The 229,136-nt window shown below is 73.3% G+C and carries 202 protein-coding genes, 3 rRNA genes, 9 pseudogenes and 1 riboswitch (2 of these 215 running past the window's edge); of the genes and pseudogenes, 130 read left to right on the forward strand and 84 right to left on the reverse strand.

Annotated features, from left to right (window positions below; all coding sequences use genetic code 11):
* The 3 genes from ACGRHY_RS21105 to uvrA all read right to left on the reverse strand — a co-directional run.
* Positions 1-953, reverse strand: partial view of a phosphodiester glycosidase family protein gene (locus tag ACGRHY_RS21105; protein WP_394638142.1) — the start only. The gene continues 2,317 nt to the left of window position 1, outside the view; 953 of the gene's 3,270 nt are visible here — the first part of the coding sequence; its start codon is at positions 951-953; its stop codon lies off the left edge, out of view.
* Between the two features lie 398 nt (positions 954-1,351).
* Positions 1,352-1,783: a Rieske (2Fe-2S) protein gene (locus tag ACGRHY_RS21110; protein WP_394636889.1), complete on the reverse strand. Its 432-nt coding sequence runs from the start codon at positions 1,781-1,783 to the stop codon at positions 1,352-1,354.
* Positions 1,784-1,806: 23 nt separating this feature from the next.
* On the reverse strand, positions 1,807-4,653 hold the full coding sequence (uvrA, locus tag ACGRHY_RS21115) for an excinuclease ABC subunit UvrA (RefSeq protein WP_394636890.1): 2,847 nt from the start codon (positions 4,651-4,653) through the stop codon (positions 1,807-1,809).
* 188 nt (positions 4,654-4,841) lie between these two features.
* Here uvrA and ACGRHY_RS21120 point away from each other — a divergent pair, with 188 nt between their 5' ends.
* From ACGRHY_RS21120 to pgi, 12 genes are all read left to right on the forward strand, one after another.
* A complete protein-coding gene (locus ACGRHY_RS21120) occupies positions 4,842-5,555 on the forward strand; it encodes a maleylpyruvate isomerase family mycothiol-dependent enzyme (protein ID WP_394636891.1) in 714 nt (237 codons plus the stop codon).
* A gap of 49 nt (positions 5,556-5,604) precedes the next feature.
* The gene (locus ACGRHY_RS21125) at positions 5,605-6,261 is read left to right on the forward strand and encodes an MBL fold metallo-hydrolase (protein ID WP_394636892.1); all 657 of its coding nucleotides are present in this window, start codon (positions 5,605-5,607) and stop codon (positions 6,259-6,261) included.
* 70 nt (positions 6,262-6,331) lie between these two features.
* Entirely contained in the window at positions 6,332-8,398 is a 2,067-nt protein-coding gene (gene uvrC, locus ACGRHY_RS21130) for an excinuclease ABC subunit UvrC (protein WP_394636893.1), read from the forward strand.
* A gap of 51 nt (positions 8,399-8,449) precedes the next feature.
* On the forward strand, positions 8,450-9,406 hold the full coding sequence (gene rapZ / locus ACGRHY_RS21135; RefSeq protein ID WP_394636894.1) for an RNase adapter RapZ: 957 nt from the start codon (positions 8,450-8,452) through the stop codon (positions 9,404-9,406).
* Entirely contained in the window at positions 9,403-10,422 is a 1,020-nt protein-coding gene (locus ACGRHY_RS21140) for a gluconeogenesis factor YvcK family protein (RefSeq protein ID WP_394636895.1), read from the forward strand. The genes rapZ and ACGRHY_RS21140 overlap by 4 nt, the downstream gene beginning before the upstream one ends.
* The gene (gene whiA, locus ACGRHY_RS21145) at positions 10,413-11,390 is read left to right on the forward strand and encodes a DNA-binding protein WhiA (protein WP_394636896.1); all 978 of its coding nucleotides are present in this window, start codon (positions 10,413-10,415) and stop codon (positions 11,388-11,390) included. The genes ACGRHY_RS21140 and whiA overlap by 10 nt, the downstream gene beginning before the upstream one ends.
* A gap of 266 nt (positions 11,391-11,656) precedes the next feature.
* A complete protein-coding gene (gene gap / locus ACGRHY_RS21150; RefSeq protein WP_394636897.1) occupies positions 11,657-12,661 on the forward strand; it encodes a type I glyceraldehyde-3-phosphate dehydrogenase in 1,005 nt (334 codons plus the stop codon).
* A 146-nt stretch (positions 12,662-12,807) separates the two neighbouring features.
* Positions 12,808-14,010, forward strand: a complete 1,203-nt coding sequence (locus ACGRHY_RS21155; protein WP_394636898.1) for a phosphoglycerate kinase — start codon at positions 12,808-12,810, stop codon at positions 14,008-14,010.
* 148 nt (positions 14,011-14,158) lie between these two features.
* Entirely contained in the window at positions 14,159-14,935 is a 777-nt protein-coding gene (gene tpiA / locus ACGRHY_RS21160; RefSeq protein ID WP_394636899.1) for a triose-phosphate isomerase, read from the forward strand.
* 150 nt (positions 14,936-15,085) lie between these two features.
* A complete protein-coding gene (gene secG / locus ACGRHY_RS21165) occupies positions 15,086-15,322 on the forward strand; it encodes a preprotein translocase subunit SecG (protein ID WP_394636900.1) in 237 nt (78 codons plus the stop codon).
* Positions 15,323-15,522: 200 nt separating this feature from the next.
* The gene (locus ACGRHY_RS21170) at positions 15,523-15,858 is read left to right on the forward strand and encodes an RNA polymerase-binding protein RbpA (protein ID WP_162465822.1); all 336 of its coding nucleotides are present in this window, start codon (positions 15,523-15,525) and stop codon (positions 15,856-15,858) included.
* Between the two features lie 134 nt (positions 15,859-15,992).
* On the forward strand, positions 15,993-17,648 hold the full coding sequence (gene pgi, locus ACGRHY_RS21175) for a glucose-6-phosphate isomerase (protein ID WP_394636901.1): 1,656 nt from the start codon (positions 15,993-15,995) through the stop codon (positions 17,646-17,648).
* A 127-nt stretch (positions 17,649-17,775) separates the two neighbouring features.
* On the opposite strand, the gene opcA is transcribed toward pgi, so the two are convergent.
* From opcA to tkt, 4 genes are read right to left on the reverse strand one after another with little or no spacing between them, the layout of a single operon-like run.
* The gene (gene opcA, locus ACGRHY_RS21180) at positions 17,776-19,560 is read right to left on the reverse strand and encodes a glucose-6-phosphate dehydrogenase assembly protein OpcA (protein ID WP_394636902.1); all 1,785 of its coding nucleotides are present in this window, start codon (positions 19,558-19,560) and stop codon (positions 17,776-17,778) included.
* Entirely contained in the window at positions 19,557-21,083 is a 1,527-nt protein-coding gene (zwf, locus tag ACGRHY_RS21185) for a glucose-6-phosphate dehydrogenase (RefSeq protein WP_394636903.1), read from the reverse strand. Before zwf ends, opcA begins: the two co-directional genes overlap by 4 nt.
* 5 nt (positions 21,084-21,088) lie before the next feature.
* On the reverse strand, positions 21,089-22,207 hold the full coding sequence (tal, locus tag ACGRHY_RS21190; RefSeq protein ID WP_394636904.1) for a transaldolase: 1,119 nt from the start codon (positions 22,205-22,207) through the stop codon (positions 21,089-21,091).
* Between the two features lie 36 nt (positions 22,208-22,243).
* The gene (gene tkt, locus ACGRHY_RS21195; RefSeq protein ID WP_394636905.1) at positions 22,244-24,337 is read right to left on the reverse strand and encodes a transketolase; all 2,094 of its coding nucleotides are present in this window, start codon (positions 24,335-24,337) and stop codon (positions 22,244-22,246) included.
* A 422-nt stretch (positions 24,338-24,759) separates the two neighbouring features.
* Between tkt and ACGRHY_RS21200 the strand changes: the two genes are divergently transcribed.
* Complete coding sequence (locus ACGRHY_RS21200; protein WP_394636906.1) at positions 24,760-25,734, forward strand: heme o synthase; 975 nt, start codon at positions 24,760-24,762, stop codon at positions 25,732-25,734.
* A 122-nt stretch (positions 25,735-25,856) separates the two neighbouring features.
* Positions 25,857-26,207: a hypothetical protein gene (locus ACGRHY_RS21205; RefSeq protein ID WP_394636907.1), complete on the forward strand. Its 351-nt coding sequence runs from the start codon at positions 25,857-25,859 to the stop codon at positions 26,205-26,207.
* Positions 26,208-26,421: 214 nt separating this feature from the next.
* On the opposite strand, the gene ACGRHY_RS21210 is transcribed toward ACGRHY_RS21205, so the two are convergent.
* From ACGRHY_RS21210 to ACGRHY_RS21220, 3 genes are all read right to left on the reverse strand, one after another.
* Positions 26,422-27,456 (reverse strand): COX15/CtaA family protein, encoded by a 1,035-nt coding sequence (locus ACGRHY_RS21210; RefSeq protein WP_394636908.1) that lies wholly within the window; start codon positions 27,454-27,456, stop codon positions 26,422-26,424.
* Between the two features lie 107 nt (positions 27,457-27,563).
* The gene (locus tag ACGRHY_RS21215) at positions 27,564-28,295 is read right to left on the reverse strand and encodes an ABC transporter permease (protein WP_394638143.1); all 732 of its coding nucleotides are present in this window, start codon (positions 28,293-28,295) and stop codon (positions 27,564-27,566) included.
* 62 nt (positions 28,296-28,357) lie between these two features.
* The gene (locus tag ACGRHY_RS21220; RefSeq protein WP_394636909.1) at positions 28,358-29,284 is read right to left on the reverse strand and encodes an ABC transporter ATP-binding protein; all 927 of its coding nucleotides are present in this window, start codon (positions 29,282-29,284) and stop codon (positions 28,358-28,360) included.
* Between the two features lie 239 nt (positions 29,285-29,523).
* Here ACGRHY_RS21220 and ACGRHY_RS21225 point away from each other — a divergent pair, with 239 nt between their 5' ends.
* The 11 genes from ACGRHY_RS21225 to ACGRHY_RS21275 all read left to right on the forward strand — a co-directional run bounded on the left by ACGRHY_RS21225 (position 29,524) and on the right by ACGRHY_RS21275 (position 38,890).
* Positions 29,524-30,312, forward strand: a complete 789-nt coding sequence (locus ACGRHY_RS21225; RefSeq protein WP_394636910.1) for a helix-turn-helix transcriptional regulator — start codon at positions 29,524-29,526, stop codon at positions 30,310-30,312.
* Positions 30,309-31,730, forward strand: a complete 1,422-nt coding sequence (gene sufB / locus ACGRHY_RS21230; protein WP_394636911.1) for a Fe-S cluster assembly protein SufB — start codon at positions 30,309-30,311, stop codon at positions 31,728-31,730. Before ACGRHY_RS21225 ends, sufB begins: the two co-directional genes overlap by 4 nt.
* A gap of 110 nt (positions 31,731-31,840) precedes the next feature.
* Entirely contained in the window at positions 31,841-33,022 is a 1,182-nt protein-coding gene (gene sufD / locus ACGRHY_RS21235) for a Fe-S cluster assembly protein SufD (protein WP_394636912.1), read from the forward strand.
* The gene (locus tag ACGRHY_RS21240) at positions 33,019-33,378 is read left to right on the forward strand and encodes a non-heme iron oxygenase ferredoxin subunit (RefSeq protein ID WP_394636913.1); all 360 of its coding nucleotides are present in this window, start codon (positions 33,019-33,021) and stop codon (positions 33,376-33,378) included. The genes sufD and ACGRHY_RS21240 overlap by 4 nt, the downstream gene beginning before the upstream one ends.
* 6 nt (positions 33,379-33,384) lie before the next feature.
* Positions 33,385-34,149, forward strand: coding sequence for a Fe-S cluster assembly ATPase SufC (sufC, locus tag ACGRHY_RS21245; protein ID WP_394636914.1), 765 nt, complete (start codon positions 33,385-33,387; stop codon positions 34,147-34,149).
* A gap of 124 nt (positions 34,150-34,273) precedes the next feature.
* On the forward strand, positions 34,274-35,530 hold the full coding sequence (locus ACGRHY_RS21250) for a cysteine desulfurase (protein WP_394636915.1): 1,257 nt from the start codon (positions 34,274-34,276) through the stop codon (positions 35,528-35,530).
* A 46-nt stretch (positions 35,531-35,576) separates the two neighbouring features.
* Positions 35,577-36,068, forward strand: a complete 492-nt coding sequence (gene sufU / locus ACGRHY_RS21255; protein ID WP_394636916.1) for a Fe-S cluster assembly sulfur transfer protein SufU — start codon at positions 35,577-35,579, stop codon at positions 36,066-36,068.
* The gene (locus ACGRHY_RS21260) at positions 36,065-36,400 is read left to right on the forward strand and encodes a metal-sulfur cluster assembly factor (protein ID WP_394636917.1); all 336 of its coding nucleotides are present in this window, start codon (positions 36,065-36,067) and stop codon (positions 36,398-36,400) included. Before sufU ends, ACGRHY_RS21260 begins: the two co-directional genes overlap by 4 nt.
* Positions 36,401-36,551: 151 nt before the next feature.
* Entirely contained in the window at positions 36,552-36,875 is a 324-nt protein-coding gene (locus ACGRHY_RS21265) for a DMT family transporter (protein WP_394636918.1), read from the forward strand.
* Positions 36,876-36,966: 91 nt separating this feature from the next.
* A complete protein-coding gene (dapD, locus tag ACGRHY_RS21270) occupies positions 36,967-37,965 on the forward strand; it encodes a 2,3,4,5-tetrahydropyridine-2,6-dicarboxylate N-succinyltransferase (RefSeq protein WP_394636919.1) in 999 nt (332 codons plus the stop codon).
* Positions 37,966-38,050: 85 nt separating this feature from the next.
* Positions 38,051-38,890 (forward strand): EI24 domain-containing protein, encoded by an 840-nt coding sequence (locus ACGRHY_RS21275; RefSeq protein WP_394636920.1) that lies wholly within the window; start codon positions 38,051-38,053, stop codon positions 38,888-38,890.
* A gap of 25 nt (positions 38,891-38,915) precedes the next feature.
* Here ACGRHY_RS21275 and dapA read toward each other — a convergent pair whose 3' ends face one another.
* From dapA to ACGRHY_RS21290, 3 genes and pseudogenes are all read right to left on the reverse strand, one after another.
* A complete protein-coding gene (gene dapA / locus ACGRHY_RS21280; protein ID WP_394636921.1) occupies positions 38,916-39,809 on the reverse strand; it encodes a 4-hydroxy-tetrahydrodipicolinate synthase in 894 nt (297 codons plus the stop codon).
* Between the two features lie 121 nt (positions 39,810-39,930).
* Positions 39,931-40,173, reverse strand: a pseudogene (locus ACGRHY_RS21285) (Uma2 family endonuclease); the annotation flags it as partial.
* 27 nt (positions 40,174-40,200) lie between these two features.
* Entirely contained in the window at positions 40,201-42,027 is a 1,827-nt protein-coding gene (locus ACGRHY_RS21290) for a DUF8508 domain-containing protein (protein WP_394636922.1), read from the reverse strand.
* A gap of 334 nt (positions 42,028-42,361) precedes the next feature.
* On the opposite strand from ACGRHY_RS21290, the gene ACGRHY_RS21295 reads away from it, so the two are divergent.
* Together ACGRHY_RS21295 and ACGRHY_RS21300 are read left to right on the forward strand one after the other, a co-directional pair.
* The gene (locus tag ACGRHY_RS21295) at positions 42,362-43,882 is read left to right on the forward strand and encodes a hypothetical protein (RefSeq protein WP_394636923.1); all 1,521 of its coding nucleotides are present in this window, start codon (positions 42,362-42,364) and stop codon (positions 43,880-43,882) included.
* Between the two features lie 144 nt (positions 43,883-44,026).
* Positions 44,027-45,441 (forward strand): annotated as a pseudogene (locus ACGRHY_RS21300) (alkaline phosphatase PhoX).
* A gap of 163 nt (positions 45,442-45,604) precedes the next feature.
* On the opposite strand, the gene ACGRHY_RS21305 reads toward ACGRHY_RS21300, so the two are convergent.
* The 3 genes from ACGRHY_RS21305 to ACGRHY_RS21315 form a co-directional block, all read right to left on the reverse strand.
* Complete coding sequence (locus ACGRHY_RS21305; protein ID WP_394636924.1) at positions 45,605-45,796, reverse strand: hypothetical protein; 192 nt, start codon at positions 45,794-45,796, stop codon at positions 45,605-45,607.
* 309 nt (positions 45,797-46,105) lie between these two features.
* The gene (locus tag ACGRHY_RS21310; RefSeq protein ID WP_394638144.1) at positions 46,106-47,275 is read right to left on the reverse strand and encodes a TerD family protein; all 1,170 of its coding nucleotides are present in this window, start codon (positions 47,273-47,275) and stop codon (positions 46,106-46,108) included.
* A gap of 75 nt (positions 47,276-47,350) precedes the next feature.
* Entirely contained in the window at positions 47,351-47,623 is a 273-nt protein-coding gene (locus ACGRHY_RS21315; protein ID WP_394636925.1) for a GlsB/YeaQ/YmgE family stress response membrane protein, read from the reverse strand.
* A 511-nt stretch (positions 47,624-48,134) separates the two neighbouring features.
* Here ACGRHY_RS21315 and ACGRHY_RS21320 point away from each other — a divergent pair.
* From ACGRHY_RS21320 to ACGRHY_RS21370, 11 genes are all read left to right on the forward strand, one after another.
* Entirely contained in the window at positions 48,135-49,349 is a 1,215-nt protein-coding gene (locus ACGRHY_RS21320) for a hypothetical protein (protein ID WP_394636926.1), read from the forward strand.
* Positions 49,350-49,667: 318 nt separating this feature from the next.
* Complete coding sequence (locus tag ACGRHY_RS21325) at positions 49,668-50,345, forward strand: GntR family transcriptional regulator (RefSeq protein WP_394636927.1); 678 nt, start codon at positions 49,668-49,670, stop codon at positions 50,343-50,345.
* A complete protein-coding gene (locus tag ACGRHY_RS21330; protein WP_394636928.1) occupies positions 50,342-51,259 on the forward strand; it encodes a dihydrodipicolinate synthase family protein in 918 nt (305 codons plus the stop codon). Before ACGRHY_RS21325 ends, ACGRHY_RS21330 begins: the two co-directional genes overlap by 4 nt.
* Positions 51,260-51,339: 80 nt before the next feature.
* Positions 51,340-53,040 (forward strand): L-arabinonate dehydratase, encoded by a 1,701-nt coding sequence (araD, locus tag ACGRHY_RS21335; RefSeq protein ID WP_394638145.1) that lies wholly within the window; start codon positions 51,340-51,342, stop codon positions 53,038-53,040.
* A 97-nt stretch (positions 53,041-53,137) separates the two neighbouring features.
* Positions 53,138-54,094, forward strand: coding sequence for an ABC transporter permease subunit (locus ACGRHY_RS21340; protein WP_394636929.1), 957 nt, complete (start codon positions 53,138-53,140; stop codon positions 54,092-54,094).
* Positions 54,091-54,999 carry a carbohydrate ABC transporter permease gene (locus ACGRHY_RS21345; RefSeq protein WP_394636930.1) on the forward strand — a complete coding sequence of 303 codons (909 nt, stop codon included), beginning with the start codon at positions 54,091-54,093 and terminating at the stop codon, positions 54,997-54,999. Before ACGRHY_RS21340 ends, ACGRHY_RS21345 begins: the two co-directional genes overlap by 4 nt.
* The gene (locus tag ACGRHY_RS21350) at positions 54,999-56,240 is read left to right on the forward strand and encodes a Gfo/Idh/MocA family protein (RefSeq protein WP_394636931.1); all 1,242 of its coding nucleotides are present in this window, start codon (positions 54,999-55,001) and stop codon (positions 56,238-56,240) included. Before ACGRHY_RS21345 ends, ACGRHY_RS21350 begins: the two co-directional genes overlap by 1 nt.
* Positions 56,237-57,151 (forward strand): DUF6807 domain-containing protein, encoded by a 915-nt coding sequence (locus ACGRHY_RS21355; protein ID WP_394636932.1) that lies wholly within the window; start codon positions 56,237-56,239, stop codon positions 57,149-57,151. Before ACGRHY_RS21350 ends, ACGRHY_RS21355 begins: the two co-directional genes overlap by 4 nt.
* Positions 57,148-58,740: a glycoside hydrolase family 43 protein gene (locus ACGRHY_RS21360; RefSeq protein WP_394636933.1), complete on the forward strand. Its 1,593-nt coding sequence runs from the start codon at positions 57,148-57,150 to the stop codon at positions 58,738-58,740. The genes ACGRHY_RS21355 and ACGRHY_RS21360 overlap by 4 nt, the downstream gene beginning before the upstream one ends.
* Before the next feature lie 119 nt (positions 58,741-58,859).
* On the forward strand, positions 58,860-60,206 hold the full coding sequence (locus ACGRHY_RS21365) for an ABC transporter substrate-binding protein (RefSeq protein WP_394638146.1): 1,347 nt from the start codon (positions 58,860-58,862) through the stop codon (positions 60,204-60,206).
* A gap of 161 nt (positions 60,207-60,367) precedes the next feature.
* Positions 60,368-61,684 carry a pectate lyase family protein gene (locus ACGRHY_RS21370; RefSeq protein ID WP_394636934.1) on the forward strand — a complete coding sequence of 439 codons (1,317 nt, stop codon included), beginning with the start codon at positions 60,368-60,370 and terminating at the stop codon, positions 61,682-61,684.
* A gap of 134 nt (positions 61,685-61,818) precedes the next feature.
* Here ACGRHY_RS21370 and ACGRHY_RS21375 read toward each other — a convergent pair whose 3' ends face one another.
* Together ACGRHY_RS21375 and ACGRHY_RS21380 are read right to left on the reverse strand one after the other, a co-directional pair.
* A complete protein-coding gene (locus tag ACGRHY_RS21375) occupies positions 61,819-62,772 on the reverse strand; it encodes a helix-turn-helix transcriptional regulator (RefSeq protein WP_394636935.1) in 954 nt (317 codons plus the stop codon).
* Between the two features lie 445 nt (positions 62,773-63,217).
* Entirely contained in the window at positions 63,218-64,015 is a 798-nt protein-coding gene (locus ACGRHY_RS21380) for an IclR family transcriptional regulator (protein ID WP_394636936.1), read from the reverse strand.
* A 194-nt stretch (positions 64,016-64,209) separates the two neighbouring features.
* Here ACGRHY_RS21380 and ACGRHY_RS21385 point away from each other — a divergent pair, with 194 nt between their 5' ends.
* Positions 64,210-65,739 (forward strand): aldehyde dehydrogenase family protein, encoded by a 1,530-nt coding sequence (locus ACGRHY_RS21385; RefSeq protein ID WP_394636937.1) that lies wholly within the window; start codon positions 64,210-64,212, stop codon positions 65,737-65,739.
* A gap of 169 nt (positions 65,740-65,908) precedes the next feature.
* Positions 65,909-66,994, forward strand: a complete 1,086-nt coding sequence (locus ACGRHY_RS21390) for an aminotransferase class V-fold PLP-dependent enzyme (RefSeq protein ID WP_394636938.1) — start codon at positions 65,909-65,911, stop codon at positions 66,992-66,994.
* Between the two features lie 50 nt (positions 66,995-67,044).
* Here the strand turns inward: ACGRHY_RS21390 and ACGRHY_RS21395 are convergent.
* Positions 67,045-67,728 (reverse strand): annotated as a pseudogene (locus tag ACGRHY_RS21395) (substrate-binding domain-containing protein); the annotation flags it as partial.
* Between the two features lie 25 nt (positions 67,729-67,753).
* Between ACGRHY_RS21395 and ACGRHY_RS21400 the strand changes: the two are divergent.
* Positions 67,754-68,110: pseudogene (locus ACGRHY_RS21400) on the forward strand (beta-galactosidase trimerization domain-containing protein); the annotation flags it as partial.
* 296 nt (positions 68,111-68,406) lie between these two features.
* Here the strand turns inward: ACGRHY_RS21400 and thpD are convergent.
* The 5 genes from thpD to ACGRHY_RS21425 all read right to left on the reverse strand — a co-directional run bounded on the left by thpD (position 68,407) and on the right by ACGRHY_RS21425 (position 72,919).
* On the reverse strand, positions 68,407-69,306 hold the full coding sequence (thpD, locus tag ACGRHY_RS21405; RefSeq protein WP_394636939.1) for an ectoine hydroxylase: 900 nt from the start codon (positions 69,304-69,306) through the stop codon (positions 68,407-68,409).
* Between the two features lie 137 nt (positions 69,307-69,443).
* On the reverse strand, positions 69,444-69,848 hold the full coding sequence (locus ACGRHY_RS21410; protein ID WP_093655460.1) for an ectoine synthase: 405 nt from the start codon (positions 69,846-69,848) through the stop codon (positions 69,444-69,446).
* 134 nt (positions 69,849-69,982) lie between these two features.
* Positions 69,983-71,251: a diaminobutyrate--2-oxoglutarate transaminase gene (gene ectB, locus ACGRHY_RS21415; protein ID WP_394636940.1), complete on the reverse strand. Its 1,269-nt coding sequence runs from the start codon at positions 71,249-71,251 to the stop codon at positions 69,983-69,985.
* Positions 71,252-71,330: 79 nt separating this feature from the next.
* The gene (gene ectA, locus ACGRHY_RS21420; RefSeq protein WP_394636941.1) at positions 71,331-71,864 is read right to left on the reverse strand and encodes a diaminobutyrate acetyltransferase; all 534 of its coding nucleotides are present in this window, start codon (positions 71,862-71,864) and stop codon (positions 71,331-71,333) included.
* Positions 71,865-72,358: 494 nt separating this feature from the next.
* Positions 72,359-72,919 carry a SigE family RNA polymerase sigma factor gene (locus ACGRHY_RS21425; RefSeq protein WP_394636942.1) on the reverse strand — a complete coding sequence of 187 codons (561 nt, stop codon included), beginning with the start codon at positions 72,917-72,919 and terminating at the stop codon, positions 72,359-72,361.
* A 95-nt stretch (positions 72,920-73,014) separates the two neighbouring features.
* Here ACGRHY_RS21425 and ACGRHY_RS21430 point away from each other — a divergent pair, with 95 nt between their 5' ends.
* Both ACGRHY_RS21430 and ACGRHY_RS21435 read left to right on the forward strand, forming a co-directional pair.
* A complete protein-coding gene (locus ACGRHY_RS21430; RefSeq protein ID WP_394636943.1) occupies positions 73,015-74,112 on the forward strand; it encodes an amidohydrolase family protein in 1,098 nt (365 codons plus the stop codon).
* A gap of 247 nt (positions 74,113-74,359) precedes the next feature.
* Positions 74,360-75,424 (forward strand): SCO1860 family LAETG-anchored protein, encoded by a 1,065-nt coding sequence (locus tag ACGRHY_RS21435; RefSeq protein ID WP_394636944.1) that lies wholly within the window; start codon positions 74,360-74,362, stop codon positions 75,422-75,424.
* Positions 75,425-75,515: 91 nt separating this feature from the next.
* Here the strand turns inward: ACGRHY_RS21435 and cobC are convergent, their stop codons facing one another.
* From cobC to ACGRHY_RS21520, 17 genes are all read right to left on the reverse strand, one after another.
* The gene (gene cobC, locus ACGRHY_RS21440; protein WP_394636945.1) at positions 75,516-76,631 is read right to left on the reverse strand and encodes an Rv2231c family histidinol phosphate aminotransferase CobC; all 1,116 of its coding nucleotides are present in this window, start codon (positions 76,629-76,631) and stop codon (positions 75,516-75,518) included.
* Positions 76,615-77,541 carry a sirohydrochlorin chelatase gene (locus ACGRHY_RS21445; RefSeq protein ID WP_394636946.1) on the reverse strand — a complete coding sequence of 309 codons (927 nt, stop codon included), beginning with the start codon at positions 77,539-77,541 and terminating at the stop codon, positions 76,615-76,617. Before ACGRHY_RS21445 ends, cobC begins: the two co-directional genes overlap by 17 nt.
* Complete coding sequence (locus tag ACGRHY_RS21450; protein ID WP_394636947.1) at positions 77,538-78,197, reverse strand: precorrin-8X methylmutase; 660 nt, start codon at positions 78,195-78,197, stop codon at positions 77,538-77,540. Before ACGRHY_RS21450 ends, ACGRHY_RS21445 begins: the two co-directional genes overlap by 4 nt.
* Complete coding sequence (locus ACGRHY_RS21455) at positions 78,194-78,457, reverse strand: DUF362 domain-containing protein (protein ID WP_394636948.1); 264 nt, start codon at positions 78,455-78,457, stop codon at positions 78,194-78,196. The genes ACGRHY_RS21450 and ACGRHY_RS21455 overlap by 4 nt, the downstream gene beginning before the upstream one ends.
* The gene (gene cobJ, locus ACGRHY_RS21460; protein WP_394636949.1) at positions 78,454-80,274 is read right to left on the reverse strand and encodes a precorrin-3B C(17)-methyltransferase; all 1,821 of its coding nucleotides are present in this window, start codon (positions 80,272-80,274) and stop codon (positions 78,454-78,456) included. Before cobJ ends, ACGRHY_RS21455 begins: the two co-directional genes overlap by 4 nt.
* Positions 80,271-81,518: a precorrin-6y C5,15-methyltransferase (decarboxylating) subunit CbiE gene (gene cbiE / locus ACGRHY_RS21465; protein WP_394636950.1), complete on the reverse strand. Its 1,248-nt coding sequence runs from the start codon at positions 81,516-81,518 to the stop codon at positions 80,271-80,273. The genes cobJ and cbiE overlap by 4 nt, the downstream gene beginning before the upstream one ends.
* Positions 81,515-82,690: a cobalt-precorrin-5B (C(1))-methyltransferase gene (locus ACGRHY_RS21470; RefSeq protein ID WP_394636951.1), complete on the reverse strand. Its 1,176-nt coding sequence runs from the start codon at positions 82,688-82,690 to the stop codon at positions 81,515-81,517. Before ACGRHY_RS21470 ends, cbiE begins: the two co-directional genes overlap by 4 nt.
* The gene (cobM, locus tag ACGRHY_RS21475) at positions 82,683-83,522 is read right to left on the reverse strand and encodes a precorrin-4 C(11)-methyltransferase (RefSeq protein ID WP_394638147.1); all 840 of its coding nucleotides are present in this window, start codon (positions 83,520-83,522) and stop codon (positions 82,683-82,685) included. The genes ACGRHY_RS21470 and cobM overlap by 8 nt, the downstream gene beginning before the upstream one ends.
* A gap of 68 nt (positions 83,523-83,590) precedes the next feature.
* Entirely contained in the window at positions 83,591-84,394 is an 804-nt protein-coding gene (cobI, locus tag ACGRHY_RS21480; RefSeq protein WP_394636952.1) for a precorrin-2 C(20)-methyltransferase, read from the reverse strand.
* A complete protein-coding gene (locus tag ACGRHY_RS21485) occupies positions 84,391-85,782 on the reverse strand; it encodes a cobyrinic acid a,c-diamide synthase CobB (protein ID WP_394636953.1) in 1,392 nt (463 codons plus the stop codon). Before ACGRHY_RS21485 ends, cobI begins: the two co-directional genes overlap by 4 nt.
* A 7-nt stretch (positions 85,783-85,789) precedes the next feature.
* Positions 85,790-86,386 carry a cob(I)yrinic acid a,c-diamide adenosyltransferase gene (gene cobO / locus ACGRHY_RS21490; RefSeq protein ID WP_394636954.1) on the reverse strand — a complete coding sequence of 199 codons (597 nt, stop codon included), beginning with the start codon at positions 86,384-86,386 and terminating at the stop codon, positions 85,790-85,792.
* On the reverse strand, positions 86,386-88,476 hold the full coding sequence (locus ACGRHY_RS21495) for a putative cobaltochelatase (protein WP_394638148.1): 2,091 nt from the start codon (positions 88,474-88,476) through the stop codon (positions 86,386-86,388). Before ACGRHY_RS21495 ends, cobO begins: the two co-directional genes overlap by 1 nt.
* An 80-nt stretch (positions 88,477-88,556) precedes the next feature.
* Complete coding sequence (gene cobN, locus ACGRHY_RS21500) at positions 88,557-92,465, reverse strand: cobaltochelatase subunit CobN (protein ID WP_394636955.1); 3,909 nt, start codon at positions 92,463-92,465, stop codon at positions 88,557-88,559.
* 80 nt (positions 92,466-92,545) lie between these two features.
* A complete protein-coding gene (locus ACGRHY_RS21505; protein WP_394636956.1) occupies positions 92,546-94,099 on the reverse strand; it encodes a cobyric acid synthase in 1,554 nt (517 codons plus the stop codon).
* Positions 94,096-95,127 carry a cobalamin biosynthesis protein gene (locus ACGRHY_RS21510; protein ID WP_394636957.1) on the reverse strand — a complete coding sequence of 344 codons (1,032 nt, stop codon included), beginning with the start codon at positions 95,125-95,127 and terminating at the stop codon, positions 94,096-94,098. Before ACGRHY_RS21510 ends, ACGRHY_RS21505 begins: the two co-directional genes overlap by 4 nt.
* A 137-nt stretch (positions 95,128-95,264) precedes the next feature.
* A riboswitch (cobalamin riboswitch) is annotated at positions 95,265-95,390 on the reverse strand.
* Between the two features lie 290 nt (positions 95,391-95,680).
* Complete coding sequence (locus ACGRHY_RS21515; protein WP_101254474.1) at positions 95,681-95,896, reverse strand: hypothetical protein; 216 nt, start codon at positions 95,894-95,896, stop codon at positions 95,681-95,683.
* A 30-nt stretch (positions 95,897-95,926) separates the two neighbouring features.
* Positions 95,927-97,162: an inorganic phosphate transporter gene (locus ACGRHY_RS21520; protein WP_394636958.1), complete on the reverse strand. Its 1,236-nt coding sequence runs from the start codon at positions 97,160-97,162 to the stop codon at positions 95,927-95,929.
* A gap of 217 nt (positions 97,163-97,379) precedes the next feature.
* On the opposite strand from ACGRHY_RS21520, the pseudogene ACGRHY_RS21525 reads away from it, so the two are divergent.
* From ACGRHY_RS21525 to ACGRHY_RS21550, 6 genes and pseudogenes are all read left to right on the forward strand, one after another.
* Positions 97,380-98,018, forward strand: a pseudogene (locus ACGRHY_RS21525) (class II aldolase/adducin family protein); the annotation flags it as partial.
* Positions 98,019-98,217: 199 nt separating this feature from the next.
* Complete coding sequence (locus tag ACGRHY_RS21530; RefSeq protein WP_394636959.1) at positions 98,218-99,351, forward strand: alpha/beta hydrolase family protein; 1,134 nt, start codon at positions 98,218-98,220, stop codon at positions 99,349-99,351.
* Positions 99,352-99,404: 53 nt separating this feature from the next.
* A complete protein-coding gene (locus tag ACGRHY_RS21535; protein WP_394636960.1) occupies positions 99,405-100,820 on the forward strand; it encodes a hypothetical protein in 1,416 nt (471 codons plus the stop codon).
* Between the two features lie 146 nt (positions 100,821-100,966).
* Complete coding sequence (locus ACGRHY_RS21540; protein ID WP_394636961.1) at positions 100,967-102,565, forward strand: ABC-F family ATP-binding cassette domain-containing protein; 1,599 nt, start codon at positions 100,967-100,969, stop codon at positions 102,563-102,565.
* A gap of 436 nt (positions 102,566-103,001) precedes the next feature.
* Positions 103,002-103,223 carry a helix-turn-helix domain-containing protein gene (locus ACGRHY_RS21545; protein ID WP_175540892.1) on the forward strand — a complete coding sequence of 74 codons (222 nt, stop codon included), beginning with the start codon at positions 103,002-103,004 and terminating at the stop codon, positions 103,221-103,223.
* Positions 103,224-103,333: 110 nt separating this feature from the next.
* Positions 103,334-104,113, forward strand: a complete 780-nt coding sequence (locus ACGRHY_RS21550) for an enoyl-CoA hydratase/isomerase family protein (RefSeq protein ID WP_394636962.1) — start codon at positions 103,334-103,336, stop codon at positions 104,111-104,113.
* A gap of 6 nt (positions 104,114-104,119) precedes the next feature.
* On the opposite strand, the gene ACGRHY_RS21555 is transcribed toward ACGRHY_RS21550, so the two are convergent.
* Complete coding sequence (locus tag ACGRHY_RS21555; RefSeq protein WP_394636963.1) at positions 104,120-104,875, reverse strand: hypothetical protein; 756 nt, start codon at positions 104,873-104,875, stop codon at positions 104,120-104,122.
* Between the two features lie 231 nt (positions 104,876-105,106).
* Here ACGRHY_RS21555 and ACGRHY_RS21560 point away from each other — a divergent pair, with 231 nt between their 5' ends.
* Genes ACGRHY_RS21560 through amaP form a run of 5 tightly spaced genes read left to right on the forward strand, consistent with a single transcriptional unit; the run spans position 105,107 to position 107,554 of the window.
* Entirely contained in the window at positions 105,107-105,586 is a 480-nt protein-coding gene (locus tag ACGRHY_RS21560; RefSeq protein WP_394636964.1) for an Asp23/Gls24 family envelope stress response protein, read from the forward strand.
* A gap of 51 nt (positions 105,587-105,637) precedes the next feature.
* Positions 105,638-105,820: a hypothetical protein gene (locus ACGRHY_RS21565; protein WP_093848234.1), complete on the forward strand. Its 183-nt coding sequence runs from the start codon at positions 105,638-105,640 to the stop codon at positions 105,818-105,820.
* A 3-nt stretch (positions 105,821-105,823) separates the two neighbouring features.
* Positions 105,824-106,234: an Asp23/Gls24 family envelope stress response protein gene (locus ACGRHY_RS21570; protein WP_394636965.1), complete on the forward strand. Its 411-nt coding sequence runs from the start codon at positions 105,824-105,826 to the stop codon at positions 106,232-106,234.
* Between the two features lie 7 nt (positions 106,235-106,241).
* Entirely contained in the window at positions 106,242-106,934 is a 693-nt protein-coding gene (locus ACGRHY_RS21575; RefSeq protein WP_394636966.1) for a DUF6286 domain-containing protein, read from the forward strand.
* 20 nt (positions 106,935-106,954) lie between these two features.
* Positions 106,955-107,554: an alkaline shock response membrane anchor protein AmaP gene (gene amaP, locus ACGRHY_RS21580; RefSeq protein WP_394638149.1), complete on the forward strand. Its 600-nt coding sequence runs from the start codon at positions 106,955-106,957 to the stop codon at positions 107,552-107,554.
* An 81-nt stretch (positions 107,555-107,635) separates the two neighbouring features.
* Here amaP and ACGRHY_RS21585 read toward each other — a convergent pair whose 3' ends face one another.
* The 3 genes from ACGRHY_RS21585 to ACGRHY_RS21595 are packed head-to-tail and all read right to left on the reverse strand — an operon-like array spanning position 107,636 to position 110,351.
* Entirely contained in the window at positions 107,636-108,391 is a 756-nt protein-coding gene (locus ACGRHY_RS21585; protein ID WP_394636967.1) for an SDR family oxidoreductase, read from the reverse strand.
* Between the two features lie 5 nt (positions 108,392-108,396).
* On the reverse strand, positions 108,397-109,305 hold the full coding sequence (locus tag ACGRHY_RS21590; RefSeq protein WP_394636968.1) for an SURF1 family cytochrome oxidase biogenesis protein: 909 nt from the start codon (positions 109,303-109,305) through the stop codon (positions 108,397-108,399).
* 26 nt (positions 109,306-109,331) lie between these two features.
* Positions 109,332-110,351 (reverse strand): DEDDh family exonuclease, encoded by a 1,020-nt coding sequence (locus ACGRHY_RS21595; RefSeq protein WP_394636969.1) that lies wholly within the window; start codon positions 110,349-110,351, stop codon positions 109,332-109,334.
* Between the two features lie 143 nt (positions 110,352-110,494).
* On the opposite strand from ACGRHY_RS21595, the gene ACGRHY_RS21600 reads away from it, so the two are divergent.
* Positions 110,495-111,481: a sterol desaturase family protein gene (locus ACGRHY_RS21600; protein ID WP_394636970.1), complete on the forward strand. Its 987-nt coding sequence runs from the start codon at positions 110,495-110,497 to the stop codon at positions 111,479-111,481.
* Between the two features lie 35 nt (positions 111,482-111,516).
* Here ACGRHY_RS21600 and ACGRHY_RS21605 read toward each other — a convergent pair whose 3' ends face one another.
* Entirely contained in the window at positions 111,517-113,046 is a 1,530-nt protein-coding gene (locus tag ACGRHY_RS21605; protein ID WP_394636971.1) for a S8 family peptidase, read from the reverse strand.
* A gap of 240 nt (positions 113,047-113,286) precedes the next feature.
* Between ACGRHY_RS21605 and moaA the strand changes: the two genes are divergently transcribed.
* Positions 113,287-114,276 (forward strand): GTP 3',8-cyclase MoaA, encoded by a 990-nt coding sequence (gene moaA / locus ACGRHY_RS21610; protein ID WP_394636972.1) that lies wholly within the window; start codon positions 113,287-113,289, stop codon positions 114,274-114,276.
* On the opposite strand, the gene ACGRHY_RS21615 is transcribed toward moaA, so the two are convergent.
* Positions 114,259-114,543 (reverse strand): hypothetical protein, encoded by a 285-nt coding sequence (locus ACGRHY_RS21615; protein WP_394636973.1) that lies wholly within the window; start codon positions 114,541-114,543, stop codon positions 114,259-114,261. The genes moaA and ACGRHY_RS21615 overlap by 18 nt on opposite strands.
* Before the next feature lie 176 nt (positions 114,544-114,719).
* On the reverse strand, positions 114,720-115,235 hold the full coding sequence (locus ACGRHY_RS21620) for a DUF3099 domain-containing protein (RefSeq protein ID WP_394636974.1): 516 nt from the start codon (positions 115,233-115,235) through the stop codon (positions 114,720-114,722).
* Between the two features lie 217 nt (positions 115,236-115,452).
* Here ACGRHY_RS21620 and ACGRHY_RS21625 point away from each other — a divergent pair, with 217 nt between their 5' ends.
* Positions 115,453-115,731: a GlsB/YeaQ/YmgE family stress response membrane protein gene (locus tag ACGRHY_RS21625; protein WP_394636975.1), complete on the forward strand. Its 279-nt coding sequence runs from the start codon at positions 115,453-115,455 to the stop codon at positions 115,729-115,731.
* A gap of 76 nt (positions 115,732-115,807) precedes the next feature.
* On the opposite strand, the gene tyrS is transcribed toward ACGRHY_RS21625, so the two are convergent.
* The 3 genes from tyrS to ACGRHY_RS21640 all read right to left on the reverse strand — a co-directional run bounded on the left by tyrS (position 115,808) and on the right by ACGRHY_RS21640 (position 120,298).
* A complete protein-coding gene (gene tyrS, locus ACGRHY_RS21630) occupies positions 115,808-117,226 on the reverse strand; it encodes a tyrosine--tRNA ligase (protein ID WP_394636976.1) in 1,419 nt (472 codons plus the stop codon).
* Positions 117,227-117,311: 85 nt separating this feature from the next.
* Positions 117,312-118,712 (reverse strand): metallopeptidase TldD-related protein, encoded by a 1,401-nt coding sequence (locus ACGRHY_RS21635; protein ID WP_394636977.1) that lies wholly within the window; start codon positions 118,710-118,712, stop codon positions 117,312-117,314.
* A complete protein-coding gene (locus ACGRHY_RS21640; protein WP_394636978.1) occupies positions 118,709-120,298 on the reverse strand; it encodes a TldD/PmbA family protein in 1,590 nt (529 codons plus the stop codon). The genes ACGRHY_RS21635 and ACGRHY_RS21640 overlap by 4 nt, the downstream gene beginning before the upstream one ends.
* A gap of 164 nt (positions 120,299-120,462) precedes the next feature.
* Here ACGRHY_RS21640 and ACGRHY_RS21645 point away from each other — a divergent pair, with 164 nt between their 5' ends.
* From ACGRHY_RS21645 to fabI, 4 genes are all read left to right on the forward strand, one after another.
* The gene (locus ACGRHY_RS21645; protein WP_394636979.1) at positions 120,463-120,954 is read left to right on the forward strand and encodes a DUF1648 domain-containing protein; all 492 of its coding nucleotides are present in this window, start codon (positions 120,463-120,465) and stop codon (positions 120,952-120,954) included.
* A 102-nt stretch (positions 120,955-121,056) separates the two neighbouring features.
* A complete protein-coding gene (locus ACGRHY_RS21650; protein WP_394636980.1) occupies positions 121,057-121,299 on the forward strand; it encodes a hypothetical protein in 243 nt (80 codons plus the stop codon).
* 564 nt (positions 121,300-121,863) lie between these two features.
* Positions 121,864-122,568: a 3-oxoacyl-[acyl-carrier-protein] reductase gene (gene fabG / locus ACGRHY_RS21655; RefSeq protein ID WP_394636981.1), complete on the forward strand. Its 705-nt coding sequence runs from the start codon at positions 121,864-121,866 to the stop codon at positions 122,566-122,568.
* Between the two features lie 5 nt (positions 122,569-122,573).
* Complete coding sequence (gene fabI, locus ACGRHY_RS21660) at positions 122,574-123,353, forward strand: enoyl-ACP reductase FabI (RefSeq protein ID WP_394636982.1); 780 nt, start codon at positions 122,574-122,576, stop codon at positions 123,351-123,353.
* A gap of 106 nt (positions 123,354-123,459) precedes the next feature.
* On the opposite strand, the gene ACGRHY_RS21665 is transcribed toward fabI, so the two are convergent.
* The gene (locus ACGRHY_RS21665; RefSeq protein ID WP_394636983.1) at positions 123,460-124,140 is read right to left on the reverse strand and encodes a FadR/GntR family transcriptional regulator; all 681 of its coding nucleotides are present in this window, start codon (positions 124,138-124,140) and stop codon (positions 123,460-123,462) included.
* A gap of 97 nt (positions 124,141-124,237) precedes the next feature.
* Between ACGRHY_RS21665 and ACGRHY_RS21670 the strand changes: the two genes are divergently transcribed.
* The 12 genes from ACGRHY_RS21670 to ACGRHY_RS21725 all read left to right on the forward strand — a co-directional run bounded on the left by ACGRHY_RS21670 (position 124,238) and on the right by ACGRHY_RS21725 (position 134,643).
* Entirely contained in the window at positions 124,238-125,542 is a 1,305-nt protein-coding gene (locus ACGRHY_RS21670) for a CynX/NimT family MFS transporter (RefSeq protein WP_394636984.1), read from the forward strand.
* A gap of 16 nt (positions 125,543-125,558) precedes the next feature.
* A complete protein-coding gene (locus ACGRHY_RS21675; protein WP_394636985.1) occupies positions 125,559-125,675 on the forward strand; it encodes an SGM_5486 family transporter-associated protein in 117 nt (38 codons plus the stop codon).
* A gap of 397 nt (positions 125,676-126,072) precedes the next feature.
* Positions 126,073-126,876: an ABC transporter substrate-binding protein gene (locus ACGRHY_RS21680; RefSeq protein ID WP_394636986.1), complete on the forward strand. Its 804-nt coding sequence runs from the start codon at positions 126,073-126,075 to the stop codon at positions 126,874-126,876.
* Between the two features lie 45 nt (positions 126,877-126,921).
* A complete protein-coding gene (locus tag ACGRHY_RS21685; RefSeq protein ID WP_394636987.1) occupies positions 126,922-127,575 on the forward strand; it encodes an amino acid ABC transporter permease in 654 nt (217 codons plus the stop codon).
* Positions 127,576-127,588: 13 nt separating this feature from the next.
* Entirely contained in the window at positions 127,589-128,341 is a 753-nt protein-coding gene (locus ACGRHY_RS21690; RefSeq protein ID WP_394636988.1) for an amino acid ABC transporter ATP-binding protein, read from the forward strand.
* 86 nt (positions 128,342-128,427) lie between these two features.
* Positions 128,428-129,222, forward strand: a complete 795-nt coding sequence (locus tag ACGRHY_RS21695; RefSeq protein ID WP_394636989.1) for an enoyl-CoA hydratase/isomerase family protein — start codon at positions 128,428-128,430, stop codon at positions 129,220-129,222.
* Entirely contained in the window at positions 129,219-130,844 is a 1,626-nt protein-coding gene (locus ACGRHY_RS21700) for an AMP-binding protein (protein WP_394636990.1), read from the forward strand. Before ACGRHY_RS21695 ends, ACGRHY_RS21700 begins: the two co-directional genes overlap by 4 nt.
* Positions 130,841-131,365: an acyl-CoA thioesterase gene (locus ACGRHY_RS21705; RefSeq protein WP_394636991.1), complete on the forward strand. Its 525-nt coding sequence runs from the start codon at positions 130,841-130,843 to the stop codon at positions 131,363-131,365. The genes ACGRHY_RS21700 and ACGRHY_RS21705 overlap by 4 nt, the downstream gene beginning before the upstream one ends.
* Positions 131,326-132,966 carry an amidohydrolase gene (locus tag ACGRHY_RS21710; protein ID WP_394636992.1) on the forward strand — a complete coding sequence of 547 codons (1,641 nt, stop codon included), beginning with the start codon at positions 131,326-131,328 and terminating at the stop codon, positions 132,964-132,966. Before ACGRHY_RS21705 ends, ACGRHY_RS21710 begins: the two co-directional genes overlap by 40 nt.
* Before the next feature lie 9 nt (positions 132,967-132,975).
* Complete coding sequence (locus tag ACGRHY_RS21715; RefSeq protein WP_394636993.1) at positions 132,976-133,620, forward strand: TetR/AcrR family transcriptional regulator; 645 nt, start codon at positions 132,976-132,978, stop codon at positions 133,618-133,620.
* Between the two features lie 197 nt (positions 133,621-133,817).
* Positions 133,818-134,033, forward strand: coding sequence for a hypothetical protein (locus ACGRHY_RS21720; protein ID WP_394636994.1), 216 nt, complete (start codon positions 133,818-133,820; stop codon positions 134,031-134,033).
* Between the two features lie 88 nt (positions 134,034-134,121).
* A complete protein-coding gene (locus ACGRHY_RS21725) occupies positions 134,122-134,643 on the forward strand; it encodes a SixA phosphatase family protein (RefSeq protein WP_394636995.1) in 522 nt (173 codons plus the stop codon).
* A gap of 152 nt (positions 134,644-134,795) precedes the next feature.
* On the opposite strand, the gene serB is transcribed toward ACGRHY_RS21725, so the two are convergent.
* Positions 134,796-136,040: a phosphoserine phosphatase SerB gene (gene serB / locus ACGRHY_RS21730; RefSeq protein WP_394636996.1), complete on the reverse strand. Its 1,245-nt coding sequence runs from the start codon at positions 136,038-136,040 to the stop codon at positions 134,796-134,798.
* Between the two features lie 293 nt (positions 136,041-136,333).
* Here serB and ACGRHY_RS21735 point away from each other — a divergent pair, with 293 nt between their 5' ends.
* From ACGRHY_RS21735 to ACGRHY_RS21750, 4 genes are all read left to right on the forward strand, one after another.
* On the forward strand, positions 136,334-138,859 hold the full coding sequence (locus ACGRHY_RS21735) for an FHA domain-containing protein (RefSeq protein WP_394636997.1): 2,526 nt from the start codon (positions 136,334-136,336) through the stop codon (positions 138,857-138,859).
* Positions 138,860-139,095: 236 nt separating this feature from the next.
* Positions 139,096-140,235 carry a GAF domain-containing sensor histidine kinase gene (locus ACGRHY_RS21740; RefSeq protein ID WP_394636998.1) on the forward strand — a complete coding sequence of 380 codons (1,140 nt, stop codon included), beginning with the start codon at positions 139,096-139,098 and terminating at the stop codon, positions 140,233-140,235.
* A gap of 1 nt (position 140,236) precedes the next feature.
* The gene (locus tag ACGRHY_RS21745; protein ID WP_394638150.1) at positions 140,237-140,881 is read left to right on the forward strand and encodes a response regulator; all 645 of its coding nucleotides are present in this window, start codon (positions 140,237-140,239) and stop codon (positions 140,879-140,881) included.
* Positions 140,882-141,119: 238 nt separating this feature from the next.
* The gene (locus tag ACGRHY_RS21750) at positions 141,120-141,326 is read left to right on the forward strand and encodes a chaplin (protein ID WP_394638151.1); all 207 of its coding nucleotides are present in this window, start codon (positions 141,120-141,122) and stop codon (positions 141,324-141,326) included.
* A gap of 95 nt (positions 141,327-141,421) precedes the next feature.
* On the opposite strand, the gene ACGRHY_RS21755 is transcribed toward ACGRHY_RS21750, so the two are convergent.
* Complete coding sequence (locus tag ACGRHY_RS21755) at positions 141,422-142,204, reverse strand: Rv1486c family protein (RefSeq protein WP_394636999.1); 783 nt, start codon at positions 142,202-142,204, stop codon at positions 141,422-141,424.
* 108 nt (positions 142,205-142,312) lie between these two features.
* Here ACGRHY_RS21755 and ACGRHY_RS21760 point away from each other — a divergent pair, with 108 nt between their 5' ends.
* The 4 genes from ACGRHY_RS21760 (at position 142,313) to ACGRHY_RS21775 (ending at position 145,483) form a co-directional block, all read left to right on the forward strand.
* Positions 142,313-143,104 (forward strand): ABC transporter ATP-binding protein, encoded by a 792-nt coding sequence (locus ACGRHY_RS21760; protein WP_394637000.1) that lies wholly within the window; start codon positions 142,313-142,315, stop codon positions 143,102-143,104.
* A 21-nt stretch (positions 143,105-143,125) separates the two neighbouring features.
* Positions 143,126-143,548, forward strand: coding sequence for an NfeD family protein (locus ACGRHY_RS21765; protein ID WP_394637001.1), 423 nt, complete (start codon positions 143,126-143,128; stop codon positions 143,546-143,548).
* Positions 143,549-143,655: 107 nt separating this feature from the next.
* On the forward strand, positions 143,656-144,615 hold the full coding sequence (locus ACGRHY_RS21770) for an SPFH domain-containing protein (protein ID WP_394637002.1): 960 nt from the start codon (positions 143,656-143,658) through the stop codon (positions 144,613-144,615).
* A 100-nt stretch (positions 144,616-144,715) separates the two neighbouring features.
* Entirely contained in the window at positions 144,716-145,483 is a 768-nt protein-coding gene (locus tag ACGRHY_RS21775) for a sulfite exporter TauE/SafE family protein (RefSeq protein ID WP_394637003.1), read from the forward strand.
* A gap of 44 nt (positions 145,484-145,527) precedes the next feature.
* Here ACGRHY_RS21775 and ACGRHY_RS21780 read toward each other — a convergent pair whose 3' ends face one another.
* The 3 genes from ACGRHY_RS21780 to ACGRHY_RS21790 form a co-directional block, all read right to left on the reverse strand.
* Positions 145,528-146,037, reverse strand: coding sequence for an HNH endonuclease (locus ACGRHY_RS21780; protein ID WP_394637004.1), 510 nt, complete (start codon positions 146,035-146,037; stop codon positions 145,528-145,530).
* 408 nt (positions 146,038-146,445) lie between these two features.
* Positions 146,446-146,985 carry a YbhB/YbcL family Raf kinase inhibitor-like protein gene (locus ACGRHY_RS21785; RefSeq protein ID WP_394637005.1) on the reverse strand — a complete coding sequence of 180 codons (540 nt, stop codon included), beginning with the start codon at positions 146,983-146,985 and terminating at the stop codon, positions 146,446-146,448.
* Between the two features lie 130 nt (positions 146,986-147,115).
* Positions 147,116-147,898, reverse strand: a complete 783-nt coding sequence (locus ACGRHY_RS21790; RefSeq protein WP_394637006.1) for a sporulation protein — start codon at positions 147,896-147,898, stop codon at positions 147,116-147,118.
* 109 nt (positions 147,899-148,007) lie between these two features.
* Here ACGRHY_RS21790 and ACGRHY_RS21795 point away from each other — a divergent pair.
* The 7 genes and pseudogenes from ACGRHY_RS21795 to ACGRHY_RS21825 form a co-directional block, all read left to right on the forward strand.
* Positions 148,008-148,289: pseudogene (locus tag ACGRHY_RS21795) on the forward strand (DNA-3-methyladenine glycosylase); the annotation flags it as partial.
* A 14-nt stretch (positions 148,290-148,303) separates the two neighbouring features.
* Positions 148,304-148,915 carry a DNA-3-methyladenine glycosylase gene (locus ACGRHY_RS21800; protein WP_394637007.1) on the forward strand — a complete coding sequence of 204 codons (612 nt, stop codon included), beginning with the start codon at positions 148,304-148,306 and terminating at the stop codon, positions 148,913-148,915.
* 597 nt (positions 148,916-149,512) lie between these two features.
* Positions 149,513-151,040, forward strand: a 16S ribosomal RNA gene (locus ACGRHY_RS21805).
* 340 nt (positions 151,041-151,380) lie between these two features.
* Positions 151,381-154,500, forward strand: a 23S ribosomal RNA gene (locus tag ACGRHY_RS21810).
* A gap of 109 nt (positions 154,501-154,609) precedes the next feature.
* A 5S ribosomal RNA gene (gene rrf, locus ACGRHY_RS21815) occupies positions 154,610-154,726 on the forward strand.
* The 16S, 23S and 5S rRNA genes sit together here, the layout of an rRNA operon.
* A gap of 200 nt (positions 154,727-154,926) precedes the next feature.
* Positions 154,927-155,808 carry a hypothetical protein gene (locus ACGRHY_RS21820; RefSeq protein WP_394637008.1) on the forward strand — a complete coding sequence of 294 codons (882 nt, stop codon included), beginning with the start codon at positions 154,927-154,929 and terminating at the stop codon, positions 155,806-155,808.
* A complete protein-coding gene (locus tag ACGRHY_RS21825) occupies positions 155,793-156,581 on the forward strand; it encodes a tetratricopeptide repeat protein (RefSeq protein ID WP_394638152.1) in 789 nt (262 codons plus the stop codon). Before ACGRHY_RS21820 ends, ACGRHY_RS21825 begins: the two co-directional genes overlap by 16 nt.
* Before the next feature lie 26 nt (positions 156,582-156,607).
* On the opposite strand, the pseudogene ACGRHY_RS21830 reads toward ACGRHY_RS21825, so the two are convergent.
* Positions 156,608-157,891: pseudogene (locus tag ACGRHY_RS21830) on the reverse strand (DUF1015 family protein); the annotation flags it as partial.
* A gap of 77 nt (positions 157,892-157,968) precedes the next feature.
* Here ACGRHY_RS21830 and ACGRHY_RS21835 point away from each other — a divergent pair.
* Positions 157,969-159,036, forward strand: coding sequence for an HAD hydrolase-like protein (locus ACGRHY_RS21835; RefSeq protein WP_394637009.1), 1,068 nt, complete (start codon positions 157,969-157,971; stop codon positions 159,034-159,036).
* Positions 159,037-159,113: 77 nt separating this feature from the next.
* On the opposite strand, the gene ACGRHY_RS21840 is transcribed toward ACGRHY_RS21835, so the two are convergent.
* Complete coding sequence (locus tag ACGRHY_RS21840) at positions 159,114-159,857, reverse strand: class I SAM-dependent methyltransferase (RefSeq protein ID WP_394637010.1); 744 nt, start codon at positions 159,855-159,857, stop codon at positions 159,114-159,116.
* Positions 159,858-159,946: 89 nt separating this feature from the next.
* On the reverse strand, positions 159,947-160,294 hold the full coding sequence (locus tag ACGRHY_RS21845; protein ID WP_394637011.1) for an SCP2 sterol-binding domain-containing protein: 348 nt from the start codon (positions 160,292-160,294) through the stop codon (positions 159,947-159,949).
* Positions 160,295-160,365: 71 nt separating this feature from the next.
* Here ACGRHY_RS21845 and ACGRHY_RS21850 point away from each other — a divergent pair, with 71 nt between their 5' ends.
* The 5 genes from ACGRHY_RS21850 (at position 160,366) to ACGRHY_RS21870 (ending at position 165,707) form a co-directional block, all read left to right on the forward strand.
* Positions 160,366-160,683, forward strand: coding sequence for a hypothetical protein (locus ACGRHY_RS21850; protein WP_394637012.1), 318 nt, complete (start codon positions 160,366-160,368; stop codon positions 160,681-160,683).
* Positions 160,684-160,690: 7 nt separating this feature from the next.
* Positions 160,691-161,521, forward strand: a complete 831-nt coding sequence (locus tag ACGRHY_RS21855) for a TlyA family RNA methyltransferase (RefSeq protein WP_394637013.1) — start codon at positions 160,691-160,693, stop codon at positions 161,519-161,521.
* A gap of 86 nt (positions 161,522-161,607) precedes the next feature.
* Positions 161,608-162,495: an NAD kinase gene (locus tag ACGRHY_RS21860; RefSeq protein ID WP_394638153.1), complete on the forward strand. Its 888-nt coding sequence runs from the start codon at positions 161,608-161,610 to the stop codon at positions 162,493-162,495.
* 115 nt (positions 162,496-162,610) lie between these two features.
* On the forward strand, positions 162,611-164,362 hold the full coding sequence (gene recN / locus ACGRHY_RS21865; RefSeq protein WP_394637014.1) for a DNA repair protein RecN: 1,752 nt from the start codon (positions 162,611-162,613) through the stop codon (positions 164,360-164,362).
* 208 nt (positions 164,363-164,570) lie between these two features.
* Positions 164,571-165,707, forward strand: a complete 1,137-nt coding sequence (locus tag ACGRHY_RS21870; RefSeq protein ID WP_394637015.1) for a glycosyltransferase family 4 protein — start codon at positions 164,571-164,573, stop codon at positions 165,705-165,707.
* A 64-nt stretch (positions 165,708-165,771) separates the two neighbouring features.
* Here ACGRHY_RS21870 and ACGRHY_RS21875 read toward each other — a convergent pair whose 3' ends face one another.
* Positions 165,772-166,806, reverse strand: coding sequence for a LacI family DNA-binding transcriptional regulator (locus ACGRHY_RS21875; protein ID WP_394637016.1), 1,035 nt, complete (start codon positions 166,804-166,806; stop codon positions 165,772-165,774).
* 192 nt (positions 166,807-166,998) lie between these two features.
* Entirely contained in the window at positions 166,999-168,810 is a 1,812-nt protein-coding gene (locus ACGRHY_RS21880; RefSeq protein ID WP_394637017.1) for a glycoside hydrolase family 15 protein, read from the reverse strand.
* A 425-nt stretch (positions 168,811-169,235) separates the two neighbouring features.
* Between ACGRHY_RS21880 and pyrG the strand changes: the two genes are divergently transcribed.
* The 10 genes from pyrG to ACGRHY_RS21930 all read left to right on the forward strand — a co-directional run bounded on the left by pyrG (position 169,236) and on the right by ACGRHY_RS21930 (position 180,745).
* Positions 169,236-170,939, forward strand: coding sequence for a CTP synthase (gene pyrG, locus ACGRHY_RS21885; protein ID WP_394637018.1), 1,704 nt, complete (start codon positions 169,236-169,238; stop codon positions 170,937-170,939).
* Positions 170,940-170,942: 3 nt separating this feature from the next.
* On the forward strand, positions 170,943-171,611 hold the full coding sequence (locus tag ACGRHY_RS21890; protein WP_394637019.1) for an NUDIX domain-containing protein: 669 nt from the start codon (positions 170,943-170,945) through the stop codon (positions 171,609-171,611).
* Between the two features lie 114 nt (positions 171,612-171,725).
* Positions 171,726-173,924: a tetratricopeptide repeat protein gene (locus tag ACGRHY_RS21895; protein WP_394637020.1), complete on the forward strand. Its 2,199-nt coding sequence runs from the start codon at positions 171,726-171,728 to the stop codon at positions 173,922-173,924.
* Between the two features lie 182 nt (positions 173,925-174,106).
* Positions 174,107-175,222, forward strand: coding sequence for an alanine dehydrogenase (gene ald, locus ACGRHY_RS21900; protein ID WP_394638154.1), 1,116 nt, complete (start codon positions 174,107-174,109; stop codon positions 175,220-175,222).
* A gap of 445 nt (positions 175,223-175,667) precedes the next feature.
* The gene (locus tag ACGRHY_RS21905) at positions 175,668-176,849 is read left to right on the forward strand and encodes a ParA family protein (RefSeq protein WP_394637021.1); all 1,182 of its coding nucleotides are present in this window, start codon (positions 175,668-175,670) and stop codon (positions 176,847-176,849) included.
* On the forward strand, positions 176,834-177,469 hold the full coding sequence (locus ACGRHY_RS21910; protein WP_394637022.1) for a hypothetical protein: 636 nt from the start codon (positions 176,834-176,836) through the stop codon (positions 177,467-177,469). Before ACGRHY_RS21905 ends, ACGRHY_RS21910 begins: the two co-directional genes overlap by 16 nt.
* 26 nt (positions 177,470-177,495) lie before the next feature.
* The gene (locus ACGRHY_RS21915; protein WP_394637023.1) at positions 177,496-178,632 is read left to right on the forward strand and encodes a segregation and condensation protein A; all 1,137 of its coding nucleotides are present in this window, start codon (positions 177,496-177,498) and stop codon (positions 178,630-178,632) included.
* Positions 178,629-179,312 carry an SMC-Scp complex subunit ScpB gene (scpB, locus tag ACGRHY_RS21920; RefSeq protein WP_394637024.1) on the forward strand — a complete coding sequence of 228 codons (684 nt, stop codon included), beginning with the start codon at positions 178,629-178,631 and terminating at the stop codon, positions 179,310-179,312. Before ACGRHY_RS21915 ends, scpB begins: the two co-directional genes overlap by 4 nt.
* Before the next feature lie 22 nt (positions 179,313-179,334).
* On the forward strand, positions 179,335-180,519 hold the full coding sequence (locus ACGRHY_RS21925) for a pseudouridine synthase (RefSeq protein WP_394637025.1): 1,185 nt from the start codon (positions 179,335-179,337) through the stop codon (positions 180,517-180,519).
* Positions 180,520-180,592: 73 nt separating this feature from the next.
* On the forward strand, positions 180,593-180,745 hold the full coding sequence (locus ACGRHY_RS21930) for a hypothetical protein (RefSeq protein WP_394638219.1): 153 nt from the start codon (positions 180,593-180,595) through the stop codon (positions 180,743-180,745).
* Positions 180,746-180,764: 19 nt separating this feature from the next.
* On the opposite strand, the pseudogene ACGRHY_RS21935 reads toward ACGRHY_RS21930, so the two are convergent.
* Positions 180,765-181,031 (reverse strand): annotated as a pseudogene (locus ACGRHY_RS21935) (DNA polymerase beta superfamily protein); the annotation flags it as partial.
* Positions 181,032-181,147: 116 nt separating this feature from the next.
* Between ACGRHY_RS21935 and ACGRHY_RS21940 the strand changes: the two are divergent.
* From ACGRHY_RS21940 to der, 5 genes are all read left to right on the forward strand, one after another.
* A complete protein-coding gene (locus ACGRHY_RS21940; protein WP_394637026.1) occupies positions 181,148-181,363 on the forward strand; it encodes a hypothetical protein in 216 nt (71 codons plus the stop codon).
* Positions 181,360-182,448 (forward strand): prephenate dehydrogenase, encoded by a 1,089-nt coding sequence (locus ACGRHY_RS21945; RefSeq protein WP_394637027.1) that lies wholly within the window; start codon positions 181,360-181,362, stop codon positions 182,446-182,448. Before ACGRHY_RS21940 ends, ACGRHY_RS21945 begins: the two co-directional genes overlap by 4 nt.
* A gap of 123 nt (positions 182,449-182,571) precedes the next feature.
* On the forward strand, positions 182,572-183,303 hold the full coding sequence (cmk, locus tag ACGRHY_RS21950) for a (d)CMP kinase (protein WP_394637028.1): 732 nt from the start codon (positions 182,572-182,574) through the stop codon (positions 183,301-183,303).
* A complete protein-coding gene (locus tag ACGRHY_RS21955) occupies positions 183,261-183,974 on the forward strand; it encodes a lysophospholipid acyltransferase family protein (protein ID WP_394637029.1) in 714 nt (237 codons plus the stop codon). The genes cmk and ACGRHY_RS21955 overlap by 43 nt, the downstream gene beginning before the upstream one ends.
* A 125-nt stretch (positions 183,975-184,099) precedes the next feature.
* Positions 184,100-185,566, forward strand: a complete 1,467-nt coding sequence (gene der, locus ACGRHY_RS21960; protein WP_394637030.1) for a ribosome biogenesis GTPase Der — start codon at positions 184,100-184,102, stop codon at positions 185,564-185,566.
* A gap of 82 nt (positions 185,567-185,648) precedes the next feature.
* On the opposite strand, the gene ACGRHY_RS21965 is transcribed toward der, so the two are convergent.
* Together ACGRHY_RS21965 and ACGRHY_RS21970 are read right to left on the reverse strand one after the other, a co-directional pair.
* Complete coding sequence (locus ACGRHY_RS21965; RefSeq protein ID WP_394637031.1) at positions 185,649-185,987, reverse strand: hypothetical protein; 339 nt, start codon at positions 185,985-185,987, stop codon at positions 185,649-185,651.
* A gap of 63 nt (positions 185,988-186,050) precedes the next feature.
* The gene (locus ACGRHY_RS21970; RefSeq protein WP_394638155.1) at positions 186,051-186,863 is read right to left on the reverse strand and encodes a DUF8842 C-terminal domain-containing protein; all 813 of its coding nucleotides are present in this window, start codon (positions 186,861-186,863) and stop codon (positions 186,051-186,053) included.
* Between the two features lie 828 nt (positions 186,864-187,691).
* Here ACGRHY_RS21970 and ACGRHY_RS21975 point away from each other — a divergent pair.
* The 3 genes from ACGRHY_RS21975 (at position 187,692) to ACGRHY_RS21985 (ending at position 191,005) form a co-directional block, all read left to right on the forward strand.
* Positions 187,692-188,972, forward strand: a complete 1,281-nt coding sequence (locus tag ACGRHY_RS21975) for a glycosyltransferase family 4 protein (RefSeq protein ID WP_394637032.1) — start codon at positions 187,692-187,694, stop codon at positions 188,970-188,972.
* Entirely contained in the window at positions 188,969-189,889 is a 921-nt protein-coding gene (locus tag ACGRHY_RS21980) for a hypothetical protein (RefSeq protein WP_394637033.1), read from the forward strand. The genes ACGRHY_RS21975 and ACGRHY_RS21980 overlap by 4 nt, the downstream gene beginning before the upstream one ends.
* 123 nt (positions 189,890-190,012) lie before the next feature.
* Positions 190,013-191,005, forward strand: coding sequence for a helix-turn-helix transcriptional regulator (locus ACGRHY_RS21985; protein ID WP_394637034.1), 993 nt, complete (start codon positions 190,013-190,015; stop codon positions 191,003-191,005).
* Positions 191,006-191,027: 22 nt separating this feature from the next.
* On the opposite strand, the gene ACGRHY_RS21990 is transcribed toward ACGRHY_RS21985, so the two are convergent.
* Genes ACGRHY_RS21990 through ACGRHY_RS22015 form a run of 6 tightly spaced genes read right to left on the reverse strand, consistent with a single transcriptional unit; the run spans position 191,028 to position 194,168 of the window.
* Positions 191,028-191,720 (reverse strand): SRPBCC family protein, encoded by a 693-nt coding sequence (locus tag ACGRHY_RS21990; RefSeq protein ID WP_394637035.1) that lies wholly within the window; start codon positions 191,718-191,720, stop codon positions 191,028-191,030.
* Positions 191,713-192,351: a hypothetical protein gene (locus ACGRHY_RS21995; protein ID WP_394637036.1), complete on the reverse strand. Its 639-nt coding sequence runs from the start codon at positions 192,349-192,351 to the stop codon at positions 191,713-191,715. The genes ACGRHY_RS21990 and ACGRHY_RS21995 overlap by 8 nt, the downstream gene beginning before the upstream one ends.
* A gap of 2 nt (positions 192,352-192,353) precedes the next feature.
* On the reverse strand, positions 192,354-192,611 hold the full coding sequence (locus tag ACGRHY_RS22000; protein ID WP_394637037.1) for a gas vesicle protein GvpG: 258 nt from the start codon (positions 192,609-192,611) through the stop codon (positions 192,354-192,356).
* A gap of 6 nt (positions 192,612-192,617) precedes the next feature.
* Entirely contained in the window at positions 192,618-193,385 is a 768-nt protein-coding gene (locus ACGRHY_RS22005) for a GvpL/GvpF family gas vesicle protein (RefSeq protein WP_394637038.1), read from the reverse strand.
* Positions 193,382-193,810, reverse strand: coding sequence for a gas vesicle structural protein GvpA (locus ACGRHY_RS22010; RefSeq protein ID WP_394637039.1), 429 nt, complete (start codon positions 193,808-193,810; stop codon positions 193,382-193,384). Before ACGRHY_RS22010 ends, ACGRHY_RS22005 begins: the two co-directional genes overlap by 4 nt.
* 34 nt (positions 193,811-193,844) lie before the next feature.
* Positions 193,845-194,168, reverse strand: a complete 324-nt coding sequence (locus ACGRHY_RS22015) for a gas vesicle protein GvpO (protein WP_394637040.1) — start codon at positions 194,166-194,168, stop codon at positions 193,845-193,847.
* Between the two features lie 304 nt (positions 194,169-194,472).
* Between ACGRHY_RS22015 and ACGRHY_RS22020 the strand changes: the two genes are divergently transcribed.
* Positions 194,473-194,688, forward strand: a complete 216-nt coding sequence (locus tag ACGRHY_RS22020) for an I78 family peptidase inhibitor (RefSeq protein WP_394637041.1) — start codon at positions 194,473-194,475, stop codon at positions 194,686-194,688.
* A 124-nt stretch (positions 194,689-194,812) separates the two neighbouring features.
* Here ACGRHY_RS22020 and ACGRHY_RS22025 read toward each other — a convergent pair whose 3' ends face one another.
* Positions 194,813-195,835, reverse strand: a complete 1,023-nt coding sequence (locus ACGRHY_RS22025; protein WP_394637042.1) for a phosphatase PAP2 family protein — start codon at positions 195,833-195,835, stop codon at positions 194,813-194,815.
* 560 nt (positions 195,836-196,395) lie between these two features.
* Here ACGRHY_RS22025 and ACGRHY_RS22030 point away from each other — a divergent pair.
* Entirely contained in the window at positions 196,396-198,198 is a 1,803-nt protein-coding gene (locus ACGRHY_RS22030; RefSeq protein WP_394637043.1) for an MFS transporter, read from the forward strand.
* A 41-nt stretch (positions 198,199-198,239) separates the two neighbouring features.
* A complete protein-coding gene (locus tag ACGRHY_RS22035) occupies positions 198,240-199,427 on the forward strand; it encodes an acyl-CoA dehydrogenase family protein (protein ID WP_394637044.1) in 1,188 nt (395 codons plus the stop codon).
* Positions 199,428-199,457: 30 nt separating this feature from the next.
* Here the strand turns inward: ACGRHY_RS22035 and ACGRHY_RS22040 are convergent, their stop codons facing one another.
* Positions 199,458-199,898, reverse strand: coding sequence for a cell division protein SepF (locus ACGRHY_RS22040; RefSeq protein ID WP_394637045.1), 441 nt, complete (start codon positions 199,896-199,898; stop codon positions 199,458-199,460).
* A 309-nt stretch (positions 199,899-200,207) separates the two neighbouring features.
* Here ACGRHY_RS22040 and ACGRHY_RS22045 point away from each other — a divergent pair, with 309 nt between their 5' ends.
* The 3 genes from ACGRHY_RS22045 (at position 200,208) to ACGRHY_RS22055 (ending at position 203,890) form a co-directional block, all read left to right on the forward strand.
* On the forward strand, positions 200,208-201,440 hold the full coding sequence (locus ACGRHY_RS22045; RefSeq protein WP_394637046.1) for a DUF5685 family protein: 1,233 nt from the start codon (positions 200,208-200,210) through the stop codon (positions 201,438-201,440).
* A 206-nt stretch (positions 201,441-201,646) separates the two neighbouring features.
* Positions 201,647-202,546, forward strand: a complete 900-nt coding sequence (locus ACGRHY_RS22050; RefSeq protein ID WP_394637047.1) for a S1 family peptidase — start codon at positions 201,647-201,649, stop codon at positions 202,544-202,546.
* A gap of 270 nt (positions 202,547-202,816) precedes the next feature.
* On the forward strand, positions 202,817-203,890 hold the full coding sequence (locus ACGRHY_RS22055) for a S1 family peptidase (RefSeq protein WP_394638156.1): 1,074 nt from the start codon (positions 202,817-202,819) through the stop codon (positions 203,888-203,890).
* Between the two features lie 101 nt (positions 203,891-203,991).
* On the opposite strand, the gene ACGRHY_RS22060 is transcribed toward ACGRHY_RS22055, so the two are convergent.
* Positions 203,992-205,020, reverse strand: coding sequence for an aspartate-semialdehyde dehydrogenase (locus ACGRHY_RS22060; RefSeq protein WP_394637048.1), 1,029 nt, complete (start codon positions 205,018-205,020; stop codon positions 203,992-203,994).
* A 222-nt stretch (positions 205,021-205,242) separates the two neighbouring features.
* Positions 205,243-206,205: a bis(hydroxyethyl) terephthalate hydrolase gene (gene bdeA / locus ACGRHY_RS22065; RefSeq protein WP_394637049.1), complete on the reverse strand. Its 963-nt coding sequence runs from the start codon at positions 206,203-206,205 to the stop codon at positions 205,243-205,245.
* Positions 206,206-206,447: 242 nt separating this feature from the next.
* Between bdeA and ACGRHY_RS22070 the strand changes: the two genes are divergently transcribed.
* From ACGRHY_RS22070 to ACGRHY_RS22085, 4 genes and pseudogenes are all read left to right on the forward strand, one after another.
* Complete coding sequence (locus ACGRHY_RS22070; RefSeq protein ID WP_394638157.1) at positions 206,448-207,629, forward strand: acyl-CoA dehydrogenase family protein; 1,182 nt, start codon at positions 206,448-206,450, stop codon at positions 207,627-207,629.
* A complete protein-coding gene (locus tag ACGRHY_RS22075) occupies positions 207,626-208,759 on the forward strand; it encodes an acyl-CoA dehydrogenase family protein (protein ID WP_394637050.1) in 1,134 nt (377 codons plus the stop codon). Before ACGRHY_RS22070 ends, ACGRHY_RS22075 begins: the two co-directional genes overlap by 4 nt.
* A 142-nt stretch (positions 208,760-208,901) precedes the next feature.
* A pseudogene (locus ACGRHY_RS22080) lies at positions 208,902-209,093 on the forward strand (NUDIX domain-containing protein); the annotation flags it as partial.
* Between the two features lie 196 nt (positions 209,094-209,289).
* Positions 209,290-209,745 carry a MarR family winged helix-turn-helix transcriptional regulator gene (locus tag ACGRHY_RS22085; RefSeq protein ID WP_394637051.1) on the forward strand — a complete coding sequence of 152 codons (456 nt, stop codon included), beginning with the start codon at positions 209,290-209,292 and terminating at the stop codon, positions 209,743-209,745.
* A 76-nt stretch (positions 209,746-209,821) separates the two neighbouring features.
* Here the strand turns inward: ACGRHY_RS22085 and ACGRHY_RS22090 are convergent, their stop codons facing one another.
* The gene (locus tag ACGRHY_RS22090; protein WP_394637052.1) at positions 209,822-210,454 is read right to left on the reverse strand and encodes a hypothetical protein; all 633 of its coding nucleotides are present in this window, start codon (positions 210,452-210,454) and stop codon (positions 209,822-209,824) included.
* Positions 210,455-210,601: 147 nt separating this feature from the next.
* On the opposite strand from ACGRHY_RS22090, the gene ACGRHY_RS22095 reads away from it, so the two are divergent.
* Complete coding sequence (locus ACGRHY_RS22095; RefSeq protein WP_394637053.1) at positions 210,602-211,954, forward strand: helix-turn-helix domain-containing protein; 1,353 nt, start codon at positions 210,602-210,604, stop codon at positions 211,952-211,954.
* 75 nt (positions 211,955-212,029) lie between these two features.
* Positions 212,030-212,410, forward strand: a complete 381-nt coding sequence (locus ACGRHY_RS22100; protein ID WP_394637054.1) for a GntR family transcriptional regulator — start codon at positions 212,030-212,032, stop codon at positions 212,408-212,410.
* A gap of 4 nt (positions 212,411-212,414) precedes the next feature.
* On the opposite strand, the gene ybiA is transcribed toward ACGRHY_RS22100, so the two are convergent.
* From ybiA to ACGRHY_RS22115, 3 genes are all read right to left on the reverse strand, one after another.
* Complete coding sequence (gene ybiA, locus ACGRHY_RS22105) at positions 212,415-212,975, reverse strand: riboflavin biosynthesis intermediates N-glycosidase (RefSeq protein WP_394637055.1); 561 nt, start codon at positions 212,973-212,975, stop codon at positions 212,415-212,417.
* Between the two features lie 29 nt (positions 212,976-213,004).
* Complete coding sequence (locus ACGRHY_RS22110; RefSeq protein ID WP_394637056.1) at positions 213,005-214,126, reverse strand: DUF5925 domain-containing protein; 1,122 nt, start codon at positions 214,124-214,126, stop codon at positions 213,005-213,007.
* Positions 214,127-214,199: 73 nt separating this feature from the next.
* Entirely contained in the window at positions 214,200-215,273 is a 1,074-nt protein-coding gene (locus ACGRHY_RS22115; RefSeq protein WP_394637057.1) for a serine/threonine-protein kinase, read from the reverse strand.
* A gap of 176 nt (positions 215,274-215,449) precedes the next feature.
* On the opposite strand from ACGRHY_RS22115, the gene ACGRHY_RS22120 reads away from it, so the two are divergent.
* Complete coding sequence (locus ACGRHY_RS22120; RefSeq protein WP_394637058.1) at positions 215,450-215,716, forward strand: hypothetical protein; 267 nt, start codon at positions 215,450-215,452, stop codon at positions 215,714-215,716.
* A gap of 183 nt (positions 215,717-215,899) precedes the next feature.
* On the opposite strand, the gene ACGRHY_RS22125 is transcribed toward ACGRHY_RS22120, so the two are convergent.
* From ACGRHY_RS22125 to hmgA, 3 genes are all read right to left on the reverse strand, one after another.
* Positions 215,900-217,087 (reverse strand): type ISP restriction/modification enzyme, encoded by a 1,188-nt coding sequence (locus ACGRHY_RS22125; RefSeq protein ID WP_394638158.1) that lies wholly within the window; start codon positions 217,085-217,087, stop codon positions 215,900-215,902.
* Positions 217,088-217,200: 113 nt separating this feature from the next.
* Positions 217,201-217,950 carry a GntR family transcriptional regulator gene (locus ACGRHY_RS22130; protein WP_394637059.1) on the reverse strand — a complete coding sequence of 250 codons (750 nt, stop codon included), beginning with the start codon at positions 217,948-217,950 and terminating at the stop codon, positions 217,201-217,203.
* Between the two features lie 132 nt (positions 217,951-218,082).
* Positions 218,083-219,423, reverse strand: a complete 1,341-nt coding sequence (gene hmgA, locus ACGRHY_RS22135; protein WP_394637060.1) for a homogentisate 1,2-dioxygenase — start codon at positions 219,421-219,423, stop codon at positions 218,083-218,085.
* A 213-nt stretch (positions 219,424-219,636) separates the two neighbouring features.
* Between hmgA and ACGRHY_RS22140 the strand changes: the two genes are divergently transcribed.
* The 3 genes from ACGRHY_RS22140 to ACGRHY_RS22150 all read left to right on the forward strand — a co-directional run bounded on the left by ACGRHY_RS22140 (position 219,637) and on the right by ACGRHY_RS22150 (position 224,714).
* On the forward strand, positions 219,637-222,066 hold the full coding sequence (locus ACGRHY_RS22140) for a molybdopterin-dependent oxidoreductase (protein WP_394637061.1): 2,430 nt from the start codon (positions 219,637-219,639) through the stop codon (positions 222,064-222,066).
* 56 nt (positions 222,067-222,122) lie between these two features.
* On the forward strand, positions 222,123-223,541 hold the full coding sequence (locus ACGRHY_RS22145) for an aldehyde dehydrogenase family protein (RefSeq protein ID WP_394637062.1): 1,419 nt from the start codon (positions 222,123-222,125) through the stop codon (positions 223,539-223,541).
* A gap of 87 nt (positions 223,542-223,628) precedes the next feature.
* Positions 223,629-224,714 (forward strand): Zn-dependent alcohol dehydrogenase, encoded by a 1,086-nt coding sequence (locus tag ACGRHY_RS22150; RefSeq protein WP_394637063.1) that lies wholly within the window; start codon positions 223,629-223,631, stop codon positions 224,712-224,714.
* A 48-nt stretch (positions 224,715-224,762) separates the two neighbouring features.
* On the opposite strand, the gene ACGRHY_RS22155 is transcribed toward ACGRHY_RS22150, so the two are convergent.
* Positions 224,763-226,982 carry a SpoIIE family protein phosphatase gene (locus ACGRHY_RS22155; protein WP_394637064.1) on the reverse strand — a complete coding sequence of 740 codons (2,220 nt, stop codon included), beginning with the start codon at positions 226,980-226,982 and terminating at the stop codon, positions 224,763-224,765.
* A 169-nt stretch (positions 226,983-227,151) separates the two neighbouring features.
* Positions 227,152-227,796 (reverse strand): TetR/AcrR family transcriptional regulator, encoded by a 645-nt coding sequence (locus ACGRHY_RS22160; protein ID WP_394637065.1) that lies wholly within the window; start codon positions 227,794-227,796, stop codon positions 227,152-227,154.
* Positions 227,797-227,862: 66 nt separating this feature from the next.
* On the opposite strand from ACGRHY_RS22160, the gene ACGRHY_RS22165 reads away from it, so the two are divergent.
* Positions 227,863-229,023 carry an acyl-CoA dehydrogenase family protein gene (locus ACGRHY_RS22165; protein ID WP_394637066.1) on the forward strand — a complete coding sequence of 387 codons (1,161 nt, stop codon included), beginning with the start codon at positions 227,863-227,865 and terminating at the stop codon, positions 229,021-229,023.
* 86 nt (positions 229,024-229,109) lie between these two features.
* On the forward strand, positions 229,110-229,136 hold the 5' portion of the coding sequence (locus ACGRHY_RS22170) for a TetR/AcrR family transcriptional regulator (protein WP_394637067.1). The gene runs 741 nt beyond the window's last position; only the first 27 of its 768 coding nucleotides appear in the window; the start codon lies at positions 229,110-229,112; its stop codon lies off the right edge, out of view.

The following is a 229,136-nucleotide window of genomic DNA, read 5'->3' on the forward strand; positions in this document are numbered from 1 at the left end:
GAGCCGCCGCCGTCGAGGTTGAGCGCGTTGTGGGCGCCCAGTTCGTCCATCAGCACGGCGAGCTCGGTGAGGGTGACGCCGCCGGACGCGGCCTGGCGGCCGTCCACGGTCAGTACGTGCATCGTGGAGCCGTCCCGGGAGAAACCCACGGCGGTGCGGGGGGCGGCGGTGTTGTTGGGCCGTCCGTCCCAGTTCCGCGGCTCGCCGTCCTCGACCAGCACGCCGCGGCCGCCGACCGCGGTGCGAGGCATCTCCCCGCCGCCGGTGCGCAGCTCGTACTCCCAGCTCACCGGATCCCCCGGGGCCAGCGCGGCCAGGGCCCTCGCGCCCGCGTCCCGGCCGAGCAGCACGGTGGTGCCCTCGGGCACCGGACCGCTTCCGGGAGAGTCGTTCACGCCGGTGACCCGGCCTCCGCCGACGGTGACCTCGGCGACCTGTGACGCGCCGTCCACGGCCAGGGCGCGGTCGGCGGCCCCCCACCGGGCGTTGAAGGCGCCGATGCCGTCGGCGGGGACGTTCGCGGCGTTGTACGCGGCCAGCGGCTCGGTCCCGCCGGGCAGGGTGAGGGTGCCCTCGAAGTACAGATCCAGGACGCGGCCCGCGCCGTCCGCGCCGAAACCGGCCGCCTCATGGACGCCGGGGGCGGGGGAGTGGGTGATCTCGCCGTCGTCCAGGCCCGGACCGAGCGGGGCGCCGGTCTCGTTGATGTCGAAGAAGTCGGCGTTGAAGGCGGCGACGGTGCGGCGCCCGGGGCCGGGGTCGTGTGCGGTGGCCAGCTCGGAGACGGTGGCGCGGTCGGAGACGGCGCCCGGCGACAGGTAGTCGACCTGCGCGCCGCCGTCGAGGTCGACGCTGAGGGCGTCGGCGCGCACCCACTTGTCCGGCTCCAGCCGCTCGAACGAGGTCAGTGTGGTGCCGGGGGCCACGGGCCGTACGGTGCGCGACAGCTCCATGCCGTCGTCGGTGGCGGTGGTGCGTAGGGGAGGGGAGAACGAAGCGGTGACAGGGGCGGCGGTGGCGGGGGCGGCTGCGACCGGTGGCGCCAGTCCCAGCCCGAGCGCGAGGACGGCGGCGAGGCGCACCGCGGCCCGTCCGGAGGATCTTCTGCTCTGCGACCTTCGTGACACGACATCACCCACAGACGCTGCGAGAGGACGCGCTCTCTGCGCGTCCAGCGCCACAGGGTGGCAAGGCCGGCCGGTCCGCACCAGAGGGCGTGCGCGAACACCGCCGGAACAACACGCTTTCCCCGTGCGTCCGTTGGACCGAACGGACGCACGGGGAAAGCATGGGGGCGAATCGGGCCGGGCTGCCGGGTCCGGCTGTGTTCAGTCGCCGGGTCCGGCTGTGTTCAGTCGCCGGGTCCGGCGACGAGTCGGCCGTTCTCCACCCTGACCGCGACCGCGGGGAGAGGTGCGCCCGCCGGACCCGCCAGCACCTCGCCGCTGGTGGTGTCGAAGAGGCTGCCGTGGCAGGTGCAGTCGGCCTCCAGTTCCTTCACCGAGGTCAGCACGCAGCCCGCGTGGGTGCACACCGCGCTGAACGCCTTGTACTCGCCCTCGGAGGGCTGGGAGACCACCAGTTTCTTCTCGCGGTACAGCCGGGCGCCGCCCACCGGTACGGCGTCGGCCGCGCCGAGGTCCACGGGCGCGGTCGGGACCGCCGGGGCCCGCCCGCCGCCACCGCCGGAGCAGGCGGTCAGGCCGAGGCCCGCGGCCCCGGTGAGGGCCACACCGCACAGCACGGAGCGGCGGCCGGGGGAGCCGGGGGAACTGTCGCTCATGGTCGTGTTCTCCTCTCCGCCGCTCACGGCTTCAGCGGCAGGACGTCCTGGAGGAACTTGCCGGTGTGGCTCCCAGGAACCACCGCGACCTGCTCCGGGGTGCCCTGGGCGACGACCGCACCGCCGCCGCTGCCGCCCTCCGGGCCCATGTCCACGACCCAGTCCGCCGTCTTGACCACATCGAGGTTGTGCTCGATGACGATCACCGTGTTGCCCTTGTCCACCAGCCCGGACAGCACCTCGATCAGTTTGCTGATGTCCTCGAAGTGCAGACCCGTGGTCGGCTCGTCCAGAACGTAGACCGTACGGCCGGTGGAGCGCTTCTGAAGCTCCGAGGCGAGCTTCACGCGCTGCGCCTCGCCGCCGGAGAGCGTGGTGGCGGGCTGGCCGAGCCGTACGTAGCCGAGGCCGACGTCGTTGAGGGTGCGCAGATGGCGGGCGATGGCGGGCACCGCCTCGAAGAACCCCAGCGCCTCCTCGATCGGCATGTCCAGCACCTCGGCGATGGACTTGCCCTTGTAGTGCACCTCCAGGGTCTCCCGGTTGTAGCGCGCTCCGTGGCAGACCTCGCACGGCACGTACACGTCCGGCAGGAAGTTCATCTCGATCTTGATCGTGCCGTCGCCGGAGCAGTTCTCGCAGCGGCCGCCCTTGACGTTGAAGGAGAAGCGCCCCGGCAGGTAGCCGCGGACCTTGGCCTCCGTCGTCTCCGCGAACAGCCGGCGCACATGGTCGAAGACGCCCGTGTACGTGGCCGGGTTGGAGCGGGGGGTACGGCCGATGGGGGACTGGTCGACGTGCACGACCTTGTCCACGTTCCCGTCGCCCTCCACCCGCACATGCCGCCCGGGCACCGACTTCGCCCCGTTCAGCTCGCGGGCCAGGTGGGTGTAGAGGATGTCGTTGACCAGGGTGGACTTGCCCGAGCCGGAGACGCCCGTGACCGCGGTGAACACACCCAGCGGGAACGACACGTCGATGTTCCGCAGGTTGTTCTCCTTGGCGCCGCGGACGGTCAGCATCCGCTTGCGGTCCACCGGGCGGCGTCCCCCGGGCGTCGGGATGACCTTCCGCCCCGACAGGTACTGCCCGGTCACCGACTCCTCGTTGGCCAGCAGTTCCTTCAGCGGACCGCTGTGCACGACCCTGCCGCCGTGCTCGCCCGCGCCCGGACCGATGTCCACCACCCAGTCGGAGGTCTTGATGGTGTCCTCGTCGTGCTCGACGACGATCAGGGTGTTGCCCATGTCCCGCAGCCGCACCAGGGTCTCGATCAGCCGGTGGTTGTCGCGCTGGTGCAGGCCGATGGACGGCTCGTCCAGCACGTAGAGCACGCCCACCAGGCCGGAGCCGATCTGGGTCGCCAGCCGGATGCGCTGCGCCTCGCCGCCGGAGAGCGTCCCGGCGGCGCGGTTGAGGGAGAGGTAGTCCAGGCCGACGTCGACCAGGAACCGCAGCCGCTCGTTGACCTCCTTCAGGACCCGCTCGGCGATGGTCTTCTCGCGCTCGTTGAGCTCCATGGTGCTCAGGAAGTCGGCGCACTCGCTGATCGACATCGCGGAGATCTCCGCGATCGACCTCCCCTGCACCGTCACGGCCAGGACGATCGGCTTGAGCCGCGTGCCCTCGCAGGAGGGGCAGGGCACCTCGCGCATGTAGCCCTCGAAGCGCTCCCGGCTGGAGTCCGTCTCCGCCTCCGAGTGCCGCCTCCTGACGAACGGGACCGCGCCCTCGAAGGCCGTGGTGTACGACCGCTCCCGCCCGTAGCGGTTGCGGTAGCGGACCTCGATCTGCGTGCGGTGGCCGTTGAGCAGAGCCTTCCTCGCGCGCTGCGGCAGCCCGCTGAAGGGGATGTCGGTGCGGAACCCGAGCGCGTCGGCCAGGGCGCCGATCAGCCTCCCGAAGTACTCCTTGCTGTGGCCGTGCGACCAGGGGTGGATCGCGCCCTCGTCCAGCGACTTGTCCGGGTCGGGGACGACCAGCTCCGGATCCACCTCCATACGGGTGCCGATGCCGCTGCATTCCGGACAGGCGCCGAAGGGGGAGTTGAAGGAGAACGAGCGCGGCTCCAGCTCCTCGAACGACAGGTCGTCGTAAGGGCAGTACAGGTGCTCGGAGTACATCCGCTCGCGCTGCGGGTCGTCCTCGTCCAGGTCGACGAAGTCGAGGATCACCATGCCGCCGGACAGGCCCAGCGCGGTCTCGACGGAGTCGGTCAGCCGCCGTTTGGCACTCTCCTTGACCGTCAGGCGGTCGACGACCACCTCGATCGTGTGCTTCTCCTGTTTCTTCAGCTTCGGCGGGTCGGAGAGCTGGACCGTGGTGCCGTCCACCCGGGCGCGGCTGTAGCCCTTGGTCTGCAGCTCGGCGAAGAGGTCGGCGAACTCGCCCTTGCGCTGGCGCACCAGCGGGGAGAGGACCTGGAAGCGGCTGCCCTCCGTCAGGGAGAGCACCTTGTCCACGATCGCCTGCGGGGACTGCCGGGCGATCGGGCGCCCGCACTCGGGGCAGTGCGGCTTGCCGACCCGCGCGAACAGCAGCCGCAGGTAGTCGTAGACCTCCGTGATGGTGCCGACCGTCGATCGGGGGTTGCGGGAGGTGGACTTCTGGTCGATGGAGACCGCGGGGGACAGGCCCTCGATGAAGTCGACGTCCGGCTTGTCCATCTGCCCCAGGAACTGCCGGGCGTAGGAGGACAGCGACTCCACGTAGCGACGCTGCCCCTCGGCGAAGATGGTGTCGAAGGCGAGCGAGGACTTGCCCGACCCCGACAGCCCGGTGAAGACGATGAGGGAGTCGCGGGGGAGGTCGAGCGAGACGTTCTTGAGATTGTGCTCGCGAGCCCCACGGACGATGAGACGGTCGGCCACGCCGATTGGCACCTTTCGTGTGGGATGTAGGGGTCGGACACCTGCCCGGAGCCCCTGCCCAAGGGTATGGGGTAGCGCCGCCGCGGTGTCGTGCCCGGGGCGCATCGCGAGCTTATAGCACGTACATTCGATTCACGGGGCCTCCTCCTCTCCTTCACCCGAAGGAGTGGTGGCGATAGCTTTGGATCATGACTGCGCCCGCCGCCGATCCCGTCGCCGACACCGCCTCCCTGCGGGAGTCCACCGACCGCCTCCTGACCGCCGTCCGGAAGCTGGACGACGCCGCCCTGGCCGCCCCCTCGAAGCTGCCGGGCTGGACCCGCGGCCATGTCCTCGCCCACCTCGCCCGTAACGCCGACGCCCTGCTCAACGTACTGGCCGGCCGCCCCATGTACCTCAGCGCCGAGGCCCGCGAGGCCGACATCGAGCGCGGCGCCCCCCGCCCCCCGGCGGCCCAGCTGGAGGACCTGCGCGCCTCCGCCGCCCGCCTGGACGAGGCGATGGCCCGGCTCACCGGCGAGCAGTGGGGCGCCACCGTCGAACTGCGCAACGGCGTCACCGACCTCGCCTCATCCCTCCCCTTCCGCCGCCGGATCGAGGTCGAGTTGCACCACGTCGACCTCGGCATCGGATACGGGCTTCAGGACATGCCCGCCTCCTTCACCGACCGCGAGCTGGAGAACATAGCCAGGCGGTTCGCGGGGCACCCCGGGGTGGAACCCGTGGAGATGAGGGTGGAGGACGGCCGGGTCCTGCGCACCGGCCGCGCGGCCGGACAGGAGGAGCAGGCGGTGACCGTCGCCGGCTCGCCCACCGCGCTCGTCGGCTGGCTCACGGGCCGCACCGACGGCACCGGACTCGTCACATCCGGCGCGGTCCTGCCCTCGCTGCCGCCCCTCTGACACACTGATCGCCGACCGCGCCCCCCTTCCGGAAGGAGCCGCAGAACCCATGCCGTACACAGGAAAAGTCGCGGTCGGCGGTCCGCCGGACGTCCACGAACTGACCGACCTGGTGATCTCCAAGGTCGCGGTCGGCCCCCTGGAGAACAACGCCTACCTGCTGCGCTGCCGCGCCACCGGCGAACAGCTCATGATCGACGCGGCCAACGAGCCCGACACCCTGCTGAGCCTCATCGGCGAGGACGGCATCGGCTCGGTCGTCACCACCCACCGGCACGGCGACCACTGGCAGGCGCTCGACACCGTCGTCCAGGCCACCGACGCGCGCACCTACGCCGGGCGCTACGACGCCGAGGGCATCCCGGTGCCCACCGACGTGCCCCTGGAGGACGGCGACGCCGTGACCGTCGGCCGCGTCACGCTCACCGCCCGCCACCTGCGGGGCCACACCCCCGGCTCCATCGCCCTGGTCTACGACGACCCCCACGGCCATCCGCACCTGTTCACCGGCGACTGCCTCTTCCCCGGCGGCGTCGGCAACACCAACGGCGACGCCGGGGCGTTCACCACACTGCTGAACGACGTGGAGGCCAAACTCTTCGGCGAGCTCCCCGACGAGACCTGGGTCTACCCCGGCCACGGCGCCGACACCACCTTGGGCGCCGAGCGCCCGCACCTGACGGAGTGGCGCGAACGCGGCTGGTGACGGGGCCGGCGGCGGCAGGGCGCGCCGCCGCCGGCCCTGTGTGTCGTACGCCGCCAGTAAGGTGGGCGCCATGGCAGACCCCTCCAGCTACCGCCCCAGGCCTGGAGAGATCCCCGACTCCCCGGGGGTCTACAAGTTCCGCGACGAACACGGCCGGGTGATCTACGTCGGGAAGGCGAAGAGCCTGCGCCAGCGCCTGGCCAACTACTTCCAGGACCTGACCGGCCTCCACCCGCGCACCCGCACCATGGTCACCACGGCCGCCTCCGTCGAGTGGACGGTGGTCTCCACCGAGGTCGAGGCGCTCCAGCTGGAGTACTCCTGGATCAAGGAGTTCGACCCGCGCTTCAACGTCAAGTACCGCGACGACAAGAGCTACCCCTCACTCGCGGTCACGATGAACGAGGAGTTCCCGCGCGTGCAGGTGATGCGCGGGCCCAAGAAGAAGGGCGTGCGCTACTTCGGGCCGTACGCGCACGCCTGGGCGATCCGCGAGACCGTCGACCTGATGCTGCGCGTCTTCCCGGTGCGCACCTGCTCGGCCGGGGTCTTCAAACGGTCCGCCCAGATCGGCCGCCCCTGCCTGCTCGGCTACATCGGCAAGTGCTCGGCGCCCTGCGTCGGCCGGGTCGACGCCGGGGAGCACCGGCGCCTGGCCGAGGAGTTCTGCGACTTCATGGCCGGGCGCACAGGCGCCCACCTGCGCCGTCTGGAGCGGGAGATGCACCGGGCCGCCGAGGAGATGGAGTACGAGAGGGCCGCCCGGCTGCGCGACGACATCGAGGCGCTGAGGCGGGCGATGGAGAAGAACGCCGTCGTCCTCGCCGACGCCACCGACGCCGATCTGGTCGCGGTCGCCGAGGACGAGCTGGAGGCGGCGGTCCAGATCTTCCACGTCCGCGGCGGCCGGGTGCGCGGCCAGCGCGGCTGGGTCACCGACAAGGTGGAGGAGGTCACCACCGCCGGCCTGGTCGAGCACGCCCTCCAGCAGCTCTACGGCGAGGAGAGCGGCGACGCCGTGCCCAGGGAGGTCCTGGTCCCCGCCCTGCCCGGCCCGGTGGAGCCGCTCGCGGCGTGGCTGGCGGGCCGGCGCGGCGCGGCCGTGGACCTGCGCGTGCCGCAGCGCGGCGACAAGCGCGCCCTGATGGAGACGGTGCGGCGCAACGCCCAGCAGGCCCTGGCCCTGCACAAGACCAAGCGCGCCTCCGACCTGACCACCCGCTCCCGCGCGCTGGAGGAGATCGCCGAGGCCCTCGGGCTGGACTCGGCCCCGCTGCGCATCGAGTGCTTCGACATCTCCCACCTCCAGGGCGAGGACGTGGTGGCCTCGATGGTGGTCTTCGAGGACGGCCTGGCCCGCAAGAGCGAGTACCGCCGCTTCCAGATCAAGGGCTTCGCCGGCCAGGACGACGTCCGCTCCATGCACGAGGTGGTCTTCCGCCGCTTCCGCCGCTATCTCCAGGAGAGGCAGCGCACGGGCGAGTGGGCCGCGGGGGAGGAGCGGGAGAGCCCCGGGAGCGAGGGGCCCGGGAGCGCACCGGACGGGGCGGTCGGTGCGAACGCCGCGGACGGGCCGGACGGAGCGGACGGGCCGGCCCCCGCCGAGGAGCGGGGCGGGAGCAGGGCGCCGAAGTTCGCCTACCCGCCGCAACTGGTCGTGGTCGACGGCGGGCAGCCGCAGGTCGCCGCCGCGCGACGGGCCCTGGACGAGCTGGGGATCGACGACGTGGCCGTGTGCGGGCTGGCCAAGCGCCTGGAGGAGGTGTGGCTGCCCGGCGAGGACGACCCGGTGGTCCTGCCCCGGACCAGCGAGGGCCTGTACATGCTCCAGCGGGTCCGCGACGAGGCGCACCGCTTCGCCATCCGCTACCAGCGCGGCAAGCGGTCGCGGGCGATGAAGGCGAGTCCGCTGGACGCCGTCCACGGCCTCGGGGAGTCCCGCAAGCAGGCCCTGGTCAAGCACTTCGGCTCGGTCAGGCGACTGCGCGCCGCCACCGTCGAGCAGATCTGCGAGGTACCGGGCGTCGGGCGCAAGACCGCCGAGGCCGTCGCCGCGGCCCTGGCGCAGGCGGCTCCGGCCGCTCCGGCGGTGAACACCGCCACAGGTGAGATCCTGGAGGACCGGGAAGACCGGTAGGACACCGGCGATCGACAAGCGGAACCGCACAGGCGGGCGGGGGAGAGCACGATGGACGAACACATGGGAGACGGAGCTCAGGTGGGCACGGGTACGAGTACGGGCGCGGTGGCGGACACCGCGGGAAACGGAGGCGACGGCGCCGCCGCCATCCCCGAACTGGTGATCATCTCCGGCATGTCCGGCGCCGGCCGCAGCACCGCCGCCAAGTGCCTGGAGGACCTCGGCTGGTTCGTGGTGGACAACCTGCCGCCCGCCCTGATCCCGACCATGGTCGACCTCGGCGCCCGCTCGCAGGGCAACGTGGCCAAGATCGCCGTCGTCGTCGACGTCCGCGGCCGCCGCTTCTTCGACAACCTGCGCGAGTCCCTCGCCGATCTCGACGCCAAGAACGTCACCCGCCGGATCGTCTTCCTGGAGGCGTCCGACGACGCCCTGGTGCGCCGCTTCGAGTCGGTGCGCCGCCCCCACCCGCTCCAGGGCGACGGGCGCATCGTGGACGGCATCGCCGCCGAGCGCGACCTGCTGCGCGAGCTGCGCGGCGACGCCGACCTGGTCATCGACACCTCCGCCCTCAACGTCCACGAACTGCGGGCCAAGCTCGACGCCCAGTTCGCCGGCGAGGAGGAACCCGAGCTGCGGGCGACGGTGATGTCCTTCGGCTACAAGTACGGCCTCCCCGTCGACGCCGACCTCGTCGTCGACTGCCGCTTCCTGCCCAACCCGCACTGGGTGCCGGGACTGCGGCCGTACACCGGCCTCAACGAGGAGGTCGCCCAGTACGTCTTCAACCAGCCCGGCGCCAAGGAGTTCCTGGACCGCTACGCCGAACTGCTCCAGCTCATCGCCGCCGGCTACCGCCGGGAGGGCAAGCGGTACGTGACCGTCGCGGTCGGCTGCACCGGCGGCAAGCACCGCAGTGTGGCGATGTCCGAGAAGCTGGCCGCCCGGCTGGCCGCCGAGGGCGTCGAGACGGTCGTCGTACACCGGGACATGGGACGCGAGTGACCGTCCGCACCCGCAGACTGCGGCGCCTGGGCACCACCCGCAGGGCCCGCGGCGGGACCCCGAAGGTGGTGGCGCTCGGCGGCGGCATGGGCCTGTCCGCGTCACTGGCCGCGCTGCGCCGGATCACCCGCGACCTGACCGCCGTGGTCACCGTCGCCGACGACGGCGGCTCCAGCGGGCGGCTCCGCGACGAACTGGGCGTCCTGCCGCCCGGCGATCTGCGCAAGGCCCTGGCCGCGCTGTGCGGCGACGACGAGTGGGGCCAGACCTGGGCGCGGGTCATCCAGCACCGCTTCGTCAGCAGGGGCGACCTGCACGAGCACGCGGTGGGCAACCTGCTGATCGTCGCCCTGTGGGAGCAGCTCGGCGACCACGTCCAGGCCCTGGACCTGGTGGGCAAGCTGCTGGGCGCGCACGGCCGGGTGCTGCCGATGTCCGCCGTCCCGCTGGAGCTGCGGGCCCTGGTGCGCGGCCACGACCCGGCACGTCCGCGGGAGGTCACCACCGTCCGCGGCCAGGCCACCGTCGCCCTCACCCCCGGCGAGGTGCAGCAGGTGCACCTCGTCCCGCACGACCCGCCCGCCGTCCCCGAGGCCGTCGAGGCGGTCCTCGACGCGGACTGGGTGGTGCTCGGCCCCGGCTCGTGGTTCTCCTCGGTCATCCCCCATCTGCTGGTCCCCGAACTCCTCCAGGCGCTCACCGAGACCAGGGCACGCCGTGTCCTCTCGCTCAACCTCGCACCGCAGCCGGGAGAGACCGACGGCTTCTCCCCGCAGCGTCATTTGGAGGTTTTGGCCCGACACGCCCCTAAACTCGCCTTCGACGTGGTGCTGGCCGACCGGGCCGCCGTGCCCGACGAGGAGGGCCTCCGCGACGCCGCCCGGCGCCTCGGCGGCACGGTCGAGCTGGCACCGGTGGCCGCCCCCGGGGGAGCCCCCCGGCACGACCCGGAGCTGCTGGCCGCCGCGTACGACCGGATTTTTCGAATGCATGGAAGGATCGGCCCATGGCGATGACGGCAGCGGTGAAGGACGAGATCTCCCGGCTACCCGTCACCCGGACCTGCTGCCGGAAGTCGGAGGTCTCCTCCGTCCTGCGGTTCGCCGGCGGACTGCACCTGGTGAGCGGCCGCATCGTGATCGAGGCCGAGCTGGACACCGGCATCGCCGCCCGCAGACTCCGCAAGGACATCCTGGAGATCTTCGGCCACGCCTCCGACCTGGTGGTCATGGCCCCCGGCGGGCTGCGCCGCGGCAGCCGCTACGTCGTACGGGTGGTGGCGGGCGGTGATCAGCTCGCCCGGCAGACGGGGCTGGTCGACGGCCGCGGCCGCCCGGTGCGCGGTCTGCCGCCGCAGGTGGTCTCCGGGGCCACCTGCGACGCCGAGGCCGCCTGGCGCGGCGCCTTCCTGGCGCACGGCTCGCTCACCGAGCCCGGACGTTCCTCCTCCCTGGAGGTCACCTGCCCCGGCCCCGAGGCCGCCCTCGCCCTCGTCGGTGCCGCCCGCCGCCTGCAGATCGCGGCCAAGGCGCGCGAGGTGCGCGGTGTGGACCGGGTCGTCGTCCGGGACGGCGACGCCATCGGCGCGCTGCTGACCCGGCTGGGCGCACACGAGTCGGTACTGGCGTGGGAGGAGCGGCGGATGCGCCGCGAGGTGCGGGCCACCGCCAACCGCCTGGCCAACTTCGACGACGCCAACCTGCGCCGCTCGGCCCGCGCCGCCGTCGCCGCCGGGGCCCGGGTGCAGCGCGCGCTGGAGATCCTGGGCGACGAGGTGCCCGAGCACCTGGCCGCGGCCGGCCGGCTGCGCATGGAGCACAAGCAGGCGTCCCTGGAGGAGCTGGGTGCGCTGGCCGACCCGCCGCTGACCAAGGACGCCGTCGCCGGGCGTATCCGGCGGCTGCTGGCCATGGCCGACAAGCGCGCCGCCGACCTGGGGATCCCGGGCACCGAGTCGAACCTGACGGAGGAGATGGTCGGCTGAGCGGGCCTCGGGAGCCCCGCCCGTCCGCCCACCCCGCCCACCCCGCGCGCCGCGCCTCCCGCGGCCCGCGGCCGCGGATCCGGGCGCCCGGGACGTCTGCCGGGGGCCCTCGCGGGTACGTCCTGCCACCGGTGCGCCACACCGCGCGCGGCGGGTGGCCGATGTCACTCGCGGGCACCCGGCGCGGTAGGGTCGGAGGTGGTCGGGGACATCCCAAACAGCTTCGCCGGTGTCCGCACCGGCGTACCTAGCGAGGAGATCGGTTCGTGACGATCCGCGTAGGCATCAACGGCTTCGGCCGCATCGGACGGAACTACTTCCGCGCACTCCTGGAGCAGGGCGCGGACGTCGAGATCGTCGGTGTCAACGACCTGACCGACAACGCGACCCTTGTCCACCTGCTGAAGTACGACAGCATCCTGGGCCGTCTGAAGCAGGAGGTCAGCCACACCGCCGACACCATCACGGTGGGCGGCCAGACCTTCAGGACGATGGCCGAGCGCGACCCGGCCGCCCTCCCGTGGGGCGAGCTCGGCGCCGACATCGTCATCGAGTCCACCGGCATCTTCACCAAGCGTGAGGACGCGGCCAAGCACCTGGCGGCGGGCGCGAAGAAGGTCCTCATCTCGGCCCCGGCCAAGAACGAGGACATCACCGTCGTCATGGGCGTCAACCACGAGGCCTACGACGCGCAGAAGCACCACGTCGTCTCCAACGCCTCCTGCACCACCAACTGCGTGGCGCCGATGGCCATGGTGATGGACGAGAACTTCGGCATCGTCAAGGGCATGATGACGACCGTCCACGCGTACACCAACGACCAGCGCATCCTGGACTTCCCGCACAAGGACCTGCGCCGCGCCCGCGCCGCGGCCGAGAACATCATCCCGACCTCGACCGGCGCCGCCAAGGCCACCGCCCTCGTCCTGCCGCAGCTCAAGGGCAAGCTGGACGGCATCGCCATGCGTGTACCGGTCCCGACCGGCTCGGTCACCGACCTCGTGCTGGAACTCGACCGCGAGGTCGGCAAGGACGAGGTCAACGCCGCCTTCCAGAAGGCCGCGGAGGGCCGGTTGAAGGGCGTCCTGGAGTACACCGAGGACCCGATCGTCTCCTCGGACATCGTCAACTGGCCGGCCTCCTGCACCTTCGACTCCTCCCTGACCATGGTCCAGGGCAAGCAGGTCAAGGTCGTCGGCTGGTACGACAACGAGTGGGGCTACTCCAACCGCCTCGTGGACCTGACGGTCCACGTCGGCGAGCGGCTCTGACCACGCTGCCGGACAGCAGCGCCGAGACATGACGCGGCGGGGTTCGCGGGGCGCGACGACGCGCCCCGCGGGCCCCGCCTCGCGATGACCGGCCGCAGGGCCGGCAACCGTGCAAACCACCGAGCAGACCACCACGGAGCCACACCATGAAGACGATCGACGACCTCGGTGTCGCGGGCAGGCGGGTCTTCGTCCGCGCCGATCTGAACGTGCCGCTCGAAGGCGGGGCCATCACCGACGACGGCCGCATCCGCGCCGCCGTCCCGACGATCGGCAAGCTGGCCGAGGCCGGCGCCAGGGTGATCGTCGCCTCCCACCTGGGTCGCCCCAAGGGCGCCCCGGACCCGCAGTTCTCCCTCGCCCCCGTGGCCGGGCGATTGGGCGAACTGCTGGGCAGGGACGTCGCGTTCGCCACCGACACCGTCGGCGAGTCCGCGGAGTCCACCGTCGGCGCCCTCGCCGACGGACAGGTCGCGGTGCTGGAGAACCTGCGCTTCAACGCCGGCGAGACCAGCAAGGACGACGCCGAGCGCGGCGCCTTCGCCGACAGCCTGGCGGCCCTCGCCGACGTCTACGTCGGCGACGGCTTCGGCGCGGTGCACCGCCGCCACGCCTCCGTCTACGACCTCCCGGCGCGGCTGCCGCACGCCGCCGGCGGCCTCATCGCCACCGAGGTCGGCGTCCTGCGCAAGCTCACCGACGACGTCGAGCGCCCCTACGCGGTGGTCCTGGGCGGCGCGAAGGTCTCCGACAAGCTCGGCGTCATCGACCACCTGCTGGAGCGCGCCGACCGCATCCTCGTCGGCGGCGGCATGGCCTACACCTTCCTGAAGGCCCAGGGCCACGAGATCGGCGCCTCGCTGCTCCAGGAGGACCAGATCCCGGCCGTCCAGGGCTACCTCAAGCGTGCCGAGGAGCGCGGCGTGGAGTTCGTCCTCCCCGTCGACGTGGTGGCCGCCGCCGGCTTCCCGGACCTGAGGACCAAGGCGCCCTCCGATCCCGTCACCGTGGCCGCGGACGCCATCCCGGGCGATCTGATGGGGCTGGACATCGGCCCCCGCAGCCAGGAGCTGTACGCCGCCAGGCTCGCCGACGCGGCCACCGTCTTCTGGAACGGCCCGATGGGCGTCTTCGAGCACCCGGACTACGCCGAGGGCACCCGGGCCGTGGCCCAGGCGCTGATCGACAGCCCGGCCTTCACCGTCGTCGGCGGCGGGGACTCCGCCGCGGCCGTCCGCATCCTGGGCTTCGACGAGGAGGCCTTCGGCCACATCTCCACCGGGGGCGGCGCCAGCCTCGAGTACCTCGAGGGCAAGACGCTCCCCGGTCTCGCAGCGCTGGAGGACTGATCCGGCGCGCCGGGTCTGCCGGCGCACCGGGGGAGCACACGCGGCCGCCGGGCCGCGAACGACCACGATGCCCGCGCCCCCGCGCCGCGCGGGCGACAGCGACACGAGCCGCTGCCGCGGCGGAGAGATCTGAAAGGCACCTCCACCCATGGCAAACCGCACCCCGCTGATGGCGGGCAACTGGAAGATGAACCTCAACCACCTGGAGGCCATCGCCCACGTCCAGAAGCTCGCCTTCGCCCTGAACGACAAGGACCACGAGGCCGTCGAGGTCGCCGTCCTGCCGCCCTTCACCGACCTGCGCTCGGTGCAGACCCTGGTCGACGGCGACAAGCTGAAGATCCGCTACGGTGCCCAGGACGTCTCGGCGCACGTCTCCGGCGCGTACACCGGCGAGGTCTCCGGGGCGATGCTGGCGAAGCTCAACTGCACCTACGTGGCCATCGGCCACTCCGAGCGGCGCCAGTACCACGGCGAGACCGACGAACTGTGCAACGCCAAGGTCAAGGCGGCCTACCTGCACGACCTGACCCCGATCCTGTGCGTCGGCGAGGGCCTGGAGGTCCGCAAGGCCGGCGACCAGGTCGCCCACACCCTCGCCCAGGTCGACGGCGCGCTGGAGGACATCCCCGCCGACCAGGCCGCCCGCATCGTGATCGCCTACGAGCCGGTGTGGGCCATCGGCACCGGCGAGGTCGCCACCCCCGAGGACGCCCAGGAGGTGTGCGGCGCGATCCGCGGCCGCCTGGCCGAGCTGTACGACCGCGAGCTGGCCGAGGCGGTCCGCATCCAGTACGGCGGATCGGTGAAGTCCGGGAACGTCGCCGCGATCATGGCGCAGCCGGACGTGGACGGCGCCCTGGTCGGCGGGGCCGCGCTGGACGTGGACGAGTTCGTGAAGATCGTCCGGTTCCGCGACCAGTAGGGCCGTCGGCGACCGCCGCCGACGAGTGACGGCGGGCCGTCCACGTCGTACCCTGTCGGGGCCGGGAGCGAACACGCACAGCGCTTCCCGGCCCCGTACCCTGCAAGTCCCGACAGTTCCCGTCATCCGTCCGAGAGAGTTGGTCCAGCCGTGATCCTGGGGTTCTCCATCGCCCTCATCGTCTTCAGCCTGCTGCTGATGCTGCTCGTGCTGATGCACAAGGGGAAGGGCGGCGGCCTCTCCGACATGTTCGGCGGCGGCATGCAGTCCTCCGTCGGCGGCTCCTCGGTCGCCGAGCGCAACCTCGACCGCATCACGGTCGTGGTGGGCCTGATCTGGTTCGCCATCATCGTGGCGCTCGGCATCCTGATGAAGATCGACGGCTGAGGCCTGCCGCGCGACCGCGGCCGCCGCGCTCTGACGCCGTGTCGCCTTCCCGGCCTATCATGAGGCTCGCGCCCACGGGACCCGAAGGGGGCCGCAACTCGGGTCTGTGGACGCGCGTTGGGCCCTACGTACACTGGGGCACCCGCAGCGGAGCGGCCTGTCGATGCTCCGCGGCACCGTGAAGGCAGGGAGTTACGACCGTGGCAAGTGGCAACGCGATCCGGGGAAGCCGGGTCGGAGCGGGGCCGATGGGGGAGGCCGAGCGAGGCGAGTCCGCGCCGCGCCTGCGCATCTCCTTCTGGTGCTCCAACGGGCACGAGACCCAACCCAGCTTCGCCAGCGACGCGCAGATCCCGGAAACCTGGGACTGCCCGCGCTGCGGCTTCCCGGCCGGCAAGGACCGGGACAACCCGCCGGACCCGCCGCGCACCGAGCCGTACAAGACCCACCTCGCGTACGTGCGCGAGCGGCGCAGTGACGCCGACGGCGAGGCGATCCTCGCCGAGGCGCTGGCCAAGCTCCGCGGGGAGATCTGAACGCCGGTCGACCGGCCGCACAACGGCGCACGACGGCCCGGCCGTACGCCCCCACGGGGCGCGCGGCCGGGCCGTCGTTCCATTAGGTTGGGACGCGGCGGGGTCCGTACGACAGGAATGGACTGATTTCCCAGATGAACGCTGAAGGCCGCGGCAGGCTCGACCGGATGCCGCAGTGGCAGGCGCTGGCCAGGCACCGCGAGGAGCTGGGGGAGGTGCACCTGCGCGAGCTGTTCGCCGCCGATCCGCGGCGCGGCGAACGCTACGGCGTCCGGGTCGGCGACCTGTACCTGGACTACTCCAGGAACCTGGTCACGGACGAGACCCTGCGGCTGCTGCGCGAGCTGGCCGAGGCGACCGGGGTGGCGCGGCTGCGGGAGGCGATGTTCCGCGGCGAGCGGATCAACACCACCGAGGACCGGGCCGTGCTGCACACCGCCCTGCGCGCCCCGCGCGACGCCGTGACCGAGGTGGACGGGGAGAACGTCGTACCCGCCGTGCACGCCGTGCTCGACCGGATGTCCGCCTTCGCCGAGGCGGTGCGGGCCGGGAAGTGGGCCGGGCACACCGGTCTGCCCGTCAGGAACGTCGTCAACATCGGCATCGGCGGATCCGACCTGGGCCCGGCGATGGCCTTCGAGGCGCTGCGTTCCTACACCGACCGGGAGCTGGACGTCCGCTTCGTCTCCAACGTGGACGGCGCGGACCTGCACGAGGCGCTGCAGGGCCTGGACCCGGCCCGGACGCTGTTCGTCGTCGCCTCCAAGACCTTCACCACGATCGAGACGATCACCAACGCCACCTCCGCCAGGGACTGGTTGCTGGCCGGTCTGGGCGCGGGGAGGGAGGCGGTGGCCAAGCACTTCGTGGCGCTGTCGACGAACGCCGGGGCGGTCGCGGAGTTCGGCATCGACACCACGAACATGTTCGAGTTCTGGGACTGGGTCGGCGGGCGCTACTCGTACGACTCGGCCATCGGCCTCTCACTCATGATCGCCATCGGTCCGGACCGCTTCCGCGAGATGCTCGACGGCTTCCGCACCGTCGACACGCACTTCCGCACCGCGCCGCCCGAGGAGAACGCCCCGCTGCTGCTGGGCCTGCTGGGCATCTGGTACGGCGCCTTCTGGGGCGCGCAGTCGCACGCGGTGCTGCCCTACAGCCACTACCTGTCGAAGTTCACCGCCTATCTCCAGCAGCTCGACATGGAGTCCAACGGCAAGTCCGTGGACCGGCAGGGCGAGCCGGTGGACTGGCAGACCGGCCCGGTGGTGTGGGGCACGCCCGGCACCAACGGCCAGCACGCCTACTTCCAGCTCCTGCACCAGGGCACCGCACTGATCCCGGCGGACCTGATCGGCTTCGCGCGGCCCGTGGCGGACCTGAAGCCCGCGCTGGCGGCCCAGCACGACCTGCTGATGGCCAACCTCTTCGCCCAGGGCCAGGCGCTCGCCTTCGGGAAGACGCAGGAGGAGGTCCGCGCCGAGGGCGTCGCCGAGGAGCAGGTCCCGCACCGCACGTTCCGCGGCAACCGCCCGACGACGACGATCCTGGCCTCCGGGCTGACCCCGTCGGTGCTGGGGCAGCTCGTCGCGCTCTACGAGCACAAGGTGTTCGTCCAGGGCGCGGTGTGGGACATCGACTCCTTCGACCAGTGGGGCGTGGAACTCGGCAAGGTGCTCGCCAAGCGCATCGAGCCCGCGCTGACCGAGGGCGCCGAGGTGGAGGGGCTGGACGCCTCCACGGCGGCCCTGGTGGCCCGTTACCGCTCGCTGCGCGGCCGGGGCTGAGGCACAGGAAGGGACTGCCGGGCCCGCAGCGCGCCCACGGCGGCGGCCCCGCTCCCTCCCGGGGAGCGGGGCCGCCGCGTCCGGTGCCGTATCCGCGCGTGTTCGCCCGGTGGCCGTCCGGTGCCGGTCAGCTCCGGACCGACTCGGGCAGGAGGGCCCCCGCCTTCTCGTCGAGGATCCACAGGGTGCGCGCGCGCCCGCGCGCGCCCGCCGCGGGGGTCCGCGCCGGATCGCCGGCGGTCAGCGCGGCGGCCGCGGCCTCGGCCTTGTCCTCGCCCGCCGCCAGCAGCCAGACCTCCCGGGCCGCCCGGAGGGCCGGGAGTGTGAGGGAGATCCGGGTCGGCGGCGGTTTGGGCGCCTGCCGTACGCCGACGACGGCGCGCCCGGTCTCCTCCGTGGCCGGATGGCCGGGAAAGAGCGAGGCCACATGGGTGTCCGGGCCCAGCCCCAGCAGCAGTACGTCGAAGGCGGGCACCGCCCCGTCCGTACCGTCGCCGTCACCGGAACCACCGTCGCCGGCCGCGGCCAGCTCCGCCGCGTACGCCCCGGCGGCCACGTCCACGTCGTCGCCGTGCGGGCCGTCGGAGGCGGGCATCGGGTGGACGTGCGACGGGTCCAGGGGGAGCGCGTCCAGGAGCGCCGCGCGGGCCTGGGTGTGGTTGCGGTCCGGGTCGCCGTCGGGCAGGAACCGCTCGTCGCCCCACCACACATCGACGCGGGACCAGTCCACGCCGTCCCGTCCCGGGGCCTGCGCCAGGGCGGCGAGCAGGGCGTTGCCGTTGCGGCCGCCGGTCAGGGCGACGTGGGCCCGGCCGCGGGCTGCCTGTGCGTCCGCGATCGCGGTGATCAGGCGTGCGGCCGTGGCCCGGGCCATCCGCTCCTTGTCCGGGTGGACGACGATCTGCGGGGGAGCCTGCCGCTCTCCGCCCGGGGCCCGTGCCGCCTCCGCCTGCGCCGCCTCGGCCGCCTCCACCTCCGCGACCTGCCCGCGCACCAGGCGGTCGAGGCCGAAGCGGACGGCGTGGGCGTAGGTCTCGTCCGGGTCCAGGCGCCGCAGCTCCTCGGCGATCAGCTCGGCGGTGGAGCGCCGGTGCAGGGCCACGCTCCGGTCCGGCTGCCCCGGCACCGAGAGCTTCGCCAGCGAACCGTCACCGCGCTCCAGGCAGATGTCGCCCTCGTCCGTGGTCAGCCGCACCGCCGTGATGCCGGGACCGTCGGAGAGCACGCGCTCGACGGGGACGTCCAGGCGGTCGGCCAGCCACAGCGCCAGCAGCTCCGAACTGGGGTTGTACTCCTCGCCCTCGACCACCGCCCGGGTCACGCGGGCCTGCTTCTGGTCCAGGGCGGCGGCCAGCACGCTGCGCCACAGGGTGACGCGGGTCCAGGCCAGGTCGGTGTCGCCCGGCGCGTAGGAGGCGGCGCGCCCCCTGAGCGCCGCGACCGGGTCCTCGGTCTCCGCGGCGTCGGTGATGCGCCGCTGCGCCAGGGCGCCCAGCGGATCCTTGGAGGGGTACTCGGGCGGATCGGCCGGCCACCACAGGACGACCGGCGCGTCCGGCAGCAGCAGGGGCAGGACGACGCTGTGGGCGTGGTTCGCCAGCTCGCCGTGGAGGCGCAGCAGGACCGTCTCCCCGGTGCCGGTCTCGCCGCCCACCCGCACCTCGGCGTCGAGCCGGGCCGTGGCCCGGTCGCGAGGCGAGCGGCCCGGACGCCGTACGACGACGAGGATGCGCGAGGGATGCTCCTTCGACGCGTCGCTGGCCGCCTTCAGCGCGTCGTAGTGGCTGCCCTCGTCCGTCACGATGACGAGTGTGAGCACCATCCCGACGGCGGGGCTGCCCATCGCCCGCCGCGCTCGCACCAGAGCAGCGTTGATCCGGCCGGACGTGGTGTCCGTGAGGTCGATGTTCATGGCCGCCGCCAGCTCCGTCCGTCACGTGCGAGCATCTCGTCGGCCGCCTGGGGACCCCAGGTCCCGGCGGTGTACGGCTCGGGCCTGCCGTGCGCGTCCCAGTACTCCTCGACCGGGTCCAGGATCTCCCAGGAGCGCTCGACCTCCTGGTGCCGGGGGAAGAGGTTGGCGTCGCCCAGCAGCACGTCCAGGATGAGCCTCTCGTACGCCTCGGGGCTGGACTCGGTGAAGGACTCGCCGTAGGCGAAGTCCATCGTCACGTCGCGGATCTCCATCGAGGTGCCGGGCACCTTGGAACCGAACCGGATCATGACGCCCTCGTCCGGCTGCACCCGGATGACCAGGGCGTTCTGGCCCAGTTCCCGGGTTTCGGTGGCGTCGAAGGGGGAGTAGGGGGCGCGCTGGAAGACCACCGCGATCTCGGTGACCCGGCGGCCCAGCCGCTTGCCCGTGCGCAGGTAGAAGGGGACCCCCGCCCAGCGGCGGTTGTCGATCTCCAGCTTGATGGCGGCGTAGGTGTCCGTCCGGGAGGCCGGGTCGATGCCCTCCTCCTCCAGATAGCCGGGCACCTTCTCGCCCCCCTGCCAGCCCGCCCGGTACTGGCCGCGCACGGTGTGCCGGCCCAGGTCCTTCGGCAGCCGCACCGCGTTGAGCACCTTCAGCTTCTCGGTGACCAGCGCCTTGGCGTCGAAGGAGACGGGCTCCTCCATCGCGGTCAGGGCCAGCAGCTGGAGCAGGTGGTTCTGGATGACGTCGCGCGCGGCGCCGATGCCGTCGTAGTAGCCCGCGCGGCCGCCGATGCCGATGTCCTCGGCCATCGTGATCTGCACGTGGTCCACGTAGGAGCGGTTCCACAAGGGCTCGAACATCGTGTTGGCGAAGCGCAGCGCCAGGATGTTCTGGACGGTCTCCTTGCCCAGGTAGTGGTCGATCCGGAAGACGTCGGACTGGCGGAAGACCCGGTGGACGACCCGGTTCAGCTCCTGGGCGCTGGCCAGGTCGTGGCCGAAGGGCTTCTCGATGACCGCGCGGCGCCAGGACCCGTCGGGGGCCTCGGACAGCTCGTGCTCCTTGAGCTGCTCCAGGACGGCGGGGAAGAACTTCGGCGGTACCGAGAGGTAGAACGCGAAGTTGCCCCCGGTGCCGCGGGACTTGTCCAGCTCGTCGATGGTGGATTTCAGCCGGTCGAACGCGTCGTCGTCGTCGAAGACGCCGGGGACGAAGCGCATCCCCTCGCCGAGCTGCCGCCAGACCTCCTCGCGGAAGGGGGTGCGGGCGTACTGTTTGACCGAGTCGTGCACGACCTGGCAGAAGTCCTGGTCCTCCCACTCGCGGCGGGCGAAGCCGACGAGGGAGAAGCCCGGCGGGAGCAGACCCCGGTTCGCCAGGTCGTAGACGGCGGGCATCAGCTTTTTTCGTGACAAATCGCCTGTGACGCCGAAGATCACCAGTCCCGACGGCCCCGCGATGCGCGGGAGCCGCCGGTCCTGTGCGTCACGCAGCGGGTTGGCTGCGCTGCTCACCTGCTCTATGCCTCCTTCGGGGCGAGGCGCTTCAGCTCGGCCTCGGTGGAGGCCAGCAGGTCGTTCCAGGCCTGCTCGAACTTCTCCACGCCCTCGACCTCGAGCTGCTCGACGACCTCGTCGTATCCGATGCCGAGCTTCGCGATCGCGTCGAGGTCGGCGCGGGCCTGCCCGTAGGTGCCGCGCACGGTGTCGCCGGTGATCTCGCCGTGGTCGCCGGCGGCCTCCAAGGTGGCCTCCGGCATGGTGTTGACCGTGTTCGGGGCGACCAGCCCGGTGACGTAGAGGGTGTCGGGGTAGCTGGGGTCCTTCACACCGGTGGAGGCCCACAGCGGGCGCTGCCGGTTGGCGCCGGCGGACTCCAGGGCCGTCCAGCGGTCGGAGGCGACGACCTCCTCGTACGCCTGGTAGGCCAGCCGGGCGTTGGCCAGCGCCGCCCTGCCGCGCAGCGCCAGCGCCTCGTCGGTGCCCAGGGCCGTCAGCCGCTTGTCGACCTCGGTGTCCACCCGGGAGACGAAGAACGACGCCACGGAGTGGATCTCCGACAGGTCCAGTCCCCCGGCCTTCGCCTGCTCCAGCCCCTCCATGTAGGCGTCCATCACCATCCGGTAGCGCTCCAGCGAGAAGATCAGCGTGACGTTGACGCTGATGCCCGCGGCGATGGTCTCCGTGATCGCCGGGAGCCCGGGGGTGGTGGCGGGGATCTTGATCAGGGTGTTGGGGCGGTCCACCAGCCAGGCGAGCTGCCTGGCCTCGGCGACCGTGGGCTGTGTGGCGTGGGCCAGCCGCGGGTCCACCTCGATGGAGACCCGGCCGTCCTGCCCGTTCGTGGCGTCGAAGACCGGGCGCAGGATGTCGGCGGCGTCGCGGACGTCGGCGGTGGTGATCATCCGGATCGCCTCCTCCACCGTCACGCCGCGGGAGGCGAGGTCGGTGAGCTGCCGGTCGTAGCCGTGCCCCTCGGAGATCGCCTTCTGGAAGATCGACGGGTTGGTGGTGACACCCACGACGTGCTGCTCGTTCAGCAGCTCGGCGAGGGTGCCGGACGTGATGCGCTGGCGGGACAGGTCGTCCAGCCAGATCGCCACGCCTTCGTCGCTCAGGCGCTTGAGTGCGTCTGTCATGAGGGATGCATCTCCTGATCTCGTTGCCTGTGGGCGTCAGCGTCCGGCGGCGGCGATGGATTCCCGGGCGGCGGCGGCGACCGCCTCGCCGGTCAGGCCGAACTCGCGGTAGAGCACCTTGTAGTCGGCCGAGGCGCCGAAGTGCTCCAGGGAGACGGTCCGGCCGGCGTCGCCGACGTAGCGGTGCCAGGTCAGGCCGACACCGGCCTCTACGGCCACACGTGCCCGGACCGACGGCGGCAGCACGCGCTCGCGCCAGGCCTGGTCCTGCTCCTCGAACCACTCCAGGCACGGCATCGACACCACCCGGGCGGGCACACCCTCGGCCTGGAGCGACTCGCGCGCGGCGACGGCGAGCTGCACCTCCGAGCCGGTGGCGATGAGGACGACCTGCGGCTCGCACTCCCGGCCCTGGGAGTCCTCCGCCTCGAACATCACGTACCCGCCGCGGGCGGCGTCCTCGTCGGGCTCGTAGGTCGGCACGTTCTGGCGGGTCAGCGCGATGCCGTGCGGGGCCGGCCGGTCGCCGTGGCGGCGCATGATCTCGCGCCAGGCGATCGCGGTCTCGTTGGCGTCGGCCGGACGCACCACGTTCAGGCCCGGGATGGCGCGCAGCGCCGCCAGGTGCTCGACCGGCTGGTGGGTCGGGCCGTCCTCGCCCAGGCCGATGGAGTCGTGCGTCCACACGTAGGTGACCGGCAGCCTCATCAGGGCCGCCAGCCGCACCGCCGGGCGCATGTAGTCGGAGAACACCAGGAAGGTGCCGCCGTAGATCCGGGTGTTGCCGTGCAACGCGATGCCGTTCATGGTCGAGCCCATGGCGTGCTCGCGGATGCCGAAGTGCACCGTGCGGCCGTACGGGTCCGCCTCCGGCAGCGGATTGTCCGCCGGGAGGAAGGACGAGGAGGCGTCGATGGTGGTGTTGTTGGAGCCCGCGAGGTCGGCGGAGCCGCCCCACAGCTCGGGGATCACACCGCCCAGCTCCTTGAGCACCGCGCCGGACGCCTTGCGGGTGGCCATGTCCTTGCCGGCGGGGAAGGAGGGCAGCACCTTCTCCCAGCCCTCGGGCAGCCTCCCGGCGCTGATCCGGTCGAACTCGGCGGCGCGGTCGGGGCCGGCCCCACGCCACTTCGCGAGCCCGTCCTCCCAGGCCCGGCGTGCCTCGCGGCCCCGGTCCACGGCCTTGCGGGTGTGCTCCAGGACCTCGTCGGCCAACTCGAAGTCCCTGTCCGGGTCGAAGCCCAGCACCCGCTTGGTGGCCGCGACCTCCTCCTCGCCCAGCGCGGAGCCGTGCGAGGCCTCGGTGTTCTGGGCGTTCGGCGCGGGCCAGGCGATGATCGTACGGGCGGCGATCAGCGAGGGGCGCTCGGTCTCCTCCCGCGCCGCCTTCAGCGCCTCGTACAGGGCCTGGACGTCGAAGTCGCCGCTGGGCGCCTGCTCGATGCGCTGGACGTGCCAGCCGTACGCCTCGTAGCGCCCCAGGACGTCCTCGGACAGCGCGGTCGCGGTGTCGCCCTCGATGGAGATGTGGTTGTCGTCGTACAGGGCGACGATGTTGCCCAGCTTCTGATGGCCTGCCAGTGAGGAGGCCTCGGCCGAGACCCCCTCCTCCAGGTCGCCGTCGGAGACGATCGTCCAGACGGTGTGGTCGAAGGGGGAGGTGCCCGGGGCGGCGTCCGGGTCGAACAGACCGCGCTCGTAGCGGGCGGCCATCGCCATGCCCACGGCGTTGGCGATGCCCTGGCCCAGCGGGCCGGTGGTGGTCTCGACCCCGGCCGTGTGGCCGTACTCCGGGTGGCCCGGGGTCCTGCTGTCCCAGGTGCGGAAGGCCTTCAGATCCTCCAGCTCCAGCCCGTAGCCGGACAGGTACAGCTGGATGTACAGCGTCAGGCTGGTGTGGCCGGGGGAGAGGACGAACCGGTCCCGGCCCGTCCACCGCGCGTCGGACGGGTCGTGCCGCATCAGCTTCTGGAAGAGCAGGTACGCCGCCGGAGCGAGGCTCATGGCGGTACCGGGGTGTCCGTTACCGACTTTCTGCACGGCGTCCATCGCCAGGACCCGTACGGTGTCGACAGCCCGCTGATCCAGTTCGGTCCACTCGAGATCTGTGGTGGTCGGCTTGGTGCTCACCCTGCGTCAGGGCTCCTCTCCACATGTCGAAGGCCGGTGTCTGTCAGGTCACACCGGGCGGTGTCGAGCGTACCCCTGTCGGGGTTCCCTCTTCCGGTCCGCTCACCCTTTGGGAAGCCGGGAGAACGAACCATGTGAAACCAGGTGCGCGATGGGCCTCACCTGGGCGTCTGTGGAATACCGGGCGCACATGAGCACGGCTTTCCGGCGCCGCGCGAGGCCCTGCGAACCCTGTACCCGCGCCCCGCCGGGGCACCCTCTCGCGGGGCGCACCGACACGGGCGACCCCCGGGGCGAGCGGCGTATGGCCAGCGTCTACAGTGGCGTGGTAGGTGCGAGTCGTGACGAGATCCCGAAGGTCCGGACTCGCTTGTTCCCACGCGGCGCGAGCCGCGCATGTCGCATCGTGATCAGGGGTGTCCGTGACGGCCGTCGAATCCCGTCCCGCGGGTGGGGATACCGCCCACACCCGAGGGGGTGTGGGGGAGCTCGATCAGAGCCCAGTACACCGGCCGCTCGGGGCCCGTATCAAGGGCTATGTGGCGCTGACCAAGCCGCGGATCATCGAACTGCTGCTGATCACCACCATTCCGGTGATGTTCCTCGCCGAACAGGGCGTCCCCGACCTGTGGCTGGTCCTGGCGACCTGCCTGGGCGGCTATCTGTCGGCGGGCGGCGCCAACGCGCTGAACATGTACATCGACCGGGACATCGACGCGCTGATGCACCGCACCGAGCAGCGCCCTCTGGTCACCGGTGTGCTGACCCCGCGCGAGGCCTTGGTGTTCGGCGTCACGCTGGCCGTGGTCTCCACGCTGTGGTTCGGCTGGACGGTCAACTGGCTCTCGGCCGCCCTGTCCCTGGGCGCGCTGCTGTTCTACGTCGTCGTCTACACGATGATCCTCAAGCGGCGCACCGCCCAGAACATCGTCTGGGGCGGCATCGCCGGCTGCATGCCCGTGCTCATCGGCTGGTCGTCGGTGAAGAACGAGGTGAGCTGGGCCGCCGTCGTCCTCTTCCTGGTCATCTTCTTCTGGACGCCGCCGCACTACTGGCCGCTGTCGATGAAGGTCAAGGACGACTACGCCCGTGTCGGGGTCCCGATGCTCCCGGTCGTCGCGGGCAACCGCGCGGTGGCCCGGCAGATCGTGGTCTACAGCTGGGTCATGGTGGCCGTCTCGCTGGCCCTGTGGCCGCTGGGCTACGTCGGCTGGTTCTACCCGCTGGTCGCGCTCGCCGCGGGCGGCTGGTGGCTGTGGGAGGCGCACGCCCTCCAGGCCAGGGCCAAGGCCGGGGTCACGGGTGCCAAGCTCAAGGAGATGCGGCTGTTCCACTGGTCCATCACCTATGTGTCGCTGCTGTTCGTGGCGGTGGCGGTGGACCCCTTCCTGCGCTGATCCCACGCCGGTCCCACTCCGCTCCCGCACCGCCGGCCCGGTACCGGCCCGGCGCCGGGCGTGGCGCAGGCCACCCGGAGCAGCGGTCGCCAGGTGATCTACCCGTCGGTAGCATTCTGTCCATGGACAGCACACAGCAGGCGGAAGAGACCGGGCCCGACGCCAGGGCCCAGCGCTGGGTGACCAAGCTCGCCAAGGAGATCACCGCGTTCGTCAAGGAGCGCGGCGGCAGCGCCGACGCCCAGATCGCCTACATCGGCGAGCGCGGCGTGCGCATCGTCCTCGTCGGTGAGGACGGTGGCTGGGGCGATCTGGTGGCCCCTTCCGTCGAGGTCGCGCGGAAGGCCGCCGAGAGGGCGGGGGTCACCGTCCACGAGACCCTCGACGGGGACCTCGCCGCCCGGATCCGCACCGGCCCCTACGAGTGGGAGCGGATGGCGGGCATCCAGGTCGGGGGGCCCAAGGACCGCTGACGCGGTGAACGCGTGCGAGGCGGACGCCGTGAGGGCGACTCCGGTGCGCCGGCCGTCCCGTACCCCGCCGCCGGACCCGTGCCCGTCCACCGCCGGCCGCAGGGCGCGCAGGACCCCGGTGCGGTCATGCCGCACCGGGGCCGCTCCGCGTCCGCCGCACCCGCCCGGATCCGCGGCCGGGTGAGGGGAGACGCGGGGAGGGCCGGCCGGGGTCCTACAGGCCGGACGCGGCCGGAGCCGGCCGGTCGGCGGGAGCTCCGGTGGCGGCGGGCGCGGACGCCGCGGCGTCCGCGCCCGCCGCCACCGGCAACAGACCGCGCTCGCGCAGCGACAGCAGCACCCGCAGGGTGGCGACCCACACCAGGCAGGAGCCCAGCAGGTGCGCCGCGACCAGCATCTCCGGCAGCTCGGTGAAGTACTGGACGTAGCCGATGACGCCCTGCGCCAGCAGGACCAGGAAGAGGTCCCGGGTGCGGACCACCGGGCCCCGCGGCGCGTCCACGGTGCGCAGCGCCAGCCACAGCAGCACGGTCAGGGCCACCACGGCCCAGGCCAGCAGGGCGTGCACCCTGGCGGTCGTCTCCCAGTCCACGCCCATCCGCGGCACATCGCTGCTGTCGCCCGCGTGAGGGCCCGCGCCCGTCACCATGGTGCCGACGACGATCAGCACCGCGGACACGGCGGTCAGCGCCGCCGCGAGCCGCCGGATCCGCGCTCCGGCCAGCGGGCGCGGCACGTCGTCGCCCTCGCGGGCGCGCAGCCAGGTGACGGTGGTGACCGTGATGAGCACGCTGGCGAGCAGGAAGTGCGCGGCGACGGTGTACGGGTTCAGCCGCAGCAGCACCGTCACACCGCCCAGCAGGCCGTTGGCGACGACCAGCCAGAACTGCGACCAGGCCAGTCGTGACAGGCCCCGGCGGCGCGGCCTCGCCGAGCGGACCGCGACGATCGCCCAGCCGACGGCGGCGCACAGCACGTACGTCAGCAGGCGGTTGCCGAACTCGATGGCGCCGTGCAGCCCCATCTCGGGTGTGGCGACCAGGCTGTCCCCGCTGCACTTGGGCCAGGTGTCGCATCCCAGCCCCGAGCCGGTCAGCCGCACCACCCCGCCGGTGACCACGATGAGCACGCTCAGGACGAGCGCGGTCAGGGTGGCGCGCTCCACGGTGCGCTGGGCGGGGGTCCAGCGCCTGGCGACGTACGCGACGGGGTTTCGCGCGAATTCGAGCAGATTGGGCACGGACACCATGGTAGGCGGGTGCTTGTGCAAGCTTTCACGAGGGGGCGCGCTCCCCGTGCCAGGTGCCGCACACGGGCGCGGCGCGTTTCCCCCGGCGGGAGAACGGTGGGGAACCGTCATTCCCACCGGAAGAAGCGGGCCGCGGCGGCCAGGCCCACCACCGCCCACACGCCCAGGACCGCCAGGTTCGCCCAGGGCATCCCGGCCCCGTCCCGCAGCACCTCGCGCAGCCCCTCGGAGAGCGCGGAGATCGGCAGCAGTTCCAGCACCCCGCGCACCGGCTCGGGGAACTTCTCCAGCGGTACCACCACGCCGCCGCCGACCAGCAGCAGGACGAAGACGAGATTGGCCGCCGCCAGCGTCGCCTCGGCCCGCAGCGTCCCGGCCATGAGCAGTCCGAGGCCGGAGAACGCCGCCGTCCCGGCGACCAGCAGCAGCGCCACGGCGAGCGGACCGCCGTGCGGCGACCACCCCAGTGCCAGGGCCACCGACGCCAGCAGCACCACCTGCAGCACCTCGGTGACCAGCACCGCGCACGTCTTGGCGGCCATCAGCCCCCAGCGGGGCAGCGGAGACGCGGCCAGCCGCTTGAGGACGCCGTAGCGCCGCTCGAAGCCGGTGGAGATCGCCTGTCCGGTGAAGGCGGTCGAGAGCACGGCCAGCGCCAGCACGCCCGGCGCCAGGAAGTCCACGCGCCCGCCTCCGTCGTTCCCCTCCCCGGCCAGGTCCACGATGTCCACCGCGCTGAACAGCACCAGCAGCAGGGTGGGGATGAAGATCGTCAGCACAAGCTGCTCGCCGTGCCGCAGCAGCAGCCGCGTCTCCAGCGCGGCCTGTGCGGCGATCATCCGCGGCAGCGGGGCCGCGCCGGGGGCGGGGGCGTATGCGCCCGGCCCGGTGTTCTCCGTGCTCACGACCGCAGCTCCTTGCCCGTCAGGTCCAGGAAGACATCCTCCAGCGTGCGCCGCTCCACCGCGATGCCGTCCGGCATCACCCCGTTCTGCGCGCACCAGGACGTCACCGTGGCCAGGAGCTGGGGATCGACGGTGCCGGTCAGGCGGTACGAGCCCGGGGCCGTCTCGGCGGCGGTGGTGTCCGGCGGCAGCGCCTTGAGCAGCGAGGCCAGATCGAGGCCGGGGCGTCCGGTGAAGCTCAGGGTGTTCTCGGCGCCGCCGCGGCACAGCTCCTCGGGGGTGCCCCGCGCGATCACCCGGCCCTCGTCGATGATCACGACGTCGTCGGCCAGGGTCTCGGCCTCGTCCATGAAGTGGGTGCTCAGCACCGCCGTCACGCCGTCCGCGCGCAGCTCCCGCACCAGGTCCCAGGCGGAGCGGCGGGCCTGCGGATCCAGGCCTGCGGTCGGCTCGTCCAGGAAGACCAGCTCGGGCCGCCCGACGACGGCCATGGCCAGCGCCAGACGCTGCTGCTGGCCTCCGGACAGCCGCCGGTACGGGGTGCGGCCGCAGCCGGCCAGCCCCAGCCGTTCGATCAGCGCGCCGGTGTCCAGCGGGTGGGCGTGCAGCGCGGCCATGTGGCGCAGCATCTCCGCGGCGCGGACGGTGGGGTAGACCCCGCCGCTCTGGAGCATCACGCCGATCCGGGGCCGCAGCGCGGCGGCGTCGGCGACCGGGTCCAGGCCCAGGACGCGTACGGTCCCCGCATCCGCGCGGCGATAGCCCTCGCAGGTCTCGATGGTGGTGGTCTTGCCGGCCCCGTTGGGGCCGAGGACGGCGGTGACGGTGCCGCGTTCGACCGTGAGGTCCAGCCCGTCCACCGCCGTCCTGCTTCCGTACCGCTTCACCAGTCCCGCGACCTCGACGGCCGCCGTGTCTCGCATACGGGCGAGTCTAGGAGCCCGCGGGCGCGCCGCCCCCGCCGGGCCGCGCCGCAGGTGTTCCGGGTAAGGCACACCTTACGTGATGCATCCCATCCGGGCCGGTCAGGGCGCGGCTTGCCCGCCTCCCGGGAATTACGCAACAATGGCGTTGTGAAAAAGCGCACCCGCCGAACCGGCGGCCCGGCCGCGGCGGGCGGTGGTGCTGCGGACCCGGGGCGGAGTGAGGAGGCGCGAAGCACATGGCGACCCACCACGGCGGTGACACCCGCGCCCTTGGCCATCCGGCCCCGGACGAGCACCACGGCACGCGCAACAAGGTCGCGCGCTCCATCCTCGACCACGGCCCGTCCACCGCGGCCGAACTGGCCCAGCGGCTGGAGCTCACCCAGGCGGCGGTCCGCCGCCATCTGGACGCACTCGTCTCCGAGGGCGTCGTCGAGCCCCGCGAGAAGCGGGTCTACGGTTCGCGCGGCAGGGGCCGCCCCGCCAGGTCCTTCGCGCTCACCGACTACGGCCGCAGCGCCTTCGACCAGGCCTACGACCAGCTCGCCGTCGACGCCATGAGCTGGATAGCCCAGGCCGCGGGCGGCGGCGAGAAGGGGCGGGCCGCGGTCGCGGACTTCGCCCGCGCCCGGGTCGCCGCCCAGGCCGAGCGGTACCGCGCCGAGCTGGAACGGGCCGCACCCGAGGAGAGGGCCAGGGTTCTGGCCGAGGCCCTGTCCAAGGACGGGTACGCTGCCACCGCGCGCGGCGCGCCCGCCTCCAGCGGAGAGCAGCTCTGCCAGCACCACTGCCCGGTGGCGCATGCCGCCGAGCAGTTCCCGCAGCTGTGCGAGGCGGAGACGGAGGTCTTCTCCCGCCTGCTCGGCACCCATGTGCAGCGTCTGGCCACCATCGCCCACGGCGACGGGGTGTGCACGACGTTCATCCCCGGAGCGGCTTCCGGGGCCGCACCCGGGGCACCCAAGACATCCAAGACCACCGCAGCGACAGCATCTGCAAGCACAGCCGGGAGGAACCCCGCATGACTCTCCCCACGGAGACTGCCCACCCTGAGCTGGAGGGCCTGGGCAAGTACGAGTACGGCTGGGCCGACCCGGACTCCGCCGGCGCCTCGGCCAAGCGCGGCCTCTCCGAGGAGGTCGTCCGCGACATCTCGGACAAGAAGTCCGAGCCGGAGTGGATGCTGAAGCTCCGCATGAAGGGCCTGAAGCTCTTCGAGAAGAAGCCCATGCCGAACTGGGGCTCCGACCTGAGCGGCATCGACTTCGACAACATCAAGTACTTCGTGCGGTCCACCGAGAAGCAGGCCCAGAGCTGGGAGGACCTGCCGGAGGACATCAAGAACACCTACGACAAGCTTGGCATCCCCGAGGCCGAGAAGCAGCGCCTGGTCGCCGGCGTCGCCGCCCAGTACGAGTCCGAGGTGGTCTACCACCAGATCCGCGAGGACCTGGAGAAGCAGGGCGTCCTCTTCCTGGACACCGACACCGCGCTCAGGGAGCACCCGGAGCTGTTCCAGGAGTACTTCGGCACCGTCATCCCGGCCGGCGACAACAAGTTCGCCGCGCTGAACACCGCGGTGTGGTCCGGCGGCTCGTTCATCTACGTGCCCAAGGGCGTCCACGTGGACATCCCGCTCCAGGCCTACTTCCGGATCAACACCGAGAACATGGGCCAGTTCGAGCGGACGCTGATCATCGTCGACGAGGACGCCTACGTCCACTACGTCGAGGGCTGCACCGCGCCGATCTACCAGTCCGACTCGCTGCACTCGGCGGTCGTGGAGATCATCGTCAAGAAGGGCGCCCGCTGCCGCTACACGACCATCCAGAACTGGTCGAACAACGTGTACAACCTGGTCACCAAGCGCGCCGTGGCCTACGAGGGCGCGACGATGGAGTGGGTCGACGGCAACATCGGCTCCAAGGTGACCATGAAGTACCCGGCCGTCTACCTGATGGGCGAGCACGCCAAGGGCGAGACCCTCTCGATCGCCTTCGCGGGCGAGGGCCAGCACCAGGACGCCGGTGCCAAGATGGTGCACATGGCGCCCAACACCTCCTCCAACATCGTCTCCAAGTCGGTGGCACGGGGCGGCGGCCGCACCTCCTACCGCGGCCTGATCGAGATCGGCGAGGGTGCCGAGAACTCCAGGTCCAACGTGCTGTGCGACGCGCTGCTGGTGGACACCATCTCGCGCTCGGACACCTACCCCTACGTCGACGTCCGCGAGGACGACGTGACGATGGGCCACGAGGCGACGGTCTCCAAGGTCAGCGACGACCAGCTGTTCTACCTGATGCAGCGCGGTCTGTCCGAGGACGAGGCGATGGCGGTGATCGTGCGCGGCTTCGTCGAGCCGATCGCCAAGGAACTGCCCATGGAGTACGCCCTGGAACTCAACCGGCTGATCGAGCTGCAGATGGAGGGCGCGGTCGGCTGACCGCCCGGCCACCCGTCCTTCCCCCTCCATGACCGTGAGCCGGTCTCCGGGCGCCGACGAGCCCGGAGACCGGCGAACACAGAAGACAGAGAGTGAGCAACACGACAGCCATGGCTGAGGCTCAGAACATCCCGGCCGGGTCCACGACCGCCGGATCGATCGCGGTGGCGGCCGAGTCCACCGTCGCCACCCGGATGAGCGCGCCGCCGTCCTTCGACGTGGCGGACTTCCCGGTACCGCACGGCCGCGAGGAGGAGTGGCGCTTCACCCCGCTGGAGCGGCTGCGGGGCCTGCACGACGGCACCGCCGAGGCGGGCGGCGGCGTCAAGGTCGACGTCTCCGCGCCCGACGGCGTGACGGTGGAGACCGTCGGCCGCGACGACGCCCGGCTGGGCCGGGCCGGCAGGCCCGTCGACCGGGTCGCCGCCCAGGCCTACAGCGCCTTCGAGAAGGCCGCCGTCATCACCGTGCCCAGGGAGACCGCGCTCACCGAGCCGATCCGGGTGGGCATCCAGGGCCAGGGCGGTGTCTCCTTCGGGCACACCGTCTTCGAGCTGGGCGCCTTCGCCGAGGCCGTCGTCGTGATCGACCACACCGGCGACGGCGTGCGCGCCGCCAACGTCGAGTACGTGCTGGGCGACGGTGCCCGGCTGACGGTCGTCTCCGTGCAGGACTGGGACGACACGGCCGTGCACTGCTCCCAGCACAACGCGCTGGTCGGCCGTGACGCCACCTTCAAGTCCGTGGTCGTCACCTTCGGCGGCGACGTTGTGCGCCTCCACCCGCGCGTCAACTACGCCGGTCCCGGCGGCGAGGCCGAGCTGTACGGCCTGTACTTCACCGACGACGGCCAGCACCAGGAGCACCGCCTCTTCGTCGACCACGAGGCGTCGAACTGCCGCAGCAACGTCGTCTACAAGGGGGCCCTCCAGGGCCAGGACGCGCACGCGGTGTGGATCGGTGACGTGCTGATCCGCGCCTCGGCCACCGGTACCGACACCTACGAGCTCAACCGCAACCTCGTCCTCACCGACGGCGCGCGGGTGGACTCGGTGCCCAACCTGGAGATCGAGACCGGCGAGATCGTCGGAGCCGGCCACGCCTCGGCCACCGGCCGCTTCGACGACGAGCAGCTGTTCTACCTGATGGCGCGCGGCATCCCGGAGCAGGACGCCCGCCGCCTGGTGGTGCGCGGCTTCTTCGCCGAGCTGGTCCAGCAGATCGGCCTGCCCGACCTGCAGGACCGCCTCATCGCCAGGATCGAGGAAGAGCTGGAGGAGTCGGTCGCATGAGTACCGGAGAGAACACCGTGGACAACGCGGGCTTCGTCCGCGCCGCCTCGCTCGGCGAGCTGGAGGAGGACACTCCCAAACGGGTGGAGATCGGCGGCGTCCCGGTCTCGCTCATCCGAACAGGGGGAGAGGTCTTCGCGATCAACGACATCTGCTCGCACGCGAACGTCTCGCTCTCCGAGGGTGAGGTGGACGACTGCCACATCGAGTGCTGGCTGCACGGTTCCAGCTTCGACCTGCGCACCGGCAAGCCCGACGGACCGCCCGCCACGCGCCCCATCCCCGTATACCCCGTCAAGATCGAAGGAGACGGCCCCGACGCGGCCGTGCTCGTCTCCACCACCCAGGAGTCCTGAAGCCCCATGGCAACGCTTGAGATCCACGACCTGCACGTCTCCGTCGAAGCCGAGAACGGCCCCCGGGAGATCCTGCGCGGCGTCGACCTGACCGTGAAGCAGGGCGAGACGCACGCCATCATGGGCCCGAACGGCTCCGGCAAGTCCACCCTCGCCTACTCGCTGGCGGGTCACCCGAAGTACACGATCACCGGTGGCACCGTCACCCTGGACGGCGAGGACGTCCTGGAGATGAGCGTCGACGAGCGCGCCCGCGCCGGCGTCTTCCTCGCCATGCAGTACCCGGTCGAGGTGCCCGGCGTGTCCGTCTCCAACTTCCTGCGCACCGCCGCCACCGCCATCCGCGGCGAGGCCCCCAAGCTGCGCACCTGGGTCAAGGAGGTCAAGGAGGCCATGGAGCGCCTCAACATCGACCCTGCCTTCGCCGAGCGCAACGTCAACGAGGGCTTCTCCGGCGGTGAGAAGAAGCGACACGAGATCCTCCAGCTGGAGCTGCTCCGGCCGAGGATCGCGATCCTCGACGAGACCGACTCCGGCCTGGACGTCGACGCGCTGCGCGTCGTCTCCGAGGGCGTCAACCGCGTCCGTGAGGCCGGTGAGATCGGCACCCTGCTGATCACCCACTACACGCGTATCCTGCGCTACATCAAGCCCGACCACGTCCACGTCTTCACGGCCGGCCGGATCGCCGAGTCCGGCGGCCCGGAGCTGGCGGACAAGCTGGAGGAAGAGGGCTACGAGGCCTACGTCAAGGCCGGCCGGGCGGCATGAGCCGTATCCGCGGGGCCGCCGCGGCGGCCCCGCGCACCGACGGCGCCCCCGGCCCGGCCGGACGGGCGCGCAATGGGGTACCCACGGGGCGTGAGGCCCCGGGGGAGAACGGAGAAACACGAGCGTGACACAGTTGCCGGGCCTTCTCGACACGGACGCGATCCGCAAGGACTTCCCGCTGCTGGACCGCACGGTCCACGACGGGAAGAAGGTCGTGTACCTGGACAACGCGGCGACCTCCCAGAAGCCGAACCAGGTGCTCGACGCGCTGAACGACTACTACGCGCGGCACAACGCCAACGTCCACCGCGGCGTGCACGTGCTCGCCGAGGAGGCCACGGCGCTGTACGAGGGGGCGCGCGACAAGGTCGCCGCCTTCGTCAACGCCCCGAGCCGCGACGAGGTGATCTTCACCAAGAACGCCTCGGAGTCGCTCAACCTCGTGGCGAACATGCTCGGCTGGGCCGACGAGCCCTACCGCGTCGACGACCGGACCGAGATCGTCATCACGGAGATGGAGCACCACTCCAACATCGTGCCCTGGCAGCTGCTGGCGCAGCGCACGGGCGCGAAGCTGAAGTGGTTCGGCCTCACCGACGACGGCCGCCTGGACCTGTCGAACATCGACGAGGTCATCACCGAACGGACCAAGGTCGTCTCCTTCGTGCTGGTCTCCAACATCCTGGGCACGGTCAACCCGGTCGAGACGATCGTCCGCCGCGCCCAGGAGGTCGGCGCGCTGGTGGTGGTCGACGCCTCCCAGGCCGCCCCGCACATGGCGGTGGACGTCCAGGCGCTCCAGGCCGACTTCGTGGCCTTCACCGGCCACAAGATGTGCGGGCCGACCGGCATCGGTGTGCTGTGGGGCCGCCAGGAGCTGCTGGAGGACCTGCCGCCCTTCCTCGGCGGCGGCGAGATGATCGAGACCGTCTCGATGCACTCCTCCACCTACGCCCCCGCACCCCACAAGTTCGAGGCGGGTACGCCGCCGATCGCGCAGGCCGTCGGGCTGGGCGCCGCCGTGGACTACCTGACCTCGATCGGCATGGACCGCATCGCGGCCCACGAGCACGCGATCACCGAGTACGCGGTGCGCAGGCTCCAGGAGGTCCCCGGCCTGAAGATCATCGGCCCGCCCACGGCCGAGGACCGCGGCGCCGCGATCTCCTTCGCGCTCGGCGACATCCACCCCCACGACGTGGGCCAGGTGCTCGACGAGCAGGGCATCGCCGTCCGGGTCGGCCACCACTGCGCCAGGCCCGTCTGCCTCAGGTACGGAATTCCCGCGACCACCCGGGCGTCGTTCTATCTGTACTCCACCCCGGCGGAGGTCGACGCCCTGGTGGAGGGACTGGAACACGTACGGAACTTCTTCGGTTGATGTTCCGTGACCGACGACGGACGACCGCAGCGGCTGAAGGTGACTCGTGAAGCTTGACTCCATGTACCAGGACGTGATCCTGGACCACTACAAGCACCCGCACGGACGGGGGCTGCGCGACGGCGACGCCGAGGTGCACCACGTCAACCCGACGTGCGGCGACGAGATCACCCTGCGGGTGAGGATGGACGGCTCCACCGTCGCGGACGTCAGCTACGAGGGGCAGGGCTGCTCCATCAGCCAGGCCAGCGCCTCGGTGCTGAACGAACTGCTGGTCGGAAAGGATCTGACCGAGGCGCGCCGGGTTCAGGAGACCTTCCTGGAGCTGATGCAGTCCAGGGGCCGGATCGAGCCGGACGACGCGATGGAGGAGGTCCTGGAGGACGCGGTCGCGTTCGCCGGGGTCTCCAAGTACCCGGCACGCGTGAAGTGTGCCCTGCTGAGCTGGATGGCATGGAAGGACGCCACCGCCCAGGTCCTGGGTGACGGCTCCGCCGAGAACGAGGCCGGGCAGAAGGCCGAGGAGAGGACCGCATGAGCGAGACGCCGACCACGACGAAGCCGGCGAGCGAGGACGAGGTCCGCGAGGCGCTGTACGACGTGGTGGACCCCGAGCTGGGCATCGACGTCGTCAACCTGGGCCTGATCTACGGCATCCACGTCGACGACGACAACACCGCCACGCTGGACATGACGCTGACGTCCGCGGCCTGCCCGCTGACCGACGTGATCGAGGACCAGGCGAAGTCGGCGACCGACGGCATCGTCAGTGAACTGCGCATCAACTGGGTCTGGATGCCGCCGTGGGGCCCGGACAAGATCACCGACGAGGGCCGCGAGCAGCTCCGCGCACTCGGCTTCAACGTCTGAGACACCGGGCGGCGCCCGGGCGTCCAGCGCCCTCCCCGCCGGCCGGGCCCCTTCGCGGGCCCCGGCCGGCGGCGTGTGCGCGCCCGGGCGCCGCCCGGGGCGGGGACGGGGCGGTCGGCGGCCCCGCCGCCCCGCTGCGTAGCCTCGGCGCATGGTGTACCTGATGCTGACCTGCGCGATCCTGGCCGAGGTGCTGGCGACCACCTCGATGAAGTACAGCGACGGTTTCACCCGGCTGTGGCCCACCCTGGGGACCGCAGCCGGATACCTCGTCGCGTTCGCCCTGCTCGCGCAGACGCTCAAGACCATGTCAGTGGGCACCGCGTACGCGATCTGGTCGGGTGTCGGCACCGCGGCCATCGCCGTGATCGGCATGGTCTTCATCGGCGAGGCGGTCAACGCCGCCAGGATCACCGGAATCCTCCTGGTCATCGCCGGGGTGGTGGTCCTCAACCTCGGCGGCGGCGGCCACTGAGCGGCCCTGCTCACGCGTACCGGCCCGTCCGGCCCGTCCGGCCGGTGGGACCGGTTCGCGCTCGCGGAAGGTGTCCGGTTAGCGTTTGGCCATGACCGAAGCACCCGCATCCGCACCCCGTACGACCGGCGCAGTCGCCGCCGGACTGGCCACCGTCGCGCTGGAGGGGGGCTCCGTACTCGACACCTGGTTCCCCGCGCCCGAGCTGACCGACGCGCCCGGCCCCGCCGGTACCGAGCGGCTGAGCGCCGGACGCGCCGCCGAGCTGCTGGGCGACGCCGCGCCGCAGGCCCTGGGCCCGGACCGGGTCCGCGGCGTCGAGGTCATCGCCGTCCGCACCGTCATCGCCTCGCTGGACGACAAGCCCCTGGACGCGCACGACGCCTATCTGCGGCTGCACCTGCTCAGCCACCGCCTGGTGCGGCCGCACGGCCAGAACCTGGACGGGATCTTCGGTCTGCTCGCCAACGTGGCCTGGAGCAATCTCGGGCCCGTCCCCGTCGAGAGGGCCGAGCAGGCCCGTCTCGCCGCCCGCGCCGAGGGCAGGCAGCTCACGGTCACCAGCGTCGACAAGTTCCCCCGGATGACCGACTACGTCATCCCCAAGGGCGTGCGCATCGGCGACGCCGACCGGGTGCGTCTGGGCGCCCACCTCGCCTCCGGCACCACCGTGATGCACGAGGGCTTCGTCAACTTCAACGCCGGGACGCTGGGCACCTCCATGGTCGAGGGCCGCATCAGCGCGGGCGTCGTCGTCGACGACGGCTCCGACATCGGCGGCGGCGCCTCGATCATGGGCACCCTCTCCGGTGGCGGCAAGCAGACCATCTCCATCGGCAGGCGCTGCCTGCTGGGCGCCGAGGCCGGCATCGGCATCTCGCTGGGCGACGACTGCATCGTGGAGGCGGGCCTGTACCTGACGGCCGGCACCCGCGTCGCCCTGCCCGACGGCAAGGTCGTCAAGGCGCTGGAGATGTCCGGCGCGAACAACCTCCTCTTCCGCCGCAACTCCACCACCGGAGCCGTCGAGGCCCTCCAGCGGTCCGGCTCCTGGGGCGGTCTGAACGAGGCCCTGCACAGCCACAACTGACGCCGCACCGGGCACACCCCGGCGCCGGGGAACCGGCCGGGCCCGCCGCTCCCACCGGGCGGCGGGCCCGTTACGCTGTGCGGCCATGGGCGATCTCATGACCGGGGTGCGGTACCTGGGGCAGGGCCAGAAGTGGGTCCTGCGCAACGGACGGTGGTTCGGCTTCGGGCTGCTGCCCGCACTCATCACCCTGGTCCTCTACACGGCGGTCCTGGTCGCCCTCGGCTTCTGGGCCGACGACCTGGCCGCCTGGGCCACACCGTTCGCCGACGACTGGTCCTCGCCCTGGGCCGGGCTGCTGCGCGGCACGTTCACCGTGCTGCTGTTCGCCGGCGGCCTGCTGATGGCGGTGCTCACCTTCACCGCCGTCACCCTGCTCGTCGGAGACCCCTTCTACGAGTCCCTGTCGGAGAAGGTCGAGGAGTCCGAGGGCGGCTGCCCCGAGGGCCCGGACGTCTCGCTGCTGCGCGGGCTGTGGATCTCCCTGTGCGACAGCCTCTACGTCCTGGTGCGGGCCCTGGCCTTCGGCGTGGTGCTGTTCCTGCTCGGCTTCGTCCCCGTCGCCGGCCAGACCGTCGTGCCCGTCGCCGGCCTCGCCGTCTCGGGGTTCTTCCTGACGCTGGAACTCACCTCGGTCGCCATGCAGCGCCGTGACATCCCCGTCCGCGAGCGGCTGCGGATGCTGCGCGGACGCAAGGCGCTCGCGGTCGGCTTCGGGGCACCGCTGGCACTGTGCTTCCTGGTGCCGCTGGCCGCGGTCCTCCTGATGCCGGGCGCGGTCGCGGGCGCCGCCCTCCTGGTGCGGGACCTGGCGGGTGCGCCCGCGGCCGGGGAGCAGGCCGCGGGGGAGCCGCAGGGGCCGTACGGGCCGCAGGGGACGTGGGCCGAGCCGGGCGGACCGGGCGGACCGGGCGGACCGGCCTGATCACGCCCGGGGGCACCGGTCCGGATCACCGGGACAGCGTCTCCCTGAGGGTGTCGGCCAGCCGCGCGGTCAGCGCCTCGTCGGCCGGCAGCAGCGGCGGGCGCACCGGGCCGCCCGGCAGTCCCGCCGCCGCGAACAGCGCCTTGACCGAGACCGCGCCGGGCACCTGGGACATCATCGCGTCGACCAGCGGCACCAGGGTCTGATGGCGCCGGGCGGCCTCGGCATGGTCGCCGGCGTCGAAGGCGTCCAGGACGCCGCGTACGGCCGGACCCGCCACGTTGGCGACCGTGCTCACGCAGCCGTGGGCGCCGATCGCGCGCAGCGGCAGGTTCGCCTCCTCGCAGCCGGAGTAGTGGGCAAGCCCGGTGGAGGCCAGCACCTTCGCCGTTTTCAGCAGGTCGTGGGCGCAGTCCTCGACCGCGCGGATGCGCGGGTGCCGCGCGAGCCGGGACAGCGTCTCCACCGTCAGCGCGGTGCCCGTCCCGGTGCGGGCGGGGGCGTCCTGGAGCATCACCGGCAGCTCGGTGGCGTCGGCGACGGCGGCCAGATGGCGGGCGACGGCCTCCTGGGCGGGGCGGGGGCAGTACGGCGTGACGACCAGCAGGCCGTGGGCGCCCGCCTCCTCGGCGGCCCGCGCCAGTTCCATCGAGTGCCGGGTGTCGGCGGAACCGACGCCGGCGACGATCCGGGCCCGGTCGCCGACCTCCTCGGCCACGGCCCGTACCAGCGCGGTCTTCTCGTCGTCGGAGGTGGTCGGCGACTCGCCGGCGGTGCCGCTGAGCACCAGGGCGTCGCAGCCGGCCCGGTCCACCAGATGGGCGGCCAGCCGCCGGGCGCCGGGGAGGTCCAGGACGCCGGAGGGGTCGAACGGAGTGATCATGGCGGCGGCGACGCGGCCGAAGGGGGAGTCGGGCATGGGGGCGAGTCTGGCTCACACGGAAACGGCCGGTCCAACCGGCCCGGTCAGCGGTCGCTCCGGCCCGAGTCGCGTTCCCGGGGGGGGGGGGGGGGGACTCGTCGGTGCGCAGAACCATTCCGGCAGGAGCCTCCCGCAGATCGATCCCCTCCCCGAAGCCGACGGTCAGGTGGCTGCGGTACTCGTTCTCCTCGGGGCGGGTGAACAGGTGGCACTGCCCGCTGTACGGATCGACGATCGGACAGGCGGGAACTCCGGCGTCGGCGTACGCCTCGTGTTTCTTCCCGTAGTCGTTCTCCCCGGTACGGCCCGTGCCGGGGAATGTGCCGGCCGTGCCGCCTCCCCGGGAAAGGGGAGGCGGCACGGCCGGCGCTCACGGGGATGCCCCGCCTCAGGGGCGGAAGCGGATCACCTGGGGGTCGTGGTCGCTCGCCTGGTCGGCGAACTCCGCGTTGACGTGCACGATGTCGTAGTCGAAGCGGCGGATGCCCGGGGAGACCAGGGTCTGGTCCAGCACCTGGGCGTTGCCGTCGTAGACGTAGGTGTAGCGATCGTCCTCGGGCAGCGAGAGCACCGCGCTGCGCAGCGCGCCGCCCGCGGTCAGCTCGCGGGTGGTGGCGGAGAACTCGAAGTCGTTGATGTCGCCGAGGACGACGACGTTCGCCTTCCGCTGCACCGCCAGCACCTGCCGTACGAAGTGGTTGACCACCCTCGCCTGCGCGGTGCGCTGGACCTCGGAGGAGCGGACGGGCGGCTGGACGGCCGCGTGCAGGGACTGGTCGCCGCCCTTGGAGGCGAAGTGGTTGGCGACCACGATGACGGTGCGGCCGCGGAAGCGGAACTCGCCGGCCAGCGGCTTGCGGCTGTCCTCCCAGGCCGTGTCGTTCGGCGCGACGCGGGCGGGGGAGTGGGTCAGCACGGCCCGGCCGCGCTCGCGCTCCACGCCGACCGCGGTGGTGGCGTCACCGCCGGGCCGGTCCACGAAGGAGACCCGCTCGGGGTTGAAGAGGAAGACGTTGCGGATGTTGCCGCCGGGCCGGCCGCCGTCGGCGTCGTCGACCGGGTCGACGACGCGCCACTCGTAGCGCGGGCCGCCCGCGGCCGCGATGGCGTCGGTGAGCTTCGCGAGCGTGGCGCCGGCGGAGACCACCTCGTCGTTCACCGGGCCGTTGTCGTCCTGGATCTCCTCCAGGGCGACGATGTCGGGGGAGGCGAGGCTGTCCACCACGCCCCGGGCCAGCCGGTCGAACTTCTCCTGGCCGTTGCCGGGGTGGAGGTTCTCCACGTTGTAGGTGGCCACGGCCAGTTCGCCGCGGCGCTGGGCGCGGGTGCGCTCGCGCTCCGGGCCGCGGTCCTCGACCTCGCCCAGCTCGCGGGCGGCCACCAGGTAGCCGCCGTACTGCTCGTAGTCCAGCGGGCCGGTGGTGGCGCCGGCCAGCACGTCGCCGGTGTCCGCGGTGGGGAAGGGCTCCTGGGACAGCGGGGTGAGCGACTCGATCTTGAGGCGGCCGGAGTTCTGCTCGCCGTAGCCGCCGTAGACGGTGCCGCCGCGTGCCGAGGGGTTCTGCTCCGGCCTGACGGTCACCCACAGTTCGGCGTACCGGGTGCTGGGGCCGGTCACGCGGGCGTCGCGGACCTGCACGTCCATGCCCTCCAGGGACTCGTACAGGTCCAGCGCGTAGGTCCCGGGGCGCAGTTCGAGCCCCTCGATGCTCCCGCCCGCGGCCGGGTCGCCCTGGGGCGCGTACGCCTCGGGGACGGAGGCGGGGTCCAGGGCCACCGGGGCGGGCAGGGGGTTGCCGGAGGAGACCACGGTCACCTGGGGCCGGGATATCTGGGTGAGGGTCTGGTTGCCCGACGAGTTGCCGCCGGGGCGGTACTCGGTGACCGTGCCCGAGACGCTCACCAGATCGCCGACGGCCACCCGGGGGGTGGAGCCGGTGTAGACGAAAAGGCCCTCGCTGGTGGCCGGATCCCCGTCGGGGGCGGTGTCCTGCATCCAGAAGCCGCGCGAGCCGTAGGCGCGCACGCCAGTGACGACGCCGGACACCTGCGCCACCTGCTCGCCGGCCAGCGGCGAGGTGCGGGTGGTGCCCTGGACGTCGTGGATGCGGACCGCGCCGGCCGGTTCCGCCGCCGAGGCGGGGACGGCCAGCAGCGTTGAGGTCAGGGCCGCGACGGTGAGTGCGGCGGTACGGGCCGCCTGGGATCTGCTCAAGGGGTTCCTCCGGGACGGTGCTGTGGGTGCCGGGCGTGCCGGGCTTACTGGGTGCACAGGGAGGGAAAGCCGGAGTGCGGTGCCGGGGGCGGGGCGACCGGTTCCACCGCCCCCCGGCCCCGCCTCCGGCACCGGTGGAGCCGGTGACGCTGCCCGTGGTTCGCACTGTGCGGTTTCTACGCGCGTAACGTGCCGCTCTGGTCAGGTGCTTGTCAAGCAACTACCGGTGTACGCGGGCGGAAGGGCCGGTGAACCGGACGGTGGGCGCGGAAGCCGTCTACGCTGGGGCAGCGATCACAACGCCCGCCTCATCGAATCGAGGAGCGCCTCCCACATGACCGGTGACGACCGTCCCACCGTGCCGCCCGTACGGCTGCCCGCCGAAGCCGAACTGGCGCGGGACGCGCTGGCCTCACCGCTGCTGTCCCGGGCCGCCCGGCTCGCGCGCTGGGCCGGGGAGGGGGTCCTGGTCGGCGCCGGGGGCGAGCTGTCCGACGAGTCGCTGGAGCGGGCCGCCGCCCACCTCGGCCTCGACGGCGAGGAGGACGGGCTCGCGCATGCCGAGCAGGCATGGGACACGGCCCTGGACACCGGCCTGCTGGAGATCCGCGAGGGCGAAGGGACTGACGAGAACGGCGGGAACGACGGGGACGGGGAGGGCACGGCGACCCCCGGGGAGGAGCTTTCCCTGCTCACCGGGGGCGCCCCCGGTGACGTACTGGGCATCTGGCTCGACGGCCTGGAGGCGGCCCTCGCGGACGCCGCCGCCCCCGCCCTGGAGGATCTGCTCGGCGAACTGGGTGCCGAGGTCGAGGACGGCCGGATCGATCCGGACTCCCTCGACCTCGACGCGCTGGACTGGGACCCGGAGGAGGAGGCCGACTTCCTCGACGGCGCCCTGGGCAACCTCTACGTCCTGACCGCGACCGACCCCGCCGTGACGGCCGGGGCGATGGTGCCGCTGCCGGTGCTCGCCGCCTCGATGGTCGCCCCGGAGGACATGGAGCACCCCACCGACTCCGTTCTGGAGGACGTCTCGACGGCGATGGTGAGGCTGGACGAGCAGTTCCGGATGCTGGAGCCGGCCGGGATCGTCGACTACAGGCCCGTTGACGAGGCCCTGATCGAGGAGGCCGACGGCGACGGCACCGGCGGACTCGACGACTCCGATGGTCCGGACGAGGAGGACGTGGCCCGCTACGGCATGGTCCGCCTGACCCCGCTCGGCCTGTACGGCGTGCGGCAGCGGCTGCTGGAGGCGGGTGTCCACGCCCCGGTCGTGGGCGATCTGGCACAGGAGGGCGCCGAGAAGCTGCTGGCCGCCCTGCCCGGCCACGGGGAGGAGGCGGCCCGCCACGAGATCGAGCTGTGGCTCACCCGGCGTGCCCCCCTGGAGGCCGCCCGCGAACTCCTCGCCGCCGCCCGGGGCGACGACCGGGACGCGCCGCGCCGCCGCCTGGCCTGCCAGCAGGCCCTCTCGATCACCGGCGCGGAGGCCGAGCCCGCCCTGCGTGAGGTCCTCGACGACGGCCACCTGGGCGGACTGGCCCGGGTGTGGCTCTCCGAGCGGGGCTTCGCCGACGTGCCGGCGCCGTCGGAGGAGATGGTGTTCTGGCTGACCGTGGACACCCTGGCCGCCCAACTGGCCACCGAGGAGGGCGGGGACGATTCGGAGGAGCTGCGCGAACTGGTGCGGGGCCTGGTCGACCAGCACAGCGGCTTCTTCGACAAGGCGTGGCGCGTCGACCACCCGGCGACCGGGGAGGTGCTGGAGGCGATGAGCCGTGTGCACCCCGACCGCAAGGCGGCGAAGGACGCCCGCAAGGCTGCGTACAGGGCGCGGTCGCGCGGCTGAGCCGACCGGTTCGGCCCGTGTTCAACCCGCGTTCGCCGGAGGGCGGGATCGTGGTCGGCGCCGTGCCATCGCGCAGAGCCGACGGGAGGGACGACGCCGACCAGCAGCGAAGTCGGTCGCCCAGACCTCAGCAGGCGGTCGGTCGTGGCCGGGGCCGGGATCGCCCTCACCGGCGGTGCGGGCATCCTGGCCGGCACCCCGGGCGCCTCCGGCGCCCCGGACCGCGACGACCGTGACGGACACCGCGGGCGGCCGGAGAGCGGCGCACCGCGGGGCTACGGTCCGCTGGTGCCCGACCCCGAGGGGGTGCTCGCCCTGCCGCGGGCTTCTCGTACCGCGTCCTCACGCACTGCGGGGTCACCCGGCTGGAGACCGGTGAGCCCACCCCGGCCAGGCACGACGGCACCGCCGCCTTCGACGGGCCCCGGGGCAGGACGCTGCTGGTCAACAACCACGAGCTGAAGGGCCCCCGCGGCGACTGGGAGTACCCGGTTCCGCTCGCCGAGGGACTGGTCTACGACCCGGCCGCCGCGGGGGGCTGCACGGTCGTGGAGGTCTCGCACGACGGGGAGAAGCTCGCCGAGTGGGTGGGCATCGCCGGCACCTCCACCAACTGCGCGGGCGGGGTGACCCCCTGGGGCACCTGGCCGACCTGCGAGGAGAACTCCGACCGGGCCGGCGAGAGGGGCATGACCCGCGACCACGGCTACGTCTTCGAGGTCGACCCGCGCGACCGGCGCGCCGGCCGCGACCCCCGGCCCGTCAAGGCGCTGGGCCGCTTCGACCACGAGGCCGTCGTCGTGGACCCGCGGCGCGGCCACATGTATCTGACGGAGGACGACTCCGGTCCCAACGGCCTGTTCTACCGGTGGGTGCCGCCGCACGGCTTCCGGCACGGACGGGGGATGCTGCGCTCACTGGCCGACGACGCGGGTGTCCTCCAGGCGTTCCGCTGCTTCGACTCCGGCGGCCGCTTCGTCGACGACCTCTCCCGCGCGGTGCAGCCCGGCACGGTCTACGGGGTGGACTGGGTGGACCTCCCCGACCGCGACGCCCGCGAGGTGCCCGTCCGCAGGCAGTTCACCAGGAGCGAGGTCACCCGCGCCCGCAAGCTGGAGGGCATGTGGTGGGCCGACGGCGGAGCGTACGTGGTGGCCTCCTACGCCCGTGACGGGGACAGTCCCGGCGATCCCCACGACGGCCAGGTGTGGTTCTACGACCCCCGGCGCCGCACCCTCACGCTCGGGCTGCGCTTCGGGGCCAACCGCGAACCGCACGAGCCCGGCGGTCTCGACGGCCCGGACAACATCACGGTCTCACCGTACGGCGGGGTGATCATCGCCGAGGACGGCGAGGGGCTCCAGCACCTGATGGCCGCGGACGACCGCGGCAGGGCGTTCCCGATCGCGCGCAACGAGGTGAACATCGGCACGGAGGAGGAGCCGGAGTACAGCGAGTTCGCCGGGGTCTGCTTCTCGGGGGACGGCCGGACGCTGTTCGCCGGGATCCAGGAGCCCGGCGTCCTGCTGGCGATCACCGGCCCCTGGCGGCGCCACTGAGCAGCCACCGCGCCGTCGCCGGGCCGCTCTCACCGGCGGTCCGGACGGAGGCGGGGAGCGCATGGAAGTGCCCGCGGGAGATCGTCTCCCGCGGGCACTTCCATGCCGGTGTCGGTGCCGGGCCGACACCGCGTACGGTGCCGGCCCGCAGCCGTGCGCGGCTTCAGGCGGCGGCGGTCATCCCGGGCCGCTCGGCCGCCCGCCACAGGCTCCGCAGCCGGTCCAGCTCGGCGAGCTCCGCCCGGGACCAGGGACGGTCTCCGTGGGCGCGGACGAAGGCGCGGAGCGCCTCGTTCGCCTGGGCGGGGGTCAGGGGCCCGGAAGCCGGGTGTCCTTGCTCGGGAGTGGTGGACATATGACCAGCGTAGGGGCTGGGTGTGACAGCGGCGGATCCCCCCGGTTTCCCTTCCGTCGCGTAATTCAAACCTCAATCGCTCCACAAATGCCCGAAATGGCCCCTGACCTGCGAATATGGCTGTCGGTGCGGGGAGTTGGACCTACCGGGCCGGTCGGCGGATGCGATGGATGTCACTCCCGCCGGCTCTCCCGCGGTGCGGCCGGTATCCCGCGGCAAGGGTCTTCACGACTCCTGCGCGACTTCCGCGCGACCCGACCCCGCTCCCTCTCCGCCCTCCTGCGGCCGGCACTCCCGGTACCGGCTCTCCTACAGGGCCGCGCCGCCCGGCTTCACCATGCCGCGGACGGTGCGGGAGTCCACGTAGTCACCCAGCGCCGTCATCTCCCACTCGCCCGAGAACTGGCGGATCAGCTTGCACATCAGCACGCCCGTGCGCGATTCGGAGCCGGTCAGGTCGAAGCGGACCAGCTCCTCGCCGGTGGCGGCGTCCAGCAGTCGGCAGTACGCCTTGGCGACCTCGGTGAACTTCTGCCCGGAGAAGGAGTTGACCGTGAAGACCAGCCCCGTCACCTGCGGCGGCAGACCCCCCAGGTGGACGGTGATGGCCTCGTCGTCGCCCGCGCCCTCACCGGTGAGGTTGTCGCCGGAGTGCTGGATCGCCCCGTTCAGGATGGCGAGCTTGCCGAAATAGCAGTTGTCGATCTTCTTTCGGTTGGCGTCGTAGGCGATGACCGACGCGTCGAGGTCGACGTTCTTGCCGCGGAAGGCGGGCTCCCAGCCCAGGCCCATCCGGACCGAGGCCAGCAGCGGTTTGCCGCCCTTGACCAGGGAGACGGTCTCGTGCTTTCGCAGGTCCACCCGGCCCTTGTCCAGGTTGATCTTTCCGGCGGCGGCAGCGGGGGCGGCGGGCGCGGGCGCGGGCGCAGGAGTGGCAGTGGGAGCGGCGGCGGGCGGCGCGGCCGGCATGACCGGAGCCGCGGGCGCGGCGGGCTCCTCCACCGTCACGCCGAAGTCCGTGGCGATGCCCGCCAGCCCGTTGGCGTACCCCTGGCCGACCGCGCGGACCTTCCAGGCACCGCCCCTGCGGTACACCTCGACCACCACCAGTGCCGTCTCCGGACCCAGCCGGGGCGGGGTGAAGGTGGCCACCACCGCGCCGCTCGCCGCGTCCCGAACGGTCGCGGTGGGCTCGGTGCCGGCGAAGGTCGCGCCCGGGGCGTCGAGACTGGCCGTCACAACGATCTTCTCGATGCCGGCGGGCACCGCGGTGGTGTCCACGGTGACGGTGTCGAGGCCGCCCGCGGAACTGTGGGCCACCCCCGGGGCGGAGGGTTGGTTGTAGAAGACGAAGTCGTCGTCGGAGCGCACCTTCCCGTCGGCGGCGATCAGCAGGCCGGAGACGTCGAGCCGCGCCGGCGCGGTGACGTCCACCGCCACACGCGCGGTGGGCAGCGGAAGGTTCGAACCGGGAGTCATTGCAGTCATGGCCCGGATAACGGACCGGGTCGCTTTACGGTTCCATTACCTCTGCCGCCCGGGGCACCCCGGGCCTCAGTTGGGCGGGCGTGAGTGCCCGAAGAGCAGACGGTAGGCGATCAGCAGCACCAGGGAACCGCCGACCGCCGAGACCCACAGGGCCGGGTCGTAGAAGTCCCGCTCCACCGGGCGGTCCAGATAGGTCGCCGACAGCCAGCCGCCCACGAAAGCCCCGACGATGCCGATGAGCGTGGTGCCCACCAGTCCGCCCGGGTCGCGGCCGGGCAGCAGGATCTTGGCGACGACCCCCGTGACCAGTCCGAGCACCAGCCAGCTCACGATGTCCACGATCGAACCCCTCCCCGCCGCGGGCCCCCGCCCGCGGTCCGTGATCTTCGCGGGCCATCATGCCCGAACGGGGGCGCCCTCGAACACCTTCCGGCCGGGCGGCGGAAGCGGTGCGGAACGCGCCGCCCCGGCGTGCGTGCCCCGGGCCGTCCGGCGGCTCGTGCCCCGGGGCCGCACCGGGTCCGCGGCCGCACGGCGGCGTCGACGGGCATGCCGTACGGAGGCGGGCGTCGTCATCTCACCACTGAGCCCCGTTCATGTCCATGAGAGCGCCGGGGAGTCCGGCCGGACCCCGCCTGGATCCCGCCAGGGATGCCATGGTGCGGAAGCCGATGCTCAGGGCCCGGATCCCGGGAAGCGGACGAATTCGACGCACTGTTCAGATACACGTACATGTGACACCTCCATGGACGACTGTACGGGAGTGGGTGAGGCTGTCGCGGTCCGGTTCTGTGATCTACCCTTCGCCCGTCCCGCCCGTCCGAACCCGTCTCACACCAAGGAGCCGCCGATGCGCGCTTCCGCGTTCGTCTACCCCTGGGACGTCGTCGGTGACCCGGCCGCCGCCCGCCGGATCGCCGATCTCGGCGTCGAGCAGGTCACCCTCGCCTCCGCCTACCACTCCACCAGGGCGCTCACCCCCCGCCATCCGCGCCACCGCGTCGTCGCCGCCCGGCACTCCGCCGTCTACTACCCGGTGGACCCGGCCCGCTGGGAGAGCCGGAGGCTGCGTCCGTACACGCAGGACTGGGTCGCGGGCGAGGACCCGTACGGCGAGGCCGCGGCCGCTCTGGCCGATGCCGGACTGGAGGTGCACTCCTGGGTGATCCTCGCCCACAACACCCGGCTCGGCGGCGAGCACCCGCATCTGACCGTGCGCAACGCCTACGGCGACCGCTACCCCTGGGCGCCCTGCATCGCGCGGGAGGAGGTGCGCGCCTACGCCGCCGCCCTGGCCGCCGAGGCCGCCGTACGGCCCGGCGCGCGCGGGGTGGAACTGGAGTCCTGCGGCTGGTACGGGCTGGGGCACCTGAGCGCCCACGACAAGACCGGCGGGGTGCGGCTGGGTGGGGCCGGCCGGTACCTGATGTCGCTGTGCTTCTGTCCGGAGTGCGAGGCGGGGTACGCCGCGCACGGCGCCGACCCCGAGCGGCTGCTGCGTGCCACGGCCGGAGCGCTGGAGCCGCTGTGGCGCGGGGAGCGCGAGGAGGCCGCCGGCGGCGGACGCGCCCGGGAGTGGGAGGAGGTGGAGAAGCTGCTGGGGCAGGAGCTCGCACGGGCCGCCGCGAGCTGGCGCGAACAGGTAGCGAGCGCTTTCCAAGCCGAGGTCGTGACAGCCGTGCGGAAGGCCGCCGCGGCCCGGCGGACGGAAGGATTCCGGGTGCTGCTGCACGCCGATCCGGCGCCCCACCGCTGCGGCGCCGACGTCGGCGTGGACCCCGCGGGCGTCCTCGCCCTGGCCGACGGGGTGGTGCTGCCGTGCACCGGGGACGGTGCCGAACGTGAGGCCGTCCTGGCACCTTTCGGCCCCCACCGGACCCCCTCCACCGTGCTCGCCGCTAACCTCACGGTGGTCGGCGGGATGGGCGGGCGCCCCGCGGAGCTGGCCGGGGACGCCGCGCACGCCCGGGAGCTGGGGGCGACCGAAGTGCGGCTGTACCACGCCGGCCTGGCCTGTGACGCGGACCTGGCGGCCGTGCGCACCGCGCTGTCCCGGCTGGACTGAGTCGGCACCGGTCCGGACCGAGTCGGGCCGAACCGGCGCGCGAGCGCGCCGCGCGACAGCTCCGTGTGATCGTCGGCGAACCTGCCGTTGCGTACGGTAAGCGCTTTCAGGGCGGTCCTCGAAAGTTCCGCCAGAACCGTTGACGGAGCCCGGGGGCCGCCCTAGTTTCATCCCACCGCACGTCGTACGCGATACGTCATACGCCATATCTCGTGCGTCATATACCAGATGCCGTATGCGGGTGTGCGCCGCATCCCGAGCGCCGCGCGCACCTCCGCCCGTACGCCCGTCGCCACAGCCGACCTGAGAGCCGACCGCATGAGAGCCCCCCTGACCGGTCTCGCACCGGTACCCGTCCCCTCCAGGACGCAGTACGTCATGGAGCATCTGACCCACGCCATCCTCACCGGGCAGCTCCCGCCCGGGCAGCCGCTGGTGGAGACCGAACTGGCCGCGAGATTCGGCGTGTCCAAGACCCCGGTCCGCGAGGCGCTGAAGACCCTCGCGGGCCGCGGGCTGGTCGTGATGAGCGAGTACAAGGGCGCCACCGTGCGCACCGTGGACGCCTCGATGGCCCGCTCGGTCTACGACGTGCGGCTGCTGCTGGAGCCGGAGGCGCTGCGCCGCACCGTCACGGCGAAGGCGGACCTGGCCGGGGCCCGGGCCGCGCTGGAGCGGGCCGACGACGCCGCCGACCGGGCCGACCGCTCACTGGCCAACCGGGACTTCCACCGGGCCCTGTACCTGCCCTGCGGCAACCCGCTGCTGACGCGGATGCTCGACGATCTGCGGGACCAGGCGGCCCTGGTGTCCACCGTCGCCTGGGAGGCCGTGCCCTCCTGGGAGCGCGAGGCCGCCGAGCACCGGGAGATCCTCGCCCGCGCCCTGAACGGGGACGCCGACGGCGCGGCCCGGCTGCTGCGAGACCACATCGAGGGATTCGTCCGCCGGGCCTTCCCGGCCATGGAGAACCAGGAAGGTCAGGTCCAGGCATGACGGACTTCTCCCCCCAGCGGGCCGCACTCGCCGATGTCGTGGCGATCCCGGTCACACCGTTCGACGAGCGGGGCCGGATGGACGCCGACATCTACCGCGCCCTGGTCCGCCGGCTGCTGGACGCCGGAATCCGCGCCGTCACCCCCAACGGCAACACCAGCGAGTTCTACTCCCTCACCCCCGAGGAGAGGCGGCTGGAGGTCGAACTGACCGTGGCCGAGGCCGAGGAGGCCGGAGGAAGGGCCGAGGTCGTCGTGGGCGTCGGCCACGACCCGGCGACCGCGGTCGCCGCCGCAGAGCAGGCCCGCGACGCCGGGGCGCGGATGGTGATGGTCCACCAGCCCGTCAACCCCTACGTCTCGCAGGCCGGGTGGGTGGACTACCACCGGGTCATCGCCGAGGCCGTCCCCGAGCTGGGCGTCGTCCCCTATCTGCGCAGCCCCCTCATCGACGGCTCGGCCCTCGCCCGGCTCGGCGAGGCGTGCCCCAACGTCATCGGCGTCAAGTACGCCGTACCCGACGCCGCGCGCTTCGCGGCCTTCGCCCGCGACGCCGGCCCGGACCGCTTCGTGTGGGTGGCCGGACTCGCCGAGCTGTACGCGCCGGCCTACTTCGCCTGCGGCGCCACCGGCTTCACCTCCGGCCTGGTCAACGTGGCCCCGCGGATCTCGCTGGAGATGCTCCGCGCCCTGCGGGCGGGGGACTTCGGCGCCGCGATGGAGGTGTGGGAGAGCATCCGCGTCTTCGAGGACCTGCGCGCCGCACAGCAGTCGGCCAACAACGTCTCCGTCGTCAAGGAGGCCCTGGCCCACCTCGGCCTGTGCCGCCGCGACGTCCGCCCGCCGAGCCGGACGCTGCCCGACGAGCAGCGCGCCGGGATCGCCGAGATCGTCAAGGGATGGGATGCGGCGTGACCGACCAGCACAGCCGGCACGGACAGCACGAGCAGCACGGTCGAAGCGGCGGCCCCCGCGCCCGCCGCGCCGCCGGGGAACTGCGCAGCCACCAGTGGTACGGCACCGACGGGCTGCGCTCGTTCAGCCACCGCGCCCGCACCCGGCAGCTCGGCTACCTCCCCGAGGAGCACCTGGGCAAGCCGGTCATCGCGATCCTCAACACCTGGTCCGACATCAATCCCTGCCACCAGCACCTGCGCGAGCGCGCCGAGGCGGTCAGGCGCGGGGTGTGGCAGGCCGGCGGCTTCCCTCTGGAGTTCCCCGTCTCCACCCTCTCGGAGACCTTCCAGAAGCCCACCCCCATGCTCTACCGCAATCTGCTCTCCCTGGAGACCGAGGAGCTGCTGCGCTCCTACCCGGTGGACGGCGCGGTGCTGATGGGCGGCTGCGACAAGACCACCCCCGCCCTGCTGATGGGCGCGGCCAGCGCCGACCTGCCCACCGTCTTCGTCCCCGCCGGACCCATGCTGCGCGGCCACTGGCGCGGCGAGACCCTCGGCTCGGGCACCGACATGTGGAAGTACTGGGACGACAAGCGAGCCGGCCTCATCGGCGACTGCGAGATGGCCGAACTGGAGTGCGGCCTGGCCCGTTCGCCCGGCCACTGCATGACCATGGGCACCGCCTCCACCATGACCGGGGCGGCCGAGGCACTGGGCGTGACCATGCCCGGAGCGTCCTCCATCCCCGCCGTCGACTCCGGCCACTCCCGGATGGCCGCTGCGGCCGGGCTCCGGATCGTGGAGATGGCGTGGGAGGACCGCAGGCTCTCCACCGTCCTGACCCGCGAGGCGTACGAGGACGCCGTCGCGTGCGTGTGCGCGCTGGGCGGCTCCACCAACGCCGTCATCCATCTGATCGCCATGGCCGGGCGGTCGGGTGTCGGCCTCACCCTGGACGACTTCGACCGGATCGCCCGCACCACGCCCGTGCTGGCCAACCTCAGACCCGGCGGGAAGTACCTGATGGAGGACTTCCACTACGCGGGCGGCATGCCCGGCTTCCTCTCCCGGCTGCGGGACCACCTCCACCTGGACCGGCCCACCGTCGCCCACGACACACTGCGCGAGCAGATCGCCGGCGCCCTCGTCCACGACGACGACGTCATCCGCACCGCCGGCAACCCGCTCGCGGCCGAGGGAGGCGTGGCCGTCCTGCGCGGCAACCTCGCCCCGGACGGCGCGGTCATCAAGCACATCGCCGCCGAGCGGCACCTGATGAGGCACACCGGCCCGGCGGTCGTCTTCGACGACTACCGCACCATGCAGGCCACCATCAACGACCCGGACCTGGGCATCACCGCCGAGAGCGTGCTGGTGCTGCGCGGCTCCGGACCGCTGGGCGGACCGGGCATGCCGGAGTACGGAATGCTGCCGATCCCCGACCACCTGCTCAAGCAGGGCGTGCGCGACATGGTCCGCCTCTCCGACGCCCGGATGAGCGGCACCAGCTATGGCGCCTGCGTCCTGCACATCGCCCCCGAGTCCCATGTGGGCGGGCCGCTGGCCCTGGTGGAGACCGGCGACCTGATCACCCTCGACGTGGCCGCGCGCACCCTGCGCCTGGAGGTCGACGACGCCGAACTGGAACGCCGGCGCTCCGCCTGGCGTCCGCCCGAGCGGCGCTGCGGACGCGGCTACGGGGCGCTGTACGAGGAGCACATCACCCAGGCGGACACCGGCTGCGACTTCGCCTTCCTCGCCCGCCCCGGCGAGGTCCCCGAACCCTACGCGGGCTGACCGCCCGCACCGCACCACCGACCGCCCGAACCACCCGCCGACACGACATCTCGAACGACGTTCGACAGTCATTCGACGACAGAACGGAGCACCGGCAATGGCCCTCACCGCCGTGCCGAAGAAGCGCGCCCTGCCGGGGAAACCGGGGAAGCCGGGAAAGCAGGGGAAACCCGGGCTCACCGGGAAGCGCGGCCTGCCGTACGTACTGATCGCGCCCGCCGGGCTGCTGATGCTGGGCTTCATCGCCTATCCGATGCTCAGCGTCCTCCACTACAGCCTCCGGCACTACAACGTCACCAAGCCCTGGCGGAACGGCTTCGCGGGTCTGGACAACTTCCGTGAGATCTTCTTCGAGGACCCGCTGTTCTGGCAGACCCTCGCCTTCAGCGCCAAGTGGGTCGTCGCCGAGGTCGGCCTCCAGCTCGTCTTCGGCCTGGCGCTCGCGCTGATCGTCAACCAGACGTTCGTCGGCCGTGGCATCGCCCGGGCCCTGGTCTTCTCGCCCTGGGCCGTCTCCGGTGTGCTCACCACCACCATCTGGATCCTGCTGTACAACCCCTCCACTGGTCTGAGCCGCTACCTGGCGGACGCCGGCATCGGCGAGTACGGCACCTCCGTCCTCTCCGACACCGGCACCGTCTTCTGGGCCGCCGTCCTGGCCGAACTGTGGCGCGGTGTCCCCTTCTTCGCGATCCTCATCCTCGCCGACCTGCAGTCCATCTCCAAGGACCTGTACGAGGCGGCCTCGGTGGACGGCGCCGGCCGCTTCCGGCAGTTCTGGCACATCACCCTGCCGCACCTGAAGGACGCGATCATCCTCTCCACCCTGCTGCGCGCGGTGTGGGAGTTCAACAACGTCGACCTGCTCTACACCCTCACCGGCGGCGGACCGGCCGGCGTGACCACCACGCTCCCGCTCTACGTCGCCAACACCGGGATCGAGGGCCACGACTTCGGCTACGCCTCCGCGCTGACCACCGTGGCCTTCGTGATCCTGCTCTTCTGCTCGATCCTCTACCTGCGCCTGAGCAAGTTCGGAGGCGACGACAAGTGACCGCAGCAATCGTGGAGAAGGGCGCCCAGGCGCCCGCCCCGGCCGACGGGGAGAGCCCGCCCCCGGCCCTGAAGAGAGCCCGGCAGCGCAAGCTCGACGACGGGCCACCGCGCTGGCAGATCTACGTTCCCCTGGGCGTCTACCTGCTCTTCACCCTCATCCCCTTCTACTGGATGCTGCTGTTCGCGCTCCGCCCCTCCGGTTCCACCTCGCTGGTGCCCTGGCCGATGACCGGCGAGCACTTCGAGAAGGTCTGGAACGATCGCAGCTTCGGCACCTACTTCCTCAACAGCACCCAGGTCGGCATCGCCTCGATGGTGATGACGATGGCGGTGGCCCTGGCCGGCGGGTACGCCCTGGCGCGCTTCCGGTTCCGGCTGAAGAACGCCTTCATGCTGGCGCTGCTGTGCTCGCAGTTCATCCCCGGCGCGCTGATGCTGGTCCCGCTGTTCGAGACCTTCCGCAACCTCCAGCTCATCAACTCCATGTGGAGTGTGATCATCGCGGAGACGGTCTTCCAGCTACCGCTGTCGATGATCCTGATCAGCGGCTTCATCAGGAACGTCCCCGAGTCGCTGGAGGAGGCGGCCTGGGTGGACGGCTGCTCCCGGCTGCGGGCGTTCGCGGCCATCGTGCTGCCGATGCTGCGGCCCGGGCTGATCGCGGTGGGCTCCTTCGCCTTCGTGCACAGCTGGAACCACTTCCTGTTCGCCCTGATGTTCCTGTCCTCGCAGGGGAAGCAGACGATCCCGGTGGGCCTGAACACCCTCATCGGCTCGGACAGCGTGGACCTGGGCGCGCTCGCGGCGGGCGGCGTGGTCGCCGCCGTGCCCGTGGTGATCATCTTCGCCTTCATCCAGAAGTGGCTGATCACCGGATTCAGCGCGGGGGCGGTGAAGGGCTGATGACTTCCGCACCCGCCCCCGCCGCCTCCACCGCCGCGCAAGCCCTGCCGGTCGTGCTGGCCGGCGCCCGCGGCCACGGCCGCTGGCACCTGGCCAACATCCGCCGCCTCGCGCAGGAGGGCCTGGTCCGCCTGGCCGGGATCTGCGAGCTGGCACCGCTGGACGGTGACGAACTGGACGGCCTCGGCAACCCCGAGCAGTCGGCCGACTTCACCGCCCTGCTGGAGAGCACCGGCGCGCGGATCGCCGTGATCTGCACCCCGATCCACACCCACACCGACCTGGCGCTGGCCGCCGCCGAGCGGGGCGTGCACCTCCTGCTGGAGAAGCCGCCCGCGCCCTCGTACGCGGAGTTCGGGCGGATGGTGAAGGGGGTGCGGGCCGCGGGTGTCGCCTGCCAGGTCGGTTTCCAGTCGCTGGGCTCGCACGCCGTCACCGCCGTGCGCGACCTGATCGCCGACGGCGCGATCGGCGCGGTGCGCGGCATCGGCGCGGCCGGCGCCTGGAGCCGCGACCTGGCCTACTGGGACCGTGCCCCCTGGGCCGGCCGGCGCCGCCTGGAGGGCCGGGACGTGGTGGACGGCGTCCTCACCAACCCCCTGGCCCACGCGGTGGCCACCGCGCTGCGCATCGACGGCGGCGACCGCGCCGAGGACGTCGCCGGCATCGAACTGGAGCTGTACCGCGCCAACGCCATCGAGTCCGACGACACCTCCTGCGTCCGGCTGCGCACCGCGCACGGCGACGGGACGGCGGGCGAGATCACGGCGGCCGTGACACTGTGCGCAGAGCGGCCCGGCGAGCCCTACGTCGTCGTCCACGGCACCGGCGGCCGGATCACCTTCTGGTACAAGCAGGACCGTCTGCTGCTGGAGCGCGACGGGCACGCGCCCGAGACCACCGAGCACACCCGCACCGACCTGCTGGGCAACCTCGTGGCCCACCTCACCGGCGGAGAGGAGCTGCTGGTGCCGCCCGAGCGCACCGGCGCCTTCATGCGGCTGGTGGAGGCCGTGCGCACCGGGCCCGAGCCGCGCCCGCTGCCCGGGAGCGCCTGGCGCACCGAGCCCGGCACCGGCGGCGACGGCTCCGCCCGGAGGATCGTCACCGGCATCGACGACCTGGTCGCGGCGGGGGCCGGGGAGCTGGCCCTGTACTCCGAACTGTCCGACGGCTCCGGCCCGCGCGCGCCCTGGGCCGCTTCCGCGGCGGAGCCCGGGCCGAAGGGGGCCGGGGCATGACCGAGCCGTACCCTGACACCCCCGAAGGCACCGGCTCCGGCACCGCCGAAGCCACCGAAACCGCCGGAGCCGTCGAACTGCGCTGCGGCGGACGGACCGTGGCCCGCTACGAGTACCGGCCGCGCCTGGCCGGGCGGGAGTCGCCGCGCCCCTACCTGCACCCCGTCCACACCCTGGGCGGCACCGCCGTCACCGAGCTGCGGCCCGCCGACCATGTGCACCACCTCGGGGTGAGCGTGGCCGTCCCCGACGTCGGCGGCACCAACTTCTGGGGCGGCCGCACCTTCGTCCGCGACCGGGGGCCGGTCGAGCTGGACAACCACGGGCACCAGAGCCACCTGGGCTGGCCGGACCTGCGCGAGGACGGCTTCGGCGAGGAGATCGCCTGGCAGCGGGGCGGGCGGCGGCTGCTGACCGAGCGCCGCACCGTCACCGCGCGGGCGCTGGACGCGGGCTGCTGGGCGCTGGACCTCACCACCGAACTCACCAACGTCTGCGGCGAGGAGCTGTCGGTGGGCAGCCCGGCCACCAACGGCCGCCCCGGCGCCGGCTACGGCGGCTTCTTCTGGCGTCCGCCCATCGGCCCCCGCCCGCCGGAGGTGTTCACCGAGGACGCCGAGGGCGAGGAGGCGGTGCACGGCTCGCGGGCTCCCTGGCTGGCCATGGCGACCGACACCTGGACGCTGGTGTTCGCCGGGGCCACCGAGGACACCCGCCGCGACCGGTGGTTCGTGCGCGCCGCCGAGTACCCGGGCGTCGGCTCCGCGCTGGCCTGGGACGGCAGACTGCCGCTGCCCGCCGGGCGGCCGGTGGTGAGGCGGGTGGTCACCGGTGTCGCCGACGGGCGGCTGGAGAGGGCCGCCGCCGCCGAGGTCGCCGCCCGGCTCACCGGGAAGGAGGTGCCCCGATGACGCCCTTCCCGGTGACCCCGGCCCCGGACACCACGGACACCACAGCCCCCGCGGACCGGATCTACCGCAACCCGGTGCTGGACGCCGACTGGTCCGACCCCGACGTCATCCGCGTCGGCGACGACTACTACCTGACCGCCTCCAGCTTCGGCCGCGCCCCCGGACTGCCGATCCTCCACTCCCGGGACCTGGTCAACTGGCGGATCATCGGCCACGCCCTCCGGCGGCTGGAGCCGGAGCAGGCGTTCACCGCCCCGCGCCACGACTGCGGGGTGTGGGCGCCGTCCATCCGCCACCACGCCGGCCGGTTCTGGATCTTCTGGGGCGACCCCGATCACGGTATCCACCAGATCAGCGCCGAGGACGTACGGGGCCCGTGGAGCAGACCGCACCTGCTGAAGGCCGGCCGCGGACTGATCGACCCCTGCCCGCTGTGGGACACCGACGGCCACGCCTACCTGGTGCACGCCTGGGCCAAGTCGCGCTCCGGGATCAGCAACCGGCTGACCGGCCACAGGATGAGCCCCGACGGCCGCGAACTGCTCGACCGGGGCCGCACGGTCGTCGACGGCGACGCGCTGCCCGGCTGGTTCACCCTGGAGGGCCCCAAGCTCTACCGGCACGGCGGCTGGTACTGGATCTTCGCCCCGGCCGGGGGAGTGGGGACCGGCTGGCAGGGCGCGTTCCGCTCCCGGGACGTCTTCGGTCCCTACGAGGAGCGCATCGTGCTCGCCCAGGGCCGCACCGGTGTCAACGGCCCGCACCAGGGGGCGTGGGTGCGGGCGGCCGACGGCTCCGACTGGTTCCTGCACTTCCAGCAGCGCGGCGCGTACGGGCGGGTGGTGCACCTGCAGCCGATGCGCTGGAGCGAGGAGGGCCGGAAGGAGGAGGCCGGCTGGCCGGTGATCGGTGACGAGGGCGAACCCGTCACCGCCCACCGCGCGCCCGTGAACGCCGAGCGCCGGGCGGCCCCCGCCACCGACGACGACTTCCCCGGCGGCCGCTTCGGCCACCAGTGGTCCTGGACCGCCAACCCTCCCCTGGCCTCCGGCATGGGGGGCGCCACGGGCTGGACGGTCGCCCACTGCGGTGACGGACTGCGGCTGGTCTGCCGCCGCACCGCCGACGACCGGGACCTGCGCCGGCTGCCGAACGTACTGGTCCAGCGGTTGCCCGGCCGCCCGTGCACGGTCGAGGTCGAGCTGCGGCTGGACGGCGCGGGCAGCGGCGCGAGGGCCGGACTGGCGGTCCTGGGCGACGCGTTCGCCTGGATCGGCCTGGAGCGGGACGCCTGCGGGATCCGCCTGGTGCACCGCTTCGCCGAGCCCGCCGCCGAGCACGAGCGGGACGCCGCGCACCCCCGGCCCGCACCGGACGGCCGCGCCCGCCTGCGCATCGAACTCCTCCCCGGCGCCCGCTGCCTGTTCTCGGCGCGCACCGGGGACGACACCGGCCTCATCCCCTCCGGCCCGCCCTTCGCCGCCACCCCCTGGCGCTGGGTCGGCGCCCAGCTCGGCCTGTTCGCCACCGCTCCCGAAGGCGGCGGACCGGCCGGAACCGCGGCCTTCACCCGATTCCGCGTCACCTGATCCGGCCCGCCGGACACCCCGTACCCGGACAACCACCGCGCGATCCATCCCCAGGACACCCCACACCCCGACCCACGAACACCCAAGCGGAAACGCACGACCAGGAAAGAGACTCGATGATGAGTGGAAACGACAGCCGCAGACACCGTGCCCGCACCCTGCTGGCCCTGGGCATCAGCGCGTCCCTCGCCCTGACCGCCACCGCCTGCGGCGGCTCGGGCACCGAGACGGGCAGCGAGGGCGAGGGCGAGGGGAAGATCGTCTTCTGGGACAACAACGGCGGTGTGCGCACCGAGGTCTGGAAGAAGATCATCACCAGGTTCGAGGAGGAGAACCCGAACATCGACGTGGAGTACGTCGGCATACCCATCGCCGACGTGCAGTCCAAGTACGACACCGCCATCCAGGGCGGCGGCGACAGCCTTCCGGACGTCGGCATGGTCGGCACGGCCTACCTCGCCAACATGGTCGCCCAGGGCGCCCTGGACCCGGTCGGCGACCGGGTCGAGGACGGCCCCCTGAAGGGCAAGCTGGTCAACGGCATGGTCGAGAGCGTCAAGGCCGCCGGAGGCGAGAAGGACGAGATGTTCACCGTCCCGACCTCCGCCAACCAGGGCGTGCTGTGGTACCGCACCGACCTGTTCGAGGCGGCCGGCCTGGAGGGTCCCACCAGCTGGGAGAACTTCTACACGGCCGCCGAGGAGCTGACCGACAAGAAGGACAACCGGTTCGGCTTCACCATCCGCGGCGGTGCGGGCTCCGTCGCCCAGGCGCTGGAGATGATGTACGCCCAGTCCGGCGTCGACAGCTTCTGGAACGGTGAGAAGACCACCGTCAACGCCCCCGAGAACGTCAAGGCGCTGGAGAAGTACGTCGGCCTGTACAACAAGTACACGCCCAAGGCCGACCTGAACAACGACTTCACCAAGATGGTCGCCACCTTCACCGGCGGCGAGGTCGGAATGCTCCAGCACAACCTGGGCTCCTACACCGACCATGTGAAGGCGTTCGGCCGGGACGGCGTCGACGGACTGCCGATGCCGCCCTCCTCCGAGGGCGGCCCGCGCACCCTGGCCTCCAACCCGGTCGACGGGCTCGGGCTGTTCAAGTCCAGCGGGAACAAGGCCGCGGCCTGGAAGTTCATCGAGTTCGCCGCGTCCGCCGATATGAACAGCCTCTGGAACGAGTCCGCCGGAGCCATCCCCGCCCACACCGACGCCGCGGACGACGAGTGGATCAACAAGGCCAAACCCACCAAGGCGGCCATGGAGTCGCTCGACGACCCGAACACCAAGATCGTCCAGCTTCCGTACTACCTGCCGGACTGGAACAGCATCAGCAAGGCCGACACCGAGCCCAACTTCCAGAAGCTGCTGCTGGGTCAGATGACGGCCAAGGAGTTCGCCGACGACCTGGCCGAGCGGCTCAACGAGGCCCAGGCCGAGTGGAGCGAGCAGAAGGGCTGACGCCCCGCCGCGGCGGGGCGGTACCGCACCGGACCGCCCCGCCGCCCGCGACCACCGGACGTCTTCGGAAGGCCCGGAGCGGCCCGGCACCCGAACACCCCCGTACGACCCGTACGACCGAAGGAGTCACAGTGCAGAGAAAAGTGTGCCAAGCATGTGTCATGGCCCTGGCGGGGTGCGCCTCACTCGCCCTGGCGGCCCTCGCCGTACCCGCACAGGCCGCGCCGCGCCACGGCGGCGACCAGGTCCGTGCCGTCCTGCCGGAGAACGACGGCTGGGCCTCGGCCGAGGGCGGCACCACCGGCGGCGCCGACGCCGACGCCGACCACGTCTTCACCGTCACCGACCGCGCCGAGCTGGCCGCCGCGCTGAACGACGGCGACGACACCCCCAAGATCATCAAGGTCAAGGGCACGGTCCACGGCAACGCCGACGACCAGGGAAGGCCGCTGACCTGCGAGGACTACCAGCGCGACGGCTACACCCCGGAGAAGTACCTCCAGGCGTACGACCCCGCCGTCTGGGGCGAGAACGAGCCCTCGGGGCCGATGGAGGACGCCCGCGCCGCCTCGGCCGACGAGCAGGAAAAGCGGGTCAAGCTCGACGTCGGCTCCAACACCACCCTGATCGGGGTGGGCGAAGACGCCACCATCCTCGGCGCCAGCCTCCAGATCCGGGGCGTGGAGAACGTCATCGTCCGCAACATCACCTTCGAGGACACCTACGACTGCTTCCCGCAGTGGGATCCCACCGACGGTGAGAACGGCGCCTGGAACTCCGAGTACGACAACGTCGTCGTCTACGGCTCCCGCCACGTCTGGATCGACCACAACACCTTCACCGACGGCCGCCGCCCCGACAGTGAGCAGCCGCGCTACTTCGGGCAGCTCTTCCAGCAGCACGACGGCCTGCTCGACATCGTGCGCGGCGCCGACCTGGTGACGGTGAGCTGGAACGTGTTCACCGAGCACGACAAGACCATCCTGCTGGGCAACAGTGACAAGGCCGAGGCCGACGACCGCGGCAAGCTGCGCACCACCTTCCACCACAACCTCTTCGAGGACATCAACGAGCGCGCCCCGCGCGTGCGCTTCGGTCAGGTGGACGCCTACAACAACCACTTCAAGCAGAACGAGGGCGCCAAGTACGGCTACACCTGGGGTATCGGCAAGGAGGCCGCGCTCGTCGCCGAGCACAACGCCTTCACCCTCCACAAGGGGCTGACCCCGGCCGACACCATCCGCCAGTGGACACCCGGCACCTCCATGACCGAGCGGAACAACTGGGTCAACCACCGGCCCGTCGACCTGCTGGCCGCCCACAACGCCGCCAACCCCGACCGACTCCTCGGTGACGACGCGGGCTGGACCCCGAACCTGCGCACCCGCGTCCACCACCCGCTGGCCGTCCCGTACCTGGTGGGCTGGTACGCCGGAGCCGGGGAGATCAAGGTCAGGGACGGAAAGGGCGGCAGGTGAGCACCACCGGCCGCGGCGCACTCCCGGCCTGAGCCGGCGCCGTCCTCTCCCTGGCCCCGGCGGGGCCGGGCCCCACGCCGGGCCCGGCCCCGCCGGTCCGCGGCCGGCCGAGCCTCCTTGCGGCACCCGTCGGCTCAGTCCGGGCCGGGGACGACGAAGCCGCTCTCGTAGGCGGTGATGACCGCCTGGGTGCGGTCGCGTGCGCCGAGTTTGGCGAGGACGGCGGCCACATGGGTCTTGACGGTGGCCGCTCCCACCGCCATCCGGCCGGCGATCTCGGCGTTGGACAGACCGTGTGCCATCAGCCGCAGCACCTCCGCCTCGCGCCCGGTCAGCCGGGCGCGCAGGCTCCGGCCGCGGTGGTGCGGTGCGTAGCGGGCGGCCAGGGAGCGCACGGCGGCGGGGAACAGCAGTGAGACGGTGACGGGTGCCCGGCCCGCGTGGCGCAGCGCGTTGGCCAGGCCCTCCTGGAGGATGCGGTACGCCTCCCGGGACACCGCCTCGGGCAGGAGGCCGGGTGTTTCCCGCCAGGAGCCGGGGCCGGTGGCGAGGGTCACGGGTGTGCCGCTCGCGCGGGTCCGCTCCAGCAGGCCGTCCAGCCCGGCGAGGGTCGGTCCGGCCGGGGCCCGGGAGGGTGTCCCGCCGTCCTCGCGCAGCATCCCCAGTACGGCGTCGAGTCCGCCGGTGGTGTGCCGGGCGGTCTCCTCGATGGCGGTCAGTGCCCGGCGGACGAACTCCGGGTCGGAGCCGAGTGCGGTGCGGGCCGCGCCGGCCTGGAGTGCCACCGCGCTCAGCGCGTGGCCGACGGAGTCGTGCAGTTCGCGGGCGATCCGGTTGCGGGCGGCGAGCGCGGCGGCGCGGGCCTCGGCGGCGGCCAGCCGGTCCGCCGGTGCGGGGCCGAGCAGGGTGGGGGCGGCCACCGGTGCCGTCCACAGGGCCGCGTCCGGTGTGTCCCAGTACCACCGCCGGCGGTTCTCCCGCAGTGCGCGGGAGAACGGTGTGGCCGTCAGCACCGCTGCGGCGGGCGGGATGGCCAGGGTGGCGCCGCTGACCGGTGCGCCCAGCCCCAGGTGGAGGGTGAACCACACCGCCGTGCGCCGCCGGGCGGCCCAGGAGGCGGCCGGTGCGGTGGTGAGTTCCTCGCCGGGTATCCGGCACAGTGCCCGTGCGGCGGCGCTCTCCAGGGTCCGGGCCAGTGGGAAGAGCGCGGTGGCGGCGGCCGGCGGCAGGGACAGGCCAGGGCGACGGCGGTGCGCAGCCGTATCGTCCTGGCCCGGCCGGCGGGGAAGGCGAGCAGCAGTACGCCCGTCGCGGCGGCGGCCGCGGCGAGTGCGTCCAGGCCCGCGATCAGCCGGAAGGCGCTGTCGGCCCGCTCGGCCCGGTGGGCGGGGAGTCCGGTCGTGGCGCCGGCCGACCACAGCAGTTGTGCCGCGAGGGGAAGCAGTGCGGCAGCGGCGGCGGTCACCGCGATCGTCCGCCGTGCGGGGGAGGCGGTCTGCGACTTCGGTGGGGGGAGCGGGCCGGGGTGAGGGGTTACAGGTGGCGGGTGGCCAGGGCCAGCCGGTCGCGCGCGTCGAACAGGGCGTCCTTGATGGTCTGTTCGTGGGCGGGGGTCAGCCGTGCGACCGGGACCGAGCAGCTGATGGCGTCCCGTGCGGGGGTGCGGTAGGGGATGGCGACACCGAAGCAGCTCAGTCCCAGGGTGTTCTCCTCGCGGTCCACCGCGTAGCCCTGTTCGCGGATCTGGCGCAGTTCCTCGATGAGCTTGTCGCGGTCGGTGACGGTGTGCTCGGTCAGCGGTGCCAGGGTCTCGGGGAGCATCGCGCGGACCTGGTCGTCGTCGTAGGTGGCCAGCAGCGCCTTGCCCAGCGAGGTGGAGTGCGCGGGCAGCCGCCGTCCCACCCGGGTGAAGGGGCGCAGGTAGTGCTGCGACTGGCGGGTGGCGAGGTAGACGACGTTGGTGCCGTCCAGCCGGGCGAGGTGGATGGTCTCGGTGGTGTCGTCGGAGAGCCTGTCCAGGGTGGGGCGGGCGGCGGCCACGACCTCGTCGCCGTCGATGTAGGAGGTGCCCACCAGCAGGGCGCGCACTCCGATGCCGTAGCGGGTGCCGGTGGCGTCGGTCTCGATCCAGCCCAGCTCCACGAGCGTGCGCAGCAGCATGTACAGGCTGGACTTGGGGTAGCCGACGGCCTCCTGGACGGCGGCGAGGGTGTGCATGCCGGGCTGTCCGGCGAAGAACTCCAGCAGTTCCACGGTGCGCACCGCCGACTTGACCTGTGCCCCGCCCGCCTCCGGTTTCCTGCCGGGGGCGCCCCCGTGCGCAGAAGGCATCGACCTTGACCCTTTCACTCGACCGGCCATAGAGTCCCGAATGGTTATTCACACACAGGGACAGCGTTCAGTATATCGAACAAGGTCTCCGGGGGGACAGTCCTCGGCGTCCGGGATCCTGGCCGTGCCCCCGCCGGTCCCGTCGTCCCCTGCCGTCGTCCGGTCGGCGGCCGTTTCGAAGGAGGAGTTCAGCGGTGGCAGTACCAGTGTGGAGCGTCGACCCCAGAACGGGGAAGCGCCGTGAACAGATCGCGGCCGAGGCCACGGCCGCCGATGTCGACGCGGCCGTGCGTGCCGCCCACGCCGTGCGCGGTGAGCTGGCGGGCCGTGCCGCCCGGATCGCCCTGCTGCGCGCGGCCGCCGAGGAGCTGGAGGCCTCCCGGGAGGAGATCGTCGCCGCGGCGGACGCCGAGACCGCGCTGGGCGAGGTCCGGCTGAACGGCGAACTGGGCCGCACCGCCTACCAGCTGCTCGCCTTCGCCGACGAGGTCGCCGACGGCGGGTACCTGGACGTCGTCATCGACCACGCCGACGCCTCGCTCACCCCGCCCCGGCCCGATCTGCGCCGCTACAAGATCCCCCTGGGCGTCGTGGCGGTCTACGCGGCCTCCAACTTCCCCCTGGCCTTCTCCGTCCCCGGCGGCGACACCGCCAGCGCGCTCGCGGCGGGCTGCCCGGTCGTGGTCAAGGCGCACCCCGACCATCCGGCCACCTCCGAGCTGTGCGCGGCCGCGCTGCGCCGCGCGGCCGCCCGTGCCGGTCTGCCCGAGGACGTCGTCCGTGTGGTGCACGGCTTCGACGCGGGTGTGGAGCTGGTCAGGCACCCGCTGGTCGCCGCGGCCGGGTTCACCGGCTCGATCCGGGGCGGCCGGGCCCTGTTCGACGCCGCCGCGGCCCGTCCGGCCCCCATCCCCTTCCACGGCGAGCTGGGCAGCCTCAACCCGGTCGTCGTCACCGAGGCGGCGGCGAGGGAGCGCGCCGAGGAGATCGGTGGTGGGCTGGCCGGGTCGATGACGCTGGGCTCGGGGCAGTTCTGCACCAAGCCGGGGCTGGTGCTCGCTCCCGAGGGCGAGTCCGGCGACCGGTTGCTGGGGGCCCTGGCCGACTCCGTCGCCGAGGCCGCCCGCGGGCCGCTGCTGGACACCCGGATGCGCGAGGCGTTCCTGGCCGGGGTGAGGGCCCGGGCGGAGCTGGAGGACGTGACGGCGCCGGTCGCCGCGGCCGAGGGCGAGGAGCAGGCCGTGGGTGCGGGCTTCCTCACCGTTTCGGCGGAGCGGCTCGCCGGCTCCGAGCGGCACGCACTGCTGCTGGAGGAGTGCTTCGGGCCCGTCACCGTCGTCGCCCGCTACCGCGACGCCGGCGAGGTCAGCGCCGTGCTGGCCAAGCTGCCCGGCAACCTCACCGCCACCCTCCACATCGCCGAGGAGGAGTCGGGGCGGGAGGACGGCACCGCGGCCGGGCTGCTGGCCGAGCTGACGCCGCTGGCCGGGCGTGTCCTGGTCAACGGCTGGCCCACCGGTGTCGCGGTCGCCCCCGCCCAGCACCACGGCGGCCCCTACCCGGCCACCACCTCCACCTCCACCTCGGTCGGCGCCACGGCCGTGGAGCGCTGGCTGCGTCCGGTCGTCTACCAGGACACCCCTGCGGCGCTGCTGCCGGAGGAACTGCGCGACGACAACCCGCTCGGGCTGCCGCGCCGGGTGGACGGACGACGCGAGGGCTGAACGCCCGGGATTCCCGGACCCTCTCCGTGGCCGCCCTCCGCGGAGAGCGGCCACGGGCGCTCTGCGCGGAGGGCGGAGGAGGAAACCCTCTGCCCATAAGCGAGGCTTTGAGATTGCCCAAGACAATTCGTCATGGACAGGAGCGAACCGGGGCGACAGAGTGGCGTGCATGGAGACCTCACTGCCGGAAACACCGGATCTGCCGGGCCTGTGGGACCTCGCGCGGGCCGAGTTCGCGCCGACGACCGTCTACCTGAACACCGCCTCGCACGGCCTGACCCCCGCCCGTACCGCCGACACCCTGCGGGAGGCGGTGCGGGAGACGGTGGAGGGGCGCATGGACATGACGCGCTGGTTCGCCGTGATCGAACAGGCGCGTGCCCGTTTCGCCCGGCTGGCCGGTCTGACCCCGGACAGGGTGGCGCTCGGAGCGGCCGTCTCCGCGCACGTCTCGCTGGTCGCGGGCTCGCTGCCGCCCGGTGCCGAGGTGCTGGTGGCCGACGGCGACTTCAGCTCCCTGGTCAACCCGTTCGCGGTGCGCGCCGACCTCAAGCTGCGCACCGCCCCGCTTCAGGAGCTGGCGGACGCCGTCCGGCCCGGCACCGCGCTGGTGGCCGTCAGCGCCGTGCAGTCGGCCGACGGCCGCCTCGCGGACCTCGCCGCCGTCGCCGGGGCCGCACGGGCCCACGGCGCCCGCACCCTGGTGGACACCACCCAGGCCACCGGCTGGCTGCCGCTGGACGCCGGCGCCTTCGACTACACCGTGTGCGGCGCCTACAAGTGGCTGCTGTGCCCGCGCGGCACCTCCTTCCTCACCGTGCCCGGGGACGGCGGGGACCTGCTGCCCGTGCAGGCCGGATGGATGGCGGGGGAGCGGCCCTGGGACAGCTGCTACGGGACGGTGGAGGAGATGGCCCGTTCCGCCCGCCGCTTCGACATCTCCCCGGCCTTCCTGCCCTACCTGGGCGCCGAGCGCTCCCTGTGCCTGATCGAGGAGGCCGGGCCGGAGGCGGTCGGTGCCCATGACCGGGCCCTGGCGGCCCGCTTCCGCGCCGGCGCCGCCGCGCTGGGCCACCGCCCGGTGCCCGGCGAATCGGCGATCGTCGCGGTGCCCGGGCTGGGCGGGGCCGCCGACGCGCTGAAGGAGGCGGGAGTGGAGGTCTCCGTCCGGGCGGGGAACCTGCGCGCGGCCTTCCACCTGTACAACACGGCCGAGGACGTGGAGCGGCTGCTGGCGGTGCTGCCCCGGGCGTGACCCGCGGCCCCGGGTCCCCGGCTCCGCGGGTCACGCCCGGGGCCCCGCGGTCACGCCGACTGCCTGCGCACCAGCTCGGTCGGCAGGATCACCGCCGACGGCTCCTCGCCGCCGATCAGGCCCAGCAGCACCCGTACCATCTCCGAGCTGATCCGGTCCCACGGCTGGCGGACGGTGGTCAGCTCCGGGAGCCCGGCGACGGCGGCGGGGGAGTCGTCGAAGCCGCCGACGGCGACGTCGTCCGGCACCCGCCGCCCGGCCCGCTCCAGCGCGGTCAGCGCACCGCGCGCCATCAGGTCGGAGGCGACGAACAGCGCGTCCATCCGCGGTACCCGCTCCAGCAGCTCGGCGGCGGCCCGCCGGCCGCTGTCGCGGCTGTAGTCGCCGTGGGCGACCAGCTCGTCGCCGGCGGGGAGCCCGGCCTCGGCCAGCACCTCGCGCCAGCCCGCCAGCCGGTCCACACCGCCGGGGGTGTCCGGCGGTCCGGCGACCGTGGCGATGCGGCGGCGTCCGAGCGAGACCAGGTGCCGCACGATGTCGCGGGCTCCGTCGCGGTCGTCGGCCGCCACATGGGCGATCCTGGCGGTACGACCGCTGCGGTCGATCGGCCTGCCGCTGGCGACCACCGGTATGCCGGCCCTCGTGAGCTGCTCGGCCACCGGGTCTCCGCTGTGGCTGGAGACCAGCAGGACGCCGTCGACATGGCCCGCGGTGACGTAGCGCATGACACGGCGCCCGCGGACCGATGCGGCCAAGCCGGCCGCCTATCCGCTGGTGGTGGTCCCCGCCCTCTACCTGGCCACGGTGGAGGCCGGGGAGAACCTGCGCGCCTACGTCGCCGCCGGCGGCACCCTGGTGGTGTCGTACTTCTCCGGCATCGTCGACGAGCACGACGCCGTCCACCCCGGCCCCCACCCGGGCGCGCTGCGCGAGGTGCTGGGGCTGACGGTCGAGGAGTTCCAGCCGTTGCGGGCGGGTCAGACGGTGACCGTCCTCGGCCCCGGCGTCCCCTCGCTGGAGGCCGGCGTATGGGCCGAGACCGTCGTGGCGCGGGGCGCCGGGACGGTGTGGTCCTACGGCGGCGGTCCGGCCGCGGGCGGGGTCCGCGTGGTCCGCCTCGACGGCTGAGCCCCGGTTGCCCGGCGGCCCACGGGGGGCGGGCCGCGCGACCTCACGGCGGTCGTGGCCGCCGTACCGGGCCGGCGGGCAACCGGGAGCCGGCCCGGACCGCTGTGCCCTACCGGCGCCGGAGGTCCTGGGCCGCGGCTGATCCGCCCCCGCCCGCGGGTGGCGGAGAGGCGGGCCGCCGTGGCGGTCCCGCCCCTCATTGCATGTCCCGTTCCCCGCCGGCCCGTACGGAACGGCCCGGCGGGGAGACGGCGCGCCGGTCGCTCCTCACCTCACGGGAGTGGTCACTTCACGGGGGTGAAGTCCCGTGCGCCGAGGAAATCCGGGCGCGGGATGGGCGCCGCGAACGGTTCCACCGCGGTGTTCTCCACGCTGTTGAAGACGATGAAGACGTTGCTGCGCGGGTACGGGGTGATGTTGTCCCCGGAGCCGTGCATGCAGTTGCAGTCGAACCAGGTGGCCGAACCGGGCTTGCCCGTGAACAGGTGGATGCCGTGCTCGCCGGCGAGCCGGGTCAGCGCCTCGTCGGACGGTGTGCCCGCGTCCTGCATCTGCAGGGACTTCTTGTAGTTGTCCTTCGGCGTGGCGCCCTCACAGCCGAGGAACGTCCGGTGCGATCCGGGCATGATCATCAGGGCGCCGTTGGTCTCGTAGTTCTCGGTCAGGGCGATCGAGACGGAGACCGTCCGCATGTTCGGCAGACCGTCCTCGGCGTGCCAGGTCTCGAAGTCGGAGTGCCAGTAGAACCCCGATGCCCCGAAGCCCGGCTTGACGTTGATCCGGCTCTGGTGGACGTACACGTCCGAGCCCAGGATCTGACGGGCGCGGCCCACCACCCGCGGGTCCCTCACCAGGCCGGCGAAGACCTCGCTGATCTTGTGGACCTCGAAGACGGAGCGGATCTCCTGGGACTTCGGCTCCACGATCGAACGCTCGTCCGCGCGGATCAGCGGGTCCGAGACCAGCCGGTTCAGCTCCCGGTTGTAGACCTCCACCTCATCGGGGGTGATGAGCTGGTCGATCGCCAGGAAGCCGTCCCGGCCGTAGGACTCCAGGTCCGCGGTCTCGATCGGCCCCGGGGTGCCGGGGGCGGACCACACCGTGGGGTCCTGCCGCGGGGTGATCACCTCGGAGGCTCCCCGGGTCGGGTAGAGGTCTGCGATGCGTTCGGGTGCGGTGGTCATGGTTCTGCCTTCCTCTCCTCATCGTGCGGCCCTGTACCCGCGTGTGGCCGCTTCGCTGCGGGTTCTCTCGCCAGGGCCTCCCGTGTGGTCTCGGCTGCCGTCCGCACCGGCCCGTCTGGCTCGGCCGGTGCGGGACGTCAGCTCTCGTCCGGTTCGGTGAGCAGGGGGTAGACGCCGTTCTCGTCGTGGTCCTCACGGCCGGTGACCGGCGGGTTGAAGACGCAGACGCAACGGAAGTCCGTCTTGGGACGAAGTGTGTGCTTCTCGTGGCCGTCCAGCAAGTACATGGTGCCGGGGGTGATCCAGTGCTTCTCGCCGGTCTCGTCGTTGGTGAGCTCGGCCTCGCCCTCCACGCAGAGGACGGCCTCCACGTGGTTGGCGTACCACATCGAGGTCTCCGTACCCGCGTAGAGCACGGTCTCGTGCAGCGAGAAGCCCACACGCTCCTTCGCGAGCACGATCCGCTTGCTCTCCCAGGTGCCGGATGCGGACCTGACGTGGCGGTCGGTGTCCTCGATTTCCTGTAGCGATCGGACGATCACAGTGAAGTGGTGCCTTTCCGGTCAGAGGCCCATCCGCGGAAAAACCTGCGGGATGGGCCGTTCGGGTGGTGCGTGCGGCGACCGGACGCCCCCGGCGCCGGAACGGGCGCCGGGGACGGGCGGTGCCGCGGGTGTCAGGCGGTCTCGCGGACCGCGCGGGCCAGAATGCGCAGGCCCTCGTCCAGCTCCTCGGGGGAGATCGTCAGTGCCGGAAGCAGCTTGACGACCTCGCTCTCGGGGCCGGAGGTCTCGATGAGCAGTCCGAGCTCGAAGGCGCGGGAGGCCACGGAGCCGGCGCGCGCCTTGTCGTGGAACTCCATGCCCCACACCAGGCCGCGGCCCCGGACGTCGGCCACCTCCTCGGGGTGCTCGGCGGCGATGGCGCGCAGGGCGGCCTCGACCTGCTCGCCGCGGGCGAGCGTCTGCTTCTCCATCTGCCCGTCGGCCCAGTAGGTATTCAGGGTGGCCGCGGCGGTGACGAAGGCGGGGTTGTTGCCGCGGAAGGTGCCGTTGTGCTCGCCGGGCTCCCAGACGTCCAGCTCGGGCCGGAACAGGGTCAGCGCCATCGGCATTCCGTAGCCGCTGATGGACTTGGAGACGGTGATGATGTCGGGGGTGATCCCGGCCTCCTCGAAGGAGAAGAAGGCGCCGGTCCGGCCGCAGCCCATCTGGATGTCGTCGACGATCAGCAGCATGTCCTGCCGCTTGCACAGCTCGGCCAGGGCGCGCAGCCACTCGGCCCGGGCGACGTTGATGCCGCCCTCGCCCTGCACCGTCTCGACGATCACGGCGGCCGGCCGGTTCAGGCCGGAGCCGGAGTCCTCCAGCAGCCGCTCGAACCACAGGAAGTCCTCGACCTTGCCGTCGAGGTAGCGGTCGAAGGGCATCGGGGTGCCGTGCACCAGGGGGACGCCGGCGCCGGCGCGCTTGAAGGCGTTGCCGGTCACCGCCAGGGAGCCCAGCGACATGCCGTGGAAGGCGTTGGTGAAGGAGACGATCGACTCCCGGCCCTTGACCTTGCGGGCCAGTTTCAGGGCCGCCTCGACGGCGTTGGTCCCGGTCGGGCCCGGGAACATCACCTTGTGGTCCAGGCCGCGCGGCTGCAGGACCACCTCCCGGAAGGTCTCCAGGAAGGCGCGCTTGGCCGTGGTGGACATGTCCAGGCCGTGGGTGACGCCGTCGCGCTCCAGGTAGTCCAGCAGGGCGCGTTTGAGGACCGGGTTGTTGTGGCCGTAGTTCAGTGATCCGGCGCCGGCGAAGAAGTCGAGGAACGCGTGGCCGTCCTCGTCGTACATGTAGCTGCCGCGCGCCCGGTCGAAGACGGTGGGCCAGCCGCGGCAGTAGCTGCGCACCTCCGATTCGAGGGTCTGGAAGATGCTCAGGTCGGGCTGGGTGATGGTCACAGCGATCTCCTGGGAGATGGATTGCGGGAGGAGTGAGAGGTCTGGGGGCCGGGGCGCGGTGCGGCGCGCCGCGCGGCGGTCAGCCGCCGGCGGCGGCTGGTGGGGGCGCGGCGGCCAGGGGCGGGACGGGCCCGATCCGGTACAGCACCTCGGGCTCGTGCCCCTCCTCCGGGAACAGCGCGCCCTCGAAGAGGACCTCGCGCCGCACCGGGGCGCCGTGGCGCTCCGCGTAGGAGGTGAACAGTCGGTTGGAGGCGGTGTTGTCAGGGGTGATCGTCGTCTCGATCCCGTCGATGCCGAGCTCCTCGGCGGCACGGGTGGTCAGCCCGTCGAGCATCGCCGCGGCGAGGCCGCGTCCGCGCTGCCCGTGGTCGACGGCGACCTGCCAGACGACCAGGGTCCGCGGGTGCTGCGGCCGGACGTAGCCGGTTATGAAACCGACCGGCTCACCGTCGCCGTCGCGCGCCACCACCGAGGTGGCGGCGAAGTCGCGGCACCACAGGAGGTAGCTGTAGGAGGAGTTGAGGTCGAGGACCCGGGAGTCGCGCGCGATCCGCCAGATCGCTGCGCCGTCCTCCACGCGGGGCGCGTCGAGCTTCAGTCCCTCCGGCATTTCGACGGTCTTTCTGTGGGCACCTGCATGGTCTGCTTGTGCGGCGGTCATGCAAATCCAATTTACCCAGAGCGAAGTCAAATCACATCGAGGAAAGGGGTTACGCAGGCGTGCGTTCCATGTTATCGCGCGTGGGTGCGCACGCGCACGAGAAGCGGTGCGTTATGCCTGGTGTGCCCCGTATTTTCCGGGCAAAGAGGAATCGGTGTTGAGTCCGTCACAGATCCATAACGAGCGCGGAACGTGTCCGAAATACGAGGTTCGCCGATATCGAATCTTAGTGTTTAAGGACCGCGTGAGCGGGCATGAGGATATGGGATTCTATTCTCATCAGGCGTCCGTAAATTCATCTTCGATTCATGGAAGATACCTCAGCGAAACCGGATCGTGAGGTTCTTCGGGGAACTCGGCGGAAGTTTCCCCTCCGCCGCCACCGGTCCGGCCGGTGTCCGTCGGCGGCTGTCCCGGGCCGGACGATCGCGTCGGGCGCCCGGTCACCAGCCGCCCCGTCCCGCGGGCCCGGCGCTCAGCGCCCGCACGGTCTCGCAGGCGCGGTCGGAACCCGCCCGGGCCGGCGCCAGCATCCGCTCCAGCTCGGCGATGCCGCGCGAGGTCTGGCTCTTGACGGTGCCGACCGAGATGCCCAGGGTGCGGGCGGTCTCCCTCTCCGACAGGTCGAAGGCGTGCCGCAGCACGACACACGCCCGCTTGCGCAGCGGCAGCCGGGCGAGCGCGTCGCGCACGTCCAGCACCGCGGGTACGTCCGGATCGTCGACGCGGTCGGGCCGGTGCGACCAGAACAGGGCGATCCGGCGGTGCTCGCGCACCAGACTGCGCAGCCTGGTGCGAGCCATGCCGGCGACCACGCTGCGCGCGTACGCCAGCGGATGCCCGCCGGCCCGCACGGTGTCCCACCGGCGCCACACCGCGACGAATGCGTCGGCGGCGAGGTCGTCGGCTCCCTCGGAGTCTCCCAGCAGCAGATAGGCGAAGCGGGAAAGGTCGGCGTAGTACCGGTCGAAGAAGGCGTGGAACTCTTCGGCGGGGGCGTCCACGCGGCCTCCTCAGGGCTCGACGGATCCTGTGAAGTGGTGCGCCACGGCCCCCTGCGGCTGCGTGAGCGTAACAGGGGACTCGTACAGTGCGGCATATGAGCGAGCGCGGGAATTTCCACATCCGGGGACGGGTCCTGACCGGGCCCGGCCCCGACGACGTCCGGGACGAGATGTGGGTCGTGGACGGGCGGATCACCTACGAGCGGCCCACCGGGCCGCTGGAGACGACCACGGTCGAGGGCTGGGCACTGCCCGGACTGGTGGACGCACACTGCCACGTCGGACTCGACGCCCACGGCGCCGTCGACGACGCCACCAGCGAGAAGCAGGCACTCACCGACCGCGACGCCGGGACGCTGCTCATCCGGGACGCGGGATCCGCGGCCGACACCCGGTGGATCGACGACCGCGAGGATCTGCCGCGCATCATCCGGGCCGGCCGCCACATCGCCCGCACCAGGCGCTACATCCGCAACTACGCCCATGAGATCGAGCCCGGGGACCTGGTGGCCTATGTGCGGCGCGAGGCGCGGCGCGGCGACGGCTGGGTCAAGCTCGTCGGCGACTGGATAGACCGCGAGCAGGGCGATCTGACCGCCTGCTGGCCGCGCGGCGCGGTGGAGGCCGCCATCGCGGCCGCCCACGAGGAGGGCGCGCGGGTCACCGCCCACTGCTTCGCCGAGGAGTCGCTGCGCGATCTGGTGGAGGCCGGGATCGACTGCGTCGAGCACGCCACCGGTCTGACCGAGGAGACCATCCCGCTCTTCGCCGAGCGGGGCGTCGCGATCGTCCCCACCCTGGTCAACATCGCGACCTTCCCCCGGCTCGCCGAGGGCGGCGAGAAGAAGTTCCCGCGCTGGGCCGACCACATGCGGCGGCTCCACGAGCGCCGCTACGACACCGTGCGCGCGGCGTACGACGCGGGCATCCCGGTCTTCGCCGGCACGGACGCGGGTGGCTCGCTGCCCCACGGACTGGTCGCCGACGAGGTCGCGGAGCTGGTGGCGGCGGGCATCCCGCCGGTGGACGCCCTGTCGGCGACCACCTGGGCGGCCCGCGCCTGGCTGGGGCGCCCGGGACTGGAGGAGGGTGCCGAGGCGGACCTGGTGGTGTACGAGGCGGACCCGCGGGCCGACGTGCGGGTGCTGGCCGCGCCGCGGGCGGTGCTGCTCAGGGGTCGTTTCGTGCGGTGAGGCGTGCGGTGAGGCGCGCCGGGGCCCGTGGCGGGAGGGGCTGCGACCGCCTCATGGAGACGCAGCACGTTACCCATGATGTGCTAATCGAAAACTGCGACCGGTGTGACTCTTTCGAGTGAACTAACGCTGTGTGTTCGTACTTTCGCGCTACGTGGGTCAACAATGGCGTGGTCTCAGTCACCGGTGTGAGCGATGTCCCCCATTGGCCGCCGGTGACGTCACGCAATCCGTGGGGGTTTCACCTGTGAACAAGTCTGTCTACGGCCTGCTCGCCGCCGCCGTTCTGGTGGGGGCCACCGCCGCGCCCGCGAACGCCGCCGGCGACGAGGGCTCGGCGAGCGCGGCCGTACTCCGGGCCAGTCTGGAGGTCTCCCTGCTCAAGGGGGGCGCCGCCGTACCGCTGAAGACCGAGCTCAACGCGGTCCGGGCGCCCGAGAGCGCCGACGAGACCCTGCTGGAGGCTCGCGTGGACGGCGCGCACAACGGCAAGCCGTTCACCATGCTGGACGCGAAGGCCGCCGCTTCGAGCGCGACGGTGGGGGAGGGGAAGGCCGAGGGCCGGTCCAGCCTGGCCGAGGCCAGGGTGTACGTGCCGGGGCTGCTGCGGCCCCTGGTCAGGACCGAGCTGGTCACCTCCCGCGCCGTGTGCGAGGCCGGCGCCCGGCCGACCGCCGGGTCCGAGATCCCCGGCACCGTCACGGTGCTCGGCAAGAAGGTCACGGTGAAGGCCGGCGGCACCACCTCGGTCCGGGTGCCCGGCGTGGGCACGGTCGAGCTGAAGCTGGCCGAGACCGTGACCACCACCCGCACCGCCGCCGCCACCGCCCTGGGACTGGACATCGTGGTGGACCCGGTGAGCCTGGGCGTGGCAGCGGTCAAGGGCCGGGTGGCGCTGGTGGAGGCCGCCTGCGAGACGCCCGGTGGCGGAGGCGGCGGCAACGGTGGCTCCACCGGCGGCGACGGCGGTGCCACCGACGGCGGTTCCACCGGTGGCGGCTCCGCCGACGGGGGCTCGACGAGCGGCAGCGGCGGCTCCACCGAGGGCTCCGACGGCGGTGGTCCCACCGGGGGATCCACCGGTGGCGACAGCGGCTCGGCCGGTCCCGCCGGCTCCACCGACGGCAAGGGGAACGACCCGCAGCCGCAGACCGGTCCGGAGCCGTCCGGCGAGAAGCCCACCGGCAACCTCGCCGAGACCGGCGGCAGTTCGGCCACGCCGTACGTCGCCGGCGGAGCGCTGGCGCTCGTCGCCGCGGGCGGCGGGCTGCTGATGCTGCGCCGCCGTGCCTCAGACGCGGCCGACGCCTGATCCGACCGCTGCCGGGCCGGCCTCAGTCCGGCCCGGCAGCGGTGAGCGGCGGCGGGACTCCCGGGCGGGAGTCCCGCCGCCGTCTCGCGCGTCAGCGCACCCCGAGTCCGGCCAGCGTCCGCACCAGGCGGTCCGTCGTCGCCCGGTCGCGTACGGCCAGCCGCAGCCACCGCGCGTCCAGGCCCGGAAAGGTGTCCCCGCGGCGTACCGCGATGCCCTCTGCGCGCAGCCGTTCCCGCAGCCCGGCCGCACCCGCGTGCCGCACCAGGACGAAGGGCGCCCGCGGATCCGCCGTCGCCTGCCCCAGCTCACCGAACTCCGCCAGCCGGCCGAGCAGATGGGCCCGGTCGGCGGCGGTCCGCTCCGCCGCCCGCTCCGCCTCGGCCAGTGCGGCGGGCTCGCAGCACGCCTCGGCCGCGGCGAGCGCGGGGGATGAGACCGGCCACAGCGGCTGGTGCCGCGCCAGTGCGGCTACGGTCCGCGGATCGGAGAGCGCGTAGCCGATGCGCAGCCCCGCCAGCCCCCAGGTCTTGGTGAGGCTGCGCAGCACCACGGTGCGGCCCGGAAGCTCCGTCACCAGCCCCGCCAGGGACTCGCGCTCGCCCGGCACCGCGTCGATGAACGCCTCGTCCACCACCAGCGTCCGGCCCGGCCGCGCCAGCGCCGCCAGGGCGGAGGCCGGGTGCAGCACGGAGGTGGGGTTGGTGGGGTTGCCGACGACCACCGCGGCGGCCCCGGCCGGAACGCGGGCGGGACCGAGGCGGAAGCCGTCCCGTTCGCCCAGGACGACGCGTTCCACCCGGTGGCCCGCGTCCAGCAGGGCGGCCTCCGGCTCGGTGAACTGCGGATGCACCACGACCGGGCCGCCGTCGCGCCAGGCGTCCGATCCCGGCGGGGGCAGGAACCGGGCGAGCAGGACGAACGCCTCCGCCGCGCCCGCCGTCAGCAGCACGCACTCCTCCGGCAGTCCGTGCCGGGCCGCCACCGCCCGCCGCGCCGCCCGCCCGTCGGGGTAGGCGGCCAGCGAGCCGAGCGAGGCGGCCACCCGCTCCCTCAGCCATGCGGGGGGCGTGCCGGCTCGGACGTTGACCGCGAGGTCCACCAGGTCCGCGCCGGCGCCGCGCACCTCCGCGTCGCCGTGGTGGCGCAGATCGTGCGCGGTCCGCGGGGGCCGGAGGGGGGCCAGGGGCTCAGTGGGCGTGTGCATGGCCGCCATGGTGGTGATGGTGGTGCCCGTGTCCGTCGTCGTCCGGATGGTGGTGGGGGCGCTGGGGCGTGCCCACCTTCTCCTCGAAGCCGGGCAGCGCGATGCGGTAGACGCACGAGTCGCAGTTCATCCGCAGATCGCCCTCGACGGCCTCCGTGTAGCGCTCCCAGACCAGTTCCGCCAACTCGTCGGTGGGGCCGATGACATCGGCGGAGAGCACCTCGGTCTCCGGGTGCGCCGCCGCCCAGCCCCCGGTCTGCGCCCGCACCCGGTCCGGCAGGATCCCGGTGAACAGGAAGTACGGCAGCACCACGATCCGGCGGGCGCCCAGCATCCGGCAGCGGTCCAGGCCGGCGGGGACGTCGGGGGCGGCGAGCGAGACGAACGCCGTCTCCACGCCCGCGTAGCCGCGCCCCTCCCACAGCAGCCGGGCCGCCCTGTGGACCTCGGCGTTGGCGTCCGGGTCGGTGGAGCCGCGGCCCACCAGCAGCACCGTGGTGTCGGCGCGGCCGCTCGTGCCGTCCCCGCCGCCCGCAGCCCGCAGCGCCTCGTCCACCCGGCGCTCCAGCACGTTCAGCAGCGCCGGGTGGGGACCGAGCGGGCGGCCGTACGCGTAGGTGGTGCCCGGGTGGCGCTGCTCCTCGCGGGCCAGGGCGGCCGGGATGTCGCCCTTGGCGTGCCCGGCCGAGACCAGCATCAGCGGGACGGCGGCGAAGTTCCGCACGCCCCGTCCGGTCAGTTCGGCGACGGCGTCGGCGAGCGGCGGCGGGGACAGTTCGATGAAACCTCCCGCGACGGGGAGGCCGGGACGCCGCTCGCCGAGGTCGCGCACGAAGGAGCGGAACGCCTCGGCGCCGGCGTCGTCACGGGTGCCGTGGCCGACGAGGAGCAGGGCGGGCGGGCTGGTCACTGGATCTTCTCCTTGGCAGTGCCGGGGGTGGTGCGGGGGGCGGTGCTGTCGGGGGACGCGATGGTGGCCGGGGCGTACGGAGGGGTGTACAGAAGGGCGTTGAGGGCGGCCGCGGCCACCGCGCTGCCGCCCTTCTCCGAGACGTTGCTGACGGCCGGCAGACCGCTGGCGCGCAGCGCCGCCTTGCTCTCGGCCGCGCCGACGAAGCCGACGGGAAGGCCGATGACCAGGGCGGGGTCCGCGTCCAGGGCGAGCAGTTCGAACAGGGCGGTGGGTGCGCAGCCGACCACCCACACCGCGCCCGGCCCGACCCGCTCGTAGGCCAGCCGCACCGCGTGCGCGGAGCGGGTCAGGCCGTCCTCGGCGCGGGCGTCGGCGAGCCGGCACACCGTCTCGCGGCGGGTGATGCCGGCGGCGACCATCCCGACGTCCGCCACTACCGGCGCGCCGGCGTGCAGGGCGGTGTGCGCGGCGCGCAGCGCGCTCTCGTCGGTGACCAGGTCCTCGGCGTACGCCGGGTCGGCGCTGGAGTGGATCACCCGCTCCACCACGGCCCGCGTCAGCGGCGGGAGTCGGGAGGTGTCCAGCCGCGAGCGCAGGATGCGGTACGACTCCTCCTCGATGGGATGGACGGTGCGGGGCGTCAAAGGCGTCACGACGGCTCCTGGGGGTCGCGTACGGGGATCTCCTCGACCGCGTCGACCGGGCACACCTCGACGCACTCCAGGCAGCCGGTGCACAGCTCGGCCCGCACCAGCAGCGTGCCGCCCAGCGGACGTATCGCGTGGACCGGGCAGGTCAGCAGGCAGGCGCCGCAGCCCGCGCAGCGCGAGGTGACGGCGACGCGGGCGGTCGCGGGCGGGGTCGGGGAGACGGTCGCGGGCGGGGTCGGGGAGACGGCCGCGGGCGTGGTCACCGGGACTCCTGCCAGCGGTAGCCGCGCGGGGTGACCATGCGGCCGGCCACGGTGCGGGTGGCGGTGTTGCCGACGGTCACCACCGTCATCATGTCGACCGCGGCCGGATCGAGCGCGCCGAGCGTGGTCACGGTGGTGCGCTCGCCGGGGCGCGAGGCGTTGCGCACCACCCCGGCCGGGGTGTGCGGTGCACGGTGCTCGGCCAGCAGGGCGAGCGCCTTGGGAAGCTGCCAGTCGCGGCCCCGGCTGCGGGGGTTGTAGAACGTCACCACCAGGTCGGACTCGGCCGCCGCCCGCACCCGGCGCTCGATCACCTCCCAGGGGGTGTGCAGGTCCGACAGGCTGATCGAGACGTGGTCGTGGCCCAGCGGCGCGCCCAGCAGCGCGGCGGCGGCGAGCGCCGCGGTGACGCCGGGGACACCGACCACGCCGATGTCGGCGGACGCCTCGGCCAGGGCGGGCGAGGCCATCGCGTACACCCCCGCGTCGCCGCTGCCGATCAGCGCCACCGCGCGGCCCGCGCGGGCCTCGGCCACGGCGGTGCGGGCGCGCTCCTCCTCCGCGCCGAGACCGGACTCCAGCACGCGGGTGCCCGGTCGCAGCAGATCGCGGATCTGGTCCACGTACTGGTCGAGACCGACGACCACCGAGGCGCGGCGCAGCTCGTCGCGGGCGCGCGGAGTGAGCAGGTCGCGGGCGCCGGGACCGAGCCCGACGACGGCCAGCCGCCCGCGGGGCCGCCGCCGCGCCACGGCACAGGTCACCATCGCCGCGCGCCCCTCGGGAGCGGACTTCCGCTTGGGCACGACCAGTTCGGCGCCCTCGCCGCAGGCGAGCAGCGCGGCGGCCTCCGCCACGCTCGGGGTGCCCACGGCGGCCAGCGGCGCGTCGGAAGGGTGGGGCACGGGCACGGCGGCCAGTTCGCCGGCGGGGTGCGTCCGCAGCGGTACGCCCAGGCGCCGGGCCGCCTCCACGATGCCCCTCTCGTCCGCCTTGGCCTCGACGGTGGCCAGCTCGGTGACGGACAGCGGCGACAGACCGGCGTCGGCGAGGGCCTGCCCGACCAGGGCGGCGACCTCGTCCGCGGGGGCTCCCCGGCTGGCGCCGACGCCGACTGCGAGGGTCGGCGGACGCAGGACGGCCGTGCGGTCGCCGGGCGTCACCGCGCGGTCGGTGACCAGCAGGGTGTATCCGCCGCCGGTGCCTTCCTCACCACCGTCTCCGTCGCTTTCCGTGGCGTTGTCGGTGGCATCGGTTACGTTCGGTGGCAGTGCAGGAAGGGGGAGGAGGCGATGACGCACCAGACGGACGGGCTCGCCGTCGAGGATCGCCCGTGACACCGACGCGACGGAGCCCTCGACGGGCAGGCCGAGGGTGTCCAGACCGGGGACGCCGGCGGCGTCGGTGGCGGTGGTGACGACGGGACGGCAGCCGGACAGGACCTCGGCCACCGCGTGCGCCAGGTCGTTCGCGCCGCCCGCGTGACCGCCCAGCAGCGCCACGGCGTACTGCTGCGCCTCGTCCACGCACACCACGCCCGGATCGTCCGCCTTGCCGCCCAGCAGCGGGGCGATCAGGCGTACGGTCGCGCCGGCGGCGAGAAAGCAGACGAGGCGATCGCATTCGGTGAAGGCGCGGGTGACCGCCTCGCGGACGGTGCCGGCGCCCTCCGCGCCGTCGGCGGCGCCTTCGCCGCCGGTGCCGTAGACACGGACGGCCATCGGCCAGGCGGCCGCCAGTCGGTCGCGGGCGCGCCGCCCCGCGGCGGTGGCGGAGACGAGACCGATCGGACCGGCCGGGGCGTTCGGGGCGTTCACGGGAATGCTCCTTCGGTGCCGGGGCGGGTGCCCCACAGGACGAAGACGGGGTTGCCGGCGGCGAGCCGCACCACCTCGCCGGGGAGGGGGGCCAGCCGGGAGGACTGCAGCAGCACGCCGTCGGCCGCGAGACCGGCCGCGCCGAGCGCCGCCCGTACGGCCGGTACGCGGTCCAGCGCGGCGAGCGTGACGACGACCGTGCGGCGGGCGCGGAGCGCACAGGCCGACACGATCGCCTCCAGCTCCCGCCCCCCGCCGCCGACGAACACGGCGTCCGGCTCGGGCAGTCCGGCGAGGACGCCGGGGGCCGTGCCGTGCACGGTCTGGAGGTCCACACCGTGGGACGCGGCGTTGGCGCGGCAGCGTTCGGCGCCGTCGGCGGTGCGCTCCACGGCGACGGCCGCCGCGCCCAGACGGGCGCACTCCACCGCGACGGAGCCGGAGCCCGCGCCGATGTCCCAGACCAGATCGCCCGGGCGAGGCCCGAGCCGGGCCAGCGCCAGCGCCCGCACCTCGTACTTGGTGATCATCGAGTCGCGGTGCGCGAAGGCGTCCTCCGGCAGCGCCCATCCGGCGGGCGGGCGCCGCGGCCCGGCCAGCGCCCGGGGCGCGGCGGCCAGGGCACGGGACTCGTCCAGGCACAGCACCACGCTGACCTCGTCGGGCCAGGCGCGGGCGGCGGCCCCGGCGGGGGAGAGGCGCTCGACGCGCTCGCCAGCCGTGCCCAGCGCGCTCGCCACCACCAGGGTGCGCGGCAGCCCGGCGGTGGCCAGGGCGGCGCCCAGCTCGGCGGGCCCCGCGCCGGGCCCGGTGAGCACGGCGGTCTTGGGGTGCGCGCGGCAGACGTTGACGGCGGTGCGCGGGTCGCGCCCGTGCGCGCTGACCACGGCGGCGTCGTCCCACGGCAGTCCGGCGCGGGCGAAGGCCACCGCGACGGACGGCGCGGTGGGCCGTACGTCCAGGACTTCGGGGCCGAAGCGTTCGGCGAGCGAGCGGACGATTCCGAAGAACCCGGGATCGCCGGAGGCGAGCACCACCACCGGCCCCCCGTCCTCCGACAGCCGGCGCTCGACGGCGTCCAGCGCCGGGGCGAGCGGCCCCAGGACCACGCGCCGCACCCCGGGGGGAGGGGCGGCCGCCTCCAGGTGGCGGCGTGCGCCCACGGCCAGCCGGACTCCCCGCCAGGACAGCGCACCGGGTCCGTGGGCCCCCGCCCCCGTCCCCGTGCCCACGACCGTGATCACGGCAGCAGCCCCCCGCCGTTGGAGCACAGGGCGACCACCGTGCGGCCGGTGAAGTCCACCATGGCCGCCTCCGCGGTGATCCGGCGGTCGGTGAATCGCTCCAGCACGTCCACCACCCGGCGGCACAGCTCCGGCGCGGCCGTATGCAGCAGCCCCGCCGCCTCCCACAGCTCGTACGCGTGGCGGGCGGTGTTCGCCGCCGCGACCTCGGCCGCCAGCGCGTCCGCGCCGCCCACCGCGCGGGTGATGTCGGCCAGGACGGAGGTGTCCACCTTCGACCGCGTGTAGTGCGTCATCAGCACCCCGGAGGCCAGCTTGGTCAGCTTTCCCACCATGCCGACGAACACCACCCGGCCCACACCGTGCTCCACCGCCCGCCGCAGCGCGGCACCCGTGAAGTCGCCGACCTCGATGAAGCACACCGGGGGCAGTCCGGGCAGCAGCTCCATGGCGCCCTTCTCGGTTCGCCCGCCGGTGCACAGCGCCACGGCCGGTGCGCCCTGCGCGGCGGCCACCGACACCGCCTGCTCGACACTCGCCCGCCACGAGGCGGTCGAGAACGGCCGGACGATCCCGGTCGTCCCCAGAATGGAGACGCCGCCGAGGATGCCGAGCCGGGCATTGGTGGTCCTGCGGGCGCGCTTCTCGCCGTCGGGCACGCTGATGGTGACGTCCACGCCACGCTCCGCGGTGTCGACGACCTCGCCCACCGCCTGGCTGATCATGGCGCGGGGCACCGGGTTGATGGCCGGGCCGCCCACCTCCAGGCCGAGCCCCGGCCGGGTGACGACGCCGACGCCGACGCCGCCGTGCAGTTCGATGCCCGGCCCGCTCCGCCAGCTCACCGTGGCGGTCAGATGCGAGCCGTGGGTGACGTCCGGGTCGTCGCCCGCGTCCTTGACCACCACCGCCTCGGTGCGGCCCGGCCGCAGCTCGGCCGAGCGCTCCACGGCGAAGGTCACCCGCCGACCCGAGGGCAGCGCGACCTCCACCCAGGGCTGGGGTTCGCCCGTGACCAGATGCAGCGCGGCGGCACGGGCCGCCGCCGAGGCACAGGTGCCGGTCGTCCAGCCGGTGCGCAGCGCCTTCGGCCGCTGCTTGGCGGTACGCGGCAGGTCCGGCTCCCGCAGCTTCGGCCCCCGGACGGGCTCGTGCTCCGGCTCCTCACCCACGGCCCGCCGCCTCCCGGCCGCTCTGCCCGCCGGCCCGTCCCCGGGCCTCCCGGGCCGCGCGCAGCGCCCGCCGCGCCTCGGGCCGCGCGCGTCGGTGCCCGTGGAAGTGCCCGGGGTGGTAGAGGTGCGAGCGCGTGCCGGATGCGGACAGCGCGGGGCCGACGAGGAACAGCGTGTGCTTCCACAGCCGGTGCTCCTTGACGGTCTCCTCCAGGGTGCCCACCGTGCAGCGCAGCACCAGCTCCTCCGGCCAGGTCGCCTGGTGGGCGATCACCACCGGGGTGTCGGTCGGGTAGCCGCCCTCCAGCAGCTCCACCGCCAGCTGCCCCGAGCGCGCCGCCGACAGGAAGACCGCCATGGTCGTGCCGTGCCGGGCGAACTGACGCACCTCCTCGCCCGGCGGCATCGGCGTCTTGCCGCCGCCGAGCCGGGTGAGGATCACCGACTGGGCGACCTCCGGGATCGTCAGCTCCCGCCCTGCGATGGCCGCCACCGCCGAGAACGACGACACCCCGGGGACGATCTCCACCTCGACGCCCAGTTCCGCGCAGCGGTCCACCTGCTCCTGAGTGCCGCCCCACAGCGCCGGATCGCCGGAGTGGACGCGTGCCACCCTCAGCCCCTCGCGTGCCGCGCGCCCGTAGACGGCGATCACGTCCTCCAGGGACATCGAGGCCGAGTCCAGGACCTCGGCGTCCTCGCGGGCGTGGTCGAGGACCTCCTCGCGCACCAGGCTGGCAGCCCACACCACGATGTCGGCCTCGGAGATGGCACGGGCCGCGCGGAAGGTGAGCAGATCGGCGGCGCCGGGCCCGGCGCCCACGATGGTCACCTTCCCGGGGCTCCCCGGGGTCCTCCCGCCGGTCCGTGCGGTTCCGGCCGTCCCGGCGGTTCCGGTGGTCACAGCTTGCCTCCTCGGCTCTCCCGGCGAGCGGGGGCGATGAGCGTGGACAGATAGGGGAGACCGGTGTCCCCGGTCTCGGGAGCGGCCTCCGGGCCGGTCTCCGGAGCGGCCTCCAGATCGGCCGCCGGGCGGATCGACTCCTGAGGCAGTCCCAGCGCCGAGCCCCACACCGCGCCCTCGGTACGGCCCGTGGCGCGCAGAGCGGCGGCGACCTCGCGCGCCCGCCGCCCGAACTTGTAGGCCACCACCGTCCCCGGCCCCTCCAGAGCCCGCCGGAGCACCGCCATCCCGGCCGTCACCGGCACCAGCGTCAGCGGCTCCTTCCCCTCGGTGAGCACAGCCCCGCCGCGCGCGGCCAGATCCTGCATCGCGGTGATGCCCGGCACGGTCTCCACGACCGCCTCCGGCACCAGCTCGCCGACGGTCTGGGCGAGATAGGTGAAGGTGGAGTAGACGTTCGGGTCGCCGATGGTCGCGAACGCCACCGAGCCGTGGGCACGCAGCAGCCCGGCGACACGTTCGCCCGCCGCGTCCCACGCCGCCTCCCGGCGGGCCCGGTCCTCGCGCTCGTTGAGCGCGAGGACCACCCGCACGATCCGCTCGCGCGACACGTGGTGCAGGACGGTGGCCTCGGCGCGTCCCGTACCGCTGCCCTCCATCACGGGGACCACCACCACGTTCGCCGAGCGCAGCGCCTTGACGCCCTTGACCGTCACCAGGTCCGGATCGCCGGGGCCCACCCCGACGCCGACGAGCCGTGGCCCGCCGGCCTCCCGCACCTCACCACCGCTACCGTTCACGCCGCACACCTCTCGACACATCCTCCGACGAAACGCCGGGCCACGGACGGCTCGGCGGCCCAGTGCACATGCAGATACGAGGCATGCACGCCACTTTTCACAAAGCCCTCCACCCGGCGCCCGGGCCGGGAGCCGCGCGAGGTCAGCCCCCACGCCGGCGCGGCCCCGGCCTCCGGCCCCCCGGCGCCGGGTTCCACCGCCGTGCGGTGGAACTCGTGGCCGCGCATCCGCGTCCCCGCGGCGGCCAGGGCGCTGCCGCCCACCGCCACCGCGTCGCGGTAGCCGAGGGTGAGCCGCTCGGTCATCCGGGCGGTGGCGTCGAGCACCCCGCACATCGGCACGCCGTCCAGCTCCTTCGCCAGATAAAGCAGTCCGGCGCACTCGGCGGCGACCGGCGCCCCCGAGGCGGCCAGTTCCGCCACCGCCCGGCGCAGCGGCTCGTTCGCCGACAGCTCCGGTGCGTACACCTCCGGGAAGCCGCCGCCCAGGACCAGCCCGGCCGTGCCCGGCGGCAGCGCGGTGTCCCGCAGCGGGTCGAAGACGGCCACATCCGCGCCCGCCGCCCGCAGCAGCTCGGCGTGCTCGGCGTAGGAGAAGGTGAAGGCGGCCCCGCCCGCGACGGCCACCACCGGGCGCCGGTGCGGCGCACTCGCGGCGGCGGGCGGCGCCCACGGCTCCTCCGGCAGCGGGGGTGCGGAGTGCGCCAGGGCGAGCAGCGCCTTCAGATCGCAGCCGGACCGCACCCGCCGCGCCAGCTCCGCCACCGCCCCGGTCGCCTCCGCCCGCCGCTCGGCCACCGGCACCAGACCCAGATGGCGCGAGGGGGTGTGCAACAGCGGCGCCCGGCGCAGCACACCCAGCACCGGCACCCCGCAGGCCTCCAGTGCCTCGCGCAGCAGCTCCTCGTGACGGTCGGAGGCCACCTTGTTGAGGATCACCCCCGCGACGCGGACCTCCGGGTCCCAGGACGCGAAACCGTGCACCAGCGCCGCCACCGAACGCGACTGCGAGGAGGCGTCCACCACCAGCACCACCGGCGCCCGCAGCAGCTTGGCCACCTGTGCCGTGGAGGAGAGCTCCCCGAGGCCCGCGGCCCCGTCGTACAGCCCCATCACGCCCTCGACCACGGCCACGTCCGCACCGGCCGCCCCGTGCAGGAACAGCGGCGCGACCAGATCCGGGCCGCACAGGTACGCGTCGAGGTTGCGGCCGGGCCGGCCGGTGGCCAGCGCGTGGTAGCCCGGGTCGATGTAGTCCGGGCCCACCTTGTGCGGGGACACCTCCAGCCCGGCCGCCGCGAAGGCGGCCATCAGACCGGTGGCGACGGTGGTCTTGCCGCTGCCCGAGGAGGGCGCGGCAACGACCAGCCGGGGAAGTGCGGTACTCACGGTCCGATCACCACTCGATGCCCCGCTGGCCCTTCTGGCCGGCGTCCATCGGGTGCTTGACCTTGGTCATCTCCGTCACCAGGTCGGCGGCGCCGATCAGCCTCGAAGGAGCGTCACGCCCGGTGATGACCACATGCTGGACGCCGGGACGGGCCTGCAGCACCTCGACCACCTCGTCGGTGTTCACCCAGCCCCAGTGCATCGGGTAGGCGAACTCGTCCAGTACGTACAGCCGGTAGGTCTCGGCCGCCAGATCGCGCTTGACCTGCTCCCAGCCCTCGCGCGCGGCCTCCTCCGAGGACTCGATGCCGCGCTGCACCCACGACCAGCCCTCGCCCATCTTGTGCCAGGCCACGGTGCCGCCCTCGCCGCTCGCGCCCAGCACGCGCAGCGCCCGCTCCTCGCCGACCCGCCACTTGGCGGACTTCACGAACTGGAACACCCCGATCGGCCAGCCCTGGTTCCAGGCGCGCAGCGCCAGTCCGAAGGCGGCCGTCGACTTGCCCTTGCCGGTGCCCGTGTGGACCGCCAGCAGCGGGCGGTTGCGGCGCTGGCGCGTGGTGAGGCCGTCGTCGGGGACGACACTCGGCTGTCCTTTCGGCACTACGCGGCCCTCCTGTCGGTGTTCCTGTCAGTGCTCCTGTGAGCGCGGTACGGGGTCTGCAGGGAGCGGACGAGCCCGGTGACGGTGTCGGCGCGCAGCTCCTCCAGCGTCACCGCGGGGCCGCCCAGTTCGGCGGCGAGCGCGCCGGCCAGGCCGAGCCGCACCGGCCCGGACTCGCAGTCGACCACCACCGAGGCGGCGCCGTCGGCGGCCAGCAGCCGCGCGGCCTGCCGGGCACGCGGCACCGGCTGCGGGCCGCCGGTCGCCCGTCCGTCGGTGACGGCGACCAGCAGCGGGCGCCGCGAGGGGTCGCGCAGCCGCTCGGTCCGCAGTACGTCGCGGGCCTTCAGCAGCCCGGCGGCCAGCGGGGTGCGGCCGCCGGTCGGCAGCGACTCCAGACGGGCCGCGGCGGCGTCCACGGACGAGGTCGGGGGCAGGGCCACCTCGGCGCCCGAGCCGCGGAAGGAGATCAGGCCGACCTTGTCGCGGCGCTGGTAGGCGTCCAGCAGCAGCGACAGCACCGCGCCCTTGACCGCCCCCATCCGCCGCCGCGCGGCCATCGAGCCGGAGGCGTCCACGACGAACAGCACGAGATTGGACTCCCGGCCCTCGCGCACCGCCTCGCGCAGGTCCTCCCGGCGCACCAGCAGTCCGGGACCGGAACGCCCTCGCGCCCGCTGGTGCGGAGCGGCGGCCCGTACGGTCGCGGCCAGGTGCAGCCGGGACAGCGCGCCCCGCGGCCGGCGGGCGCCGGTGGTGCGGCCCTGCGCGGTACGGGCGCGCGAGCGCCGCCCCGCCGCGCCCTCGCCCACACCCGGTACGTGCAGCGCGCGGGCGCGGAACGGCTCACCGGCGCGGGCGGTGCCCTGCTCACCGCCGCCCTGCTCACCGCCGCCCTGCTCACCGCCGCCCTGCTCACCGCCGCCTTGCTCCGGCCCGGCGCCCTCCTCGCCGCGCGACTGCCCGGGAAGGGGGGGCTCGGGCGTGCCGGACCGTTCCGGCGGGCCGTCCTGCGGCGGCTGCCCGCCGCCGTTCCCGCCGTCGCCGCCACCGGGGCCGCCGTCCGGCCCGTCCGGGTCCGGCTCGTCGTCCGGGCCGCCGTCGGCGCCGCCCGCGCCGCCGTTCTGCCGCAGCGTCTCGTCGAGCTTGTCCTCGTCCAGGCCGGGCGCGTCGAAGGGGTTGCGGCGCCTGCGGTGCGGCAGGGCCAGCAGCGCGGCCTGCCGCACGTCCTCGGCCGCCACATCGGTGCGCCCCGCCCAGGCCGCCAGCGCGGTGGCGGTGCGCGCCATCACGATGTCGGCCCGCATCCCGTCCACCTCGAAGGCCGCGCAGGTGGCGGCGATCTGCCGCAGCGCGGCGTCGCCCAGCCGCACCTTCGGCAGCAGCGCCCGCGCGGCCGCGATCCGCTCCCGCAGCCCGCTCTCCTCGCCGGCCCAGCGGGCGGCGAAGGCCGCCGGATCCTCGTCGTACTCCAGGCGGCGCCGTACGACCTCCATCCGCTCGCCGGTCTCCCGGGAGGCGGCGACCTCCACGGTCAGCCCGAAACGGTCCAGCAACTGCGGGCGCAGCTCACCCTCCTCGGGGTTCATCGTCCCCACCAGCAGGAAGCGGGAGGAGTGCCGCACCGAGACGCCCTCGCGCTCGATGTGGACCACGCCCATCGCGGCGGCGTCCAGGAGCGAGTCGATGAGGAAGTCCTGCAGCAGGTTGACCTCGTCCACGTACAGGACGCCCCGGTGGGCCTGCGCCAGCAGCCCCGGCTCGAAGGCCTTCACCCCCTCCGACAGGGCCCGCTCGATGTCCAGCGATCCGACGAGCCGGTCCTCGGAGGCGCCCACCGGCAGCTCCACCATCCGGGCCGGCCGGCTCGTGCCCGGCCCCGCCTCGTGCGGCCCGTCCGGGCAGGCGGGGCCGGGGCGGCGCGGATCGCAGGAGAAGCGGCAGCCGGGCACGGTCTCGACCGGCGGCATCAGCGCCGCCAGGGCCCGCACCGCGGTGGACTTGGCCGTGCCCTTCTCGCCGCGTACCAGGACGCCGCCGACGGCCGGTGAGACCGCGTTCAGCAGCAGCGCCAGCCGCAGGTCGTCCATGCCGACGATCGCGGTGAACGGATAGGCGGTCGTCGCCACGGCGGTCGCCCCGGTCGCCGTGGTCGTGGTCGCGGTGGTGGTCACGCGTCGCCCTCCAGATCGTCGGAGCCGCTCTCCAGGTCGCCTTCGAGTTCGAGGTAGATCTCGCGCAGCCGCTCCAGGGTCCGCGCCTCCGGCTCGGCCCACAGCCCGCGGTCGGCGGCCTCCAGCAGCCGCTCGGTCACGCCGCGCAGCGCCCACGGGTTGGAGCGCTTCATGAACTCCTGGTTGGTCTCGTCGAAGACGTACTCGGCCGCGAGCCGCTGGTACATCCAGTCGTCCACGACCCCGGCCGTCGCGTCGTAGCCGAAGAGGTAGTCGACGGTGGCCGCCATCTCGAAGGCGCCCTTGTAGCCGTGCCGCCGCATCGCCGCCATCCAGCGAGGATTGACCACCCGCGCCCGGAAGACCCGGTGGGTCTCCTCGCCCAGCGTCCGCGTCCGCACCTGGTCGGGGACGGCCGAGTCGCCCACGTACGCCTCGGGGGAGTCCCCGGTCAGATGGCGCACCATCGCCACCATGCCGCCGTGGTACTGGAAGTAGTCGTCGGCGTCGGCGATGTCGTGCTCGCGGGTGTCGACGTTCTTGGCCGCCACCTGGATGCGGCGGAACGCCGTCTCCATGTCGCCGCGCGCCGGGCGGCCGTCCAGCCCGCGCCCGTACGCGTAGCCGCCCCACACCGCGTACACCTCGGCCAGGTCCGCGTCCGAGCGCCAGTTGCGGGCGTCGATCAGCGGCAGCAGCCCGGCGCCGTACGCGCCCGGTTTGGAACCGAAGATCCTTGCTGTGGCCCTGCGCCGGTCGCCGTGCGCGGCGGTGTCCTCGTCCGCGTGGGCGCGCACGTGGTTGGACCCGGCGGGCTCCTCCAGCTCCGCCACCGCCCGTACCGCGTCGTCCATCAGCGCCACCACGTGCGGGAAGGCGTCCCGGAAGAACCCGGAGATGCGGACGGTGACGTCGATGCGCGGCCGGCTCAGCTCCTCCAGGGGGACGATCTCGAAGCCCGTCACCCGCCGGGAGGCGTCGTCCCACACCGGGCGGCAGCCCAGCAGGGCCAGGATCTCCGCGATGTCGTCGCCCTGTGTGCGCATGCAGGAGGTGCCCCACACCGTCAGGCCCACCGACCTCGGATACTCGCCGTGGTCGGCCAGGTGCCGGGCCAGCAGGGAGTCCGCCAGCGCGCTGCCGACGTCCCACGACAGTTTGGACGGGATCGCCTTGGGGTCCACGGAGTAGAAGTTCCGCCCCGTGGGCAGCACGTTGACCAGGCCGCGCGTGGGCGATCCGGAGGGACCGGCGGGTACGTAGCCGCCCTCCAGTGCGTGCAGCACGTTGCCGATCTCGTCCCCGGTGCGCTCCAGCCGGGGCACGACCTCGTCCGCGGCGAACTCCAGGACGCTCACGGCGCCCGGCAGTTCGGCGTCCAGCACTTCGCGGACCACCTCCGGGGCCGCCTCGCGCGTCCAGCCGCGGTCCTCCATCGACTCCACCAGCCGCCGCGCCAGGTGCTCCAGCAGGTCCACGGCGTCGGAGGCGGTACGGGAAGGGCCGTCCGCGAGCGCGGTCAGGGCCTTGGGCACCTCGATACGCGCCCCCGGCTCGGCCAGCAGCCCGGACTCCACCAGCCCCACGTGCTCGGCCAGCACCGCCCGCAGACCCGGCAGCGCGCCGCCGACCCCGCCCCACACCTGGGCCGAACGCAGCACCGCCAGCACCAGGTTGACGCGCGGTTCGCCCACCGGCCCGCCGCCCAGCACATGCAGGCCGTCGCGGATCTGCACATCCTTGATCTCGCACAGCCAGCCGTCGATGTGCATGACGAACTCGTCGAACTCGTCCTCGTCCGGCTGCTCCTCCACGTGCAGGTCGTGGTGGAGTTCGGCGGCCCGCACCAGCGTCCAGATCTGGCTGCGCACGGCCGGGGCCTTGGCCGGGTCCAGATCGCTCACCAGGGCGTACTCGTCCAGCAACTGCTCCAGCCTGGCAAGGTCGCCGTAGGAGTCGGCGCGTGCCATCGGCGGCACCAGGTGGTCGACGACCGTGGCGTGGCCGCGGCGCTTGGCCTGCGTTCCCTCGCCGGGGTCGTTGACGATGAACGGGTAGACCAGCGGCAGATCGCCCAGCACCGCGTCCGGGGCGCAGCCGGCCGACAGGCCCAGGCCCTTGCCCGGCAGCCACTCCATCGTGCCGTGCTTGCCCATGTGCACCACGGCGTCGGCGCCGAAGCCGCCCTGCGACTTCGGGGCCTCCATCCACCGGTAGGCCGCCAGGTAGTGGTGGGAGGGCGGCAGATCGGGGTCGTGGTAGATCGCGATGGGGTTCTCGCCGAAACCGCGCGGCGGCTGGATCATCACCACCACGTTGCCGAACCGCAGCGAGGCCAGCACGATCTCGGCGCCCTCGCCCTCGCCGTCCACGTACAGCGAGCCGGGCGGCTCGCCCCAGTGCTCACGCATGGCCTCGCGCAGCCCCGGGTCGAGCGCGGCGAACCACCGCCGGTAGTCGGCCAGCGCCACCCGGGCGGGCGCGGCGGCCAGTTGCTCCTCGGTCAGCCACTCCACGTCGTGACCGCCCGCCGCGATCAGCCGGTGGATCAGTTCGTCGCCGCTGTCGGGCAGTTCGCCGGTGTCGTAACCGGCGTCGCGCAGGGCGCTGAGCAGCCCCACGGCCGAGGCCGGGGTGTCCAGGCCCACGGCGTTGCCGACGCGCGAGTGCTTGGTCGGGTAGGCGGTGAAGACCAGGGCGATCCGCTTGTCCGCGTTCGGCCTGTGCCGCAGGACGGCGTGCCGCACCGCGATCCCGGCCACCCGGCGGGCCCGTTCGGGGTCGGCGACGTAGACGGGCACCCCGTCGGGGCCGTCCTCCTTGAAGGAGAAGGGCACGGTGACCAGCCGCCCGTCGAACTCCGGGATCGCCACCTGCATCGCCGCGTCCATCGGCGACAGGGCGGCGTCCGAGGCCTCCCAGGCGGTGCGGGAACCGGTCAGGCACAGGCCCTGGACCACGGGGACGTCCAGCTCGGCCAGCGCGCCGACGTCCCAGGTCTCGTCGTCGCCGCCCGCACTCGCGTCCGCCGCGTGGGCGCCGCCCGCGGCGAGCACCGTGGCGACCAGCGTGTCGGCGCGGCCCAGCAGCTCGTACAGGCCGGGGTCGCCGCTCCGCTGTTCCGTTGTGCGCGCTTCGCCTTGGTTGTGCTGTGGGCGGGTGCCGGTCTCTCGTTCCTCGTTCCCGGCTCCCGCCCTCCGCGTCACCTCGGCTGCGCCGCGCTGTTCTGTTGTGCGCGCTTCGCCTTGGTTGTGCTGTGGGCGGGTGCCGGTCTCTCGTTCCTCGTTCCCGGCTCCCGCCCTCCGCGTCACCTCGGCTGCGCCGCGCAGCGAACCGCAGTACACCGGCAGGGCGTTGGCGCCGCGCTCCTCGATCGCGTCGCACAGCGTGTCGACGAAGGCGGTGTTCCCCGACAGCTCGTGGGCCCGGTAGAACAGCACGCCGACCGTCGGCCGGGACGGGTCGTGCCTCCGGCCGCCGCGCACGCCGTACCCGGGCATCGGGCGCGGCCCGGCGAAGCCGTGGCCGGTCAGCAGCACGGTGTCGGACAGGAAGCGCACCAGCTCCGCCAGGTTCTCCGGCCCGCCCGCCACCAGGTACTTCAGCGCCTCGGCGACCACACCGGCCGGGACGGTGGAGGCGGCCATCAGCTCCGCGTCCGGGACGGACTCGCCGCCCAGCAGCACCGTCGGGATCCCGGTGGCACGCAGCGCCGCCAGCCCGTCCTCCCAGGCGCGCCGGCCGCCCAGCAGGCGTACGACGGCGATGTCCGCGCCCTCCACGAGCGCGGGCAGCTCCCCGTCGGCGTCGACGCGTGCCGGGTTCGCGATGCGGTACGGGGCGCCGGAGGCGCGCGCCGCCAGCAGGTCGGTGTCGGCGGTGGACAGCAGCAGTACCGTGCTCATCGAGCCCCCATCGGTTCGTACGTCCTTCGCATCGGCCGTGTCGGTCGTCTCGTTCGTACTGTCCGTCCCGCTCGCGCCGCTCACGGCGCACCCGGCGGCACGAACGGCAGCCCCGCGGGCGCGCCGCCCTCGATCAGCCGCAGCAGCGCGGCGGTGTCGGCGTGCTCCTCCACCAGATCGCCCAGCCGGTCCAGTTGCTCCTCGCGCAGCGCGGCGAAGGAGGTGTCCGGGGCGGGGACGAACGCCCGCCCCGCGTCGGCGGCCACCCGCCGCAGGAAGGCGCGCCGGAAGCCGTCGCTCTCCAGCGAGCCGTGCCAGTGCGTACCCCACACCGAGCCGGTGCGGCAACCTTCCAGGAAGGGCTCGTCGCCGCCGTCGACCTCGGCCACGCCGTGGTGGATCTCGTAGCCCTCCACCCGCTCACCCAGTGCCTCGCCCACCGGCCGGGCCAGGGTCTTCTCCGCCTCGAAGCGCACCCGCACCGGCAGCAGGCCCAGACCGTCGACCGTCCCGGCGCGAGACTCGACCTCGTCCTCGATCCGCTCGCCCAGCATCTGGAAGCCGCCGCAGATCCCCAGCACCGGGCGGCCCTCGGCCGCCCGGCGGGCCAGCGCGCCGGCCAGCCCGCGTTCGCGCAGCCAGGCCAGCGCCCGCACGGTGCCGCGGGTGCCCGGCACGACCGCCAGATCGGCGTCGGCCAGTTCCTCGGGCCGGTCGGTGAACCGCACCACCACGCCCGGCTCGGCCGCCAGCGCGTCCACGTCCGTGAAGTTCGACATCAGCGGCACGGGCACCACCGCGACCCGCAGCACGTCGCGGCCGTGCGGCGGTGCGGTGGACGCCTCGCGGACGGTGCCGCGCAGCGACAGCCGCAGCCCGTCCTCCTCGTCGATGCCCAGCCCGTGGGCGTAGGGCAGAACGCCCAGCACCGGCCGGCCGGTCAGGCCGCACAGCATCTCCAGACCGGGTTCGAGGAGTGTGACGTCACCGCGGAACTTGTTGACCAGATAACCCGCCACCAGTGCCTGGTCCCCGGGCGCCAGCAGGGCGGTGGTGCCGAAGAGGGAGGCGAAGACTCCGCCGCGGTCGATGTCGCCGACCACCACGACCGGAAGCCGGGCGGCACGCGCCAGGCCCATGTTGACGATGTCGGTGCGCCGCAGGTTGATCTCGGCCGGGCTGCCGGCGCCCTCGCAGATCACCGCGTCGTGGGTGCGGCGCAGTTCGGCCAGGCAGCCGGTGACCGTCTCCAGCAGTTCCTCACGCCGCCCCGCGCGCCGCGTCCCGCCGGACGACGGCGGCAGTCCGGGATCGCCGAAGTAACCGCGCGCGCTCATCTCGCCCACCGGCCTTCCCAGCAGCACCACCTGACTGGAGCGGTCGCCGCCAGGTTTGAGCAGCACGGGGTTCATCAGCGCGCTCGGCTCCACACCGGCCGCGGCGGCCTGCATGGCCTGGGCGCGGCCGATCTCGGCGCCCTCGCGCGTCACGAAGGAGTTCAGGGACATGTTCTGCGCCTTGAACGGCGCCACCTTCACGCCCCTGCGGGCCAGCCAGCGGCAGACGCCCGCCGTGACCACGCTCTTGCCCGCGTCGGAGGTCGTTCCCGCGATCAGCAGTCCGCCGCCCGTCACAGCGCTCCCCTTTGCGCGCGCCGTACGGCGCGGGTCTCCCGCAGCGCCCCGGCGGCGCCGCACACCGCCAGCGCCAGCGCGCACACCCGGCGTGAGAGCCGCACCGCGCGCTCGATGTCCTCCACCAGCACCGGGCGGCCGCCGGTGCCCAGGACCGGCCGGTGCTCGACGCGCCCGCCGTACGACAGCGTCCCGCCCAGCCGTACGCCCAGCGCACCCGCGAACGCCGCCTCGACCACACCGGCGTTGGGGCTGGGGTGGCGGCGCGCGTCCGCGCGCCAGGTGCGCAGCGCGCCGCGCGGATCGGGTCCGGCCAGCGCGGCCAGCAGCGCGGTCAGCCGGGCGCCGGGCCACCCCGCCGCGTCGTCCAGCCGCGCCGAGGCCCAGCCGAAGCGCAGATGACGCGGCGAGCGGTGGCCGACCATCGCGTCCAGGGTGTTGACGGCGCGGAAGCCCACCAGCCCCGGCACACCGGCGGCCGCGCCCCACACCAGCGCGCCCACCACGGCGTCGGAGGTGTTCTCGGCGACGGACTCCACCACGGCCCGGGCGATGCCGTCGGCGTCCAGCGCCTGCGGGTCGCGTCCGCACAGGTGCGGCAGCCGGGCGCGGGCCGCCTCCAGGTCGCCCGCCTCCAGCGCGGCGGCGATCGCGCGGGCCTCGCGCGCCAGCGTCGTGCCGCCGACCACCGCCCAGACGGCGGCGGCCGTGACGGCGGTACGGGCGGCGGGGGAGCGGCGCACGGCACGGTCCAGCGCCGCGGCGGCGGCCGTGGCGCCGCCCGCGCACACGGCGGTGTACAGCGCGCCCGCGCCGCGGTGGTCGCGCCACAGCAGGCGCTCGGCGGCCGCGGCCGCGCGCCCGAAGGCGGCGACGGGGTGCGCGCGGCGCGGATCGCCGGCGATCAGGTCGAGCAGATGTCCCAGGGCCGCCCCGCACGCGTAGCCCGCGGCCGGGAGGCCGGGGGCCGGGGGGAGGTCGGTGTCTGCTGGAGCGATGGCCGGGCGGAGGGCGTGATCGGCACGCATCGCGTCAGCCGGCCGTCACACCTCGTGCGGAACCGGTGGCACAGCGGGGTGGAGGTGGTGCGGCGGGCAGGATGCCGGGCATGGCGGTATGTCCTCACTCAGGGTCCTCGCCCTGGCTCGACGTGACCGGCGGTGAGAGTCTCCTGGCTCCCGGATCGGCGCTTCCCCCGGCCTTCCAGCCCGGTGTGCGGGCCGTGGCGCTGGGTGGGGGAGCGCTCCCCGGTGACAGTGGCGGGACCGCGCCGGATTCGCACCGGCTTCCTCTCCTGCCGCCGTTTGGCAACGGGAAGTCCACCACGGCCGGGAAGGCGCGTCAACTCACCCGTGACCTGCGGCGGCGCACTGTGCGGAAGCGCACACGGCGCACGCCGGGGCACGCCGGGGCATGCCGGGGCGCTCGCGCCCCGGGCAGGCCGGGAACGCGGGGAGGACGCCTGAGGGCGGGGCAGGTCCGGGGAGGCCGGGAGAACGCGCAGGCGCCCGGCGGTGTCCGCCGGGCGCCCGTGGAGGTGTACCCGCGCCCGAGAGGCCGTGCGGGCCTGAGCGGGCCCGCTCAGGCCGCGATGATGTAGATGCCGTACGCCACGGCGGCCGCGCACAGGGCGTAGCTGGCGTAGGCGCCGACGCGGGCCAGGGCGGAGGAGCCGCCCCGCGCCTTGTCGTTGGTGCCCAGGCCGACGATGCCGAGGGTGAACAGGCCCACCAGGCCGACCGTCATCACGAGACTGACGCCGAAGACCTGGCCGAGGGCCGCCCAGTCGATGTCCATGGTGCTTCTTCCTCTTCGCGGGGCTCGGGCTCAGGGAGCGGAGACGGTGGTCTTCGCCGGGGTGTCGGAGGCCTTCCCGGCCTCCTCCATGGCGGCGGTGGGCGGTGGGGAGACGGCCTGCACCGCGTCCGTGACCACGCCCGCGTCCTCCGTCTCGGCCGGCTCGACGTCGTTGACGTTGGTGTGGTCGACCGGCTCCCGGCGGGAGGCGAACCAGATGGCGGCGATGGCGGCGACGGAGGCGATCGCGACCACGGTGACGCCCCAGTCGCCCTGGATGGCCAGCAGCGCGGAGCCCGCGGCGATCAGACCGGCGGCCGGGAGGGTCAGGCCCCAGGCGGCGATCATGCGACCGGCGGTGCTCCAGCGGACCACACCGCCCTTGCGGCCCAGGCCGCAGCCCATGATCGAGCCGGAGCAGACCTGCGTGGTGGAGAGCGCGAAGCCCAGGTGGGAGGAGGCCAGGATGGTGACGGCCGAGCTGGTCTGGGCGGCGAAGCCCTGCGCCGGGCGGATGTCGGTCAGGCCCTTGCCCATGGTGCGGATGATCCGCCAGCCGCCCAGGTAGGTGCCGAGCGCGATGGCGATGCCGGCCGAGGCGATGACCCACAGCGGCGGGTCGGCGTCGGCGCCGAGCACGCCGCCGGAGATCAGCGCGAGGGTGATGACACCCATGGTCTTCTGCGCGTCGTTGGTGCCGTGGGCCAGGGAGACCAGGCCGGCCGAGGCGATCTGCCCGGCGCGGTATCCCTTGGCGACCTGCCCCTCCTCGGTGTTGCGGCTGATCCGGTAGGTCAGCCTGGTCGCGAGCATGGCCGCGATGCCGGCGACCAGGGGGGCGACGAGGGCCGGGATCAGCACCTTCATGAAGACGGCGCTGACGGAGACGGCGCCGATGCCGACGGCTGCGATCGTGGCGCCGAGGAGTCCGCCCATGAGGGCGTGCGAGGAACTGGAGGGGAGTCCGGCCAGCCAGGTCAGCAGGTTCCACAGGATCGCGCCGACCAGCCCCGCGAAGATCACCGCGGGTTCGATGCCGGAGTCCTCGTTGATGAGGCCCTTGGAGATCGTCGCGGCGACCTCGACCGAGATGAAGGCGCCGACGAGGTTGAGGACCGCCGACATCGCCACCGCGGTCTTGGGCTTGAGTGCCCCGGTGGAAATGGTGGTGGCCATGGCGTTGGCCGTGTCGTGGAAACCGTTGGTGAAGTCGAACACCAAGGCCGTGACGATCACGATCCCGATGAGAAGCGTGATGTTTTCCATTCACCCAGGCAATCGGTCGAGGGGGCAGGTACTCGCTGACGGTAAGGATGCCGGGTGAACGCAAGGTGAACTGGGAACGGCGCCACGGTGTCCCGTGTCGCCTGTGTGCGCAGGGTCGCACGGTGCGGTAGAGGGGATCGTCCCGCGCGCCCCGGCGCACCGCCCCGTCCCGCCGCGCGCCCGCCGCCGCTAGAGTGCTCCGCCGGAGGTGGCGCGGATGCGGTCGGCCTGGGCGGACGCCTGGAGGGAACTGGTGGCCACGGCCCGCCGGACGGTGGCCGACGGCCTGGTCGTGGGCACCTCGGGCAACGTGTCGGTACGGGTCGGCGACACCGTCCTGGTCACCCCCAGCGGCATCGCGTACGACCGCCTCGGTCCGGACGAACCGTGCGCCGTCGACCTGGAGGGCCGGCCGGTGGCCGGCGACCTCGTGCCCACCAGCGAGCTGCCGATGCACCTGGCGGTGTACCGCTCCACCGGCGCCGCGGCGGTCGTCCACACCCACGCCGTGCACGCCACCGCCGTCTCCACCCTCGTCGACGAACTCCCGGCGGTCCACTACATGGCCGCCACCCTGGGCGGTCCGGTCCGCGTGGCGCCGTACGCACCCTACGGCAGCGAGGAACTGGCCGCCCGTGTGCTGGAGGCACTGCGCGGCCGCAGCGGCTGCCTGCTGCGCAACCACGGCACGGTCGTGTACGCCGACAGCCTCGGCCGGGCGTACGACAACACCGCCCAGCTGGAGTGGATGTGCCGTGTCTGGCTCGCCGCCGCCTCCGTGCCCGGCCGCACCCCGTCCCTGCTGCCGTCCGGGGAGCTGGACCGCGTCGCCGAGCGGCTGCGCGGCTACGGGCAGCCGGGCCGGCCCGCCCGTGCCGACCCCCCCCGGCCCCCGTCCGCCCTCCGGCGGATGACGCCGCGCGGACGGGGTACGAGGTGGGCGACACCGGCGCCGGCGGCGCCGGGCGAGGGGCCGGTTTCGGCCCGCCCCTGCGCTCACCCGCCGGAGCCCGCCCGCTGGCCCCGGCGACACCACGCCGTCATCCTTGGAGACGATGAGTCTGCGCAGAACGGCGGCCCTGACCGCCCTCACCACGCTCGGTGCCGGAGCGGCCGCTGTCGTGGCCGGCCGGTACGCGGCCACCGCCGCCCTAAGGCCGTCCTCCGGGCGCCCCCTGCCCGCCGGCTTCGAGGGCCCGCAGCTGACCGTCCACGCCACCGCGGCGGGGCAGGTCACCCTGACCCGGTCCCTCATCTCCCAGCTCCCCGGGACCTACGCCCTCACCGGTCCCGGCCGGCACGCCGTCGTCGGAACGGTGCTCGACGTCCCCTCGCCCGCCGACACCGTCGTACGGCGCCTGGAGCGGGTGGACCGCGGCCGGCTCGCCACCGGGGACCGGGTGCGGCTGACCCCGCAGCTCCACACCGGAAACCCCTGGGACGCGCTGGGCCTGGAGTACGCGGACGTCGAGGTGCCCGGCGAACTCGGCCCCCTGCCCGCCTGGTACCTGCCCGCCCTGCGCGACGTGTGGATCATCGCCGTGCACGGTCTGGGTGCCACGCGCGAGCACCCCATGAACGTCCTGCCCTTCCTGAACGCCATGGGCGTCCCCGTGCTCGTCCCCGCCTACCGGGGCGATCCCGGGGCGCCCCGGTCGCCGGACGGCACCGCGCACCTGGGCGACTCCGAGTGGCGCGACCTGGACGCGGCCGTCCGCTACGCCCTCGGCCGCGGCGCCCGCGGCATCGTGCTGTACGGCTGGTCCACGGGGGCCACCATGGCGCTGCGGGTCGCAGCCGAGTCCCCGGTCCGCGACTTCCTCACCGGACTGATCCTGGACTCCCCCGTGCTCGACTGGCGAGCCACCCTGCGCGCCCTGGCGGGCGCCCGCCACATCCCCGCCCCCCTGCTGCCGCTGGCGGTGCGCGCCGCGCAGGGCCGCGCCCGGCTCCACCCGGAGCTCCACTCCGAGCTGGGTGACCCCGGCACGCTGCGGCTGCCCACACTCGTCCTGCACGGCCCGGAGGACGCCGTCGCTCCCTGGGAGCCCTCCCGCGAACTGGCCGAACAGCGCCCGGACCTGGTCTCGCTGCACATCGTCGGGCAGGCTCCGCACGCCGCCGTGTGGAACGCCGACCCGCAGGGCTACGAGGAGGCGCTGCGCCGCTTCCTCACCCCTCTCATGTGAGGCGCTCCGACCGGCGTTTGGGCTTTCGGGCCGTCATCAACAACACTGCTCCCGTGACGTCCCGTACCCCGCGAGACACCCGGCTGCGCCTCGTATCCCGTCAGCCCCTCGCCGCCGCGCGCCGAGCCGTGGGCGCGCGCCGCCGGCGGAGCGCGCCCCGGCCCCCCGAGGGGGTGCCCCCACGTGACCAACTCGCCCGGCAGGCACGGGCCTGCCTCAGCGAGGCCGTGCGCCTGGCACGCTGGGCCGACGGCACCGGGCTGTCGCCGGTGGCGGCCGCCGAGCGGGTGGCCGGGGAGCTGCGGATACCCGTGGAGCAGATCCCCGTCCACTGGGACCGCGCCCGGCTCGCCGGCCTCATCGAACTGCACGACGGCACCGCCATGCCCGGCTGGCGGCTGCGCGCCTGGGACCGCGACGACTCGGCCGTGCTGCGCGGCTGGGTCGCGCTCTTCGACGCCTGGTCGCTGGCCCACCCCGCACCCGACGGCGCTGATCCCGGGGCGGTCGGGGAGGTGGTCGTGGCGGCGCCGCAGTTCCTGTCGGTGATGCACCTGTCCTCCGGCCCGGTGACCGTGCCGGCCCTGCTGGACCTGCTGAGGCGGCGCATCGCGGAGGTCCGCGCCGAGCGCGACGGCGCGGCGTCCCCGGGCCGTACCCCGGGCGGCCCACCCGGCGGCTCCCCGGCGGGTGAGGCGGCCGGGGACGCGGACGGCTGCCTGCCCGCGCTCCTGGACTGGGCCCTCGACGGCCTCGCCTCCGTCGGCGCCCTCACCCGCTGCGCCGAGGACGACCGGGGCCGCCCCGGGCAGGCGGTGCTCACCCCGCTGGGCAACTGGGCGGTGTGGGTGAAGCTGGAGCAGATCTGCGTCGCGGCCCAGAGTCCGGCGGGGAACATCGAGCAGCACGCCGGGGACATGCTGCGCGGCTGCGCCAGGCTCTCGCCCGGGGAGGCCCGTGCCGAGTACCGCGCCTGGCTGGCCGCGCGCCCCACCGGCCCGGCCGTCGCCGAACTGATCGAGGCCGCCCGCGGCGACGACGCCCTCATCCGCGGCCTGGCCTTCGAGGCGCTGCGTGCCGTGGGCGCCCCCGCGGAGTCCGCCGTCCGCGAGGTGGCCGGCGAGCCCGTCCTGCGCCCCTACGCCCTGCTCTGGCTCGCCGAGCACGACGGCGCGGACCCGGCGGACCTGGCGAACGGCGCCCCCGGTGTCCTGACACGGGAGGAGGCCACCTGGCTGTGGGTGGACACCGCTGCGGCCGTCGCCGACCACGGAGAAGGAAAGGTGCTGGTGGAGCACCTGGACTCGGCCGTGCAGAACACCGTCCCCGAGCTTCTGGAGGCGGTCCGCGCCACCGGCCACCCCCGTACCGTCCAGGTCCTGGTCGCGCTCGCCGCGGCCCACCCGGACCCGGTGCTGGCCAGGGCCGTGCGCCGCGCGGCCTTCCAGGTCCACACCGGTGAGGTGTGACGGGCGGCCCCGGGCGCGGAAATCCGGTTGCGCGCCGCCGTTAGACTGACCGCATGGTGAACCTCCTCGTGCATTAGCGGCGTACGCCCGTCTCCCAGCCCCCGACCGACGACGTACGTACGTCCACCCTGCCCAGGAGTATTTGCGTGATCACCGCCACCGGAGTAGAGCTGCGCGCCGGCGCCCGGATCCTCATCGAGTCCGCCTCCTTCCGCATCGCCAGGGGCGACCGCATCGGCCTGGTCGGCCGCAACGGGGCGGGTAAGACGACCCTCACCCGCTGCCTGGCCGGCGAGGGCGCCCCCGCCGCCGGGACGATCACCTGCACCGGCGAGGTCGGCTACCTGCCCCAGGACCCGCGTACCGGCGACCTCGACGCCCTCGCCCGCGACCGCATCCTGTCCGCCCGCGGTCTGGACACCGTGCTGCGCAGGATGCGCGAGAACGAGGACCGGATGGCGAACGGCCAGGGTGCCACCCGTGAGAAGGCGATGAAGAAGTACGAGCGGCTGGAGACGGAGTTCCTCACCAAGGGCGGCTACGCCGCCGAGGCCGAGGCCGCCACCATCGCCGCCAGTCTCGGTCTGCCCGACCGGGTGCTCGGCCAGCCGCTGCACACCCTCTCCGGCGGCCAGCGGCGCCGGGTGGAGCTCGCCCGCATCCTCTTCTCGGACGCCGACACCCTGCTGCTGGACGAGCCGACCAACCATCTCGACGCCGACTCGATCGTCTGGCTGCGCGACTTCCTGAAGACCTACCGCGGCGGCTTCGTCGTCATCTCCCACGACGTCGACCTGGTGGAGACGGTCGTCAACAAGGTCTTCTACCTCGACGCCAACCGCTCCCGCATCGACATCTACAACATGGGCTGGAAGCAGTACCTGACCCAGCGCGAGGCGGACGAGAAGCGGCGCAGGCGCGAGCGGGCCAACGCCGAGAAGAAGGCCGCGGCCCTCAACTCCCAGGCCGACAAGATGCGCGCCAAGGCCACCAAGACGGTGGCCGCCCAGAACATGGCCCGCCGGGCCGAGCGGCTGCTGGCCGGGCTGGAGGGGGAGCGGCAGGCCGACAAGGTCGCCAAGCTGCGCTTCCCCGACCCCGCGCCCTGCGGCAAGACCCCGCTGACGGCCGAGGAGCTGTCCAAGTCCTACGGCTCGCTGGAGATCTTCACCGACCTCTCGCTCGCCATCGACAAGGGCTCCAGAGTGGTCATCCTCGGCCTCAACGGCGCGGGCAAGACCACTTTGCTGCGGCTGCTGGCCGGGGTGGAGAAGCCCGACACCGGCCGGGTGGTCGCGGGCCACGGGCTGAAGCTCGGCTACTACGCGCAGGAGCACGAGACGCTCGACGGCGGCCGCACGGTCCTGGAGAACATGCGCTCGGCCGCCCCGGACATGGACCTGGTCGACATCCGCAAGACGCTGGGCTCGTTCCTGTTCTCCGGCGACGACGTGGACAAGCCCGCGCGGGTGCTCTCCGGGGGTGAGAAGACCCGGCTGGCGCTGGCCACGCTGGTGGTCTCCTCGGCCAACGTGCTGCTGCTGGACGAGCCGACCAACAACCTCGATCCCGCCAGCCGGGAGGAGATCCTGGGCGCCCTGCGCACCTTCACCGGCGCTGTGGTGCTGGTCACCCACGACGAGGGCGCTGTGGACGCGCTCCAGCCGGAGCGGATCATCCTGCTGCCCGACGGTGTGGAGGACCTGTGGGGCGAGGAGTACGCGGACCTCGTGGCGCTCGCCTGAGCGGAGCCCGGTTCCGGCACCCCGGGTGCCGCAGTCCCGGCCCCGCCTCCGCCTCCACCCCGCCTCCGCCTCCACCCCGGCCCCGCCGCGAGCGCGCTGTGATCACACCGTTCTGGATCATTCGGCCGACACTTGATCCATCATCTGAGTGAGATCGGCTCGTATTCCGGCGCGGTCGGGTGTCGATGGCGCCGGTGATGTGGCATAGACCTCCCATTCCCGGTGTTCGAATGCCGATCGAGACTCTGACCTGCTCTTTCCCCGCATCGTGCGGAGGGGCGTCCGCCGGAAGTCCTGCGGAACGTCTCGTTCCGGAGCCGTTCGGCTCTTGTCCGGCCGCCGACGATGTCCTACGGACCTTGTCGAATGGGTGGCCAGAAAACCGGCAAGGGGTGATCATGAGAGTCCAGAGCGCACTTCCCATGAGGAGGCACGGGTGGCCGAGACTCTGAAGAAGGGCAGCCGGGTGACCGGCGCCGCGCGCGAGAAGCTCGCGGCTGACCTCAAGAAGAAGTACGACTCCGGTGCGAGCATCCGGGCGCTGGCCGAAGAGACCGGCCGCTCCTATGGATTCGTGCACCGGATGCTCAGCGAGTCCGGCGTGACCCTGCGCGGTCGCGGCGGTGCCACGCGGGGCAAGAAGACCGCGACGTCCTGAGACCCAGGGTGTCCCGAGGGGCGCCACCCGGTCGGCCATCCGACCGGCCGGGTGGTTACTCTTCAGTCACTTGACAGTCGTCCGACTGCGGACTGCCCCGGGAGACCTTCATGACCCTGCTCGACAAGGACGGCGTGCGGCTCGTCGCGGACGGCGCCGTGGCCACGGTCACGCTCGACCGCCCGGCCAAGCGCAACGCCCAGACCTTCGCGATGTGGCGTGCCCTGGCCGAGGCCGGGCGGCTGCTGCCCGGCGAGATCCGCGTCGTCGTCCTGCGCGGAGAAGGGCAGTCCTTCTCCGCCGGACTCGACCGGCAGGCCTTCACTCCCGAGGGCTTCGACGGTGAGCCGTCCTTCATCGACCTGGCGCGCGGTTCCGACGCCGAGGTCGACACGGCCATCGCCGGCTACCAGGAGGCCTTCACCTGGTGGCGGCGGAACGACATCGTGAGTATCGCCGCCGTCCAGGGCCATGCCGTCGGTGCGGGCTTCCAGCTCGCCCTCGCCTGCGATCTGCGGGTGTGCGCCGACGACGTGCAGTTCGCGATGCGTGAGACCAGCCTCGGACTGGTCCCCGACCTCACCGGCACCCATCCGCTCGTCTCCCTGGTCGGGTACGCCCGCGCGCTGGAGATCTGCGCGACGGGCCGTTCCGTGCGCGCCGAGGAGGCCGAGCGGACCGGCCTGGCCAACCTCGTGGTGCCCGCCGCGGAACTGGAGGCCGCCACCGCGGACCTGGCCGCGGCGCTGCTCGCGGCCCCGCGCGACGCGGTCATCGAGACCAAGGCGCTGCTGCGCGGCGCGGTGGACCGCACCTACGACGAGCAGCGCGCCGCCGAGCGCGGGGCCCAGACACGCAGGCTGCGCGACCTGGCCGGCATCGGCGACTGACCGCTCTCACCCCGGACCCCGCGCCACCTCCGTCACCACGGCCGCGACCGTCACGGGCCCGGGGGCGCCGGCCGCCGCTGCCCTTGCCGCCGCGTCGCGGACCCCACGCGCCACATCGAGCGCGCGGTGGTCCGCCGCGACCGCGAACTGGACCCGCACATGGCGGCCGGGGGCCGCGCCGGCCCCGTCGCCGGTGTCCACGGTCCGCAGTGCCCGGGCCGCGCCCCCCAGCTCGGGAGCCAGGCGTACCACGCCCGGAACGGCCAGCGCCGCGGCGCCCACGGCGGTCCCGGCCTCCCCGGTGTCCGGGATCTCCCCGGCGCCGGTCCCTCCGAAGGGCTCCTCGGGCGGGGGCCCGCCGCCCGGCCCGTCCAGCAGCCCGGTGATCCGCAGGTCGACCGCCGCCACCACCAGCCCCAGGCGTCTGTCCGCCGCCTCGGCCAGGGCCGAGCGCAGTCGATCGGCCGCCGCCGGCAGCGGTTCCTCCGCACCGGCCTCGAACTCCGCGGAGATCCTGACCGGGCCGGGTGGAAGCGCGCTGGGAGGCATCGGTACGGCCGGCTCCCCGCCCGCGCCGGGCTCGGCCGGGGAGAGCCGCAGCGTGCCCGGCCGCACCCCCGGCAGCCCGTCCGCCGCCTGCCGCAGCACGCCGGCCGCGGCCCGCTCCGCGATCCAGGCGCCGTCCTCCGCCCCGCCCAGCGGGAGCAGCCGCCCGAAGCCGATCTGCCGCCGCACGGTCTGAGCCAACCGGTCCGTGGCCATGGTCTGCGCTCCTCTCCGGGATCCCGGCGCCTGCTCCCGGGGCCTTTCGGTGCTCCGCCGGTGCTCTCCGGGGTTCTCCTCCCAACGGTGCCCAGTCTTACGCCACAGGCTTCGCGCAATCGCGTGCTTCCTCCATGTGGCGGCGCATTCATGAGGCAAAAGAGGGCGAACATGTCTAGCGTGGACATATAGGAACGAGTATTCCTGTAGCGAAGGCAAGGGGTGACGGAGATGACGGAGACCACCCAGCAGAACCGCTCAGGCCCTCCCGGCGGACGGCTCGGCGAGGGGCGGGGCGCGAGCGATCCGCGGGTCCGCGGGAGGACCACGATCGCCGACGGCGTGGTGGAGAAGATCGCCGGGATGGCGGCCCGCGAGGTCGACGGCGTCCACGCGATGGGCGCCGGCATGAGCCGGACCTTCGGTGCGGTGCGTGACCGCGTCCCCGGCGGCGGTGGCGGTTCGTCGTCCGTCACGCGGGGGGTGAAGGTCGAGGTCGGCGAGACCCAGGCGGCGATCGACCTGGACATCGTGGTCGAGTACGGGGTGTCGATCACCGATGTGGCGAGCGATGTGCGCGAGAACGTCATCGGATCGATCGAGCGGATGGCCGGGCTGGAGGTCGTCGAGGTCAATGTCACGGTCGACGACGTCAAACTGCCGGACGAGGACCAAGAGGAAGAGCAGCCGGAGAGGCCGCGGCTGCAGTAGTGCGCCGCGGGCCGCAGGGGCCCGGCGGAGCAGGAATCTGAGGAGCGCACGATGAGCATGGCCGCAGTCGGCTTGATCGCAGGCATGGCGCTGGGCTTCGCCGGATACTTCGGCGGTTTCTGGGCCTTCCTCCTGGTGGCGGTACTGGGCGCTGTCGGTTTCATCGCCGGCCGGGTCCTCGACGGCGATCTGGAACCGGGAGAGATCTTCCGCTCCGGCGGCGGGCGGCGGTGACCGGTGGCACAGGAATTCCGCAAGGCGGATATCTCCTGGGTGCCCGCGGCCGAGCGGGGGGCGACGAGAATCGCCGACCGGGTCGTCGTCAAGATCGCCGCACGGGCCGCCCGCGAGGCGCTGGACGACGACCCGGAGTCGTCCGGGGCGCCGCGTGTCGGAAAGGACCCGCGGGCGAAGGTCGCCGTCCACCGACCTCCTGACCGCAACGGGCTGAACGGCGAGGCCCGGGTGGTGGTCGCGGTCGAGCTTCCCTATCCCTGCGACATCGGCGCGCGGTGCGGCACGGTGCGCGGACGGGTCGCCTCACAGGTGCGGAAACTGGCCGGTATGGCGGTCCGGCAGGTGACCGTCGAGGTCACACGGCTGCACACGGGCCCGCCCGGCGGCCGGAGCGGAGGGAGGGTGCGGTGAGAGCACGATGAGTCACGACGCCCGGCGGCAGCCGGCCCCGGACAGCGCCGCCGGCACGGATCCGGACGGTGTGGAACCGCCCTCACCGGAACCTTCCGGCGCGGACCGCCGACCGGACGACGGCGGGGGCGGTGGGGGCGGTGGAGGCGGAAGCACCCGGCGCTTCTGGTCGGCCCGGCGGGTGCCGGCCGCGATCGTGTCACTGGTCCTGGCCGTCGCGGCGGCGGTGCTGCTGTACGAGGCCGTCGCCGCGAGCATCGACAAGTCCCCCTCCGCGTGGCGGCGTGAGATCACCGCAGACCTGGCCACCCGGCCGCTCGACAACCCCTGGGTGATCGCCGGTGCGGCGCTCGCGGTCCTGCTGGGGCTGTGGCTGGTGGTGCTGGCGGTCACCCCCGGGGTGCGCGGTCTGCTGCCGATGCGCGGCGGTTCCTCCGACGGGGTCCGGGTGCGTGCCGGACTGGAGCGGTCCGCCGCCGAGGCGGTGCTGCACGACCGGCTGCTGGACGTGCCCGGGGTGCAGTCGGTCCGGGTGGACGCCGGACGGCACCGGGTCAGGGTGCGGGCGCGGGCGCACTTCCGGCCCCTGGACGAGGTGCGGGGAGATCTGGACAGGACCCTGGACGACGGCGTGCGGCGGCTCGGGCTCGCCCGGGGGATGCGGCGGTCGGTCCGGGTGCGGCGCCCGGCCAAGGGCTGAGGAAGGGCGAGGTGGACCGGATGCTCACGGTGGTGAACCGGATCCTGGTGGGGCTGGTGGGGCTGGCGCTGCTGGTGCTGGGACTCGCGGCCCTGGTGGCAGGGCTCGACCTCCAGCGGCGCTGGGGCTTCGACCCGCCCTGGGGGCTGCCCTGGGGCGGGCCGGACGAGGTCCTGCTCGGGCGAGGGGAACCCGCCTGGTGGCAGGATGCGGACTGGTGGCGGTGGCTCCTGGCGATCGGCGTGCCGGCCGCCGCGCTCCTGCTCGCCCTGTGGTGGCTGTCGGCGCAGCTGTGGCGGCACCGGCCGGACACCGTGCTGGTCGACAGCGGCGACGGGTACGGCGCCCTGGTCGGGACACGGGCCCTGGAGGACGCCGTGGCCGAGGAGGCCGGGGCCCTGCCGGGCGCGGAACGGGCCCGGGTGAGACTGGGCCGCCGCCGCGCCGGGGTGCGGGCCCGGGTCGCACTGGAGATGGCCGCTCACGCGAGCCCCGCCGAGATCCTCGCGCGAGTGCGGGACGAGGCGCTGGAGCACGCCCGTGTCTCGGCCGGCCTGGACGAACTGACCACGGAGGTCCGGCTGCGTCCGGCGCGGCGGTGGGGCGGATGGACGGGCTGAGGCGCGCCCCCGCCGCCTCCCCCGCCGTCGTCCCCGCCCGGCGCGGGCCGGGGACGGCGGCGGGGTGCTCGGCCGGGACGCTCAGAAGCCGCGGCGGGCGCCGCCGTCGACCGGGAACATCACACCGGTGATGTACGAGGCGGCGGGGGAGAGCAGGAAAGCCGCCGCCCTGCCGAACTCCTCCGGGGTGCCGTAGCGGCGCAGCGGGATCGCGGCCGAGCTCCGCCTCCGAGCGGCGTCGGCGTCCCCGGTCATCGCGTCCAGGCCGCGCACCCGGTCGGTGTCGATACGGCCCGGCAGCAGTCCGACGACCCGGATGCCGCGCGGCCCCACCTCGTCCGCCAGCGATTTCGCGAAACCTGCCAGCCCCGGCCGCAGCCCGTTGGAGACCGTCAGGCCGGGAATCGGCTCGTGCACCGAACCGGAGAGGACGAAGCCGATCACCCCGCCCTCGCCCAGCCGCGCTGCCGCGGTGCGGGCCAGCCGCACCGCGCCGAGGAAGACCGTCTCGAAGGCCGACTGCCACTGGTCGTCGGTGACCGTCTCGTGGGAGCCGGCCGGCGGTCCGCCGACGCTGATCAGCACCCCGTCCAGGCGCCCGTGACGCTCGTGGGCCGCCGTCACCAGGCGGTCGGCCGCGGCCGGATCGGCGTTGTCCGCCACCATGCCCAAGGCGTCGCCGCCCAGCCGTCCGGCGGCTTCGGTCACCGTCTCCCCGCTCCGGCCGGTGACGATCACCTTCGCGCCGTCGGCGGCCAGCTCCCGGGCGGCGGCGAAGCCCAGCCCGCGGGTGGCGCCGGTGACGAGGTACACCCTGTCCTGCAGTCCGAGATCCATGGGGATCAGTCTGCCGGTCGGTCCGCCGTTCCGGCAGCCGAAGGTGCCGGAACGGGCCGTTTGGCCGCGGCTCCGCCGTCCGCCCGCTCACCCGCCCGCCCGTCCGCGGCGGTCTCCGAACCGGATTCCCGCGCCAGGCGGTCCCGGCGCTCGCGACGGACCAGCACCACCCAGCCGACGGGGACGGCGGCGGCGAACAGCCACCACTGGAACGCGTACGCCAGATGCGGGCCGATGCCGCTGTGGTCCGGCTCGGGAAGGAGCCGGGGCTGCTCACCGGAGGGCTCGGGCGAGGTCTTCTCCAGCGCGACGTAGCCGCCCAGGACCGGCCGGTCCAGTTCCTCGGCCAGCCGCGCGCTGTCGATCAGCATCACCTGGCGGGGCGGCAGCCCCCGCTTGTCCTTGACGCCGCTGCCGGCCTTCTCGTCGGCCATCAGCCGCCCGGTCACGGTGACCTCACCGGAGGGAGGCGCCGGTACCTCGGGGAACTTCGTCAGATCCTCGCCCGCGGGGATCCAGCCGCGGTTGACCAGCACGGCCGTGCCGTCCTCGCGGACCAGCGGGGTCAGGACGTGGTAGCCGATGCTCCGGTCGTCCCCGCCGGTGCGCTGGCGCACGACCACCTCGCCGCCGGTGTCGTAGACGCCGGCCGCCGTCACCCGGCGGTACCGGTCGGTGTCGGCCGGGCCGCGGCCCGGAGCGGCCAGCTCTTCCACGGGCACCGGACCGGCGGCCAGGCTCTCGGCCACCAGCTCGTTGCGCGCCACCCGGTCCTCGTGCTTGTGGAGCTGCCAGAAGCCGAGTCTGACCATGCCCGGGATCAGCAGGAGCGCGACGAGGGCGAGCACCACCCACTGCCGGGACAGCAGGAAGCGGTACGCGGAAGCGGACGGTGCGGACGATACGGGTGGCACGGTCATCGACGGTACCCCGCCGGTCGTCACTCCCCCGGGGCGGGGGCCACCTCCCGCAGCAACTGGGTGAAGGCCGCCTCGTCGATCACCGGGGTGCCGAAGGCGCGCGCCTTGGCGACCTTGGAGGTGCCGGAGTCGGGGTCGTTGGTGACCAGGAGGCTGGTGAGGCGGGAGACGCCGCTCGCGATGTGGAGCCCGGCCTCGGCCGCCCGGTCCTCCAGCAGTTCCCGGTCCACCGAGGTGTCCCCGGAGATCGCCACCCGCATGCCCTGGACCAGCGGCTCGCCCGGCTCGTACCGGCCGGGGTTGGGGTACGGGCACGGGGGACGCCTGCGCGAGGGGCGCCAGCCGCCCGCGTAAGGCCGCCTCTCCCGCCCGCCGAAGGCGCCGGGGGAGGCTCCCGGGGAGACGATGGAGTCGCTCCACTCGGTCAGCGGCCGGCAGGCCAGCAGGGGCAGGCGTATGCGGTCGGCGGCCGCCAAGTGCAGGCTCGGCCGGAACGCCTCGGCCAGCACCCGGGCGTCGTCCAGCGCGTGGTGCGCCCGGCGCTGGACGACGCCGTAGTGCGCGGCGAGGGTCTCCAGCCGGTGGTTGGCCAGCGGCAGGCCCAGCTCCTTGGACAGGGCGATGGTGCACAGCCGCTGCCGCACGGGGGCCGGCACCCGGGCACGGGCGTACTCGCGGGCGATCATCGACCAGTCGAAGACCGCGTTGTGCGCGACCAGCACCCGGCCCTGCAGCCGCTCGGCGAACTCCTCGGCGATCTGCGGGAAGAGCGGGGCGTCGGCCAGCATCTCGCTCGTCAGCCCGTGTATCCAGGTAGGCCCGGGATCCCGCTGCGGATTGACCGGGGTGTACCAGTGATCGATCACGTCGCCCCGCGCGTCCAGCCGGTAGACGGCCGCGGAGACTATGCGGTCGTCCCGGGCGAGCCCCGTGGTCTCCACGTCCACCACCGCGTAGGCGTCGGGGTATTCGGTGGGCCAGGCCGGGGTGCCTGGCCGCGCTGCGGGCCGCGCTTCGGCCGCCGACTGGTCATCGAGCATGGTTCCAGAGAATACGGGCCGCCACTGACACCTCCGCATCACCGCAGGTCACTCCGGGTGAGCGGGGCCGCTGACGGATCGTCTCGCATACTTGTCGGTAACAGGCTCTGGCCGCCGGCCCGGGACGGTCCTACGGTGCATGCATGCCGAGCGTGCCGAACCTCCCCGACGTCGTGCTGTGGTCCATACCCGCCTTCCTGCTGCTGACGGTCCTGGAGATGGTCAGCCACCGCCTGCGCCCCGAGGAGCCGGACAGCCCCGTCGCGGGCTACGAGGCCAGGGACGCCGCCACCAACCTCTCCATGGGCCTGGGCAGCCTCTTCTTCGACGCCCTGTGGAAGATCCCGATCGTGGCGGTCTACTCGGCGGTCTACGCACTCACCCCGCTGCGGATCCCCGTCGAGTGGTGGACGCTGCTGCCGATGCTCCTCGCGCAGGACTTCTTCTACTACTGGTCCCACCGCGGCCACCATGTCGTCCGCATCCTGTGGGCCTGCCACGTGGTGCACCACTCCAGCCGGAAGTTCAACCTCACCACCGCGCTGCGACAGCCCTGGACATCCCTGACCGGCTGGCCGTTCTACCTGCCGCTGATCGTCCTCGGGATGCATCCCGCCGCGCTCGCCTTCTGCCACTCGGTCAACCTGGTCTACCAGTTCTGGATCCACACCGAGCGGATCGGCAGACTGCCCAGGCCGGTGGAGTACGTCTTCAACACCCCCTCGCACCACCGGGTCCACCACGCCTCCCAGGGGAGCTACCTGGACCGCAACTTCGGCGGGATCCTCATCGTGTGGGACCGGGTCTTCGGTTCCTTCGCGCCCGAGACCGAGCCGTGCGTCTACGGGCTCACCAAGAACATCGACACCTACAACCCGCTGCGCGTGGCCACCCACGAGTACGCGGCGATCGCCCGGGACCTGCGGGCGGCGCGCGACTGGCGCGAGGCCGCCGGGCGGCTCTTCCGCGGGCCCGGCTGGCAGCCGCGGGTACCCGCCCCCGCCCCCGCCCCCGCCTCCGGACCGGCCTCCACGGCCTCCGGACCGGTCCCGGGCGCGTCGCGGACGGCGGGAACGGCGGAAGGGGCCGGGCCCGCCGGGCCCGGCCCCTCGGTGTCCGCCGCTTCCTGACGGACCGCCGGCTTCGCGTCGGGACCGCCGTCCGGCTACTCGACGGCGTCCAGGGCGTCGACGATGCCGTGGCCGTAGAAGCCGTTGACGCGCTTGCCGCCCTCGCAGGCGGAGTCCTCGACGCCGTTGCCGTCCGGGTCGTAGGCCTCCGGGCAGCCGGGGTTGTCCGCCTGCGCCTTCATCATGAGCTGGAGCATCGCCGGGCTCGCCCAGGGGTGCTTGCTCTTGAGCAGCGCCGCCACGCCCGCGACGTGCGGGCCGGCCATCGAGGTGCCCTGCAGGAAGGCGTAGGAGCCGTTCGGCATGGTCGACAGGATCCGGCCGTTGCCCGACGGGGTGTCCGGGATCTGGAACCGGTCGCCGCCCGGCGCCGCCACGTCGGCGACGCGGTGCCCGTAGCTGGAGTAGTACGACTTCAGGTCCTGCACGCCCGTGGCCGTGACCGTCACCACGCCCGGCAGCTGGGTGGGCAGGTCCAGGCACTCCGACGGGTCGATGGTGCGCTCGACCGGTGTGGTGTCGTTCGGGCTGGAGCCGTCGACGATCGCGTCGGAGGCGAGGTCGTGGTTGGAGTTGCCCGCCGAGGCGACGTGCAGCGTGCCCCTGCGCTCGGCGTAGCGCGCGGCCCGGCGGACGGCCTCCACGACCGCGCCCTGGTCGGCGTCGTCCTCGCAGTTGTACAGGTACGGATCGATGTAGTAGCTGTTGTTGGTGATCTCCACGCCCCTGTCGGCCGCGAAGACGAACGCGCAGATCACGGCCTCCGGGTAGAAGAGGCTGGTGTCGGGCTCGCTCACCTTGATGGAGGAGACCTTCACACCCGGCGCGACGCCCGCCACGCCGACGCCGTTGCGCGCCGCGGCGACGGAGCCCGCGACGTGCGTGCCGTGGTAGTCGCCGTCGGTGTACGGCCGCCAGGCGCCCTCGGAGGTGTCGGCCACGCCGCCGACGCAGTTCGCCGACTGGCCCGCCGAGAAGTTCGGGGCCAGGTCCGGGTGGGTGTCGTCCACCCCGGTGTCGATGACCGCGACGGTGACCTCGCCGCTGCCCGGGTTGACCTTCGCGGCCTCGTCCGCGCGGATGGCGCGCAGACCCCACAGGTCGGCCTCCATCGGCTCGCCCTCGGCGGCGGCCGTGGCCGCGCTGGTGCGGGCCGGCTCCGACACGTACTGCGGGGCGCCGACCTCGGTCGTGCCCGCCGCCCTGAGCGGCGCGGTGCGGGTGGCGCCGGCGGAGTGCACCCCGCGCACCTCGCGCATCCGCTCGGCGAAGCCGGGGTCCGCCGAGTGGACGACGATCACGCCGATGTCCCGGTGGGTGACGACGACCGTTCCGCCCGCCCTGGCTATCTCCCGCTCCACCCGACGGATCGTGCCGGGGTGGGAGGAGGTGTTGACCACGTACGACAGCCGCTCACCGTCCGCGGCCGCCGTCGCGGCCGCCGGGACGCCGGCTTCCTGGGCCAGCGCCGCGCCGGCGCCGGGCAGCAGGGCCAGGGAGGCGGTCAGCGCCAACCCGACCGGTACCGCGATGGCGCGGCGCCGGCTGGAGGGTCTCGATGCCATGGGTTCTCCGTGTCTGTGTGGACGTGTGAACGCAGGGGTGCTCAACAACCCGTTCGGTTACCGGACTTGACCGTACGGATGTATGACGACGGAAGCTATCGCTCACACGGGGGGAGCGGCAATGGCCGAACCGCCCACCGGGCACCGGACCCCCGTTCCCGAGGCGGCGTCCCCGACGGACGGCGCGGGCGTCGCGTACGCTGCGAGGCAGATGTCCAACCGTGGGAGGGTACTGTCGGCATGCTGCTGGACACCTACGGCCGGGTCGCCACCGATCTGCGCGTGTCGCTCACCGACCGGTGCAATCTGAGGTGCACCTACTGCATGCCCGAGGAGGGCCTTCAGTGGCTCGCCAGGCCCGAGCTGCTCACGGACGACGAGATCGTCCGCCTGGTCCGCGTCGCGGTGACCCTGCTCGGAGTGGAGGAGGTGCGCTTCACCGGCGGCGAGCCGCTGCTTCGTCCCGGACTGGTGGGTATCGTCGAACGCTGCGCGGCCCTGGAGCCGCGCCCGAAGCTGTCGCTGACGACCAACGGCATCGGCCTGGAGCGCACCGCCGAGGCGCTGCGCGCGGCCGGACTGGACCGGGTCAACGTATCCCTGGACACCCTCGACCCCGAGGTCTTCCGGCGGATGACCCGCCGCAGGCGCCACGCCGACGTCCTCGCCGGCCTGGCGGCCGCCCGCGCGGCCGGGCTCTCCCCGGTCAAGGTCAACGCCGTACTGATGCCTGGCCTCAACGAGGAGGAGGCCCCCGACCTGCTCTCCTGGGCCGTCGAACGCTCCTACGAACTGCGTTTCATCGAGCAGATGCCGCTGGACGCCCAGCACGGCTGGCGCCGCGAGGGCATGATCACCGCGGGCGACATCCTCGCCTCCCTGCGCACCCGTTTCTCCCTCACCCCGGAGGGGGAGGACAGCCGGGGCTCGGCGCCCGCCGAGCGCTGGATCGTCGACGGCGGTCCGCACCGCGTCGGCGTGATCGCCTCTGTCACCAGGCCCTTCTGCCGTACCTGCGACCGCACCCGGCTGACGGCCGACGGACAGGTCCGCACCTGCCTTTTCGCCCGCGAGGAGTCGGACCTGCGCGGCGCGCTGCGCGCGGGCGCGGACGACGCCGGGATCGCCCGGCTGTGGAAGGCCGCGATGTTGGGCAAGAAGGCCGGCTCCGGCCTGGACGACCCGTCCTTCCTCCAGCCCGCCCGCCCGATGTCAGCGATCGGTGGCTGACCCCTGCGGCTCCTCCCCGCCCTCCCGGCCTCCTCCGCCCTCCCACTCGGCGAGGGTCACCACGTCCTTCAGGAAGCCCCGTGTCCCCAGGAACCGTGACAGGTGCTCGCGGTGCTCCTCGCACGCCAGCCAGGTCTTGCGGCGCTCCGGGGTGTGCAGCTTGGGATTGTTCCAGGCCAGCACCCACACGGCGGCCTCACGGCAGCCCTTGGCGGAGCAGACGGGAACGGCGGGGCCGGGCAGGGAGGCGGTCACGGGATCGGTCACGCCCCCATCCAAACACGACGACGCCGGGCAGCCACGGGGGGAGCCGCCCGGCGTCGGTCTGTCGCTCCGACGGGGGATGCGGAGCGTGTACGCAGTATGGCACGCGCACCCGTCACCAGGGCACCGGAACAGCATGATTGATCTGAGGTTTTCCTGAGCTTCCCGGCCGCGGCGGATCAGTCGCGCCGGCCGGGTCCCGAGTGGCTCGGTTCCTGCCCCGGTTCCGGACGCCGGTGCCCCTGACGGCCCGGGTCCTGCTCACGGCCCGGTTCCGCCTTGCGGTCCGGCCCCTGTGCGGCCTCCGGTTCGTCCTGATCCAGCGGATCCTGCCGTATCGTGCGCGTCCGCGGGCCGGTCTCGTGCTCCCCGGCGTCCGCCGGGTGATCGGCCGGTCCCAGCGCCTGGCGGGGCGGTGCGGAGACGAGGGAGCCGGGGAGCGCGGGCGCGTTCTCCCGCCCCGCGTTGGCGATCACCACCGCCACGTACGGCAGGGCCGCGCCGAGCACCAGGGCGGCCACGGCGAGCGGACGCTGCACGTCCCACAGCACCACGGCCAGCAGGACCGCCGCGGTGCGTACCAGCATCGAGACCACATAGCGCCGCTCCCGGCCCCGTACGTCCTCCGCCAGCCCCTGACGGGCTCCGGTGATCCGGAAGACCTCGGGACCGCGCTGCCTGCGCCTCACACTCACCACCTGCTCCTGCGGCCGGTATCCGGGAGCGTTCCCGCCTGGTTCCCGGCCTTTTCCACACTACGCCCCGGCTCCGCCGCATACGACGTCGGGCAGAGGGCACCCGATGCGCCGGGGACGGCTCCCACCCGGACGGCTCAGCGGCCGTGCGGGGGAGGCGCCCCACCGCACGGACCGAACGCGCCGCGCACGGAGCGCGCCGCACGAGGGAGGCGACATGAGCTGGTTGTGGGCGATCATCGTGGGTCTGGTCCTGGGTGTGCTGGCCCGCGCCATCCTTCCCGGCAGGCAGAACATCCCGCTGTGGCTGACCGCCATCTTCGGAATCATCGGCGGCGTCATCGGGAACGCCGTGGCCGGTGGGATCGGGGTGGGGGACACCGCGGGCATCGACTGGATCCGACTCCTGCTCCAGCTTGCCGGCGCCGTCCTGATCGTCGCGCTGGGCACGCCCCTGTACGCCAAGATCAGGGGCGGAGGCAGGCGGACGGCCTGACGGGCAGGACCTCCCGGCGGAAGGGGACGGTGCGGCAGGAGGCGCCGTCCCCTTCGTGCGGCCGGTCACGGCCTCGTCACACCCCCCGCACCTCGGCCACCTTGCGGCCCGCCTTGAGGTAGACGGCCCCCGAGGACTCCGGGAGCCCCGCCTGAGCCAGTTTCTCCGGGACGACCTCTGCCAGCGGGCGCAGCGCGTCGGCCTCCGACAGCACCACGGTCTGCCGCCCGGAGTCCGTCTCGACCACCAGCCGCAGCCCGTTCTGCTTGGCGACGCGCCGGGCGGCCGAGGCGCTCGGGGTGAACTCCAGCACGGTCGCCAGGATCGCGGCGACGCCCTTCCCCCCGTGCTCGGCGGCGTCCACCACCGGCAGGCTCTCCACGTCGGAGAAGGACTTCCTGGAGAACTGAGCGGTGAATCCGGCACGGGCCGCCATCGCCGCCTTCAGACCGTGGAGCGCGGCCACGACCTCGCCCGCCAGGACCTTCTTCAGGTCCATCGGATGCAGCGTGCCCTTCTCGACCCGGGCGGTGACCTGGTCGATCTCGGTGTCCGTCCACTCCGTCCAGGCCCGCAGGTACGGCACCATCAGCCGGTCCGGAATCGACATGATCCTGCCGAAGACGTCGTCGGCCGACGAGTTCAGCGCGATGTAGTTGCCCTTGGACTTCGACATCTTCGCGCCCGAGCCGTCCGTGCCCTCGATCAGCGGCATGGTGGCGATCATCTGCGGCTTCATGCCGTAGATCTCCATCACCTTCCGGCCCATCTGCATGTTCAGCAACTGGTCCACGCCGCCCAGCTCGATGTCGGCGTCGATCTCGGCGGAGTCGATGGCCATCGCCACCGGGTAGATCAGCTCCGACATCGTCAGCCCGTGCCCGGCCGCGAGCCGGTTGCGGAAGTCCTCGCGCTGCAGCAGGGACGAGGCCGGGATCTGGGCCAGGATGCCGATCAGCTTCGGCAGGGCGACGCCGGCCAGCCACTCGCTGTTGTGGCGGAAGCGCACCCGCTCGAAGTCGAAGAACGGCTTCACCTGGTCCCGGTAGCCGGCCAGGTTGCGGGCGATGTCCTCGTCCGTCAGCGGCGGCCGCTCCGAGGAGCGGCCCGAGGGGTCGCCGATCTTGGCGGTGATGTCGCCGATGATCAGTGTGACGTCGTGGCCCATCCGCTGGAAGCGGCCCAGGACGATCATCGGCACCGTGTGACCCAGGTGCACGTCCGCCGCCGTCGGGTCGATGCCCAGTTTGACGTTGAGCCCGTGCCCGGCCTGCCGCGCGGCCTCGATCCGCTCGGCCAGGCCCTCCACCGACGGCAGGACGTCCACCGCCCGGCCGGCGATCAGCTCCGCCTGCTCCCGGGCCGGCAGGTCCGTCAGGTCCAGATAGCGGCGGGCGCCCGTCTCCGCGAGCAGCCGCTCGACGGTCTCGTCGGAGGAGAGGTCCTGGGCCAGCAGTTCGCCGGCACGCTGCACGGAGTCGCCGAGGCGTGTCACGTTCGTTCCCGGTGATCGAATCGGATGGTTGGCTGATGCGGTCGCGGTGGTCGTCCTGGTCGGTTCCGGTAGGAGTCTATGCCGCTCACACACCCCGGCTGACGGAGCTCATGTTGAAGTCCGGCACACGCAGGGCGGGCATCGCCGCCCGCGTGAACCAGTCCGACCACTCGCGCGGCAGGGTGCGCTCGGTCCGCCCCGCCCCGGTGGCCCGGGACAGCAGGTCGACCGGCGACTCGTTGAAGCGGAAGTTGTTCACCGCACCCGTGACCTCGCCGTTCTCCACCAGATAGACGCCGTCGCGGGTCAGCCCCGTCAGCAGCAGCGTCGCCGGGTCCACCTCGCGGATGTACCACAGGCAGGTCAGCAGCAGGGCCGGGCCGTCGTGCCCTGAGCCGGCGACCATCTCCTCCAGCGACTCGGTACCGCCCGCGTCCAGGAGCAGGTTGTCGATCCCCGGCGCCACCGGCAGACCCGTCAGCTCCGCCGAGTGCCGGGTGGTCAGCAGGTGGCGCAGCTCGCCGTCGCGCATCCAGTCGGTGGCCCGCAGCGGAAGGCCGTTGTCGAAGACCGAGGCGTCGTCGCCGGAGGAGTGCGCGATCACGAACGGCGACGCCTCCAGACCGGGGGCGCCCGGATCGCTGTAGAGCCTCATGGGCAGCTCCGACAGCCGTTCGCCCACCCGGGTCCCGCCGCCGGGCCTGCTGAACACCGTGCGCCCCTCGGCGGCGTCGCGCCCCGCCGACGACCACATCTGGTAGATCAGCAGGTCCGCCACGGCGCTGGGCGGCAGCAGCGTCTCGTACCGCCCGGCCTCCAGCTCCACCTGCCGCCCGGCCCACTCCAGCCGCCGTGCCAGCTCCGAGTCCAGCGCCAGCGGGTCGACGTCGGCGAAGTCGCGGGTCGCCCGCCCCGCCCACGCCGACCGGGCGCGGTCGGGGGACTTGGCGTTGATCTCCAGGGTGCCGGTCGGCTGGTCGTGGCGCAGCCGCAGCCCGGTGGAGGTCCCCAGGTAGGTGGAGACCATCTGGTGGTGGGCGAAGCCGTACAGTTCCCGGCCCCCGGAGCGGGCCCGCGCGAAGGACTCGCCCAGCGCCGGGGCGAACGAGTCGAACACCGAGGAGGAGGTCTCGGCCGGGGCGCCGGTGAAGTCGGCGGAGGCGGGCACGCCCTCCACCAGCGGCCGGGCGTCCTCGGCCGGGCCCGCCGTACGCGCCGCCTCCTCCGCGGCCCGCACCAGCGGCTCGATGTCGTCGTCGGTGACGGCCGAGCGGGAGACCACTCCCGACGCCGTCCCCTCGGAGCCGTCTACGGTCGCCACGACGGTGAGGGTGCGGCCGCGGGTGACGCCGTTGGTGGTCAGCGTGTTGCCCGCCCACCGCAGGTTGGCGGTGGACTCCTCGTCGGCGAGGACCACGCAGCCGTCGGCCCGTGACAGCGCCAGGGCGCGCTCGACGACCTCGTGGGGGGCGGGGGGCTTCGTCATCGGCCGGCCTCCTGGGCGGTGTTGAGGATGTTGACGCCGCGGAAGAGCGCGGAGGGGCAGCCGTGCGAGACGGACGCGACCTGGCCCGGCTGGGCCTTGCCGCAGTTGAACGCGCCGCCGAGCACATACGTCCGCGGCCCGCCCACGGCCTCCATCGAGCCCCAGAAGTCGGTGGTGGTGGCCTGGTAGGCCACGTCGCGGAGCTGCCCGGCGAGCCGGCCGTTCTCGATCCGGAAGAAGCGCTGCCCGGTGAACTGGAAGTTGTAGCGCTGCATGTCGATCGACCACGAGCGGTCGCCGACCACGTAGATCCCCCGCTCCACCCGGGAGATCAGCTCCTCGGTGGACGGTCCGTCCGGATCGGGCCGGAGCGAGACGTTCGCCATGCGCTGCACGGGGACGCTTGAGGGGGAGTCGGCGTAGGCGCAGCCGTTGGAGCGGCCCAGCCCGGTCAGCTTCGCCATCCGCCGGTCGAGCTGGTAGCCCACCAGGACCCCGTCCCTGACCAGGTCCCAGGACTGCGCCTCGACGCCCTCGTCGTCGTAGCCGATGCTGGCCAGCCCGTGCTCGGCGGTGCGGTCGCCGGTGACGTTCATGACCGGCGAGCCGTACCGCAGGGTGCCGAGCCCGTCGGGTGTGGCGAAGGAGGTGCCCGCGTACGCCGCCTCGTAGCCCAGCGCCCGGTCCAGCTCGGTGGCGTGGCCGATCGACTCGTGGATCGTCAGCCACAGGTTGGAGGGGTCGACCACCAGATCGTAGGAGCCCGCCTCCACTCCGGGCGAGCGCATCTTCTCGGCCAGCAGCTCCGGGATGCGCGCCAGCTCCGCGTCCCAGTCCCAGCCGGTGCCGGTCATGTACTCCCAGCCCCGGCCGGCGGGCGGGGCCAGGGTCCGCATCGAGTCGAAGTCGCCGGAGTCGGTCACGGACACGGCCGTCAGTTCCGGGTGCAGGCGGACGCGCTGCTGGGTGGTGACGGTGCCGGCGGTGTCCGCGTAGAACTTGTTCTCCTGCACGGTCAGCAGCGAGGCGTCGGTGTGTGAGACGCCGTCCGCCCTCAGCAGGCGGTCGCTCCACCGGGCCAGCAGGGCGGTTTTCTCCGCGTCCGGCACGTCGAACGGGTTGACCTCGTAGGAGGAGACCCAGGTGCGCTCACCGTGCACCGGCTCGTCCGCCAGCTCCACCCGTCCGCCCATCGCCCACCGGTCCCCGGTGGAGGCGCTCCGCGTGGACGCGCCGTCGCCGGCGGCCTCGGCGACCCTCGCCGACAGCTTCGCCATCTCCACGGCCCGGCCCGCCACCTTCGCGGCGGCGTCCATCGTCAGATCCACCCCCGAGGCGAAACCCCACGCGCCGTCGTGCACCACACGCACCGCGTATCCGGCGTCGGTGACGTCCGACGACCCGGCCGGTCTCGCGTCGCGCAGCCGCCAGGAGGCACTGCGGTTCCGCTCGAAACGGAAGTCGGCGTGCTCGGCCCCCAGGGCCCGGGCCCGCGCGAGCGCCGCGTCGGCGAGCGCGCGCAGCGGCAGCGCCAGGAAGGACTCATCGATCTCGCGCACCACGGACGCTCCTCCTTGTCGATGCATGACCGCAGTGAACCATGCTCCACCGGCCGGCCGCGGCCGTTGGACGACGGCCGCGGCCCGGGCCCGGCATACCCTGGCCGGTGAAGGGGCGGGGGAGCGGAGAGGGAAGCACCGGGGAGGGGCGTGGGGGGAACGAGGACGAGAGCCGGCCGGGCTTCCCGTGGGTGTGGCTGTTGCCGCAGCTCGCCGTGCTGACGGGGCTGGCGGTCTGGGGCGCCGCGGTGTACCCCGGCCTGCCGGAGAGGGTGCCGCAGCACATCGGTCCCGGCGGGATCGACGGCTGGGCGGACAAGTCCGTCGGCGCGGTCTTCGTCCCCGTCCTCGTCCACGCCGGGACCGTCGCGGTGACGGCCGCCGTCTCGGCGGCGGCGCTGCGGATGCGTCCCGCGGACGAACTCGCCCCCGGCGAGCGGGCCTCCTCCCTGGTCAACCGCCCCGCCACCCGCGCCTCGGCGCTGCGGACGGCCAGGGCCACGCTCCAGCTCGGCTTCTGCATCGGCCTGTCGGTCGCCGTGACGTGTGCGGTGATGTGGCGCACCGAACCGGATCCGCGGGTGCCCGCCTGGCTGCTCGCCGCGGTGCTCGCCCCCGTGGCGCTCGGTCTGGTGCCGGTGCTCGCGGCGGCCGTCCGGGACCGCCGCGAGAGCCGGAAGTGATCCGGCCGCCGGTGTGTTCCCGCGGCGCGCCGGGGTACTCGCGGCCGAGTCGGCCCGCCGGCCGGCGGGCCGGAGCGTGAGAACCGCGGGAAGGAGTGTGCCGTGAGCGACTACTCAGGGCCCTACGACGGCAGGCAGCACGACCCGTCCGAGATGAGGACCGGTGCCGGCAAGGGAAGGAACGAGGGGGAGAGGGAGCGGCGCCCCGAGGGGGAGGAGCGGTCCGCGCGGACCGGACGCGAACGCCCCGGGGACGAGGGCGAGGGCGAGGAGGCCGGGAAGGGGGACCGGAGCCCGGGCGCCGGTCCCGCCGTCACCGGACCGCCGCCTGCCCCGGAGAGCTGATCCGGGACGGGCGGCCCCGCCCACCGGCCTTCCGCTCACCGGCTCCCCTGCCCCACCGGCCTTCCGCGCCGTCCGGCCCCCGGCGGGGTTCTGGAACCCCGAGGTGTCCGGGCCGCAGCCGAAGGGCCCGGGGACGCGCAGCGGCTCCCCGGGGGGCGGGGTCGGCCGCGAGTCGCAACCCCGCTCGGACGGGCCTCGGGCTGGACGGCGGCCTGCTCCTCCACGTCCAGCAGCGTGCGGCACGGCGACCGGAGGCGGGCGGTGCCGGAGGGAACGTCCGTGGCCGTCGGTCGTTCGAGCGTCACCGTCATGGGGCGCCTCCTCGCGCTCCTGCGTCATGTGCGACCCAGGGCAGCGGACCGGAACGCCGTGTGATCGTCTGATCGCCGTACAGTCGCCGCCGTACGGGCCCCGCGGCCGGGTTCACGCCCCGGCCCGGGGCGGCTTTCTGTAGGAATCCCACAGGAGCCCGGCAGAGCCCCTGTCGGGACCCGTTCCCCGGCGCGGGGGGCCGGACGATAGTTTCTTGCGGAGTACCTGCTCCCTACGGAAGAGGGTGTTCCCTTGAGTCGCTCGGTTCTCGTCACCGGAGGCAACCGCGGCATCGGCCTGGCCATCGCCCGGGCGTTCGCCGACGCGGGCGACAAGGTCGCCGTCACCTACCGGTCCGGTGAGCCGCCGGAGGGTTTCTGCGCCGTCAAGTGCGACATCAACGACGCCGAGCAGGTGGAGCAGGCCTACAAGGAGATCGAGGAGAGGCAGGGCCCGGTCGAGGTGCTGGTCGCCAACGCCGGTGTCACCCGGGACCAGTTGCTCCTGCGGATGTCCGAGGAGGACTTCACGTCCGTCCTGGAGACCAACCTCACCGGCACCTTCCGGGTCGTCAAGCGGGCCTGCCGGGGCATGCTCCGCGCCCGCAGGGGCCGCATCGTGCTGATCTCCTCCGTCGTCGGCCTGCTCGGCTCGGCGGGGCAGGCCAACTACGCCGCCTCCAAGGCCGGCCTGGTCGGCTTCGCCCGCTCGGTCGCCCGGGAGCTCGGCTCCCGCGACATCACCTGCAACGTGGTCGCGCCGGGTTTCGTGGACACCGACATGACGCGTGCGCTCACCGACGAGCAGCGTGCGAAGATCGTCGAACAGGTCCCGCTGGGCCGCTACGCCAGGCCCGAGGAGGTCGCCTCCTCGGTGCGCTTCCTGGCCTCGGAGGAGGCCGCGTACATCACCGGAGCCGTCATTCCCGTGGACGGCGGATTGGGCATGGGTCACTGAACGTCATGAGCGGACTTCTCGCCGGAAAGCGCATCCTCGTCACCGGGGTGCTCACCGACTCCTCGATCGCCTTCCACACCGCCCGGCTGGCGCAGGAGGAGGGCGCCGAGGTCGTCCTCACCGGTTTCGGCCGGCTGACGCTGGTGCAGCGCATCGCCAAGCGGCTTCCCAAGGAGGCCCCGGTGATCGAGCTGGACGTGCAGAACAGCGAGCACCTGGACACCCTGGCCGGCAAGGTCGCCGAGCACCTCGGCGAGGGCGTCGGGCTGGACGGCGTCGTGCACTCCATCGGCTTCGCGCCGCAGGACGCCCTGGGGGGCAACTTCCTCAACACCGGCTGGGAGTCGGTCGCCACGGCCGTCGAGGTCTCGGCGTACTCCCTGAAGTCACTGACCATGGCCCTGCTGCCGCTGCTCGACAAGCGCGGCGGCTCGGTCGTCGGCATGGACTTCGACGCGCAGGTGGCCTGGCCCAAGTACGACTGGATGGGCGTGGCCAAGGCCGCCCTGGAGTCCACCTCCCGCTACCTCGCCCGCGACCTGGGCCACAGGAACATCCGCTGCAACCTGGTCTCGGCCGGGCCCATCAAGTCCATGGCCGCCAAGTCCATCCCGGGCTTCGAGGAGCTGGCGGACGTGTGGAAGACCCGCGCCCCGATCGGCTGGGACCTCACCGACCCCGAGCCCGCCGCGCGCGGCGTGGTCGCCCTGCTCTCGGACTGGTTCCCGAAGACGACCGGTGAGATCGTGCACGTGGACGGCGGCGTCCACATGATGGGCGCGTAGCGCGCCCGCGATCGGAGGAGACCCGGGGCCGCCCCCGGTCCCGCGACGGGACCGGGGGCGGCCCCGGTGCGTGCCGGGGCGCGCACCGGGTGCCCGGGAGCGGGGGTCAGTCGCGGACGCCGGAGCCGCGGCAGGTCCGGGCGTACGAACCCGCCTCCCGCGCGGCCGTCTCCGCGTCGCGGTCGGCGATGGCGTCCACCAGCCGCCCGTGGTCCAGATACCCCTCCGAGCGCAACTCCTCGCCCACGTCGTTGCGCAGGAAGGCGCGCAGGACGGTGCCGAGGTCGGCGTAGAGCGCGGTGAGCACCTCGTTGTGGGATGCCCTGACGATCGCCAGGTGCAGCGTGACGTCGGCCTCCACGAAGCGTTCCACCTCGCCCGTCTCCCAGGCCGCCTCTCGCCGGCGGAGCAGTGTCCGCAACTGGCGCAGGTCCTGCTCGGTACGGCGGTGCGCGGCCAGCCGGGCGGCCTCGGCCTCCAGCGCCGAGCGCAGCTCGGCCACGTCGCGCGGGTCGGCGTCCGCGAAACGGCGGTGCATCACCCCGGCGAGTTCGCTGGTGGCCACCACGTAGGTGCCCGAGCCCTGCCGGATGTCCAGCAGCCCGTTGTGGGCGAGGGCCCGTACGGCCTCGCGCACGGTGTTGCGGGCCACACCGAGCTGCTCGACCAGCTCGGGCTCGGTCGGGATGCGGTGGCCCACCGGCCACTCGCCGGAGGTGATCTGGTCGCGCAGGGCGTCGATGACCTGGTCGGCCAGGGCGGAGCGGCGGGGTGAGGTCAGGGGCATGGCACTTCCCGGGTCGGCGGGTGCGGTGGTTACGGCGGGCGATCGGCGAGGCGCATCGAGTGGTCTCAATTCATCCGATGATTCTATGATGCATGTCATGGCTGACGATCCCGTGACCATCGACCGCCGGGCCGGAGGGGGGAGCCCGGACAGCGTAGGCACCCGCGCCGCCCCGGGGGCTTCCCCGGATGCCGCCGCGAGCGCCTCCCCGTGGGCGCGGCGGCTGCTGGTCGCGGGCGTCGTCCTCGCCGCCTTCAATCTGCGCCCCGCCATCACCGCGCTCGGTCCGCTCCTGGAGGAGGTCCGCGGAGCGCTGGCGATGAACGGAACCGTCGCCGGGCTGCTGACCTCCGCGCCCGCCCTCTGCTTCGCCGTCTTCGGCGGCGCCGCACCCCGGCTGGCCCGCCGCTGGGGCCCGGCCGCCGTGGTGCTCGCCGGGATGGCCGCCGTCACCGCCGGGCTGGCGCTGCGCCCCCTCGCCGGCGGAACGGCCTGGTTCCTGGCCTCCAGCGCACTGGCGCTGGCGGGCATCGCGGCCGGCAACGTCCTGATGCCCGTGGTCGTCAAGCGCTGGTTCCCCGACCGGATCGGCCCGATGACCGGCCTGTACTCCATGGCGCTCTCCGTGGGCACCGCCGCGGCCGCCGCCCTCACCGTCCCGGCGGTCCGGACGCTGGAGGGCGACTGGCGCCTCGGGCTCGGGATGTGGGCGCTGCCCGGTGCCCTCGCCCTGCTGGTGTGGGTGCCGGTCGTACGCGGCGCCCGCACCCGTACCGCCGCACCCGCCGGCACCGGGGCCGGCGGGTGCGGTGCCGATGCCGGGATCCGCATCACCCGCTCCGTCGCCGCCTGGTCGCTCGGTGTCTTCTTCGGCTTCCAGGCCACCGCCGCCTACGTCGTCATGGGATGGCTGCCGCAGATCTTCCGCGACGCCGGGCTCCCCGCCTCCACCGCCGGCCTGCTGCTGGCGGTCACCATGGGGATGAGCATCCCCCTGTCCTACGTGCTGCCGCGGGTCGCCGCCCGGCTCGGCCACCAAGGTCCCCTCGTCGCCGTCCTGGCCTGCTGCGGACTGGGCGGATACGCCGGGCTGTGGCTCGCTCCCGCGCAGGGGGCCTGGGCCTGGGCGCTGCTGCTGGGCGTCTCCAACTGCGCCTTCCCCCTCGTCCTCACCATGATCGGGATGCGGGCGCGGACCGGCGCCGGGGTCGCCAGGCTCTCCGCCTTCGCCCAGGGCACCGGCTACCTGATCGCCGTTCCCGGGCCGCTGCTGGTCGGAGCCCTCCACCAGCACACCGGAGGCTGGCACGCACCCCTGGCGCTGATGGCCGCCCTGATGGCCGCCCAGCTCGCGGTGGGCCTGGTGGCGGGCCGGGACCGATGCGTGGAGGACGGCGGCTGAGTGCGACACTGGGCGCATGCCAGTGCTCGAACCCGATCCGCCCAACGGCCAGAAGAAGCTGCTCCTCGTCCTCGGCGCGATGCTCGGCGTCACGGTGGTGATCGGCGTCCTCGCCTCCGTCATCGCCCCGTAAGCCCCCGGCGCCGCCGCGGCCCTCCAGGTCTCCCGCCGCCGCGCCGGCCGGCCCGTCCGTACGCCCCTCCACCGCCCCGGTGGAGGGGCGTACGTGCTTTCCGGGGCGTCGGGCGGTCCGCGGATCACGGCGGCCGACGGGCCGGCCCCGCCGTACGCGGCGGCGGGCCCGTATACGGACCTCCGGAAAAAGTGATGAGCGATATGTCATTTATCTGAATATCCATCCCGCCTTACCCGGGTGTCCGGTCCCGCGGTCCCCTCCCCGTCCGGAGGTCCGGGGGGATTGACAGGCCCGGAACCGGTCAGTACGTTTCCGCGAAACCAATCGATCGATCGATCGGTTCCGGCTCGCGGAACGTGGAGGCTCGGCCATGCGGACGTCATCTGCAAGACGTGTGACCAGGAGAACGGCGGCGGCACTGGCCGGCTGCCTGATAGCGGCCGCCCTGGCCACCGGGTGCGGCGGTTCCTCCGCGGAGACGGAGGAACGCGGGTACCGGCTCGTCGAGGACGGAAAGCTGACGTTCGCCATGAGCGGGCAGTACCGGCCGTTCAACTACTTCGAGGACGACGGCGAGCTCGCCGGCTTCGACGTGGAACTCGGCAACGAGATCGCCGAGCGGCTCGACCTGAAGCCGAACCCGGTCACCGGCCCGTTCAACTCGCTGGTCGCCGGGCTGAAGGCCAAGCGGTACGACCTCATCGTCGGCTCGATGTCACCGACCGGTGAACGCAGGAAGCAGGTCGACTTCACCGACGAGTACTACGTCTCCGGCGCCCAGCTCTTCGTCGGGAACGACTCCGCGGTCGCCTCGGTCGACGACCTGAAGGACGCCAGGGTCGGTGTGGTGCTCGGCACGACGTTCGAGGAGTACGCCCAGAAGCAGCCCGGGGTCGCGGAGGTGAAGACCTACAACAGCGACAACGAGATGCTGACCGAGCTGTCCAACGGCCGGCTCGACGCGGCGATCACCACCAAACTGCTGGGGCTGTACCAGATCAAGCAGACCGGTATCGGCGTCAAGCCGGCCGGCGAGATCCTCTTCCCGGACCCGGCGGCGATCGCGAGCCAGAAGGGCAACCCCGAACTCACCGCCGAGGTGGGCGAGGCCCTGGACGAGATCAGGGACGACGGCACCTACGCACGGCTCAGCGAGAAGTGGTTCGGGACCGACATCGGCCAGGACACCCGCTCCTGACCGGTCCCGCAGACGTCCGACCCGGCTGCCGAGGAGAACTCCGCCATGTCTGTCCTGGACGGCATCAGCCGTTCCCTTCCGCTCATGCTCGAAGGGCTGAAGATCACCCTGTCGCTGGCCGCCCTGGCGGTGGTGTTCGCCCTGGCGGTCGGGCTGGTCGTCGCCTGGATGAGGATGAGCCGCTTCGTCGCCCTGCGCTGGCTGGCGCAGGGCTACCTAGCCCTGATCAGGGGGACCCCCCTGGTGGCACAGCTGTTCGTCATCTACTACGGCCTGGTCACCGTCGTCGACATCTCCTCGTTCTGGTCGGCGGTGATCGGACTCACGGTGCACACCGGGGCCTACATGGCGGAGATCTTCCGCTCCGGTGTGCAGTCGGTGCCCAAGGGACAGACCGAGTCGGCGCGCTCCGTGGGCATGAGCCGGACGCAGGCGCTGCGGATCGTGGTGGCACCCCAGGCGTTCCGTTCGATCCTGCCGTCGCTGGGCAACCAGTTCATCATCGCGGTCAAGGACACCGCCGTGGCCTCGTTCATCACGGTCCCCGACCTGTTCATGCAGGCGCAGAAGCTGGCGGCCGCGACCTACGAGCCGCTGACGTACTACCTGATCTCGGCCGCCTACTACCTGGCCGTCGTGATGCTCCTGACGGCACTGCTGCGCCGCCTGGAGCGCCGGCACACCCGCTACGCGATCTGAGAGGCGGCATCCCATGCCACATCCCGACACCGCCCCGCTGGTGCGCATGCGAGGCATCCGCAAGTCCTTCGGCGCGCACACCGTGCTGGACGGGGTGGACCTGGACATCGGCGCCGGCGAGGTCGTCGTGCTGATCGGGGCCTCCGGGGCCGGCAAGAGCACACTGCTGCGCTGCGTCAACGGACTGGAGCGGATCGACTCCGGCGAGATCGTCATCGACGGCCGGGAGCTGCGGTACGACGAGAAGGCACTCAACCTGATGCGCCGCCAGGTGGGGATGGTCTTCCAGCACTTCAACCTCTGGCCGCACAAGTCGGTTCTGGACAACGTCACGACCGCCCCGGTCAAGGTGGCCGGCCGGGACCCGCGTCAGGTCCGGGACATCGCGCTGGAACTGCTGGACCAGGTGGGACTGGGACAGTTCGCCGACCGCTACCCGATGAGCCTGTCCGGCGGGCAGCAGCAGCGGGTGGCCATCGCACGGGCGCTGGCCATGCGCCCGAAGGTGATGCTCTTCGACGAGCCGACCAGCGCGCTCGACCCCGAACTGGTCGGCGAGGTGCTCGCGGTGATGCGGGACCTGGCCGGCTCCGGGATGACCATGGTGGCGGTGACCCACGAGATGCGCTTCGCCCGGAGCGTCGCCGACCGGGTGGTCCTCATGGCCGACGGCGGGATCGCCGAACAGGGGCCGCCGACCGCGGTGCTGGACGACCCGCGCAGCGAGCGGGGCCGGGCCTTCCTCCGACAGGTGGAGTCGGTCTGACCGGGCGCGGCGGCGCCGGCGGACCCCGGCGGAGGACGCGACCGGACCATGCGGCACGACAGGGCAGAAAGCAGAAGAAGGACAGGATGTCGACACTGACGGAGACGGGCCACCAGGAACGGCGGCCGGTGCGGTACGACAGGACCGGGCCGGTGGCCGTGGTCGAACTACACCGTCCGCACCGTCTCAACGCGGTCACCGACGAGGTCAGCCGCGAACTGGCCGCCGCCGTACGGCGAGCCGTCGCCGAGGGCGCGCGGGCCGTGGTGCTCACCGGGGCCGGCCGGGCCTTCTGCAGCGGCCACGACCTCAAGGAACCCGCCCCGGCGGAGGATCCGCTGGAGGCCAGGGAACGGCTGGAACGCCTGCAGGACGTCACCCGGACCATCAAGCGCAGCCCGGTGCCGGTGATCGCGGCGGTGCACGGCTGGGCCGTGGGAGCCGGATGCGAATGGGCCCTGGCCTGCGACCTGGTGGTGGCGGCCGAGTCCACCCGCTTCACATTCCCGGAGGTCGGGGTGGGGCTCACCGTGACCAACGGCGTCTCCCAGCTGCTGGCCGCGGTCCTCGGCCCGCAGCGCGCGAAGTACCTGCTGATGACAGGCACGGGGTTCGGAGCCGAGGAGGCCCGCGACTGGGGCCTGGTGAACGAGGTGGTCCCGGCCGGCGAACACCTCCGGTGCGCGCTGGAGCTGGCCGGGAGACTGGCCGGCCAGCCTCCGCTGGCGCTCGCCCTCGCCAAGGAGTCCCTCGACCGGGGGCTGGGCGCCGCGCTGGAGGAGGCACTCGCCACGGAGGTGGACCTGTCCATGCGCGTCGTCGCCACCGGCACCCCGGACCGCTCCGGCGCGGTCCCGCGGCACGGACGGAGGACTCCGTGACGGCCCCCACCCCGGCGGACACCGGCCCCGCGGCCGTGTCCGGGCCGCAGACCCTGGGCGCCCTCCTGGACCGGGCGGCCCGCGACCACGGCGACCGGGTGGCCTGGGTCTTCCCGCACGCCGACCGGCCCGCCTGGACGTTCGCGCGGATCGACGCGGTGGTGCACCGGATCGCCGCGTTCCTGCGCCGGAGGACCGAACCGGGCGACCGGGTGGCGGTGATGCTGCCCAACGTCCCGGAGTTCCCACTGGTGTGGCTGGCGGCGGCCCGGTCGGGCCGGATCGCCGTCCCCGTCAACACCCAGGTGCGCAGCACCGACGCGGCCCACCTGCTGCGCGACTCCGGACCGCGGCTGGCGGTCACCGTGCCCCGGTACGCGGACACCCTCGCACAGGCCGCTGCCGAGGCGGGCGTGCCCCTCACGATCGTGCCGGCGGACGAACTGCCGACCGGCCTTGACGGCCCCGGCGGCCCCGGCGGCGGCCCCGGGACCGGCCCGTCCCGGCCGCCCGAGGACACCGCCGCACCGGGCGACCCGGTCAACATCCAGTACACCTCGGGGACGACGGGCCTGCCCAAGGGATGTGTGCTCAGCCACCGCTACTGGCTCACCATCGCGCACGCGCTGCGGACCAACTTCCCCCGGCTCGCCGAGACCGACGTCCTGTACACCGCCCAGCCGTTCAGCTACATGGACCCGCAGTGGAACGTCGTGGCCGCGCTGCGCTCCGGCGCCCGGCTGGTCGTGGCCGACAGGTTCAGCGCGAGCCGGATGTGGGCCGACGTACGCGAGCACCGGGTGACGGTGTTCTACTGCCTGGGCATGATGCCGGCCGCTCTGCTGGCGCAGCCGCCCCGCCCCGGCGACCGACGGCACCGGGTACGGGCGGTGCTGGCCTCCGGTATCCCGGCCGAACTGCACCGGGACCTGGAGGAGCGCTGGGGGGTGCCCTGGTACGAGGCGTTCGGCATGACCGAGTCCGGTGCCGACCTCATCGTCACCCCGCGGGACCACGACGAGACGGTCGGTACCGGATGCATCGGCCGGCCGCAGCCCGGCAAGCGGGCCGCCGTCGTCGACTCCGGCGGCCGACCGGTGCCGCCCGGGGAGGAGGGCGAGCTGGTGATCTCCGGAACCGGCCTGATGGACGGCTACTGGCGGCAGCCCGAGGCCACCGCCCGCGTCCTGCGCGACGGGTGGCTGCACACCGGGGACCGGGTGCGGGAGGACGCCGCCGGCCGGATCCACTACCTCGGCCGGGCGAAGGACATGGTGCGCCGGTCCGGGGAGAACGTCTCGGCGCGGGAGGTGGAGGCGGTCGTCGAGTCCCATCCGGCGGTGCGGACGGCCGCGGTGGTGCCCGAGCCGGACCCCGTGCGCGGCGAGGAGGTGAAGGTGTTCGTCGTGCCGGCCGACCAGGACGCTCCCGACGTGCGGGAGCTGCTGGAGTTCTGCCGCCTGCGGCTGGCGCCGTTCAAGGTCCCCCGCTACTGGTGCGTGCGGCCCGCCCTGCCCCTCACCCCGTCCGAGCGGGTGGCCAAGGGCGAACTGCGTGCCGACCGCGGCCCCTGCTGGGACGCGGCCGGCGCGGACCCGCACGGTGGGGGAGGACGGCCGTGACACCCGCCGGACCCCGTACCGGGAAGGTCGCCGAGGCGCTTCCCGGCCGCTTCCGGACCACCACCGAGGTCGCCTGGGACGAACTCGACGCACTCGGTGTGCTCCACCACACGCGGTTCGCGGTGCACGCCGAACGGGCCTTCAGCCGCCTGCTGGACGCCCTGGGCTACCCCTACGACCCCGACCCCGCGGTAAGGCCCGAGCGCCACCACGTGGTGGCCGGACTGAGCCTGTCCTTCGCCCGTCCCGTCGACCGGCCCGGTCCGCTCCTCGTCGAGCAGCGGGTGGCCGCACTGGGACGCACCAGCCTGACGGTGGACTTCACCGTCACCGTCCCCGGCACCCGCGGGGCCGTCGCCGCCGAGGGCGCCCGCACCGCCGTCCACATCGACCGGGCGACGCGCCGCCCGCTGGCCTGGGGCGAGGAGTTCCGGCAGCGGCTGCGCGCCCTGTTCGCCGCAGCACACACGGAGGCCGCACCATGGACGCAGACGTCGTCTACCGAAACGCGCGGATCCTGACCATGGACCCCGCGCGGCCCCGCGCCGAGGCGTTCGCGACGCTGGGGGACCGGGTGGTGGCGGTGGGCGGGGACGAGGTCGCCGGCCTGTCCGCGCGCCGCACCGTCGACCTGGCGGGGCGGTGCGTGCTGCCCGGCTTCCACGATGCCCACAACCACATGGCCTGGTACGGACTCGCCCTCGGCGAACTCGACCTGTCCCCGGGCCGGGTGGCCACCGTGGAGGACGTCTACGAGCGGGTGGCCCGGGAGGCGGCACGGCGCCCGGCCGGCGAATGGATCATCGGGGCCGGCTACGACCAGAACCGGATGGCCGGCGGGCACCCCACGGCGGCCGGCCTGGACCGGGCCGCGCCGCACCACCCTGTGTGGCTCAAACACACCAGCGGACACATGTGCGTGGTCAACTCCCCGGTCCTCGCCCGGTGCGGAGCCGGCACCGCACCCGATCCGGACGGCGGGCGCATCGTGCGCGACGCCGCCGGCGCCCCCACCGGGCTGCTCCAGGAACGTGCCCAGGAACTGGTACGCGGCCTCCTCTTCCCGTTCCCCGCCGACATGCTGGCGCGCGCCGTCGCCACCGCCGGACGCCGCTATGCCGCCGAGGGGATCACCTCCGTGCAGGAGGCGGGCGTCGGAGGCGGCTGGATCGGACACAGCGGCGTGGAGGTCGCGGCCTACCAGCAGGCCCGGGACGAGGACTCGCTGCCGCAGCGCGTGACGCTCATGGTGGCCTCCGACGTGCTGCACCCGCTGGAGGCGCACGAGTGCGACCCGTACCGCCTGGGCATCGACCTGGGCATCCGCACCGGCTTCGGCGACGACCGGCTGCGCATCGGCGCGGTCAAGGTGTTCTCCGACGGCTCGCTCATCGGCCGCACCTCGGCGATGTGCTGCGACTTCGCCGACGATCCCGGCAACCGCGGATACCTCCAGGCCGGCGAGGAGGAGCTGACCGCCACGATCGTCGCGGCGCACCGGGCCGGCTGGCAGGTGGCCACGCACGCGATCGGCGACCGCGCCGTGGACGTGGTGCTGTCGGCGTACGAGCGGGCGCAGCGGCGGTACCCGCGGCCCGATCCGCGGCACCGGATCGAGCACTGCGCGGTCACCTCGCCGCGGCAGGTGGAGCGCATCGTCCGGCTCGGGGTGATCCCGGTGCCCCAGGGGTCCCTGGTGCGGGAGGCGGGGGACGGCATGGCCGAGGCCCTCGGGACCGAGCGCGCCCGCTGGTGCTACCGGGTCCGCAGCTTCACCGACCGCGGTGTGCCGGTGCCCGGGAGCTCCGACCGCCCGGTGGTGGGCGGCCTCCCCCTGGCGGGTGTCCACGCCCTGGTGACCCGGCGCACGCTCGGCGGCCGGACGCTCGCAGCCGGCGAACGGGTCGACGTGGCGACCGCCCTGCGCTGCTACACGGTCGGTTCGGCCCACGCGGCGCACGCCGAACGGTCCCGCGGGCTGATCGCCCCCGGGTACCTGGCCGACTTCACCGTGCTCGACCGGGACCCCACCCGGGTGCCCGCCGACGAGCTGCCGGGAATCGGCGTGCTGGCGACGGCCGTTGGCGGGCGGGCCGTTCACGACCTCGGCGTCCTGGCTTAGGGTTGGCCCATGTCCTCGTACGCGCGTCTTCGGTCCAGTGCGCTGGAGCTGTTCGCCACCCGCGGGTTCCAGGCCACCGGCATCCGGGACCTCGCCGCGGGCGCGGGGGTGTCGCTGGCGACCCTCTACCACTACATGGACGGCAAGGAGGACCTGCTGGTCCGGCTGATGAGGGAGTCCCTGGAGCGGCTGAACAGCGACGCGCGCACCGTGCTGGCGCGGGTCGGCTCGCCGGTCGAGGGGCTGGCCGCGCTGACCGTCATGCACGTCCTCGCCCACGGACTGCGCCGGACCGAGACGGTCGTGGTCGACCGGGAGCTGCGGTCGCTGGGGGAGGAGAGCCGCAAGGCCGTGGTGGCCCTGCGCGACGAGTACGAGCAGCTGTGGGGGGGCCGGCTCGTGGCGGGCCTGGCCGAGAGCAGCATGTCGGTGCCCGACATCCGGGTGACCCGGCTCGCGCTGCTCTCGACGTGCACGGGGGTCGCCTACTGGTACTCCGAGGAGGGCGAGCTGGACCTCGACCGGATAGCCGCCGTGCACGCCGACCTCGTCCTCGCCCAGGTCGAGGCCCGCCTGGGCTCCCGACGGGTCCGGCTGGACGACCTCGACCTCCCCCCGATCGACTGGTTCCGCGACCTGGTCACCCGGGTGTGAGGGCCCGGCCGCGCCCGCCGGGGCCCGGGTGCCCCGAGGCACCCGCGTCCGCCCGTGGTGGGGCAGGCCCCGCCATCCCCTAGGGGGCCGGGCTCAGGGGACAATGGGTGGATCACCGGATGGAGCAGCCGCCCCACGGTCCGTAGCGTCGGAGCACACCGCCCAAGACGCCACGGAAGACGACGGAGGCGAGCCCGATGACGGCCCACGCACCCACCCGGCACACCCCCCGGCCGGCGGCCGGGGGCACGGACGCACGGCTGCCGTGGTGGGCCGCGGCGCTGCCCGTGATCGCCTTCGCGGCGCTGCTGTCCCTGCTCGCCGGCGCGGGCGAGGCCGATGCCGCCGACGCCGGGTTCCGGTGGTACCTCGCGGATCTGCCGGCCCGGCTCCGGGAACTGCTGTCCCGCTGACCGGCCGCCTCCGCCCGCGAGGTCACCCGGTCGGGGAGGGTCCCCAACTCCCCGCGCCACACGCCGCCGTTCGTGCGAAGCTGGAGGCATGAGCGCCGATGTGTCACGCAGGATCGTCATCCTCCGACATGCCAAAGCCGACTGGCCCGACGACGTGGCCGACCACGACAGGCCCCTCGCGGAACGGGGCCGCAGGGACGCACCGGCCGCCGGCCGCTGGCTCGCCGCCAGCGGCATCGTCCCAGACCTCACCCTCTGCTCCACCGCCGCCCGCACCCGCGAGACCTGGAAGCTGATCGTCCACGAACTGCCGCAGCGGCCGAGGACGGTCTACGAGGAGCGGCTCTACGAGGCCTCGCTCGGCGAACTGATCGCGGTGGTCAACGAGGTGCCGGACGACGTCGTGGACCTCATGCTCGTCGGTCACAACCCCGGCATGCACGCCATGGCCGACGCCCTCGCCGGAGAGGCCGAGGAGGACGCCAGGAGCCGGCTCGACCGCGTCGGCTTCCCCACCTCCGCCGCGGCCGTGGTCTCCTTCACCGGCTCCTGGAAGTCCGTGGAGCTCGGGACCGGCCGCCTCGAGGCGCACTGGGCGCCGCACGACTGACGCCGGCCGGCGGGGGACGGTGGGGGCCCCGCCGCGCCGGACGCACTCCGCTCCGGCGGGCGCGCCGCGTCCACACCCCGTCCATGCCCCGTCCACGGCCGCGGACGGAGCATGGACGGGGTGTGGACGCGAGGGCGCCGCGCCGGGCGGTCTCAGACCGCGGCGTCGGCCGCCTCGACCTCCTCGCGCGTGACGCCCAGCAGGTACAGCACGGTGTCCAGGAACGGCACGTTCACCGCGGCGTGCGCGGCCTCCTGCACCACCGGCTTGGCGTTGAACGCGACTCCGAGCCCCGCGGTGTTGAGCATGTCCAGGTCGTTGGCGCCGTCGCCGATCGCCACGGTCTGGGACAGCGGCACCCCGGCCTCCGCCGCGAAGCGGCGCAGCAGCCGGGCCTTGCCCGCCCGGTCCACGACCTCCCCGACGACCCGGCCGGTCAGTTTCCCGTCCACGACCTCCAGGGTGTTGGCCGAGGCGAAGTCCAGCCCCAGCCGCTCCCGCAGATCGTCTGTGACCTGCGTGAAACCGCCCGAGACCACGCCCACCTGGTAGCCCAGGCGCTTGAGCGTGCGGATGAGGGTGCGAGCACCCGGCGTGAGCCGGACCTCGGCGCGCACCTTGTCGACGACCGACTCGTCCAGCCCCTCCAGCAGCGCCACCCGGGCGTGCAGCGACTGCTCGAAGTCCAGCTCGCCGCGCATCGCGGCGGCGGTCACCTCGGCGACCTTCTCCCCACAGCCGGCATGCGCCGCGAACAGCTCGATCACCTCGTCCTGGATGAGCGTGGAGTCCACGTCCATCACCACCAGGCGCTGCGCCCGGCGGTGCAGCCCGGCGGCGACGACGGCGACGTCCACGCCCAGGGCCGCCGCCTTCGGGGCCAGGGTGGTGCGCAGCTCCTCCGTCCCGGTGCCGGACACGGCGAACTCCACCGCCGTGACCGGGTACTTCGCCAGCCGGAAGATCCGGTCGATGTTGCCGCCGACACCGGTTATCCGGGCGGCGATGGCAGCCGCGGCCCCGGCGGTCAGCGGATGGCCGAGCACGGTGACGTGGGAGCGGCCGGTGCCGCGCGGCCGGTTGTCGCCCCGGCCGGAGATGATCTCCGCCTGGAGCCGCATCGACTCCGCCCAGGAGTGCACGGTCGCCCGCAGTCCACCCTCGGCGCCGCTCCCGCCCGGCGTGGTGACCAGGGCGCACAGGGTGATGCGGCCGCGGGTGACGACCTGCTCGATGTCTATGACATCCAGCGAGTACGCGGCCAGCGTCTCGAAGAGACCTGCGGTGATGCCCGGCCGGTCCTTGCCGAAGATCTTCACCAGGAGGGTGGGGGTGTCGGCGTCCGCTCCGTCGGGGACGGCGGCGGGGACGGGCGGCGGGGTCTGCGAAGCGCTCATGATGGTCCCTACGGTATCGAGCACCAGGGCGGTTCCGTACGCACGTCCGTACCCCGGACAGCCCCGGTCAGGCCTGGCCGGAGGCGGTCCGTGCCTCCCCGTCGCTTCCTCGCCGCCTCCCTGTCCGGCCCTCCCGGCGGCCGGAGAGCGGACCGTAGCGGTTCGGCAACCATCCGGCGGGGGCGGCCTCACGTGCCGCTGCGGAGCCTGGAATAGTTCCCACACGATCGTTCACCATCCCTAGCCCTCTCATCACAGGGGGTAGCTCGGGGGACAACTTTGTGGGGCATGGAGTGCCGGAACTCGTACTGGAACTGAACGGACGGACCTGGACGCTCGACCCGTCCAGGTCCTACGCCCTCGGACGTGATCCGCAGGGGGACCTCGTGGTCGACGACGCCAGGGTCTCCTGGCGTCACGCCACACTGCGCTGGGGCGGCGGGAGCTGGCTCGTGGAGGACCACGGCAGCACCAACGGCACGTACGCGCAGGGCCGGCGTGTCCAGCAGTCTGAGGTCGGCGCGGGCTCGGTAGTGCACCTCGGCAACGCCACCGACGGGCCCCGGCTGGCCTTCTCCGGCCGGACCGCGTCGGCTCCCGCGGCCGCCCCCGCACAGGCGGTGCCCGTCCCGCAGCCGGTGGCGCAGCCGCAGGCCGGCCCCGGCCGGGACCACCAGCCACAGGCCCCGCAGCAGCCGGTCCCGCAGCAGTACGCGCCGCAACCTCCCCAGGGCGCAGTCCCCCCGCACGACGGCGCGCAGCGGCAGGCGGGAGCCCCCCTCCACGGCGACCACCGCAACCCGACCACGTTCCACCGGCTCTCGCTGGGCCGCGTGATGCGGATCGGCCGCGCACTGGAGAACGAACTGGTCGTCTCCGACCTCCAGGTCTCCCGTCACCACGCGGAGTTCCGCTCCGCTCCCGGCGGCCGCTTCGAGATCCGCGACCTCGGCAGCCACAACGGCACGTACGTCAACGGCCAGCCGCTGCCCAAGTCGGGCACGGCGGTCATCGGCCCGGACGACATCGTCGGCGTCGGCCACTCGACCTTCCGGGTGGTGGGCGACCGGCTCGAGGAGTTCGTCGACACCGGCGAGGTCTCCTTCTCCGCCCGTCATCTGACCGTCAAGGTCGACGGCGGCAAGGTGATCCTCGACAACGTCACCTTCGGTGTGCCCGAGAAGTCCCTGGTGGCCGTCATCGGCCCGTCCGGCTCCGGCAAGTCCACCCTGCTGCGCGCCCTGACCGGCTACCGCCCGGCCGACGTCGGCGAGGTCCTCTACGACAACCGGAACCTCTACAGGCAGTTCGCCGAGCTGCGCCAGCGCATCGGCCTGGTCCCGCAGGACGACATCCTCCACAAGGAACTGACCGTCCGCACCGCCCTGCGCTACGCCGCCAGGCTGCGTTTCCCCGGCGATGTCGCCGAGGCCGAGCGCAACGCGCGGATCGAGGAGGTGCTGGCCGAGCTCAAGCTCGACATCCACGCCGGAAAGAAGATCACCTCCCTCTCCGGCGGCCAGCGCAAGCGCGTCTCGGTCGCCCTGGAGCTGCTCACCAAACCGTCGCTGATCTTCCTGGACGAACCGACCTCCGGCCTGGACCCGGGCATGGACCGTGACGTGATGAAGCTGCTGCGGGAGCTGGCCGACGACGGCCGCACCGTGCTGGTGGTCACCCACTCCGTCGCCGAGCTGGCGCTGTGCGACCGCGTCCTGGTGATGGCGCCCGGCGGCGGCGTGGCCTACTTCGGCCCGCCCGAGGAGGCCCTGAACTTCTTCGGCTACGAGAGCTGGGCGGACGTCTTCTCGGCCTTCGAGAACTACCGGGACTACGACTGGATCGGCCGCTGGCGGGGCTCGCAGCACTACCGCCTCTACGCCGCCGACCTCGACACCGCCGCCCCGCAGCACCCCCAGCACCCCCAGCACCCCCAGCACACGGCGCCGCCCGCACCGGCGTCCCAGCCGCCCAAGCCGCAGAGCTGGGGATCCCAGCTGTGGACCCTCACCCGGCGCTACACGTCGGTCATCGCCTCCGACAAGGGCTTCCTCGCCCTGATGGTCGTCCTGCCCGTGATCCTGGGCGTGGTCAGCACGGTGATCCCCACCGACCACGGCCTCACGCGCAACCCCGAGGGCTTCAACCAGCACGCGGGCACCATCCTGCTGATCCTCGCGGTCGGCATGTGCCTGTCCGGCGCGGCCAACTCGGTGCGCGAGCTGGTCAAGGAACGGGTCATCTACGAACGCGAACGGGCCACGGGCCTGTCCAGGTCCGCCTACCTGATGTCCAAGGTGATCGTCCTGGGGATGATCACCGCCTTCCAGGGTGTGATCATCTGTGCCATCGGCTTCTCGGTGCGCGAACTGCCCGAAGAGGGCCTGATCATGCCCACGGCCGTCGAACTGTGTGTGGGGATCATCGCGTTCGGTCTCACCTCCATGATGGTCGGACTGGTGATCTCCTCACTGGTGAAGACCTCCGAGATGACGATGCCCCTGCTGGTGGGCTTCGCGATCATCCAGCTGGTCTTCACCGGCGTGCTCTTCCAGGTCTTCGACGCCCCCGGCATCGAGCAGGTCGCCTGGCTGATGCCCTCGCGCTGGGCGGTCGCGGCCACCGGGACCACCGTCGACCTGTCCCGCACCATGGCCCCCTGGGACCGCGAGAACCCCGCCAACCTCGACCCGCTGTGGGAGCACAGCACGGGGGTGTGGGCGATGGACATGCTGATCCTGCTCGCCATCGGCGTCGCCTGCGGCTTCGCGGTGGCCCGTCTGCTGCGCCGCCACGAGCCGGAGGTCATGCGCGAGTAGGCGCGTGCCGCGCGGCACGCGCGACCCTCGTACCCGCCCCGCCGGATCCTTCCGGCGGGGCGGGGGCGTCCGGGGGCGGGAAGTCCCCGGACGCCGCCGAACCGCCGAACCGCCGAACCGCCGAACCGCCGGGCGCCGGACGGCGGCGCGTCCGCCGCCGGTCCTACGACCACCGCCCATGCCCTCCCGGGCGGCGGGCCGATCCGCCCCGCGGACCCCGCCGGTACCGTGGCCGCATGCTCCCGAGAACCGGGCTGGCGGCCGTCAGCGCCGCCCTGCTCGCCATGAACCGCCGCCTGGAGGTGCGTGACGTCCTGCAGACGATCACGACCTCCGCGCGCGAGCTGCTGGACGCCGAGTACGCCGCCCTCGGCGTCCCCGACGACCACGGCGGCTTCGTGCAGTTCGTGGTGGCCGGGGTCGGTGAGGACCGGTGGCGCGCGATCGGGCCGCTGCCCCGCCAGCACGGCGTCCTCGCCGCCATGCTGCGCGACGCCTCCCCGCAGCGGCTCGCCGACGTCCGCCGGGACCCGCGCTTCGGGGGCTGGCCCGACGCCCACCCGGAGCTGGCCGACTTCATCGGCATGCCGATCGCCGACGGCGAGGAGGTGCTCGGGGCGATCTTCCTCGCCAACAAGCGCTGCGACCTCCCCGGGGAAGGCCGCGGTTTCACCGGGGAGGACGAGGAACTGCTGCGCCTGCTCGCAGAGCACGCCGCCATCGCGCTGACCAACGCCCGTCTCTACGAGCGCAGCCGCGAGCTGACCATCGCCGGGGAGCGCGCCCGTATCGCCCACGAACTGCACGACGCCGTCTCCCAGAAGCTGTTCTCCCTGCGCCTGACCGCCCAGGCCGCCACCGCCCTGGTCGGCCGCGACCCGGACCGCGCCAGGGAGGAGCTTCGCCGGGTCGCCGGGCTGGCGGCCGAGGCCGCCGACGAGCTGCGGGCCGCCGTCGTCGAGCTGCGTCCCGCCGCCCTGGAGGAGGACGGACTGGTCGCCGCCCTGCGCAGCCAGGTACAGGTCCTGGACCGGGCGCACAGCGCCCGTGTCGTCTTCGACACGGAGGGCGTGCGAGCGCTGCCCGCCGCCCAGGAGGAGGCGCTGCTGAGGGTGGCGCAGGAGGCCCTGCACAACGCCCTGCGGCACTCCGGGGCCCGGCGCGTCGCCGTCCTCCTGGCCCGCCGCGGTACCGGTGCCGTGCTGCGGGTGGCCGACGACGGAAGCGGCTTCGACCCCTCGGCGGTCCGCCGCGCGGGCCGCCGCCTGGGCCTGGTGTCGATGCGCGACCGGGCGGACGGGGCCGGCGGCACGCTGAGGGTGGACTCGGAGCCCGGCAGGGGCACCGTGATCGAGATGGAGGTGCCCGGTGGCTGAGGTGACCGGCGAGGTGATCAGGGTCCTGCTGGTGGACGACCACCAGGTCGTGCGCCGGGGACTGCGTACGTTCCTGGAGGTCCAGGGCGACATCGAGGTGGCCGGCGAGGCCGCCGACGGGGCGGAGGGCGTGGCCCGCGCCGGGGAGCTGCGGCCCGACGTAGTCCTGATGGACCTCAGGATGCCCGGCGCGGACGGCGTCGAGGCGCTGCGCAGGCTGCGGGAACTGGGCAATCCCGCCCGGGTGCTGGTCGTCACCAGCTTCACCGAGCAGCGCACCGTCGTCCCGGCCCTGCGCGCGGGCGCCGCCGGCTACGTCTACAAGGACATCGACCCCGACGCGCTGGCCGGTGCCATCCGCTCGGTGCACGCCGGGCACGTCCTGCTGCAGCCGGAGGTCGCCCGGGCCCTGCTCAGCCAGGAGGGGGCCGGCGGCGGGCCGGGCCGGGGCACCTCCCTGACCGAACGGGAGCGCGAGGTGCTCGCGCTGATAGCCGACGGGCGCTCCAACCGGGAGATCGCACGCCACCTGGTGCTGTCCGAGAAGACCGTCAAGACCCACGTGTCCAACATCCTGATGAAGCTGGACCTCGCCGACCGCACCCAGGCGGCGCTGTGGGCCGTCCGGCACGGGATGGCCGACTGACGGGCGGGCGCCGCCGGCCCCGGCCGGATGCCGCCCCGTCCCGGCCCCCGGCCCGGTACCCCCACACCTCCACCGGCGGAAATCCATGCCTAAATTCATACGAACGTGTGGATGTCACCGGTGCGGCGTATCGCGACCGGCCCCGGCCCGTTCTCCAGTGAGTGCCGCGGCGACCGGCCGCGGCGAATGCAAGGAGGATCGAGAAGTGAAGAACCTCAAGAGGGTCACCGCCGTCGCGATGGTGGCCGGCGGGCTCGTCGCCGCCGGTGCGGGCGCGGCCTCGGCCAGCTCGGGCGCGCAGGGCGCAGCCGCCTACTCGCCCGGAGTCGGCTCGGGCAACGTGATCCAGGTGCCCGTCCACGTGCCGGTCAACGCCTGTGGCAACACCGTCAACGTCATCGGCCTGCTGAACCCGGCCTTCGGCAACACCTGCGCCAACGCCTGAGCACGCGCGCGCGGGCGGGTGCTGCGCACGGCTCCGCCCGCGCCCGCTCCGCACGGCCGGCCTCCCGGACCCGACCGGGAGGCCGGTTCCCGCGCTCAGCCCCGCTCGCGCTCCTCCACATACGCGTTGTACGCGGCCACCACCGCCCGCCTGGCCGTACGCTCCACCGGCCGCAGCGCCTCGCCCCGCGCCGCCATCGCCCCCGCGCTCACCGCACCGCCGTGGTCCGCCCCGCCCGCGATCTCCACCAGCGCGCCCACCCGCTGCGCCAGCTCCAGAACGCGTACCGCGCGCGGCGGATAGCCCGGCGCGAGCAGGGTGCGGCCCGCCTCCGCCCGCGCCCGGTACGCCTCCAGCGCCGCCGCGGCCACCGGCCCGGAACCGGCCACGTCCAGCCGCGTCAGCATCTCGGTCGCCTCGCGCAACGCCTCCGCCAGCTCCCGTTCGGCCTCCCCGAGCGACGGCACGTCCGCGGGCGGGGCCTCGCGCACCGGCAGGCAGTGCCACACCACTTCGGTGTGCACGTCACCCCGCGGGCCCGCCTCACGCACCAGCGGCACCAGCCCCAGCGCCGCACCCGTGCCGACCACGGCCTCGCCGGCGTCCAGGGCACGGGCGTTGAACCCGGGCGGCCCGCTCAGCCCCAGCGGATGCCCCGGCGCGGGCAGCGCCAGCCGCAGACCCGTCACGCCCGAGGCGCGCAGCCGGCCGAGGGCGAGGGTGAGACCCACCTCACCGTGCTCGCCCGGCAGGCCCGCCACGCGGTGCACCGTGTCGTCGCCCACGATGCGCGAAGCGGCGTCGTCGGGCGACACCACTCCGGCGAACAGGGCATTTCCCCAGGCGGCCAGCCGCCCGGAACGAGGTTCTTCGAGCATGCCCCCAGCCTAAGGACAGCCGCACGGAAGAGGTGGCGTAGGTTTTCCCTGGGGACTGTGCCCACAGGTACAGGCGACAGCCGCGACTGCAATGGGAGACAACGCGCCATGAGCGATGTACTGGAGCTGGTGGACGTATCCGTGGTCCGCGAGGGTCGGGCTCTGGTGGAGGACGTCTCCTGGTCGGTGAAGGAAGGGGAGCGCTGGGTCATCCTCGGCCCCAACGGCGCCGGCAAGACCACCCTCCTCAACGTCGCATCCAGCTACCTGTTCCCGACCTCCGGCACCGCCACCGTCCTCGGTGAGAAGCTCGGCGCCGTCGACGTCTTCGAGCTGCGCCCGCGCATCGGCATGGCCAGCAGCGCGCTCACCGAGAAGCTCCCGCGCGACCAGACCGTGCTCCAGACCGTCCTCACCGCCGCCTACGGCATGACCGCCGGCTGGCGCGAGGACTACGACGCGGTCGACGAGCAGCGCGCCCTGGCCTTCCTCGACCGCCTCGGAATGAGCGAGTACCTCGACCGGAGGTTCGGCACCCTCTCCGAAGGGGAGCGCAAGCGCACCCAGATCGCCCGCGCGATGATGACCGACCCCGAGCTGCTGCTCCTGGACGAGCCGGCCGCCGGACTCGACCTCGGCGGCCGTGAGGACCTGGTGCGCCGGCTCGGACGGCTCGCCCGCGACCCGTACGCCCCCTCGATGATCATGGTGACCCACCACGTCGAGGAGGTCCCCCCGGGGTTCACCCACGTCCTGATGATCCGCCAGGGCAAGGTGCTCACCGCCGGGCCGGTCGAGACGGAACTGACCTCCGCCAACCTCTCGCGCTGCTTCGGCCTCCCCCTGGTCGTGGAGTACGACGGCGGCCGCTGGACCGCGCAGGGTCTCCCGCTCGGCTGACCCGGGCCCTACCATGGCAGTGTGGACGCATGGGTGTGGTGGCTGATCGCCGCCGTAGGACTCGGAATCCCGCTCGTACTCACAGCCATGCCCGAGTTCGGCATGTTCGCGGTGGGCGCCGTCGCGGCCGCCGCCGTCGCCGCGCTCGGCGGAGGGCTGGTGGCCCAGGTGGCCGTCTTCGTGGTGGTCTCCACCGCGCTGGTCCTCGTCGTCCGCCCCGTCGCCAGACGCATGCAGACGCAGCGGCCCGAACACCGCAGCGGCGTCGACGCGCTGACGGGCCGCCAGGCCGTCGTGCTCGAACGGGTCGACGCCTCCGGAGGGCGGATCAAACTCGCGGGCGAGATCTGGTCGGCGCGCGCCCTCGACACGAGCGCGTCCTACGACCCCGGTGACCAGGTGGACGTGGTGGAGATCGACGGGGCGACCGCCGTCGTGATGTGATAGCCGGTGACCGCACGGTCACAACCGCCGGCGACGCCGACGGGCGCAGTCAGCCGCGCTGGCCAGCCCGGTCAGCGTGAAATCCTAGGAACGCAGGGGGAGCCACGATGGACGCCATCATCATCGTGCTGATCATCCTGGTGGTGCTGGTCTTCATCGCACTCATCAAGACGATCCAGGTCATTCCACAGGCCAGCGCCGCGATCGTGGAGCGCTTCGGCCGCTACACCCGGACACTGAACGCCGGCCTCAACATCGTCGTCCCGTTCATCGACACCATCCGCAACCGCGTCGACCTCCGTGAGCAGGTCGTCCCCTTCCCGCCCCAGCCGGTGATCACCCAGGACAACCTGGTCGTGAACATCGACACGGTCATCTACTACCAGGTCACCGACGCGCGGGCCGCGACGTACGAGGTCGCCAGCTACATCCAGGCCATCGAGCAGCTCACCGTCACCACTCTGCGCAACATCATCGGCGGCATGGACCTGGAGCGCACCCTCACCTCCCGCGAGGAGATCAACGCGGCGCTGCGCGGCGTCCTGGACGAGGCCACCGGCAAGTGGGGCATCCGCGTCAACCGCGTCGAGCTCAAGGCGATCGAGCCGCCGACCTCCATCCAGGACTCCATGGAGAAGCAGATGCGCGCCGACCGCGACAAGCGCGCCGCGATCCTCCAGGCCGAGGGCGTGCGCCAGTCGCAGATCCTCACCGCCGAGGGTGAGAAGCAGTCCTCCATCCTGCGCGCCGAGGGCGAGGCCAAGGCCGCCGCGCTGCGCGCGGAGGGTGAGGCCCAGGCGATCCGCACGGTCTTCGAGTCCATCCACGCCGGTGACCCGGACCAGAAGCTGCTGTCCTACCAGTACCTCCAGATGCTCCCCAAGATCGCCGAAGGCGACGCCAACAAGCTGTGGATCGTGCCCAGCGAGATCGGGGACGCCCTCAAGGGGCTCGGCGGCGCACTGGGCAACTTCGGCCCCGGGACCGGCCCCGCGGCCCCCTCCGGCGACGGCGGCGCGGGCCGCTCCGACCTGACCAAGCGCCGGGAACAGCCGCCGATCGACTGACGACACGCTCCGCACCACGCGCCGCACCCGGATACAACGCGACAACGCCCCTCGGGCATGATCGGTGCACCGGACACCGATCGGCCGAGGGGCGTTGCGCGTGAACATCTGGGAGGCGCTGGCGGTCTGCGTCGCCGGCATAGGCGCGGGCACGATCAACACGATCGTCGGCTCGGGAACCCTGATCACCTTCCCCGTGCTGCTCGCGGTCGGGCTCCCGCCCGTCACCGCGAACGTCTCCAACGCACTGGGCCTGGTTCCCGGCTCCATCAGCGGCGCCATCGGCTACCGACGGGAACTGCGCGGACAGCGCGACCGCGTGCTGCGCCTGGGCGCCGCGGCCCTGGTCGGAGCGGTGGCCGGGGCCGCCCTGCTGATCGAGCTGCCCTCCGAGGCGTTCGACACGATCGTCCCGGTCCTCATCACGCTGGCCCTGGTACTCGTCGTCGCCCAGCCGCGCCTGGCCCGCGCGATCCGGCGCCGCCGCGAGCGCAACGGCGGCGCCGCCCACCCCCACGGCGGCTCCGCGCTCCTGGGCGGCATGACCCTGGCCAGCATGTACGGCGGCTACTTCGGCGCCGCCCAGGGCGTCGTCTATCTCGCGCTGATGGGCTTGCTCATCAACGACGACCTCCAGCGGATCAACGCAGTCAAGAACGTCCTCGGCGCGATCGTCAACGGCGCCGCCGCGGTCTTCTTCCTCTTCGTCGCCGACTTCGACTGGACCGCCGTCCTGCTCGTCGCGGTCGGCTCGGCGGTCGGCGGACAACTCGGCGCCCGGCTGGGACGCAGACTGCCTCCGACCGCCCTGCGCGCGGTCATCGTGGCCGTGGGCACGGCGGCGATCGTCCAGCTCGTACTGAACTGAACCGACCGGACCGGTCACCGCACACGGTGGCCCCGCGATGAGCCTCAGGCGGAGGTGGGCAGCGCCAGCCACTCCGGCAGCGCCTCACCGTCCCGCAGCCCCAGCGCGAGGACGAGCGCGTCCGCCGGCGTCGGCTCGAACGGCTGCGTCAGCAGCCGCATGCCCGCCTGAGCGGGGGTGCGGTCGGCCTTGCGGTGGTTGTCCTCCGCACACGCCGCGACCGTGTTCAGCCAGGTGTCGCCGCCCCCGCGCGAACGCGGCACGACGTGGTCCACCGTGGTCGCCCGGCGCCCGCAGTAGGCGCACCGGTGCCGGTCCCGTACGAGTACACCGCGCCGCGACCACGCCGCCCGTTGTCGGAACGGGACCCGTACGTATCTGCGGAGCCTGATCACCTGCGGCACCGGGAGGTCGACCCGCGCCGCCCGCACACGCAGCCCGGGGTGCGACTGCTCCACCACTGCCTTGTCCCGCATCACCAGCACCACCGCACGCCGCAGCGACACCGTCGACAGCGGCTCGAAACCGGCATTGAGCACCAGCGTCTCGCGCATCTCACCCACCTCCGGACCCGCCCCCGCGGCGGGGTGGGACCACTGTGCCGCTGCCCGTCCGGGTGGACAACGCAATTTCCGGGCGGTGTACGGGAGATGGGAACGCGGCGGCACGCGGATGAAGCGGGCGCCGGGAGACGGGGAGGAAGCGCCCGGGAGCGGGGCGGGCAAGAGGGGCGGCCGGCGCGGCCGCCTCCCCGACGCGCTCCGGTGGACGGCGGGCGTGAGCGCGCCCCGCCGCCCCCGCCGGTGCGGTGCCGGCTGCCCGGCCACCGCTGTGCGATCCGGAGACGACGGGGCGCGAAGGCTTTTCCCGCCCGTGGGACGGCCGCCGGAACGATCCTCGCCCCTCGCCCCTCGCTCCTCGCTCCTCGGCTCCCGGCCTTCGGAGTCCGGAGCGGCCGGGGGTCAGTCCCGGGCGGGCACCTCGTACTCACCGATCAGCTGTGCGCGAGCCAGCGTGTGGAACCGCAGGTTGAAGCCGACCACGGCGGGTGACGCGTCCGCGTCCACGCCCAGTTTCCCGGTGTCCACGGCGTAGACGGTGAACACATAGCGGTGCGGGCCGTCCCCGGGCGGCGGTGCGGCCCCGCCGAAGTCACGGGTGCCGTAGTCGTTGCGGACGTGCACCGCCTCCGCGGGCATCCCCTTCATCCCACCCGTGCCGGCGCCCGCGGGCAGCTCCGTCACGTTCGCCGGGATGTCGAACACCGACCAGTGCCAGAAACCGCTGCCGGTCGGCGCGTCGGGGTCGTAGCAGGTGACGGCGAAGCTCCCGGTCCCCTCCGGGAAGCCCTCCCAGCGCAGGTGCGGGGAGGTGTTGCCCTCGGCGTGGACCTGATCGGGCTTCAGCCGGGCGCCCTGCGAGACGTCGTCGCTCACGACCGTGAACGACGGCACCGGGGGGTGGAAGTCGTGGGGGAGCGGGCGCCGCTTCTGCTCGGTCACGTGGGAAAACCTCCTCGGTAGCGCGACATCGCTGCACCGGCCAGCCTAACGATCCCGGCCCTTCGGACGGCGCAGGGCGCGGCCCGGTACGCCACCGGACCGCGCCCCGGGATGCGAACGTCCGGGCCCCTCAGAACCAGTTCCGCCTGCCGCCGACCTCGGCCAGCCACTGGTTGAGGTAGGCGGCCCAGTCGGTCTGCCGGAAGTCCGCCAGGTCCACGGTGAAGGAGCGGTACGTGTCGCTGCCCTCGCTGAACAGACCGGCCTTCTTGTCCATCTCCAGCACGACGTCCATCCCGTGCTCGTCCGCGACGAAGCTCAGCTCGACCTGGCTCAGCCCCCGGTACTGCTGCGGTGCCAGGAACTCGATCTCCTGGTAGAACGGCAGCTTCTGCCGGGTGCCGCGGATGTGCCCCTGCTCCATGTCCGCGCTCTTGAACCGGAACCCGAGGGCGCCGAAGGCGTCGAGGATCGCCTGCTGCGCGGGGAGCGGGTGGACGTTCACCGGGTCGAGGTCACCGGAGTCCACCGCCTTGGCGATCGCCAGCTCCGTCGTCACCCCGATGTTCATCCCGGTCAGGTGGCGGCCCATGAACATGGTGATCGGGGTCTCCCACGGCACCTCCAGCCCGAAGGGCACCGTGTGCACCGCGCCCGGCTGGAGCTCGAAGGCACCGCCGAGCCGCATACGGTGGAACTCGACGTTCCTGGTGTACTCCTCCTCCCCGCCCTCCACCTCGACGCGGGCCTGGAGACCGACCGAAAGCCCCTGGATCTCCTGGGCGACCGATCCGCCCTGGATCCGCACCTCCCCCTGGACGACGCCGCCCGGAACCACGTTCGGCTCGGTCAGCACCGTTTCCACCGACGCGCCGCCGATGCCCACACTCGCGAACAGCTTCTTGAAGCCCATGTTCTTCCTCCCCCAGGCCCTGGCCTGTGTGTCGTGCCGATCCCTTTGAACGCCCGAAGTCTGCCGGACGGTTCCACCGGCCAGGGCCGTCGCCCGCAGTTGTTACCCGATGGCTGCACTACGCTCGGCACGCGTGAGCGCCGACCACGACCGTAAGCCCCTGCTCCGAGCGTTCTTCGACCGGCCCGTTCCGGAGGCCGACCCGGACCCGCTCGGCCGTGCCCTGGTCCGCGTGACCGACGACGGCCAGTTCGAGGTCCGCCTGACGGAGGTCGAGGCGTACGAGGGCCGTATCGACCCGGGGCCGCACGCCTACCGGGGCCGCACCGAGCGCAACGCCGCTGTGTTCGGCCCTCCCGGCCACGCGTACGTCTGCTTCACCCACGGCATACCAAGCCGGACAGCATGAACGTCATGGATCTCGTCCACCCCGCCGGAGAAGTCGCCCCCAAGCTGCTCGGCGCCGTCCTCACCCACGAGACATCCGAGGGAACCGTGAGCATCACCATCACGGAGACCGAGGCGTACTCCGGTACGGCCGACCCCGCCTCCCACGCCTACCGGGGCAGGACACCCCGCAACGCCGTCATGTTCGGACCGGCAGGACACATGTACGTCTACCGGTCCCATGGTCTCCACTGGTGCGCCAACATCGTCACCGGGACAGACGGCATCGCTTCAGCCGTCCTCATCCGGGCGGGCAGGGTCGTCGAAGGGGAAGACCTGGCACGCAAGCGGCGAGGGGCGAAGGTCGAGAGCCCACGCCTTGCGCGGGGTCCGGGGAACTTCTGCCAAGCGCTCGGCATCACGGCAGAGCACAACGGCACAGATCTACTGACAGGCGCCCCGGTCACGCTGTCGGAGGGGGAACCGGTACCCGCCGCGCTCATCCGGGTCGGTCCTCGGGTGGGTGTGAGCAGAGCCCACGACTGGCGGCACCGCTTCTACCTCGACGGTGATCCAACGGTCTCGGTGTACCGGCTGAGCCCGAGAGCCAAGCCGTCCGCCGGATCCTGAGCCGCTACGGAACGGTCCCCGTACGGGAGTGGGAGGGGCGAGGGAACGCTCCAGCCGTGGCGCTACTGGATCACCGGCGGCCCTCGGTCAGCCCGTACCGGGCTCATCAGCCACGTCGCCGCCGGGTGCGGCTTGACGCTGGGCCGACCGAGGTCTAACGTGGACCGAGCCGCTGGAACGGGACGAGGTCCACGGCGACCGGACAGGTCGCGTGAGAGAGGCCCGGAGCGGACACCATCAAATGCGGACTCCCTGATTCAGGGGTCATTTCCGTTGCGCTCGAAACGTACGGAAAAACGATCCGGATGGCTCGATTATGAGTCGCCGGAGAGATCCGCTAAGGTGGTGAACACACCGAAGGGAAGCGCCCGGAGGGGCCCCGGAAGGGGTGCCGAAGGAAGCGTCCGTTCCTTGAGAACTCAACAGCGTGCCAAAAGTCAACGCCAGATATGTTGATGCCCCGTTCCCGGGACCGCAGGGTCGTCCGGGGGCGAGGTTCCTTTGAAACACACAGCGAGGACGCTGCGCACCCGCCGGAATCATTCCTTCCGGTGGTGCCGCTCTGCGCGGATGTGTGACCGGGAGTACCCGGAAGCATTCACGGAGAGTTTGATCCTGGCTCAGGACGAACGCTGGCGGCGTGCTTAACACATGCAAGTCGAACGATGAACCTCCTCCGGGAGGGGAAGAGTGGCGAACGGGTGAGTAACACGTGGGCAATCTGCCCTGCACTCTGGGACAACTCCGGGAAACCGGAGCTAATACCGGATACGACTCTCCAGGGCATCCTGGGGGGTGGAAAGCTCCGGCGGTGCAGGATGAGCCCGCGGCCTATCAGCTGGTTGGTGGGGTGATGGCCTACCAAGGCGACGACGGGTAGCCGGCCTGAGAGGGCGACCGGCCACACTGGGACTGAGACACGGCCCAGACTCCTACGGGAGGCAGCAGTGGGGAATATTGCACAATGGGCGCAAGCCTGATGCAGCGACGCCGCGTGAGGGATGACGGCCTTCGGGTTGTAAACCTCTTTCAGCAGGGAAGAAGCGGAAGTGACGGTACCTGCAGAAGAAGCACCGGCTAACTACGTGCCAGCAGCCGCGGTAATACGTAGGGTGCGAGCGTTGTCCGGAATTATTGGGCGTAAAGAGCTCGTAGGCGGCCTGTCGCGTCGGATGTGAAAGCCCGGGGCTTAACCCCGGGTCGGCATTCGATACGGGCAGGCTAGAGTTCGGTAGGGGAGATCGGAATTCCTGGTGTAGCGGTGAAATGCGCAGATATCAGGAGGAACACCGGTGGCGAAGGCGGATCTCTGGGCCGATACTGACGCTGAGGAGCGAAAGCGTGGGGAGCGAACAGGATTAGATACCCTGGTAGTCCACGCCGTAAACGTTGGGCACTAGGTGTGGGCGGCATTCCACGTCGTCCGTGCCGCAGCTAACGCATTAAGTGCCCCGCCTGGGGAGTACGGCCGCAAGGCTAAAACTCAAAGGAATTGACGGGGGCCCGCACAAGCGGCGGAGCATGTGGCTTAATTCGACGCAACGCGAAGAACCTTACCAAGGCTTGACATACACCGGAAACGGCCAGAGATGGTCGCCCCCTTGTGGTCGGTGTACAGGTGGTGCATGGCTGTCGTCAGCTCGTGTCGTGAGATGTTGGGTTAAGTCCCGCAACGAGCGCAACCCTTGTTCTGTGTTGCCAGCGTGCCCTTCGGGGTGACGGGGACTCACAGGAGACTGCCGGGGTCAACTCGGAGGAAGGTGGGGACGACGTCAAGTCATCATGCCCCTTATGTCTTGGGCTGCACACGTGCTACAATGGCCGGTACAATGAGCTGCGATGCCGTGAGGTGGAGCGAATCTCAAAAAGCCGGTCTCAGTTCGGATTGGGGTCTGCAACTCGACCCCATGAAGTCGGAGTCGCTAGTAATCGCAGATCAGCATTGCTGCGGTGAATACGTTCCCGGGCCTTGTACACACCGCCCGTCACGTCACGAAAGTCGGTAACACCCGAAGCCGGTGGCCCAACCCCTTGTGGGAGGGAATCGTCGAAGGTGGGACTGGCGATTGGGACGAAGTCGTAACAAGGTAGCCGTACCGGAAGGTGCGGCTGGATCACCTCCTTTCTAAGGAGCACTTCTTGCCGGTGTCCCCGCTTGGGGGGCCGGCCAGGGGCCAGAACACCGGCGCACGTCCGGTGCTGGTTGCTCATGGGTGGAACGTTGACTAGTCGGCCGGGATGGTCCGGCGGAGGACACCAGTACTGCCTCCCCTCTCTGAGGGTGGGGCGTGGACCGTGGTGCTCCGTGGATGGTCCGGGCCGGGCGCGCTGTTGGGTGTCTGAGGGCACGGCCGCATCGCGGTCGAGGTCTTCGGTGCCGGCCCCGGTGTACTCCACCGTGATGGTGGGGGTGGCGGGTGGCTGGTCGTTGTTTGAGAACTGCACAGTGGACGCGAGCATCTATAGGCCAAGTTTTTAAGGGCGCACGGTGGATGCCTTGGCACCAGGAACCGATGAAGGACGTGGGAGGCCGCGATAGGCCCCGGGGAGCTGTCAACCGAGCTGTGATCCGGGGGTGTCCGAATGGGGAAACCCGGCAGTCGTCATGGGCTGTCACCCGCTGCTGAACACATAGGCAGTGTGGAGGGAACGCGGGGAAGTGAAACATCTCAGTACCCGCAGGAAGAGAAAACAACCGTGATTCCGGGAGTAGTGGCGAGCGAAACCGGATGAGGCCAAACCGTACACGTGTGAGACCCGGCAGGGGTTGCGTGGGCGGGGTTGTGGGAGTTCTCTGCAGTCGTCTGCCGGCGGCTGGGCGAGTCAGAAACCGTAGGGATAGGCGAAGGGCATGCGAAAGGCCCGGCGTAGAGGGTAAGACCCCCGTAGCCGAAATCTCTGCGGCTCGTTTGAGGACCACCCAAGTAGCACGGGGCCCGAGAAATCCCGTGTGAATCTGGCGGGACCACCCGTTAAGCCTAAATATTCCCTGGTGACCGATAGCGGAGAGTACCGTGAGGGAATGGTGAAAAGTACCGCGGGAGCGGAGTGAAATAGTACCTGAAACCGTGTGCCTACAAGCCGTGGGAGCGTCGCACGCCGGTTTGCCGGCGTGTCGTGACTGCGTGCCTTTTGAAGAATGAGCCTGCGAGTTTGCGGTGCGTTGCGAGGTTAACCCGTGTGGGGAAGCCGTAGCGAAAGCGAGTCCGAACAGGGCGACCGTAGTAGCGTGCCCAAGACCCGAAGCGGAGTGATCTAGCCATGGGCAGGGTGAAGCGGCTGTAAGAGGTCGTGGAGGCCCGAACCCACCAGGGTTGAAAACCTGGGGGATGACCTGTGGTTAGGGGTGAAAGGCCAATCAAACTCCGTGATAGCTGGTTCTCCCCGAAATGCATTTAGGTGCAGCGTCGCGTGTTGCTTGCCGGAGGTAGAGCACTGGATAGGCGATGGGCCCTACCGGGTTACTGACCTTAGCCAAACTCCGAATGCCGGCAAGTCAGAGCGCGGCAGTGAGACTGTGGGGGATAAGCTCCATGGTCGAGAGGGAAACAGCCCAGAGCATCGACTAAGGCCCCCAAGCGTGTGCTAAGTGGGAAAGGATGTGGAGTCGCAGAGACAACCAGGAGGTTGGCTTAGAAGCAGCCATCCTTGAAAGAGTGCGTAATAGCTCACTGGTCAAGTGATTCTGCGCCGACAATGTAGCGGGGCTCAAGCACACCGCCGACGTCGTGTCATCGGCACATCAACCTCCAACGGGGGTGTCGATGGGTAGGGGAGCGTCGTGTGCCGGGTGAAGCCGCGCCGGAAGGCAGTGGTGGACGGTTCACGAGTGAGAATGCAGGCATGAGTAGCGATACAGGAGTGGGAAACTCCTGCGCCGATTGACCAAGGGTTCCTGGGTCAAGCTGATCTGCCCAGGGTAAGTCGGGGCCTAAGGCGAGGCCGACAGGCGTAGTCGATGGATAACCGGTTGATATTCCGGTACCCGCTGTGGAGCGCAAGGGCCGAGCCCGGTGATGCTAAGTCCGTGAAGCCGCCCGTGCCCTTCGGGGTGCGGTGCCGGTGGAGCCGACGGCCCGATCCGGTAGTAGGTGAGTGATGGGGTGACGCAGGAAGGTAGTCCAGCCCGGGCGGTGGTTGTCCCGGGGTAAGGGTGTAGGGCGCCAGGCAGGTAAATCCGTCTGGCACGAGGCCTGAGACCTGATGCCGAGCCGATGGTGGCGAAGTGGATGATCCTATGCTGTCGAGAAAAGCCTCTAGCGAGTTGCACGGCGGCCCGTACCCCAAACCGACTCAGGTGGTCTGGTAGAGAATACCGAGGCGTTCGGGTGAACTATGGTTAAGGAACTCGGCAAAATGCCCCCGTAACTTCGGGAGAAGGGGGGCCACATCCGGTGATCGCCCGTGCGGTGTGAGCCGGGGGTGGCCGCAGAGACCAGCGAGAAGCGACTGTTTACTAAAAACACAGGTCCGTGCGAAGCCGTAAGGCGAGGTATACGGACTGACGCCTGCCCGGTGCTGGAACGTTAAGGGGACCGGTCAGTCATCCTTCGGGGTGGCGAAGCTGAGAACTTAAGCGCCAGTAAACGGCGGTGGTAACTATAACCATCCTAAGGTAGCGAAATTCCTTGTCGGGTAAGTTCCGACCTGCACGAATGGCGTAACGACTTCTCGACTGTCTCAACCATAGGCCCGGTGAAATTGCACTACGAGTAAAGATGCTCGTTTCGCGCAGCAGGACGGAAAGACCCCGGGACCTTTACTACAGCTTGATATTGGTGTTCGGTTCGGCTTGTGTAGGATAGGTGGGAGCCGGTGAAGCATGCACGCCAGTGTGTGTGGAGGCGTTGTTGAAATACCACTCTGGTCGTGCTGGATGTCTAACCCGGGTCCGTGATCCGGATCGGGGACAGTGTCTGGTGGGTAGTTTAACTGGGGCGGTTGCCTCCCAAAGGGTAACGGAGGCGCCCAAAGGTTCCCTCAGCCTGGTTGGTCATCAGGTGGTGAGTGTAAGTGCACAAGGGAGCTTGACTGTGAGACTGACGGGTCGAGCAGGGACGAAAGTCGGGACTAGTGATCCGGCGGTGGCTGGTGGAAGCGCCGTCGCTCAACGGATAAAAGGTACCCCGGGGATAACAGGCTGATCTTCCCCAAGAGTCCATATCGACGGGATGGTTTGGCACCTCGATGTCGGCTCGTCGCATCCTGGGGCTGGAGTCGGTCCCAAGGGTTGGGCTGTTCGCCCATTAAAGCGGTACGCGAGCTGGGTTTAGAACGTCGTGAGACAGTTCGGTCCCTATCCGCTGCGCGCGCAGGAGTCTTGAGAAGGGCTGTCCCTAGTACGAGAGGACCGGGACGGACGAACCTCTGGTGTGCCAGTTGTTCTGCCAAGGGCATGGCTGGTTGGCTACGTTCGGGAGGGATAACCGCTGAAAGCATCTAAGCGGGAAGCCTGCTTCGAGATGAGGGCTCCCACCCCCTGGAGGGGGTAAGGCTCCCGGGAGACGACCGGGTTGATAGGCCGGAGATGGAAGCTCCGCAAGGGGTGGAGTTGACCGGTACTAATAGGCCGAGGGCTTGTCCGTAGATGTTCGCGTCCACTGTGTGGGTTCTGAGACCACGAACGGCCTCGGCAGGTTTTTCGGGGTTCTAATTGAACAGTGTGCTTGTTCGCTTGGAACACTCGAGTGGTGTTTCGGTGGTCAGAGCGAGAGGGAAACGCCCGGTTACATTCCGAACCCGGAAGCTAAGCCTTTCAGCGCCGATGGTACTGCACGGGGGACCGTGTGGGAGAGTAGGACGCCGCCGAACAATCTTTGAAGGACCTTTGGTCCCAGCGTGCATGCTGGGACCAAAGGTCTTTTTCTATTTGTGCTTAAGGTCGAACGTGTACCACCCCAAGACAGGAGCCACATCAATGTCCAATTCCTCGGAGGAGCAGCCGGGCCGGCCCGAGCGCTCGGACAAGCCGCGTCGCCAGAGTGGTGACGAGAGGCGGGGTGGTTTCCGTCGTGACGATCGGCCGTCGTTCCGTCGGGATGACCGGGGTGAGGGGCCGCGCGGTCCGCGCCGTGACGACGACCGGGGAAGGCGCCCGTACGGTCAGGGCGGCGGCCGGGGCCGAGACGATCGCCGTGATGTTCGGGGTGAGCGGCCGCGTGGCCCGCGTCGGGATGACGAGCGTGGTGACCGGGGTGGTTTCCGTCGTGATGACCGGTCGTCGTTCCGTCGGGATGATCGGCCTTCGTATCGGCGGGACGACCGTCGTGACGATCGGCCGTCGTTCCGTCGGGATGACCGGGGTGAGGGGCCGCGCGGTCCGCGCCGTGACGACGACCGGGGAAGGCGCCCGTACGGTCAGGGCGGCGGCCGGGGCCGAGACGATCGCCGTGATGTTCGGGGTGAGCGGCCGCGTGGCCCGCGTCGGGATGACGAGCGTGGTGACCGGGGTGGTTTCCGTCGTGATGACCGGTCGTCGTTCCGTCGGGATGATCGGCCTTCGTATCGGCGGGACGACCGTCGTGATGACCGGTCGTCGTTCCGTCGGGATGACCGGGATCAGGGGCGTGGTGACCGTCGGGATGATCGGCCTTCGTATCGGCGGGACGACCGTCGTGATGACCGGCCGTCGTTCCGTCGGGATGACCGGGGTGAGGGGCCGCGCGGTCCGCGCCGTGACGACGACCGGGGAAGGCGCCCGTACGGTCAGGGCGGCGGCCGGGGCCGAGACGACCGGGGTGGCTTCCGCGGGCGGCGCGAGGGTGGAGGCGCCGGCTACCGGCGTGAGGAGCGCCCGCGCGACCGCGGCCAGGACCGGGAGCCCATCAGGCGGTTGCCGATCCCGGAGGACGTCACCGGGCAGGAACTGGACAAGGATGTGCGGCAGGAGTTGATGAGCCTGCCCAAGACGCTCGCCGAGGACGTCGCCAGAAACCTGGTGATGGTGGCGAAGCTGCTGGACGAGGACGCCGAGCAGGCGTACGGCTACGCCAAGGTCGCGCTGCGGCTGGCCTCCCGGGTCGCCGCGGTGCGCGAGGCCGCGGGCTTCGCCGCCTACGGAGTGGGGAAGTACACCGAGGCGCTGGCCGAGTTCCGGGCTGCCCGCCGGATGACCGGTTCTTCCCACCTGTGGCCCGTGATGGCCGACTGCGAGCGTGGCCTCGGCCGGCCGGAGAAGGCACTTGCCATGGCCGGTGAGCCGGAGGTGCAGAAGCTCGACAAGGCAGGGCAGGTGGAGATGCGGCTGGTCGCGGCGGGAGCACGGCGCGACATGGGGCAGACCGAGGCGGCCGTGGTCACGCTTCAGAGCCCCGAGCTGGCGTCGAACTCCGTGCAGCCGTGGACGGCGCGGCTGCGTTACGCGTACGCCGACGCGCTGCTGGCCGTGGACCGTGAGGAGGAGGCGCGTGAGTGGTTCGCCAGGGCGCTGGAGGCGGACCAGAGCGGGATGACGGACGCGTCGGACCGGCTGGCCCAGCTGGACGGTGTGGAGTTCCTGGACGCGCTCGATCCGGAGGCGGAACTGGAAGACGTGCCCGAGCCGGAGAAGGCGAGCGGGGAGACCCCCGTCGAGGTGGCCGGGACCGGCCTGGAGGACCGGGAGAGCTGGCACGGGAGCCGCGACCGGGACAGCGACCGCGACCGGCGTGCGGAGGACGAGCACTGAGCGGCGCCTGACGCGCGATCTACGGCGAGGGCGCGCAGCACCAGGCCGGTGGCCGGTTTGGGGCCGAAGGACGTGGACTTGCGCGGCATGGTCACGCCCAGGCGGGCCAGCCCGCGCACGGTTTCCTCCGCGACCGCGCGCATCAGGACGGCCGAGCCGCCCAGGCGCTCGGCCTGTTCCACGGCCGCCGCGGCGTCGTGGAGGTAGCCGATCTCGGTGGGACGGTCCGGGACACGCCACAGGGAGGCCAGCAGGGTGGAGTGCAGGACCGTGGCGTCCAGCCGTCGCCATTCCTCGGGAAGGCCACCGCGGACGGTGCCCGCGAGCAGGTCCGCGTCGGGGTCGTGGAGCAGGTGGAAGACACCGCCGCCGGTGAGCAGGAAGGCGTTGCCGGGGGTGGTCTCCAGAGTGCGCAGGGCGCGGGGGAGCGGACCATCGACGGTCCGTACGCGGAAGGCGCCCTCCAGCCGGGACAGGGCGTCGGTCACCGGCAGGTGGGGCAGTACGCGGTGGATGGCCTGCACCCGCAGCGGGTAGCGGGCGGTGTCCACCAGCAGCACCAGGCCGTGGTCCCAGAAGCCGTCCCGGCCGGCGCCTCCCCCGGTGCGCTCGGACCGCAGCCGCAGATAGGTGGCCCAGCGGTGGTGGCCGTCGGCGATGAGCGCCTGGCGGCCGGAGAGGTCGCGTCCGGCCTCGGCGATCTCTTCCGCGCCGGTGACCGCCCACAGCCGGTGCGAGAAGCCGTCCTCGGTGGTGGTGGAGAGCAGCGGGGGTCTGCCGGTGGTGCGCTCGATGACGGCGGTCGCGCCGGTCGCGGTGCCGTCGCCGCGGTACGAGAGCAGCAGCGGTTCGAGGTTGGCGGCGGTCTCGCGCATCAGGGCGGCGCGGTCCTCGAGCACCTCCGGTATCACGTCCTCGTGGGGCAGCACGACGCCCTCGTCCGGCGGGGTCAGCCGCAGCGCGCCGATCAGGCCGCGCTGGAGCACGTCGCCCCGGCGCTGCTCGTAGACGTACAGGGCCGGCTCCGGGTCCCGTACGAGGACGCCCTCCGCCTCCCAGCGGCGCAGGGTCCGAGCGGCCTGCAGGTGCCGGGTGGCCGGGTCGGCGGCTTCCGGGAGGATCAGACGCACGATGTTGTGGGGATCGGCGGTCTGCAGGTGGTGCAGGCCGTCGGGCCGGACCACGACGTCGTACGGGGGCGAGGTCACGGCGGCCAGGCTGCCGACCCGGTCGGGGGCGTAGCGCAGGCCGCGGAAGGGGGCGAGAAGGAGGCCGCCCGAGGGGTGTTCGGGGCCCGGGGATCGCAGCATTGGTGCATGCTATGCCGGTGTGCCGGGTGGGAGATGATCGGGGGAGGAAGACCGCCAGCGCGAGGAGCGAGACGACGATGACCGGATCCCAGCGTCCGATACGTATCCGGCCGGAGGGCTGCGGAGCCCCGCCGAGCCGGGTGTACGACACCGTGCTGCTCGATCTGGACGGTGTGGTCTACGCGGGCGGCGAGGCGGTCGTCCACGCGGTCGAGGCACTCGCGGCGGCCCGGGAGGCCGGGATGCGGCTGGCGTACGTGACGAACAACGCGGCGCGCACCCCCGAGACCGTCGCCGGGCACCTGACGCGGTTGGGGGTGCCTGCCGAGCCGGGGGAGGTGGTCACCTCGGCGCAGGCGGTGGCGCGGATGATCGCCGAGGAGCTGCCTGCCGGTTCACGGGTGCTGTGCGTGGGCGCGGAAGGCCTGCGGGCGGCGCTGCGCGAGCGTGGTCTGGAGCCGGTGGAGTCGGCGGACGACGGCCCGGCGGCGGTCGTGCAGGGGTACGGCGGACCGGAGATGCCCTGGGGGCGGCTGGCGGAGGCGGCGATCGCGGTGGGACGCGGACTGCCGTGGTTCGCCTCCAACGGGGACCTGACGATCCCCAGCGGCCGGGGCATCGCGCCGGGCAACGGCGCGGCCGTGGAGGTGGTGCGGATCGCGACGCGCTGGATGCGTCCGGCGCCGGAGCCGAGGACGGCGGGCAAACCCCTGCCGCCGATGCACCGCGAGACGATCCTGCGGACGGGCGCGGAGCGGCCGCTGGTGGTGGGGGACCGGCTGGACACCGACATCGAGGGTGCGTACGCGGGGGGTGTGGACTCGCTGCTGGTGCTCACCGGGGTGACGGACGCGGCGCAGCTGCTGGCCGCTCCCCCCGAGCACCGGCCGACGTACGTGGCCGCCGACCTGCGGGCACTGCAGGGGGCGCAGCCGGAGGTGGACGAGCTGCGCGACGGGGACCGGAGCGGGTTCCTGTGCGGCGGCTGGACCGCTTCGGCGGAGGGCGGCGCGCTGCGGCTGGAGGGCCGCGGGGACGATCCGCTGGACGGGCTGCGGGCGCTGTGCGCAGCCGCGTGGACGGAAGCGGGGGAGGGTGTGTGCCGTTCCGGTGCGGACGAGGCGCTGGCGGTCCTCGGCCTGTGACCTTGGCGTCCGTGTGCGCCCCCGCGCGGGCGCGAAGGCGCCGGGCGCGTTCACGAGCCCGCGCGGGGGCGGTGCGGTCAGCGGACGGCGACGCCCGCCGCGGCGACATAGGACTCCTCGACCGTACCGCCGGGGAAGAGGCGGCTCAGCCGCTCGCGCTCCCCGGCCAGGAAGTCGGCGGCGCGCTCCTCGCCGAGAACGAGGAAGTCGGAGTGGCTGGCGAGGTTGGCCAGGTGGGTCTCCAGCGGCACCCGCCGGGACCAGCGCACCCGCCGACGGGTGAAGCCGGGTCCGGACGGCAGTGCGCGGGCGCGGGCCGCTTCCACCGCGTCCTGCCCGGCGCCGAAGAAGCGGCGCACACGCTCGGCCTGGCCGGCGATCCAGCCGACGGACTCGTCGGAGTCGTTGCGCAGGACGGCGAGGGCGCCGCCTGGGCGCAGGACCCGGAGGGCCTCGGGCACCGACCGCCCGGGGTCGGTCCAGTGCCAGGCCTGGGCGTAGGCGACCAGATCGAAGCGGCCGGAGGCCAGCGGCAGGCGGTCTCCGTCGCCGCGCACCAGGGGGACGCCGGGGAGGGCACGGCGGAACTCGGCCGCCATGCCGCCGCCGGGCTCGACGGCCACGACACGGGCGCCGCGGGCGGCCAGGAGCGCGGTGAGGAGTCCGGTGCCGGCTCCGACGTCGGCGGTGCGGGCACCGGCCAGAGGACGGCCCGAGAGCTCCTCGACGGCGTCCAGGAGGGCGGGCGGGTAGGAGGGGCGGCCCGCGGCGTACAGGGCCGCGGCGGAGTCGAACGAGCGGGCGTGGGAGGCGGTGGTCATACGGCCATCGTCGCCGCTCGGGGCCCCGCCCACACCCGGTTCCCGCGGCCTCCCGGCCGGCGCGTCCGGCCGCCGGACCCCGGGGCCGCTCAGAGCAGTGACCGCAGCCGCAGCAGGTCCCGCAGGCCCGCCTCCAGTCTGACGCGGCCCCGGGCCCAGGCCCGGGCGAAGTTCAGCCGGCCGTCCACCAGCGAGACGAGGTCGTCGCTGGTCATGGCCAGCCTGATCTGGGCGCGCCCGGGGGGCGGGCCGTGGACGGTGGTCATGTCCTCGATGCGGCCGTGTACGAGCCGGCCGGTGAAGCTGGTGTCCAGATCGGTGATATGGCAGCTGACCGAGCGCTCCAGGGCGGTGGCGCTGCGCACGTCGTCGTCCGCGTCCGCGAGGTTGGTCGCCAGCCGCTCCAGCGCGGTCCGGCACTGCTGTGTGGTCGCCATCGCCTCACGACGGTACCCCAGAGGGAGTGCCCGCCGTCGCGGAGGACGCCGCGCGCGGTAGCGTCGTGACCATGGACGAGCCGATGTCCGGAGCCGCGCCGGAGACGGAACCAGCAGCACAGGACCCGGTGGGCGCGGGGACGGTGCCGGGGGAGGCGCCCCCCGCCGTGCTCGGCGGGCCGCGGCCCCTGGGGCTGCACGTGACCGCCACCGGGAACGCCGGGGTCGACGCCCGGCTGCACCGACTGGCGGACGCCGACCACCTCGCCGTCTCCGGCCATCTGGAGGTGTACGAGGATGTGCACCGCGGGCTGCGTGACACGCTGACCGCGCTCGACCAGCGACCCGGTCCGCCCGCACCGGGCGCGCCGCACAACCCCGGGAGCTGAACCGCACGTGGCAGCGTCACGAAACCAGCGTGGCCGGCGCAACCGGCTCGACGCGGAACTGGTGCGCCGCGGCCTGGCCCGCTCGCGCGAGCACGCCGGCCGGCTCATCGCCGCGGGGCGGGTCGCCGTCGGCGGCGCCACCGCGACCAAACCCGCCACCCAGGTGGAGACCGGCGCGGCCGTCGTCGTGACCGAGGACGCGGCCGACCCCGACTACGTCTCGCGCGGCGGCCACAAGCTGGCCGGCGCCCTGGAGGCGTTCACTCCGCGCGGGCTGGCCGTGGCCGGGCGGCGCGCGCTGGACGCCGGGGCTTCCACCGGCGGCTTCACCGACGTGCTGCTGCGCGCCGGTGCCGCGCGGGTGGTGGCCGTGGACGTCGGCTACGGGCAGCTCGCCTGGTCGCTGCAGAGCGACGAGCGGGTGCTGGTGCGCGACCGCACCAACGTCCGCGAGCTGACCCCGGAGCGGATCGGCGGTGAGCCGGTGGACCTCGTCGTCGGAGATCTGTCCTTCATCCCGCTCGGTCTGGTGCTCCCGGCCCTCGCACGCTGCGCTGCGCCCGGGGCCGATCTGGTGCTGATGGTCAAGCCGCAGTTCGAGGTGGGCCGGGAGCGGCTGGGCAGCGGGGGCGTGGTGCGCAGCCCGGCCCTGCGGGCCGAGGCGGTCCGCACCGTGGCGGACCGGGCCGCGGAACTGGGTTTCGGCGTACTTGGAGTGACCGCCAGTCCTCTGCCGGGGCCCTCCGGTAACGTCGAGTACTTCCTGTGGCTGCGTGCCGGGGCACCCGAACTGGACCCGGCCGATGTCGACCGAGCCGTGGCGGAGGGCCCCCAGTGACCACGCAGAGCACGAAGCAGAGCACGACCGCGCAGACCGCGTCGGCAGCCGGGAGCGCCGGGAGCGCGGAGGGCGCCGGGCGGACCGTGTTCCTGATCACCCACACCGGCCGCCCGGCCGCCGTCCGCAGCGCCGAACTGGTCGTCCAGGGGCTGCTGCGCAACGGCATCGGCGCGCGCGTCCTGGCCCCGGAGGCGGCCGACCTGACGCTGCCGCCGTCCGTGCAGACAGTGGAGGACGGTGAGATCTGCGAGAAGGCCGTGGAGGGCTGCGAGCTGATCGTCGTCCTCGGCGGGGACGGGACGCTGCTGCGCGGCGCGGAGTTCGCCCGCGCCTCGGGGGTGCCGATGCTGGGGGTGAACCTCGGCCGGGTCGGCTTCCTCGCCGAGGCCGAGCGCGACGACCTGGACAAGGTCGTGCGGCGGGTGGTCGCGCGCTCCTACGAGGTGGAGGAGCGGATGACCGTCGACGTGCTCGTCCGCAGTGACGGGGACGTCGTCCACCGCGACTGGGCGCTGAACGAGGCCTCGGTGGAGAAGGCCGCCCGCGAGCGGATGCTGGAGGTCGTCGCGGAGGTCGACGGCCGGCCGGTCTCCCGTTTCGGCTGCGACGGTGTGGTGTGCGCCACGCCCACCGGTTCCACGGCCTACGCCTTCTCCGCGGGAGGGCCGGTGGTCTGGCCGGAGGTCGAAGCGCTGCTGCTGGTGCCCATCAGCGCCCACGCGCTGTTCGCCAAGCCCCTGGTGACCACACCCGATTCGGTGCTGGCCGTCGAGGTGCAGCCGCAGACCCAGGGGGGCGTCCTGTGGTGCGACGGGAGACGTACCGCGGAACTGCCCGCCGGGGCCCGGGTGGAGGTGCGGCGCAGCGCGGTGCCGGTGCGGCTGGCGCGGCTGCACCACGCCTCCTTCACCGACCGCCTGGTGGCGAAGTTCGCCCTCCCGGTGGCCGGGTGGCGCGGGGCGCCGCACTGACCGCGCCGGCCGCACCGACCGTGCCGACCGCGCCGGCCGTGCGTGCGGTGGGGAGGAGGGGCGCGCGGGGCGTGTGGCGCGGACCGCGAGTGGGGATCCTGCCGCGGAACCTCGTATGGTCGTATCCGTGTTGGAGGAGATGCGGATTCGGGCCCTGGGCGTGATCGATGACGCCGTCGTCGAGCTGTCCCCCGGCTTCACCGCGGTGACCGGCGAGACCGGAGCGGGCAAGACCATGGTCGTCACCAGTCTGGGACTGCTGCTCGGCGGACGGGCGGACGCCGCCCTTGTGCGGGTGGGCGCCAAGGCCGCCGTGGTGGAGGGCCGGATCGTGCTGCCGCCCGGCGCGCCCGCGGCGCGGCGGGCGGAGGAGGCGGGCGCGGAGCTGGACGAGGGCGTGCTGCTGGTCAGCCGGACGATCTCGGCCGAGGGACGCTCGCGCGCCCATGTCGGCGGGCGCTCCGCGCCCGTCGGGCTGCTGTCGGAGCTGGGCGAGGACCTGGTCGCGGTGCACGGCCAGACGGACCAGCAGGGCCTGCTGCGGCCCGCCCGGCAGCGCGAGGCGCTGGACCGGTACGCGGGCGAGGCGGTCTTCGCCCCGCTGGCCGGGTACGGCGAGGCCTACCGGCGGCTGCGTGCGGTCTCCGCCGAGCTGGCGGAGCTGACCACACGCGCCCGCGAGCGTGCCCAGGAGGCCGATCTGCTGCGTTTCGGCCTGGAGGAGATCGCCGCGGCCGAGCCCCGGGCGGGGGAGGACGCCGAGCTGGCCGCCGAGGCCGAGCGGCTCGGCCATGCCGAGGCCCTGGCTTCGGCGGCGGCCACCGCCCACGGCGCGCTGGCCGGCGATCCGGCCGACCCGGAGTCGGTGGACGCGGGCGCGCTGGTCGCCGGCGCCCAGCGCGCGCTGGAGGCCGTGCGGTCGCACGACCCGGCGCTGGCGGCGCTGGCCGACCGGCTGGGCGAGGTGGGCATCCTGCTGGCGGACGTCGCCGGGGAACTGGCCGGGTACGCCGACGACCTGGACGCCGACCCGGCGCGGCTGGCCGCCGTCGAGGAGCGCCGGGCCGCCCTGTCCCATCTGACCCGCAAGTACGGCGAGGACGCCGCCGCCGTCCTGGCCTGGGCCGAGGAGAGCGCAGCCCGGCTCGCCGAACTCGAGGGCGACGACGACCGGATCGGCGAACTGACCGCCGAGCGCAATGCGCTCCGCGCCGAACTGGCCGCCCTCGCTCAGCGGTTGACACAGGCACGGACGGAGGCCGCCAAGCGGTTCGCCGACGCGGTCACCGCCGAGCTGGCCGAGCTGGCCATGCCGCACGCCCGCGTCACCGTGGAGTTGCGGCAGCACGAGACGGCGGACGAGGAGTCGGGGATCGAGGTGGACGGGCGGCCGGTCGTCTTCGGCCCCCACGGCGTGGACGAGGTGGAGCTGCTGCTGGCCCCGCACCCCGGCGCCCCGCCCCGCCCCATCGCCAAGGGCGCCTCGGGCGGCGAACTGTCGCGGGTGATGCTCGCGGTCGAGGTCGTCTTCGCGGGTACCGCCCCGGTGCCGACCTATCTCTTCGACGAGGTGGACGCCGGTGTGGGCGGCCGGGCGGCCGTGGAGGTCGGACGGCGGCTGGCGCGCCTGGCGAAGTCGGCACAGGTCGTGGTCGTCACCCATCTTCCGCAGGTCGCGGCGTTCGCCGACCGGCACCTGGCGGTCGAGAAGACCTCCGACGGCTCGGTGACGCACAGCGGTGTGAAGACCCTCCTGGGCGAGGACCGGGTGCGCGAGCTGTCCCGGATGCTGGCCGGGCAGGAGGACTCGCAACTCGCCCGCGCCCATGCCGAGGAGCTGCTGGAGGCGGCCCGCTCCGGCATCTGAACCCCGGGCCTTCGGGCACCCGTTCCCGCCGCACGCGTTTCACCCGTACGGCGTGGCGTCCCGCCGGGACCGGGGTGGCATCCTGGAGGCGCCGCACCGCCCGTACGCCGTACGCTGCTGTGCGTGATCCGCGACCCCGGCGGGGCGGATCCGCGAGCCCGAGCCGTCCGAACCCTCCGAGCCCTCACCCCAGGAGTCCCGGCCCCTTGTGAAGACCACCCCGGTTCCGCCGCGCGGCACGACGCCGCTGCACGTCGTGCAGGTGATCGGCGGCGGCAGCGCCCGAGTCTGCGCACATGTGCGCTCCCTGACCGCCGGGCTGGTGGCGCGGGGAGTGCGGGTGACCGTCTGCGCGCCGCCGGGCACCGAGCCGGACTACGGTTTCACCGGCCTCGGCGCCCACTTCGTGCCACTGTCCTGCGGCACCGGCCCCGAGGCGGCCGCGGTGCTGCGCGCGGTGTGCGCGGACGCCGCTGTGGTGCACGCGCACGGGCTGCGCGCCGGTGTGCCGGCCGCCCTGGCGCTGTGCGGACGGCGCCGGACACCGCTGGTGGTCACCTGGCACGCCAGGGCCCAGCCGGCGGGGGTACGGGCCCGGCTGGCGCGGCTGCTGGAGCGGCGGGTGGTACGGGCCGCGCAGGTGGTGTTCGGCACCACCTCGGACCTGGTGGACCGCGCCCGCCGTCACGGCGCCCGCGACGCCCGGCTGGCCCCGGTGACCGTTTCCGTGACGGGCGGGGGCCACGGGGAGCGGCCGGACAGGGCGGAGGACGCGGCGCGGGAGAAGACCCGGGCCGAACTGGGCGTCACCGGCCGCCCGCTGGTCCTCGCCGTCGGCCGGCTCCTCCCCCGCCAGGGGTACACCACCTTGCTGACCGCCTCCCGCGCCTGGCGCCGGCTGGATCCGCAGCCCCTGCTGGCCATCGCCGGGGAGGGCCCGGCGCGCCCCGTGCTGCAGCGCCGCATCGAGGCCGAGGAGCTTCCGGTACGGCTGCTGGGACGGCGCGAGGACGCCCTGGAGCTGCTCGCCGCCGCCGATGTCGCCGTGCTGCCCGCACGCTGGGAGGGCCGGGCGGTGGTGGCGCAGGAGGCGTTGCGGGCCGGGGTGCCGCTGGTGGCGAGCGCGGTGGGCGGTCTGCCGGAGCTGGTCGGCGACGCCGCGCTGCTGGTGCCCTACGGCGACGCGGACGCACTGGCGGAGGCGGTGGGCGGTCTGCTCGGCGACCCCGCCCGGCGCCGCGGGCTGGCCGAGTCCGGTCGCGCCCAGGCCGCGACATGGCCGAGCGAGGACGACACGGTGGCACAGGTGCTGAGCGTGTACGACGAGCTGGCGCAGGGAGGCTGACCGCCCGGGCCTTCGCCGTGCCGGGCCTTCGCCGTGCCGCGTGCGGGCCCCGGGGCCGGCCGGGTCAGCCGGAGGCGCGGACGACCAGCCGTGCGGGGGTGACGACCGGGGCCGGCCGCTCGCCGCCGGAGGCGCCGCCCAGCCCGAGCCGCCGCAGCAGCAGCTCCGCCATCATCCGTCCCATTCCCTGGATGTCCTGGCGCACGGTGGTCAGCGCCGGCTCGGACCAGGCGGCCTGCTCCAGATCGTCGTAGCCGATCACCGCCACGTCCTGCGGCACCCGCAGCCCGCGGGCGCGCAGCGTCCGCAGCGCGCCCGTGGCCGTCAGGTCGTTGCCCGCGAACACCGCGTCCAGGCCGGGCGAGCGGTCCAGCAGCTCGGCCATGGCCCGCTCGCCGCCCTCGGCCGTGAAGTCGCCGTGGGCGACCAGAGCGGGGTCGGGCCCGGACACGCCCAGGGCGTCGAGATAGCCGTCGAGCCGGTCCAGGGCGGAGGTCTGGTCCAGCGGGCCGGTGATCACCGCGATCCGCCGCCGCCCCCGCCGGCGCAGGTGCTCCACCGCCTGCCGGGCGCCGCCCCGGTTGTCGGTGTCCACGTACAGCAGCTCGGGGTCGTCCTCGGCGCCGGGCCAGCCCGGCCGGCCGCCGAAGACCGTGGGCAGGCCGGAGGCGTTCGCCATGGACGGCAGCGGGTCGTCGCGGTGCAGCGAGAACATCAGCGCGCCGTCCACGTGCCCGCCCGCCAGGTAGCGGCCGATGCGGTCGTAGTCCGTGCGGCCCTCCAGCAGCATGAGCAGCAGTTGCGTGTCGCACGCCGCCAGCTCGCGGCTGATGCCGCGCAGCTGCTGGGCGAAGAAGGGGTCGGAGAACACCCGGGTCTCCGGTTCGGCGATCACCACGGCGACGGCACCGGTGCGGCGGGTGACCAGGCTGCGCGCCGCGCTGTTGGGGACGTAGCCCAGCTCGGCCACGGATGCCTGGACCCGGTCCCGGAGGGACTTGCGGACGCCGGCGCCCCCGTTGACCACACGCGACACGGTGGCGCGGGAGACCCCGGCGTGGGCGGCGACCGCTTCGAGGGTGGGTCTGGGACCGTGCACGGGCGAACAACTCCTTCTCTCGCGGAATCCCGACGCTACCGCCGGACGCGGGCGGTCGGCTCGCTCTGTGGGTGAGAGCGCTTCCACGACCCCGTCGTACGTTGTACAGCACCGTGACACGGCACCGCCCGGTGCGTCCGGGAAACGGACGTCGCCGGGCGGTGCCGTGCGGGACGGCGCGGGGGCGGGCCGTCAGCCGCCGTAGGCGCCCGAGGCCGTCAGCCGCAGGGCGGTGTCGATCAGCGGAACGTGGCTGAACGCCTGCGGGAAGTTGCCCACCTGGCGTCCCAGACGGGAGTCCCACTCCTCAGCGAGCAGCCCCAGGTCGTTGCGGAGCGAGAGCAGCTTCTCGAAGAGCCTGCGCGCCTCCTCCACCCGGCCGATCATCGCCAGGTCGTCGGCCAGCCAGAAGGAGCAGGCCAGGAACGCGCCCTCGTCGCCCTCCAGCCCGTCCAGCCCCGCGTGCTCGCCCGAGGTCGGGTAGCGCAGCACGAAGCCGTCCGGTGTGGACAGCTCGCGCTGGATGGCCTCGATCGTGCCGATGACCCGCTTGTCGTCCGGCGGCAGGAAGCCCACCTGCGGGATCAGCAGCAGGGAGGCGTCCAGCTCCTTCGACCCGTAGGACTGGGTGAAGGTGTTGCGCTCGGGGTCGTAGCCCTTCTCGCAGACGTCGCGGTGTATCTCGTCGCGCAGCGCGCGCCACCGCTCCAGCGGGCCGTCCGCCTCACCGGACTCGATCAGGCGGATCGTGCGGTCCACCGCCACCCAGGCCATGACCTTGGAGTGCACGAAGTGGCGGCGCGGGCCGCGCACCTCCCATATCCCCTCGTCCGGCTCGTTCCAGTGGTCCTCCAGATAGCCGATCAGCTTGATCTGCAGGAGGCTGGCGTAGTCGTTGCGCGCCAGGCCCGTCATGTGCGCCAGGTGAAGGGCCTCGATGGTCTCGCCGTAGACGTCGAGCTGGAGCTGGGAGGCGGCGCCGTTGCCGACCCGCACCGGCTGGGAGTCCTCGTAGCCGGGCAGCCAGGAAAGCTCCGTCTCGCCCAGCTCGCGCTCGCCGGCGATGCCGTACATGATCTGCAGGTTCTCCGGATCACCGGCGACGGCGCGCAGCAGCCACTCGCGCCAGGCGAGCGCCTCCTCCCGGTAGCCGGTGCGCAGCAGCGACGACAGCGTGATCGCCGCGTCGCGCAGCCAGGTGAAGCGGTAGTCCCAGTTGCGCACGCCGCCGATGTGCTCGGGCAGCGAGGTGGTGGGGGCCGCGACGATGCCGCCGGTCGGGGCGTAGGTGAGCGCCTTGAGCGTGATCAGCGAGCGCACCACCGCCTCCCGGTACGGGCCGTGGTACGTGCACTGGCGCACCCAGTCGCGCCAGAAGTCCTCGGTCGCAGCCAGGGACGTCTCCGGCTCCGCCGGTGCCGGGGGCTCCTTGTGCGAGGGCTGCCAGCTGATGGTCATCGCCACCCGGTCGCCCGGCGCGACGGTGAAGTCGGCGTAGGTGGTCAGGTCCTTGCCGTAGGTGTCGGCCTCGGAGTCCACCCACACGGAGTCGGGGCCGGCGACGGCGACGGTGCGGCCGTCCACCTTGTGCACCCACGGCACCACCCAGCCGTAGGAGAACCGCATCCGCAGCGCCGAGCGCATCGGCACACGGCCGCTGACGCCCTCCACGATGCGGATGAGCTGCGGCGCGTGGTGCTCACGCGGCGGCATGAAGTCGATCACCCGCACCGTCCCGCGCGGGGTGTCCCACTCGGACTCCAGGATCAGGGAGTCGCCCCGGTAGCGGCGGCGGCTGGCCACCGGCGGCTCCTGGCCGGCGGGGTAGGCGGGGCCCAGGCGCCAGAAGCCGTGCTCCTCGGTGCCCAGGAGCCCGGCGAAGACGGCGTGCGAGTCGAACCGGGGCAGGCACAGCCAGTCCACCGAACCGTCCCGGCATACCAGGGCGGCGGTCTGCATGTCCCCGATGAGTGCGTAATCCTCGATGCGCCCGGCCACGAGCATCTCCAGTCGAACAGTGGCTACGCCCCGTGGGACGTGCGGTTTTCCGTCCTGCCGCACGGTAGGGCCCGCACGGACAGTCTGAGCAGGATACGACGCGGCCAGATGTCCCGCGCCGAGGTCACCTTAGGGGTGACAGGCCCTTCCGGGTGACAACAATCCGGTGATTGACAACCGCGGCGGACGGCCTCGGTGACGATCGCCGGGACCGTCGTACGGGCAGCCGCCCCGGTAACTGTGCCATGGCCCGGGCGCCGGTGGGCCGTGCCTGGGCAGCCCGGACGCGCCGCTGATACCCTGGTAGCCCGTGGAGCGGAGGGCACAACAACCCCCGAACCGCAGCGACGGCACCCCCGCCGGTCGAGCCGATCCGGCCGGGGCGGCCGCAGCGCACGTCACCTCGCGACCACGGGAGCCCCCTCTTGGCCATGCCGATTCGATCCTCGACATCCATGACGACCAAGCACCTCTTCGTCACCGGGGGTGTCGCCTCCTCGCTCGGCAAGGGCCTGACCGCCTCCAGCCTGGGCGCCCTGCTCAAGGCGCGGGGACTGCGGGTCACCATGCAGAAGCTCGACCCGTACCTCAACGTCGACCCCGGCACGATGAACCCCTTCCAGCACGGTGAGGTGTTCGTCACCAACGACGGCGCCGAGACCGACCTGGACATCGGCCACTACGAGCGGTTCCTCGACGTCGACCTCGACGGCTCCGCCAACGTCACCACCGGCCAGATCTACTCCACGGTCATCGCCAAGGAGCGGCGCGGCGAGTACCTGGGCGACACCGTGCAGGTCATCCCGCACATCACCAACGAGATCAAGCACCGCATCCGCCGGATGGCCACCGACGACGTGGACGTGGTGATCACCGAGGTCGGCGGAACCGTCGGCGACATCGAGTCGCTGCCCTTCCTGGAGGCCGTGCGTCAGGTGCGGCACGAGGTCGGCCGCGACAACGTCTTCGTCGTCCACATCTCGCTGCTGCCCTACATCGGCCCCTCCGGCGAGCTGAAGACCAAGCCCACCCAGCACTCGGTCGCAGCCCTGCGCAACATCGGCATCCAGCCCGACGCCATCGTGCTGCGCGCCGACCGCGACGTGCCCGTCTCCATCAAGCGCAAGATCTCGCTGATGTGCGACGTGGACGAGGAGGCGGTGGTGGCCTGCAAGGACGCCCCGTCCATCTACGACATCCCCAAGGTGCTGCACACCGAGGGCCTGGACGCCTACGTGGTGCGCCGGATGGGCCTGCCCTTCCGCGACGTGGACTGGACCCAGTGGGACGACCTGCTGCGCCGTGTCCACCAGCCCGACCACGAGGTGACCGTCGCACTGGTCGGCAAGTACATCGACCTGCCCGACGCCTATCTGTCGGTCACCGAGGCGCTGCGGGCCGGAGGCTTCGCCAACAACGCCCGCGTGAAGATCAAGTGGGTCACCTCCGACGACTGCCGCGTCCCCGGCGGGGCGAGGAGGCAGCTCGGCGACGTGGACGCGATCTGCATCCCCGGCGGCTTCGGAGAACGCGGCGTGGAGGGCAAGGTCGCCGCGATCACCTACGCCCGCGAGAACGGCATCCCGCTGCTGGGCCTGTGCCTGGGCCTGCAGTGCATCGTCGTCGAGGCCGCCCGCAACCTGGCCGGCATCGAGGGCGCCAACTCCACCGAGTTCGACCAGGCCGCGCCCCACCCGGTGGTCTCCACCATGGAGGAACAACTCGACATCGTCGCCGGTGAGGGCGACATGGGCGGCACCATGCGGCTGGGGATGTACCCGGCCAAGCTCGCCGAGGGCTCGATCGTGCGCGAGGTCTACGGCGGCGAGCCGTACGTCGAGGAGCGCCACCGCCACCGCTACGAGGTCAACAACGCCTACCGGGCCGAGCTGGAGAAGACCGGTCTGGTGTTCTCCGGTACCTCACCGGACAACAAGCTGGTGGAGTACGTGGAGTACCCGCGCGAGAACCACCCCTATCTGGTCGCCACCCAGGCCCACCCCGAGCTGCGTTCCCGGCCCACCCGCCCGCACCCGCTCTTCGCCGGCCTGGTCGGGGCGGCCGTGAAGCGGCAGCAGGGCTCCGGCGCCGCCCCCCGGACCGCCACCGCCGCCGCGTCGGGCGAGGGGGCCTGAGCCGTGGCGGAGAAGGACGGGCGGGCCGGGGGGCCCGCGGGCGGACAGGCTCCGCGGGACATCCCGCGGCAGTGGCGGGTCACCGCCTCCGAGACGCCCTTCGAGGGCGCCAAGACCAGTGTGCGCACCGACCGTGTGGTGATGCCGGACGGTTCCGTCGCCGCCCGCGACTACCAGGTCCACCCCGGCTCGGTGGCCGTCCTCGCACTCGACGAGCAGGACCGGGTGCTGGTGATCAGCCAGTACCGGCACCCGGTGCGGCACAAGCTGTGGGAGATCCCCGCCGGCCTGCTCGACGTCCCCGGCGAGAACCCGCTGGGCGCCGCCAGGCGCGAGCTGTACGAGGAGGCGCACGTCAGGGCCGAGGACTGGCGGGTGCTGATCGACTTGTACACCTCGCCCGGCGGCAGCGACGAGGCGGTGCGCATCTTCCTGGCCCGTGACCTGTCCGACGCCGAGGGCGAGCGCTTCGAGGTCAGCGACGAGGAGGCCGACATGGAGGTGGCCCGCGTACCCCTGGCACGGCTGGTGCGCGGCGCGCTGGCGGGGGACCTGCACAACAACTGCCTGGCGACCGGCGTCATGGCGCTGACCGCCGCACGGACCGAGGGCGGTCTGGACGTCCTGCGCCCGGCCGAGGCGCCCTGGCCCGCGAGGCCCTTCGAGGCATGAGAAGCCGGCCGTGACGGCCGGAGTGTGAACGCGCCCCGGGCGCGGAGCGGCCGCTCCGCGCCCGGGGCGCGGAGCGCCGGTGCGGACCGTCCGCGGTGAACTACCCTTCCAGCCGTGACGGATCAGGCGGTGCACACCGGCGGACCGGCCCCGTCCGCCGGAGCCGTGGACGGAGGCGGGGCAGCGGGCGTTCTTCTCGGACGGCGGCGCGAACTGGACAGGTTGCGCGACGACGTCGAACGCGCCGGGCTCGACACCCTCTCCGGCCGCTCCTCCTCCCGCTGCCGCGTCCTGCTCGTCGCGGGCCGGCCCGGCTCGGGCCGCACCGCGCTGGCGGAGGAGTTCGCGCGGCGGGTGGCCGCGGACTACCCCGACGGGATCCTGCGCGCCCGGCTCAGCGACCCGGACGGCACCCCCGTCCCCACCGAACGCACCGCCCGCGATCTGCTCCGCGCTCTCGCCGCTGCCCGCGGCACGGCCGGCGGTCCCGCGGCCGTGCCTCCCGCCGGGGCGGGGGACGCGGAGCTCGCCGAGGCGCTGCGCGCCGCCCTGGCAGACCGTCGAGCCCTGCTCCTGCTGGACGACGTGGCCGCTCCCGAGCAGCTTCACGGCCTGCTGCCCGACAGCCGGGGCTGCCTCGTGCTGGCCGTCTCCCGCGGACCGCTGACCGGCATCCCGGATGTGCGGCCCCGCACGCTGGAGGGGCTCGACGCAGCGGCGGCCGTCGCCCTGCTGGAGCAGTGGGCCGGGGACACCCCGCGTGTCACCGTCGACCCGCGTGCGGCGGAGTCCCTGGCCGAGGCCTGCGGCGGGCGTCCCGCGGCCCTCGTCCTGGTCGGAGGCTGGCTGGCGGCCCACCCCATGGCATCCGTGGCCGAGGCGGCCCGGCGGTTCGTCGGGCTCCCCGACGACCTCCCCGGCGGTGCGGCGGACGACGCCCACGCACCCGAGGACGCGTCGGGACGCGTGCCCGGCGGCCACCCCGGCAGTCTCCCCGGTGGCCTCCCCGGCCCCGCGCGAACCGCCCTCCCCGGCCCCCGCACCCGCCCCGCTCCGGTCGCCCGGCCACTGGTGCGCGCCTTCCACCTGGTCCACGGCTCGCTGCCGCCCTCCGCGGCGCGCTTTCTGCGCCTGCTGGCGCTCGCCCCGGCCGGACTCGCCGACGCCCACACCGCCGCGGCCCTCGCAGGGTGCCGGGCCGACGAGGCCGCGGCCACACTGGAGGCCTTCACCGGACTCGGCCTGCTGCGCACCACCGCCACCCCGGGGCTGTACGCGGTCCCGGGCTGCCTCGCCCCCGTGCTCGCCGCCGTGCTGGAGGAGCGGGAGCGCCCGGAGGACGTGAGGCTGGCCCGGGCCCGGGCGCTGGAGCGGTCGGTGCGGCTGCTGCGGTCCTGTCGGGCCGCGGCCGAGCCGCCCGGTTCACCGGCACGCCGGGCGGCGGCCGAGCTGCCGCGCGCGCTGCGCTTCGAAAGCCGCGCCGCCGCTGCCGCCTGGCTCGGCCCCCGGATGCCGGGCCTGCGCGCGGCCGCCCGCACCGCCGTGGCGGACGGGGAACTGGACACCCTGGCCCGGCGGCTGGCCGCCGCCCTCGCAGGGGCGCTGACCGCGCACCTGGGATCCGAGGCGGCCGCCTTCGAGCTGTACCGGTTCCACGAACTGCTGCTGCCCGTCACCGAGCGGCGCGGGCTGCACGGCGAGCGCGCCGCGATCCTGCTCGACCTCGGCGACCTCGACACCCACGCCGGCCGCCCGCACCGGGCGCTGACGCGCTACCGCGCCGCGCTGGAGGCCGCCCGGGCCGACGGAGGGCGCGGCGGCGACCGGAGCGCGGCGGCGGCCGCCCGGGCGATGGAATCCCTGGGTGACACCTACGCGCACCTGGGTGACGACCGGCGCGCCGGCGACTGGTACGGCCGGGCGCTGGCGCTGTGCCAGACCCGCGGCGAGCCGGCCGGCGAGGCCCGGCTGCACGGGCTGATCGGGGCCGCGCAACTGCGGGAGGGGCGCTGGGAGGAGGCTCTGCGCGCCTGGCGGGCCTGCGCCGCGGCCTGCCGGCGGCTGCGGGACGGCGAGGCGTACGCGCGGGCGCTGGAGGAGGTGGCCGGGGTCCAGGAGTACGCGGGCCGCACCGAGGAGGCGCGGCGCACCCGCCGCCGGGCCCTGCGGTGGGGGCGTCCGGGAGCGGCGCACGGAGACGGGGGCGCGGAGAGGGGCGTGGGAGACGGCGCCCGTTCGCGCCCCGCGGTGGCGCGGTGGATGCTGGAAGGAGCCCCGCGCACTACCAAGAGCGGCAGTTGGCCTGCGAAATAGATAGCGATCCTCGCAAAAATTGACCCTTTGCAAGGCTGGACAGGGAGAAACCCTTCATTAAACTGGCCGAGCTGCGGCCGCTCGACCGCATCCGACATTTACCCCATGCGCCGGTGCGGTGGGGTGGGCCCCGGTCCATTCCGCAACCATGACACCCCCATGAGACAAGGACCGTGATCGACGTGAAGGTCGGCATCCCCCGCGAAGTCAAGAACAACGAGTTCCGTGTGGCCATCACCCCGGCCGGTGTGCACGAACTCGTACGCAACGGGCACCGGGTCCACGTGGAGCGGAGCGCCGGCGAGGGCTCCTCCATCCCCGACCGCGAGTACACCGAGGCCGGCGCCGTCATCCTGGACAGCGCCGACGAGGTGTGGGCCACCGCCGAACTGCTGCTGAAGGTCAAGGAGCCGGTCGCCGAGGAGTACCACCGGCTGCGCAAGGACCAGACGCTGTTCACCTACCTCCACCTGGCCGCGTCCCGCGAGTGCACCGACGCGCTGCTGCGCTCGGGCACCACCGCCATCGCCTACGAGACGGTGGAGACCGCCGACCGCGCGCTGCCGCTGCTGGCGCCGATGTCGGAGGTCGCGGGCCGGATCGCCCCGCAGGTGGGCGCGTACCACCTGATGCGCTCGGCCGGCGGCCGCGGAGTGCTTCCCGGCGGCGTGCCGGGCGTCGCGCCGAGCCGGGCCGTGGTCATAGGCGGCGGCGTCTCGGGCTGGAACGCCACCCAGATCGCCGTCGGCATGGGTTTCCACGTCACCCTGCTCGACAAGGACGTGCGCAAGCTGCGCGAGGCCGACCGGATCTTCGGCACCCGGGTGCGGACGATCACCTCCAACGCGTACGAGCTGGAGAAGGCCGTCCTCGACGCCGACCTGGTCGTCGGCGCCGTGCTGATCCCGGGCGCCAAGGCGCCGAAGCTGGTCACCAACGAGCTGGTGTCGCGGATGAAGCCGGGCAGCGTCCTCGTGGACATCGCGATCGACCAGGGCGGCTGCTTCGAGGACTCGCACCCCACCACCCACGCGGAGCCGATCTTCACCGTCCATGACTCGGTCTTCTACTGCGTCGCCAACATGCCCGGCGCGGTGCCGAGCACCTCGACGTACGCGCTGACCAACGCCACGCTGCCGTACATCGTCGAGCTGGCCGGCCGCGGCTGGCGCGACGCCCTGCGCCGCGACCCCGCGCTCGCCAGGGGCCTCAACGTCCACGACGGCGAGGTCACCTACGGCCCGGTCGCCGAGGCGCACGGGCTGCCGGTGCGCGAGCCGGCCGCGCTGCTCGGCTGACGGCCCGGCGGACGGCCGACGGGTCGCCGACAGAGTAGACAAGTCGTCATGTGAAGTGCCGGTGGCGGTCAACGGTGCGCGTCAACGTCACCCGTCAACACCGCCACCGCCGTTCCGCCGACCGGACCCCGGGCCCTCCGGGTTCCGTTCGGCGGTTTGCCGTGTGCGACCGGAAGTTGACCCCAAGGCGGGGCCGGCTCCGGGCCGGCGTGGCGTCAACTCGCCGCGATTGTCGTACTTCACCCCTTCCGCGCCCCCGGAAGACCCCGTCCGCGCGGCTGTTACACCCTTGACAGACGGGTACATGGTTGCCGACACATCCGGCCGTCTGCGGCGGATTGTGTTGCTGTGGACGGCCGACACGCCATAGAGTCGCCAACCATCGGCATGGTGCCACGCTGACCTGTCTAGAAGTTTCCTGGTCACCAAGGAGGTAGGACGACTTGTGAATGAGTCGACATTTACTCCCCCGGGTGGTCGGCCGGGAACGCCTTCGCGGGGCGAAGCCCCCTCGGGACTTAAAGCCGTCGGCTCCGTCGCTGTCCAGACTTTCGCAGCCCACCAGAACCAGGCGAGCATGACAGCCCATCAGAGCATGGACGGCCACCGGGCGAACGCCATGGCCGCCGACCGCAGAGGCGGCGAGACCGGCCGGCCGGCCGACCACGCGGACCCCCACTACGAGGAACTCCCCGAGGGGCACTTCTACGATCCCGACGCGGAGTACGAACCCGACCCCGAGTACGCGGCCACCCTCGCGCCCGACGCCGCCCGCCAGCGCCGTGAGCGCATCGGGCCCACGGGCCGGCCGCTGCCGTACTTCCCGATCCCCGGGCCGGTCACCGAGCACGGCCCGGCGAAGATCATCGCGATGTGCAACCAGAAGGGCGGGGTGGGCAAGACCACCTCGACCATCAATCTGGGCGCCGCGCTCGCCGAGTACGGCCGCCGGGTGCTGCTGGTGGACTTCGACCCCCAGGGCGCACTCTCCGTCGGGCTCGGCGTCAACCCGATGGAGCTGGACCTGACCGTCTACAACCTGCTCATGGAGCGGGGCATGTCGACGGACGAGGTGCTGCTGAAGACCGCCGTGGCGGGCATGGACCTGCTGCCCAGCAACATCGACCTGTCCGCGGCCGAGGTGCAGCTCGTCAGCGAGGTCGCCCGCGAGTCGACGCTCCAGCGCGCCCTGACGCCGCTGCTGCCCGACTACGACTTCATCGTCATCGACTGCCAGCCGTCCCTCGGTCTGCTCACCGTCAACGCGCTGACCGCCGCGCACAAGGTGATCGTGCCGCTGGAGTGCGAGTTCTTCGCGCTGCGCGGGGTGGCGCTGCTGACCGAGACGATCGAGAAGGTCCAGGAGCGGCTCAACCCGGAACTGGAGCTCGACGGCATCCTGGCGACGATGTACGACTCGCGCACCGTGCACAGCAGGGAGGTGCTCGCGCGTGTGGTCGAGGCGTTCGACGACAACGTGTACCACACCGTCATCGGGCGCACGGTCCGCTTCCCGGAGACCACGGTCGCCGGCGAGCCGATCACCACCTACGCCTCCAACTCCGTCGGCGCCGCCGCCTACCGCCAGCTCGCCAGGGAGGTGCTCGCCCGGTGCCACGCCGAGTGAGTCTCCCGGCAGCCGACGAACTGTTCCGTTCCACCGGAGGGTCCCCGGTCCAGCCGTCGCCCCCCCAGCAGCACACCGGCGGCGACGCCTCCGCCGCCTCCCGGCTCCCCGCCCCGGCGGGTGAGCGGGACACCGCGGGCGAGCACGCCCCCGCGGACGACGGCGACGGCCCGGAGCGTGCGGCGGGAGCCGCCGGAGTTCCGGATGCCGGCGGCCGCGAGCCCCGGCAGACCCCGGTGCCCGGCCAGAAAGCCGCCCGCGGCGGCCGCGACACGGCGGAGGCCCGCCGGGGCGCGGGCCAGCCCCCGTCCCAGCCCGCCGCGGGCACGGCCCGGGGCCAGGGCAGGGGCCGTACGGCCGTGAGCGCGGCGGCGCCCCGGCGCGGCAGGCCCGCGCCCCGGCGCCCCAGCGGGCGCGAGCGCCACGACGAGAAGATCACGGTCTACGTCTCCGCCGAGGAGCTGATGGACCTCGAGCACGCCCGGCTGGTGCTCCGCGGCGAGCACGGCCTGGCCGTGGACCGCGGCCGGATCGTCCGCGAGGCGGTGGCCGTGGTCCTCGCGGACCTGGAGGCGCGCGGCGACGCGAGCATCCTGGTGCGCCGCCTGCGGGGCCGCTGACCCGCGGGGCGATAACCTGCCCCGCGATGCCGACCGCCGACGACCCCGCGCCGAACCCCCGGCGCTCCCGCCGCCCACTGGGCCGGGGGCCGGGGGCGGCGCCGGCCGCTCCGCGGCCCCCGGAACCCCCGGCGGTACCCGGACCCGAGCCCTCGGGGGAGTCGGAACCGGCCGGTCCGGCCGACGCCGGGCACGCGACCGCACCCGGCCCCGAGCCCGTACGGGAACCGGCTCCGGTACGCGGGCCCGAGCCGGAACGGGTACGGCGGCCGCGGCCCGGGAAGGCCGGAGAGCCCGGGGACGGCGAGGAGGGCACGGACGGGGACGCCGGGCCCGGCGACGGCCGCTTCAAGGTGGTCCTGGACAACTTCGAGGGCCCCTTCGACCTCCTCCTCCAGCTCATCTCCCGGCACAAGCTGGACGTCACCGAGGTCGCACTGTCGAAGGTCACCGACGAGTTCATGGCGCACATCCGCGCCATGGGCCCCGACTGGGACCTCGACCACACCACCGAGTTCCTGGTCGTCGCCGCCACCCTGCTCGACCTGAAGGCCGCGCGGCTGCTGCCCGCCGCCGAGGTCGAGGACGAGGCGGACCTCGCCCTGCTGGAGGCACGCGACCTGCTCTTCGCCCGGCTGCTGCAGTACCGCGCGTACAAGCAGGTCGCCGAGATCTTCGACGGCCGCCTGGCCGCCGAGGCACGCCGCCATCCGCGTACGGTGGGACTGGAGCCGCACCACGCCGAGCTGCTGCCCGAGGTGGTCATCAGCATCGGCCCCGAGGGCTTCGCCCGGCTCGCGGTCAAGGCGATGCAGCCCAGGCCGGAACCGCAGGTCTACGTCGACCACATCCACGCCCCGCTGGTCAGCGTACGAGAGCAGGCGGAGATCCTGGTGGCCAGACTGCGGGAGCTGGGCGAGGCGAGCTTCGCGGCACTCACCGAGGACGCGGCCGACACCCTCACCGTCGTCGCCCGCTTCCTGGCACTGCTGGAGCTCTACCGCGAGCGCGCGGTCGCCCTCGAACAGGAGGAGGCCCTCGGCGGCCTCACCGTACGCTGGAGCGGCGGGGAGGGGACGCGGCCGCTGGTCACCGACGAGTTCGACGCCGTCGACGGCGCGAGCAGGGGCACAGGCGACGACGGGAAGGAGGGCCTCGGATGAGCACGGGCGCGGACCCGGGCACGGCCGGGACGGGAGCGGGCACGGGGGCGGAGGAGGAGACCCGGCCGCCGGCCGGCGCCTCCGCCGTCGCCGAACTGGACCTCAGGCCCGCCCTGGAGGCGGTGCTGATGGTCGTCGACGAACCGGCCACCGAGGAGCACCTGGCCAAGGTGCTCCAGCGTCCCCGCCGCGCGATCGCCGTGGCGCTGCGCGAGCTGTCCGACGAGTACGCCCGGCAGGGCCGCGGCTTCGACCTGCGGCTGGTCGCCGGCGGCTGGCGGTACTACACCCGCCCCGAGTACGCCGACGCCGTCGAGGGTTTCGTCCTGGACGGCCGGCAGGCCCGGCTGACCCAGGCCGCGCTGGAGACCCTGGCCGTGGTCGCGTACCGTCAACCAGTCAGCCGCTCGCGGGTCTCGGCCGTGCGCGGCGTGAACTGCGACGGGGTCATGCGCACCCTCCTCCAGCGCGGGCTGATCGAGGAGGCGGGCACCGAACCCGAAACAGGTGCGATCCTGTACAGGACGACGAACTACTTCCTGGAGCGGATGGGCCTGCGCGGTCTGGACGAGCTTCCGGAGCTGGCGCCCTTCCTCCCCGAGGCGGACGCGGTCGAGGCCGAGAGCCAGGAGGGCGTGCCGTCGTTCGACGTGGACGACAGCGGCGATTCCCAGACTTAGAGACAGTTAGACGGAAACCTTGATGCGAAGCAGCGGCAGGAACAGCAACCGGAACCACCGGGGCGCGGGCAACAGCCGCGACGACAGGCAGAAGCACGCGGGCCGCCCCCGCCCCGAGGAGCGCCGTTACGACGCCGGCTCCGGCGGCAGGCCCGACAGGCCGGGCGGGCCGGGCGGGGCGGGCAAGTCCGCCAAGCCCGGTGGTGCCGAGGGCCGGCGGCAGGGCCAGGGCCAGGAGGGCCGGCAGGGGCCCGGGGGCGGCTCCCGGGGCGGACCGAAGGCGGGGGCCGGGGCGGGAGGCCCCAAGGGCTCCAGGCGGGGCCCCAAAACCGGTCCCAAAACCGGCTCCGGGCAGGGGGGCAAGGGCGGTACCCGCGGGCGTTCGCTCCCGGCGCGCCCCCGCGAGTACGACGCCCAGATCGAGGAGCGCAACCGCGCACGGCACGCCAAGCCGGCCCTGAAGCTCCCCAGGACCTTCGGCGAGGCCGAGGGCGAGCGGCTGCAGAAGGTCCTGGCCCGCGCCGGCATGGGCTCGCGCCGGGCCTGCGAGGAGCTGATCGACCAGCGCCGGGTCGAGGTCAACGGCGAGATCGTGGTCGAGCAGGGACTGCGGGTGGACCCGGAGATGGACGAGATCAAGGTCGACGGCCTGACGATCGCCACGCAGTCCTACCTGTTCTTCGCGCTCAACAAGCCCGCCGGTGTCGTCTCCTCCATGGAGGACCCGGAGGGCCGCCAGTGCCTGGGCGACTACGTCACCAACCGCGAGACCCGGCTGTTCCACGTCGGCCGCCTCGACACCGAGACCGAGGGCCTGATCCTGCTCACCAACCACGGCGAGCTGGCCCACCGCCTCACCCACCCCCGCTACGGCGTGGCGAAGAGCTATCTCGCCGCGATCCAGGGGCCCATCCCGCGTGACCTGGGCAAGCGGCTCAAGGACGGCGTCAAGCTGGAGGACGGCTACGCCCGCGCCGACCACTTCAAGGTCGTGGAGAACACCGGCAAGAACTACCTCGTCGAGGTCACCCTCCACGAGGGCCGCAAGCACATCGTCCGCCGCATGCTCGCCGAGGCCGGCTTCCCCGTCGACAAGCTGGTGCGCACCCGCTTCGGCCCCATCGCGCTGGGCGACCAGAAGTCCGGCTGGCTGCGCCGGCTGACCAACACGGAGGTCGGCATGCTGATGCGGGAGGTCGACCTCTAGCCGCCCGACCGCCGTACGCCCCGGCCGGGGAACCCCCTGACCGGGGCCGGCGCCCACCCGCCAGGATGGGCGCATGTCGGCCCTGACCGCGGCGGGGCCCCCGATCTGCGCCCCGTACTCGCCCAGCGCGGGGACGCCGAGCGCGGACGAGCCCGCGGGCCGGGAGGCTCTGCACGACCTGGTCGTCCGGGTCCGCACGGACGCCGGGCGGCCGGCTCAGGCGTAGGCGCGGCGGACGCGGACCAGGAAGTCCTCCACCCCAGTGCGCAGAAGCGTTCCAGCTCCCGGGAGAACTCCTCCGGGCGGGGACCCTCCACATGGGGCGGGGGCTTGTCCGGGCGCCGGAAGAGCGGGGTCGGCGCGGCGTACACGCCGCGCCGGTCGGTGTCGCTGCCCTCGGTCGACAGGCCGAAGGCGCGCGAGCCCATCACGCAGGAGTGGACGGTGTGGCCGCGCAACGGATCGTGCGGGGCCGGATCGTGCGGCGCGGGTATGCCGGGCGCGGAGGACATGGCCGCGATTGCGGCACGCGGCCGTCTCGCAGGGCGGGCGCGGACGCGGGAGCCTGAGCGGCACCTCTACGCTGGTCGGAACAGCAGTGCAGCCGCGGACGCAGGGGAGCGAGCAGGTGACGGTACGAGCGGTGCGGGGCGCCGTGCGGTTGGACCGGGACGAGGCCGGGCACGAGGCCGGGCACATGGACGAGCGGGTCCCGCGACCGCTCACCGGGCTTCCGGAGTGCAGCGCGCTGACGGCCGGCCACCTGGCCGGCGTCCGGTCCACCGCCACCCCGGGCCCGCGCAGCGGCTTCCCCGCCGCCCCGCGCAAGGACATCGCGCGGTGAGGACCGCGCTCGTCATCGGCACCGGACTGATCGGCACCTCCGTCGCCCTGGCGCTGGCCGGGCGCGGGGTGCGGGTGCACCTGGAGGACCACGACGCCGACCAGGCCCGTACCGCCGCGTCCCTGGGCGCGGGGACCGACCGGCCGCCGGAGGGGCCGGTGGACCTCGCCGTCGTGGCCGTGCCACCCGCCCACATCCCCGCCGTCCTCGCCGCGGCCCAGCGCCGGAAGGCGGCGCGCGGCTACCTGGACGTCGGCAGCGTCAAGGGCGGGCCGCGCCGGGAGGCCGAGGCGCTGGGCTGCGACCCGGCCACCTACCTGGGCACGCACCCGATGTCCGGGCGCGAGATCTCCGGCCCGCTGGCCGCCACCGCCGACCTCTTCGAGGGACGGCCCTGGGTCCTGACCCCCACCCCGGAGACCGACACCGAGGTGCTCAACCTCGCGCTGGAGCTGATCTCGCTCTGCCGTGCCGTCCCCGTGGTGATGGACGCCGACGCCCACGACCGGGCCGTCGCCCTGGTCTCGCACACTCCGCAACTGCTGTCCAGCCTGGTCGCGGCCCGTCTGGAGGGGGCCGACGAGACGGCCGTGCGCCTGTGCGGCCAGGGCATCCGCGACGTGACGCGCATCGCCGCCTCCGACCCGGGCATGTGGATCGACATCCTCTCCGCCAACCCCGGCCCCGTGGCCGATGTCCTGGCCGCGGTGGCCGGCGACCTGGAGGAGACGGTGCGGGCGCTGCGCGCACTGCAGTCCGCCGACGAGACCGAGCGCACCGGCGGGGCGGTGGGCATCGAGGACGTACTGCGCCGCGGCAACGGCGGACGGGCCCGGATCCCGGGCAAGCACGGGCAGGCCCCGGCCGCCTACGAGACGGTGTCGGTGCTCATCAGCGACCGTCCGGGCGAGCTGGCCGGCATCTTCGCCGACGCCGGGCGGGTCGGCGTCAACATCGAGGACGTCCGGATCGAGCACGCCACCGGCCAGCAGGCCGGCCACGTCCAGCTCATGGTCGAGCCGAGAGCCGCCCCCGTGCTGGCGGCGGCTCTGCGCGAGCGGGGCTGGGCCATCCGGCAGCAGTAGGGGTCCCCGGCCGACGGTAGCCTTGTGCCGGACGGGGAGGGCGTGCCGGCGTTCCCCTCGCCGGCGCCCCGCGCCCGCGTCCCGACCCGTGCTCCGAGCAGTTCGAGAAAGGTGCCCGACACCGTGGCAGCAACCTCCCGGCAGGCGTCCTCCGTGTCCCCGGACGCCCCGGCCCCCGTCATCGTCGCCATCGACGGCCCCTCCGGCACGGGCAAGTCGAGCACCTCACGGGCCGTCGCGGCCAAGCTCGGCCTGAGCTACCTGGACACCGGTGCGCAGTACCGCGCGATCACCTGGTGGATGCTGACCCACGACATCGACGTCCGGGACGCCGAGGCCGTCGCCGCCGTCGCCGGCCGCCCCGAGATCCTCTCCGGCACCGACCCGGCCGAGCCGACCATCACCGTGGACGGCACGGACGCCTCCGGCCCGATCCGCACCCAGGAGGTCACCGGGGCGGTCAGCGCGGTCAGCGCGGTGCCCGCGGTGCGCACCAGGATCACCGAGCTCCAGCGCGCCATCGCCGCGGGAGCCCCCACCGGCATCGTCGTCGAGGGCCGCGACATCGGCACCACCGTCCTGCCCGACGCGGACCTGAAGATCTTCCTCACCGCCTCGCCCGAGGCCCGCGCGGCCCGGCGCGGCGGCGAGCTGAAGGGCGGCGCCGGCCGCCCGGTCGACCTGGACGCCACCCGCGAGGCCCTCCTCAAGAGGGACGCCGCCGACGCCGGCCGCAAGACCTCCCCGCTGCGCAAGGCGGACGACGCGGTCGAGGTGGACACCACCGAGCTGACCCTGGAGCAGGTCATCGAGTGCGTCGTCACCCTGGTCGAAGAGAAGCAGCAGGCCAGGTGAGCGCGGCGGACAGGGGCGGCGACCCGGGCCTGCCCAGCGCACGGGGCGCCGCGGTCGGGCGCCGCATCGGGATCGGCCTGATGTACGGGCTGTGGCGGCCCAGGGTGCTCGGCGCCTGGAGGGTTCCGGCGGCCGGCCCGGTGATCCTCGCCGTCAACCACACGCACGCCGTGGACGGCCCGCTGCTGATGGGGACCGCGCCCCGGCCGGTGCACTTCCTGATCAAGAAGGAGGCGTTCACCGGCCCGCTCGACCCCTTCCTGACCGGTATCGGCCAGATCGAGGTGGACCGGACGGCCGCCGACCGCGTCGCGATCACCCGGGCGCTGGGAGTGCTGGGCAACGGCGGTGTGCTGGGGATCTTCCCGGAGGGCACCCGGGGCGAGGGCGACTTCGCCTCGCTCCGCTCGGGTCTGGCCTACTTCGCCCTGCGGTCGGGGGCGCCCGTCGTACCCGTCGCGGTACTGGGGACGGCCGGAAGGCGGGGGCGTGCGATACCCGCGCTGCCCCCGCTGCGAACCCGCGTCGACGTCGTGTTCGGCGGGCCCTTCGAGGCGGGCGACGGCAGTGGCAGGCGCACCCGGTCGGCGCTGGACGAGGCGACGGTGCGCATCGGCGAGCGGCTGACGGCCCACCTGGCCGACGCCCGGCGCACCACCGGGCGCGGTTAGGCGACACTGGAGCCTGCACCCGTGGCGCCCCCGCGCGCGGGGGCGCCACGGCCCCGGGAGAGCGCGTGTGCCCGACGGGGCACGCGGGGCCACGGACAACACGTACACCACGAGGACAGGACTTCATGAACGAGCAGACCCACGTCGGCGACGAGCACGGGCACGGTGAGCTCGGCGACGCCGAGTACGCGGAGTTCATGGAGCTCGCCGCGCAGGAGGGGTTCGACGCCGAGGACGTCGAGGGGGCGCTCGGCGAGGCCGGGCACGGGCCGCTTCCGGTGCTGGCCGTCGTCGGCCGGCCGAACGTCGGCAAGTCGACCCTGGTCAACCGCATCCTCGGCCGCCGCGAGGCCGTCGTGGAGGACCGCCCCGGCGTCACCCGGGACCGGGTCACCTACGAGGCCGAGTGGGCGGGCCGCCGCTTCAAGGTGGTCGACACCGGCGGCTGGGAGCAGGACGTCCTGGGCATCGACGCCTCGGTGGCGGCCCAGGCCGAGTTCGCGATCGAGGCCGCCGACGCGGTGGTCTTCGTGGTGGACGCCACGGTCGGCGCGACCGACACCGACGAGGCCGTCGTCAGGCTGCTGCGCAAGGCGGGCAAGCCCGTGGTGCTGTGCGCCAACAAGGTCGACGGCCCCTCCGGCGAGGCGGACGCCGCCATGCTGTGGTCGCTGGGCCTCGGCGAGCCCCACCCGGTCTCCGCCCTGCACGGCCGGGGCACCGGCGACCTGCTGGACGAGGTGCTCGGGGTGCTGCCCGAGGCGCCGCCGCAGACCTTCGGCGGCGGGATCGGCGGACCGCGCCGGGTGGCACTGATCGGCCGCCCCAACGTCGGCAAGTCCTCGCTGCTGAACAAGGTGGCGGGGGAGGACCGGGTGGTCGTCGACCAACTGGCGGGCACCACCCGTGATCCGGTCGACGAGCTGATCGAACTCGGCGGCAGGACCTGGAAGTTCGTCGACACCGCGGGTATCCGGCGCCGGGTGCACCTGACCGAGGGCGCCGACTACTACGCCTCGCTGCGCACGGCCGCCGCCCTGGAGAAGGCCGAGGTCGCGGTCGTCCTCATCGACGTCAGCGAGCCGGTCAGCGTGCAGGACACCCGCATCATCACCATGGCGGTCGACGCCGGACGCGCGCTGGTCATCGCGTACAACAAGTGGGACACCCTCGACGAGGAGCGCCGCTACTACCTGGAGCGCGAGATCGAGACCGATCTCGGCCAGGTGAAGTGGGCGCCGCGGGTGAACGTCTCGGCGCGCACCGGCCGCCACATGGAGAAGCTGGTGCCGGCGATCGAGACCGCGCTGGCCGGCTGGGAGGCCCGGGTGCCGACCGGTCGGCTCAACGCCTTCCTCGGAGAACTGGTCGCCGCCCATCCCCACCCGATCCGGGGCGGCAAGCAGCCCCGCATCCTCTTCGGCACCCAGGCGGGCACCCGTCCGCCGCGCTTCGTCCTGTTCGCCTCCGGCTTCCTGGAGGCCGGCTACCGCCGGTTCATCGAGCGGAGACTGCGCGAGGAGTTCGGTTTCGAGGGCACACCCGTCCACATCTCGGTACGGGTGCGCGAGAAGCGCGGGCGCAAGAAGTGAGGTGAGGGGGCGGGGCGGGCGCCGTTGCCCGCCCCGCCCCTGGAAGGCCGGTGACGGCCGTGTCCGCGGCGGGGTGCGGCCCTCACCGGTCGTAGGGGCGGCCGTCCCGCGGAGCGGGCGGCAGGACGGCGGGCGCCGGGCCGGCGGGGAGGAAGCCGCCGATCCGGGGCCCGCCGTTCCAATGGGCCGTCCCGGTGCCGAATCCCGTGAACCGCAGCTCCTCCTCGCCGCTCCGGTCACCGGGCAGGGCCCGGAACAGGCGCCGGTACTCGGCGTACAGCGCGTCATAGATCGGAGTGGCCGGGAAGTGGCCCGACATGGGCTCGTGGGGGGCGCGCATCCCCGGGATCTGGCCGCGGTTGAGATGCGCGTTGCGGGTGCGGGAAGGTTCGTAAGGCTGCACGTCAGTGCCAACGATCACGCCGCCCGGCGGATGCGGGCCCGGTAGGGGGAAACGCGGCGGGGGCGAGGGTCCGGGGATTCCTCAGGTGCCCGCCAGCGGCATGGCCGCGGCCACCAGGAGGCCGCCCGCCGCGGCCTTCTCCAGCGCCTCGCGCAGCAGGTCCTCGCGCGGCTGCTGCCCGATGGTGCCGACCGGTGCGGCGTAGACGTGGACCGTCCGGCTCCGGTTGGCCGCCGTCCGCCAGTCGTCGGTGACGGGCAGCGGCTGGTGCGCCTGCCACCAGGAGGTTGGCTGCCCGCCGGCGGGGCCCGGCTGGAGGATGGCGTGGAGTCGGCCCATGGCCAGCAGGACGGACCAGCCGCCGACCGGCGCGGGGGGCCGGGCCACGTCGTTCACCGGCATGAAGCCCTGCTCGATGAGGAGCGGCAGGAAGTCGTCGCCGGTGCCGTCGGAGCCGGGGCGGGTGATGGGCGCGGTGGGCTCGACGACGAGGGCGGGGTGGAGTTGGTCGTCGATGAGCACCTGGCCGCAGGTCACGCCCAGTACGGCCTGGCGCGGGGCGGAGGCGGGGTCGGGCCCGGGACCGGCGGGCGGCGCGCCGGCCGGCGCGGGGGTGTCGGCGGCCTGCCCGCCGGTGATGGTGCGGACGGCGTCCTTGAGCTGCTCCTCGGAGACCGGGACGACCTGGGACGGGATGCAGGTCGCGTGGGCGAAGGCGAGTACGGCCGTCTCCTCGCCGAGGAAGAGCACGGTGCTGGTGCGTTCCTGCTCGGGGTCGCCGGGGGCGCGGCAGGAGGTGCAGTCGTAGCTGCCGGGGGCGCTGTCACCGGCGATCAGCCGGGCGGCTTCCTCCTCGCCGATCTCGGCGCGGACGTCGTCGCTGACATCGAGCATGGGGGACACGGGGAAACTCCTGGCGTTCGGTTCTGGTTCACATGCACAACGGGGGACCGAGTGCCGTGGTAACGCGCCGGGGGGAGCGCAGGTCGCACAGGCGGATGCGCGGTGTGCGACGCGCGCCGGTTCGTTCCACTTCCCCTCGGGGAACCGGGGAACACCGGGGAGACGGCGGCGGCGCGGAGCGCCCGGCACCGGTGCGCGGTCCGCCGACCGGGTGGGGCCCGGGCCCCGCACCGGCGCGTTTGCGCCGGTCGCGCGCCTGTACGGCCATAGCGTGGAGAGGTGCCGCACACGCGCCTCGGCCCCCGGGCCGCCCCCGCCACCGCTTCGCCCCGCGCCGCTCCACCGGCCCCGGCCGACGCGCCGTGCCGGTCGCGCCGCCACTCCGGGCCGGGCGCGGGCGCGGTACCGTCCGACGCCGCCGGGGCCACCGCGTCGGCGTGCCCGAGAAGGCGCAGGCGACCGGGAGGGAGAACGGCGAGAGCCGGGGGGAGACCCCGCGAGCGGAGACGCCACCCGCACTGATCCCCGGGAGCGCCGCCGCCCCGCCGGGGCCTTCCGTACCGCCGCCCGCCGGGCGGAAGCTCCGCCGGGCGGCGCGGAACGCCCCGGAGATCGCGCGTGGGCAGCGGAAGGAGCCGTTCGGTTCCCGAAAAAGGCTCACAACAGACGAACTCTCGGGGTACAAGGCGATCAAGTGGGCCAACCCGCGGCGGACATCCGCGGCCCCTTCCGCGAAGACGCGGCATCAACAGGAGTGCGACACCGGGAAACACGGCGCCGGGATGCTTACCCGCGCGCTTCCGTGGGACATGGAGACGGATGCATATCTCTTTTCTGCTGCATCACGGGTACGGCATGGGTGGGACGATCCGGACCACCTTCAACCTCGCGTGCGCGCTCGCGCAGCAGCACGACGTCGAGATCGTCTCGGTCTTCCGGCACCGCGACCGCCCCGTCTTCGACCTGGACCCGGCGGTACGCCTGCGCCATCTGGTGGACATGCGCAAGCACAGCCCGGACTACGACGGCGGTGACCCCGAGCACGCCCGGCCGTCCAGGCTGTTCCCGCGCGCCGACGGCAACCACCGCAAGTACAGCGCGCTCACCGACCGCCGGATCACCGAGCACCTGGCCACCGTCGGGGCGGACGTCGTGATCGGCACCCGCCCCGGCCTCAACACCATGCTCGCCCTGCACACCAGGCCCGGTCCGGTGCGCATGGGGCAGGAGCACCTCACGCTCTCCACCCACTCGCGGGCGCTGCGGGCGACCCTGCGCGGCGTCTATCCGCGCCTGGACGCCCTCACCACCGTCACCGAGGCCGACGCGCGCGACTACCGGCGCATGATGCGCCTGCCCGGGGTGCAGGTGCGGGCGGTGCCCAACGGCGTCCCCGCGCCGGCGGTGGAACCCTCCGACGGCACCGGTAAGTGGGTGGTCGCCGCCGGCCGGCTGGCTCCGGCCAAACGCTACGACGTGCTGCTGAGGGCCTTCGCCAAGGTGGTCGAGCAGCGGCCCGACTGGCGGCTGAGGCTCTACGGGGCCGGACGCGAGGAGGCGAAGCTGCGGGCCATGGTGGAAGAACTCGGCCTGTACAACCACGCGTTCCTCATGGGACCGGCCCATCCCATCGAGGCCGAGTGGGTCAAGGGCTCGGTCGCGGCCGTGACGTCCAGTCTGGAGTCCTTCGGGATGACGATCGTGGAGGCGATGCGCTGCGGTCTGCCGGTCGTGGCCACCACCTGCCCGCACGGGCCGGGGGAGATCATCGCCGACGGGGTGGACGGGCGGCTGGTGCCCACCGGCGACGTCGACGCCATCGCCGGGTCCCTGCTGGAGCTGATCAACGACGACGAACTGCGCCGGAGGATGGGCCGCGCCGCGGTCGCGGACGCCGCCCGCTACGACCCCGCGCGGATCGGCGAGATGTACTCCTCGCTCTGCACGGAGCTCGTCGCACGCGGCGGGCGGAGCGGGATCGGCCGGCTGCGCTCCTCCCTGCACCGGACCCGGGGAGCCCTGCTCGGCGGGGCGTACGCCACCAAGGACGCCCTGGCCCGCGCCCGCCGAGGCGCGCTGAGACGAGGAAGGACCGCATGACCGCGACCACCCGCAGGCCCGCCGGCGCCCCCGACGTCCCCGGTGAGGCGGCACCGCGGGCCGGCTGCACGGCCGACAGCGCGGGAGGCCTCAGCTTCGACATCGCGCTGCCCGGCGTCACGGAGCGGTGGGACGCAGCCCTGCTGCTGCGGTTGCGCGACTCCGACCCGGAGGAGTCGGTGCGCCTGCCGCTGGAGCCGTTCTCCGGCGGCCCGGAAGGCTCCGCGCTGCGCGCCACTCTGCCCAGTACGGTGCCGCTGGCGGAGGGACGCTGGGACGCCTATCTGGTGATCGGAGAGGGCGAGGCGCGGCGGCTGCTGCCCGGGTGCAGCGACCTGCGCCCGCTGGTCGACCGGGTGCCGCGCACCGACCGGACCTGGCTGGGCGTGCGCATCCCGTACGCCACCAAGTACGGCAACCTCTCGGTGTGCTCCTGGCAGCGCTGGCCGCACGCCGAGGCGGGTGACATCTGGCCCGCCGACGGCGGGCTGACCGTCCACGGCAGGCTGTACGGGGCCGAACTGACCCCCACCGCGCGGCTGGAGGCCCGCCCCCGCCGCACCACCGCTCCGGACGGCGGGCGGGTGCGGCCCGTCACCGCACCGGCCACCCCGGCCGACGCGCCTGCCCGGGGGCACGGCTTCACGGCGCGGCTGGCGTACGGCGATCTGGCCCGGGAGGGAGGCGCGGAGAGCGACTGGCAGCTGTGGCTGCGCCCCGGCGAGGACACCGAGCCGGTGCGCGTGGCCCGGATCCTGGACGACATCGTCGACAAGCACAGGATCCTGCGCTACCCGGCGCGGCCGGTCGCCGCGGACGAGGCGGGCGGGATCGGGGGACTGACGGCCCGCCCGTACTACACCGGCGCCAACGATCTGTCCGTGCGGCTGGAGAGCACGGAGCCGGCCGGTTCCTGACCTCCCGGCCCGCAGGGCCCGCCCGTCCGGGGAACCCCGCCCGCTCCGGGGGAGCTCCGCACGGGCGGGCCCTGCGGACATCGCGGACGGCCGCTGTCCTCAAGAGGTGGCAGAATCAGCCGTATGAGGGAGACATCGGCACGACTGCTGCGTCTGCTGTCCCTGCTCCAGGCCCACCGGGAGTGGTCCGGCACCGAGTTGGCCGAGCGTCTCCGGGTGACCTCGCGGACGGTGCGCCGCGACGTGGAACGGCTGCGGACGCTGGGCTACCCCGTCCACTCCACCACCGGGACAGCCGGCGGCTACCGGCTCGGCGCGGGCGCCGAGCTGCCGCCCCTGCTCCTGGACGACGACGAGGCGGTGGCCGTCGCGGTCGGGCTGCGCACGGCCGCGCACAACGCGGTCCAGGGGATGGAGGAGTCCTCGGTACGGGCCCTGGCCAAGCTGGAGCAGGTGCTGCCGGACCGGCTGCGCCGCAGGGTGAGCGCGCTCGCCGCCTTCACCGACCCACTCGGCGGGCGGCGCGGCCCGGCCGTCGAGGTGGAGACCATCACCGAGCTGGTGAACGCCTGCCGCGACCGCCGGCGGCTGCGCTTCACCTACCGGGGTCACGACGGTTCCGGTTCGCGCCGTACCGTCGAGCCGTACCGTCTGGTGTGCAGCGGCCACCGCTGGTACCTGGTGGGATGGGACGCCGACCGCGCCGACTGGCGCACGTTCCGCGTCGACCGGCTCGCCCTCACCCCGCCGCACGGTCCTCGCTTCGCCCCGCGGGAACCGCCTGCCGAGGACTGGGCCGCCTACGTCTCCGAGGGCATCTCCACAGCGGCGTACCCGGAGCGGGCGACCGTACTGCTGCACGCCCCGGCGGACCGGGTCGCGGAGCGGATCGCGCCCACGGCCGGCGTGCTGGAACCGGTGGACGGGCACACCTGCCTGCTGCGCACCGGCGCCCCCTCCCTGGACGAGATGGCCCTCCACGTCCTGATGCTGGGCTTCGACTTCGAGGTGCGCGAACCGGCCGCGCTGGGCGAGCGGACAGCGGAGCTGGCGGACCGGCTCGGCCGGGCGGCACAGGCATGGCGGACGGACGGGGAGGGCCGGGGGAGAGGATGAGGGCGGGGCCGGGACCGCGAGGTCACCGAGCCCCGTCCGCCCCGTCCGCCCCGTCCGCCCCGTCCGCCCCGTACACACAGCCGTCCTCGTCCGCCGGGCCCCCGGACTCGCCGTCACCGCCGACGGCCGCACCGCCGCCGTCGACCTCGATGCCCAGGCTCACCGAGCGCTGGAAGTCCGCGAGATCCAGCCGTACGCGGCGGGCCTGGGCGTGCCAGAGGCCCGCGGCCCTCTCCGGCAGGCTCTGCGGACGGTACTCCAGGACGACCAGCACCCGGGTCAGGTTCCCGGCCGGCCGGTGAAAGGTGGCCACGCCCCTGAGCGCCGCCCTGGAGTCGTGGGCCGTCCATACGACGAGGTCGTCCCGGACCCGGTCGGTGACGCGAACCGTCCGGCCGCGCCCGGGCCACAGGATCCTCGCGCCGCCCGGAGCCTCGTCGCCGGCGCCGCTGTCCAGGAACTCCAGCCACCGGTCGTACGCCTCGCGAACCGGTACGCCGACCTCGACACGCTCGCCGACGGTCAGGGGCCGGGCCGCGGCGCCGGCCCGTTCCCTGACCCCGCCCAGCCCGCGGGCGGCTGTGAGCAGCAGGTGCCGGGCCCGCGCCGCGGCCCGGCCGCCGGACGCCTCCAGGAGGCGCCCGGCAGCCGGAACGGCGGTGTTGACGGCGGTGTTGACGGCGGTCCGTCCGCGGCCGCCGACAGCGTCAGCCACGTCCGGAGCCTCCCGTGCGCTTGGCCGTACCGCCGGCCTTCCGGGTGTTCCCGGCCGACTTACCGGTCTGCTTGCCGGCCGAACCCGTGGCCTTCCTGGCGGCTCCGGCCGGCTTGCGGGACGCGGAGGCCGTCTTCTTGGCGGTCCGCGACGCGGCCTTCTTCGCCGGGGCGCGCCGGGAGGCGCTCTGCCCGCTCCCCTCCGGCTTCCCGGAGTCCGCGGACTCCTTGCGGGAACCACCGGTGCTCCGCGGGCCGTCCGCGTCCTCACCGGACTTCTCCTCCGGCTTCTCCTCCGAAGCGCCGGAGGCATCCGACGCGTCCTCGCCGCCGCCCTTCCACGGCACCCTGCCGAGCTGCCCCCGTACGCCGCCGGTCAGCGACTCCAGGCGCTCGGCCGGCAGCGCGCCGGCGGCGGTCCTGCCGGCCTCCCTGACGTTGTTCCGCAGTCGGCCGGTGGCCTCCGCGAGCTGCGGGGTCCTCTCCTTGAACTGCTCGCCGAGCCGGCCGGGGTCCACCCCGAGCCGCCTGGCCAGCAGTGCCCCGCCCATGCCGAGGGGCAGTTTGATCCTGCTGCGCCCCGCCACGTAACCCGTGGCGAAGGCCAGCGCCAGTGCCGACCGGTTCGTCATGATCAGTAGTCTCCTTGGTTGCGCCGTCTCTGCTCCTGCACGGCTTCCAGCCGGTCGAGCAGTTCGTCCTCCCGGCGGTCGAACTCCTCCTCTTCGATCAGGCCTTCGTCCAACTGCCTGGAAAGTTCGTGGAGTTCACGCTGGATCGCCGACGGGTCGTAGTACTGCCGCTCCGCCTCGGCGACCACCTGCCGCAGTACCCAGCCGGCGCCGTGGAACGGTGCCGCGGGCAGCTTCAGGAGCCCGCCGATCAGCCCCACGCGGGCTCACCCCGCGGGCGAGCCCGCGGCCTGGGCGGTCCGCCCGGCCTCGTCGGGCCGGCCCACGAAGCTGTACGGCGGGAGCGGACCCGTGGCGCGGATGTCCAGGTGGGGGTTGGCGCGCCCCAGTTCCTCGACGGCGGCGGTGAACTCCTTCGACCTGTCCCGGCCGAGGAGGAAGGAGAGGTTCGCCAGCCAGTCGGAGCCCTCCGGGCCCGGCACGTACCGCTGGGCCAGGGGCGCGAGCGTCTCCTCGATCAGCCGGGCGTCCTCCGCCTCGCGCTCGCGCACGGCGTTCGCCACGAGCTCGCCCAGGCGCAGTCTGTCCTCGTGGGAGCCGCCGCCGGCGGCGCGGTTGCGCTCCGCCAGGCTACGCGCCTCGGCGTCCTGCGAGAGCACCAGGCGCAGCACCTCGTCCTCGTGGTGCAGGGCCTTCACGTTGTACTCGGACCGGCCGTCCAGCTCCTCCAACTGCCGGATGTAGTGGGCGGTGTGGTCGGCGAGGACTCCGCGTACGGCCTCCTCGTCGTCGGAGAGGCTGCCGAAGCGCAGGGGCAGGACCGGTCCCCTGGCGCCGACCTCGGTCAGCACCTGCTGGTGTGCCAGGAGATCGCGGCGCTTGGGGCGCAGGTCGTCCGGGCAGTCACTGACGATCGCGGCGAGACCCCCCTCGCGGACGATCCGGACCTCGCGCGGCGGCTGGCCGACGCCGGGCGCCTTCTCGGGCAGCGCCGGGTGGTCCGAGCGCGCGATTCCGTAGACGTAGACGCTCACTCCGTCTCCTCCTTGCGCCGGGCGGAGGCCCGGCGCCTGCGGGGTGCGGACTCCTCCTCCTCGTCGGAACCGCCCTGGCGGAACGCGTCGGATATGCTCTCGGCGGCCCCGGCCAGGGCGCCCTTGGTCTTGCTGCTGGCGCCGCTCTCGGTGGCGTTCTCCAGCACCTCGGGCAGACCGGGCGACTTCCTGGGGCCGGATTCCAGGTCGAGGCGGTTGCACGCCTCGGCGAAACGCAGATACGTGTCGACGCTGGCGACCACGACGCGTACGTCGATCTTCAGGATCTCGATGCCGACCAGCGAGACGCGGACGAACGCGTCGATCACCAGTCCGCGGTCCAGGATGAGTTCCAGAACGTCGTAGAGACCGCTGCTGCCGCCCCCACCTCCGGTGGAACGCTGTGCGGGAACTGCCGTAGTCATGGTACGGAGCCACTCCTCTCGGGTGTCGCAGCCCTCAGCCGCGGCGGGACGAATCGGCCCGGCCGCGCTCGTAACGGCGGACGCGTCGGTAACCGGTGAGGTGGCCGGCCTCGTCGAGGGTCACCTCGTACGAGGCCATCAGGCTCATCGTGTCCGGAACCCGCTCGAGTTCCATGACCTCCACCTCCAGAGCCCAGCCGTCCCCGGTCCGTTCGAACCGGGAGACGCTCTCGGCGTGCAGGCCGGTGAGGTCGGTGAACTCCGACCGGGCCGTGCGCATCGCCTCACCGAGCGGTATGTGGCGCTGTTCGTCCTCCGTCGTCCGCTTGCTGTCGTTGCTCGTCTTCTTCTCTGTCATGGGGCTCCTCCCAACCCCGGATACCGCGAGAGGGTTTCCGTAAACATGCCTGTTTCCGAGGGGAATTGAGGGTCTTTTTGAATTCCCCCCGATGTTCCGCGCGGCGAGCCGGGTGATCCCCCCGGAAAACCCGTCACAGGGCTTGCGGAGAACGGGGCGGGTGGGATCCGGAACGGTGTGCGCGGGCCTCGCGAACGGCGCGGCCGGCCGGTGCCCGTATTGCGGAGAGTTGTGACACAGCTGTGACGCCGCCATGATCCGGCCGGAACTTCCGGCCGCGCCGCCGACGCCGTACGGTGCTGCCATGGCACCGGCACCCACGAACCCGCGCACACCGGACGACGACCCCGAGGCCTACGTCGGACTCGACGTGGCCACCGCCGAACGGCAGGCCCGCGAACGCGGCTGGGCCACCGTGCGATCCCTTCCACCTGACGCGGTCATCACCATGGAGTACCTGTCAGGGCGGCTGAACTTCACGGTGGAGGACGGGGCCGTGGTCCGCTGCTGGAAGGGCTGACACGTGTGGTGGCCCCGCTCCCCCTCGGCCGAGGGGGAGCGGGGCCACCACGTGCAGGGCTCCGCGGGCCGGAAGAGGGTGCGTACCGTCCTGTCCCGCGGAGCCCGGCGGTGCTACGGCTCCGTCACTTCCGCGGCCCCATCGGCGCGGTCCGCGACACCGTGCGTTCTCCGTACGGCCTGCGGCTGCCCGCGGGGCCGACGGGGGAGCGCTCCGAGCGGGCCGCGTGCTGCCGCGCGTGGGCGGGGTGGGGGGTGCGCGGCTCACCGGCCCGGGGCGGCAGGTCGGCGGGCAGCGCGGCGGACAGCGACGGTTCGGGCCGGGAGGCCGGGTACGCCCCGCCCGCGCCGAGCCGGGCGGCGACCGGCGGGACGCGGGCCCCGGCGGGACGCAGGCGCGCGGACAGGGGCGCGATCCCCTCCCGGAAGCGGTACCAGTGGCTCAGCAGATACGCCTCGGCGCGGGCGATGAGGGGCTCGAACCAGGGCAGCGCCAGTAGGATGAGCAGTCCCGAGGCCCAGCCCAGGAGCACGTCGCTGACCCAGTGGGTGCCGATGTAGACGGTGGTGGTGCCGACGCCGAGCGCGAAGACCGCCGCGACGACCGACAGCCGGCGCCGGGCCCGCGGTGTGGTGGCCAGATAGGCCAGGACCCCCCAGGTGACCACCGCGTTCGCCGTGTGGCCGGAGGGGAATATGTCGCCGGTCAGGAACATCTCGTTGGCGCCTATGCGGTTCGCGTAGTGCGGACCTTCGCGTCCCATGCCGAGTTTCGCCGCACCCACCGTCACGTTCAGCAACAGCAGTGAGGTGCCCAGGGCCAGCAGCGGGCGCAGCGTCCGCTGCCGCCAGGAGCGCCAGCCGAGCCAGGCGGCGACCAGCACCGCGGTGGGGCCGCGCTGGCCGAGGACCACGAAGTAGTCGAGGAACGCGTGGAGCTCCGGCCACTGCTTGTACGGGCGGAAGAGCATGACCCGCCAGTCCAGCCGGACCAGCCGGGAGGTGGTCAGCACCGCTGCCACGATGGCCGCGTAGAGGCCCAGCGTGGTGAAGAAGAGCGCCCTGCGGGTGCCGCTCATCCCCGGCGCGGGGGCGAGCGGCCGCGCTGGCTCCTGCTCCAGGCGGGCGAAGATCCGGTCGGTACGCACTCCAATGAGATTACAGGCGGTGACCGGCTGGACCGAACCGGCCACCTGCTTCGTAATGCCTATGTGATGTGCAACGGGCTTCCGTCCGTACGCGGAAAGGCTGTTTTCCCACGTCCGGGAGAAGTCTGCGGATTTTCCGACCGGCGTATCCCGGAGCTGTTATCGAAGTTGCACCGTGTGTTCTTTTTCCCGGAAGGCGGGCATGGTCCACCGACCGTTAACCGGTGCGCCACCGGGCCGGGCCGGAGCCGTGCGGCCGCACCGCCCCGTGCACCGCCGCACCGGACGCGGCCGCGGCGAGCGGCCCCACGCCGCCGATCACCGAGCCGGTGAGGTGCTCCCCGGCGGGCCGTGCGGCGGGGCCCCGGCCCCCGGGGAGGGGCCGGGACGAGGTGATGAGACGGGTTTCGGACCGGCGTCAACGTGAGGCGCGCCACGTGACCGCGCGGAGGACTCGCGTACGCTGACGCACTACTCGACCCTCCACACCGGGCCGGACGCTTCCCCGGCGTCCCGGCATTCCCCCCGGCGGCGGTGCGAGCGCAACAGGAGGTGTGTACATGTCCGGGACGACCACGGCCGGAGCCACCAGGGCGGCGGACGTCCCCCGGCAGAGACCGCGACGGACAGGACCGGCCGGCCCGGGCGGCGGCCCTTCCGCACCGGGCGGCGGCGCGAGCCGCTGGACCGTGCTGGTCGTGCTGTGCGCCAGCCTGCTCCTGGTGGCCGTCGACGCGACGGTGCTGCACGTCGCCGTCCCCGCGGTCTCCCGGGCGCTGCGGCCCGGCGCCATCGAGCTGCTGTGGATCGTCGACGCCTACCCGCTGGTCTGCGCCTCCCTGCTGATCCTCTTCGGCACCCTCGGCGACCGGATCGGGCGGCGCAGGGTGCTGCTGTGCGGCTATGCCGTCTTCGGCGTGGCCTCGGCGCTGGCGGCGTACGCGCACACCCCCGGGGTACTGATCGCGGCGCGCGCCCTGCTGGGGGTCGGCGGCGCGATGATCATGCCCGCGACCCTGTCGATACTGCGCCAGGTCTTTCCCGACCGCCGCGAACGGGCGCTGGCCATCGGCGTGTGGAGCGCGGTCGCCGCGGTCGGCGCCGCGGTGGGACCACTGGTCGGAGGCCTCCTGCTGGAGCATTTCTGGTGGGGCTCGGTCTTCCTGGTCAACATCCCGCTGATGCTGCTGTGCATCCCGCTCGGGCGCCGTCTGCTGCCGGAGTCCACCGGCGACCGGAACGGCCCCTGGGACGTGGTCGGCGCCCTGGTGGCCGCCGCCGGGCTGGGCGCGCTGATCCTGGGTGTGAAGCGGGCGGGCGGCGGCGAGGCGCTCCACCCGGGCACGCTGGTGCCGCTGGCGCTGGGCGCGGTGCTGCTCGCGTTCTTCGTACACCGCCAGCTCCGCCGCCGCCACCCCCTGGTGGACTGTGCCACCCTGGCCCGGCCCGCCTTCGGGACGGCGGTGGCCTGCATCGTGCTGACGGTGCTGGCGCTGGTGGGCCTGGCGCTGATCGCGGCCCAGTACCTCCAGCTGGTCCTCGGGCTCACCCCCCTGCAGACCGGACTGCGGCTGCTGCCGCTCAGCCTCGCCGCGATCGCCGCCGGGCTGGCCGGCTCCCGGCTGCTGCGCAGGCTGGGGCCGCGCGTCATGGTGCTCATGGGCTTCCTGCTCACCGCCGCCGCGGTGCTGTCGCTGACCGGCGCCGGCCTGCGGGACGAGCCGGCCCTGCTCGTCTGCGGCTTCGTAGTGCTGGGCTTCGGGCTGGAGACGACGCTGTTCGGCGCGTACGAGTCGATGCTCAGTGAGGCCCCGGCCCACCAGGCGGGCGGCGCCGCCGCGATCGGCGAGACCGCATACCAGCTCGGCGCGGGGATGGGCATCGCGGTCCTGGGCACCGTCATGAACGCCGCCTACGCCCCCGGGGTGCGGCGGACGGCCGGTGTGCCGGAGGCGGCCGGGGAGGACGCGGCCCACTCGCTGGGCGCGGCGTACGAGGTCGCCGAACGGCTCGGCGGACCGGCCGGCGAGGCACTGCGCGAGGCGGCGCGGGAGTCGTTCGTCCACGGGCTGCACGTGGCGCTGCTGGTCAGCGCCGGACTTCTGCTGCTCGGCGCACTGGCCGCGCTGCGGCTGCCGCGCGCGATGGTGGGAGCCCCGGGACGGGACGGGGATCCGGACGGGGCTCCGGGCGGGGATCCGGGCGGGGATCCGGGCGCGGGTTTCGGGAAGAGGACGCCGAAGGAGCCGGACCGGGTGGACCGGGGCGCCGCCCCCGCACGGGCCTGCGCGTCCCCGGCACCTGCCGAGTTGCCCGGGCAGCCGGGCGGACCCCTCTTGTCCAGCGGGATTACCCGGCCGTAACGTCGGGCGCGACCCTCGAAGACCCCCAGCCGGAGGCCACCGTGTCCAGCTCCGCCCCGCCCCCCTTCGATCCCGCCGACCCCCTAGGCCTGGACGACCTGCTCGCCCCCGATGAGAAGGCGGTGCGCGACACCGTCCGCTCCTGGGCCGCCGACCGGGTGCTGCCGCACATCGCCGAGTGGTACGAGCGCGGCGAGCTGCCCGGCATCCGGGAGCTGGCCCGCGAACTCGGCTCGATCGGCGCCCTGGGCATGTCGCTTCAGGGATACGGCTGCGCGGGCGCGTCCGCCGTCCAGTACGGGCTGGCCTGCCTGGAGCTGGAGGCCGCCGACTCCGGCATCCGCTCGCTGGTCTCGGTGCAGGGCTCGCTGGCGATGTACGCCATCCACCGCTACGGCTCCGAGGAGCAGAAGCGGCGCTGGCTGCCGAGCATGGCGTCCGGCGAGGCCATCGGCTGCTTCGGGCTCACCGAGCCCGACCACGGCTCCGACCCGGCCGGGATGCGCACCCATGCCAAGCGGGACGGAGGCGACTGGGTGCTCAGCGGCCGCAAGATGTGGATCACCAACGGCTCGGTGGCCTCGGTCGCCGTCGTCTGGGCCCGCACCGACGAGGGCGTGCGCGGCTTCGTCGTGCCCACCGACACCCCCGGCTTCTCCGCGCCCGAGATCAGGCACAAGTGGTCCCTGCGCGCCTCGGTCACCAGCGAACTGGTCATGGACGGCGTACGGCTGCCCGCCGACGCGGTGCTGCCGGAGGTCACCGGACTGCGCGGCCCGCTGAGCTGCCTGAACCACGCCCGCTACGGCATCGTCTGGGGCGCGATGGGCGCGGCCCGCTCCAGCTTCGAGGCGGCCCTGCGGTACGCGCGCACCCGTGAGCAGTTCGGCCGGCCGATCGGCGGCTTCCAGCTCACCCAGGCCAAGCTCGCCGACATGGCGCTGGAGCTGCACAAGGGCATCCTGCTCGCCCACCATCTGGGGCGGCGGATGGACGCCGGCAGGCTGCGCCCCGAGCAGGTCAGCTTCGGCAAGCTCAACAACGTGCGCGAGGCGATCGAGATCTGCCGGACCTCCCGCACGATCCTGGGCGCCAACGGGATCTCCCTGGAGTACCCGGTGATGCGGCACGCCACGAACCTGGAGTCGGTGCTGACCTACGAGGGCACCGTGGAGATGCACCAGCTGGTGCTGGGCAAGGCGCTCACCGGCGTCGACGCGTTCCGGTGAGTACCTCGCCCGGCGCCGGTGCCGCGCCGGTCAGCTCTGGTTGAAGAAACCGTCGGGGCTGCGGCGCTCCTGGCCGCTGATCACCTGGTAGTCGGGAGGGGTCAGCAGGAACACGCGCGTGGCCACGCGCTCGATCGAACCGCGCAGGCCGAAGGTCAGGCCGGCGGCGAAGTCGACGACCCGCTTGGCGTCGGCGGGCTCCATGGCCGTGAGGTTCACGATCACCGGGATGCCCTCCCGGAAGAGCTCGCCGATGCCCCGGGCGTCCCGGAAGCCGTCGGGGGTGACCGTCGCGATCCGGGTGCCCTGGTCCTGGGCGGTCTCGGCGGTCACGCGCACCCGGGGGTCGGTGACCCAGGCGTCACGGGTGTCCTCGGGCTCGGAACCCTCGGCGTACTCGTCGTCGTAGTAACGCATCTCGCTGTCGTCGACGAGGCCCAGCCAGGCACTCGCCTTGCGCACCGATCCCATGGACGCCTCCTCTCACATGCACGGTCCACCGTGTCTGGCAGCGCCTCCGCCGCGGGGCCCGCACCCCTATCGTCGTCCATGATGCTGACAACGCGCCAAACAGTTACCCGTTCCGCACGGGATTCGTGACGGTTCTGGTGCACAGGACGCGCGTGGCGCGCCCCCCGCGGCGAGGGCCGGGAGCCTGTGGAGGCGGTGACGCGGCGCCGAACCGGGCGGCCCCGCCGGACGGGTGGTCACCAAGGGCATACGGGTGAAGTGCCCGGTATCGTGACGCGCACTCATGCGTCAGGGGTAACGGGGGGAAACTTGTTCGGCATCGTCAGGCCGTGCCGTCACCGGCTGGGCGAGCGGCTGCTGAGCGCCTGGACCGCGCACCTGTGCGGGCTCTGCCTCGCGCTGCGCGGCGACCACGGCCAGTTCGCGCGCGTCGTCACCAACTACGACGGGGTCGTCGTCTCCGCGCTGACCGAGGCGCAGACACCGCGCCCGGCGGACGGCTCCGGCGCCCTGCGGCGCACCGCGGGCCCGTGTCCGCTGCGCGGTATGCGCACCGCCTCCGTGGCCCGCGGTGAGGGCGCCCGGCTGGCCGCGGCGGTGTCCCTGGTGCTGGCCTCGGTCAAGGTGCGCGACCATGTCGCCGACGGGGACGGGGCCATGGCGCACCGTCCGGTCGCGGCGGCGGCCCGCAGGGTCGCGGCCGGCTGGGACCGGGCGGGTGCGCGCACCGGCGCCGAGCTGGGCTTCGACACCGCGGTGCTGACCGGGGCCGCCCTGCGGCAGCCGCTGGTGGAGGCCGCGACGGGCCCGGGCGGTTCGCTGGTGGCGGTCACCGAGCCGACCGGGGCCGCCACCGCCGCCGCCTTCGCCCACACCGCCCGCCTCGCCGGCCGGCCCGGCAACGCGGAGCCGCTGGCCGAGGCCGGGCGACTCTTCGGGCGGCTGGCGCATCTGCTGGACGCCGTCGAGGACCTGGCCGCCGACGAGGAGGCGGGCGCGTGGAACCCGGTCGCCGTCACCGGCACCCCCCTGCCGGAGGTGCGCAGACTGTGCGACGACGCCGTGCACGGCGTACGACTGGCCCTGCGGGACGTGGAGTTCGCGGACGAGGAGGGCGCCGAACTGGTGCGGGCGCTGCTGGGCCGCGAGTCGGGACACGCGGTGGACCGGGTCTTCGCGGCGGCGCGTGTCCACCCGCCGCGACCGGGGCATCCGGAGTCTCCCGGTCGTCCGGGGTGTCCTGGAACGCTGTTTCCCGGCCCATCGCGCCGCCGGGGTGCGGTGGCCGGATGCGCGGTGTGGACGGGACTGTTCTGCACCGGGCAGATTTGCTGCCGCAAGGAGTACGAGGATCCCTGGGCAGGGCGCAGGCGCAAGGGTCTGTGCCGTTCCTGCGACTGCTCCGGATGCTGTGACTGCTGCGAGTGCTGCGGCAACTGCGGTGACTGCTGCGGATGCCGCAACGGCTCGGGAGGTCCGGGTGGTTCCGGGGGTGCCGACGGAGGATGCGACTGCAACTGCGGCTGCGGAGGCTGCGACTGACGGCGGCTCATGTCCGCTATACGGGGTGGCCGGTGCGCTGAGCGATGCGACTTGGCGCAACGGCACCCTTGCGCGCACGGATCGAACGTGTGAATACTCCGTCCCGGTGCTTGTCAGGGACGCGTCGCACAGCGTGTCCCCGGCGACTCCGTGTGCCCGCGCCCCATCGCGGGTCCCCCCCATTTCCTTCACAGGAGGAACAGCCAGTGAAGACCGAGCGCACCTCCCCCCACGGCGCTTCCGCCAGACGAGGCCGCATCCGCCTGATCGCCGCGGCCTCCGCCGTCATCGCCGCCGCGGCCATGGCCCTGCCGACCTCGGCGAGCGCCGCTCCCACCCCCTCGCCCGCGGCCCAGGTCGCCATGGCGGACAAGGCGATGAAGACCGCGGACGTCGGCGGGACCGCCTGGTACACCGACAAGGCGACCAACACCCTGGTCGTCACGGTGGACAGCACCGTCAGCCAGGCCGAGATAGCCAAGATCAAGAAGACCGCCGGCGCGGGCGCGGACGCCATCCGCATCGAGCGCACCTCCGGCAAGTTCAACAAGCTGATCTCCGGTGGCGACGCCATCTACCGCAGTGGTGGCGGGCGCTGCTCGCTGGGCTTCAACGTCCGCAGCAGCAACGGAACGCAGTACTTCCTGACCGCAGGCCACTGCACCGACGGCTACCCGTCCTGGTCCTCCAGCGCCGGCTACCTCGGGCCGACGGTCGGATCCAGCTTCCCGGTCAACGACTACGGCCTCGTCCGCCACGACAACTCGCAGTCCAAGCCGGGCGCGGTCGGCGGCCAGGACATCGCCCGCGCCGCCAACCCGTCCGTGGGCCAGACCGTCTACCGGCGCGGCAGCACCACCGGCACCCACAGCGGCCGCGTCACCGGCCTGAACGCCACGGTCAACTACGGTGGCGGCGACGTCGTCTACGGCATGATCCAGACCAACGTCTGCGCCGAGCCCGGCGACAGCGGCGGCCCGCTGTACTACGGCTCCACCGCCTACGGTCTGACCTCCGGCGGCAGTGGCAACTGCACCTGGGGCGGCACGACCTTCTACCAGCCGGTCGTGGAGGCGCTGAACGCGTACGGCGTGAGCGTCTACTGACCTCACCGCCTCCGAGCCCCCGTCCGGCCGCGCCGGGCGGGGGCTCCGCCTTGTCCGCCTTGTCCGCCATGTTCGCCGTGTCCGCCGGGCGGGCCCGGCGTGCCGGACGGCGCCGACGCGGGGATGATGGCGGAGTCGGCCATCACCCTCCGGTGCGGTACGGGCACTCTCCGTGTGTAGTCCCGCCGGTCCAGGAAAGGATGACCGAGCCGGACATTCCTCCGGGGCCGCCCCCCACAGGCGGCCCCACCCCCCACGGGAGGCACTGTGCTGAAACACCGACGGACACTCACGCGGCGCATCGCCATCGCGGGCGTGGGCGTGGCGGCGATGCTCTCCGCCCCCCTCGCCCCGGCGAGTGCGGACACCCCGGCCCCCGTCGCGCCCAGACCGCTCACCCCCACCGCCGCGGGCCGGCTGGCCTCGACACTGGCCGGCGACCTCAAGGACGACATGGCGGGCGCCTACTACGACGCCGAGGGGCGCAAACTGGTGGTCAACGTCCTCAGCGGAACGGGAGCGGAGAAGGTCCGGCAGGCCGGTGCCGAGCCCCGGATCGTCAAGCACTCCCTCGCCCGGCTCGGCGCCGTGCAGAAGGACCTCACGGCCAAGAGCGTCCCCGGTACCGCGCGCGCCGTCGACCACCGGCTCAACAAGGTCGTCGTCACCGCGGACAGCACGGTCGGGGAAGAGGCGCTGGCCGATCTGAGGAAGCGGGTGGCCGAGCGGGGCGACATGGCGGTCCTCAGGCAGGCCGAGGGGAGGTTCGCCCCCCTGGGCCTGGGCGGCGACGCGATCTGGCGCGGGGACGGCGCGCGCTGCTCGCTCGGCTTCAACGTGGTCAGGAACGGCATGCCGTACTTCCTCACCGCGGGTCACTGCGCCCGGCTCTTCGACCGCTGGGCCGCCGCCCGCTCCGGGCGGAGCGTGGGGATCACCGTGGCGAGCGAGTTCCCCGGCGACGACCACGCACTGGTGCGGTACACCACCCGTACGGACCACCGGAGCCGGGTGAACCTGTACGACGGGTCCAGTCGCGCCATCACCCGGGCCGCCGATCCCATCGTCGGCCAGCAGGTGCGGCGCAGCGGCAGCACCACGAAGGTCCACGACGGCGAGGTCACGGCGGTGAACGTCTCCGTGACCTACCCGCAGGGCAGGGTCGACGGGCTGATCCAGACCGACGTCTGCGCCGAGCCCGGCGACAGTGGCGGCCCGCTGTACTCCGGCACCACCGGCCACGGCCTGACCTCCGGCGGACGCGGGAACTGCTCGCGGGGAGGTGAGACCTTCTACCAGCCGCTGACCGAGGCGCTGCGCGACCACGGCGCCCGGGTCGGCTGACCGCCCCGCCCACGGCCCGGTCCCGTCTCCCCTCGGGAGACGGGACCGGGCCGTTGCGGGGCCGCGTACCGGGCGACGCCGGCCGGTACGTTCCGGGGCGGTCAGCGGGACTCGGCCGCGACCAGCTCCGCGATCTGTACGGCGTTGAGCGCCGCGCCCTTGCGGAGGTTGTCGCCGGCGCAGAACAGTGCCAGACCGTGCTCGGCGGTCTCGTCGGCGCGGACGCGGCCCACGTAGGTCGGGTCCTGGCCGGCCGCCTGCTGCGGGGTGGGAACGTCGGAGAGGACCACGCCGGGGGCGCCCTCCAGCAGCTCCCGGGCGCGCTCGGGGCTGATCGGCCGCTCGAAGCGGGCGTTGATCTGGAGCGAGTGGCCGGTGAAGACCGGCACGCGCACACAGGTGCCCGAGACCTTCAGTTCCGGGATGCCGAGGATCTTGCGGCTCTCGTTGCGGAGCTTCTGCTCCTCGTCGGTCTCGCCCAGCCCGTCGTCCACGATGGAGCCCGCCATCGGCAGCACGTTGAAGGCGATGGGCCGCACGTACTTGTCGGGCTCGGGGAACTCGACCGCGGAGCCGTCGAAGGCCAGGCGGGTGGCGTCGCCCTCGACCGCCTTGCGGGTCTGTTCGTCCAGCTCGGCGACGCCGGCCAGACCGCTGCCGGACACCGCCTGGTAGGTGGCCACGACCAGGGCGGTCAGCCCGGCCTCGGCGTGCAGCGGCCGCAGCACCGGCATGGCGGCCATGGTGGTGCAGTTGGGGTTGGCGATGATGCCCTTGGGACGCTCGGCGGCGGCCTGCGGGTTCACCTCGGAGACCACCAGCGGGACCTCGGGGTCCAGCCGCCAGGCGGAGGAGTTGTCGATGACCACGGGCCCGGCCGCGGCCACCTTCGGGGCCAGGGCCTTCGAGGTCGAGCCGCCCGCGGAGAACAGCACGATGTCCAGCCCCGTGTAGTCGGCCGTGGCGGCGTCCTCGACGGTGATCTCGCCGTCCTTCCAGGGCAGCGTCCGTCCGGCCGAGCGAGCCGAGGCGAACAGCCGGAGCTGCTCCACCGGGAAGTCGCGCTCGGCCAGGATCTCGCGCATCACTCCGCCGACCTGGCCGGTGGCTCCGACGATGCCGATTCTCATGGGGCTCCTTCTGTCGTGCGTGTCCCGCTGCGTCAACCCTCTACCCTGCCCTGCCGGACGCACGTGCGCCAACTTCCTTTGGCGCACGTCACACCCGGAGCGGGCGCGGAAAGAGGCGGGAAAGAGGCGGTGGAACGCGCGGAGGCGGCGGCCGCCCGAGGGCGGCCGCCGCCTCGTGACCGGGCCCCGGCCGTCACTTCGGGGCCCGGTGCCGGTCCGGCGTCAGTGCGGGCAGTTGCCGCGGAACTCCTCGATCTGGAAGTCGGGCCGCGGCAGCGGGCACAGGAACTGCTCGTAGCGGGTGTCGTTGTCCACGAAGCGCTTCAGCCAGGAGATGCTGTACTTCGCGATCTCGGTGTCCGGGGTGTTCGGGGTGAAGTGCGTGGCGTTGTTGAGCTCCATGTACGCCCGGTCCGTGGAGGAGGGCAGGCTCTCGTAGAAGGGCTCGGCGTGCGAGCGCACCGAGGCGATGCTGTCGCCGTCGGCGCCGACGATGAAGGTCGGGACGGTGATCTCGTACCAGGTCTTGTCGAGGTTCCAGGGGGTGAGCGGGATCGCGGCCTTCAGGGACGGCCGGTCCTTGGCGGCCTCCAGGCTGCCTCCGCCGCCCATGGAGTGGCCCATGACGGCCAGGCGGCTGCTGTCGATGCGGCCGCGGACCGAGCTGCGCTGGGTCAGGTAGTCCAGCGCGGCCAGCAGCTGGTCGCCGCGGCTGGCGGGCTGGTCGTAGCGGCTGTTGGTGTCGATGGTGAAGACCACGAAGCCCTGCGAGGCCAGGCGGGGGCCGTACCAGGCCATGCTGGACTGGCTGGCGGTGTAACCGGGGGAGATCGCGACCGCGCCGAAGGTGCCGTCGCCGGTGGTGGTCGGGTAGTAGATCGTCCCGCCGCCGAAGCCGGACACCAGGGAGGACACCCGGTCCTCGGAGACGGAGTAGGGGCCGCGGTCGGCCTCGATGCTCCGCTCGGTCGGGTCCGGACCGCGCTCGTAGGGGTTCTCGGCGGCCTGGACTGCGGCCGTGGCGGCGCCGGCGTCCTGGGCGGCCTGGGCGGTGGGCAGGGCGGCGCCCACGCCGCCCAGGACCATGGCCAGAGCCACGCCCAGCTTCGTCAGGCGGCGGGGGGCGCGCCCGCGGTGTCTGGCTGCCGTGCCCGGGGTCGTGTCGTGCTGCTGCTGCGGCTCCATGTTGACCCTTTCCAGGTGTGTGAGGGGTGACCTTCTGGGGTCGGACGGATGCATCGTGGTGCGGGAGCACGCGGCTCCGCATCGGTGAAACCGCCGGTCCCGGCCGGGACCCGGTGCGTACGCGGCGGGCATCGCGGGCGCGGCGCCGGAACCATTGACGTACCGGTCGGTATGCCGCGAGGATAAGCAAGCGCTTAGTCGTGGCCCGTGAAGGAGATCCCGTGCCCCCTGCGAACGCCCCCGTGACCGACCCGGACGAACTGCGCCGACGTACCCAGGCGCTGCTCGCGGAGCACGATCCGGCCGTCACCGAACCACTCGACTTCCTCCGCGCCCGCTACGACGCGGGGCTGGCCTGGGTGCACTTCCCCCACGGCCACGGCGGACTCGACGCGCCCCGCGCCCTCCAGGCCGTCGTCGACGCAGAGCTGGCCGCCGCCGCTGCCCCCGGCAACGACCCCGGCCGCAACGGCATCGGCCTGGGCATGGCCGCGCCGACGATCCTGCGCTACGGCACCGAGGAGCAGAAGAAGCGCTTCCTGCGCCCGCTGTGGACCGGTGAGGAGGTGTGGTGCCAGCTGTTCAGCGAGCCCGGAGCCGGCTCCGACCTGGCGGCGCTGGCCACCCGGGCGCTACGCGACGGCGACTCCTGGGTGGTGGACGGCCAGAAGGTATGGACCTCCAGCGCGCACAACGCCCGCTGGGCCATCCTGATCGCCCGCACCGACCCGGACGTCCCCAAGCACCGCGGCATCACCTACTTCGTCTGCGACATGACCGATCCCGGGGTCGAGGTGCGGCCGCTGCGCCAGATCACCGGTGAGGCGGAGTTCAACGAGGTCTTCCTCACCGGCGTCCGCGTCCCCGACACCCACCGGCTCGGCGGAGCGGGGGAGGGGTGGAAGGTCGCCCAGACCACCCTCAACAACGAGCGCGTCGCCATCGGCGGCCAGCGCATGCCGCGCGAGAGCGGCATGGCCGGCAAGGTCGCCGCAACCTGGCGCGAGCGCCCCGAACTGCGCACCCACGGCCTCCACCAGCGGCTGCTGTCGGGCTGGGTCGGCGCCGAGGTCGCCCGGCTCGCCGGTGAACGGCTGCGCCAGCAGCTCACCGCGGGCCACCCCGGCCCCGAGGGCGCCGGGATGAAGCTCGCCTTCGCCCGCCTGGCGCAGGAGCTCGGCGGCCTGGAGGTCGAACTGCTGGGCGAGGAGGGCCTGTCCTACGACGACTGGACCCTGCGCCGGCCCGAGGCCGTGGACTTCACCGGCCGCGAGGCCGGCTACCGCTATCTGCGCGCCAAGGGCAACTCCATCGAGGGCGGCACCTCGGAGATCCTGCGCAACATCATCGCCGAGCGGGTGCTGGGACTGCCCGCCGAGCCCCGCACCGACAAGGACCTCCCCTGGAAGGAGCTGGCCCGATGACGGACCTTCTCTACTCGGAGATCGAGGAGGAGCTGCGCGCCAGCGTCCGCGCGCTGCTGGCCGACCACTGCCCGCCCGAGAACACCCTGGCCCGCTGCGAGACGGGAGAGCCCTACGACCGGGGGCTGTGGCGGAGCCTCGCCCGCGACCTGGGCGCGGCCTCCCTTGCGGTGCCGGAGGAGGCGGGCGGCGCCGGGGCCTCGGTGCGCGAGGCCGCCGTGGTGCAGGAGGAGCTGGGCCGGGCGGCGGCGCCGACGCCGTACCTGGGCAGCGCGGTCCTGGCCACCACCGCACTGCTCGCCCTGGAGGGCGAGGACGGCGGTGAGGCCGCGAAGCCGCTCGCCTCCCTCGCCGCCGGTGAGCGCACCGCCGCACTGGCGGTGCCGCTCTCCGCTATGCCCGGTACCGGAGTCTTCCCCCGCGCCGTACGGGCCGACAGCGCGGGCACCCTGACCGGCGCCGTCACCTCGGTCGCCGACGCCGCGGCCGCCGACGTCCTGATCGTTCCGGCCGAGGGGCGGGACGGGCCGGGGCTGTACGCGGTGGAGGCCACGGCCGCCGCACTGGCCGTCGTACCGCGCACCTCCCTCGACCTCACCCGCCCGGTGGCCGACGTGACGTTCACCGGTACCGCCGCCCGGCGGCTCGCCGGTGCGGAGCAGGCCCCCGCAGCGCTGGAGCGCGCGCTGCTGACCGGCGCCGGACTGCTGGCCTCCGAGCAGCTCGGCATCGCCGAGTGGTGTCTGACCGCCACCGTCGCGTACCTGAAGGACCGGCGGCAGTTCGGGCGGCAGCTCGGCTCGTTCCAGGCGCTCAAGCACCGGCTGGCCGACCTCTGGCTGGAGGTGGTCGGGGCGCGGGCCGCCGCCCGGTACGCCGCCGGCACCCTCGCCACCGGCGACCCGGACGCCCCCGTGGCCGTCGCGGTGGCCGCCTCCCACTGCGGGGAGCTGGCGGTACGGGCGGCCGAGGAGTGCGTCCAGCTCCACGGCGGCATCGGCATGACCTGGGAGCACCCGGCGCATCTGTACCTCAAGCGCGCCAAGGCCGACCAGATCGCGCTGGGCACCCCCGACCGCCACCGCGCCGCTCTCGCCGCGCTGGTGGACCTGCCGGCACCGGTGGGCTGAGAACGGAGGCGGCGTCCGCGGCGGGCGCGCGGGGGCCGGGAGCGGGAGGGGGCTCCCGGCCTCCCCGCGTCCGGACGAGGGGCGCCGGTGTCGCGGGGCGGTGCGATGATCGCGCGCCATGGGGAGCCTGCGGAACAGAGGACGGCACAGGGAGACCGTCGACGTCCACCTCGTGCTGCGGCGCGGCGAGGAGGTGCTGCTCGCGCGCCGGACCGGCACCGGTTACGCGGACGGCCTGCTGAACGCGCCGTCCGGCCACGCCGAGGACGGCGAGAACGTGCGGGAGGCGGTGATCCGGGAGGCGTACGAGGAGATCGGGCTGCGTCTCGCGCCCAGCGGCGGGGCGCCGTGGCTGAGGTGCAGCACGGGCATGCGGCCTGCCGCGGAGCGGCCCGGGGCCGACGGGGTGGTCGCGGTCATGGAGGCGTCCTCTTGGACCGGATCGGTTCATGGTGATTCAAATTCGAACCGCTTGCTCGTGGCGAACGTACAGCTTGGTTTGAATTTGAACAACAGCGTACGATGGGGGCATGAAGGAGCCCCGATGGCTGGACGAGCTGGAGATGGCGGCCTGGCAGGGTTTCCTCGAAGCCGGCAACCGCGTCACCCGACGGCTGGAGCAGCAGCTCAGGGACGAGGCGGGCCTGTCCCACCCGCAGTACGAGATCCTGGTCCATCTCGCCGAGGCCCCCGGCGGCGAGATCCGTATGACCGAACTGGCCGAACGGCTGGTCACTTCCAAGAGCGGCCTGACCTACCAGGTCGGCCGGCTGGAGAGGCGCGGTCTGGTGCGGCGCCGCGCCTGCCCCACCGATGTCCGCGGCGTCTTCGCCGCCCTCACCGAGGAGGGGCGCGAACTGCTGCGCACCGCGGCCCCCGGCCATGTGGCGGCGGTACGCGAGGCGCTCATCGACACCCTCGACCGCGAGGAACTCGCCGTCCTGGCGCGGGTGCTGGGTGAAGTCGGCCGGCGGCTGCGTGACTGAGCGGACGGCACGGAACGCCGCAGCGGGTCCCGACGCCGTACGGCGTCGGGACCCGCTGCGGCGTTGCCCGGCCCGGTCAGCCGTACAGCTTGTCCACCGCCGTGCGCGTCGTCTCCTCGAACTCCTCCACCGGAGCGTGCTCGAAGGTGCCCATCTGACCCCAGGCGACGACCGTGACGGTGCGCCCGTCGCGACCCACGCCGAACAGGTGGATCCCGTACTCGGACTCCGGCGGGGCGGTGTGGACGCCGTAGACGTGGGCGCCCTCCTCGACATCGATGCGGCCGTAGTCCTTCCACTGGGCGGACGCCTCCGGGTACCGCTCCTGGAAGTCCGCCGCGCAGTCGCGCACCGACGCCTCCGCCTCGGCGGCCAGCCCGCGCGCCGCGCCGATGCCGGCGGTCCGCACCGTGACCTGTACGGCCCCGGTGTCGTACTCCGTGTGGAACCGCCGGTGCCAGGAGTCCTGTTCGGGCAGGATCCCCTCCAGGCAGAAGACCGGGGACTGCGGAAGCCCCCGGGCGGCCTCGCCCGCGTACCAGGGCGAGAACGGGTGCGGCGGAAGCTGCCCGGGGGAGAGGAAGGCGGGTACGCCGGTCCGTGCGGGCCCGGCCTGCGCCGTGCCCGGGAAGGCCAGCGTCACGGCCGCGGCGGCCGCCGCCGTCACGGCGGCGGCGAAGCGGGTGCGGCGGGTGCGGATGGGCATCATCTGCGTCCTTTCGGTCGGCGGCCGGTCGTCAGGTTGTCGGCGACCCGGCACCACGAGCCTGGGACGCCCCGTCACACGGCGGCAACACATTCCGGAACAAGCGGGACGCGGGAACGTTCGCGCCTAGGCTGACCTGTGGAAACGCGCGTGCCTGGAACGCGCTTCCGGAACGGCGCGGACGAGGGGGACGCCATGGGGGCCGCACGGGAGACGGAGGAGTTCGCCTCCTTCCTGAGGGAGTTGAAGGAGCGGTCGGGCCACAGCTACGGCACGCTGGCTCGACGGCTGCACACCAGCACCTCCACACTGCACCGGTACTGCAACGGCCGGGCGGTACCGGCGCGGTACGCCCCGGTGGAACGGCTGGCGAGACTGTGCGGCGCGACCCCTGAGGAGCTGCTGGAACTGCACCGGCGGTGGATGCGGGCCGACGCGCTGCGCGGAAGGGAACCGGGGCGGCCGGGCCCGGCGGCCGGGCCCGTTCCCGAAGCCCGCTCCGGTTCCGTGCCCGTGCCGGACTCCGCCCCCCGGCGGAGCGGATTCCGGCCGTGGCCACCGTCCGCCGTGCCTGCCGTGCCTGCCGTGATCGCCGTACTCGCCGTGGTCCTCGCCGCCGCGGCGTACCTCCTCCCCGACCGCACCGGCCTGGAGCGCCGCGCCGCGGACGGGCCCGCCGCCTCCGCGCCGGGGACCGACGGCGGCACCGCCGCCTTACCGTCCCCCTCCGCGTCCCGTTCCGCCCGGCCCCCCTCCCCGGCACCGGCCTCGTCCGGGAGGGGCGGGGACACCGGAGGCGGCGCGAAGCCGGGCCGCACCCCGCGGGCGGACTCCTCCCGGATGCCGAACGGCGGCGACCGCGAGCGCGGCGGTGTGCCGGGAGCGGCCCCGCTGAGCTGGTCCGCCCGTTCCCATGTGTGGCGGCACGGCTGCGGCCACCGCTATCTGATCGACTCACCGCCCTCCCGGGTCCCCCCGCCCCCGGTCGAGCAGGACGCGGTCGGCTGGGCCCGCTCCCTGGGGGCCGTGCACGCCGGTGAGACCATCGTGGAGGCCACTGTGTACGGCACCGGGCCCGCCCCCGTCGTGGTGGAGGCCCTGCACATCCGGGTGGCCGACCGCCGCGCCCCCCTGGGCCGGCAGGTCTACCGGATGGACGACGGCTGCGGCGGATCCCTCACCCCGGCCGCCTTCACAGCCGACCTGGACGCCCGCCGCCCGCTCGCCGAACCCGTGGACGGCTACGACGGGGAGGGCGGCGGACAACTGCCCGCCACCCGCCTGCCGTACCGCGTCACCGCCGACGACCCCCTGGCACTGCGCGTCGAGGCGGGGACGGACGGCTGCGACTGCGACTGGTACATCGAACTGGAGTGGAGCAGCGGCGACGACAGCGGCACCCTCCGTATCGACGACGGCGGCCGGCCCTTCCGCACCAGCGGCACGGAGGGCCGGCCGGAGTACCGCTGGGCGCTGGAGACCGGGACCTGGGAGCGCGGCTGACACGCTGGTGCACAATCGACGCACCCCGCGCACCCCGCGCACCCGATGTTCCGACCCCGCCGCAGGAGAAGTGCCGTGCCACTGAGACTCACCGTCGACCCGGACGCCCCCACCGCCCCCTACGAGCAGGTGCGCGCCCAGATCGCCGAACAGGCCCGCGGCGGCGGGCTGCCGGTCGGCCACCGGCTGCCCACCGTGCGCGGACTCGCCGAGGAGCTGGGACTGGCGGCCAACACGGTGGCCAAGGCATACCGCGCGCTGGAGGCCGACGGGGTGATCGAGACCCGGGGCCGCCACGGCAGCTTCATCGCCGCCACCGGGGGCGCCGCCGCCCGCGAGGCCGCGGCGGCGGCGCGGGCGTACGCCCAGCGGGCCCGGCGCCTGGGGCTGGACCGGGCCGCCGCGCTCGCCGCCGCTGAGGAGGCGATCGGCGCCGAGTACGGCCGGCGGGACTGACGTCTCAGCCCGTCTCCAGCCGCTCCCGGGCCGCCATCAGGGCGAAGCCCAGCAGGTTGAGCCCGTGCCAGCGCGCCGGGTCGGACGCCCGCTCGTCGTCGGCGGCCAGCCCGACACCCCAGATCCGGTCCAGCGGGCTGGCCTCCACCAGCACCCGTCCCCGCGTGGCGAGCAGGAACGTCCGCAGATCATCGCGCTGCCCGAACTTGTGGACACAGCCCTCGACCACGATGCCGAAGCGACGCCGGGCCCAGACCTCCTCGTCGAAACCCCGCACCACACGGCCCGCGGCCTTGGCCGCGCCCGGCTCCACCGCGGCCAGAATCCGCTCCCCGGCCGCCGCGTCGCCGAACAACCGCGCCTTGGCGGCCATCATCCAGTGCTCCGCGGTGGGATAGGGAACGCCGTCCACGGTGAACGGTGAGGGCCACCACTGGCTGAGGCACCACGGGCCGGGCGAGCCGTCGCGCCGTCCCCGGGGCGGAGTGTGCCCCCAGAAGTGGAGGTACTTGATCCGCTCTCCGCGCGCCTGCCGCCCGGCCAGCTCCGCCACCGGGTCGTCCACGCGCTCCTCGGACGCCTGCCGGGAAGGGATCAAAGGTACATCCCCTCGTCCGAACGGCCCGGTTGCGACGGCACCGAGGCCGGGCCCGAGCCGCGGCGCAGCGCGTACAGCTCGGCCAGGGTCGCCCCGTCGCGGCCGACGTCCTCCTCGGTGCCGAGCCAGTGCACGGCCTCCGCGCGTGTCAGCGGGCCGACCTCGATGCGGGCCAGGCAGCGGCCGGGACGGACGACCGCCGGGTGCAGCCGCTCCAGGTCCTCGTTGGTGGTCAGCCCGACCAGGACGTTGCGGCCCTGGCCCAGCAGCCCGTCGGTGAGGTTCAGCAGCCGGGACAGGGCCTGGCCGGTGGCGTGCTTGGCCTCGCCGCGGATCAGCTCGTCGCAGTCCTCCAGGAGCAGCAGCCGCCAGCGTTCCCGGCCCGGCCGGTCCGGGGTGCCGTCGTCCTCGCCGATGGCGATGTCCATCAGATAGCCGACCTCGTTGAACAGCCGCTCCGGGTCGAGCACGCAGTCCACCTGGCACCAGTCCTGCCAGGAGCGCGCCAGTGTCCGCAGGGCGGAGGTCTTGCCGGTGCCCGGCGGGCCGTGGAGCAGCAGCAGCCGCCCGGTGATGTCGTCCGGGGTGGTCTTCATCAGCCCGTCCATGGCCTCGGAGACCGGGGCGGTGTAGTTGCCGCGGATCTCCTCCCAGCTCCCGGCGGTGATCCGGCGGGTGGTGCGGTACGGGCCCCGCCGCGGGGAGTTGTACCAGAAACCCATGGTGACGTCGTCCGGCCGGGGCTCGGGCTCGTCCTCCGCGTCCTCCACCGCGGCCTTGAGCGTCCGCTCCGCCAGCTCCTCGCTGACGGCCGTCACGGTCACGTCGGCGCCGCGGGACCAGCGGGAGACCAGCACCGTCCAGCCGTCGCCCTCGGCCAGCGTCGCGCCGCGGTCGCCGTCGCGGGCCGAGCGCAGCACGGCCGCTCCCGGCGGCAGCAGGGCCATGCCCTTGCGCACCCGTTCCAGGGAGCGGCTGCGGGCGTGCGGCTGCTCGCCGGCGGTGAAGCGGCCCAGGAAGAGGGCGTCGATGACGTCGGAGGGGGAGTCGCTGTCGTCGATGTTGAGTCGGATGGGCAGCGACTCCTCGGTCGGCACGGCACGGCGGTCGGCACACATGCCCCCCATGATCCGGCACGGGGGGCATGTGCGCACGCAGGTTTCCGGCGCCTCGCCGGGGTTCGGCGGATGCTCAGCGCAGGACGACGGCCACGGCGAGGGCGGCCATCAGCAGGATCAGCAGTCCGGCGACGAGCGCCAGCACCCCGCGCGGCCCCCGGGCGGCGTCCCAGGAGCCCGGCGCGCCCCGGCGTCCGCTCCCTCCGCTCCCGCCGCCCTCGTCCTCACCGGACGCGGGCCGTACGGGCTCCGGCGAGGACGAGGGTGAGGGTGGGGCCGAGGGGGCGGAAGAGGAAGCGGCGGCGCGCGGCCCGCCGCCGGCCGCGGCCACGCGCAGCAGTCGTTCCGCCAGGGCGGCATCCGTACGCCCGGCCGGGTCCGCCCGCAGCAGCCCCTCCAGCACCGGCGCCAGCGCGCCCGCCCGCCGCATGGGCGGCAGATCGGCGTCGGTGTACGCGGCGAGGGAGCGCAGTGTCTCCCCGGGAGTGTCGCGGTGGAACGGCGAGACACCCTCCACGGCCAGGTACAGCACCACACCCAGGGCCCACAGGTCCGCGGCTGGGCCAGGGTCCTGGCCCCGTGTGCACTCCGGGGCGAGGAACTCGGGCCGGCCGACCGGCGCACCGGGCCGTTCGTGCGCCGTGTCGGCCTTCACCCGTGCGGTGCCGAAGTCGGTGAGGACGACCCTGTTGTCGTTTCCCAGCAGGATGTTGGACGGCTTGATGTCGCGGTGGGTGATACCCGCCTCATGGGCGCTGCGCAGCGCCGAGACGGCCTCGGCGCCGATCCGCGCGGCGCCGGCCGGGGACATCGGCCCGTCGGCCTCCAGCGCGGCGGCCAGCGACAGGCCCCGCACCAGTTCCATCACGATCCACAGGCGGCCGTCCTCGATTACCACGTCGTGGACGGTGGTGGCGTTGCGGTGGGAGATGCGCCCGGCGGTCATGGCCTCCCGCTCCAGACGGGAGTAGAGGACGCGCACCTCGGCCGGGGAGAGCTCCTCCGCGGCCCGCACCTCCTTGACCGCGACCTCGCGGCCCAGCACCTCGTCGCGCCCCTGCCAGACCACGCCCACCTCGCCGCGGCCCAGCTCGGCGGCGAGGCGGTAGCGGTCGGCGAGCAGCCGTCCGCTGTCACCTGTGCTCATCGTCGTCCCCCGTCCCCGGCCCCGCCACGGGGCCGGTCGGATGCCGTTGTCTCGTACGGTGTTCGTCAACCCCCTTGCGGGGAAGGTGGATCGAGTGCCGGAATACCCGTGGGTCACGGTCGGGAGATAGGGTTACCCTGCCCGGGCCGGGAGCCCTCGTTTGGGTGGGGAGTGTCATGGAACAGATAACGGTACGCAGCAGGGCGCGGATCCCTGCGATCCAGTGCGGGAGCGGTGCGACCGGTTCGCGCCTGGACCGGCACTTGAGCGTGCTGGCGGGGCCCGCCGTCTCCCAGGATGACACGGCGGAGGCGACCTTGCTCATGCGCGAACTGACCGCTCGCGACGCGGCGCACATGCGCTCCCGCAGCAGGGGCGCGCGCGTCTCCCTCTTCGCGCCGCTGCGGCGGCTGCGGCGCTCCCTCTTCGGAGGCCACGCCTAGCCACGCCCGGCCATGTTCGGAGCGCCCGGGCCGGAGCATGAAGGTTTCGGCCCAGGGCTCGGGGAGACCGGCCTCCCCGCGGCGGTCCGGGCGTCGCCGTCCGGCCCCGGCCGCATACCCGCGCCCTCCCGGCACCCCCGCTCCCGCGACCGGTGGCCGCCCGCCGCCGGAAAGGCCGGCTTCTCACAGCAGCGCCAGCTGCCCCTCCGGACCCTCCTCGCGATGGTCCAGCACGGAGGCCGGACGCCGCGCCCCCGGCGGCGCCGGCAGCACACCGGCCCCGCGCAGTGCGGACACCTCCACGGCCGGACGCCCGGCCAGCCGGCCGGTGAACCCGGCGCGGGCCTCGCGCAGCCCGTCGAGGAGGGTGAGCACGGTGATCAGCTCCAGCAGCTCCGAGGTCCACTGAGGCGGCCAGGCCCTCGGGCGCACCGCCTCCAGCGTGCCGGGCGCGTCCGGGGCCGCACGGCGGGCGAACCACTCGGCGAGCACCCGGACACCACCCGCCTCGAATTCCCAGGCGCCGCGCGCCACCGGCGCTATCCTGCCGTCCCCCACCCACAGCGCCTCCTCCTCCGCGTCGTGGCGCAGCGCGTCCGGGGCCGGGTGCTCGGGCAGTGTGGCCCGTACGTAGGGGCGCCGCCCGCCCGGCAGCCGCGGGCGGGCGCCGTCGCCGCAGCGGGCGCCACGGGTGTGCGCCCGCAGCACGTCGCGGCCCAGCGCGACGCCCTCCCGCCACATCTCGCGGTCCGCGGTGAGCGGTACGGCGGGGCCGCCGGGGGCGGGGCGTACCGCGGCGGCCGTCCAGGCCAGCACGTCCTCGGCCGTCACCGTTGTGCCCAGCACCCCGGCCAGCAGGCCGGGCAGGCCCGGGGCGAGGTTGGGCTCGCGGCCGCCGGGGCGCCGGTACAGGGGGCGTACGCGGCCGGTCCGGGACGCGGCGGCGCCGACCGGGAGCAGCTCGGTGAAGACCGGTTCCGGGGCGGGGGAGCGGGTCGCGGCCGGCGGCTCGAACAGGAGGATCTGCCGGTCGTCGGCGACCCGCCACAGCTCCGGCCGGGCGGCGTCGAGCAGGCGGTGGTCCGGTATCAGCCACTGCCGGTCGTACGGTCCGCACAGCACCCGCACCGGCTCCGGGCACGGCCCGTCCTCCCGCTCCAGCCGGACGGTGGGTGCGCCCGCGCCCGCGGCGGGGCCGGGCAGCTGGGGGACGGCGGTGCGGGTGGTGCGGGCGCGGGTGGGGACGAACAGCGTCTCGCGCTCGGCGCCGGAGGCCCGCAGCAGCGCGGCCCAGCGGGACCGCAGCGACGCCTCGTCCGGCGCCGTCACCCAGTCCCGGCCCGGCCGGACCGGCCGGACGGACCAGGGCATCAGCTCGTCGAGCGGAACGGCCTCGCCGCGGCCGCCGCCCGTCCCGGCACCCACCGTTTCCCTCCCTGCTGCCCTTCCCGCACGGCTCACCGCACGCATGCTACGGAGACGGGTCAGTCCGCCTCCACGGTGACGGAGAAGGAGAAGCGGTCGCCGCGGTAGTGGATGCGGGCCACGTCCACCACCCGGCCGCTCTCGTCGTAGGTGACGCCGGTGTAGTGCAGGATCGGGCTGAGCAGCGGCACCCGGAGCAGTTCGGCCGTCTCCGGGTCGGCGAGCCGCGCCTGCACGGTGTCGGTGATGCGGCTGATCCGCACGCCCACGGCGTCGCGCAGCACCTTCGTCATGGGCCAGCGTGCCAGGTCATCCAGGTCGATGCGGCCGGCCAGTTCGGGGCGGACGAGGTTCTCCGCCCAGTTGGTCGGCTCGCCCGTCTCCCGGTCGCGGCGCAGCCGCCGGTAGGCCACCGCCTCGGTGAGGTCCGGGAAGTACTCGGCCAGTTCCCCGGGGACCGGTCCGGCGCCGTGCCCCAGCAGCACCGTCTCCTCGCCCGACTGCTGGGCCACGATGGCGTCCACCGAGCCGAGCAGCCGCACGGGGGAGCCGCTGCGGGCACTCGGCTCGATGAAGGTGCCGCGCCGCCGGTGCCGGGAGATCAGCCCCTCGTTCTCCAGCTCCTTGAGCGCCTGGCGCATGGTCAGCACGCTGACGCCGTAGTGCTCGGCGAGGCGCTCCTCGGTGGGCAGGCGCAGGGGCGCGCCGGGGGAGCGGCCGAGTATCGAGGCGCGCAGGGACTGCGAGACCTGATACCACAGCGGCAGTTTGCGGTTCAGCGCGAGCGAGTCGGGAGCGAAGGTGGTCACGGCGGCCTCCGGACGGCCAGGCTGGGTTGCCGGGTGTTGCTGGGCCGCTGCGTCACGATGCCATGACACCGCGGCGGTGCGGCGGTACGTCGTGGGTCACGGTACGCGCCATCGCCTCCGGATGCTGGCCCCTCACTCCCGGAAGTGGCGCTCCAGGCCCTGCCACACGTCGTCGTAGCCGTGCTGGAGGTGTCCGGCGTCGCGTGCCCGGGCGGTCAGCGTCACCGGCCAGCGGGTCTCGAACATGAAGGCCAGCCCGTCGTCCACCTTCTGCGGGACCAGTTCGGCGGCGCTGGCCCGGTCGAAGGTCTCGCGGTCCGGGCCGTGGGCGGACATCATGTTGTGCAGCGAGCCGCCGCCGGGGACGAAGCCGCCGGGGCCGGCGGTCTTGGCGTCGTAGGCGCCCTCGATCAGGCCCATGTACTCGCTCATCACGTTGCGGTGGAAGTACGGCGGCCGGAAGGTGTCCTCGCCGACCAGCCAGCGCGGGGCGAAGACCACGAAGTCCACGCCCGCCAGGCCCGGGGTGTCCGACGGCGAGGTGAGGACGGTGAAGACCGACGGGTCGGGGTGGTCGTAGCTGATGCTGCCGATCACGTTGAAGCGGCGCAGGTCGTAGACGTAGGGCACCAGGTTGCCGTGCCAGGCGACGACGTCCAGGGGGGAGTGGTCGTAGGTGGCCGTCCACAGGCCGCCGCAGAACTTGTTGACCACCTCCACCGGGCCCTCCACGTCCTCGTACGCGGCGGTGGGGGCGAGGAAGTCGCGCGCGTTGGCCAGGCCGTTGGCGCCGATGGGGCCGAGGTCGGGCAGGACGAAGGGGCGGCCCATGTTCTCGCAGACGTAGCCGCGCACCGTCGCGTCCAGTGGCTCGACGCGGAAGCGGACCCCGCGGGGGATCAGCGCGATGTGGCCCGGGTCGGCGCGCAGCAGGCCGAACTCGGTGCGCAGCAGCAGACCGCCGCGCTCGGGCACGATCAGCAGCTCGCCGTCGGAGGAGCTGAACACCCGGCGCTCCATGGGGGCGTCGGCGGCGTACAGGTGGATGGCGACGCCCTCGCGCCGGGTGGCGTCGCCGTTGCCCCCCAGGGTCCACAGTCCGTCCAGGAAGTCGGTGCCGGGGGCGGGGTCCGGCAGCGGGTCCCAGCGCAGCCGGTTGGGGTCGGGCTCGGTCTCGGTGAAGGGGGCGCCGCGCAGGGGGCCGTCATCGGCGCGGACGAAGCGGGGGTGGGCGGCCGAGGGACGGACGCGGTACAGCCACGAGCGGCGGTTGTGGGCGCGCGGCTCGGTGAAGGCGGTGCCGCTGAGCTGCTCCGCGTAGAGCCCCAGGGGCGCGCGCTGGGGGGAGTTGCGGCCGACCGGGAGCGCTCCCCGAACGGCTTCGGAGGCGTGTTCGTTGCCGAAACCGGAGGAGTACGCCAGCCCCTCCGCGGTCTTGCGCGCCTGCTCGAAACCGCTTGCGGTGCCACTCATCGCAACTCTCCCGGTGCTCAGGGTTTCCTGTTGTCAACCATAGGAATTCGGGGGTCCGCACGTCAACGGCGAGTCTTGGACGGGCGTGCCGCCGTTTCGGCTCCCACCCCTGGGCGGCCGGGGGGCGACGGGGCTAAGGTTCGCTTACCGTCCGGTCGGTATGGGGCCGCCGGACCGCACCGCCCACCCGGACACCGCTCACCAGGGGGACCGATGCCGGAGAGTGTCACCACGCAGCCCGACGGACAGCCCAGCGCACGACCCGGCCCGTCCGCGGGCCCCGGCTCCCGTACCGCCCTGCGGATCTGCCCGCTGTGCGAGGCCACCTGCGGCCTGGTCGTCACGGTCGCCCCCGGCGACGGCGGACGGGAGCGGATCACCGCGGCCCGCGGCGACCGCGACGACGTCCTCAGCCGCGGCTTCGTCTGCCCCAAGGGGGCCCTCCTCGGTGAGCTGGACGCCGACCCCCACCGCCTGGCCGGCCCACTGGTCCGCCGTGACGGCGAACTGCGGGAGGCGAGCTGGGAGGAGGCGTTCGCGGCGGTCGCCGAGGGACTGGGCGGTGTTCTGGAGGGCGACGGCCCGGCCGGCGGCGATCCGCGGGCCGTCGCCCTCTTCCTGGGCAACCCCAACGTCCACACCGTCGCCGGGGCCCTCTACCCGCCCCTGCTGATCAAGGCGCTGCGCACCCCCAACGTCTTCACCGCCTCCACCCTCGACCAGATGCCCAAGCACGCCTCCAGCGGACTGCTCTACGGCGACCCCCTGGCCATCCCCGTCCCCGACCTGGACCGCACCGGCCATCTGCTGGTCGTCGGCGCCAACCCGCTGGATTCCAACGGCAGTCTGTGCACCGCCCCCGACTTCCCCGGCCGGCTCAAGGCCCTGCGGCGGCGCGGCGGCACCCTCACCGTCGTCGACCCGCGCCGCACCCGCACCGCGCGCCTGGCCGACCGGCACGTGGCGGTGCGGCCCGGTGGCGACGCCCTGCTGCTGATGGCGATGGTCCAGGTCCTCTTCGCCGAGGAACTGGTCGACACCGGCGCGGCCGGGAAACACCTCAGCGGTGTGGAGGACGTGGCCCGGCTCGCGGCCGACTTCACCCCCGAGGCCGTGTCCGGCGCCTGCGGCGTCGAACCGGACGTCATCCGTGCCCTCGCCCGTGAGCTGGCCGCCGCCGAGCGCGCCGCGGTCTACGGCCGCGTCGGCAGTACCACCGTGGAGTTCGGCACCACGGCGAGCTGGCTGGTGGACGTCCTCAACGCGCTGACCGGCAACCTCGACCGGCCCGGCGGTGCGATGTTCCCGCTGTCGGCCACCGCCCGCACCCCCCGCCCGCCCGCCCCGGGCCGGGGCTTCGCCACCGGCCGCAGGCACAGCCGGGTCAGCGGGCATCCGGAGGTCAAGGGGGAGTTCCCGGCCGCCGCGCTGGCCGAGGAGATCGACACCCCGGGCGAGGGACGGGTGCGGGCGCTGGTCTGCGTCGCCGGCAACCCCGTGCTGTCCGCCCCGGACGGCGCCCGGCTGGAGAGAGCCCTGGCCGGGCTGGACTTCATGGTCAGCGTCGACCCGTACCTCAACGAGACCTCCCGCCACGCCCATGTGGTGCTGCCGCCGCCCCCGCCCGGCCGCAGCCCGCACTTCGACTTCAGCTTCAACGCCCTGGCCGTCCGCAACCAGGTGCGCTACACCCGTCCCGTGATCCCCCTGGGCGAGGGGGAGACGAGCGAGAGCCGGATCCTGGCCCGTCTGGTGCTGTGTGCCTCCGGTGCGCCCGGCGCCGACCCGGAGTCGGTCGACGCCACGGTCGTCGAGCACACCCTGTCCGCCGCCGTCGCCGACCCGCTCTCCCCCGTCCACGGCCGGGAAACCGGAGAGCTGACCCGCCTGCTGACCGGGGAGAGCGGCCCCGAGCGACGGCTGGACATGATGCTGCGGCTGGGCCCCTACGGCGACGGCTTCGGCGCGGACCCCGGCGGCCTCACCCTGGCGAAGCTGCTGGAGCACCCCCACGGCATCGATCTCGGTCCGCTGCGCCCCCGGCTGCCCGGGGTGCTGCGCACCCCCTCGGGCACGGTCGAGCTGTGCCCGGAGCCGATCGCCGCCGACGTCCCCCGGCTGCGCCGCTTCCTGGCGGACCGTCAGGGAGGCCCCGAGACCCTGGTGCTGGTCGGCCGCCGCCATCTGCGCTCCAACAACAGCTGGATGCACAACGTCCCCGGCCTGAAGGGCGGGAGCAACCGCTGCACCCTCCACGTCCACCCCGACGACGCCGCCCGGCTCGGCCTGGCCGACGGCCGCCCGGCCGGGATCACCGGCGACGGGGGCACGGTCCGGGCGCCGGTGGAGGTGACCGACGAGGTGCCCCGAGGGGTCGTCAGCCTGCCGCACGGCTGGGGCCACGACCGGCCCGGCACCCGGGTGCCGGTGGCCTCCGCCGAGCCCGGGGCCAACGTCAACCAGCTCCTGGACGGGCGGCTGCTGGACCCGCTGTCGGGGACCGCCGTGCTCAACGGGTTCCCGGTCCGGGTGGCTCCCGCCGCGCCGTCCGTGACGCCCGCCGCGGAGTCGGAAGCGGTCTTCGAGACGGCCTCCGGGGCGGCCGGGGGAGCCTCCTCGGCCGCCGCCGGGTCCTCCGTGTGATCCACGGCATGCGCCGTCCTGCTGACACCCCAAACTAGCGCCGCTAGTTTGGGGTCATGCAGGCACACAACGGCATGTACATCGACGGAGAGTGGCGCCCCGCCGCGGGCACGGAGACGATCGAGGTCGTCGATCCGGCCACCGAGGAGATCATCGGCACCGTCCCGGCGGGCACCGCCGAGGACGTCGACGCGGCCGTGGCGGCGGCCCGCGCGGCCCTGCCCGGCTGGGCCGCCACACCGCCCGCCGAGCGCGCGGCGCGGCTCGGCACGCTGCACGATGCCCTGGCCGCCCGCCGTGAGGAGATCGCGGCCACCGTCACCGCGGAGCTGGGTGCCCCGCTGTCCTTCTCCCAGGCCGTCCACGCCGACCTGCCCATCACGGTGGCCGGGACGTACGCGAAGCTCGCCGCCGAGCACCCCTTCGAGGAGAGGCTGGGCAACTCCCGCGTCCTGCACGAGCCGGTCGGCGTCGTCGGCGCCATCACCCCCTGGAACTACCCGCTGCACCAGGTCGTCGCCAAGGTCGCCCCTGCCCTGGCGGCCGGCTGCGCGGTGGTCCTCAAGCCCGCCGAGGACACTCCGCTGGTCGCGCGGCTGTTCGCCGAGGCCGTGGCCGAGGCGGGGGTGCCCGCCGGGGCGTTCAACCTCGTCACCGGACGCGGTCCGGTCGCCGGGCAGGCGCTGGCCGAGCACAGTGGCGTGGACATGGTCTCCTTCACCGGCTCCACCGCCGTCGGCCGCCGTATCGGCGCGATCGCCGGCGGTGCGGTCAAGCGGGTCGCGCTGGAGCTGGGCGGCAAGTCCGCCAACGTCATCCTGCCCGGAGCCGACCTGGTGAAGGCCGTGAAGATCGGTGTGGGCAACGTGATGGCCAACACCGGCCAGACGTGCAGCGCCTGGACCCGCATGCTGGTCCACGCCGACCACTACGACGAGGCCGTGGAGATCGCCGCCGCCGCGGCCGCCAAGTACGTCCCCGGCGACCCGGCCGACCCCGCCACGCGCCTGGGACCGGTGGTCAGCGCCGGGCAGCGCGAACGCGTCACCGGCTACATCCGAGCCGGCGTCGAGGAGGGTGCCACCCTGGTCGCGGGCGGCGCGCAGGCCCCCGAGGGGGTGGAGCGCGGCTACTACGTGCGCCCCACCGTCTTCGCCGGCGTCACCCCGCGGATGACCATCGCCCGCGAGGAGATCTTCGGCCCGGTCCTGAGCATCCTGCGGTACGAGGACGCCGACGACGCCGCCCGGATCGCCAACGACTCCGACTACGGGCTGTCGGGCGCGGTGTGGGCCGCCGACGACGAGACGGCCACCGCCTTCGCCCGCCGTCTGCAGACCGGCCAGGTGGACGTCAACGGCGGCCGGTTCAACCCCCTGGCACCCTTCGGCGGTTACAAGCGGTCCGGCGTGGGCAGGGAGTTGGGCCCGCACGGCTTGACCGAGTACCTCCAGACCAAGTCCCTGCAGTTCTGAGCAACGCGTCCGGCCGCATGCCCGGCCCCACCGCAGCAAACCGCAACAAGCAGCCCGTCCGCCCGAGGACGTGAGAGGAGACGCCACGTGGTCCGCGCCGTGGTCCTGCCCGCCGTCAAAGCCCCGCTGGAACCGGGGGAGATCGACCTGCCGGAGCCGGGCCCCGGCCGGGTGAGGGTCCGCCTCACCGCGGCCGGGGTCTGCCACTCCGACCTGTCGCTGTCCAACGGCACCCTGCGCCAGCCCGTGCCCGCCGTCCTCGGCCACGAGGGCGCGGGCACCGTGACCGCGGTGGGCGAGGGCGTCACGGCCGTGGCCCCCGGCGACGAGGTCGTCCTCAACTGGGCGCCCGCCTGCGGGAGCTGCCACTTCTGCGCGAAGCTGGGCGAGCCCTGGCTGTGCACCGACGCCAACGCGGCCAGCGGCGTCCCCTACGCCCGCTCCGCCGACGGCCGCGACCTGTACCCGGGGCTGGGCACGGCCGCGTTCGCGGAGGAGACGGTCGTCGCCGAGCGCGGCGTGCTGCCGCTGCCCGCCGGTGTGCCGCTGGCCGACGCGGCCCTGCTGGGCTGCGCGGTCCTGACCGGCTACGGCGCGGTCAACCACAGCGTCCGCCTGCGCGAGGGCGAGTCGCTGGCCGTCTTCGGCGCCGGCGGGGTCGGCCTGTCGGTGATCCAGGCGGCGCGGATCGCGGGCGCGGACAGGATCGTCGCCGTGGACGTCTCCCCGGGCAAGGAGGAACTGGCCCGCCGGGCCGGGGCCACCGACTTCCTGATCGCCTCCGACACCACGGCCAAGGAGATCCGGAGGATCACCGGTGGGCTGGGCGCGGACGCCGCCGTCGAGTGCGTCGGCCGCGCGGAGACCATCCGCGCCGCCTGGTCCTCCACCCGGCGCGGCGGGCGGACCTCGGTGGTGGGCATCGGCGGCAAGGACAGCCGGGTCTCCTTCTCACCACTGGAGATCTTCCACTTCGCCCGCACCCTGTCCGGCTGCGTCTACGGCAACTGCGACCCCGCGCGCGACCTGCCCGTCCTCGCCGGGCACGTCCGCTCCGGGCGACTGGACCTGGGCACGCTGGTCACCGACCGGATCGGCCTGGCCGACGTGCCGGCGGCCTTCGAGGCCATGCTCGCCGGACGCGGCGGCCGGGCGCTGGTGGTCTTCGGGTGAGCCGAGCCGCGGTGGCGGCCGCCCCGTGCCCCGCCTCCGGCGGCCCGGTCAGGAGGGGCCGCCGGAGGCGGGCGGCGCAGTCCCGGACGCACCGCGACGGCGGCCGGCGCCGGCCGCACCGCCGTCGTGGCCGTCCCCGTCCAGGCGGGCCAGCAGCACGGCCACGTCGTCGCCGGGGACGGCGGGACGGACGGACTCGAAGATCTGGTCGAGCGCCTCCCGGGCCGACCCCTCCGGGGCGTCCGCCAGTGCCTTCAGCAGGCCCGCGACGGCCTTGTCCGGATCCAGTCCCGGCAGGTCGACGAGACCGTCGGTGTACAGCAGCAGTTCGCTGCCGGGCGGCAGGGGGCACCGCCCGCAGGGGTACCGGGCACCGGCGTCGACGCCCAGCGGCGGGCCCGGAGGGTGGCCGAGCACCCGGGGGGCATGCCCCGGGGCGTGCAGGAGGGGAAGCGGATGACCCGCGACGGCCAGCGCGACGTTCCGCTCCGCCGGGGCCACGCGCATCAGACAGCAGGTGGCCAGCAGGGCACCGTCGGGGTCCGCGTCGTTGTCCGAGGCCAGCAGCCGGTTGGCCAGGCCCAGTACCCGGTCGGGCGGATGTCCCTCCGAGAGGTAGGCCCGCATCATCGTGCGCAGCCGGCCCATGAGCGCCGCGGCCCGCATGCTGTGCCCCTGGACGTCGCCGATGGCCAGTGCGAACGAGCCGTCCGGCAGGTCGAGCGCGTCGTACCAGTCCCCGCCGGCGCGGGCACCGGCGGCGGCCGGGCGGTACTCGGCGGCCAGGTCGGCCCCGGACGGGTGCGGCAGCCGCGAGGGCAGCAGGCCGTGCTGGAGCTCCAGTGCCCTGTCCTGCTCGGTGCGGAAGGCGCGGTGGCGCTCGAGGGCGCGTCCGAGCAGGGCGCCCGCCGCGACGAACAAGGCCTGGTCCTCGGCGCCGAAGGCGTCGGCGCTCTTGAACGACAGCAGGCAACCGGCCGGCGGGTCGCCCGACACGGACAGCGGAACGGCGGCCCAGGCCCGGCTCTCCAGACGCTCCACCACGGCGGCGTAGTGCGGATAGGCGGCCACCAGCGCCTCCGGGGAGGGGCAGAAGACCGGCCGCTGGTACCGCACGGCGTCGCTGAGCGGGGTGCGTGCCTCCATGGAGAGCCCCTCGGTCGCCGCCACGTACTCCGGGGGCTGCCCGTGGGCGGTGACGACGTGCAGTTGTCCGCGCTCGCCCTCCGCGACCGTGACGGCGTCGGCACCGAAGGCGGTCGCCGCCTGCCTGGCCGACTCGGCGAACTGCTCCCGGGTGAGGGTGTGGGCGAGGGCGCCGGTCAGCGTCAGCATCCTGTCGCTTCGTTCGAGCCGCCTGCCGGCGGACCGCTCGCGCGAGCTGCGGTCCTCCCGCTCGGCGGTGACGTCGGTGATGTGGCCGACCAGGGAACTCGGGGCGCCGTCGGAGCCGCCCGCGGCCCTTCCGCGCGCCTCGAGGTAACGGTGGCCGCCCCCGGGCGCCCGAACGCGGTAGGAGAGCTGGTAGTCGCCCTGCCGGGCGGAGACCTCCTCCAGCGCCCGGCGCAGCGGGGGCAGGTCCGAGCCCGGGACCGGGGCCAGGAAGTCCGCCAGCGGTACGACCGGCTCCGGGGGCAGCCCGTGCATGCGGGCGACGACCCGGTCGCACTCCACCTCGTGGGTGCGCAGGTCCAGGGTGAACGCACCGCGCTCCAGCGGCCGCATCCGCGGCCGCGTGTCCGGTGCGCGGTCCCCGGGCCGGGTGAGCCTGGCCGTGCAGGCGGCCATGTGCTCGGCGACCATGTCCAGCAGGGCCGCCTCGTCCGCGCCGAACCCCCTTCCGTCCGGCCGTACGGCCACCAGGGCGCCGCTGGGCCGGTGCAGGGGCAGCGCCCGCCAGGCGAACGTCAGGGGAGCCCCGGTCACGGGGTAGGGGGCGGTCCCGGGGCCGCCCTGCCCGGCCCTCCCCCGGGCGGCCGCGCCGGCGGCCCGGGCGCCGGACGTGTCCAGGGGGCGCAGCGGCGGTGCCCACGCCGGGTCCAGGCCGGTCATGGCCGAGCAGAACAGATGGGTGCCGCTGTCGTCGGTGAGCAGCAGCGCCCACCCGACCCGGCCGGGCAGGGGGCAGTTGGCGGCCACCGTCTCCAGGGCGAGGGCGGTGCTGGGCACCGTGGTCAGGCCCGCGGCCAGCCGTGCCAGCGCGCCCGCCCACTCCCGGGGCATCCGGACGGCCCCGCTCGCCGGGGCGGAAGCGCCTTCCGTGCTCATCCGCCACCCCTCACTCCCGGAGACTCCGGAAGGCCCGGGGCGGAGAACGCCGCCGACCGCCCGGTCATATGTCAATGATTGTCGCAAAAAGTGCCAGAGGTGACCAAAAGGGTGCCGACAAGGGCGTGGTGTCGCTCCCGAGGCCGGCCGCGGGCCTGTCGCCGCGGGCCTACTCCCCGTCCCGGCCCTCCGGCTCCGGGAACCGGAGCGCCAGCCCGTCGACGAGGGCGCGCAGGCCCGTCTCGAAGGCGCCCTCGTCGACGCGCTGCTGGTGCTCGGCCAGCAGATGGGCCTGGTCCAGATGCGGGTAGTCGCGCTCGTACAGTGCCGCGTCGTCGACGAAACCGCGGGCGAAGGAGCCCAGCGCGGAGCCGGCCACGAAGTACCGCATCAGCGCGCCGATACGGGTCGCGTGGGCGCGCGGCCACCCGGCGTCCAGCATCGCGCCGTAGACCGCGTCGGCCATCCGCAGCTGGCTCGGGCGCCGGCCCGGGCCCTGCGCCAGGTGCGGGACGATGTTCGGATGCGCGCTGAGCGCCGCCCGGTAGGAGCGGGCCCAGGCCACCAGCGCCTCGCGCCAGTCGGTGCCGTCGGTGAACATCGACAGGTCGACATCGGCGCACACCGCGTCGGCCACCGCGTCCAGGATCTCGTCCTTGGTGCGGAAGTGGTTGTACAGCGACGGGCCGCTGACGCCCAGCTCGGCGGCGAGCCTGCGGGTGGACACCGCGGGCAGGCCCTCGCCGTCCACCAGCGCGAGCGCCGCCGCCACGATCCGCTCGCGGCTCAGCAGGGGGGTACGTGGGCGTGCCACGGATCACATCCTCGGGTCTCGTCCGGCATCTGTGAAGCTGCAACTAGCGCTGCTAGTTTATCGGGCATGGATCTGGAGCTGTCTCAGGAGCAGGCCGCCGTACGGCGGCTCGCCAAGGAGTTCGTCGACCGGGAGATCGTGCCGCACGCCGCCGAGTGGGACCGCGCCGAGAGCATCGACCGGTCCGTGCTGAAGTCCCTGGGCGACCTGGGCTTCCTGGGTCTGACCATCGACGAGGAGTACGGCGGGTCCGGCGGTGACCACCTGGCGTACTGCCTGGTCACCGAGGAGCTGGGGCGCGGGGACTCGGCCGTGCGCGGAGTGCTGTCGGTCTCCCTCGGCCTGGTCGCCAAGTCGATCGCGGCCTGGGGGAGCGAGGAGCACAAGCGCCGGTGGCTGCCGGGCCTGTGCGCAGGCGAGGCGATAGGCTGCTTCGGCCTGACCGAGCCGGGTACCGGCTCCGACGCCGCGAACCTCACCACCCGCGCCCGCCGCGACGGCGGCCCCGGCGGCGACTGGATCATCGACGGCACCAAGATGTTCATCACCAACGGCACCTGGGCCGACGTGGTACTGCTCTTCGCCCGTACCGGCACCGAGCCCGGCCACCGGGGGATCACCGCCTTCCTCGTCCCCACCGACACCCCCGGCCTGACCCGCCGGGAGATCCACGGCAAGCTCGGCCTGCGCGGCCAGGCCACCGCCGAGCTGGTGCTCGACGGCGTCCGCGTCCCCGACGACTGCCGCATCGCCGGGGAGGGCAAGGGATTCTCCGTCGCCATGTCCGCCCTTGCCAAGGGGCGCATGTCGGTGGCGGCCGGCTGCGTCGGCATCGCCCAGGCGGCGCTGGACGCGGCCGTCTCCTACGCCACCGGGCGCGAGCAGTTCGGCAAGCCCATCGCCCGCCACCAGCTCGTCCAGGAACTGATCAGCGACATCTCGGTGGACCTCGACGCCGCCCGGCTGCTGACCTGGCGCGTGGCCGACCTCATCGACCGGGGCCTGCCCTTCGCCACCGAGTCCTCCGCCGCCAAGCTCTACGCCTCCGAGGCCGCCGTGCGCGCGGCCAACAACGCCCTCCAGGTCTTCGGCGGCTACGGCTACATCGACGAGTACCCCGTCGGCAAGCTGCTGCGCGACGCTCGTGTGATGACCCTGTACGAGGGCACCAGCCAGATCCACAAGCTGCTCATCGGCCGCTCGCTGACCGGGGTGTCGGCGTTCTGACGGCGCTCCGGCGGTGTTCCGGGGGTCTCCTGGCCCCCTCCGCTCCCTAAGCGGCTGCTCAGCAAGCATTGTATGGTGTTCGCCCGGTGGGACGAACGGGCGAGGTGCTGATG

It is taken from the genome of Streptomyces shinuiensis (assembly GCF_043660855.1).
Lineage (GTDB): Bacteria > Actinomycetota > Actinomycetes > Streptomycetales > Streptomycetaceae > Streptomyces.

Bases quoted from the DNA above. Each gene is read 5' to 3' on its own strand.
- rapZ (WP_394636894.1), top strand. From the start codon at position 8,450: ATGGACGAACACATGGGAGACGGAGCTCAGGTGGGCACGGGTACGAGT.
- ACGRHY_RS22020 (WP_394637041.1), top strand. From the start codon at position 194,473: ATGGCACCGGCACCCACGAACCCGCGCACACCGGACGACGACCCCGAG.
- ACGRHY_RS22090 (WP_394637052.1), bottom strand. From the start codon at position 210,454: ATGATGCCCATCCGCACCCGCCGCACCCGCTTCGCCGCCGCCGTGACG.
- ACGRHY_RS21685 (WP_394636987.1), top strand. From the start codon at position 126,922: ATGTCTGTCCTGGACGGCATCAGCCGTTCCCTTCCGCTCATGCTCGAA.
- ACGRHY_RS21595 (WP_394636969.1), bottom strand. From the start codon at position 110,351: ATGCTCGATGACCAGTCGGCGGCCGAAGCGCGGCCCGCAGCGCGGCCA.
- ACGRHY_RS21380 (WP_394636936.1), bottom strand. From the start codon at position 64,015: ATGCCTTCTGCGCACGGGGGCGCCCCCGGCAGGAAACCGGAGGCGGGC.
- amaP (WP_394638149.1), top strand. From the start codon at position 106,955: ATGCTCACGGTGGTGAACCGGATCCTGGTGGGGCTGGTGGGGCTGGCG.
- ACGRHY_RS21110 (WP_394636889.1), bottom strand. From the start codon at position 1,783: ATGAGCGACAGTTCCCCCGGCTCCCCCGGCCGCCGCTCCGTGCTGTGC.
- ACGRHY_RS21605 (WP_394636971.1), bottom strand. From the start codon at position 113,046: ATGGCATCGAGACCCTCCAGCCGGCGCCGCGCCATCGCGGTACCGGTC.
- ACGRHY_RS21690 (WP_394636988.1), top strand. From the start codon at position 127,589: ATGCCACATCCCGACACCGCCCCGCTGGTGCGCATGCGAGGCATCCGC.
- ACGRHY_RS21520 (WP_394636958.1), bottom strand. From the start codon at position 97,162: ATGGAAAACATCACGCTTCTCATCGGGATCGTGATCGTCACGGCCTTG.
- ACGRHY_RS21125 (WP_394636892.1), top strand. From the start codon at position 5,605: ATGCCGTACACAGGAAAAGTCGCGGTCGGCGGTCCGCCGGACGTCCAC.
- ACGRHY_RS22165 (WP_394637066.1), top strand. From the start codon at position 227,863: ATGGATCTGGAGCTGTCTCAGGAGCAGGCCGCCGTACGGCGGCTCGCC.
- ACGRHY_RS22030 (WP_394637043.1), top strand. From the start codon at position 196,396: ATGTCCGGGACGACCACGGCCGGAGCCACCAGGGCGGCGGACGTCCCC.
- ACGRHY_RS21985 (WP_394637034.1), top strand. From the start codon at position 190,013: ATGAGGGAGACATCGGCACGACTGCTGCGTCTGCTGTCCCTGCTCCAG.
- bdeA (WP_394637049.1), bottom strand. From the start codon at position 206,205: ATGGAGCCGCAGCAGCAGCACGACACGACCCCGGGCACGGCAGCCAGA.
- ACGRHY_RS21220 (WP_394636909.1), bottom strand. From the start codon at position 29,284: ATGCGAGACACGGCGGCCGTCGAGGTCGCGGGACTGGTGAAGCGGTAC.
- ACGRHY_RS21515 (WP_101254474.1), bottom strand. From the start codon at position 95,896: ATGGACATCGACTGGGCGGCCCTCGGCCAGGTCTTCGGCGTCAGTCTC.
- ACGRHY_RS21790 (WP_394637006.1), bottom strand. From the start codon at position 147,898: ATGGGCTTCAAGAAGCTGTTCGCGAGTGTGGGCATCGGCGGCGCGTCG.
- cobC (WP_394636945.1), bottom strand. From the start codon at position 76,631: ATGCACACGCCCACTGAGCCCCTGGCCCCCCTCCGGCCCCCGCGGACC.
- ACGRHY_RS21210 (WP_394636908.1), bottom strand. From the start codon at position 27,456: ATGGTGTCCGTGCCCAATCTGCTCGAATTCGCGCGAAACCCCGTCGCG.
- ACGRHY_RS21430 (WP_394636943.1), top strand. From the start codon at position 73,015: ATGAGCGAGCGCGGGAATTTCCACATCCGGGGACGGGTCCTGACCGGG.
- ACGRHY_RS21715 (WP_394636993.1), top strand. From the start codon at position 132,976: ATGTCCTCGTACGCGCGTCTTCGGTCCAGTGCGCTGGAGCTGTTCGCC.
- ACGRHY_RS22120 (WP_394637058.1), top strand. From the start codon at position 215,450: ATGGAACAGATAACGGTACGCAGCAGGGCGCGGATCCCTGCGATCCAG.
- ACGRHY_RS21565 (WP_093848234.1), top strand. From the start codon at position 105,638: ATGAGCATGGCCGCAGTCGGCTTGATCGCAGGCATGGCGCTGGGCTTC.
- ACGRHY_RS21215 (WP_394638143.1), bottom strand. From the start codon at position 28,295: ATGATCGCCGCACAGGCCGCGCTGGAGACGCGGCTGCTGCTGCGGCAC.
- ACGRHY_RS21710 (WP_394636992.1), top strand. From the start codon at position 131,326: ATGGACGCAGACGTCGTCTACCGAAACGCGCGGATCCTGACCATGGAC.
- ACGRHY_RS21760 (WP_394637000.1), top strand. From the start codon at position 142,313: ATGAGCGATGTACTGGAGCTGGTGGACGTATCCGTGGTCCGCGAGGGT.
- ACGRHY_RS21320 (WP_394636926.1), top strand. From the start codon at position 48,135: ATGCGCGCTTCCGCGTTCGTCTACCCCTGGGACGTCGTCGGTGACCCG.
- ACGRHY_RS22060 (WP_394637048.1), bottom strand. From the start codon at position 205,020: ATGAGAATCGGCATCGTCGGAGCCACCGGCCAGGTCGGCGGAGTGATG.
- uvrC (WP_394636893.1), top strand. From the start codon at position 6,332: ATGGCAGACCCCTCCAGCTACCGCCCCAGGCCTGGAGAGATCCCCGAC.
- ACGRHY_RS22010 (WP_394637039.1), bottom strand. From the start codon at position 193,810: ATGACTACGGCAGTTCCCGCACAGCGTTCCACCGGAGGTGGGGGCGGC.
- ACGRHY_RS21355 (WP_394636932.1), top strand. From the start codon at position 56,237: ATGACCGAGCCGTACCCTGACACCCCCGAAGGCACCGGCTCCGGCACC.
- ACGRHY_RS21880 (WP_394637017.1), bottom strand. From the start codon at position 168,810: ATGCTCGTGGCCGGGCGCATCGAGGATTACGCACTCATCGGGGACATG.
- ACGRHY_RS21205 (WP_394636907.1), top strand. From the start codon at position 25,857: ATGGACAGCACACAGCAGGCGGAAGAGACCGGGCCCGACGCCAGGGCC.
- fabI (WP_394636982.1), top strand. From the start codon at position 122,574: ATGAGCGGACTTCTCGCCGGAAAGCGCATCCTCGTCACCGGGGTGCTC.
- ACGRHY_RS21980 (WP_394637033.1), top strand. From the start codon at position 188,969: ATGACCGCGACCACCCGCAGGCCCGCCGGCGCCCCCGACGTCCCCGGT.
- hmgA (WP_394637060.1), bottom strand. From the start codon at position 219,423: ATGAGTGGCACCGCAAGCGGTTTCGAGCAGGCGCGCAAGACCGCGGAG.
- ACGRHY_RS21260 (WP_394636917.1), top strand. From the start codon at position 36,065: ATGAGCGAGACGCCGACCACGACGAAGCCGGCGAGCGAGGACGAGGTC.
- ACGRHY_RS21510 (WP_394636957.1), bottom strand. From the start codon at position 95,127: ATGCGTGCCGATCACGCCCTCCGCCCGGCCATCGCTCCAGCAGACACC.
- ACGRHY_RS21340 (WP_394636929.1), top strand. From the start codon at position 53,138: ATGGCCCTCACCGCCGTGCCGAAGAAGCGCGCCCTGCCGGGGAAACCG.
- whiA (WP_394636896.1), top strand. From the start codon at position 10,413: ATGGCGATGACGGCAGCGGTGAAGGACGAGATCTCCCGGCTACCCGTC.
- ACGRHY_RS21635 (WP_394636977.1), bottom strand. From the start codon at position 118,712: ATGACGAAGCCCCCCGCCCCCCACGAGGTCGTCGAGCGCGCCCTGGCG.
- thpD (WP_394636939.1), bottom strand. From the start codon at position 69,306: ATGACCACCGCACCCGAACGCATCGCAGACCTCTACCCGACCCGGGGA.
- ACGRHY_RS21625 (WP_394636975.1), top strand. From the start codon at position 115,453: ATGAGCTGGTTGTGGGCGATCATCGTGGGTCTGGTCCTGGGTGTGCTG.
- ACGRHY_RS21915 (WP_394637023.1), top strand. From the start codon at position 177,496: ATGCCGACCGCCGACGACCCCGCGCCGAACCCCCGGCGCTCCCGCCGC.
- ACGRHY_RS21225 (WP_394636910.1), top strand. From the start codon at position 29,524: ATGGCGACCCACCACGGCGGTGACACCCGCGCCCTTGGCCATCCGGCC.
- ACGRHY_RS21555 (WP_394636963.1), bottom strand. From the start codon at position 104,875: ATGGCCACGGACCGGTTGGCTCAGACCGTGCGGCGGCAGATCGGCTTC.
- ACGRHY_RS21840 (WP_394637010.1), bottom strand. From the start codon at position 159,857: ATGACCACCGCCTCCCACGCCCGCTCGTTCGACTCCGCCGCGGCCCTG.
- ACGRHY_RS21120 (WP_394636891.1), top strand. From the start codon at position 4,842: ATGACTGCGCCCGCCGCCGATCCCGTCGCCGACACCGCCTCCCTGCGG.
- ACGRHY_RS21310 (WP_394638144.1), bottom strand. From the start codon at position 47,275: ATGACTCCCGGTTCGAACCTTCCGCTGCCCACCGCGCGTGTGGCGGTG.
- recN (WP_394637014.1), top strand. From the start codon at position 162,611: ATGGTCGTATCCGTGTTGGAGGAGATGCGGATTCGGGCCCTGGGCGTG.
- ACGRHY_RS22075 (WP_394637050.1), top strand. From the start codon at position 207,626: ATGACGGACCTTCTCTACTCGGAGATCGAGGAGGAGCTGCGCGCCAGC.
- ACGRHY_RS21665 (WP_394636983.1), bottom strand. From the start codon at position 124,140: ATGCCCCTGACCTCACCCCGCCGCTCCGCCCTGGCCGACCAGGTCATC.
- ACGRHY_RS22145 (WP_394637062.1), top strand. From the start codon at position 222,123: ATGCAGGCACACAACGGCATGTACATCGACGGAGAGTGGCGCCCCGCC.
- ACGRHY_RS21305 (WP_394636924.1), bottom strand. From the start codon at position 45,796: ATGTCCACCACTCCCGAGCAAGGACACCCGGCTTCCGGGCCCCTGACC.
- ACGRHY_RS21560 (WP_394636964.1), top strand. From the start codon at position 105,107: ATGACGGAGACCACCCAGCAGAACCGCTCAGGCCCTCCCGGCGGACGG.
- ACGRHY_RS21370 (WP_394636934.1), top strand. From the start codon at position 60,368: ATGGCCCTGGCGGGGTGCGCCTCACTCGCCCTGGCGGCCCTCGCCGTA.
- ACGRHY_RS22155 (WP_394637064.1), bottom strand. From the start codon at position 226,982: ATGAGCACGGAAGGCGCTTCCGCCCCGGCGAGCGGGGCCGTCCGGATG.
- ACGRHY_RS21800 (WP_394637007.1), top strand. From the start codon at position 148,304: ATGAACGTCATGGATCTCGTCCACCCCGCCGGAGAAGTCGCCCCCAAG.
- ACGRHY_RS21360 (WP_394636933.1), top strand. From the start codon at position 57,148: ATGACGCCCTTCCCGGTGACCCCGGCCCCGGACACCACGGACACCACA.
- sufC (WP_394636914.1), top strand. From the start codon at position 33,385: ATGGCAACGCTTGAGATCCACGACCTGCACGTCTCCGTCGAAGCCGAG.
- ACGRHY_RS21495 (WP_394638148.1), bottom strand. From the start codon at position 88,476: ATGGACGACCTGCGGCTGGCGCTGCTGCTGAACGCGGTCTCACCGGCC.
- serB (WP_394636996.1), bottom strand. From the start codon at position 136,040: ATGAGCGCTTCGCAGACCCCGCCGCCCGTCCCCGCCGCCGTCCCCGAC.
- ACGRHY_RS21575 (WP_394636966.1), top strand. From the start codon at position 106,242: ATGAGTCACGACGCCCGGCGGCAGCCGGCCCCGGACAGCGCCGCCGGC.
- ectA (WP_394636941.1), bottom strand. From the start codon at position 71,864: ATGCCGGAGGGACTGAAGCTCGACGCGCCCCGCGTGGAGGACGGCGCA.
- ACGRHY_RS21530 (WP_394636959.1), top strand. From the start codon at position 98,218: ATGAGTCTGCGCAGAACGGCGGCCCTGACCGCCCTCACCACGCTCGGT.
- dapD (WP_394636919.1), top strand. From the start codon at position 36,967: ATGACCGAAGCACCCGCATCCGCACCCCGTACGACCGGCGCAGTCGCC.
- ACGRHY_RS22110 (WP_394637056.1), bottom strand. From the start codon at position 214,126: ATGTGTGCCGACCGCCGTGCCGTGCCGACCGAGGAGTCGCTGCCCATC.
- ACGRHY_RS21550 (WP_394636962.1), top strand. From the start codon at position 103,334: ATGACCCTGCTCGACAAGGACGGCGTGCGGCTCGTCGCGGACGGCGCC.
- ACGRHY_RS21265 (WP_394636918.1), top strand. From the start codon at position 36,552: ATGGTGTACCTGATGCTGACCTGCGCGATCCTGGCCGAGGTGCTGGCG.
- ACGRHY_RS21845 (WP_394637011.1), bottom strand. From the start codon at position 160,294: ATGGCGACCACACAGCAGTGCCGGACCGCGCTGGAGCGGCTGGCGACC.
- opcA (WP_394636902.1), bottom strand. From the start codon at position 19,560: ATGAACATCGACCTCACGGACACCACGTCCGGCCGGATCAACGCTGCT.
- ACGRHY_RS21780 (WP_394637004.1), bottom strand. From the start codon at position 146,037: ATGCGCGAGACGCTGGTGCTCAATGCCGGTTTCGAGCCGCTGTCGACG.
- ACGRHY_RS22015 (WP_394637040.1), bottom strand. From the start codon at position 194,168: ATGACAGAGAAGAAGACGAGCAACGACAGCAAGCGGACGACGGAGGAC.
- ACGRHY_RS21770 (WP_394637002.1), top strand. From the start codon at position 143,656: ATGGACGCCATCATCATCGTGCTGATCATCCTGGTGGTGCTGGTCTTC.
- sufB (WP_394636911.1), top strand. From the start codon at position 30,309: ATGACTCTCCCCACGGAGACTGCCCACCCTGAGCTGGAGGGCCTGGGC.
- ACGRHY_RS22140 (WP_394637061.1), top strand. From the start codon at position 219,637: ATGCCGGAGAGTGTCACCACGCAGCCCGACGGACAGCCCAGCGCACGA.
- cobN (WP_394636955.1), bottom strand. From the start codon at position 92,465: ATGAGCACGGTACTGCTGCTGTCCACCGCCGACACCGACCTGCTGGCG.
- ACGRHY_RS21155 (WP_394636898.1), top strand. From the start codon at position 12,808: ATGAAGACGATCGACGACCTCGGTGTCGCGGGCAGGCGGGTCTTCGTC.
- ACGRHY_RS21670 (WP_394636984.1), top strand. From the start codon at position 124,238: ATGGCTGACGATCCCGTGACCATCGACCGCCGGGCCGGAGGGGGGAGC.
- ACGRHY_RS21390 (WP_394636938.1), top strand. From the start codon at position 65,909: ATGGAGACCTCACTGCCGGAAACACCGGATCTGCCGGGCCTGTGGGAC.
- ACGRHY_RS21240 (WP_394636913.1), top strand. From the start codon at position 33,019: ATGAGTACCGGAGAGAACACCGTGGACAACGCGGGCTTCGTCCGCGCC.
- ACGRHY_RS21755 (WP_394636999.1), bottom strand. From the start codon at position 142,204: ATGCTCGAAGAACCTCGTTCCGGGCGGCTGGCCGCCTGGGGAAATGCC.
- der (WP_394637030.1), top strand. From the start codon at position 184,100: ATGAACGAGCAGACCCACGTCGGCGACGAGCACGGGCACGGTGAGCTC.
- ACGRHY_RS21925 (WP_394637025.1), top strand. From the start codon at position 179,335: ATGCGAAGCAGCGGCAGGAACAGCAACCGGAACCACCGGGGCGCGGGC.
- dapA (WP_394636921.1), bottom strand. From the start codon at position 39,809: ATGCCCGACTCCCCCTTCGGCCGCGTCGCCGCCGCCATGATCACTCCG.
- tal (WP_394636904.1), bottom strand. From the start codon at position 22,207: ATGACAGACGCACTCAAGCGCCTGAGCGACGAAGGCGTGGCGATCTGG.
- ACGRHY_RS21600 (WP_394636970.1), top strand. From the start codon at position 110,495: ATGCCGAGCGTGCCGAACCTCCCCGACGTCGTGCTGTGGTCCATACCC.
- ACGRHY_RS22085 (WP_394637051.1), top strand. From the start codon at position 209,290: ATGAAGGAGCCCCGATGGCTGGACGAGCTGGAGATGGCGGCCTGGCAG.
- ACGRHY_RS22040 (WP_394637045.1), bottom strand. From the start codon at position 199,898: ATGGGATCGGTGCGCAAGGCGAGTGCCTGGCTGGGCCTCGTCGACGAC.
- ACGRHY_RS21675 (WP_394636985.1), top strand. From the start codon at position 125,559: ATGCCAGTGCTCGAACCCGATCCGCCCAACGGCCAGAAGAAGCTGCTC.
- ACGRHY_RS22115 (WP_394637057.1), bottom strand. From the start codon at position 215,273: ATGAGCACAGGTGACAGCGGACGGCTGCTCGCCGACCGCTACCGCCTC.
- ACGRHY_RS21850 (WP_394637012.1), top strand. From the start codon at position 160,366: ATGGACGAGCCGATGTCCGGAGCCGCGCCGGAGACGGAACCAGCAGCA.
- ACGRHY_RS21930 (WP_394638219.1), top strand. From the start codon at position 180,593: ATGTCGGCCCTGACCGCGGCGGGGCCCCCGATCTGCGCCCCGTACTCG.
- ACGRHY_RS21725 (WP_394636995.1), top strand. From the start codon at position 134,122: ATGAGCGCCGATGTGTCACGCAGGATCGTCATCCTCCGACATGCCAAA.
- ACGRHY_RS21740 (WP_394636998.1), top strand. From the start codon at position 139,096: ATGCTCCCGAGAACCGGGCTGGCGGCCGTCAGCGCCGCCCTGCTCGCC.
- ACGRHY_RS21585 (WP_394636967.1), bottom strand. From the start codon at position 108,391: ATGGATCTCGGACTGCAGGACAGGGTGTACCTCGTCACCGGCGCCACC.
- ACGRHY_RS21975 (WP_394637032.1), top strand. From the start codon at position 187,692: ATGCATATCTCTTTTCTGCTGCATCACGGGTACGGCATGGGTGGGACG.
- ACGRHY_RS21640 (WP_394636978.1), bottom strand. From the start codon at position 120,298: ATGCATCGACAAGGAGGAGCGTCCGTGGTGCGCGAGATCGATGAGTCC.
- sufD (WP_394636912.1), top strand. From the start codon at position 31,841: ATGGCTGAGGCTCAGAACATCCCGGCCGGGTCCACGACCGCCGGATCG.
- ACGRHY_RS21275 (WP_394636920.1), top strand. From the start codon at position 38,051: ATGGGCGATCTCATGACCGGGGTGCGGTACCTGGGGCAGGGCCAGAAG.
- ACGRHY_RS21720 (WP_394636994.1), top strand. From the start codon at position 133,818: ATGACGGCCCACGCACCCACCCGGCACACCCCCCGGCCGGCGGCCGGG.
- ACGRHY_RS21695 (WP_394636989.1), top strand. From the start codon at position 128,428: ATGTCGACACTGACGGAGACGGGCCACCAGGAACGGCGGCCGGTGCGG.
- ACGRHY_RS21325 (WP_394636927.1), top strand. From the start codon at position 49,668: ATGAGAGCCCCCCTGACCGGTCTCGCACCGGTACCCGTCCCCTCCAGG.
- ACGRHY_RS21350 (WP_394636931.1), top strand. From the start codon at position 54,999: ATGACTTCCGCACCCGCCCCCGCCGCCTCCACCGCCGCGCAAGCCCTG.
- ACGRHY_RS21365 (WP_394638146.1), top strand. From the start codon at position 58,860: ATGAGTGGAAACGACAGCCGCAGACACCGTGCCCGCACCCTGCTGGCC.
- ACGRHY_RS21295 (WP_394636923.1), top strand. From the start codon at position 42,362: ATGACCGGTGACGACCGTCCCACCGTGCCGCCCGTACGGCTGCCCGCC.
- tpiA (WP_394636899.1), top strand. From the start codon at position 14,159: ATGGCAAACCGCACCCCGCTGATGGCGGGCAACTGGAAGATGAACCTC.
- pgi (WP_394636901.1), top strand. From the start codon at position 15,993: ATGAACGCTGAAGGCCGCGGCAGGCTCGACCGGATGCCGCAGTGGCAG.
- ACGRHY_RS22125 (WP_394638158.1), bottom strand. From the start codon at position 217,087: ATGCCCTGGTCCGTCCGGCCGGTCCGGCCGGGCCGGGACTGGGTGACG.
- moaA (WP_394636972.1), top strand. From the start codon at position 113,287: ATGCTGCTGGACACCTACGGCCGGGTCGCCACCGATCTGCGCGTGTCG.
- ACGRHY_RS21750 (WP_394638151.1), top strand. From the start codon at position 141,120: ATGGTGGCCGGCGGGCTCGTCGCCGCCGGTGCGGGCGCGGCCTCGGCC.
- ACGRHY_RS21330 (WP_394636928.1), top strand. From the start codon at position 50,342: ATGACGGACTTCTCCCCCCAGCGGGCCGCACTCGCCGATGTCGTGGCG.
- scpB (WP_394637024.1), top strand. From the start codon at position 178,629: ATGAGCACGGGCGCGGACCCGGGCACGGCCGGGACGGGAGCGGGCACG.
- ACGRHY_RS21970 (WP_394638155.1), bottom strand. From the start codon at position 186,863: ATGCTCGATGTCAGCGACGACGTCCGCGCCGAGATCGGCGAGGAGGAA.
- ACGRHY_RS21995 (WP_394637036.1), bottom strand. From the start codon at position 192,351: ATGACGAACCGGTCGGCACTGGCGCTGGCCTTCGCCACGGGTTACGTG.
- ACGRHY_RS21835 (WP_394637009.1), top strand. From the start codon at position 157,969: ATGACCGGATCCCAGCGTCCGATACGTATCCGGCCGGAGGGCTGCGGA.
- pyrG (WP_394637018.1), top strand. From the start codon at position 169,236: ATGCCGATTCGATCCTCGACATCCATGACGACCAAGCACCTCTTCGTC.